This is a genomic window from Halopseudomonas litoralis (assembly GCF_900105005.1).
GTDB lineage: Bacteria > Pseudomonadota > Gammaproteobacteria > Pseudomonadales > Pseudomonadaceae > Halopseudomonas > Halopseudomonas litoralis.
Map to the genome: position 1 here is coordinate 2343222 of NZ_LT629748.1, position 230686 is coordinate 2573907.

The 230686-nt window shown below is 58.8% G+C and carries 195 protein-coding genes, 1 tRNA gene, 2 pseudogenes, 1 riboswitch and 1 other annotated feature (2 of these 200 only partly in view); of the genes and pseudogenes, 71 read left to right on the top strand and 127 right to left on the bottom strand.

Features of this window, described 5'->3' with window-relative positions; all coding sequences use genetic code 11:
- From BLU11_RS11420 to tssI, 8 genes are all read right to left on the bottom strand, one after another.
- On the bottom strand, positions 1-7 hold the start of the coding sequence (locus tag BLU11_RS11420; RefSeq protein WP_090273460.1) for a cytochrome c3 family protein. 1400 nt of this gene lie to the left of the window's left edge; only the first 7 of its 1407 coding nucleotides appear in the window; it begins with the start codon at positions 5-7; its stop codon lies off the left edge, out of view.
- A 65-nt stretch (positions 8-72) separates the two neighbouring features.
- Positions 73-405 carry a YnfA family protein gene (locus BLU11_RS11425; protein ID WP_090273461.1) on the bottom strand — a complete coding sequence of 111 codons (333 nt, stop codon included), beginning with the start codon at positions 403-405 and terminating at the stop codon, positions 73-75.
- Positions 402-905 (bottom strand): acyl-CoA thioesterase, encoded by a 504-nt coding sequence (locus tag BLU11_RS11430; RefSeq protein ID WP_090273462.1) that lies wholly within the window; start codon positions 903-905, stop codon positions 402-404. The genes BLU11_RS11425 and BLU11_RS11430 overlap by 4 nt, the downstream gene beginning before the upstream one ends.
- Positions 906-1213: 308 nt before the next feature.
- A complete protein-coding gene (locus tag BLU11_RS11435; RefSeq protein ID WP_090273463.1) occupies positions 1214-2158 on the bottom strand; it encodes a DUF6708 domain-containing protein in 945 nt (314 codons plus the stop codon).
- Positions 2155-3078 (bottom strand): DUF6708 domain-containing protein, encoded by a 924-nt coding sequence (locus BLU11_RS11440; protein ID WP_090273464.1) that lies wholly within the window; start codon positions 3076-3078, stop codon positions 2155-2157. The genes BLU11_RS11435 and BLU11_RS11440 overlap by 4 nt, the downstream gene beginning before the upstream one ends.
- Complete coding sequence (locus tag BLU11_RS11445; RefSeq protein WP_090273465.1) at positions 3075-6335, bottom strand: toxin VasX; 3261 nt, start codon at positions 6333-6335, stop codon at positions 3075-3077. Before BLU11_RS11445 ends, BLU11_RS11440 begins: the two co-directional genes overlap by 4 nt.
- Positions 6332-7192, bottom strand: a complete 861-nt coding sequence (locus BLU11_RS11450) for a DUF4123 domain-containing protein (RefSeq protein ID WP_090273466.1) — start codon at positions 7190-7192, stop codon at positions 6332-6334. Before BLU11_RS11450 ends, BLU11_RS11445 begins: the two co-directional genes overlap by 4 nt.
- The gene (tssI, locus tag BLU11_RS11455) at positions 7189-9267 is read right to left on the bottom strand and encodes a type VI secretion system Vgr family protein (RefSeq protein WP_090273467.1); all 2079 of its coding nucleotides are present in this window, start codon (positions 9265-9267) and stop codon (positions 7189-7191) included. The genes BLU11_RS11450 and tssI overlap by 4 nt, the downstream gene beginning before the upstream one ends.
- Before the next feature lie 220 nt (positions 9268-9487).
- Between tssI and BLU11_RS11460 the strand changes: the two genes are divergently transcribed.
- From BLU11_RS11460 to BLU11_RS11470, 3 genes are all read left to right on the top strand, one after another.
- Positions 9488-10843 carry an MFS transporter gene (locus BLU11_RS11460; protein ID WP_090273468.1) on the top strand — a complete coding sequence of 452 codons (1356 nt, stop codon included), beginning with the start codon at positions 9488-9490 and terminating at the stop codon, positions 10841-10843.
- 188 nt (positions 10844-11031) lie between these two features.
- The gene (locus BLU11_RS11465; protein ID WP_090273469.1) at positions 11032-12231 is read left to right on the top strand and encodes a sugar transporter; all 1200 of its coding nucleotides are present in this window, start codon (positions 11032-11034) and stop codon (positions 12229-12231) included.
- 40 nt (positions 12232-12271) lie between these two features.
- Positions 12272-12961 (top strand): spermidine synthase, encoded by a 690-nt coding sequence (locus tag BLU11_RS11470; protein ID WP_090273470.1) that lies wholly within the window; start codon positions 12272-12274, stop codon positions 12959-12961.
- A gap of 22 nt (positions 12962-12983) precedes the next feature.
- Here BLU11_RS11470 and BLU11_RS11475 read toward each other — a convergent pair whose 3' ends face one another.
- Positions 12984-13520, bottom strand: coding sequence for a peroxiredoxin (locus tag BLU11_RS11475; RefSeq protein ID WP_090273471.1), 537 nt, complete (start codon positions 13518-13520; stop codon positions 12984-12986).
- Positions 13521-13668: 148 nt separating this feature from the next.
- Here BLU11_RS11475 and BLU11_RS11480 point away from each other — a divergent pair, with 148 nt between their 5' ends.
- Complete coding sequence (locus tag BLU11_RS11480) at positions 13669-14394, top strand: tellurite resistance TerB family protein (RefSeq protein ID WP_090273472.1); 726 nt, start codon at positions 13669-13671, stop codon at positions 14392-14394.
- A 122-nt stretch (positions 14395-14516) separates the two neighbouring features.
- Here the strand turns inward: BLU11_RS11480 and BLU11_RS11485 are convergent, their stop codons facing one another.
- Together BLU11_RS11485 and BLU11_RS11490 are read right to left on the bottom strand one after the other, a co-directional pair.
- Positions 14517-15290, bottom strand: a complete 774-nt coding sequence (locus BLU11_RS11485) for an enoyl-CoA hydratase (protein ID WP_090273473.1) — start codon at positions 15288-15290, stop codon at positions 14517-14519.
- A 175-nt stretch (positions 15291-15465) separates the two neighbouring features.
- Positions 15466-15978 (bottom strand): gluconokinase, encoded by a 513-nt coding sequence (locus BLU11_RS11490; protein WP_090273474.1) that lies wholly within the window; start codon positions 15976-15978, stop codon positions 15466-15468.
- 409 nt (positions 15979-16387) lie between these two features.
- Between BLU11_RS11490 and BLU11_RS11495 the strand changes: the two genes are divergently transcribed.
- Together BLU11_RS11495 and BLU11_RS11500 are read left to right on the top strand one after the other, a co-directional pair.
- A complete protein-coding gene (locus tag BLU11_RS11495) occupies positions 16388-18382 on the top strand; it encodes a carboxylesterase/lipase family protein (RefSeq protein WP_172828688.1) in 1995 nt (664 codons plus the stop codon).
- 307 nt (positions 18383-18689) lie between these two features.
- Positions 18690-19238, top strand: coding sequence for an NADPH-dependent FMN reductase (locus BLU11_RS11500; protein WP_090273476.1), 549 nt, complete (start codon positions 18690-18692; stop codon positions 19236-19238).
- A gap of 78 nt (positions 19239-19316) precedes the next feature.
- Here the strand turns inward: BLU11_RS11500 and BLU11_RS11505 are convergent, their stop codons facing one another.
- From BLU11_RS11505 to BLU11_RS11560, 12 genes are all read right to left on the bottom strand, one after another.
- Positions 19317-20606 (bottom strand): adenylosuccinate synthase, encoded by a 1290-nt coding sequence (locus tag BLU11_RS11505; RefSeq protein WP_090273477.1) that lies wholly within the window; start codon positions 20604-20606, stop codon positions 19317-19319.
- Positions 20607-20640: 34 nt separating this feature from the next.
- The gene (locus BLU11_RS11510) at positions 20641-21834 is read right to left on the bottom strand and encodes an ATP phosphoribosyltransferase regulatory subunit (protein ID WP_090273478.1); all 1194 of its coding nucleotides are present in this window, start codon (positions 21832-21834) and stop codon (positions 20641-20643) included.
- Between the two features lie 15 nt (positions 21835-21849).
- Complete coding sequence (locus BLU11_RS11515) at positions 21850-22035, bottom strand: DUF2065 domain-containing protein (RefSeq protein ID WP_090273479.1); 186 nt, start codon at positions 22033-22035, stop codon at positions 21850-21852.
- Between the two features lie 121 nt (positions 22036-22156).
- Positions 22157-23029, bottom strand: coding sequence for a protease modulator HflC (gene hflC / locus BLU11_RS11520; protein WP_090273480.1), 873 nt, complete (start codon positions 23027-23029; stop codon positions 22157-22159).
- A complete protein-coding gene (gene hflK / locus BLU11_RS11525; protein ID WP_090273481.1) occupies positions 23029-24225 on the bottom strand; it encodes an FtsH protease activity modulator HflK in 1197 nt (398 codons plus the stop codon). The genes hflC and hflK overlap by 1 nt, the downstream gene beginning before the upstream one ends.
- Positions 24226-24343: 118 nt before the next feature.
- The gene (gene hflX / locus BLU11_RS11530) at positions 24344-25645 is read right to left on the bottom strand and encodes a ribosome rescue GTPase HflX (RefSeq protein ID WP_090273482.1); all 1302 of its coding nucleotides are present in this window, start codon (positions 25643-25645) and stop codon (positions 24344-24346) included.
- 17 nt (positions 25646-25662) lie between these two features.
- Positions 25663-25911: an RNA chaperone Hfq gene (gene hfq, locus BLU11_RS11535; protein WP_090273483.1), complete on the bottom strand. Its 249-nt coding sequence runs from the start codon at positions 25909-25911 to the stop codon at positions 25663-25665.
- A gap of 62 nt (positions 25912-25973) precedes the next feature.
- Positions 25974-26948: a tRNA (adenosine(37)-N6)-dimethylallyltransferase MiaA gene (gene miaA, locus BLU11_RS11540; protein ID WP_090273484.1), complete on the bottom strand. Its 975-nt coding sequence runs from the start codon at positions 26946-26948 to the stop codon at positions 25974-25976.
- Complete coding sequence (gene mutL, locus BLU11_RS11545) at positions 26949-28808, bottom strand: DNA mismatch repair endonuclease MutL (protein WP_090273485.1); 1860 nt, start codon at positions 28806-28808, stop codon at positions 26949-26951.
- 20 nt (positions 28809-28828) lie between these two features.
- A complete protein-coding gene (locus BLU11_RS11550; protein WP_090273486.1) occupies positions 28829-30226 on the bottom strand; it encodes an N-acetylmuramoyl-L-alanine amidase in 1398 nt (465 codons plus the stop codon).
- 14 nt (positions 30227-30240) lie between these two features.
- On the bottom strand, positions 30241-30723 hold the full coding sequence (tsaE, locus tag BLU11_RS11555; RefSeq protein ID WP_172828689.1) for a tRNA (adenosine(37)-N6)-threonylcarbamoyltransferase complex ATPase subunit type 1 TsaE: 483 nt from the start codon (positions 30721-30723) through the stop codon (positions 30241-30243).
- The gene (locus BLU11_RS11560) at positions 30720-31613 is read right to left on the bottom strand and encodes an NAD(P)H-hydrate dehydratase (RefSeq protein ID WP_231702195.1); all 894 of its coding nucleotides are present in this window, start codon (positions 31611-31613) and stop codon (positions 30720-30722) included. Before BLU11_RS11560 ends, tsaE begins: the two co-directional genes overlap by 4 nt.
- Before the next feature lie 65 nt (positions 31614-31678).
- Between BLU11_RS11560 and queG the strand changes: the two genes are divergently transcribed.
- Complete coding sequence (queG, locus tag BLU11_RS11565; RefSeq protein WP_090273489.1) at positions 31679-32752, top strand: tRNA epoxyqueuosine(34) reductase QueG; 1074 nt, start codon at positions 31679-31681, stop codon at positions 32750-32752.
- Here queG and orn read toward each other — a convergent pair.
- A complete protein-coding gene (gene orn / locus BLU11_RS11570) occupies positions 32742-33284 on the bottom strand; it encodes an oligoribonuclease (protein ID WP_090273490.1) in 543 nt (180 codons plus the stop codon). The two genes, queG and orn, sit on opposite strands and share 11 nt — an antisense overlap.
- A gap of 104 nt (positions 33285-33388) precedes the next feature.
- On the opposite strand from orn, the gene rsgA reads away from it, so the two are divergent.
- Positions 33389-34414 (top strand): small ribosomal subunit biogenesis GTPase RsgA, encoded by a 1026-nt coding sequence (gene rsgA / locus BLU11_RS11575; RefSeq protein ID WP_090273491.1) that lies wholly within the window; start codon positions 33389-33391, stop codon positions 34412-34414.
- A 1-nt stretch (position 34415) separates the two neighbouring features.
- Here rsgA and motB read toward each other — a convergent pair whose 3' ends face one another.
- Both motB and motA read right to left on the bottom strand, forming a co-directional pair.
- Positions 34416-35456: a flagellar motor protein MotB gene (gene motB, locus BLU11_RS11580; RefSeq protein ID WP_090273492.1), complete on the bottom strand. Its 1041-nt coding sequence runs from the start codon at positions 35454-35456 to the stop codon at positions 34416-34418.
- 3 nt (positions 35457-35459) lie between these two features.
- Positions 35460-36314: a flagellar motor stator protein MotA gene (gene motA, locus BLU11_RS11585; RefSeq protein WP_090273493.1), complete on the bottom strand. Its 855-nt coding sequence runs from the start codon at positions 36312-36314 to the stop codon at positions 35460-35462.
- A gap of 276 nt (positions 36315-36590) precedes the next feature.
- Here motA and BLU11_RS11590 point away from each other — a divergent pair, with 276 nt between their 5' ends.
- Positions 36591-37400, top strand: coding sequence for a rhodanese-like domain-containing protein (locus BLU11_RS11590; RefSeq protein ID WP_090273494.1), 810 nt, complete (start codon positions 36591-36593; stop codon positions 37398-37400).
- A 12-nt stretch (positions 37401-37412) separates the two neighbouring features.
- Positions 37413-38273, top strand: coding sequence for an archaetidylserine decarboxylase (asd, locus tag BLU11_RS11595; RefSeq protein WP_090273495.1), 861 nt, complete (start codon positions 37413-37415; stop codon positions 38271-38273).
- A gap of 46 nt (positions 38274-38319) precedes the next feature.
- Here the strand turns inward: asd and BLU11_RS11600 are convergent, their stop codons facing one another.
- The 9 genes from BLU11_RS11600 to efp all read right to left on the bottom strand — a co-directional run bounded on the left by BLU11_RS11600 (position 38320) and on the right by efp (position 47652).
- Positions 38320-39792 carry a DUF3360 family protein gene (locus BLU11_RS11600; protein ID WP_090273496.1) on the bottom strand — a complete coding sequence of 491 codons (1473 nt, stop codon included), beginning with the start codon at positions 39790-39792 and terminating at the stop codon, positions 38320-38322.
- Positions 39793-39909: 117 nt separating this feature from the next.
- Complete coding sequence (gene epmA, locus BLU11_RS11605) at positions 39910-40866, bottom strand: elongation factor P--(R)-beta-lysine ligase (RefSeq protein ID WP_090273497.1); 957 nt, start codon at positions 40864-40866, stop codon at positions 39910-39912.
- A 144-nt stretch (positions 40867-41010) separates the two neighbouring features.
- A complete protein-coding gene (gene mnhG, locus BLU11_RS11610; protein ID WP_090273499.1) occupies positions 41011-41358 on the bottom strand; it encodes a monovalent cation/H(+) antiporter subunit G in 348 nt (115 codons plus the stop codon).
- Positions 41355-41687 (bottom strand): monovalent cation/H+ antiporter complex subunit F, encoded by a 333-nt coding sequence (locus tag BLU11_RS11615; protein WP_090273501.1) that lies wholly within the window; start codon positions 41685-41687, stop codon positions 41355-41357. The genes mnhG and BLU11_RS11615 overlap by 4 nt, the downstream gene beginning before the upstream one ends.
- Positions 41684-42172 carry a Na+/H+ antiporter subunit E gene (locus BLU11_RS11620; RefSeq protein ID WP_090273503.1) on the bottom strand — a complete coding sequence of 163 codons (489 nt, stop codon included), beginning with the start codon at positions 42170-42172 and terminating at the stop codon, positions 41684-41686. Before BLU11_RS11620 ends, BLU11_RS11615 begins: the two co-directional genes overlap by 4 nt.
- Positions 42169-43659 carry a proton-conducting transporter transmembrane domain-containing protein gene (locus BLU11_RS11625; RefSeq protein WP_090273506.1) on the bottom strand — a complete coding sequence of 497 codons (1491 nt, stop codon included), beginning with the start codon at positions 43657-43659 and terminating at the stop codon, positions 42169-42171. The genes BLU11_RS11620 and BLU11_RS11625 overlap by 4 nt, the downstream gene beginning before the upstream one ends.
- On the bottom strand, positions 43656-44057 hold the full coding sequence (locus BLU11_RS11630) for a sodium:proton antiporter (RefSeq protein ID WP_090273508.1): 402 nt from the start codon (positions 44055-44057) through the stop codon (positions 43656-43658). Before BLU11_RS11630 ends, BLU11_RS11625 begins: the two co-directional genes overlap by 4 nt.
- Positions 44057-46780, bottom strand: a complete 2724-nt coding sequence (gene mbhE / locus BLU11_RS11635; RefSeq protein WP_090273510.1) for a hydrogen gas-evolving membrane-bound hydrogenase subunit E — start codon at positions 46778-46780, stop codon at positions 44057-44059. The genes BLU11_RS11630 and mbhE overlap by 1 nt, the downstream gene beginning before the upstream one ends.
- Positions 46781-47085: 305 nt before the next feature.
- Positions 47086-47652: an elongation factor P gene (efp, locus tag BLU11_RS11640; RefSeq protein WP_090273511.1), complete on the bottom strand. Its 567-nt coding sequence runs from the start codon at positions 47650-47652 to the stop codon at positions 47086-47088.
- A 118-nt stretch (positions 47653-47770) separates the two neighbouring features.
- Between efp and epmB the strand changes: the two genes are divergently transcribed.
- From epmB to BLU11_RS11655, 3 genes are all read left to right on the top strand, one after another.
- Positions 47771-48817 carry an EF-P beta-lysylation protein EpmB gene (gene epmB, locus BLU11_RS11645; protein WP_090273513.1) on the top strand — a complete coding sequence of 349 codons (1047 nt, stop codon included), beginning with the start codon at positions 47771-47773 and terminating at the stop codon, positions 48815-48817.
- Positions 48818-48934: 117 nt separating this feature from the next.
- Positions 48935-50713 (top strand): molecular chaperone, encoded by a 1779-nt coding sequence (locus tag BLU11_RS11650; protein ID WP_090273515.1) that lies wholly within the window; start codon positions 48935-48937, stop codon positions 50711-50713.
- Between the two features lie 53 nt (positions 50714-50766).
- Positions 50767-52833 (top strand): EAL domain-containing response regulator, encoded by a 2067-nt coding sequence (locus BLU11_RS11655; protein ID WP_090273517.1) that lies wholly within the window; start codon positions 50767-50769, stop codon positions 52831-52833.
- Between the two features lie 206 nt (positions 52834-53039).
- Here BLU11_RS11655 and groL read toward each other — a convergent pair whose 3' ends face one another.
- The 3 genes from groL to BLU11_RS11670 all read right to left on the bottom strand — a co-directional run bounded on the left by groL (position 53040) and on the right by BLU11_RS11670 (position 55670).
- Complete coding sequence (gene groL, locus BLU11_RS11660; protein ID WP_090273519.1) at positions 53040-54683, bottom strand: chaperonin GroEL; 1644 nt, start codon at positions 54681-54683, stop codon at positions 53040-53042.
- A 46-nt stretch (positions 54684-54729) separates the two neighbouring features.
- On the bottom strand, positions 54730-55023 hold the full coding sequence (locus tag BLU11_RS11665; protein WP_036988527.1) for a co-chaperone GroES: 294 nt from the start codon (positions 55021-55023) through the stop codon (positions 54730-54732).
- A gap of 191 nt (positions 55024-55214) precedes the next feature.
- The gene (locus BLU11_RS11670; protein WP_157718666.1) at positions 55215-55670 is read right to left on the bottom strand and encodes an FxsA family protein; all 456 of its coding nucleotides are present in this window, start codon (positions 55668-55670) and stop codon (positions 55215-55217) included.
- Positions 55671-55857: 187 nt separating this feature from the next.
- Here BLU11_RS11670 and BLU11_RS11675 point away from each other — a divergent pair, with 187 nt between their 5' ends.
- Positions 55858-56616: an SDR family oxidoreductase gene (locus BLU11_RS11675; protein ID WP_090273523.1), complete on the top strand. Its 759-nt coding sequence runs from the start codon at positions 55858-55860 to the stop codon at positions 56614-56616.
- Positions 56617-56643: 27 nt separating this feature from the next.
- On the opposite strand, the gene BLU11_RS11680 is transcribed toward BLU11_RS11675, so the two are convergent.
- Entirely contained in the window at positions 56644-57654 is a 1011-nt protein-coding gene (locus BLU11_RS11680) for a DUF481 domain-containing protein (RefSeq protein WP_157718667.1), read from the bottom strand.
- A gap of 49 nt (positions 57655-57703) precedes the next feature.
- Between BLU11_RS11680 and BLU11_RS11685 the strand changes: the two genes are divergently transcribed.
- Together BLU11_RS11685 and BLU11_RS11690 are read left to right on the top strand one after the other, a co-directional pair.
- Entirely contained in the window at positions 57704-58066 is a 363-nt protein-coding gene (locus tag BLU11_RS11685; protein ID WP_090273527.1) for an MGMT family protein, read from the top strand.
- Between the two features lie 7 nt (positions 58067-58073).
- Positions 58074-59435 carry an AmpG family muropeptide MFS transporter gene (locus BLU11_RS11690; protein ID WP_090273529.1) on the top strand — a complete coding sequence of 454 codons (1362 nt, stop codon included), beginning with the start codon at positions 58074-58076 and terminating at the stop codon, positions 59433-59435.
- 54 nt (positions 59436-59489) lie between these two features.
- Here the strand turns inward: BLU11_RS11690 and BLU11_RS11695 are convergent, their stop codons facing one another.
- Together BLU11_RS11695 and BLU11_RS11700 are read right to left on the bottom strand one after the other, a co-directional pair.
- On the bottom strand, positions 59490-60302 hold the full coding sequence (locus tag BLU11_RS11695; RefSeq protein ID WP_231702334.1) for a mechanosensitive ion channel family protein: 813 nt from the start codon (positions 60300-60302) through the stop codon (positions 59490-59492).
- Between the two features lie 35 nt (positions 60303-60337).
- Entirely contained in the window at positions 60338-60823 is a 486-nt protein-coding gene (locus BLU11_RS11700; protein ID WP_090273533.1) for a YajQ family cyclic di-GMP-binding protein, read from the bottom strand.
- Between the two features lie 111 nt (positions 60824-60934).
- Between BLU11_RS11700 and BLU11_RS11705 the strand changes: the two genes are divergently transcribed.
- The 3 genes from BLU11_RS11705 to BLU11_RS11715 all read left to right on the top strand — a co-directional run bounded on the left by BLU11_RS11705 (position 60935) and on the right by BLU11_RS11715 (position 63462).
- A complete protein-coding gene (locus BLU11_RS11705; RefSeq protein ID WP_090273535.1) occupies positions 60935-61900 on the top strand; it encodes a GGDEF domain-containing response regulator in 966 nt (321 codons plus the stop codon).
- Position 61901: 1 nt separating this feature from the next.
- Positions 61902-62819: a 2-dehydropantoate 2-reductase gene (locus BLU11_RS11710; RefSeq protein WP_231702335.1), complete on the top strand. Its 918-nt coding sequence runs from the start codon at positions 61902-61904 to the stop codon at positions 62817-62819.
- A 76-nt stretch (positions 62820-62895) separates the two neighbouring features.
- Entirely contained in the window at positions 62896-63462 is a 567-nt protein-coding gene (locus BLU11_RS11715) for a cob(I)yrinic acid a,c-diamide adenosyltransferase (protein WP_090273539.1), read from the top strand.
- 27 nt (positions 63463-63489) lie between these two features.
- Here the strand turns inward: BLU11_RS11715 and BLU11_RS11720 are convergent, their stop codons facing one another.
- The 4 genes from BLU11_RS11720 to BLU11_RS11735 form a co-directional block, all read right to left on the bottom strand.
- Positions 63490-65505 carry a methyl-accepting chemotaxis protein gene (locus tag BLU11_RS11720; protein WP_090273541.1) on the bottom strand — a complete coding sequence of 672 codons (2016 nt, stop codon included), beginning with the start codon at positions 65503-65505 and terminating at the stop codon, positions 63490-63492.
- A gap of 130 nt (positions 65506-65635) precedes the next feature.
- Positions 65636-66460, bottom strand: coding sequence for a regulatory signaling modulator protein AmpE (gene ampE / locus BLU11_RS11725; RefSeq protein WP_090273543.1), 825 nt, complete (start codon positions 66458-66460; stop codon positions 65636-65638).
- Entirely contained in the window at positions 66457-67035 is a 579-nt protein-coding gene (gene ampD / locus BLU11_RS11730; protein WP_090273544.1) for a 1,6-anhydro-N-acetylmuramyl-L-alanine amidase AmpD, read from the bottom strand. The genes ampE and ampD overlap by 4 nt, the downstream gene beginning before the upstream one ends.
- A gap of 79 nt (positions 67036-67114) precedes the next feature.
- Positions 67115-69445 (bottom strand): DUF1631 domain-containing protein, encoded by a 2331-nt coding sequence (locus BLU11_RS11735; protein WP_090273546.1) that lies wholly within the window; start codon positions 69443-69445, stop codon positions 67115-67117.
- 200 nt (positions 69446-69645) lie between these two features.
- On the opposite strand from BLU11_RS11735, the gene BLU11_RS11740 reads away from it, so the two are divergent.
- Together BLU11_RS11740 and nadC are read left to right on the top strand one after the other, a co-directional pair.
- Positions 69646-71013 (top strand): alanine/glycine:cation symporter family protein, encoded by a 1368-nt coding sequence (locus BLU11_RS11740; protein ID WP_090273549.1) that lies wholly within the window; start codon positions 69646-69648, stop codon positions 71011-71013.
- A 159-nt stretch (positions 71014-71172) separates the two neighbouring features.
- On the top strand, positions 71173-72021 hold the full coding sequence (nadC, locus tag BLU11_RS11745; protein ID WP_090273551.1) for a carboxylating nicotinate-nucleotide diphosphorylase: 849 nt from the start codon (positions 71173-71175) through the stop codon (positions 72019-72021).
- Positions 72022-72088: 67 nt separating this feature from the next.
- Here nadC and BLU11_RS11750 read toward each other — a convergent pair whose 3' ends face one another.
- Genes BLU11_RS11750 through tesB form a run of 3 tightly spaced genes read right to left on the bottom strand, consistent with a single transcriptional unit; the run spans position 72089 to position 75649 of the window.
- Complete coding sequence (locus BLU11_RS11750; protein WP_090273553.1) at positions 72089-74125, bottom strand: LTA synthase family protein; 2037 nt, start codon at positions 74123-74125, stop codon at positions 72089-72091.
- A 59-nt stretch (positions 74126-74184) separates the two neighbouring features.
- Positions 74185-74784: an HAD family hydrolase gene (locus tag BLU11_RS11755; RefSeq protein WP_090273555.1), complete on the bottom strand. Its 600-nt coding sequence runs from the start codon at positions 74782-74784 to the stop codon at positions 74185-74187.
- Position 74785: 1 nt separating this feature from the next.
- Entirely contained in the window at positions 74786-75649 is an 864-nt protein-coding gene (gene tesB / locus BLU11_RS11760) for an acyl-CoA thioesterase II (protein ID WP_090273557.1), read from the bottom strand.
- A gap of 178 nt (positions 75650-75827) precedes the next feature.
- Here tesB and BLU11_RS11765 point away from each other — a divergent pair, with 178 nt between their 5' ends.
- A complete protein-coding gene (locus BLU11_RS11765) occupies positions 75828-77084 on the top strand; it encodes a TIGR03862 family flavoprotein (protein ID WP_090273559.1) in 1257 nt (418 codons plus the stop codon).
- 14 nt (positions 77085-77098) lie between these two features.
- Here BLU11_RS11765 and waaC read toward each other — a convergent pair whose 3' ends face one another.
- The 4 genes from waaC to glnE all read right to left on the bottom strand — a co-directional run bounded on the left by waaC (position 77099) and on the right by glnE (position 83328).
- Positions 77099-78169, bottom strand: coding sequence for a lipopolysaccharide heptosyltransferase I (gene waaC / locus BLU11_RS11770; protein WP_090273561.1), 1071 nt, complete (start codon positions 78167-78169; stop codon positions 77099-77101).
- A 2-nt stretch (positions 78170-78171) separates the two neighbouring features.
- On the bottom strand, positions 78172-79218 hold the full coding sequence (gene waaF / locus BLU11_RS11775; RefSeq protein ID WP_090273563.1) for a lipopolysaccharide heptosyltransferase II: 1047 nt from the start codon (positions 79216-79218) through the stop codon (positions 78172-78174).
- 112 nt (positions 79219-79330) lie between these two features.
- Positions 79331-80254 carry a branched-chain amino acid transaminase gene (locus BLU11_RS11780; RefSeq protein ID WP_090273565.1) on the bottom strand — a complete coding sequence of 308 codons (924 nt, stop codon included), beginning with the start codon at positions 80252-80254 and terminating at the stop codon, positions 79331-79333.
- Positions 80255-80385: 131 nt separating this feature from the next.
- Positions 80386-83328, bottom strand: a complete 2943-nt coding sequence (gene glnE / locus BLU11_RS11785) for a bifunctional [glutamate--ammonia ligase]-adenylyl-L-tyrosine phosphorylase/[glutamate--ammonia-ligase] adenylyltransferase (protein ID WP_090273566.1) — start codon at positions 83326-83328, stop codon at positions 80386-80388.
- A gap of 249 nt (positions 83329-83577) precedes the next feature.
- Between glnE and aceE the strand changes: the two genes are divergently transcribed.
- Together aceE and aceF are read left to right on the top strand one after the other, a co-directional pair.
- Positions 83578-86229 carry a pyruvate dehydrogenase (acetyl-transferring), homodimeric type gene (gene aceE / locus BLU11_RS11790; protein ID WP_090273568.1) on the top strand — a complete coding sequence of 884 codons (2652 nt, stop codon included), beginning with the start codon at positions 83578-83580 and terminating at the stop codon, positions 86227-86229.
- 10 nt (positions 86230-86239) lie between these two features.
- A complete protein-coding gene (aceF, locus tag BLU11_RS11795; protein ID WP_090273569.1) occupies positions 86240-87886 on the top strand; it encodes a dihydrolipoyllysine-residue acetyltransferase in 1647 nt (548 codons plus the stop codon).
- A 70-nt stretch (positions 87887-87956) separates the two neighbouring features.
- Here aceF and pdxH read toward each other — a convergent pair whose 3' ends face one another.
- The 3 genes from pdxH to dinG all read right to left on the bottom strand — a co-directional run bounded on the left by pdxH (position 87957) and on the right by dinG (position 92023).
- Positions 87957-88598 (bottom strand): pyridoxamine 5'-phosphate oxidase, encoded by a 642-nt coding sequence (pdxH, locus tag BLU11_RS11800; RefSeq protein ID WP_090273571.1) that lies wholly within the window; start codon positions 88596-88598, stop codon positions 87957-87959.
- Between the two features lie 77 nt (positions 88599-88675).
- Positions 88676-89848: a serine hydrolase domain-containing protein gene (locus BLU11_RS11805; RefSeq protein WP_090273573.1), complete on the bottom strand. Its 1173-nt coding sequence runs from the start codon at positions 89846-89848 to the stop codon at positions 88676-88678.
- A gap of 42 nt (positions 89849-89890) precedes the next feature.
- Entirely contained in the window at positions 89891-92023 is a 2133-nt protein-coding gene (dinG, locus tag BLU11_RS11810) for an ATP-dependent DNA helicase DinG (RefSeq protein ID WP_090273575.1), read from the bottom strand.
- Positions 92024-92106: 83 nt separating this feature from the next.
- On the opposite strand from dinG, the gene BLU11_RS11815 reads away from it, so the two are divergent.
- Positions 92107-92583: a YchJ family protein gene (locus BLU11_RS11815; RefSeq protein WP_090273576.1), complete on the top strand. Its 477-nt coding sequence runs from the start codon at positions 92107-92109 to the stop codon at positions 92581-92583.
- Positions 92584-92592: 9 nt separating this feature from the next.
- On the opposite strand, the gene BLU11_RS11820 is transcribed toward BLU11_RS11815, so the two are convergent.
- Positions 92593-93123 carry a hypothetical protein gene (locus BLU11_RS11820; protein WP_090273578.1) on the bottom strand — a complete coding sequence of 177 codons (531 nt, stop codon included), beginning with the start codon at positions 93121-93123 and terminating at the stop codon, positions 92593-92595.
- Positions 93124-93231: 108 nt separating this feature from the next.
- On the opposite strand from BLU11_RS11820, the gene BLU11_RS11825 reads away from it, so the two are divergent.
- Both BLU11_RS11825 and BLU11_RS11830 read left to right on the top strand, forming a co-directional pair.
- Positions 93232-93708, top strand: coding sequence for an LEA type 2 family protein (locus tag BLU11_RS11825; protein WP_157718669.1), 477 nt, complete (start codon positions 93232-93234; stop codon positions 93706-93708).
- A gap of 8 nt (positions 93709-93716) precedes the next feature.
- The gene (locus BLU11_RS11830) at positions 93717-94199 is read left to right on the top strand and encodes a DUF2489 domain-containing protein (protein WP_090273582.1); all 483 of its coding nucleotides are present in this window, start codon (positions 93717-93719) and stop codon (positions 94197-94199) included.
- Here BLU11_RS11830 and BLU11_RS11835 read toward each other — a convergent pair.
- A complete protein-coding gene (locus tag BLU11_RS11835; RefSeq protein WP_090273585.1) occupies positions 94184-94966 on the bottom strand; it encodes an SDR family oxidoreductase in 783 nt (260 codons plus the stop codon). The two genes, BLU11_RS11830 and BLU11_RS11835, sit on opposite strands and share 16 nt — an antisense overlap.
- A gap of 140 nt (positions 94967-95106) precedes the next feature.
- Between BLU11_RS11835 and BLU11_RS11840 the strand changes: the two genes are divergently transcribed.
- A complete protein-coding gene (locus BLU11_RS11840; protein WP_090273587.1) occupies positions 95107-95541 on the top strand; it encodes a hypothetical protein in 435 nt (144 codons plus the stop codon).
- 5 nt (positions 95542-95546) lie between these two features.
- On the opposite strand, the gene dinB is transcribed toward BLU11_RS11840, so the two are convergent.
- On the bottom strand, positions 95547-96599 hold the full coding sequence (gene dinB / locus BLU11_RS11845) for a DNA polymerase IV (protein ID WP_090273590.1): 1053 nt from the start codon (positions 96597-96599) through the stop codon (positions 95547-95549).
- 37 nt (positions 96600-96636) lie between these two features.
- The gene (locus BLU11_RS11850) at positions 96637-97815 is read right to left on the bottom strand and encodes a GGDEF domain-containing protein (protein ID WP_157718670.1); all 1179 of its coding nucleotides are present in this window, start codon (positions 97813-97815) and stop codon (positions 96637-96639) included.
- A 214-nt stretch (positions 97816-98029) separates the two neighbouring features.
- On the opposite strand from BLU11_RS11850, the gene BLU11_RS11855 reads away from it, so the two are divergent.
- From BLU11_RS11855 to BLU11_RS11880, 6 genes are all read left to right on the top strand, one after another.
- A tRNA-Met gene (locus tag BLU11_RS11855) sits at positions 98030-98106 on the top strand.
- Positions 98107-98398: 292 nt separating this feature from the next.
- Entirely contained in the window at positions 98399-99817 is a 1419-nt protein-coding gene (locus BLU11_RS11860; protein WP_090273593.1) for a coniferyl aldehyde dehydrogenase, read from the top strand.
- A gap of 27 nt (positions 99818-99844) precedes the next feature.
- Entirely contained in the window at positions 99845-100390 is a 546-nt protein-coding gene (locus BLU11_RS11865; protein WP_090273595.1) for a twin-arginine translocation pathway signal protein, read from the top strand.
- 15 nt (positions 100391-100405) lie between these two features.
- On the top strand, positions 100406-101995 hold the full coding sequence (locus BLU11_RS11870; protein WP_090273597.1) for a GMC family oxidoreductase: 1590 nt from the start codon (positions 100406-100408) through the stop codon (positions 101993-101995).
- Positions 101996-102024: 29 nt separating this feature from the next.
- The gene (locus tag BLU11_RS11875) at positions 102025-103989 is read left to right on the top strand and encodes an alkyl/aryl-sulfatase (RefSeq protein ID WP_090273598.1); all 1965 of its coding nucleotides are present in this window, start codon (positions 102025-102027) and stop codon (positions 103987-103989) included.
- 46 nt (positions 103990-104035) lie between these two features.
- Entirely contained in the window at positions 104036-104698 is a 663-nt protein-coding gene (locus BLU11_RS11880; protein WP_090273600.1) for a TetR/AcrR family transcriptional regulator, read from the top strand.
- 23 nt (positions 104699-104721) lie between these two features.
- Here BLU11_RS11880 and BLU11_RS11885 read toward each other — a convergent pair whose 3' ends face one another.
- Both BLU11_RS11885 and BLU11_RS11890 read right to left on the bottom strand, forming a co-directional pair.
- On the bottom strand, positions 104722-106512 hold the full coding sequence (locus BLU11_RS11885; protein WP_090273601.1) for an arylsulfatase: 1791 nt from the start codon (positions 106510-106512) through the stop codon (positions 104722-104724).
- A 99-nt stretch (positions 106513-106611) separates the two neighbouring features.
- Complete coding sequence (locus BLU11_RS11890; protein ID WP_090273602.1) at positions 106612-106818, bottom strand: hypothetical protein; 207 nt, start codon at positions 106816-106818, stop codon at positions 106612-106614.
- Between BLU11_RS11890 and BLU11_RS11895 the strand changes: the two genes are divergently transcribed.
- Positions 106819-107682, top strand: a complete 864-nt coding sequence (locus BLU11_RS11895) for a LysR family transcriptional regulator (protein WP_090273604.1) — start codon at positions 106819-106821, stop codon at positions 107680-107682.
- A gap of 16 nt (positions 107683-107698) precedes the next feature.
- On the opposite strand, the gene BLU11_RS11900 is transcribed toward BLU11_RS11895, so the two are convergent.
- The 11 genes and pseudogenes from BLU11_RS11900 to BLU11_RS11945 all read right to left on the bottom strand — a co-directional run bounded on the left by BLU11_RS11900 (position 107699) and on the right by BLU11_RS11945 (position 119509).
- On the bottom strand, positions 107699-108844 hold the full coding sequence (locus BLU11_RS11900) for an HPP family protein (protein WP_090273605.1): 1146 nt from the start codon (positions 108842-108844) through the stop codon (positions 107699-107701).
- A 164-nt stretch (positions 108845-109008) separates the two neighbouring features.
- Positions 109009-109200, bottom strand: a pseudogene (locus BLU11_RS19820) (hypothetical protein); the annotation flags it as partial.
- A gap of 61 nt (positions 109201-109261) precedes the next feature.
- Positions 109262-110521, bottom strand: coding sequence for an IS256 family transposase (locus BLU11_RS11905; RefSeq protein ID WP_090271862.1), 1260 nt, complete (start codon positions 110519-110521; stop codon positions 109262-109264).
- 24 nt (positions 110522-110545) lie between these two features.
- Positions 110546-113323, bottom strand: a complete 2778-nt coding sequence (locus tag BLU11_RS11910; RefSeq protein WP_157718671.1) for a transglycosylase domain-containing protein — start codon at positions 113321-113323, stop codon at positions 110546-110548.
- 78 nt (positions 113324-113401) lie between these two features.
- A complete protein-coding gene (locus tag BLU11_RS19290) occupies positions 113402-113677 on the bottom strand; it encodes a hypothetical protein (protein ID WP_157718672.1) in 276 nt (91 codons plus the stop codon).
- 243 nt (positions 113678-113920) lie between these two features.
- On the bottom strand, positions 113921-116047 hold the full coding sequence (locus BLU11_RS11920) for a hypothetical protein (protein ID WP_090273611.1): 2127 nt from the start codon (positions 116045-116047) through the stop codon (positions 113921-113923).
- A complete protein-coding gene (locus tag BLU11_RS11925) occupies positions 116044-116694 on the bottom strand; it encodes a hypothetical protein (RefSeq protein ID WP_172828690.1) in 651 nt (216 codons plus the stop codon). The genes BLU11_RS11920 and BLU11_RS11925 overlap by 4 nt, the downstream gene beginning before the upstream one ends.
- A gap of 38 nt (positions 116695-116732) precedes the next feature.
- A complete protein-coding gene (locus BLU11_RS11930; RefSeq protein WP_090273615.1) occupies positions 116733-117125 on the bottom strand; it encodes a type IV pilus modification PilV family protein in 393 nt (130 codons plus the stop codon).
- The gene (locus BLU11_RS11935; protein WP_090273617.1) at positions 117106-117552 is read right to left on the bottom strand and encodes a pilus assembly FimT family protein; all 447 of its coding nucleotides are present in this window, start codon (positions 117550-117552) and stop codon (positions 117106-117108) included. Before BLU11_RS11935 ends, BLU11_RS11930 begins: the two co-directional genes overlap by 20 nt.
- Entirely contained in the window at positions 117546-117992 is a 447-nt protein-coding gene (locus tag BLU11_RS11940) for a type IV pilin protein (protein WP_090273619.1), read from the bottom strand. Before BLU11_RS11940 ends, BLU11_RS11935 begins: the two co-directional genes overlap by 7 nt.
- Before the next feature lie 203 nt (positions 117993-118195).
- Entirely contained in the window at positions 118196-119509 is a 1314-nt protein-coding gene (locus BLU11_RS11945; protein ID WP_090273622.1) for a serine hydrolase domain-containing protein, read from the bottom strand.
- Between the two features lie 149 nt (positions 119510-119658).
- Between BLU11_RS11945 and BLU11_RS11950 the strand changes: the two genes are divergently transcribed.
- From BLU11_RS11950 to BLU11_RS19690, 7 genes are all read left to right on the top strand, one after another.
- Positions 119659-120872 (top strand): IS3 family transposase gene (locus BLU11_RS11950; protein WP_090272669.1). Its coding sequence is split into 2 segments (ribosomal slippage): positions 119659-119935 and positions 119935-120872, totalling 1215 coding nucleotides; the frame shifts between segments, so codons are not numbered across the junction.
- Positions 119928-120044: a sequence feature (AL1L pseudoknot), on the top strand. (Overlaps the previous gene by 117 nt.)
- 160 nt (positions 120873-121032) lie before the next feature.
- Positions 121033-121491 (top strand): GspH/FimT family pseudopilin, encoded by a 459-nt coding sequence (locus BLU11_RS11955; RefSeq protein ID WP_090276429.1) that lies wholly within the window; start codon positions 121033-121035, stop codon positions 121489-121491.
- The gene (gene pilV / locus BLU11_RS11960) at positions 121491-122006 is read left to right on the top strand and encodes a type IV pilus modification protein PilV (RefSeq protein WP_090273624.1); all 516 of its coding nucleotides are present in this window, start codon (positions 121491-121493) and stop codon (positions 122004-122006) included. The genes BLU11_RS11955 and pilV overlap by 1 nt, the downstream gene beginning before the upstream one ends.
- Positions 122003-122746: a PilW family protein gene (locus tag BLU11_RS11965; protein WP_090276431.1), complete on the top strand. Its 744-nt coding sequence runs from the start codon at positions 122003-122005 to the stop codon at positions 122744-122746. The genes pilV and BLU11_RS11965 overlap by 4 nt, the downstream gene beginning before the upstream one ends.
- Before the next feature lies 1 nt (position 122747).
- A complete protein-coding gene (locus tag BLU11_RS11970; RefSeq protein ID WP_090273626.1) occupies positions 122748-123272 on the top strand; it encodes a PilX N-terminal domain-containing pilus assembly protein in 525 nt (174 codons plus the stop codon).
- Positions 123273-123284: 12 nt separating this feature from the next.
- Positions 123285-126566: a PilC/PilY family type IV pilus protein gene (locus BLU11_RS11975; RefSeq protein WP_090273628.1), complete on the top strand. Its 3282-nt coding sequence runs from the start codon at positions 123285-123287 to the stop codon at positions 126564-126566.
- The gene (locus BLU11_RS19690; protein ID WP_090276434.1) at positions 126563-126958 is read left to right on the top strand and encodes a type IV pilin protein; all 396 of its coding nucleotides are present in this window, start codon (positions 126563-126565) and stop codon (positions 126956-126958) included. Before BLU11_RS11975 ends, BLU11_RS19690 begins: the two co-directional genes overlap by 4 nt.
- A 132-nt stretch (positions 126959-127090) precedes the next feature.
- Here BLU11_RS19690 and BLU11_RS11985 read toward each other — a convergent pair whose 3' ends face one another.
- Positions 127091-127819 (bottom strand): DUF2889 domain-containing protein, encoded by a 729-nt coding sequence (locus BLU11_RS11985; protein ID WP_090273630.1) that lies wholly within the window; start codon positions 127817-127819, stop codon positions 127091-127093.
- A gap of 202 nt (positions 127820-128021) precedes the next feature.
- Between BLU11_RS11985 and BLU11_RS11990 the strand changes: the two genes are divergently transcribed.
- Complete coding sequence (locus tag BLU11_RS11990) at positions 128022-129116, top strand: glutathione S-transferase family protein (protein ID WP_090273632.1); 1095 nt, start codon at positions 128022-128024, stop codon at positions 129114-129116.
- Positions 129117-129196: 80 nt separating this feature from the next.
- On the opposite strand, the gene serB is transcribed toward BLU11_RS11990, so the two are convergent.
- Positions 129197-130408, bottom strand: coding sequence for a phosphoserine phosphatase SerB (gene serB / locus BLU11_RS11995; RefSeq protein ID WP_090273634.1), 1212 nt, complete (start codon positions 130406-130408; stop codon positions 129197-129199).
- Between the two features lie 159 nt (positions 130409-130567).
- Here serB and BLU11_RS12000 point away from each other — a divergent pair, with 159 nt between their 5' ends.
- Positions 130568-132115, top strand: a complete 1548-nt coding sequence (locus BLU11_RS12000; protein WP_090273636.1) for a hypothetical protein — start codon at positions 130568-130570, stop codon at positions 132113-132115.
- An 80-nt stretch (positions 132116-132195) separates the two neighbouring features.
- Here BLU11_RS12000 and parC read toward each other — a convergent pair whose 3' ends face one another.
- The 7 genes from parC to thiC form a co-directional block, all read right to left on the bottom strand.
- Complete coding sequence (gene parC, locus BLU11_RS12005) at positions 132196-134454, bottom strand: DNA topoisomerase IV subunit A (RefSeq protein WP_090273638.1); 2259 nt, start codon at positions 134452-134454, stop codon at positions 132196-132198.
- Positions 134447-134989, bottom strand: coding sequence for a retropepsin-like aspartic protease family protein (locus BLU11_RS12010; protein WP_090273640.1), 543 nt, complete (start codon positions 134987-134989; stop codon positions 134447-134449). The genes parC and BLU11_RS12010 overlap by 8 nt, the downstream gene beginning before the upstream one ends.
- 7 nt (positions 134990-134996) lie before the next feature.
- Positions 134997-136892 carry a DNA topoisomerase IV subunit B gene (gene parE / locus BLU11_RS12015; RefSeq protein ID WP_090273642.1) on the bottom strand — a complete coding sequence of 632 codons (1896 nt, stop codon included), beginning with the start codon at positions 136890-136892 and terminating at the stop codon, positions 134997-134999.
- Positions 136893-136996: 104 nt separating this feature from the next.
- A complete protein-coding gene (gene cpdA / locus BLU11_RS12020; protein ID WP_090273644.1) occupies positions 136997-137812 on the bottom strand; it encodes a 3',5'-cyclic-AMP phosphodiesterase in 816 nt (271 codons plus the stop codon).
- Positions 137813-137923: 111 nt separating this feature from the next.
- The gene (locus BLU11_RS12025; RefSeq protein ID WP_407920210.1) at positions 137924-138379 is read right to left on the bottom strand and encodes a DUF1249 domain-containing protein; all 456 of its coding nucleotides are present in this window, start codon (positions 138377-138379) and stop codon (positions 137924-137926) included.
- A complete protein-coding gene (locus BLU11_RS12030; protein ID WP_231702196.1) occupies positions 138376-138993 on the bottom strand; it encodes an NUDIX domain-containing protein in 618 nt (205 codons plus the stop codon). The genes BLU11_RS12025 and BLU11_RS12030 overlap by 4 nt, the downstream gene beginning before the upstream one ends.
- A gap of 179 nt (positions 138994-139172) precedes the next feature.
- Positions 139173-141056, bottom strand: coding sequence for a phosphomethylpyrimidine synthase ThiC (gene thiC / locus BLU11_RS12035; RefSeq protein WP_090273648.1), 1884 nt, complete (start codon positions 141054-141056; stop codon positions 139173-139175).
- Between the two features lie 71 nt (positions 141057-141127).
- A riboswitch (TPP riboswitch) is annotated at positions 141128-141226 on the bottom strand.
- Between the two features lie 133 nt (positions 141227-141359).
- Between thiC and BLU11_RS12040 the strand changes: the two genes are divergently transcribed.
- Positions 141360-142817 carry a TolC family outer membrane protein gene (locus tag BLU11_RS12040; protein ID WP_090273651.1) on the top strand — a complete coding sequence of 486 codons (1458 nt, stop codon included), beginning with the start codon at positions 141360-141362 and terminating at the stop codon, positions 142815-142817.
- A gap of 38 nt (positions 142818-142855) precedes the next feature.
- On the opposite strand, the gene waaA is transcribed toward BLU11_RS12040, so the two are convergent.
- Positions 142856-144112 carry a lipid IV(A) 3-deoxy-D-manno-octulosonic acid transferase gene (gene waaA, locus BLU11_RS12045; RefSeq protein WP_090273653.1) on the bottom strand — a complete coding sequence of 419 codons (1257 nt, stop codon included), beginning with the start codon at positions 144110-144112 and terminating at the stop codon, positions 142856-142858.
- 127 nt (positions 144113-144239) lie between these two features.
- On the opposite strand from waaA, the gene BLU11_RS12050 reads away from it, so the two are divergent.
- The 5 genes from BLU11_RS12050 (at position 144240) to BLU11_RS12070 (ending at position 149376) form a co-directional block, all read left to right on the top strand.
- Positions 144240-145406: an NAD(P)/FAD-dependent oxidoreductase gene (locus BLU11_RS12050; protein ID WP_090273656.1), complete on the top strand. Its 1167-nt coding sequence runs from the start codon at positions 144240-144242 to the stop codon at positions 145404-145406.
- Complete coding sequence (locus BLU11_RS12055) at positions 145406-146218, top strand: aldo/keto reductase (RefSeq protein WP_090273658.1); 813 nt, start codon at positions 145406-145408, stop codon at positions 146216-146218. Before BLU11_RS12050 ends, BLU11_RS12055 begins: the two co-directional genes overlap by 1 nt.
- 27 nt (positions 146219-146245) lie before the next feature.
- The gene (locus BLU11_RS12060) at positions 146246-147118 is read left to right on the top strand and encodes a hypothetical protein (protein WP_090273660.1); all 873 of its coding nucleotides are present in this window, start codon (positions 146246-146248) and stop codon (positions 147116-147118) included.
- A 98-nt stretch (positions 147119-147216) separates the two neighbouring features.
- Complete coding sequence (locus BLU11_RS12065) at positions 147217-148713, top strand: acetyl-CoA hydrolase/transferase family protein (protein ID WP_090273662.1); 1497 nt, start codon at positions 147217-147219, stop codon at positions 148711-148713.
- Positions 148714-148899: 186 nt separating this feature from the next.
- Complete coding sequence (locus tag BLU11_RS12070) at positions 148900-149376, top strand: hypothetical protein (protein ID WP_090273664.1); 477 nt, start codon at positions 148900-148902, stop codon at positions 149374-149376.
- A 60-nt stretch (positions 149377-149436) separates the two neighbouring features.
- Here BLU11_RS12070 and hldE read toward each other — a convergent pair whose 3' ends face one another.
- Together hldE and msbA are read right to left on the bottom strand one after the other, a co-directional pair.
- Entirely contained in the window at positions 149437-150879 is a 1443-nt protein-coding gene (hldE, locus tag BLU11_RS12075; RefSeq protein WP_090273667.1) for a bifunctional D-glycero-beta-D-manno-heptose-7-phosphate kinase/D-glycero-beta-D-manno-heptose 1-phosphate adenylyltransferase HldE, read from the bottom strand.
- A 51-nt stretch (positions 150880-150930) separates the two neighbouring features.
- Positions 150931-152715: a lipid A export permease/ATP-binding protein MsbA gene (gene msbA / locus BLU11_RS12080; protein WP_090273669.1), complete on the bottom strand. Its 1785-nt coding sequence runs from the start codon at positions 152713-152715 to the stop codon at positions 150931-150933.
- A 167-nt stretch (positions 152716-152882) separates the two neighbouring features.
- Here msbA and BLU11_RS12085 point away from each other — a divergent pair, with 167 nt between their 5' ends.
- Positions 152883-153479: a lipopolysaccharide kinase InaA family protein gene (locus tag BLU11_RS12085; RefSeq protein ID WP_157718673.1), complete on the top strand. Its 597-nt coding sequence runs from the start codon at positions 152883-152885 to the stop codon at positions 153477-153479.
- A gap of 71 nt (positions 153480-153550) precedes the next feature.
- Here the strand turns inward: BLU11_RS12085 and BLU11_RS12090 are convergent.
- The 6 genes from BLU11_RS12090 to rfbB all read right to left on the bottom strand — a co-directional run bounded on the left by BLU11_RS12090 (position 153551) and on the right by rfbB (position 160125).
- Positions 153551-155103, bottom strand: a protein-coding gene (locus BLU11_RS12090; protein WP_407920211.1) for an IS3 family transposase whose coding sequence is annotated in 2 segments (ribosomal slippage) — positions 153551-154650 and positions 154650-155103 — 1554 coding nt in all. Because the reading frame shifts where the segments join, the coding sequence is not laid out codon by codon here.
- A 131-nt stretch (positions 155104-155234) separates the two neighbouring features.
- Entirely contained in the window at positions 155235-156344 is a 1110-nt protein-coding gene (locus BLU11_RS12095) for a hypothetical protein (protein WP_090273672.1), read from the bottom strand.
- A 7-nt stretch (positions 156345-156351) separates the two neighbouring features.
- On the bottom strand, positions 156352-157482 hold the full coding sequence (gene rffA, locus BLU11_RS12100; RefSeq protein WP_090273675.1) for a dTDP-4-amino-4,6-dideoxygalactose transaminase: 1131 nt from the start codon (positions 157480-157482) through the stop codon (positions 156352-156354).
- Entirely contained in the window at positions 157479-158042 is a 564-nt protein-coding gene (locus BLU11_RS12105) for an acyltransferase (protein ID WP_090273677.1), read from the bottom strand. The genes rffA and BLU11_RS12105 overlap by 4 nt, the downstream gene beginning before the upstream one ends.
- A 1-nt stretch (position 158043) precedes the next feature.
- Entirely contained in the window at positions 158044-158925 is an 882-nt protein-coding gene (gene rfbA, locus BLU11_RS12110) for a glucose-1-phosphate thymidylyltransferase RfbA (RefSeq protein ID WP_090273679.1), read from the bottom strand.
- A gap of 54 nt (positions 158926-158979) precedes the next feature.
- Complete coding sequence (rfbB, locus tag BLU11_RS12115; RefSeq protein ID WP_090276438.1) at positions 158980-160125, bottom strand: dTDP-glucose 4,6-dehydratase; 1146 nt, start codon at positions 160123-160125, stop codon at positions 158980-158982.
- Between the two features lie 596 nt (positions 160126-160721).
- Between rfbB and BLU11_RS12125 the strand changes: the two genes are divergently transcribed.
- Genes BLU11_RS12125 through BLU11_RS12140 form a run of 4 tightly spaced genes read left to right on the top strand, consistent with a single transcriptional unit; the run spans position 160722 to position 164607 of the window.
- Positions 160722-161771, top strand: coding sequence for an N-acetylneuraminate synthase family protein (locus BLU11_RS12125; protein ID WP_090273681.1), 1050 nt, complete (start codon positions 160722-160724; stop codon positions 161769-161771).
- Complete coding sequence (gene neuC / locus BLU11_RS12130) at positions 161764-162909, top strand: UDP-N-acetylglucosamine 2-epimerase (protein ID WP_090273683.1); 1146 nt, start codon at positions 161764-161766, stop codon at positions 162907-162909. Before BLU11_RS12125 ends, neuC begins: the two co-directional genes overlap by 8 nt.
- The gene (locus tag BLU11_RS12135; RefSeq protein ID WP_090273684.1) at positions 162896-163597 is read left to right on the top strand and encodes an acylneuraminate cytidylyltransferase family protein; all 702 of its coding nucleotides are present in this window, start codon (positions 162896-162898) and stop codon (positions 163595-163597) included. Before neuC ends, BLU11_RS12135 begins: the two co-directional genes overlap by 14 nt.
- Positions 163594-164607 (top strand): polysialyltransferase family glycosyltransferase, encoded by a 1014-nt coding sequence (locus BLU11_RS12140; protein ID WP_090273686.1) that lies wholly within the window; start codon positions 163594-163596, stop codon positions 164605-164607. Before BLU11_RS12135 ends, BLU11_RS12140 begins: the two co-directional genes overlap by 4 nt.
- Before the next feature lie 21 nt (positions 164608-164628).
- On the opposite strand, the gene BLU11_RS12145 is transcribed toward BLU11_RS12140, so the two are convergent.
- The 8 genes from BLU11_RS12145 to rluD form a co-directional block, all read right to left on the bottom strand.
- A complete protein-coding gene (locus tag BLU11_RS12145) occupies positions 164629-165336 on the bottom strand; it encodes a hypothetical protein (protein WP_090273688.1) in 708 nt (235 codons plus the stop codon).
- A 182-nt stretch (positions 165337-165518) separates the two neighbouring features.
- On the bottom strand, positions 165519-166940 hold the full coding sequence (locus BLU11_RS12150) for a lipopolysaccharide kinase InaA family protein (protein ID WP_090273690.1): 1422 nt from the start codon (positions 166938-166940) through the stop codon (positions 165519-165521).
- Positions 166937-167683 (bottom strand): lipopolysaccharide kinase InaA family protein, encoded by a 747-nt coding sequence (locus BLU11_RS12155; RefSeq protein ID WP_090273693.1) that lies wholly within the window; start codon positions 167681-167683, stop codon positions 166937-166939. Before BLU11_RS12155 ends, BLU11_RS12150 begins: the two co-directional genes overlap by 4 nt.
- The gene (gene rfaP / locus BLU11_RS12160; protein WP_090273695.1) at positions 167680-168495 is read right to left on the bottom strand and encodes a lipopolysaccharide core heptose(I) kinase RfaP; all 816 of its coding nucleotides are present in this window, start codon (positions 168493-168495) and stop codon (positions 167680-167682) included. The genes BLU11_RS12155 and rfaP overlap by 4 nt, the downstream gene beginning before the upstream one ends.
- Positions 168492-169613: a glycosyltransferase family 4 protein gene (locus BLU11_RS12165; RefSeq protein ID WP_090273697.1), complete on the bottom strand. Its 1122-nt coding sequence runs from the start codon at positions 169611-169613 to the stop codon at positions 168492-168494. The genes rfaP and BLU11_RS12165 overlap by 4 nt, the downstream gene beginning before the upstream one ends.
- A gap of 187 nt (positions 169614-169800) precedes the next feature.
- Complete coding sequence (gene clpB, locus BLU11_RS12170; protein WP_090273699.1) at positions 169801-172368, bottom strand: ATP-dependent chaperone ClpB; 2568 nt, start codon at positions 172366-172368, stop codon at positions 169801-169803.
- Between the two features lie 111 nt (positions 172369-172479).
- Complete coding sequence (gene pgeF, locus BLU11_RS12175) at positions 172480-173217, bottom strand: peptidoglycan editing factor PgeF (protein ID WP_090273701.1); 738 nt, start codon at positions 173215-173217, stop codon at positions 172480-172482.
- A complete protein-coding gene (rluD, locus tag BLU11_RS12180; RefSeq protein ID WP_090273704.1) occupies positions 173214-174173 on the bottom strand; it encodes a 23S rRNA pseudouridine(1911/1915/1917) synthase RluD in 960 nt (319 codons plus the stop codon). The genes pgeF and rluD overlap by 4 nt, the downstream gene beginning before the upstream one ends.
- 172 nt (positions 174174-174345) lie before the next feature.
- On the opposite strand from rluD, the gene BLU11_RS12185 reads away from it, so the two are divergent.
- The 4 genes from BLU11_RS12185 to BLU11_RS12200 all read left to right on the top strand — a co-directional run bounded on the left by BLU11_RS12185 (position 174346) and on the right by BLU11_RS12200 (position 178709).
- Complete coding sequence (locus BLU11_RS12185; RefSeq protein WP_090273706.1) at positions 174346-175344, top strand: outer membrane protein assembly factor BamD; 999 nt, start codon at positions 174346-174348, stop codon at positions 175342-175344.
- 133 nt (positions 175345-175477) lie between these two features.
- Positions 175478-175756: a PP0621 family protein gene (locus BLU11_RS12190; RefSeq protein ID WP_231702197.1), complete on the top strand. Its 279-nt coding sequence runs from the start codon at positions 175478-175480 to the stop codon at positions 175754-175756.
- Complete coding sequence (locus BLU11_RS12195; protein ID WP_090273711.1) at positions 175737-177329, top strand: sensor histidine kinase; 1593 nt, start codon at positions 175737-175739, stop codon at positions 177327-177329. Before BLU11_RS12190 ends, BLU11_RS12195 begins: the two co-directional genes overlap by 20 nt.
- A 39-nt stretch (positions 177330-177368) precedes the next feature.
- Complete coding sequence (locus tag BLU11_RS12200; protein WP_231702198.1) at positions 177369-178709, top strand: sigma-54-dependent transcriptional regulator; 1341 nt, start codon at positions 177369-177371, stop codon at positions 178707-178709.
- Here BLU11_RS12200 and thiO read toward each other — a convergent pair whose 3' ends face one another.
- The gene (thiO, locus tag BLU11_RS12205; RefSeq protein WP_090273717.1) at positions 178710-179810 is read right to left on the bottom strand and encodes a glycine oxidase ThiO; all 1101 of its coding nucleotides are present in this window, start codon (positions 179808-179810) and stop codon (positions 178710-178712) included.
- A gap of 170 nt (positions 179811-179980) precedes the next feature.
- Here thiO and mqo point away from each other — a divergent pair, with 170 nt between their 5' ends.
- Positions 179981-181468, top strand: coding sequence for a malate dehydrogenase (quinone) (gene mqo / locus BLU11_RS12210; protein ID WP_090273719.1), 1488 nt, complete (start codon positions 179981-179983; stop codon positions 181466-181468).
- Between the two features lie 54 nt (positions 181469-181522).
- Here the strand turns inward: mqo and BLU11_RS12215 are convergent, their stop codons facing one another.
- Complete coding sequence (locus BLU11_RS12215) at positions 181523-182242, bottom strand: substrate-binding periplasmic protein (RefSeq protein WP_157718674.1); 720 nt, start codon at positions 182240-182242, stop codon at positions 181523-181525.
- Between the two features lie 199 nt (positions 182243-182441).
- Positions 182442-183698, bottom strand: a complete 1257-nt coding sequence (gene glyA / locus BLU11_RS12220) for a serine hydroxymethyltransferase (RefSeq protein WP_090276439.1) — start codon at positions 183696-183698, stop codon at positions 182442-182444.
- A gap of 237 nt (positions 183699-183935) precedes the next feature.
- Here glyA and ettA point away from each other — a divergent pair, with 237 nt between their 5' ends.
- Entirely contained in the window at positions 183936-185600 is a 1665-nt protein-coding gene (gene ettA, locus BLU11_RS12225) for an energy-dependent translational throttle protein EttA (RefSeq protein WP_090273725.1), read from the top strand.
- Between the two features lie 285 nt (positions 185601-185885).
- Positions 185886-187226 (top strand): NADP-specific glutamate dehydrogenase, encoded by a 1341-nt coding sequence (gene gdhA, locus BLU11_RS12230; RefSeq protein ID WP_090273728.1) that lies wholly within the window; start codon positions 185886-185888, stop codon positions 187224-187226.
- A gap of 182 nt (positions 187227-187408) precedes the next feature.
- On the opposite strand, the gene radA is transcribed toward gdhA, so the two are convergent.
- Positions 187409-188785 carry a DNA repair protein RadA gene (gene radA / locus BLU11_RS12235; RefSeq protein WP_090273731.1) on the bottom strand — a complete coding sequence of 459 codons (1377 nt, stop codon included), beginning with the start codon at positions 188783-188785 and terminating at the stop codon, positions 187409-187411.
- Positions 188786-189037: 252 nt separating this feature from the next.
- Here radA and mscL point away from each other — a divergent pair, with 252 nt between their 5' ends.
- Positions 189038-189448 (top strand): large-conductance mechanosensitive channel protein MscL, encoded by a 411-nt coding sequence (gene mscL / locus BLU11_RS12240; protein WP_090273734.1) that lies wholly within the window; start codon positions 189038-189040, stop codon positions 189446-189448.
- A gap of 124 nt (positions 189449-189572) precedes the next feature.
- A complete protein-coding gene (locus BLU11_RS12245; RefSeq protein WP_090273737.1) occupies positions 189573-190703 on the top strand; it encodes a methyltransferase in 1131 nt (376 codons plus the stop codon).
- A 357-nt stretch (positions 190704-191060) separates the two neighbouring features.
- Here BLU11_RS12245 and BLU11_RS12250 read toward each other — a convergent pair whose 3' ends face one another.
- The 7 genes and pseudogenes from BLU11_RS12250 to BLU11_RS12280 form a co-directional block, all read right to left on the bottom strand.
- Positions 191061-193505 (bottom strand): Lon protease family protein, encoded by a 2445-nt coding sequence (locus tag BLU11_RS12250; protein ID WP_090273740.1) that lies wholly within the window; start codon positions 193503-193505, stop codon positions 191061-191063.
- Positions 193506-193541: 36 nt separating this feature from the next.
- Positions 193542-194390, bottom strand: coding sequence for a uroporphyrinogen-III synthase (locus BLU11_RS12255; protein WP_197674191.1), 849 nt, complete (start codon positions 194388-194390; stop codon positions 193542-193544).
- Between the two features lie 67 nt (positions 194391-194457).
- On the bottom strand, positions 194458-195903 hold the full coding sequence (gene ccoN / locus BLU11_RS12260) for a cytochrome-c oxidase, cbb3-type subunit I (protein ID WP_090273742.1): 1446 nt from the start codon (positions 195901-195903) through the stop codon (positions 194458-194460).
- A gap of 111 nt (positions 195904-196014) precedes the next feature.
- Positions 196015-196824, bottom strand: coding sequence for an IclR family transcriptional regulator domain-containing protein (locus tag BLU11_RS12265; RefSeq protein ID WP_090273745.1), 810 nt, complete (start codon positions 196822-196824; stop codon positions 196015-196017).
- 14 nt (positions 196825-196838) lie between these two features.
- A pseudogene (locus tag BLU11_RS12270) lies at positions 196839-197093 on the bottom strand (OprD family outer membrane porin); the annotation flags it as partial.
- Positions 197094-197480: 387 nt separating this feature from the next.
- Entirely contained in the window at positions 197481-198368 is an 888-nt protein-coding gene (locus BLU11_RS12275) for a cache domain-containing protein (RefSeq protein WP_090273748.1), read from the bottom strand.
- Between the two features lie 165 nt (positions 198369-198533).
- On the bottom strand, positions 198534-199424 hold the full coding sequence (locus BLU11_RS12280) for a LysR family transcriptional regulator (protein WP_090273751.1): 891 nt from the start codon (positions 199422-199424) through the stop codon (positions 198534-198536).
- A gap of 124 nt (positions 199425-199548) precedes the next feature.
- Between BLU11_RS12280 and BLU11_RS12285 the strand changes: the two genes are divergently transcribed.
- The 6 genes from BLU11_RS12285 (at position 199549) to BLU11_RS19295 (ending at position 205407) form a co-directional block, all read left to right on the top strand.
- Complete coding sequence (locus tag BLU11_RS12285; RefSeq protein ID WP_090273754.1) at positions 199549-201057, top strand: CoA-acylating methylmalonate-semialdehyde dehydrogenase; 1509 nt, start codon at positions 199549-199551, stop codon at positions 201055-201057.
- Positions 201058-201111: 54 nt separating this feature from the next.
- The gene (locus tag BLU11_RS12290) at positions 201112-201885 is read left to right on the top strand and encodes an enoyl-CoA hydratase (protein WP_090273757.1); all 774 of its coding nucleotides are present in this window, start codon (positions 201112-201114) and stop codon (positions 201883-201885) included.
- 51 nt (positions 201886-201936) lie between these two features.
- Positions 201937-202830: a 3-hydroxyisobutyrate dehydrogenase gene (gene mmsB, locus BLU11_RS12295; RefSeq protein WP_090273760.1), complete on the top strand. Its 894-nt coding sequence runs from the start codon at positions 201937-201939 to the stop codon at positions 202828-202830.
- Positions 202827-203909 (top strand): enoyl-CoA hydratase/isomerase family protein, encoded by a 1083-nt coding sequence (locus tag BLU11_RS12300; protein WP_090273762.1) that lies wholly within the window; start codon positions 202827-202829, stop codon positions 203907-203909. Before mmsB ends, BLU11_RS12300 begins: the two co-directional genes overlap by 4 nt.
- A gap of 14 nt (positions 203910-203923) precedes the next feature.
- Positions 203924-205075, top strand: a complete 1152-nt coding sequence (locus BLU11_RS12305; RefSeq protein WP_090273765.1) for an acyl-CoA dehydrogenase family protein — start codon at positions 203924-203926, stop codon at positions 205073-205075.
- A 158-nt stretch (positions 205076-205233) separates the two neighbouring features.
- Positions 205234-205407: a hypothetical protein gene (locus BLU11_RS19295; protein WP_157718675.1), complete on the top strand. Its 174-nt coding sequence runs from the start codon at positions 205234-205236 to the stop codon at positions 205405-205407.
- Between the two features lie 10 nt (positions 205408-205417).
- On the opposite strand, the gene BLU11_RS12310 is transcribed toward BLU11_RS19295, so the two are convergent.
- The 12 genes from BLU11_RS12310 to dnaE all read right to left on the bottom strand — a co-directional run bounded on the left by BLU11_RS12310 (position 205418) and on the right by dnaE (position 222586).
- A complete protein-coding gene (locus BLU11_RS12310; RefSeq protein ID WP_090273768.1) occupies positions 205418-206086 on the bottom strand; it encodes a glutathione S-transferase in 669 nt (222 codons plus the stop codon).
- 171 nt (positions 206087-206257) lie between these two features.
- A complete protein-coding gene (locus BLU11_RS12315; RefSeq protein WP_090273771.1) occupies positions 206258-209335 on the bottom strand; it encodes an error-prone DNA polymerase in 3078 nt (1025 codons plus the stop codon).
- The gene (locus BLU11_RS12320; RefSeq protein ID WP_090273773.1) at positions 209332-210744 is read right to left on the bottom strand and encodes a Y-family DNA polymerase; all 1413 of its coding nucleotides are present in this window, start codon (positions 210742-210744) and stop codon (positions 209332-209334) included. The genes BLU11_RS12315 and BLU11_RS12320 overlap by 4 nt, the downstream gene beginning before the upstream one ends.
- A 3-nt stretch (positions 210745-210747) precedes the next feature.
- The gene (gene imuA / locus BLU11_RS12325; protein WP_090273775.1) at positions 210748-211356 is read right to left on the bottom strand and encodes a translesion DNA synthesis-associated protein ImuA; all 609 of its coding nucleotides are present in this window, start codon (positions 211354-211356) and stop codon (positions 210748-210750) included.
- 361 nt (positions 211357-211717) lie between these two features.
- Positions 211718-212410, bottom strand: a complete 693-nt coding sequence (ispD, locus tag BLU11_RS12330) for a 2-C-methyl-D-erythritol 4-phosphate cytidylyltransferase (RefSeq protein ID WP_090273777.1) — start codon at positions 212408-212410, stop codon at positions 211718-211720.
- The gene (gene ftsB, locus BLU11_RS12335) at positions 212403-212678 is read right to left on the bottom strand and encodes a cell division protein FtsB (protein WP_090273779.1); all 276 of its coding nucleotides are present in this window, start codon (positions 212676-212678) and stop codon (positions 212403-212405) included. The genes ispD and ftsB overlap by 8 nt, the downstream gene beginning before the upstream one ends.
- Before the next feature lie 27 nt (positions 212679-212705).
- The gene (gene eno / locus BLU11_RS12340; protein WP_090276443.1) at positions 212706-213995 is read right to left on the bottom strand and encodes a phosphopyruvate hydratase; all 1290 of its coding nucleotides are present in this window, start codon (positions 213993-213995) and stop codon (positions 212706-212708) included.
- Positions 213996-214053: 58 nt separating this feature from the next.
- Positions 214054-214899 carry a 3-deoxy-8-phosphooctulonate synthase gene (kdsA, locus tag BLU11_RS12345; RefSeq protein WP_090273781.1) on the bottom strand — a complete coding sequence of 282 codons (846 nt, stop codon included), beginning with the start codon at positions 214897-214899 and terminating at the stop codon, positions 214054-214056.
- Positions 214900-214908: 9 nt separating this feature from the next.
- Positions 214909-216543, bottom strand: coding sequence for a CTP synthase (locus BLU11_RS12350; RefSeq protein WP_090273783.1), 1635 nt, complete (start codon positions 216541-216543; stop codon positions 214909-214911).
- 106 nt (positions 216544-216649) lie between these two features.
- Positions 216650-217990: a tRNA lysidine(34) synthetase TilS gene (gene tilS, locus BLU11_RS12355; protein WP_090273784.1), complete on the bottom strand. Its 1341-nt coding sequence runs from the start codon at positions 217988-217990 to the stop codon at positions 216650-216652.
- The gene (accA, locus tag BLU11_RS12360) at positions 217991-218947 is read right to left on the bottom strand and encodes an acetyl-CoA carboxylase carboxyl transferase subunit alpha (protein WP_090273786.1); all 957 of its coding nucleotides are present in this window, start codon (positions 218945-218947) and stop codon (positions 217991-217993) included.
- Positions 218948-219061: 114 nt separating this feature from the next.
- Positions 219062-222586 carry a DNA polymerase III subunit alpha gene (gene dnaE, locus BLU11_RS12365; RefSeq protein WP_090273788.1) on the bottom strand — a complete coding sequence of 1175 codons (3525 nt, stop codon included), beginning with the start codon at positions 222584-222586 and terminating at the stop codon, positions 219062-219064.
- 368 nt (positions 222587-222954) lie between these two features.
- On the opposite strand from dnaE, the gene BLU11_RS12370 reads away from it, so the two are divergent.
- Positions 222955-223893, top strand: coding sequence for an IS110 family RNA-guided transposase (locus BLU11_RS12370; protein WP_090272427.1), 939 nt, complete (start codon positions 222955-222957; stop codon positions 223891-223893).
- Between the two features lie 177 nt (positions 223894-224070).
- Here BLU11_RS12370 and ispH read toward each other — a convergent pair whose 3' ends face one another.
- The 6 genes from ispH to murJ all read right to left on the bottom strand — a co-directional run.
- The gene (gene ispH, locus BLU11_RS12375; RefSeq protein WP_090273790.1) at positions 224071-225018 is read right to left on the bottom strand and encodes a 4-hydroxy-3-methylbut-2-enyl diphosphate reductase; all 948 of its coding nucleotides are present in this window, start codon (positions 225016-225018) and stop codon (positions 224071-224073) included.
- A gap of 35 nt (positions 225019-225053) precedes the next feature.
- Complete coding sequence (gene fkpB / locus BLU11_RS12380; protein WP_090273792.1) at positions 225054-225494, bottom strand: FKBP-type peptidyl-prolyl cis-trans isomerase; 441 nt, start codon at positions 225492-225494, stop codon at positions 225054-225056.
- A gap of 184 nt (positions 225495-225678) precedes the next feature.
- Positions 225679-226173 (bottom strand): signal peptidase II, encoded by a 495-nt coding sequence (lspA, locus tag BLU11_RS12385; protein WP_090273795.1) that lies wholly within the window; start codon positions 226171-226173, stop codon positions 225679-225681.
- The gene (gene ileS, locus BLU11_RS12390) at positions 226166-228997 is read right to left on the bottom strand and encodes an isoleucine--tRNA ligase (RefSeq protein ID WP_090276445.1); all 2832 of its coding nucleotides are present in this window, start codon (positions 228995-228997) and stop codon (positions 226166-226168) included. Before ileS ends, lspA begins: the two co-directional genes overlap by 8 nt.
- Before the next feature lie 11 nt (positions 228998-229008).
- Positions 229009-229947, bottom strand: coding sequence for a bifunctional riboflavin kinase/FAD synthetase (gene ribF / locus BLU11_RS12395; protein WP_090273797.1), 939 nt, complete (start codon positions 229945-229947; stop codon positions 229009-229011).
- Positions 229948-230024: 77 nt separating this feature from the next.
- Positions 230025-230686: the final stretch of a murein biosynthesis integral membrane protein MurJ gene (gene murJ / locus BLU11_RS12400; RefSeq protein WP_090273799.1), read on the bottom strand. It continues 907 nt past the right edge of the window; 662 of the gene's 1569 nt are visible here — the last part of the coding sequence; its start codon lies beyond the right edge, outside the window; the stop codon is at positions 230025-230027.

The window sequence follows — 230686 nt, forward strand, 5'->3', positions numbered from 1 at the left end:
CTGCCATGTTTTTATCTTGTTTTTATTTTTGAAATCGTAAAAGGTGATCTGCTGCCTGCCGCCCTGTTTATCTCATATCGATGATCCTCTGGGCGCAAGCATGATGATCGCCATTCCCAGAATGGCCACCGCTGACCCAACCAGGTCCCAGGTTGTCGGTTTGATGCCATCGACCAGCCAGAGCCAGATGATGGCCGTGCCGATATAAACCCCACCATATGCCGCATAGACCCGGCCAGCGGCCGTTGGGTGAAGCGATAGCAGCCATGCGAAGAGCGCCAGCGATGCTGCAGCCGGGATCAACAGCAGAATACTTTTGCCTTGTTTCAACCACAGGTATGGCAGATAGCAACCCACGATTTCAGCCACCGCGGTGAGCGCGAACAGAGCAAATGTCTTGGTCATGCGGAGCTGTCCGAGTTGAAGTCGGTCGCTTTCATTTCCTGATAACGCTGCTCCAGTTCCCGGCGAATCTGCCTGCGCTGCCTGGCCTGGAAGAACCTGCGCTTCTGTTCCGAGGTAACCTGCTCCAGCGGCGGGACGGAGGTAGGCTTGCCGCTATCATCCACTGCGACCATGGTGAAAAAGCAGCTGTTGGTGTGGCGAACCGTTTTGGCGCGGATATCTTCAGTGATGACCTTGATACCTATCTCCATGGACGTAGTCCCCGTGTAATTGACCGAAGCCAGAAAGGTCACCAGCTCACCCATCTGAATAGGCTGGCGGAAGTTCACCTGGTCCACGGACATGGTCACTACATAATGTCCCGCGTAGCGACTGGCACAGGCGTAGGCGACTTCATCCAGGTATTTGAGCAAGGCACCACCATGCACATTGCCGGAAAAATTCGCTTTGTCCGGCGTCATCAGGACGGTCATGGTCAGTTCTGCGCTGTGGGCCAGCATGGCATTCGCTCTGCAGTTTCGGGGCGTCACTTTAATGTTTTCTGCGACATCCTGCCACAGGCGAAGCGATGCGAGGGAGATGGCGGTATTCCCCAGAGCCGCATCGAACCCTTGATGAACGACTCGCGATAAGACAGGAGTGAGCATCGAGGGCATCTACCCCTGACAAACCTTGCTTTAGCCTGAAAATGGTATTTATAGCTTCCGTCCACGATAGATGTACATCCGCCACCCTCTGCTTGAATAATGAAAGTACGTCTTGCTCCTGATGCTTTCGAAAACAGATTCGGCTCCTGCGGCGGCTTGAGTCATATACCAGGTGTCCCCCCAGCCAGATCTGCTTCCCGCTCGGCAACGGCCCGCTCCAGCTCAATGGAGCGGCGTGCCCACTGCTCGGGCGGTAGAGGGCGAGACCAAGCAACGATGTCCGGATCGGTCAAGTCGGGCGGCGGTAGCAGTTTCCGCTCCTGTAGATAAAAGCCCAGTGGAGCGCCAAGAAGGAAGGTAAAGAACAGGTCCTTGAGGGCTGATTTAAAATCCCCTTTGATCAACGACTTTAGCGCATCACCTATCAAGCTGAACAACCACCCGAGGAGACTGCGCCCTGTGGCTTCGCCTTCAAAGGAGCATCTTGGAACGGCCTCCGGTCCGACCTCCATATAACTGCGTATACACTCCCATAAACGCATGGCGGTGATGCCCCCACCACAACTGAAGCCCAGATTGAAATGCTTATTCTCTTCCGTTGCGTCCGGGTCAGGATTGGTAAAGCCGACCACCAATAGTCCCTGGGTGGTCTTGCCATGCTGGCCAATCGAAGAGACAGCTGTGGCGACGGCACTCACTTGCTCCCAGGGCACTATCCAGTAACTACCATCCTTCTGCGACACACAGACTTCCCGCCGTTGGCGATTGAAGCGAACGGGAGGAGGCACAGGCTGGGTCAGACCATAAAGAAAAATCAGAATAGGAATCCCACAAAAGCACATGAATCCGTACCAATAGAAAGAGTCTCCAATGACTTCTGCGCCGGTTAACCAGCCCATCCATATAAACAGCACCAGCAAGGGCCAAATAACCATTACTGCGGAACCAATACTGTATGACCCAATATCGAGAAACACGTCATTCTTGCGCCAGATAATATTCAGCATGTCCCTGGGCGGCTGGCCGGTGGGAATATGTGGCGGGGCAAGGTAATCGTCACGGGAAAACAGGCCCTTCTTGCTGGTGCCTGCGGCGGGTTGGGTCATATACCAGGTGTCTCCCCAGCCAGATCTGCTTCCCGCTCGGCAACGGTCCGCTCCAGCTCGATGGAGCGGCGTGCCCACTGCTCGGGCGGTAGAGGGCGAGACCAGGCAGCGATGTCCGGGTCGGTCAAGTCGGGCGGCGGTACGAGCTTCCAGTTCTGCAATTTCTCGGCAAAATAGGTTCCCAGAAAGACCACGAAGAACAGTCCCTGCATGACATCCTTGATATCACCCTTGCGCAGACTGGTTACGATAGAACCCATCTGGGTTTCCTCGTATGGCCTCCTGCCGAGGCGAGTATCAGGCACCGCCTCGGGCCCGACTTCCATATAACTGCGTATACACTCCCATAAACGCATCGCAGGGATGCCGCCGCCACAACTGAAGCCCAGACTGAAGTGCTTATTCTCTTCCGTTGCGTCCGGGTCAGGATTGGTAAAGCCGACCACCAATAGTCCCTGGGTGGTCTTGCCATGCTGACCAATCGAGGAGACAGCTGTGGCGGCGGCACTCACTTGCTCCCAGGGCACTATCCAGTAGCTGCCATCCTTCTGCGGTACACAGACTTCCCGCCGTTGGCGATTGAAGCGTACGGGAGACGGGACCGGCCGGATTAAACTGTAAAGCAGAACCAGAATAGGGATACCGAGCATGAAGAAAGCTAGAGAAAGCATTCCCCAGAAATATTCTCCTTCATTTCGCTCATTATAAATGGCTAAAGCGAAAATCAGGAATACGGGCCATATCACCATCAGTGCCGACCCAATACTGTATGACCCGATATCGAGAAACACGTCATTCTTGCGCCAGATGATATTCAGCATGTCCCTGGGCGGCTGACCGGTGGAAATATGTGGCGGGGCAAGGTAATCGTCACGGGAAAACAGGCCCTTCTTACTGGTGCCTGCGGCGGCTTGAGTCATACGGCGTCCTTGGGTTGCAGGTGTTGAGTACCGTCCAAACGATAGGATCTGACATCATCCAGCACGACGCTGGTATCTCCCGGGCGCAACTCGATTATCTCACCCTCGCTGAGCAGGGCATCAGGGCCCAGGGTATAGGCTATTCCACGGCTACCACCTATCACGGTCTCCATTCCTGCCAGCAACGCCAGTGGGCCGTGGTAGCGCAGCCGCAGCGAGGCTCGCAACAGGGGCCGAGCAAAGCTGCCACTCAGGCGCAGTCCCTGGCCTTCATCTGGAGGTATCCAGGTACAGCGACTGCTGCTGAGCCAAGCTTCGCCCAAATCAATCGGCGTACCCCGATTATCTCCGAACAAACGAAGCTTATCTGGCAGCGTGTTTCCACCCAGGGATAACTCCAGCAATACGCTAGCGGGATCAGCCGCAGGCAAATCTATGTTCAAGGCAGCAATAGCGTTCCGACTGACGCTGTCTCCCAGAGCGCCGGGGGTTCGTACACTTTGCACTTTTAACGCCAATCGTGGCTTATAGAGCAGCGCCAGTAGCAGCTCAAACTCTTGAAGTTGTACTTCCGGTTTGAGCTGTTCTTTCTTATAGGCTCGGCCATGTGACCAGCAGCAGCCTGCCAGATAATTCTGCAAGGGCGTGGCCTGGCGCGACCAGGAGTAAAGATAAAGACCGCCCAGCCCAAGCAGAAGTAAGTTAAGCGGTCCCATGGCCAGACGGAAACGGCGAATGGCGGTAGCAGTATCGATCTGATTGGCCAAACGCATGGTGGTCAGGCTGAGGCCAAGCAGGCCCTGCGTCCCATAGACAAGCATCTGTCCAGATACAGCCTGCCTGCGTATTTCCAGCCATGGGTCGATACGACTTCGAGCATTTTCTATCTGGGATCGTAAAGCTTTTAACTCTTGAAACGCTGCAATTGCCGAAACAGTCCCTACTACTCCGCCAAACAATGTCAAAGTTGGCGCAACAGTCGCGTTTCGCCCAATTTCATCCATACCCTTCCCAATAACTATCCAATTCTGCACCACCGCAGTCAGGGCAGCCGCGGTATACAGGGTCGCGGAAAGCCGCTCGGCGCGGCGCTGATCGCCTTCCCCTTCGAGTAACGCCCCTTGGCTAGCGTAGGTGCTGGCGTTCAGGGCATTCAGCAGCAGAGCGGCCAGCGGCAGGATGCCACCGCTGTTTTTTATAGCCGGTAATTGGGCTACTCCGGCAATCTGCCCGCTGCGAATGGCCTGAGCGGTGTTCTGTGTCCAGTGGCGCAGCGCATCCGCCTTCTGCCCAACAAGTCGCCAGGCTTCCACTCCATTTTCCATGGTACGCACCAACCGCGAGTCCTGACCGAAGCGTGCTGCCAGCATCAAACCCATCCAATGCCCAGCGATGCCGGTCTCCGCTCTGGTCAACAGCAACGCGGCCCCCAAACGGGATACGGTCCTGGCCCAATAGCCTTCAACATCATCGGCAAGCCGCTGAAACGCCAGCAAGGTGGGCTCATCCAAGGTGTTACCGAGCGCTGCGCGGGTCTCGGCCAGGTTGTCCAGACTGAGAGCCGCAACCACTTCGTTCAGGCGGCTGGTACTGTTGACTGCCGCTTCCAGGGGAGATCTCCAGGCATGGAAGATCAACCGCAAGCTGCCCAAGTCACCAGAACGCAAGTAACCAGCGAACTGCTCAGCTCCTGCCTGACGGCTGCACTGAGCACTGAGACAGGCATCGGCGAGCTCGTCCAGCCAGCGCTGGTGAGCGGGGTCAGCATGGTCAGCGAACCATGTGCCAGAAGCATGGCGGGGCAGAAAGCTGGCTCGGTCAGCGTACAAGGCAACATGACGCTCCTCCACCTGCCGATAATGTGCTGGAGCCTCGTCATCCAGCCACCCATTCATGCGCTCCAGATTGATGTGCTCAGTAACCTGGGCAGAGAAGCGCCCGCCGGCCAGATTGCTGGCCTTATCCTTGCGGTACTCCCGTACCAGTTGGCTGGCCTCGTGATAGAACTCAGGAGGTATGAAGTCTCGTACCGGTTGGGTTGCAGCATTGACCTCAGCATGTACATTGGCAAGCTTGGCGTCAGCTTCAGAATGGCCGTATAGCCGACCACGCTCCTGGTTGATTCGGCTTTCTTCCTCTAACAATTCTTCGAGCTGGCGTTGACTGGTGAGGATGGTCTCACTTTGTTCAGAGGTCAGGTGAATGTCTTGATCGCGGTAACGGTAGTTCAGCAGGTTGGCCACTTCACCCCCATCCTCGCGGATCAGGCTGCGAATAAAACCGCCAACGCTCTGTCGCAGGCTGTTATCAGCGACCCAGTTTTCATGCTCAGCTTCCACTTCCTCCTGTTCATGGTTGATATCCCGCAGTGCACCAAGATCATCATCCAGGCAAGCAAAGACAGCATGCAATTGACCAGCTTCGCTACGCGCCCGAGCAAACCAGACATCGGTAGCGGGCACATCCCAGGCCACCGAACTCCATTGCCCCGGCCCCTGCTCCTCTGATGCGGGATGGCGAGCAGCAGCAGTCGAGCCTTCGCTCAATTGGACAGAAGCATCCACGTAGGCCTGCACCCGCGCTGGTGTAGGCTCACGGCTCATCTGGTGACCGAGCACCCGGACATTCTCGCGGTAGCTATCGCCATGCTGTCGGTAGTCATGGGCCAACGCTTTGTCCCGTGCTTCAGGCATCAACTCGGCTACCAACTGGTCGCCCGCGTCCAGTGGCGGGCAGTGCGCCGCAGTGAGTACATTGGCGACCTGAGGCAAGTTGACATGACGCATATGAATCGTGCGCTCTTCAGCAGAATCGAGAAGACGCTGACAGACAGGTGCGGGCAATGGAATCTCGCAGAACATCAACCAGGCGGAGTGCTGCGTATTCAATGCGACACCCGTTTGACCGCCCATGGATACTGGCGTATCGGGCGCATCAAGCTCCTGCTCTAACAACAATCCATCATCTGCGATGGCATAGCGTTGCAGTTGGCTGTTTTGGTGCCAAATGTAGAGATAACCCTTGCGCAGGCATCGCAATGCCATAGGATGACTGCTTGGCGTTACACCTGGCTGAAAACTGGCATGCTCGGCTGCCTGTTCGGCCAGCGCATAGCGTACCGGCACGATAAAGAGCTCAGCCTGGCGCGCCGGGCAAGCGGCAACAGGGCTGGTCAGGTCTTCGCTGGCAAAATTCTTATTCGCGGCCTGATTGGCACTGGCCAGGCGCAAGACCTGGTCGTGGCTGTGAGTAGTCATACGATGACTTCCTTGTCGGTCAGCATTTGGCATTGCAGTTCCAGAACCAGGCGCTCCAACCGTTTTTTACCTGGCAGATGCGATGTGGCCAATATCTGTTGATAGACGTGGTGAGCCGGAGCCTTAGGGAAGTTGACTCCCAGCACAGAACAAAGACTCGCCCATTGCGCCACTTCGTCCGCCGCACTGTAGCCATGGTCCTGTGCGCCCTGCCGACAGGCAGCGGCCCAGGCGAAACGAGTGTTAGGCTCCCAGCCAGCCAGACAATCGGGGAAATACTGATCGATATGCCTCAGCAAACGCAGGTCAAACTCCATCAACTGAGCTCGGTTAAGTCGTTCGACCTGTTCATCACTCAAGCGTAGCCAAGGGGTATCGTTGTACTGGGCAGTAGTGGCCGGATGCGTACGGCGAATCTCATCTATTTGATCTTCACCATGCAAAACAGGCAAACGAATGCGCCGCATTGGCCCCATCATCCGATCGCATTCTTCTGGCGGCAAATCGGGTAACCAATGGCGCATGATTCGTGGATCATGGTATCGCAGCAGCACAGTCACGTCGGAGCCAATGCGGACATGAACAAGGCTGCGCAGATGCTCTACCAACGCCGACTCGTTCCCATCACTCTCAAGCCATAGTCCGGCACTAGCCTGCCAATGCTCGACAAAATGCTGCTCCAACCGACTACCCGTAGGCAGGTGAATCAGCAGTGGGCCGCTATCAGCCAAGGCATGGTAGCGCGTATTCTGATAGAGCAGATGAATCTCAGGGGCGTCTTCCAACTGATAAATTTGCACCATCAAATCATTCACCTGCGCGCTATCAAGTAGCAAATATGCGTGGGTAGTGGTCACGGCTTCTGCTCCTGTTGCTCGCAGATAGCGCAGAATGGTTTGACCTGTCTGGCCGCACGCTGCAACGCCTGTTTTTGCGCAGGGATCAGTACCTCAGGAGTCTTGTATGCACCCGCCTGGACAAGTAACCCACCACCTCTATCTGTATCTGCTGATTCCGTCTGCCCAGGCAAAACCGGCACCGCGCCGCTCCCCTTCCCCGCACTCCCACCCGAATTCATCCGCACCTGCGGCCCGACCAGACTCACCCCGCTGGGGTCGATCTTGACGAAGCTGCCTCCGGCTTTGAAGGTGATTTCGCTGCCGGCTTCGAGGACTACTTTCATGCCACTGGACAGGTGGATTTCCTGGCCGGCTTCGATGAACTGGCCAGTGCCGATCTTGATGTGCTGGTTATTGGCGATAGTCAGGTGGTCGTCGGCTTTGATTTCGGTTTTGCGGTCGGCGTGGGTGGTGTGGTGTTCTTCGGCCAGCAGTTCGGTGTAGCTGTTGGCCTCGACGCGGTCGTGGCGTTCGTTGCCCACGCGGATGTGCTGGTCGTGCTGGATGTTCTGGTCCCAGTCGCGCTGGGCGTGGATGAATATCTGCTCTTCACCGGCCTTGTCGTCGATACGCAGTTCATTGAAGCCGTCGCCGCCGGGGCTGCTGAGGGTTTTGAAGACGCTGCGGGTTTTGTGCTCAGGCAGGTTGTACGGGACTTGATGAGTCTTGTGGTACAGGCAGCCGGTGATCAGCGGTTGGTCGGGGTCGCCTTCGAGGAATGAGACCAGGACTTCCATGCCTATTCTTGGAATGGCGATGCCGCCGTAGCGGTCGCCGGCCCAGTTGCTGGCCACTCTCAGCCAGCAGCTGGTTTTGCCGTCGGCCTGACCGTGGCGGTCCCAGTGGAACTGGACTTTGACGCGGCCGTGTTCGTCGCAGTGGATTTCTTCGCCTTCGGGGCCGGTGATGACGGCGGATTGGCTGCCAGCGATGGGTTGTTTTTTGTGGACTGTTTGGGGGCGGAAGATCACATCCCAGGGGGTGGCGGTGAAGGTGTTGCGGTAGCCTTGGGTAAAATCCTCTTCTGGATTTACATCGCTGGTGACGGACTCTTCCAGTACCTGGGGTTGTTTGCCTTCGTGAGTTACCGAGGTCAGTAGCCAGAGATCATTCCAGTCTTCCCTGGGGTGCTCGGTCAGCGCCAAAAAGTGGCCGCTGATCAAGAGCGGCTGGTCGCTTTCTCCATTGACCAGGCGGTAGTCACTGCGGTGGGTTTCCAGGGTGCGGGTGGTGAGATGGGTGCCTCGGTCGCGGTGATTGAAGCGGCCTGGGTAGGCGTAGTCTTCCAAGGCGGGTAGAGCTTCGCTTTGCGCCGCGCTTTCCATCAGCAGGAGCGGCTTTTCGAAGTTGTAGTCGCGGCGGCTGACGTGGCTGGGGCGGGTTTGCAGGCGCAGGTTGAAGCGTTTGATGACCGGTTCGTCGGCGACCATGCCACTGCCCTGGTTGAAGCGGGTTGGCGGCAGTGTGGGGAAGAGGGTCTGGTCTTCGCCAAATACCAACTGATGCCCGTCCGGGCTGTGCTGGAAGTGATAGTGGATGCCTTCTTCTTCACACAGGCGCTGGATGAAATGCAGGTCGGTTTCGCCGTATTGGGTGCAATAAATACGCTCGGGACCTTCTTCACGCAGCTGGAAGCGGAAGCTGTCAGTGAAAATGCCGTGGCCCTTGAGTATCTCGGTGATGATCTGCGGCACGCTCTTGTGCTGGAAGATCTGCTGATTGGTCGCGTGTTGCAGGTAGGCCAGGCGCGGAACCAGGGTGACCCGGTAGCGGGTCAGGCGTTTGCCGGATTCGCCCTGGGCGATGCTGTGGATGAGACCGTGTATCCCCTTGCCCGGGCCGGCATAGTTGAGAAACACCGGCTGGTGCAGCAGGCTTTCGATATCCAGGTCTGGACGTTCGCTGACCAGATCCAGCTCGAAGCAATAGGGCTGGCTGATGGCTTCGGTGCCTTGAAATGACAGCACCTTGAAGTCGTGGTCGAGGCGGGGAATGTCGAGCGTGAAATACGCGGTATTGGCCGGGGCGAACATCCTGTGTTCCTTCGTCTGACGAACAAGCTGGCCGTTATATCAGAATCCGGACAGGCGGACCGACTCGGGAAAACAGGCCTGTGAGCCAGTTGGCAAAAAGGATGCAGGTGGCGCCGAAACCGCAGATCAGCGAAGATAGCGCCCCACTCTGTCTTATCCGCCCAGCCGGCCCGCCGCTGCGTGCGTGACAGCTCATTCATTAGAAAAATGCCCGCCGCCCATGCCCGAAAATATTGTCTCCAGCCAAGAAGCTCCAGCCAACTCCCGCTCCCGCGTCATGCTCGCCAGTCTCGTCGGTACCACTATCGAGTTCTATGACTTCTACGTTTACGCAACGGCTGCGGTGCTGGTCTTTCCCCATCTGTTCTTTCCGCCTGGCAACGAGACCATCGCGCTGCTGGCCTCCTTCGCCATTTTTGGTGCAGCGATGATCGCTCGCCCGCTCGGGGCGGTGTTTTTCGGGCATCTGGGAGACAAGGTCGGGCGCAAGAAAACCCTGATTTACGCCCTGTTCACCATGGGCGTCGCCACCTTCCTGATTGGTTTGCTGCCGACCTATCATGCGATTGGCTGGTGGGCGCCCTTGCTGTTGGTGATCATGCGTCTGGCGCAGGGGTTTGCCATTGGCGGCGAGTGGTCGGGAGCGGCGCTGGTGGCCACAGAGAATGCACCGGCAGGTAAACGCGCCCTATTCGGCACCTTCCCGCAACTGGGTGCGCCGCTGGGTTTCATTATCGCCAACGGACTGTTTCTGATCGTCGCCGCCGCACTGCCGTCGGATGATCCATCGCGTCCGTCCGAGGCGTTTCTCGACTGGGGCTGGCGCATCCCCTTCCTGTTCTCCGCGGTGATGGTGATTATCGGCCTGTGGATTCGCCTGAACCTAGTGGAGAGCAAGACCTTCTCGAAAACCGTCTCCGCCGGCAAGGTAGTCAAGCTGCCCTTGGGTGAAGTGATGCGCAAGAACTGGCGCGAGCTGATTCTCGGCACTTTCTACATGCTCGCGACCTACGTGTTGTTCTATTTGATGACCACCTTTTCGCTGAGCTATGGACGCGCGCCGATAGAGCCGGCAGCGGGTCAACTGTCCGGGCTGGGTTACAGCTATAACAACTTCGTGCTGATGCTGATTGTCGGTGTGGTGTTCTTCGGTATATTCACGCTGCTGTCCGGCCTGGTGGCCGACAGGCTGGGCCGGCGCAAGACGTTGATCCTGGTCACCCTGGGTATCATCGGGTTCAGCCTGCTGTGGGTGCCGCTGCTCAATATGGGTTTCGTCGGGGTGATGGCCTGGCTGATTCTCGGCTTCAGTCTGATGGGCATGACCTTCGGTCCCATGGGCGCCCTGCTCCCCGAGCTGTTCCCCACCAATGTGCGCTATACCGGATCGGGGATTTCCTACAACGTATCGTCCATCCTCGGCGCTGCCGTTGCACCCTTTATCGCCGTCTGGCTGTGGAGTGTGGGTGATGGCAGTCCTTTCCTGGTCGGGGTTTATCTTGCCAGCATGGCATTCATCACGCTGATTGCGCTGGTGGTTGGCAAAGAGACCAAGAACGTCGACATCAATCACTGACGCGGCAGGATCTGAGCGGAGCTCGCCGTATTATCGCAAGCTCCGCTCAACTCCATCGAGCCAACAGCGCAACGACCAGCGTTCCCATTTGCGCTTTATCCACCAGGCTTTTAAAATAGCCGCCACCCGGCCAGCAGTGCTCCTCACTGCAAGCATCCGGCTCCTCTCCTATTCTGGTTTCACTCTTCATGACAACGTCGGATACCGCCCCTCAGGGCAGCTGGCTCAGTGTGGTTGCGCTGGCCTTGGCCGCTTTCATTTTCAATACCACGGAATTCGCGCCCGTGGCGCTGCTCAGCGACATTGGCGCCAGCTTCGACATGCTGCCCGAACAGGTCGGCCTGATGCTGACGGTATACGCCTGGCTGGTGGCCCTGGCGTCACTGCCGCTGATGCTGCTGACGCGCAATATAGAGCGTCGCCGACTGCTGGTCGGCGTGTTCCTGCTGTTCATCGTCTGTCACCTGCTGTCCTATGTGGCGTGGAGCTACGATGTGCTGGTGCTCAGCCGCGCCGGTATCGCTCTGGCCCACGCGGTATTCTGGTCGATCACCGCCTCTCTGGCGGTGCGCGTTGCGCCGCCAGGCAGAGAAGCGCAGGCGTTGGGTCTGCTGGCCACCGGGACCACTCTGGCCATGGTGCTCGGTATCCCCCTGGGCCGGCTGGTCGGCCAGTTGGTCGGCTGGCGTGTCACCTTCCTGGGTGTTGCTGTGCTGGCATTACTGACCATGGTGTGCCTGATGCGCATGCTGCCGCTACTGCCCAGTCAGAATGCCGGGTCGCTCAAGAGCCTGCCGGTATTGTTGAAGCGCCCTGCGCTGATGGCGGTCTATGTGCTGGTGGTGCTGGGCGTCACGGCGCACTTCACCGCCTATAGCTATATCGAGCCCTTTGCCCGCGAAATAGGCGGCCTGATCGGTAATCAGATCACCGGACTGCTGCTGTTGTTCGGTGGTGCCGGGCTGTTCGGCGCCCTGCTGTTCAGCCGCTACAGCCCTTACTATCCGCGCAGCGTGCTGGTGGGCACCTTGCTCGCATTGGCTCTGTGCATGTTGCTGCTTCTGTATTCGGCCGACACCTTCTGGGGCCTGGGCTTGGTCTGTTTTGTCTGGGGCATCGCCATCCTCTGTTTCACGCTCGCCTTGCAATCGCGGGTACTGAAGATGGCCTCCGATGCCACTGACGTGGCGATGGCATTGTTCTCGGGACTGTACAACGTGGGTATCGGCGCGGGCGCCCTGCTGGGCAGCCAGATAACCATCCAGATGGGGCTGGCCAACGTCGGCCTGGTGGGCGGTGCTTTGGCCCTGGGCGCCCTTCTGCTGTGCCTCACCGCAATGTGGCGCCTTGCTCCACAGATGCCGGTAGCGCAGAGAGCCGCCACCTGATCAGGCATACTGCCGCCTTTACTGCTGACCTGAGATCGCCATGAAACGCTACGTTCTGCTCGATACCGCGCCCATTCCCAATAACGGCGGCGCCCTGTGCCTGTTCGAATATGGCGAGGATTTTGTCATCAAGCTGGAGGGCGGCAAGGGCGGGCAGCTGATGAATACGCGCATGCACGGCTCCGAAGATGCGCTGGCTGCGATCCCTTGCAAGAAGATCGCGGCACGGCCCCGCGCTCGGGTATTGATTGGTGGTTTGGGTATGGGCTTCACCCTCGCTTCAGCGCTGCAGCATTTGCTTGAAGATGCCGAAGTGCAGGTGGCGGAGCTGGTGCCCGGGGTCATCGAATGGAATCGCGGGCCGCTCGGTGCCAAGGCCGGCAATCCCATGTTGGATGCTCGGGCCAGGGTGCTCAACGAGGACGTGGCGAAGATCCTGCAGGCGGAGCCCAGGGGTTTCGACGCCATCATGTTGGACGTGGACAATGGTCCCGAAGGGCTTACCCACAGCAACAACAATTGGTTGTATTCCCTTGATGGGTTGACGGCCTGCGCTCGCGCGCTGAGACCCAAGGGTATACTCGCCGTCTGGTTCGCGACCGCTGATCGCCAATTCTCCAACCGGCTCGGCAAGGCAGGCTTCAGGGCTGAAGAAGTGCAGGTGTTCGCCCACGGCAATCGCGGCGCGCGTCATACCATCTGGATTTGCGAGTTGAAGTCAGGCGCCTAGACAAACGTCTGGGGCCACTCGGCTATTGCGCGGTCTCGCGTCGCTCGATACCCAGTTCCCCCAGGGTCGCGGCCATGTCCTCTGCGGAGGAGGCCGGCTCCACATCCGTATCTATCTTCAGCACCCGGCCATCCTTGCCAATATAGACAGTGTGACGCCTGGCAAAACCCAGCGGGTGCAGTACGCCATAGGCCTTGGCTACCGACTTGTCTTCATCGCTGAGCAACGGGAAGTCGGCGCCGGTCTCGGCAGCAAACCCCTTGTTCTTGCTCAGCGGGTCGACACTGACCATGAAATAGACAGCATCGTATTCACGGATCAGATGGCCATTCTCCGCCAGAGATTTGCATTCGATGGTGCAGCCGGAAGTGTAGGCGCGGGGAAACCAGGCCAGCACCACCGCCTGCTTGTCCCGATAATCCGCCAGACGATGGATTTCACCGTCCGAGCCGGGCAGTTCGAAATCCGGTGCTTGATCACCCACTTCCAGTGCCTGGACCGACGCTGCCAACAGGACCATTCCCATGCCCGGCAGCCATCGTTTGAAACAATTGAACATGGATTTTGCTCCTGCTCGATTCTGAAGAAGTATAGGCTTGAAGCTTTCCGCCACGGAACCCAGCGTGCCAGTGTGTATCCACATTAGCTGCAGGATGATGGAATTACCACAGCGGCCCCCACCTTCAATCAGTTCCACAGAGGTAAGCATGAACACACGCAGTCTGCTCGATCAATTGCTCAATGCGGGAAAGGACCTGTTGCAGAACCAGAACCAGAGCACCGGCCAGTCCAATCCGACGGCCCCACCGGCAACCGGCTCAACCGGCTCTCCCCTGGGCGGACTGCTCGGCAGCATTGGTGGCGGCGCGCTGGGCGGCGGCGCGGTAAGTCTGCTGCTGGGCAGCAAGAAGGCGCGCAAGATGGGTGGCAAGGTGGTTGCCTATGGCGGTCTGGCGGCGCTGGGCGTGGTGGCATACAAGGCGTACAGCAACTGGCAGACCCAGAAGCAGAATCAGCCCGGCGTACCGGCAATCGAGGATACACCACGAACCGTCGACCGCGTTCCGGCCATCGAGGTGGAACAACACAGCCAGGCGATCCTGCGCGCCATCATCGGCGCAGCCAAGGCCGACGGTCATATCGATGATCGCGAGCGGGAGCTGATCGATGGTGAAGTCGCCAAGCTGACCGGCGACTCACAGCTCAAACAATGGTTTGATCAGGAGCTGCGCAAGCCACTGGACCCTTCCGATGTAGCTCGCTCGGCCAGCACTCCGGAAATCGCCGCGGAAATGTATCTGGCCAGCATCATCATGGTCGATGAAGAAAGCTATATGGAGCGTGCCTATCTCGACGAACTGGCCCGCCAGCTGAAACTCGAACCGGCATTGAAAACAGAGCTGGAAACCCAGGCGCAGGTCGCGCTGCGCTGAGCCCACTACTGTGCCCGGCTCCTGCAGTTCAATCAGTATTGCAGGAGCCAGGCAAGCAAACCCTCATGGCGAGAGACCGGTCGGCCCTGACAGAGGACAGAGCGCGTTGTTGCCGAGGCCTCTCAGTTTTTGCCCACCCGACTGAAATCCGGCTTGCGCTTCTCCGCAAAAGCCAGGAATGCTTCCTTGGCCTCTGCACTCCGTAGCTGGGAAGAGAATATGCGGCTTTCACGTTCCATATGCTCCAGCACCTGCTCGGTGTTGCGCATCAGCCCCTTGGCCAACGCCAAAGCACCGGCTGGCTTACTCGCCACCAAGGTCGCCATGCGCTGAGTTTCGGCTCGCAACTGATCACGACTGACCACTCGATTGGCCAAGCCCCAGGCCAACGCATCCGCAGCGTCTATGGGCTCACCCAACGCGAACATCTCGAAGGCCCGGACATGACCAATGCGCAGCGGCATGAGCAGGCTGGAGCTGGCCTCAGGCACCAACGCCAGGTTGATGAAAGGAGCGATCAACTGGGCGTCGTCGGCCAGCAGGACCATGTCGCAGTGCAGCAGCATGGTCGTACCCACACCGACCGTCTTACCCTGCACTGCAGCGATTACCGGTTTGCTGGCGATAACAATGTTCCGCAGGAACCGCTCAACATGACGCACCGCCGGGCCGTTGCCGGTGGACTGCTGGGTGAACTCACCCAAGTCATTACCGGCGGAAAAGATTTCACCATCGGCCTGAATGACTGCAACCCGGATATCTGCTTCCGCTTCAACCCGTTCCAGCGCATCGGCCAGTGCCCCATACATGGTGTTGGTCAGTGCGTTCTTCTTTTCCGGGCGGGAGATGGTGATAGTCAGTACGCCCCCACTCAACTCGGTAGTTACTTCGCTCATCGGTTGCTCCTGAGGAATATTGTGGTTTTTATCAAGAGCCCGACAGTAGCCGCGTGTAGCGCGCAACGTCCAGATAAAGCCTGATGAATCAACAACCTTGTGCGGACGACATCGGCCTGGTGAATAAACCCAGAGGTGTTCCTGGATTTCCCGGCAGGCTCTATGCCCGTTGGTACTAGCCGGTCTTCCACCAATCAACCGCCTGACGACTGATTTCCGCTACGGGTAATGCCGCATCCACCGTCAACACCCGGGGTTCGTTGTCCGGCCTCTGCAGCGTGGCGAACTGGCTGCTGATCAACTCCAGCGACATGAAATGCCCCTTGCGCAAAGCGGCACGGCGCTGCACTTCAGTCTGATCAATATCCAGAAACACGAACCCCAATGCTGGCACGGCTGCCCGCAGCCGATCCCGATAGCAACGCTTCAATGCCGAACAACTCAACACCGGCTTCTGCCCCGCCGCCACCGCGCTCGTCAGCAATTCACCAAGCTGCTTCAGCCACTCTGAACGATCGGCATCATCCAGTGCGATACCACTGCGCATCTTCTTGATGCTGGCGGCACTGTGGAACAGATCGCCTTCGATATATATACCACCAGCGCCCTGTGCGATGGCCTCGGCAATAGTGCTCTTGCCGCAGGCAGTCACACCCATGACCACCAAAGCAGGAATGCCATGCTGCATGAGAGTTATGCTCCCGAGGTCGTGAATGACACCCCCATTCTAGACAAAATAGAAAATGACTGATCATTCTATTCATGAATGACAGGTCACTACTGAACGACTGTCACTCGTCGACTGATGAGTCAAATTCATCAGGCAAAGGGAGCCGCAGGCGCTCTGCGCCGCAGAGACATATAAGAAAAACGCCTCATTGCAATTTCCCGGATCGCCGGTGCGTCCAGGCCTTCGTTGTCGCTCTTACCCTTTGAAGCAGTATACCCAGGCTACGTCTCACGGCTCGCTGCCTATACTGGCTTGCGTTCCCGCTCTGGGACATAAGGTCCTTTCGTCCACCACGGATATGGACTCGAAATATGCATAGCCAGGGAATGGCGAGAGGCTTAAAACAACAATAATGGGAGTTCCATTCATGTATCGCATGTTCAAACCAGGCAACCGTTCGGTTGTATTGGCCGTTTCCCTGCTGCCCCTGGCACTGTCTGGCTGCTTCGGTGGCTCGTCTTCTTCCTCCTCGAAACCCGATGTGCTCACCGGCACCTTTATCGACAGCGCTGTCTCCGGACTCGATTACGAAGGTAGCGACACCGCCGCGGCGACCACGGACGAGCAAGGTGAATTCCATTACCGAGCGGGAGAAACCATCAGTTTCTCCATTGGCGATCTGTCACTGGGCTCGGCCAAAGGCGCGGAAGTACTCACTCCGCTGAGCATTACCGAGGGGGCGGAATCAGCAACTGATCAACGAGTGACCAACAAGCTCATCCTGTTGCAGACGCTGGATGCCGACGGGCACCTCAACAACGGCATTCAGCTCACCGATGCCATCCGCGATGTCGTGTCCTTGCAGGCAGCACAGATCGATTTCGATCAGACGCCCGCCGCCTTTCGCACCAGCCTGACTCCGTTGCTGGCAGAGCTTGAGAGCGCCGGGGCATTCAGCGATACCGACCCGCGCCCACGCACCGTTACTGCAGCCGACGCCGCCCTGGAACATTCCACCCGCGCCGCCAGCGTGCGCCATCTGGTGCAGACCGACGGCGGCGAGTTGAGTGGTTTCGAAGCTGACGAGAATACCTGGCAGTTTCTCGGTATACCCTACGCCCAACCGCCATTGGGCGATCTGCGGTGGCGCGCGCCGCAGCCGCTTGAGTCCTGGACCGGAACCCGGGATGCCATCGCCTGGAGTGATCAGGCCGCACAGAACCCCGGCCTGGAACGCTTCGGTGAAGGCGGCATGAGTGAAGACTCGCTCTATCTCAATGTCACCGCGCCCAAGGACGCCGACGGCCTGCCGGTCATGGTCTGGTTCCATGGCGGTGGCTTCACCTCGCTGACCAGCAATACCAAACCATTCAACAACCCCAAGGCGCTGGCCAGCAAAGGCGTCGTCCAGGTCTCGGTCAACCACCGACTCGGGCCGTTCGGTTATATCGCCCATCCCGATCTGAGCGCGGAAAGCGGTTATGGCGGTTCCGGCAATTACGGCCAGATGGACCTGGTTGCCGCGTTGAAATGGGTGCAGACCAATATTGAGGCGTTCGGCGGCGACCCGGGTAACGTCACCATCTTTGGTGAATCGGGTGGCGGTCGCAAGGTCTTGTCGCTGATGTCTTCACCTCAGGCCGCGGGGCTGTTCCACCGGGCCATCAGCCAGAGCGGCACGCTGCATCCGGATACCCGCACCCTGGCCAGTGCCGAGGCCATCGGCGTGCAACTTCAACAACGACTGCAAGCCGCCTCGCTGGAAGAAATGCGCGAGCGCAGCTGGCTGCAGGTGATGCAGGCCGGGGCGGCACTGGTGCCCTATACCAACGTTGACTACCACTACCAGCCCTACAGCGAACGGGAAGCCTTCGAAAGCGCCAGACAGAACGATGTGCCTTTCATGTTCCTGATCAACACCAACGACACCGAAGAACCCATCGCGACCGTGCTGGAGGTATTTCCCTGGATGGCGGGGCTGAATACCGCGCCGCAGTACGCCATGCACTTCAGCCAGCAACCCGCCGGTTGGAAAGCCCAAGGCGTCACCGCCTACCACGCGGCGGAGCTGGCCTACCTGTTCAACATGCCAGAGAGCGTAATCACCCATTACCAGCTGGGGCTGGTCATCGACCCGGCCACCGGACAATCACTGGAGATCGGTGATCTGAACGGCAACGGCGTCAGTGGCTCCCAGGGCGATCCGGCAGACATCTTCGCCTCTGCCGGCTTCGACGCTACCGATGACGCGGTGATCGAGCAGATGATGACTATGTGGAGCAACTTCGCCCGGACCGGCGACCCTAGCATCACTGATGAACTGGAATTCCCGCTATATGATGCGCAAGCCCAGCGCTATGTCGAGCTGGGTGCCGAAGCAGAGGTGAAGACCTGGATTTCGGAGGTGTTTACCGATGAATGACGCCGCCAGTTAATACCGCTATCAGAAGCAAATCAAGGGCAGCCCTCGGGCTGCCCTCTTCTTCAGCTTTCCCCAACAGGTAAACCAATCCCTGCGACCGTTGTTTGCGCTGGGCAGTAGCCTGCTTGCTGTTGGTAATGCTGCTGATCATTATCAGCAGGCGCTTCAGATAACATCGATTTATTCGATATCTATGACGTAAATTTCGCGCTTTATACATCTATCTTGGTGATCGATAATCAACCATCGATCAAATCCAGCAACCTCAGTTTCGCCATGTCGCAGCATGGCCTTTTGGAGAGAATTCATGAGCAAGATACAGGTGGCAATCGTTGTCGGCAGCAATCATAGCGGCTCCATCAATCGGCAGTACGCCCAGGCGCTGGCCAGACTGCTGCCAGTCCATTTCAACGTCAGCTATCCGCAGATCGACGACCTGCCGATGTACAGCCTCGATCTTGAAGGCGAACGCCCCGCCAGTGTGAACCGCTTCAGCAGAGAGATCGCCGCCGCAGATGCAGTGCTGATTGTCACTCCCGAGCATAACCGTTCGTTGCCTGCGGTATTGAAGAATGCCATCGACTGGGGCTCCAAGCCGATGGACAAGAACGTGTGGCGCGACAAACCCGTGGCTATCACCGGCACCTCGCCGGGCGCCATCGGATCGGCGCTGGCGCAGCAGCACTTGCGTCAGATCATGAGCATTCTTGGTTCGGTGGTGTTGGGCGGCGAAGCCTACATCCAGTTCAAGCCCGAGCTGATCACCGCCGAAGGCGATATCGGCGCCGCCAGCCGTGATTTCCTTCAGGCTTACATGGATCGTTTTGTGTGGTTGACGGAGAAGCTGAAGGGCTGAAGACCGTCGCGGTCCGCCCGGCAGATACTCCCACGCTGAGCGTGGGATTAATCAGGTAGGGTTGTTAAACGACCTTGATCAGAAGATCTGCTGCTGGATGATGGTTTCGTTGCGGTCAGGGCCGGTGGAGATGATGTCGATCGGCGCACCCACCAACTCCTGGATCCGCGCGATATAAGCCTGTGCATTGGCAGGCAGTGCATCCAGAGACTGGATACCCAGAGTCGACTCGCTCCAGCCGGGCACTTCTTCGTAGACCGGCTCCAGGCCGATGTAGCTGTCCGCGTCGCTCGGCGCTTCCAGCACGTCACCTTCGGCGTTGCGATAGCCCACACAGATCTGAATCGCATCCAGACCATCAAGCACATCCAGCTTGGTCAGACACAGACCACTGATGCTGTTGATCTCGATGGCACGACGCAGAATGACCGCATCGAACCAGCCGCAACGGCGCGCGCGACCGGTGGTGGAACCGAACTCGTGACCACGCTGGGCCAGACGCTCACCCGTGCCATCGAACAGCTCAGTCGGGAACGGACCCGAGCCAACCCGGGTGGTATAGGCCTTGGTGATACCCAGCACATAATCCAGGTACAGAGGGCCAAAACCGGAACCGGTGGCGGTACCGCCGGCAGTGGTATTGGAGCTGGTGACATAAGGGTAGGTGCCGTGGTCGATATCCAGCAGCGAGCCCTGAGCGCCTTCAAACATGATGTTGACGCCATCGCGACGCAGTTCATGCAGACGTGCGGTGACGTCTTGCATCAAGGGCTTCAGCCATTCTGCATACTCCATGGCGTCATCCAGTGTCTTCTGGAAATCAACCGGCTCAACCTTGTAATAGTTCTGCAGAACAAAGTTGTGGTACTCCAGCACCTCGGCCAGCTTGACGGCAAAACGCTCGGGATTGAACAGGTCACCAACGCGCAGACCACGGCGGGAAACCTTGTCCTCGTAAGCCGGCCCGATTCCGCGGCCGGTGGTACCGATCTTGTCTTCTCCGCGTGCCAGTTCACGGGCCTGATCCAGGGCCACGTGATAAGGCAAGATCAGCGGACAGGCCGGGCTGATGCGCAGACGCTCACGCACCGGTACGCCCTTGGCTTCCAGGCCGGTCAATTCCTTGAGCAGCGCCTCAGGGGACAGCACTACGCCGTTGCCGATGTAGCACATCACATTCTCGCGCAGGATACCCGAGGGGATAAGGTGTAGAACCGTCTTCTCACCGTCGATCACCAGCGTGTGTCCGGCATTGTGCCCGCCCTGATAGCGCACCACGGCGGAAACCTGTTCGGTCAGCAGATCAACGATCTTGCCCTTGCCCTCATCGCCCCATTGGGTGCCCAGGATGACAACATTCTTACCCATGTTCAGCTCTTGCCTCACTTGTTAGGAACTGGCCCTAGGCCATGGAAATTTCTTTTACCTGCCAACCATCATTCTCGAAGCGCAGAATGCGGTCACAACCGAAATCCGCTGCTTCGGCGTCACGCTGACCGGGCAGTGCAACTATCACCCGTTCGCCGGCACGGCGCAGCTGCATCACCTTGTCCTGCAAACCGGACTGGTTCGCGTTCGGCGCCCAGATGCCGTGCTCACGACTGCCGCCTTCGATCTGGCCACAGGCGACCAGCAGGCGCAGGTCGGTGGAAAAGCCGGTGGCCGGACGCGCGCGCCCGAAGTCCCGACCGATCTCGTCGTAACGGCCGCCCTGAGCAATGCTCTGACCGGTGCCGGCAACGAACGCGGCAAAGCTCACGCCCGTGTGATAGTGATAGCCACGCAGCTCGGCAAGATCGAAATACAGCGGTACCGCAGGATAGCGTCGGGAAATCACCTGGGCGATTTCCGCCAGCTCATCAAGCGCAGCCATGATCGATTCCGGAGCACCGTCCAACACCACGTGGGCACGTTCCAGCACCTCGACACCACCGGACAGCTCGGCAAGACTGCACAGCATGGCGGCCAGTGATGATTGTTCGATACGCGAAGTCAGTTCATGCACCTCGTCCACCGCCTTGCGCTGCAAGGCATCGAACAATGCACGCTCAGCGGCGCCATCCAGACCGGCGGCCTGTACCAGCCCGCGGTAGATGCCGACGTGACCGATATCCAGATGCACGCCCTCTACGCGGCTGGCCGCCAGGGTCTCCAGCATCAGCGCAATGACTTCGATGTCGCTGGCACTGGAGGCATCGCCGTAGAGTTCGGCACCCAGCTGAATCAGGCTGCGGGAGGTGGACAGGGGCCGCGGCAGGGTATGCAGAACACTACCGCAATAGCATAGACGACTGGGACCTTCCGCACCCAGGGTGTGCGCATCAATGCGCGCCACCTGGGGGGTGATGTCGGCACGCAGGCCGAGCATGCGCCCGGACAGCTGGTCGATCATCTTGAAGGTTTGCAATTCCAGATCATGACCGGAGCCGGTCAGGAGAGATTCGAGGTACTCGATGTGCGGGGTGATGACCAGGTCATACCCCCAGCGGGAGAATAGATCCAGCAATTGCCGGCGGGCTGCTTCGGTACGTGCGGCCTCTGCAGGCAGCACTTCTTCGATCCCGTCAGGCAACAGCCAGCGATCAACAGTAGGCATCTTCACAACCTTTATCTAGCGGATCAGGTATAGACAGGCGGTACCTGTCAGCATGCTCAGCAGTCCGGCAATGCGCAATTGACGGTCGCTCATACCGCTCACTTCGGCCAGCATTCGCTTCCAAAGGCGGGGAGCCAGAAATGGCATCAAACCTTCCAGTACAAGCACCAGACACAGCGCCGCGGCCAGGCTCTGCCACATCTACTCAAACCTCTTTCCGGAACTGCCGGTCACAAAAAAGCCGGGATGACCCGGCTGCGCGATTGTAACATGTTTTCGACTGGCTACACCCGTTCGTTGGACGAGTGTAGCCAGTCTCAACTCAGGGCTGTTGAGAACCCTTGAAAAACTTGAAGAAATCACTCTGCGGGTCAAGCACCAGCACATCGGATTTATTCGAGAAGCTTTCCCGGTAGGCCTGCAGGCTGCGATAGAAAGAATAGAACTCAGGATCCTTGTTATACGCTTCTGCATAGATGGCCGCCGCTTCGGCATCGCCCTGACCTCGGATCTCCTCGGCCTCGCGGAAGGCTTCAGCGAGAATCACTCGCTGCTGACGATCAGCATCGGCGCGAATACCTTCGCCCAGCTCGCGGCCCTTGGCGCGGTGCTCGCGGGCTTCACGCTCACGCTCGGAACTCATCCGCTCGAATACACTGCGGTTGACCTCACGCGGCAGATCCATGCCCTTTACCCGCACGTCCAGCACCTCAATGCCCAGCTCGCGACGCGCGCTGTCATTCAAGTCGGCGGTAATGTCGGCCATCAGTTGGTCACGCTCACCTGCTACAACCTCATGCAAGGTGCGGCGCGCCACTTCGTTACGCAGACCCGACTCGAGCTGGCGCGACAGACGTTCTTCAGCAATGGAACGCACACCGGAAGTAGCAGTGTAGTACCGCTGCACATTGGCAATACGCCACTTGGCAAAGGAATCCACCATCAGCGCCTTCTTCTCCAGCGTCAGATAGCGCTGAGTGGCGGTATCCAGCGTCAGCAGACGGCCATCGAACAGCTTGGCTTCCTGCACGAAGGGCAACTTGAAGTGCAGTCCCGGCGGCACATCATCGCGTACGACCTTACCGAACTGCAGCACCAAGCCACGCTGGGTCTGCTCGACGATGAAGAAACTGTTCAAACCAACCACGATCAACACCAGCGCGGCTATGAGTCCGAATATCGACTTGCTACTCATCAGCGAGCCTCCCTTGAACGCAGATCGCGCTGCTGCAATTGCACCGGCAGACGTGTCGAAGCATCTGCTCCGGTAGTGGACTGCGCAGACGAAGAGGACGAGCCTCCGCTACCCTGCTGCATCAACTTGTCGATCGGCAGGTACAGTAGATTATTACTGCCATCGCCCGACACCATGATCTTACTGGTATTGCTCAGCACTTCCTGCATGGTTTCGATGAACATGCGCTCGCGCATCACTTCCGGCGCCTGACGGTACTCGGTCATCAGCAGGTTGAAGCGTTCTGCCTCACCCTCTGCCCTGGCGACCATCGCCTGGCGGTAACCACTGGCTTCCTCCAACAGACGCTGGGCTTGACCACGGGCTTCCGGGATTACGCCGTTGGCGTAGGATTCAGCCTGGTTGCGCTCACGCACCTCGTCTTCCCGAGCACGGATCACATCATCAAAGGCATCCTGCACTTCGGCCGGTGCCTGGGCACTTTCGATGTTCACCTGAACCACGGTGATGCCGGTCTGATAGGCATCCAGATAACGCTGCAGACGCTCGGTGGTTTCCACACCCATCTGTTCACGACCTTCGGTCAGTACCTGGTGCATCGAGGTGGAACCAACCACGTGACGCAGGGCACTTTCGGTGGCATGGCGCAGACTGATCTCCGGATCTTCGACTTTCAATACGAAATCTTCCAGATTGGAGATCCGGTATTGCACCGCCAAAGGAACCTCAACGATGTTCTCATCCTCAGTCAGCATCTGACCCTGTTGACGATAGGAGCGAACCTGGGTGACGTTGCGCTGGAATTTCTTCTCGATCGGCGGGAAATAGATATGCAGACCGGATTCAACGGTACGGTTGTATTCACCGAAGCGCAGCACGACCGCCTGCTCCTGCTCGTCGACCTTGTAGATGGCGCTGAACAGCCAGAAAACGAACAGAATCAGTACGCCGATGATCCACAATCCCTTGGGAATGCCCTGACCACCGCCGACACGGCGACCGTTGCCGCCGTCACCATTGCCACGTTTCTTTTTGCCGAAGATGCCGTTCAGGCTGTCCTGCAGTTTGCGCAGCGCCTCGTCCAGATCGGGCGGCCCCTGCTTACCGCCGCGATTATCACCGCCACGGTTACCGCCACTTCCCCAGGGATCCTGGTTATTCGAATTGTTACCGCCACCAGGCTCATTCCACGCCATAGCGTTCTCCGTTGTCCAAAACCATGAAACTGCCTCTGCCGGCGTGGATGGCCGGCGCAGTCATTTCCGCAATCCTACAGCAAATGCCGACCGCTGCGCGAACCGCAACCGCTATCCATTATTGCAAAGTGTGTTGTTCGAGAAATCTTTCCAGCTGCCAACCTTCACGCTTGAGCAGGCGATTGAAATCGCTGCGCTGCAAACGCAGATCCAGTTCCTGCCGGCCATCTTCCGCAATACGCTCTGCAGTGACCGCACCGACCGCGTAGAACTGCGCCCGCAGCCGCGCCTCATCATGCCCCAACACAATGCTCTGCTGGACGACATCCTCCGACAGACGCTCGGCAATGGCCTGAGCCAGCAGATCCAGCCCGACACCATCTCGAGCAGACACCCAGACCCGGACAGCCACGCCATTACCATCGCGCTGGATCTGCGGCTCGAAGTGCTCCAGCAGATCGATCTTGTTGTAGACCTCCAGCATGGGCAATGCACTGGCACCGATCTCGTCCAGGACGAGGTTCACCTGCTCGATGTTCGACATGCGTTCGGCATCCGCCGCATCGATCACGTGCAGCAGCAGGTCGGCCTGACTGGATTCCTCCAGCGTGGCGCGAAACGCTTCAACCAGTTTATGTGGCAGATGGCGGATAAACCCGACGGTATCGGCCATGATCACTGGACCGATATCATCCAGCTCGACTCGACGCAAGGTGGGGTCAAGCGTGGCGAACAGCTGATCAGCGGCATACACCGCAGATTCAGTAAGCATGTTGAACAGTGTGGATTTGCCGGCGTTGGTATAACCGACCAGCGAGACGACGGGGACTTCTGCGCGACGTCGCGCACGACGCGCCTGCTCGCGTTGGCTGCGCACTTTTTCCAGACGTTTGCTGATCTGCTTGATACGCGCGCGCAACAGGCGACGGTCGGTTTCGAGCTGGGTTTCACCCGGACCGCGCAGACCGATACCGCCCTTCTGCCGCTCAAGGTGAGTCCAGCCGCGGACCAGACGAGTGCTCAGGTGATCCAGCTGGGCAAGCTCGACCTGCAGCTTGCCCTCATGGGTACGGGCGCGTTGAGCAAAGATATCCAGAATCAGGCCGGTACGATCAATCACGCGACACTCAAGCTCACGCTCGAGGTTGCGCTCCTGACTCGGGGTCAGCACATGATTGAAGATAACCAGGTCGCTTTCTGCCGACTTGACCAGGCCGCGTAACTCTTCGACCTTGCCGGCGCCGATGAGAAAGCGAGGGCTGGGCTGATAGCGGCTGATATTCAGGAAGTCAGCGACCTCCGCCCCTGCCGAACGTACCAGTTCGAGAAACTCATGAGGGTCTTCACGGTTCTGCTCATCCTGGCCTTCCAGGTGAACGAGTACTGCACGTTCACCTCCCTCATGGCGTTCAAAGAACAATCAGGCCTCCCGTACTATCAAGGATTGCCAGCCTCGACTTCATCACCCGGCGCCGGCAAACGGACCGGACGACCCGGAACCACTGTCGAAATCGCGTGCTTGTAGACCATCTGGCTGACGGTGTTCTTCAGCAGAATGACGAACTGGTCGAAAGATTCGATCTGGCCCTGCAGCTTGATGCCATTGACCAGGTAGATGGATACCGGAACACGTTCCTTGCGCAGAACGTTCAGGTAAGGGTCTTGTAGTGAATGCCCTTTTGACATTGCCTCACTCCTTATGGAAACCATTATGGGAACCGCTTATAAATTGAAAACATATGAAAAAACTATATGGCGATTGACCCGAGGTGTTTCAAGAGCTTGTCCGATCTTTTCGGATCCAGGCTGTCGAACCATTCAATTTCCTCATGCCAACCGCGCAGCCAGGTAAACTGCCGCTTTGCCAACTGCCGGGTGGCAATCACACCGCGTTCGACCATTTCATCGAGGGAGAGTTTCCCTTCGAGATAATCCCACGCCTGCCGGTACCCAACTGCACGCACCGATGGCATCGACACATCCAGATCACCGCGCGCATGCAAAGCTTCCACTTCTGCAATGAACCCCTGTTCAAGCATCAGCGAAAAACGCAAGGCGATACGTTCATGGAGGATATGCCGCTCTTGGGGAGCCACAACCACATAGCGCGTAGTATAGGACATATTAGCCCCGCCAGTCGCCTTGCTTTCGGCATTTTCAAGCGCTTGACGGGCATGCCAATCGGTCAGCGTCACGCCGCTCAGCAGAAACACCTCGTAGGCACGCTGAATGCGCTGCGGGTCATTGCGGTGAATACGCGCCGCAGAGGTCGGATCGACCTTCGCCAGCTCGGCGTGAACCGCCTCCCAGCCGTGCTCCAGCGCCATGACCTCGATGCGCTGGCGCACCGCCGGATCGGCGGCCGGCATCTGTGCCAGGCCGCCAGCCAGCGCTTTGTAATACAGCATGGTACCGCCGACCAGCAGCGGAATACGGCCACGGCCGATGATCTCGGTGATCAGCGCTTGGGCGTCATGGCGAAAACGCGCAGCCGAGTAGGCTTCGGCCGGATCGAGAATATCCACCAGATGATGCGGGTAGCGCGCCAGGGTCGCGGCATCGGGCTTGGCTGTACCTATATCCATGCCGCGATAGACCAGCGCTGAATCGACACTGATCAACTCGCAAGGCAGGTGCTCGGCCAGGTGCAACGCCATGTCGGTCTTGCCCGCGGCCGTCGGCCCCATCAGGCAGATGACCGTGGGGGTGACAGACGATGTCATCTAGCGGCCCCGCAAGAACAGCTTGTCCAGCTCGCCCATGCTCATGCGCGTCCAGGTGGGACGCCCATGGTTGCATTGGCCGCTGCGTTCGGTCTGCTCCATGTCACGCAACAGCCCATTCATTTCCGCCAGGGTCAGGCGCCGGTTGGCGCGCACCGAACCATGGCAGGCCATGGTTGCCAACAGCTCATTGCGGTGCGCCTCGATGCGGTCGCTGGTACCGAATTCCATCAGATCGGACAGCACATCCTGCACCAGTTGCGCGGCATCGGCCTGGCGCAGCAGCGCCGGAATTTCGCGGATGGCCAGCGTCTCCGGCCCCATGCGCTGCAGGGCAAATCCCAGCCGGGCAAACCAGGCAGCATGCTCCTCGGCGCAATCGGCCTGGCTCTGGCTCACCGCCATAGATTCGGGCACCAGCAGCGGTTGGCTGCGCAACCCCTCCAGCTCCATCGCCTGTTTCAGGCGTTCATAGGTGATGCGTTCATGGGCCGCGTGCATATCCACCACCACCAGCCCCTCGGCGTTTTCCGCAAGGATGAACACTCCATGCAACTGCGCCAGGGCATAGCCCAGCGGTGGGACCTCGCCAGCCTCTTCCGCCGTCGGCATCTGGGGCTGGCTGGCCGCTTCACCATAGAGCCCGGCATAAGCCTGACTCGCACCCGCCAGCGCCTGAGGTGAAGGGCGCTCCGGAGCGGAAGGCATGCTGGTCCAGGCAGCGGCCGGCTCATTGAGCGACATATGCGTCTGCCCGGAGAATACCCCGGCACTCAGGCCGCTCGCGGCAGGCACAGCCGTTGGCTGCAATACCTCGTCGCCGGTCGACTCTTCCGCAGCCGGACCCTGCGAGTCCGGACGCTGATCCGCCAGAGCGCGATACAAGGTACTGAACAGGAAGTCATGCACCATGCGCCCATCACGAAAGCGCACCTCATGTTTGGTCGGATGCACGTTCACATCCACCACTGCGGGGTCCACTTCGAGAAACAGTACAAAGGTCGGATGACGGCCATTGAACAACACATCACGATAGGCCTGGCGCACCGCGTGGGCCACCAGCTTGTCGCGGATCAGGCGACCGTTGACGCAGAAATACTGCAGGTCGGCCTGGCTGCGGGAAAAAGTCGGCAACCCGACCCAGCCCCACAGCCGCAGTCCACTGCGTTCATGATCGATGGTCAGAGATTGCTCGACAAACGCCGGACCACAGATGCTGGCAACCCGCCTCTGCGCCTCCTGCTCGGTATGCGCCGGCCGCAGGCTGAGTACCGAGCGACCGTTGTGACGCAGATTGAAAGCCACATCGAAACGCGACAAGGCCAGGCGCTTGACGACTTCTTCAAGATGACCGAATTCGGTTTTTTCAGTGCGCAGGAACTTGCGCCGCGCCGGTGTATTGAAGAACAGGTCGCGCACTTCCACGGTGGTGCCGCGCGGATGCGCCGCCGGCTGTACACGCGGGTTCATGTCCCGGCCTTCGGTTTCCACCTGCCAGGCCTGATCCGCCGCTTCGGCGCAGGACGTCAGCATCAGCCGCGATACCGAGGCCACCGAGGCCAGCGCCTCACCCCGGAAACCCAGCGTCGCCACGCGCTCCAGGTCATCCAGATCCATGATCTTGCTGGTGGCATGCCGTGACAGCGCCAGCGGCAGGTCGCTTTCATCAATACCACAGCCGTCATCACGCACCCGCAGCAGCTTCACGCCGCCCTGCTCGACGTCGATATCGACACGCGTGGCGCCAGCATCCAGACTGTTTTCCAGTAATTCCTTGATCACCGAGGAGGGGCGTTCTACAACCTCACCAGCCGCGATCTGGTTGGCCAGTCGCGGATTCAACAATTGTATTCGGGGCATATCAGGCTTCAATGGCGGTATCAGGGGTCATTCTTGACCAGCATATTGCCAGCCGGCACCTGGAGCACCTGACCGACGCGGATCTGATCGCTGCCCAAACGGTTGGCCTGACGCAGACTTGCCAAGCTGACTTCATAGCGGGTGGCGATCATCGACAGGGTATCACCCCGGGTCACGGTATGCTCGCGTGGCCCCTGGGCCAGTTTGCCGCTGTTCTTCAAGGCAGCGATGCGGGTGCCGGGCGGCGGATTGCGATGAAAATAGCCGAGAATCCCGCTGTGCATGGCGCGCGCCAGGCCTTGCTGATGACTGCGTGTGACCAGTTTCCTGGCCTCACCGGGGTTGGAAATGAAGCCGGTCTCCACCAGGATCGAAGGAATGTCCGGCGACTTGAGCACCATGAAGCCGGCCTGCTCAACCCGACGCTTGTGCAGCGGAGTGAGTTTGCTGATCGAGCTCAACACCTGCTGCCCCACATCAAGGCTGGCGGAGAGGGTGGCCGTCATCGACAGGTCCAGAAGCACACTGGCCAGCACCTGGTCCCTGTTGTCCAGACTCACGCCACCTACCCCACCGATCAGGTCGGAACGGTTCTCCCGGTCCGCCAACAGGCGAGCGGTTTCCGAGGTGGCGCCTCGATCAGACAAGGCAAATACCGACGCACCGAAGGCACTGGGCCGGGTAAAGGCGTCAGCATGAATGGAGACGAACAGATCGGCGTTGTTTTTGCGGGCGATCTCGGTGCGTTTGCGCAGCGGGATGAAATAATCGCCGGTACGCACCAATACCGCCTTGAACCCCGGCTCCGCATCGATCATGCCCTTGAGTTCCTTGGCGATCGCCAGCACCACGTTCTTTTCCAGCGCCTTGTTATGACCGATGGCGCCCGGGTCCTCTCCGCCATGCCCGGCGTCCAGCGCGACGATGATGTCACGCTGCCCGGCTTCGACAACGGAACGGCTCGGGGTCTGCGGCAAGGGCGAGGCGCTCGGCTCTGCGGTAGCCGGCAGTCTGGGCTGCGGCTCGCTGTCATACAGGTCGATCACCAATCGGTGCCCGTATTGCTGGTTCGGTGGCAATGAGAAGCTCTTCGGCTTGACCCCGCGGGACAGATCCAGCACTACGCGCAGATCACTGCCATCCCGGGGCGCGGAACGCAGCCCGGTCAAGGGTGTATCCTTCAACGGCAGGTCGCTGGTGCTCGCGGAGAAGCTGGCACCGGAGATATCGATGACAATGCGTTCAGGGCTGGAAAGCGTGAACAATTTGTGGTCGGCCGGCCCGGTGAGGTCGAACACCAGCCGCGTGTTGTCCGGCGCCCGCCAGAGCCGCACGCTTTCGATCTGGGCCGCATGCAGCAGCCCGCCACATAGCATGCTGGCTGTCGCCAGCAGCACCGTCATGATGCGCGTGGTCATTATTCTGATTTTCGTCACGGCGTTGCTTCGCCTCTTGTGCTGTACAAGCTTTGGGCAGCAGCCAGGCCACGTTCCCCATGCCCGTCAATCTGCAACCTCCTACCCTCGCCGTCAATCGCGATGCTGATGACAAGATCCGGCTGCGGCAACATGCCTTCTCCCTTGGCAGGCCATTCTATCAGACACAGACTACTGTCCGAAAAGTAGTCTCGAATGCCGAGAAACTCCAGTTCTTCGGGATCGGCCAGCCGATACAGATCAAAATGATAAATAGTGCGCCGCCCCAACTCATAGGGCTCCACCAATGTGAAGGTCGGGCTCTTCACCGCACCAACATGACCGGCAGCGCGGATCAGACCACGACTCAATGTCGTCTTGCCGGCGCCGAGATCGCCCACCAACCAGACGCTGCCGCGCCAGTCAAGCACCTCACCAATGACGGCACCCAGGCGCTCCATGGCCTGATCACCTAGTGCATGCAATTCCAGGGTCATCAAATATTCCGATTCAGGTAATAACGTATGGATGAAATCAAATCGCTGGCCAGCATGCCCAACTGTCCATCTTGCTCTGCCACTCGGTCACCGGCCAGGGCATGCAGCAACACTGCATAGCGCGCGGCTGTGCCGGCGTCCAGATGCTGCGCCAGCAAGGCACCGACCACGCCGGACAACACGTCGCCCATACCGGCGCTGGCCATGCCCGGATTACCGTGCATGCATATGCCAGGCCGCTGCAGGTCGCCCGGGCCGGCCACCAGCGAGCCCACACCCTTGAGGACAGCTGCGCAGGCAAAGCGTTCCGCCAGTTGCTCGGCTGCGGTCAGCCGGTCGGCCTGGATATCGGCAGTACGGCAAGCCAGCAATCGGGCCGCTTCGGCGGGATGGGGCGTAATGACCGTCTGGCAACCCAGCCGAATCGGCCGGGACATGCTGGCGATACCATTCAACGCATCCGCATCGAGAATCCGCGGCACCTCGCGCTCAAGCACCTGAATCAGCATCTGTTCAGCCCAGGCGTCGCGCCCCAGCCCAGGCCCCAACACCACAGTGCTGGCCTGGCTCAGCAATGGTGGTAATTGTGCCGGATCATCCACCCCGTGCGCCATCACTTCCGGGCAACGGGCCAGCAAGGATGCAATATGCTCGCTGAGGGTCGCCACGCTGACCTTGCCGGCGCCGCAGCGCAGGGCCGCTTCTGCCGCCAGCATCACGGCGCCACCCATACCCTGATTGCCGCCTATGACCAGCAGATGACCGAACATGCCCTTATGCGCGTCTCGCGGGCGCGCCGGCAGACGTTGCTGATATACCGATAGGTCCAGACGTTCCAGCCCAGGCACGGCATTATCGTTATCCAGCGAAGAAGGAGATGAATCAAGACGCATGGGCATGTCACCCGAGTCAATGTCTGGCAGAATTATACGTTCACTCAAGCATAGACCCCAACCCCATGCCCGACACCAACGCCGATTACGCCCTGCTCGCTGCACAGATCCGCGACATTGCCGCCGAACTGGGATTTCAGCAGCTGGGCATCAGCGCGCCGGATATCGGTGCCCATGAGCAGCGTTTGCAGCAATGGCTGGACGCCGGCTACCACGGTGAGATGGAGTGGATGGCCAGCCATGGCAGCAAGCGCACACAGCCGGCTGAGCTGGTGCCGGGCACGCAGCGGGTCATCTCGGTGCGCATGGATTACCTGCCCCCTGATACCCGTATGGCGCGGCGCCTGGCCGATCGTGACGCGGCGTATATTTCCCGTTACGCCCTGGGACGGGATTATCACAAGCTGATCCGGCGCCGCCTGCAGCAGTTGGCCGAGCGCATCCAGACGCTGATCGGCCCGTTCGGCTTTCGGGCCTTCGTCGATAGCGCTCCGGTCATGGAGCGTGCACTGGCGACCCGTTCCGGGCTGGGCTGGATCGGCAAGAACACCATGTTGCTGAATCGCAAGGCCGGCAGTTTCTTCTTTCTCGGCGAGTTGTACACCGATCTACCGCTGCCCACCGATGACGCTTATGAGCAGGAACACTGTGGCAGCTGCACCGCCTGTCTGAGCAAGTGTCCGACGGACGCGTTCATCGGACCGCATGTACTGGATGCCAGGCGCTGCATTTCCTACCTGACCATCGAACTCAAGGGAGCGATTCCCGGGGAGTTGCGCCCACTGATGGGCAATCGGGTATTCGGCTGTGATGATTGCCAGCTGGTCTGCCCCTGGAACAAGTTCGCCAAACCCACCGCAGAGCGGGACTTCAGCCCACGCCATCAACTGGACCAGGCCGACCTGATCAGCCTGTTCCGCTGGGATGAAGAGCAATACCTGAAGAACACCGAAGGCTCACCCCTGCGCCGCATCGGTCATGAACGCTGGCTGCGCAACCTGGCCATCGGCCTGGGCAATGCCCATACCAGCATCCCGGTGATCGACGCATTGAACAGCCGGCTCGACCACCCTTCCGAGCTGGTACGCGAGCATGTGCAATGGGCATTGGCCCGGCATGGAGCCGCGGTCACACTTTGATGAAGTGCTCGCGGTAATACTGCAGCTCGGCGATCGAGTCGCGAATATCATCCATCGCCAGATGACTGCTTTCCTTGGTGAAGCCATCGCGCACCGCCGGCGCCCAACGCGCGGCCAGCTCCTTGAGCGTGGACACGTCAAGGTTACGATAATGGAAGAACTGCTCCAGGCTCGGCATGCCTCGGTACAGAAAGCGCCGGTCCTGACAGATGCTGTTGCCGCACATGGGTGAGCGCCCTGCCGGCACCCATTTGCAGAGGAACTCCAGGGTCATCTGTTCGGCTTCGGCCAGACTGATGACGCTGTCATTGACCCGCTGAACCAGGCCTGACTGATTGTGCTGACGGGTATTCCACTCATCCATCCCGTCCAGCAGCGCGTCAGGCTGTTTGATCGCCAACGCCGGCCCCTCGGCCAGCACGTTCAGCTGGGCATCAGTGATGATGGTGGCAATTTCGATGATCACGTCCTTGTCCGAATCAAGACCGGTCATTTCCAGGTCGATCCAGATCAAGTTGTCCGGGTGTTTCATATTCGCTCCTATCTGTTATGGATGCTGTTTTTCCGCCATCCCGAGTAGCTCCAGTATACGCGCCCCGTGCTACACTGCGGCGGATTCTCAAGATGCAATAACACATGGCCAAGCGACATCTCACACGACGCCAGAGCTGGCGCATTCAAAAGGTGCAGGACGAGCGCAGCGCACGCGCCACTCGGCGTGCAAACATCGCCGAAGAAACGCTGCTCGGCGGCGATCTGGGCCCCGAACAGGAAGGTCAGGTCATTGCGCATTTCGGTGTGCAGGTGGATGTCGAAGCTTCGTCCGGACCACTGCGGGGCCAGATTCGCCGCTGCCATCGCAGGGCCAACCTGCCGGCACTGGTCACCGGTGACCGCATCGTCTGGCGGGCCGACAATCAACAAGGCGGTGTCATCGTCGCGCTGCAGCCACGGCACACCGAACTCTACCGGCCCGATCATCGCGGCCAGTTGAAACCGGTGGCAGCCAACGTTGACCGACTGGTCATCGTGTTTGCCCCCCTGCCCACCCCGCACAGCAATCTGATCGACCGCTACCTGGTCGCAGCCGAACAGGCTGGGCTGGAACCTCTATTGGTACTGAACAAGGCTGACCTGCTGGATCAGGGTGACTACGCCCATATCCGCGCCTGGCTGGACGACTATGCCCGCCTGGGTTACCGCACACTGTGCCTGTCGGCCGGTTCCGGTGAAGGGCTGGACGGCCTGCGCGAAGAACTGCGTGATCACGTCAACGTGCTGGTCGGCCAGTCCGGCGTGGGCAAATCATCCCTGATCAATGCTCTGCTGCCGGACGTGGATCTGCGTGTCGGTGCGTTGTCGGAAATGACCGGCAAGGGAACACACACCACTACCACCGCACGGCTGTTTCACTTTCCCGCCGGCGGCGACCTGATCGACTCTCCCGGCATTCGCGAGTTCGGACTGACTCACATCACGCCGGATGACCTGCTGGAAGGTTTTATCGAGTTCCGGCCGTTTCTCGGACATTGCCGGTTCCGGGATTGCCAGCATAAGCATGAACCCGGCTGCGCATTGCTTGAGGCGGTGGCCAGCGGAGAAATCTCAGCCAGCCGAATACAAAGCTATCGGCATATTCTCACCAGCCTTGGCAGCAGCTGAGCTACTGCCCCATCAGCTGCAGCGGCTGGCCTGCATCCTCGAACAGGTTGCGCGGAGGCTGCGCTGGCTGCTCAGGCAATAGCGGAGGTTGATCAGACTCCACGGCCGGTTCTTCCCGGAATTCCGGCACCCCCTCGGCTGCGGACGCCGGCTCCACCATGGGACTTTCCTGCTCCGGGTCCGTTTCTACTGCTGTACCACCCGCCTGGCGCGCCATATCCTGTTCCGCACGCTTGTTCATGACCACAATATCGATCCGCCGGTTGATCGGATTGAGTGGATTCTCGGGGTCGAATAATGCCGAATCGGCATACCCCACCACCCGCGCCACCTGATGCTCGGGATAGCCGGCTATCAATAGTGTGCGTCGCGCCGCATTCGCCCGCTGAGTCGACAGCTCCCAATTGCCGTAATCCGGGCGCCGGGTATAAGGCATGGCATCAGTGTGGCCACTGATGCTGATCTTCTTCGGCACCTTGGCGATAGTATCGGCCAGGGTCAGCAGAATCTCCTCGAAATAAGGTTGCAGTTCAGGACTGCCGCTGGCGAACATCGGCCGGTTTTCCGCATCGACTATCTGGATGCGCAAGCCTTCCAGGGTGAACTCCATCAGAATCTGGTCACGGAATCGCTGCAGAACCGGCTCGGTGTCGATCTTGTTCTGCAATTCCTGCAAGAGCAGATCCAGCTCACGCAGCTCCATCTTGTCCGGCAAGGGTTCGATCTTCGGCTCCACCGGCAGCGGCGGCGGCTCGATATCGGCGACCATTTCGTTGAGGGTGCGTTGCGGCGCCGGGACCGGTGAGCCACCCAGATCAATCGGGTGCGGACTGCCGCCATCGAAATTGATCGGGTCCTTGAAATACGCGGAGACCATTTTCAACTGTTCCGGCGTGGCCACCGTCACCAGCCACATCACCAGGAAGAACGCCATCATGGCAATCGCAAAATCGGCAAAAGCAATCTTCCAGGAGCCGCCGTGGTGGCCTCCCGCCTTGCGGCTGACCCGTTTGACGATAATCGGCTGGTCGTTGTTACTCACCGATCAACGCCCCTTGACCGAGGTTTCCAGCTCGGCAAAGCTGGGGCGCTGATCGGGCAGCAATGATTTGCGCCCGAACTCCACCGCCAGCGCTGGCGGCAAACCCTGCGCGCTGGCTACCAGACACATCTTGATCGCTTCGTAGGTATTGGCTTCCTCTGTGGCTTCATGCTGCATCGCCGCGCTGAAAGGGCCGACAAACCCATAGGCCGCCAGAATGCCGAGAAAGGTGCCCACCAGCGCCGTACCCACCTTCTCGCCGATCAATGCATTATCCGCCTCGCCAAGAATGCTCATGGTGATCACGATGCCCAGAACGGCAGCGACGATACCGAAACCCGGCAGCGCATCAGCGACCCGGTTCACCGCATGGGACGGCTCGCTCAGCTCCTCGGTGAGCGTGGAGATTTCCACATCGAACAGCGCCTCCAGTTCGTGCGGCGCCATGGTGCCGGTGGACATGATCCGCAGGTAGTCACAGATGAAAGCCGTCATGTGGGCATCCTTGAGGATGGCCGGGTACTTGACGAAAATCGGGCTTTCCTGCGGCTCTTCGATATCCACTTCAATCGCCATCATGCCCTCTCGGCGGCTCTTGTTGAGGACTTCATAGAGCAGCCCGAGCACGTCCAGATAGAAAGGCTTATTGAAGCGGTGGCCGAAAAAGATGATCGGGATCTTGCGGAACACCGCCTTGACCGTCGCCATGCTGTTGGCGACCAGAAAGGCGCCCAGGGCAGCGCCGAGGATGATCAGGATTTCGAACGGGTGCCACAATGCGGCCAGTGCCCCTCCAGACAGCATGAATCCACCCAGCACACTGACCAGCACCACCACATAACCTGCGATTTTCAGCATAAAAACTGCGATCCCCAATAAACACATTCTGCCTGGCGCACTGCCAGCGCAGCGAAATAATCATGTTCGCGTTATAGTCAGCGAGCCGCAACGCAGAGCGCTGATTCCGGCCACTGCGACTATATCGGCGACCGCCTCTCAATCCTGAACGCAATTCGTAACCGAATAATGCCATTCATCGCATTGGCATTTCAGGCTGAATTCCGGTTTTGATTGTTTTTGCTCTGTATAATCCTTCTCAACAACTAAAAGGCATCCCTTGGAACTGGAAAGACCATGACCACGTCCCCACTACCTTTGCTCCTGGAGCCGGGCCAGCTGCCCAGCCCGCTTGATCCCAGCCTGTTTCGGCTGGTGGATCTGAGTAAATCCGAGCAGTATCTGGCCGGCCATATCCCCGGTGCCGTACACCTGCCGCCCAACAGCATCACCACTCCTGCGCCGACGCCGGGTTTTCTGCCTGATGTGGACAGCCTGCAGCAGATCTTCGGTGCGCTGGGTCATCATTCCGAGCTGCATTATATTGTCTATGACGACGAAGGCGGTGGCTGGGCCGGACGCTTCATCTGGATTCTCGACAGCATCGGCCACACCCGTTACAGCTACCTCAATGGCGGTCTGAAAGCGTGGCAGGCTGACGGTCGACCGCTGGAACAGGAGGTTCATCAGGCCGAACCGACCCAGCCGACACTGACGACCAATGACGAACACACGGTGACGGCAGAAACGCTGATGGCAGAGCAGAACCACCCTGACCGGGTGATCTGGGATGCCCGCTCGCCGGCGGAACATCACGGCGAGAAAGTGCTGGCTGCCAAGGGCGGGCACATTCCCGGCGCGATCAATTTCGAATGGACCGCTGGCATGGACCCGCAGCGCGGTCTGCGTCTGCGTTCCGATCTCGCCGAGCAGCTATCGGCGCTGGGTATTACCTCTGACCGGGAGGTGGTCACCCATTGTCAGACGCACCACCGTTCCGGCTTCACTTATCTGGCGGCCAAAATCCTTGGCTATCCACGGGTCAAGGCCTATGCCGGCTCCTGGTCCGAATGGGGCAACCACCCCGACACTCCCGTTGAACTCTGAGGCTGTTACCGCATGCGCAATCGCTTGTTCATTACTTCGCAATACCTGTTGCCGCAGCACCAGTTATCACGCCTTGCCGGTGGGCTGGCCAATTGCACCTGGAGCTGGGTAAAAAACCCCTTCATCAATTGGTTCGTCAAGCGCTACCAGGTCGACATGAGCCAGGCGGTCGAGCCGGACCCGACGGCCTATCGCTGCTTCAATGACTTCTTCACCCGCGCCCTGCTGCCCGATGCAAGGCCACTGGATGAAGGTGAGAAAAGCATCCTGTGCCCGGCCGATGGCGCGATCAGCCAGCTTGGTCGTATCGAGCATGGCCGCATCTTTCAGGCCAAGGGTCAGAGTTTCAGCGTGCTGGAGCTGCTTGGCGGTAACCCGCTGCATGCCGAGCAGTTTCAGGGCGGCGAGTTTGCCACCGTCTACCTGTCGCCCAGCGACTACCACCGCGTACATATGCCATTGGGTGGCACATTGCGGGAAATGGTCTATGTACCAGGTAAACTGTTCTCGGTGAACCAGACCACCGCAGAAAATGTGCCGGAACTGTTTGCGCGCAATGAGCGGGTGGTGTGTCTTTTCGATACCGATGCTGGCCCCATGGCCGTGGTATTGGTGGGTGCAATGATTGTAGCCTCGGTGGAAACCGTATGGGCCGGACTGGTCGCCCCGCCACAACGCCAGTTGCGCAGCGAAGCCTATGGCCATAGCGCACCGGAGCTGGATCGCGGCGCGGAAATGGGCCGTTTCAAACTCGGCTCCACGGCCATCGTATTGTTCGCCCCCGGGCATGCCCGCTGGGATGAACATCTGACAGCGGGAAGCTTGGTGCGCATGGGTCAGAAAATGGGCGAACGGCTCAACCCCTCCAGCTGAAGCGCTCCACCCGGCCCCGCTCCTTGCAAGCGGGGCCGTTAGCAGGTCAATCCAGTACGCGGAACGATGCGAGCATTGCCGGTATTCCGGGGAGCATGCCGATCGCCAGCATCACTGCGCATAGCCCGACGAACATCACCGAGGGAATCACCCAACGGTCCAGTCGGCACAGGCCTTGGCCACGCTCGCGATCGCCGATGAAGCCCATGTTGTCGAGCAGCATGGTCAGCGACCAGCCGAACACGGGATTCACCAGCGCAGACGAAAACACCACGATAGCAGCTGACTGCGAAGTCTTGCCCTCACGGGTCATCTGCATGCCGGCCTCCAGCAACGGCAGAAAAACCCCCACCAGCAGTGCCACGCTCAACACCGGCGGCCAGACCGCCAGATCCATCGGATACCCCCAGACAGCTGCCACTATGCAGAGCACGCCGGTGAGCACCGCACCCGCAGGAATCGGACGCTTGGCAATGGCTGCCGGCACCATGAAGGTCCCCCAGGAAGAGGCCAGGTTGCCGCCGCCCAGTGTGGTACCCACCAATTGGCGGATCGACGCCACACGCATGGTGTCGTCAATATTCATCAGGGCTTTCCGCGCCTTGGGCGGATAATTGAGCTGCTGGAAGATGCGATGCCCCAGAAAGTCCGGCGACCACATGGCCACGGCCAATATGGCAAAAGGCGCCACGGCAATGAAATGGTGCAGCTCCGGCAGCCCGACCTGCCAACCGGTCTCCTCACCCCACCAATAGGCCGGATTCATGTTCGGAATTCCCGGCTCGGTCGTGAATTCGAAGGGCGCACCCAATGCCAGAGCGATGCAGGCGGCCATGATGCAGCCCAGCGGGATGGCCAGCCAACGCAGCCGCCAATGCTCCAGCAGGGCGTACATGACGATGGTGGCAAATACCACGATAAAGGCGATATGCCCCATACCGAAGCCGTCAGCCCAACTGAACAGGACCTTGATCTGCGCGATGACGCCGATAAAGCCCAGATAAAGCAACAAACCGCCACAGACACCGTCGCTGGTCAGCCGCGCCAACAGACTGCCGCCGCGCAGCAGTGCCAGCGCCAGCCCGAACACGCCGACCAGAATCCCCAGTGCCATGGGGTGCCCACCGGAGGCCACGATCAGCGGGATCATGGGAATCAACGGCCCATGAGTGCCCGCAAGGTTGGCGGTCGGAATCAGAAAGCCGGAAAACAGGATAACGAAAAGCACTGCTGCGATGATCATCTCGTAGCGGGCGTTTTCGATGACGAACTCACTGGATAACCCCAGCGGTCCGGCGAAGGCGCCAACGATGGCAGCAACCATGACAATCTTGCCGATGGTCGCCGCCATGGCGGGAACCCAATCTTCAAACTCGAAGCGGTAGTCACGGAACGGCAGGTTGGCGCGCCAGCGCCGCGGTGCCAGAATTTCCAGTTCATGCTCAAGGTATTGCGCGCGGGTCGGGAACTCCCGGCTGGGCCGGTGCTGCTCCCGGTAACTCGGATCGTTATTATTCATATGGCCGACATCCAGAAAATGTCGGCCAAAGATACAGACAGAACCGCTACCCGGCTCCCAGACCTTGACACTATTGAACAGCGCCAGACCCTGTGCTAGACCGGCTCGGCCTGCTCTTCAGGCGCGGTCCAGCGGGAAAGCAATCACCTCATCGATGCGCTCCGCTCCCAGCGCCAGCATCACCAGCCGGTCGACACCCAGCGCGACCCCGGCACAAGCTGGCAAACCTTGCTGCAACGCCTCGACCAGACGCTCATCCACCGGCAGTACCGGCCGCTCCAGGCTCTCACGCTGCTGCTGATCGACGGTGAAACGGCGCTGCTGTTCAGCCCAGTCGGTCAACTCGAAGTACCCGTTCGCCAACTCCATGCCCTCGATGAAAAGCTCGAAACGAGCCGCCGCGGGCACCCGGTCATCTCCCTCCACAACCTGAGCCAGCGCCGCCTGGGAAGCAGGAAAAGCATACACCATGGTCGGCTCGCGCAACTGCGGTTCAATACAGTGGGAGAACAGCAGATTGAGCCAGCCATCACGATCCAGCTCGCCACGAAAGTCGCAGCGCTTAGCACCCAGTCGTGCCAATACCGCATCGTCACAGGCATGGATATCCACATCCAGATGTTCGGCAAACAGCGCAGCGTAAGTCACCCGCCGGGAACGGCCGCAACCCAGCACGTCGTCAACCAGATCATCAATCTCTTCCATCAACTGATGGTGATCAAAGCCCACCCGGTACCATTCCAGCATGCTGAATTCGGGGTTATGCCGACTGCCACGCTCCCCGTTGCGGTAGACCCGGCACAGCTGCCAGATACAACCACTACCGGCGGCCAACAAGCGCTTCATCGGGTACTCCGGTGAGGTGTGCAGATACAGGGTCTGCGCCCGCCCACCGCCTTCGGGAACATAATCGGTGGCAAAGGGGAACAGGTGCGGATCGCTGACCGCCGCCGCCGACAGGCTGGGGGTTTCCACTTCCAGTACCTCGCGCTCGGCAAAGAAGCGGCGGATGCCATTGATGATCTCGGCACGGCGGCGCAGGTTGTTCATGGGTGCTGTCGGGTGCCAGTTCATGCCAGGCCCCGGGAAGGACAATCAGCCGCGCGGCGCGAATGGCGCCCGTCTGAGATTTTTCTGATGTACATGTCGATTATCTGCTTGCGCAGCCTGTGATCTGAAGTGAGCGTCAATGGACGAATCCGGGCTGCATTATGCCACTCACTGATCGATATTGCGGTCCCTGTCACGTTGCAGCGCATCACCAAGCGGGCCGACTTCTGGCCGTACGCCCGCCAGATGGCCGGCACGCGAGATGGCATGAGCCGCCATCGGCGCGGTGAGCAGCAACACCGCAATCGCCACCAGGATGGTGAACCAGGCATGACCTGCCGTAGCAAACAGCGTCCCCAGCAGGATCAGGATTGCCCCCAGGGCGCCCGCCTTGCTGGCTGAATGCATCCGACTGTAGGCATCAGGCAGGCGCCATACACCAAGCGCTCCCAGCAGACTGAACAGCGCTCCCAGCAGCACCAGAACCGAGCCGGCAAAGGCGATAAGGTCATTCATTCGCTGTCCTCCCGATTCCGCTGTTCCAGTCGAGCCTGTGAGTCATCACTGCGGTGAGAGCCGAGGAACAGTAACGCAAAGGCGACACTGCCCAGGAAGCTGACAATCGCCAGTATGATGGCCACATCCAACAGCACTTGCTGTTCCCGCATCAGAGCCAGAACAGCGCCCCCTGCCACACCTATCATGGTTAACGCATCGATGGCGACCGCCCGATCCGGCCTGCTCGGCCCCACCAGCAAACGCCACATTACCAATACTGTGCTGAGAACCAGCATGCCGCCAGCCAGCGGCAGCACCCAGGCCTGACCCGCCAGGACCACATTCACCGGCCACCTCCCAGCGGTCTTACCCAGCGCATGAGACGACGTTCTATCTCGGCAATGGCGCCGGTAATGGACTCTATCGAACGAGTATCCAGGACATGCACGAACATCTCTCCTGTGCGCGGCCGGTAGTCCAGCGCCAGTGTGCCCGGGGTCAGAGACAGCAAGCAGCCAATCAGTGTGATCAACCGCTTGTCCTGCGTTTGCACCGGAACGCAAACCACAGCGGATTCGATCTGCCGACGCGGATTCAATACGATCTTCGCCACATCCAGCGACGCATGAAATACCTGATAGGTAAACCAGGGCACAAATATCGCGCCGGCTTCAATACGCATCGCGTACAGGCGACTGGCCCCATGTGCCAGCCCACACAGCCGAAATAACGGGTACAGAGCCGCAAACGCCAGTACCCAGTAGAGCGGGCTCGCCTGCGCCAGCAGCATGGCCAGTCCTGTCGCGAGCAGCAGGTGCAGATACACCATCATTCGCCCCCTCTGTGCAACAGCTGCAGGTAGGCTGGCGCCTCTATCAGTTGGGCCGACGCTGCCATGGCGTAGTTCATTACCGGGCCGGCGCCCAGACCTATCATCACCGTGATCAGCGCCAACACAACGACTGTGAACCAGGCGCCACGCGGTCCACCGCCCACCACACCAAGCTGCTGCGGCTCGGGATGTGCCTTGAGAAAAGTTTCATTCCAGATCTTGCTCATCGATAACAAGGTGAAAATGCCGGTAAACAAGGCGAAGAATGCTGCCATCCAGATTCCAGCGTCCAGGCTGGCCTTGACCAGTACAAACTTGGCCCAGAATCCCGACAATGGTGGTATGCCTGCCAGAGACAGTGCGGGTATGGCAAACAGAATGGCCAACAGAGGCGCACGCGCATATAGCCCACCCATCGCCGCCAGACGCTCGGAGCCGGTCAGCCGTGCAGCGATGCCGCCGACGAAGAACAGATTGGCCTTAACCACGATATGGTGAATCAGATAGAAGACCGCCCCTGCCAATGCCAGCGGCGTAGCCAGCGCCAGCCCGAGCACCATGTATCCCACCTGACTGACGATATGAAATGACAATATGCGTCGCACTTCGGTCTGCGCAGCAGCACCCAGCACACCGATGATCATGGTCGCACAGGCCACCCACAGCAGCACCGAATGGACCACGCCGGGTTCCGGCCAGAGCAAGGTCACCAGGCGAATCAGAGCGTAGACACCGACCTTGGTCAGCAGTCCGGCGAACAAGGCGGAGACGGGCGTCCAGGCCACGTGATAGCTGGCCGGAAGCCAACCGAACAGGGGAAAAAGCGCAGCCTTGATCGAAAACGAAACCAACATCAGCACAACACCCAGCCAGGCGCCCGAACTGGCCTGATCGGCGCGAAAGAGCAGCGCCAGCTCGCCCATATTCAAGGTCCCGGTCGCCCCATATACCAGCCCGGCAGCGAGTAGAAACAACAGTGTCGCCAGCATATTCAGCACCAGATAGGTCATGGCACCCGACAGGCGTCGCTCACCGCCGCCCAAGGCAATCAGCGCGAACGACCCGATCAGCAGAACCTCGAACCAGACATACAGGTTGAATACGTCAGCAGTGATGAACGCCCCACAGATGCCGGTCAGCAGTCCCTGGATGAACAGATGGGTATCGCGCAGAAAATCGGCTGGCATTGGCTGGCGGAAACAATAGACCAGCGTAGCCAACCCGATCACCCCGGTAATCGCGACCATCACTGCAGACAGCCGATCTATCACCAGACTGATGCCGTACGGAGCAGCCCACCCGCCCATCTGAGCGCTGAGCACCCTGCCCTCGGCGGCAAGCGCGACCAGATAAAGACCAACGATTAATAACAGGGCCGCGCCCGTCATGCTGATGGCGGTGACCCAGGCATGACGGCGCCTGACCAGCAGCGCGAGCAGCAGGGTCGACAGCGGAATGAGAATGGGCAGTACGATCAGTACATTCATGGTTTGCCCTCCCCAGCCGGAGGATAGGCTTGTTCTTCGTCCTCGTCCGGGGCAGGCTCCTCGGTCACCTGGCTGACACGATCTGTATTCTTGTCGCCATGCAATTCATGAGTACGCTTGAGTACCGAGAGCGCAAACACGAAGAGCGCAAACCCGATCACGATGGCGGTGAGCACAAGTGCCTGGGGCAGCGGGTTGGCCGAGTCCAGCACATCCTGACCAGAGAAGATGAAAGCGGCTTCGCTGCCGGCAAAGCGGCCTGCCGTCAACACCCCCAGGTTGATGGCATTGCCCAGCACGGCGATACCCAGCACCACGCGCATCAGATGCCGATTCAGCATCATCCACACACCCAGGGCGGCCATGATGCCGGCGGTGACAGCACCGATCCATTCCATCAGGCAGTCCTCCCGATCAGATTGCGCAGCATGTGCATGACTGAACCGAAGACCGTCAGAAACACGCCGACATCGAAGAGCAACGGAGTTCCCAGCTTTACACCGAAAAGCTCAACCCACAGCCCGGTCATGAAAGACAGTTCAGCCACCAGCCCGAATAGTCCGGCACTCACCGCGCAGGCCAGCCCGATCCCGATGATGGCAGGCGGCGCGATCCGCGCCAGTCCGCGCTGCATGCCACGCCCGAATGTCACTATCAACAAGGTGAACCCGGTCGCTGCGATCAGCCCGCCGATGAAGCCGCCACCCGGCAGGTTATGCCCCCGCCAGAGAATCGCCAGCGACACCACCAGCAGAACCGTCGCCAATGGGCGCATGCTCTGACGCAACATCAACGAGCCGAATTCCGGCAGGCCGCGAGGCTTGAGACCGGGCAATTGCCCTGCGCCCAGCAGCGTCGACGCAGCCAGGGCGGCAATAGCCACAACCAGAATCTCGCCCAGCGTATCGACGGCCCGGAAATCGACCAGAATGACATTCACCACATTGCTGCCGTATCCGTTCGGCAGACTGTTGGTCAGAAACCAGTCGGCCAGATCTCCCGGCAACGGCTGGCTGACCGCGGTCATGATCAGCAGAGTCACGGCCAGACCGAAAAGCACTGCCACGACGGCATGCCAGATAGTCGCACCGGCCCCACTTCCGCCGCTGGCCGGCACCCCTGGCATCCGCCGCAACACCATCGCCAGGAAGACCACGGTCAGGGTCTCGACCATCAACTGGGTCAAGGCCACATCCGGCGCATTGATCGATACGAAGAACAATGCCAGGCCCAGCCCACTGGCACCGAGAGAGGCAACCAGCGCAAGACGACCAGCCATGAACGCAGCGCCCACGGCGCCGCCCAGTGCCAGCAGGCACCCGAGTACTCCCGGCACGGTCACCTCGGATAGCGCCTGATTGTCAAAGGCTGTGACGTTCATCATCAGCAGACCGCTCAGCACACAGAGGCTGACCACCAGCGTCATCAGCGCCATATGCAAACGCAGGGAGCCATGCTGGAACAATCCGGCCACTGCGCCAGCAAACTGGAACAGGCGTTTGAGCAGCTTGTCCCAGAGCAGATCTCCGCTGAATGTCCACAGGTTGCCCAATCGGTTTGCCAAGGCACGAATAGCGTTGGTATTGAAATAGAACACAGTACCAAGCCCCAGCGTAAGAGCGCTGGCAATCACCGCCGGGGTAATTCCGCCCCACAGGTAGAGTCCCACGTCCACTTCTTCACTGGCGACGGCCTGCACGGCAGTGTTGATCAGCCAGATTTCCGGCCACTGATTCCAGGCACCCAGACCCAGGCCGCTCACGGCCAGCAGCAGCGGACCGACCCACATCAACGGGCTGACCTCATGGGGATTGCGGTTCAGTTTGCCGGGTTTCCCCAGAAAGGTCTTGAAGAAGATCAGGCCGGCGGCAGCAACCAGAAGCGCATTGGTCAGGATCATCACCATAGTGACCGTCCAGCCAATCGAGCCCATTTCGATAAGCCCGGCGTACTTGAACTCCTTGGCAATGAAACCGAAGAATGGCGGCAGGCCGGCGTTGGAAAACGCGGCCAGCCCGACGGCGATGCCGGTAAGTGGCATCAGCGTGAACAGGCCGCTGAGACGCCGGATATCCCGCGTACCGGTGGCGTGATCGATAGCCCCTACAGCCATGAACAAGGCGCCTTTGTAAAAGGAATGCGCCACCAGATAGAGCACAAACGCCTGCAGACCATAGCTGGTGTTGGTACCGATGAGCATGGTCAACTGGCCGAGTACGGTGACGGTGGTATAGGCCAGCATGCGCTTGAGATCATATTGACGGATCGCCAGAACGGCGCCCAGCAGGGCCGTCAGCGCTCCGAGAGTGATCAACACCGTGCTCCAACCCATACCGCCACCCAGCGTGGGATTCAGACGGGCAAGCAGATAGATACCGGCCTTGACCATGGTGGCGGAATGCAGATACGCGGAAACCGGCGTGGGCGCGTTCATTGCATTGGGCAACCAGAGATGGAAAGGAAATTGCGCCGACTTGGTAAAACAGCCAATCAATACCAGTACCATGATCGCCGGAAACAGCGCATGGGCCTGCACCATATCAGCTTGCAGCCTGGATAGTTGCCAGCTGTCCGCAGCGATGCCCAGCAGCAGCAGCCCGGCCAGCAATGCCAGACCGCCACCGGCAGTAATGAGCAGCGCCTGCAGAGCGGCGCGGCGCGATTCGGCCTTCTCATGATTGAAACTGATCAGCAGGTAGCTCGCGATACTGGTCAGCTCCCAGAACACGAACATGGCAATCAGGTCATCAGCCAGCACCAACCCGAGCATGGCCATCATGAAGACCAGCAGGTAGGCATAAAAACGACCCAACTGCGGATGGCCGCGCAGATAAGCCCCGGAATACATCACGATCAGCGCACCAATGCCGGTAATCAGCAACGCGAACAACAGAGCCAGCCCATCCAGTCGCAAGCCCAGCGCCACATCCAGAATGGGGACCCAGGCCAGACTTTCGAACAACACCCCGCCTCCGGCCACCTCGGATATCTGCAAGCCAAACCATACGAAACTGGCAGCCGGAACCAGCGCCAGAATCAGACCGGCATGACGCTGGGCGACATGCCATACAAAAGGCGCACAGAGTCCATTGATCAGAATGGCTAACAGGCTGACCAGCATGGTCAGTTAGATCTCGCAGGGAAAGGGACCGGCATCGGTTGGCTGCGCTCCGCTAAAGCATGAGCTCACAATCTACACATTTCAGCCACGCAGGAAAATCTGAAAAACCCGGGGATTCCGACACTTCCGGCCAATGCGAAAAGTCAGATAAATAAGAAGAGAAAGGGCGCGCCCTGTAGCAATTTGAATCAAATTGCCATGGGAAACTGAAGATTTCGCGCCCGCTTCAGCTGGTAGTCACCTGAAGCGGGGCAGTAACACCGCGGAATCGGCCACAGAAATGGCCGTGGACCAGCCTGATACTATCAGGCGCGCCCAACATAGTCGGCGGTACGGGTATCAACCTTGAGCACATCGCCCACGTTGATGAACAGCGGCACCTTGACCACCGCGCCGGTCACCAACTTGGCCGGCTTGTTGCCGCCGCCGGAGGTGTCCCCACGCATACCCGGATCGGTTTCGGCCACTTCCAGCTCGACGAAGTTCGGGGGAGTGACCGCGATCGGCGCGCCGTTGTACAGCGTGATGGTGTAGATGACCTGTTCCTTCAGCCAGTTGGACGTGTCGCCCACGGCTTTCTCGTCTGCGGCAAACTGCTCGAAGGAGCCATCTGTGGCCATGAAATGCCAGAACTCACCGTCGGTATAAAGATATTCCATATCCCGATCCATCACGTCGGCGCCTTCCAGCGACTCGCCTGATTTGAAGGTACGCTCGTTGACCCGACCGGTCTTCAGGTTGCGCACCTTGACCCGGTTGAAGGCCTGTCCCTTGCCCGGCTTGACGAACTCGTTTTCGAGGATCGCGCAAGGATCGCCATCGAGCATCACTTTAAGACCCGGCTTGAATTCGTTGGTAGAATAGTTGGCCATACATTTCCCACTTACAGTTTGAACGGATACATCCGAAATCGCGCCGACCGATGGTCACTGCCTGACGTAGCTTGTACGTCTGACGGATGCCCTGCCACCCATGCGCGGAAAAAACCTAATGATACATGGATCTTCAGCCGCTGTTGAGTCTGTCAGCTGGCAAAACCTGCTGGCCCGGAGTATTACCGACCCCCTGGAGCTGCTGCGCCGTCTCGATCTCGACCCGGCGTTGCTCGGGCCCGCCCGCGCCGCCAGCGCCGATTTTCCGCTGCGCGTCCCGGAGCCCTACCTGAGCCGCATGCAGCATGGCAACCCCGCTGACCCTTTGTTGCGTCAGGTGTTGCCGGTGGGTGAAGAGTTGCTGGAACATCCCGATTTCGTGTTTGATCCACTCGGCGAACAGCATACCAATGCTCGTCCGGGCATCATTCATAAATACCACGGACGTCTGCTGCTGATCGTCAGTGCCGGCTGCGCGGTCAATTGCCGCTATTGCTTCCGTCGTCATTTCCCCTACAGCGACAATGCCCTGAGTACCGACGAGTGGCATCAGGCGCTGGACTACATACGCCAGGACGACAGCATTCGTGAGGTCATATACAGCGGCGGTGATCCTCTGGCCGCCAATGATAAACGCTTGGCGTGGCTGACTCGGGAGATTGCCGAGATCGCCCATGTAAAGCGGCTGCGAGTACATACCCGGCTGCCGATAGTAATTCCCCAGCGGGTCACCGATAGCCTGATCGAAGCGTTGTGCGGCACGCGTCTGCCGGTGACAATGGTCCTGCATTGCAATCATGCCCACGAGCTGGACAGCCACGTGGGAAGCGCCATTCAGGCTCTGCGCCGTGCCGGTGTGATGCTGTTGAACCAAGCGGTACTGCTCAAAGGTGTCAATGACCGAATCGATGATCAGCTCTCGCTTAGCGAAGCGCTAGGCGATCATGGCGTTATGCCCTATTATCTGCACGTGTTGGATCATGTGAAGGGAGCGCAGCATTTTCATGTGGACGATGAGATCGCCAGGCGACTGGTCGGGGAGATGCTGGCAAAACTGCCGGGCTTCCTGGTGCCGCGTCTGGTACGGGAGATTGCGGGGGCAACCAGCAAGACGCCACTGCCGCCCGAATTGATCAACCAGCAGATTGGCCGCCCCTTCGCTTAGGCGCGAGCCAGCTGCTACATTGTGATCAAAGATTCGTTTAGTGCGACGCATGTATGGGACTCCAGATTGATTCGTTCTCGATTTAGCCTGAAGGGGCTGCAACGGAAGAAAAATGTTATGGATAACGCTGCGCATACACTCAACCTGCGGGTGCCTCAGCAATCGCTGACGTCTCTGAGTTTTACCCAAAGCAATGAAAAGGGCATTGTCGACTGGATAGCCAATCTACCCAAGGCGAACATCGGCGAAACCGCCCGCCAGCTCTATTCGGGCCTGATCGAACTCAATCAGTTGCAGGTCTCGCCCGATAAGCGGCTTGCCATGCTGGAGCAGATTCGCCCCCAGGTTCATTACGTCTGCTCGGCCCTGACGCGCTATTATCTGGGCCAGTCCATCGTGCTGGAAGAGAAGCCGCGCAAGGTCGCCAACCTTTCACAATCGTTGCAGAACCATCTGGCCAATGGTTACAAGATCGTGGTCGCGCATGAACAGGACATGAAAAACCGCGACCGTGTGGAGCTCATGACGCATGCCATTCAGCGCGCTATCCGCGCCCTGTGCGGCCCACTGTTGCGTGCCTACCAACTGTATTGCCCGGTCGCCGATGGTATCTGGCTGGAAATCCACCAGCTGTATCTCCTGGCGCGCAAGCGCAACCTGCACCAACTGTCCGTGAATGATGCGGAAAGCCACACCGGCAAGACGCTCAGTATCGAACAGGCCTACCTGGTCGTACTGCTGATGGGCGCCGCTCGCCCCAACCAGATTCGCCAGAGTGCCATGGCCAAGCTGTTTTCCCGCCTGGAAGACTGGTGCAGCATGGTCGCCCTGGTCGAACCCGACTCCGTAGACGCCCTGTTCATCATCAATCTGGACATGGACTGCCCGCCCCGCTATCGATCACTGGTACTCAACGAAGACTTGACTGGCAGCCTCGGTCTGGATACCCGCCAGTTGGTCGACACCATCAAGCAGTACCTGATGGACAGCGAGCCGGCCCGTAAACGGTTGCAGGTGCCCGAAGGCCTGGGCGTGGAACTGTTGCAGCACATCAGCCAATCCTGGGGAGACCTGGCAGAGCGCACCTTCAATCGCATGCCGGGCCGAGGGGAGCTGAATATCACCATTGGCATGAGCGCCACCCACTTTCATATCGCTGGCAAGAGCTTCCCGCATTTCATCAATGCCGAAGACAGCAACCCCTTCTCCGATGCCAACCGGCGCGCCGCCCAGCAGGGCTGGAGCAATGCATTCGATGGCGACCAGAGCATCGACTGGGCACCTGATGTGGAGAAGATCAATTACAACAGTCCGAACGAACCCAGCGACGAAGAGAATACCGAAAACTACCCGATCCATAGCTTGCGCATCATCAACCACAGCCCCGGCGGCTTTTGCCTGACCTGGCCCAGGGAAGTACCCAAACAGCTGCAGGCCGGGGAGTTGCTGGGCGTGCAGGAGGAAAGTGACCAGGGCTGGAGTCTGGCGGTCGTACGGTGGATTCGCCAGGTGCGCGGCGGCGGCACCCAGATGGGTATCGAACTCATCGCGCCGCACTGCACGCCCTGCGCCATCAAACTGCTGCGCAAGACCGAACAACCGAGCCGTTATCTGCGCGCACTGCTGGTGCCGGAAGTCACCGCAATCGACCGCCCCCCGACGCTGATCACCCCGCGCCTGCCCTTCCAGGTGAGCAGCAAGGTGATGCTGTTTCTCGGTGGCCAGGAACTTCGAGCCCAGTTGGCAGACCGCATCACGGCAACGGGGAGCTTCAGCCAGTTTGAACATCAGGTGTTGAATCAGGGCGCCAGAAACGGCAGACAAACCGAGAACGACGGCACAAGTTTCACCATCGCTACCGAGGATGACTTTGACTCCCTGTGGAAGTCTCTGTAGATTCCGGTACTTGGACCCGCAGGGACGGACCGCTTGGGAATGAATGGAATGCCATGGGCACTGACGCAGCCGCTATAAAACTGCTGATTCTGGACGACTCGCAAAACAATGCGGAGCGTCTGGTAAGTATTTTACGCAACGCCGGACACGCTACTCGGGCGCACCGGATCACCTCGCGCGAAGATCTGCACGAGTCACTTCAGCAAACCTGGGACCTCTGCCTGGCCTGCCCCGAAACCAGCGCAATGACGGCGCTGGAAGCCTGCCAGATCATCAGCCACTCCCATGATGTGCCCTTTATCCTGTTGACTGACCAATGCGACGCCGACGCACGCACCGATGCCATGCGGTGCGGCATGCAGGATACCGTCCCCGCCAGTGCCGACAGCTTGCTCACCCTGATAGTAAAGCGCGAACTGACCAATCTGACGGCCCGTCGCCAGCGCCGCATCGCCGAACAGTCGCTGCGCGAAGCGGAGAAACGGTGCCAATTGCTGCTGGACAGCTCGGTCGACGCCATCGCCTATGTGCTGGATGGCATGCATATCTATGCCAACCGATCCTATATTCGCCTGTTCGGCTATGACGACCCGGATGACCTGGCGGCAGAACCCATGCTTGGCCTGATTGCTGCCCGGGATCAGAACAACTTCAAGGATTTCCTGCGGCATTACGCCTGCCGCGGTGATCAAAGCGAAATGCGCTGCAACGCCGTGGACAGCGAAGGGAAGGAATTCCCCATCATGCTCAGCTTTTCGCCGGCGCATTATGACGGCGAGCCCTGTACTCAGGTGGTCATCCGCGCTGAAACCGCCAGTGCCGAGTTCGAACAGAAGCTCAAGGCCATGGCCAGCCACGACCTGGTCACCGGACTGTTCAACCGCTCCTGGTTCCAGGAGCAGCTGGATAAAGTCGGTGAACAGGCAGTGCATAACAGCCAGCCCAGCACGCTGATATACATCAACGTGGACAACTTCAATACGCTGCAAGCCGACATCGGTATCGGCGGCTCGGATCTCATTCTTGCCGATCTGGCGCAGATTCTGCGGCGCTCTTTCCCCGAGAACACCCTCCTCGCCCGCTTCAGTGATGATGCCTGCAGCGTATTGCTCGAAGGCACCGAACCGGAACCGGTCACCGGACAGCTGAGAGCACTACTGAAGCAGGTTGAAGGCAACCTGTTCGAGGCCAACGGCCGCACCATCCAGATCACTGTCAGCATCGGTGTCTCCTGCATCAGCGAGACCCACCCGGAGCCAAGCCAGGCCATCGAACGCGCCCACCGCCTCGCCGAACAGATCAGCCAGGAAGGCGGCAATGCGATAAAAATCTTCAACCCGCTCGAAGAGCTTGAACACATGGCTAACCGGGGCAATATCATCGCCTTGATTCGCCACAAGCTGGAAACCAAGGGTTTCAATCTGCAGTTTCAACCTGTCATCAGTTTGCGCGGTGACAGCTCGGAACATTACGAAACATTCCTCACTCTGCTGAACAATCAGGGCGAGGAAATCCCGAACGCGGAGTTCCGTAACGCCGCACTGGAGTCAGGTCTCGCCACTCAGATCGACCGCTGGCTGATCACCCGGGCAGTGGAGCTGCTGGCACAGCACCGCAGCAAGGGAGCGGATACCCACCTGATCCTCAACCTCAGCAGCGCCAGCCTGCAGGATCCGGAAATCGTCCAGTGGATCTCCACTCTGCTGAAGGCAGCCAGGCTGCCGGCCGATGCGCTGATTTTCCAGTTCAACGATGCCGACGCCAACAATTACCTGAAACATGCCAAGGTAATGGCCGAGGCACTGCATTCCATCCATTCACGGATTGCCCTCAGCCATTTCGGCGGCGCCCTCAACCCCTACGCCGTGCTCCGACATCTGCCTGTCGACTACGTGAAGATCGATGACTCTTTCAGCAACGACCTGTCTACTCCCGAAGCCGTCGAACGACTCAAGGAAATGGTGGCAACGCTGCACAATCAGGGCAAGCTGACCATGGTTTCACGCGTCAACAGCGCAACCATGATGCCAACGCTCTGGCAGGCCGGGGTCAACTATATTCAGGGCGATTATCTGCAGCCGCCGACCGACAGCATGAGCTTCGATTTTTCAGGCGAATGATATCGGAATGACCGTGCATTGAATGCTTCAGGCAGGTAGATGAGAAAGTACTCTATCTTGTAAAAAAATATCCGGACTGGAGACCAGCCCGGATATCGAATTTCATCAACTGCATGCTCAGCGGAGCTTGGGAGATACCGGCCGAAGCCGGCACCTCCCTTCTGCTGTAGTCCGCCAAGCTGGCCAGCTGAGCGACTATCGTCGTATTACATCATACCGCCCATACCGCCCATACCACCCATACCGCCCATGTCAGGCATTGCCGGCTTGTCTTCCGGCAGCTCGGCGATCATGGCCTGAGTAGTAATCATCAGACTGGCAACGGATGCGGCCGCCTGCAGTGCACTGCGAGTGACCTTGGCCGGATCCAGAATACCCATCTCGATCATGTCGCCGTACTCGCCAGTGGCAGCGTTGTAACCGTAGTTACCTTCGCCTGCACGAACAGACTGCAGCACAACAGCGGCTTCTTCACCGGCGTTGGTAACGATCTGACGCAGCGGTGCTTCAATTGCACGGCGCAGCAGGTTGATACCCACGTTCTGGTCTTCGTTATCACCCTGCAGGTTCTCGAAGGCCACCAGGGTACGCACCAGGGCCACACCACCGCCAGGAACCACACCTTCTTCAACAGCAGCGCGAGTAGCATGCAGCGCGTCTTCAACGCGGTGCTTCTTCTCTTTCATTTCCACTTCGGTAGCAGCGCCGACCTTGATCACTGCAACACCGCCAGCCAGCTTGGCCAGACGCTCCTGCAGCTTTTCCTTGTCATAGTCAGAAGAGGTTTCTTCAACCTGCTTGCGGATCTGGGCAACGCGGGCTTCGATATCAGCCTGGGCGCCAGCACCGTCGATGACAGTGGAGTTGTCCTTATTGATCTGAATACGCTTGGCCTGACCCAGATGTTCCAGGGTAGTGGTTTCCAGGCTCATGCCGACTTCTTCGCTGATCACGGTACCGCCGGTGAGGATAGCGATGTCTTCCAGCATGGCCTTGCGGCGATCGCCAAAGCCAGGAGCCTTGACCGCAGCAACCTTGACGATGCCGCGCATGTTGTTGACTACCAGGGTAGCCAGCGCTTCGCCTTCAACGTCTTCAGCAACAATCATCAGCGGACGACCGGCTTTGGCAACAGCTTCCAGCACCGGCAGCATTTCGCGGATGTTGGAGATCTTCTTGTCGACCAGCAGGATGTACGGGTTGTCCAGCTCGGCGGACATGGTTTCCGGCTTGTTGACGAAGTACGGAGACAGGTAGCCGCGGTCGAACTGCATGCCTTCCACGACGGACAGTTCGTTGTCCAGGCCGGAACCTTCTTCAACGGTGATCACGCCTTCCTTGCCAACGCGATCCATGGCTTCGGCAATGATCTTGCCGATGGATTCGTCGGAGTTGGCGGAGATGGTACCCACCTGAGCAATGGCCTTGGAGTCGGCGCAGGGCTTGGCCAGGTTTTTCAGCTCGGCAACTACAGCCACAGTGGCCTTGTCGATGCCGCGCTTCAGATCCATCGGGTTCATGCCGGCAGCAACAGCCTTCAGACCTTCGGTGACGATAGCCTGAGCCAGAACGGTAGCGGTAGTGGTACCGTCACCGGCGTCATCGTTCGCACGGGAGGCGACGTCTTTGACCAGTTGCGCGCCCATGTTCTCGAAGCGGTCTTTCAGCTCGATTTCCTTGGCAACGGAAACGCCGTCCTTGGTGATCAGCGGCGCGCCGAAGCTGCGCTCGATCAGGACGTTGCGGCCCTTCGGACCCAGAGTGGATTTGACGGCATCAGCCAGGACATTAACGCCTTCCAGCATCTTGTTGCGTGCAGCAACGTCAAACAGTACTTCTTTAGCAGCCATTTTCACTTTCCTTCAATGAATTCGTTAAGGGATCGGGTGACGGAGCTCAGCCTTCCAGCACACCGTAAATTTCGGATTCGCTCATCATCAGCAGCTCTTCGCCATCGATCTTGATGGTGCTGCTGCCGGAATAGGGCCCGAAAACAACCTTGTCGCCTTCTTTGACGGCCAGCGGACGCACTTCACCATTGTCCAGCAGACGCCCGGTACCAACAGCAAGGACTACACCGGTGTTCGGCTTTTCTGCTGCAGAGCCCGGCAGAACGATACCGCCAGCGGTTTTTGTTTCTTCTTCGCTGCGACGAACGACTACGCGGTCGTGTAACGGACGGATTTTCATCGTTGTGAGTCTCCCAAATGAGTGTCAAAGGCCGGCATGCCGGCATTTCAAGTTAACCAGGCCTGCGGCCTGAAGGGCGCGCCGAAGCGACGCTCCTGTCCAACGCAGGGCCCCTTCTATGGGCCCCTGCAAAACTGGTGCATTGTTTATGGGGCCCGGCAAAACCTTTTCAAGGGGCGACTCCAAAAATTTCACGGTCTGTTCAATCGTTGGTCATCGTCAGCCGGCGCGGGAGTACCGGCTTCCCATTCGCCTTCAATGACGGTGTGTTCACCCCGCTGGTACCTATGTGGACCGCCGCCCTGGTCATCCGGACCGGAACCACCGCCGCGGTGCAGCAGCGCCAAGACCAGACAGGGGATCGCCAGTACATCGGTGACCAGCCCGGGAAAGGCGATCAGCACACCGGCGAGTACGCCCCACATGCCCGACTTCAATACACCGAACGGGCTACGATTGCTGGCCATCTGCTGTTGCAGGCGCTGCAGCATACCCCAGCCGTTGCGTTGGATCAGCGTCAACCCGACGACACCGGTGAACAATACCCAGAACAGAGTCCAGCCAACTCCAACCGCCTGTCCGAGCAGGATCAGACTCGCCAGCTCAATCAGCGGCAGCGCCAACAACAATATGCGCAACAATGGCATGACAACCTCAAGAATGGTTTCAAAGTTCTTATATGGGGCTTGCCAGGTCAGTTTCAAGGCCGCTTGGAAGCCAGGACGCGAGTCCCTCATCAAGTCAGCGGATGACCGTTTTTAGCTAACAGGTATTCATAATGCCGGCGGCTTGTTGCATTCTTGTGCGCTATTTCAAATTCAAGGAGTCACGTACATGCAATTGAAAGACAGTGTGATCATTGTTACCGGCGGTGGTCAGGGCCTGGGTCGAGCGATGGCTGAATATCTGGCAGGCCGCGGCGCGCGCCTGGCACTGGTAGATCTCGACCAGGCCAAACTGGACGAAGCCGTCGCCGCATGCAAGACCGCAGGCGGGGATGCCCGTGCCTATGTCTGCAACATTGCCAATGAACAGCAGGTGACCGACATGGTCGGTCAGGTGGCGACGGATTACGGCACCATCAATGGCCTGATCAACAATGCCGGAATTCTGCGTGACGGTCTGTTGCTCAAGTCGAAGGATGGCGAGATCCAGAAGATGAGCCTGAATCAGTGGCAGTCGGTGATCGACGTCAACCTGACCGGGGTATTTCTGGGCACTCGCGAGGTGGCAGCGAAAATGGTCGAGCTGGGCAGCAAAGGCCTGATCATCAACATTTCATCCATTTCCCGCGCCGGCAACATGGGCCAGTCCAACTACTCCGCAGCCAAGGCCGGTGTCGCTGCGCTGACAGTGGTCTGGGCCAAGGAGCTGGCACGTTATGGGATCCGCGTGGCGGGGATTGCGCCGGGCTTCATCGAGACCGAAATGACCTCTGGCATGAAACCCGAAGCACTGGAAAAGATGACCTCCGGCATTCCCCTGCGGCGCATGGGAATGCCGGAGGAAATCGCCCACTCCGCCGCCTACCTGTTCGAAAACGACTATTACAGCGGTCGTATCCTGGAACTGGACGGCGGTCTGCGCCTGTAACCTAGCCCAACGTGGACGGCCCCGGCGTCACCAGTTGACGCCGAAGCCCAGCTTGTAGCGGGTCTCGTTACGGCTCTTATCGTCCGAACTGTCGGTGTAATCCCATTCGGTCATCAAGCTCAGCGAGGCCCAGCTGTTCAGCAGGTAGCGCAGCCCCAGCTCGGCATCGACTATATAGCTCACTTCGTCATCGTTAGGGATGAGGGTTTCAGCGTTGTGGACCAGCTGGAAGCGCTTGCCGAACAGAAAACGTCGATAATCCCAGGCCAGGCCCAGGCCGTTGCTGCGGCTGTTATTCCCGTCCCTTGCATCCAGACGCAAATGCTCGAAACGCGCCGAGGTCTCGAAACGGCCGAAAGCATTGTTCCACCATTCATAACCCGGACCGGAACCCGCCTGGATCTGCCGCTTCACTTCGCCCAGATGATCACGCTGATAGCTGATGCGGTTCTGCCAGAACCACTTGTCGGCGAAGAACCAGCTCAGGGTGTAATCTGACTCCCACCAATGGCGGGTCTTGATATCGTCCCGGTAATCACGTTCGAAGTCCCCGGTGAAGGCGTGCCGCCAATCGCCATGGCGGGCTTCGGTCGATATATCCACATCAAGATCGCGTTTTTTCGACTCGGTGTTCTCCAGCTCCAGCGACAGATCCACGCGGCCATCCCAGACCCAGTCTTCGATCAACGGTTGCGGCTCCATCATCTGCTGTAACTGATCAAGCCTGAAAGGCTGCGGTTCCGGCTCGCCGTTGACCAGCCATATTTCTCCCGGCTCCTCGGACGGTTGAATGCGCCTTGCGTGCTGCGTATTGTCGCGGGTCTTGATCAATAGCGCTCTGTCACTCTCCAATGTGCGTATGCGATTGACATTGACCGACACCTGGCCGGCAAAATCGGTCTGGATGACCAGCTTGTTGCCTTCCATGAGCTCGATGTGACCGGTCAGCCGGTCACCATTATCCAGCCAGATGGTATCGGCGACCGCGGGCAATGCGCACAACAGGGAAAACAACAGCAGATAACGTGACTTCAACATGAAAACCAGCCTGGACAATCTGAAAGAGACAAAGGAAGAGGCATTATCCATGAGAGAAGGTTCCCCGGCACCTGCTTCCGCTTCCACTGCGGATGACCGTAAGCAGCTGCTCTGGCAGGTGCTGGCCTCCATTCCCCCGGGGCGCGTGAGCAGCTATGGCCGACTGGCGCAGCTGGCCGGCCTGGGGCGCGGCGCCCGACTGGTCGGCCGCTGGCTGGGGCAGTTGCCGGATGATACCCGCCTGCCCTGGCACCGTGTGTTGAACAGCCAGGGGCAACTGTCGCTGCCGGCGGACAGTCCGTCGGGTCAGGAACAATATCAGCGGCTGATGGCCGAAGGTGTCATCATTCGCAACCGGCGGGTGAATATGGCCCGTTACGGCTGGCCGGATCTGCACACAGGCGATAAGTGACCACTCGATGAACGACACCCCAGTAGTACCAGACCGCGAGAGCTGGAAGGTCTACCTCAAACCCCGCGTGCTGGGGATGCTGTTTCTCGGCTTTTCCGCCGGGCTGCCATTGCTGCTGGTCGGCGGTACTTTCAGTGCCTGGTTGCGCGATCTGGGTATCGAGCTGGCCGCCATCGGCTTTCTCAGCTGGGTCGGCATGGCGCATTCGATCAAGGTGCTGTGGGCGCCGCTTATCGACCGTGCACCGCTGCCGCTACTCAGCCGGTGGCTGGGCCGGCGCCGCGCCTGGATGCTGCTGGCACAACTGGTGATCGCTGGCGCCTTGCTGGGTATGGCTCTCACCGACCCGCGGGAGAACCTCACACTGGTCGCGCTATGGGCGGTTCTGGCCGCCTTCGGCTCAGCTACTCAGGATGTCGCCATTGATGCCTACCGGGTCGAAGCCGAAGCCCGCCATCGGCAGGCTGCCATGGCTGCCACCTATGTCACCGGCTATCGCGTGGCTGTGCTCGCCGCGGGTGCCGGCGCACTGCATCTGGCCTCCATCGACAGCTGGACCTTGGCGTATGGCAGCATGGCTATGTTGATGGGTGTGGGGCTACTCACCACTCTGGTCATCGCCGAGCCGGTCGTTTCGGTCACCAGCTCAACCCTGCACTTCGAACACCGTGTCGCCGACTATCTGGCCCAGACCCGCCATGGCGGCTGGCGGCGCCATCTCACGGCCTGGTTCATCGGTGCCATGGTCTGCCCTTTTGCCGAGTTCTTTCAACGCTACGGCAAAGCCGCCCTGTTGATTCTGGCCTTCATTGCTACCTTCCGGATCAGCGATATCTTCATGGGGGTAATGGCCAACCCCTTCTATCTCGATCTGGGTTTCAGCAAGGCACAGATTGCCAACATTGCAGCAGCCTTCGGCCTGGGCATGACCTTGCTTGGTGCCGGTTTGGGTGGATTGCTGGTGGCGCGTTTCGGCATTGCGCCGATTCTGCTGCTGACGGCCTTCATGGCCCCGCTCACCAACCTGGCCTTTGCCTGGCTGGCCTTCATCGGACCAGAGACCTACGGACTGGTAGTGGCGATCATTGCCGACAACATTACAGGTGGCCTGGCCATTTCGGTATTCATCGCCTACCTTTCGAGCCTGACCAATACTGCCTATACGGCGACGCAATATGCCTTGTTCAGTTCATTGATGACTCTGCCAGGGCAGTTTGCGGCAGGTTTTACTGGCGTACTGGCGGCTAATCTCGGCTGGACGAGCTTCTTCATGACCACTGCCCTGACCGGGCTTCCGGCCATAGTGCTGGCCGCTATGCTACTTAAATTTGCCCATCCTGATCAGGTGCGCCGACCCGGTATTGAATGACGAGCTGACGGGTCAACACGTGGCTCGACCCGTCGTTTCTCATCCAGCCACCGATCAGGTCGGTGACGTGATGTGATGCATGACCCGCTGTGGGTAGGGAATGGTAATGCCTTCCAGTTCAAAGACTTCCTTGGCTTGCTCCTGTAGCCCCCAGAACACACCCCAGTAATCTTCCGTCCTGGTCCATACGCGAAGAGACAAGTTGACCGAACTGTCACCCAGCGAAGCCAGCCATACTGCCGGTTCCGGATCCTTGAGCACACGACTGTCAGCATGCGCCAGCTGCAACAGGACCTTGCGGGCGTGCTTGACGTTGTCCTCATATCCTATACCCAGGTCGATATGTACCCGCCGGGTAGGCTGACGCGAGAAGTTGACGATGCTGCCGTTGGACAGTGTGCCATTGGGCACGATAATGGTCTTGTTGTCGCCGGTTTTGAGGACGGTATGGAAGATCTGGATGCTGTCAACAGTGCCTTCCACGCCCTGAGCCTGGATATATTCACCGACACGGATCGGGCGCAGCACCAGAATCAGGATACCACCGGCAAAGTTGGCCAGACTGCCCTGCAACGCCAGACCGACGGCCAGACCGGCTGCACCGATCAGCGCGATAAATGACGTGGTCTCGATCCCCACCATACCGGCGACGCTGACCAGCAGCAGTGCCTTGAGACCGATATTGACCAGCGTACCGATAAAACTGTGCAGTGTGGGATCTACATTGCGGCGTTGCAGCAATGCCTGGACAGCCCGCGTGATGCGTCCGATGATCCACCACCCGGCCAGCAGGGTAGCCAATGCCAATAACAACTGACTGCCATAGTTGACCACCATCGGCAGCAATTGATCCTGCCAGCCATCCATCCTGCTCAAAAACTCCTCCATCATCACTTCCTCGTTCAATCGCGAAAATTATTGAATTGCAGCGGCATGTCGAGCTCCGCGGACCGCAGCAACGCCATGGCTTCCTGTAGATCATCCCGCTTCTTGCCGGTCACCCGCACCTGCTCACCCTGGATGGCAGCCTGCACCTTGAGCTTGGCTTCCTTGATTCTGGCGACGATCTTCTTCGCCAGCGCTTGGTCGATGCCTTCGCGCAGTACAACGTCCTGCTTCATCTCCTTACCAGAAGTATAGGGCGTTTTTGCTTCAAGACACTGAACATCGATTTTGCGTTTGGTCAGACTCAGACGCAGGATGTCCAGCAACTGCTCAAGCTGGAATTCGGCCTCGGCGGTGATCGCCACGGTAAGTTCCTTCTCCTTGAATTCGAAACTGCCCTTACCTTTCAAATCGTAGCGTCGATCCAGCTCTTTCATGGCATTATCGACAGCGTTGGTTACTTCATGCTTGTCCAGTTCGGACACCACATCAAAAGACGGCATGGCTTGACCTCGAATAAATATGCGAATTGTGAACAGTGTGGCGAAACATCGGGCTGATGACGTGGCATTATACCGGCATCAGTCCTAAAACATGCAGCAGGGAGCTCAGACATGCCCAACCCCCAACTCAGCATAATGGTGGTGGACGATACCAAGTTCAGCAGTGCCGTCATAGGTCACACCTTGTCCCAGGCGGGTTATACGGACATCCGCTTTGCCAGCTCGGCCATGGCTGCCCTGGCCATGCACGAGGAACGTGCCGCCAGCGTCATGGTTGCCGATTGGCTGATGCCTGAAATGGACGGCCTGCAGCTGACCACACGCATCCGCCAACGTGACGAGCAGACCGACCATTACACCTACGTCATGCTATTGACCGCTCGGGAAGGCGACAACGTGCTCGGCGAGGCCTTTGATCGGGGCGTGGATGACTTCATCAGCAAGTCGGCAATGAGCGAACAACTGTTGCCACGTATCTACGCGGCAGACCGCATAACCCAGTTGATCAACCGACTGCTGGAGGAAAACCGCCTGCTGGCCAGCAATAACGCCCAGCTCGAAGAGCATAACCTGGTCGACAGCCTGACCGCCCTGGGCAACCGTCGCTATTTGCAGCAGCGTCTGGAAGATGCACTGCAGCAGGTGGAGTCGCGCGGCGGATATTGTTCGCTGCTGGTGCTCGGCATTCAGAACTTCGATGAAATGGGCGGGCGTTTTGGCGAGGCCGTGCAACAGGAACTGATGAGGGGTATCGCCCGCCGACTGCAACAGCTGGTGCGCCCCATGGATGTGATCGCCCGCATCGGCAACAATATCTTCGCCATCTGCACCGTCGGCGACAATATCGATGACTGCAAGCCCAACAGCTTTCGCCGCCTGCATGATGGGCTGAATCTCAAGGCCTTCAAGACCAGTGAAGGCTATCTCTCGGTACGGGCCGGAATGGCGCTGAGCAGAGTGGAGAAAAATGATTCGATCCTCGCCGCTGGCGACATGCTGCAACAGGTCGAACAGCATCTCGGCCAGGCGTATGCGACCAACCTGATCACTGAAGTACGGATGCCCCAGCTTGCCTGATGTGCTGCACATACTCGGTGGGGGCAGCCTGGGCCTGTTGTGGGCCAGCCGCTGCATCCAGGCCGGTATCGATTGCCGGCTGATTCTGCATACGCCAGCTGCACTGCAACAATGGCACAGCCGCGAGGATGCCCTGCTGTTTGAGCAACAGGGCGCCACACGGGCTCTCAAAGCACCCGCAGAGCTGGCCGACAGCAGCCCGGCGCCGATCAACAAACTGATAGTTACCACCAAAGCCTGGGCCGTGGCCGAGGCGTTGGAGAGTGTAGCGCCGCGGCTGAACGCTGACAGCGAACTGCTGTTGCTGCAGAATGGGCTGGGCAGCCAGCAGGCTGTTCGACTGCGCTTCCCCACACAACGCGTGCTGTATGCCAGCGTCACCGACGGCGCCTGGAAGCGCGCCGCCAATCACGTGGTCTGGGCTGGGGCCGGCCAGACCACCTTGGGCGACCCGCAGCATGGGCCTGCTCCCGGCTGGCTGAGCCTGTTGACCACCGCTGGTATCGACTGGCGCTGGGAACAGAACATGCTGCCGGCACTCTGGATGAAACTGGCGATCAACTGTGCCATCAATCCGGTCACGGCATTGCATGACTGCCCCAACGGCCAGGTGCTCGAGCGCGCCGGACCGATGTTTGCACCGCTGCTGGCCGAGCTGCATGCGCTACTCGCCAGCCAGCGGGTAAGCCTGTCGCTGTCGGAGTTGACCCAGCGGGTGACTACCGTCATCCAGGCCACGGCCAGCAACAGCTCCTCCATGCGTCAGGATGTGCATGCCGGGCGGCGTACCGAAATCGACTTCATCCTCGGCTATGCCTGTCGCACTGCCCGTCAAGTCGGACTCAGTACGCCGGTATTGGACGATCTGCACCGACAGCTGCAGCGCCACCTGGCCACTCTCGGCCTGCCGCAGGACTAGGCAATTGAACGCGTGGGACTTATAGCCTGAGGCTGACAGATCGGCTAGGCTGCTCTCCTATTTACAGGAGAACAGCATGGGCTACCGTTTGAGCAAACTTTATACCCGCACCGGTGACGCCGGCACCACTGGCCTGGCCGATGGCAGCCGCGTGCCCAAGGACAGCCCGCGTATCGAGGCCATGGGCGATGTGGATGAATTGAATAGTTGCCTCGGCGTGCTGCTGGCCGGACTGGTCAGTGACGCCCTGCAGCCGGTAAAGATGGTCCTGGCGCCGGTGCAGCATCGACTGTTCGATGTGGGTGGTGAACTGGCCATTCCCGGAGCCACTATCATTGACAGCACAGATGTTGCAGAACTGGAAGAGCAGATTGACCAGTTCAACGCCCAGGTGCCGCCGCTGAAGGAATTCATCCTGCCCGGTGGCTCACCCCTGATTGCTCAGGCACATCTGGCTCGCAGCGTCTGCCGTCGTGCTGAACGTCGTTACCTGACACTGGCCGATCAGCAGCCGGTAAACCCGCAGGCTCAAGCCTACCTGAACCGGCTGTCGGACCTGCTGTTCGTGGTGGCACGCAGCATAGCGCGACTGGAAAACATGGCCGAAGTACTCTGGCAGCCAAAACCCAAACCGGTTGAATGACTGCGAGAGCGGCTTGTGTGGGCGGGGTCAGACGCGGAAAGAGCTGATGACCTTTTCCAGCTCACCCACCAACTCACCCATCCGCGCACTGGCTTCCTCGGCACGGCGTGCACCATCGGCGGTGCGCTCGCCGGAGTGATTTATCTGCACGATGTTCTGATCGATATCATGGCTCACCGCCGTCTGCTCCTCGGCAGCGGTGGCTATCTGCTGGCTCTGGTCGACAATCTGGGTAGCCGCCCGCAGGATGTTGTCCAGCGCTGACTGCACCTTGATCGAAGAGTCCACTGCTTCGCCGGTCATGCCGTGACTCTGCCCCATCGCCTTTACTGCGGCGCCGACCCCGCCTTGCAGGCGGTCGATCATCTGCTCGATCTCCTGGGTCGACTGCTGCGTGCGCTGTGCCAGGGTACGCACCTCATCGGCAACCACCGCAAAGCCGCGACCCTGTTCGCCCGCCCGCGCCGCCTCGATTGCTGCGTTGAGTGCCAGCAGGTTGGTCTGTTCAGCCACACCCTTGATGACATCCAGCACGCGGCTGATGGAGGCGCTGTCATCGGCGAGGTTATTGATGACCTTGACCGAGTTCTCGATTTCAACGGCCAGCTTCTCGATACCGTCCACTGAGGACTCGACCATGCGCCGGCCATTGATCGTCTCGTTGTTGACCAGTTCGGCACTGGTTACGGCCAATGCCGCACTGCGAGCCACCTCCTGGGAGGTAGCTGACATTTCGTTCATGGCGGTGGCAACCTGCTCGATCTGTGTGCGCTGGCTCTCCACCGCCTGACTGCTCTCGCTGGAGATATCAACCACCTGCTGCGACTGATCACTGACCAGCCCCGAGGTTTTACCCACGTGCCGGATGAGTCCCTGAATACGCTCGATACTGCCATTGAATTCACCGGCCAGCTTGCCCAGTTCATCTCGACTGGCGACCGTAACGCGCGCCGTCATATTGCCGGCCGCCACTTGCCCCATGGTCTCGGACAATGCCTGTATGGTGCGCTGGGTAGCGACGTAAAAAGCCAGGTACAACCAGATGATCACCAGCAGAATAACCGCCAGAGCAGCCACCAGCGTCAGCATCGCACGATTGCCTTCGCCCAATCGCTGAGCCAGCCTTTCGTTGAGGAAGCTCAGAATCGCATCATTGAACGCGTGGGTTTTTGCCATCTCGGCACTCAGGCGCTGGAAGTAGCCATCCCAGGTGTCGTCATAACTGGATGCGAGAATGATTTCGTCTTCGAAAATCCGCGACACGGTACTCAAGGACTCGTTGCTGGCCGCCGCCGGAGCACGCAGCGCCTGCAGCTCAGGCTGTTGCAGGAAGGATTGTGCCTGGGTGTAGTTGACCGCCAGGCGCTCAACCTCTTCGAGGAAACGATCCATGTCCCTGCTCGCGTCGGAATTGAGGTAACCCAACCCGATGGAATAAGCGCCTGTGGCTCTTCCCAGTCCCAACGCCGAAGTCACCTGCGGCGTGTGGTTGACCAGCAGGTCTGTCAGCTGGCGCACGTTACGATCATAATCGTGGGGCAGGCCGCTGTACGCGGCACTGAAGCTGAACAGCGAAACGATACCGACATGGGCCTGGGTGGACATCTGCCCGCGATTACGTAATGAACCACCGTTGATTTTCTCGTATTCGAGGAGCAACTCGTCGCGCTTGCTGATCAGCTCTGCTGCGTTCGGATCAGCCAGGTCCAGCGGCAGATTCTCCAGCCCTGCCATCAAGCGCTGAATGGACTCGCTGCTGCGCTGCTGGAGAATTGCTCCCTGATCACCTGCCCCCAGATGAAACGCGAGGATGTCGAGCCCGCGCAGGGTTTCGGCATCCACCAGCAATTTGGAGACCTGCTCCAGCAACTGCATCGAATCCAGCGCGTGACGGGAGACCTGGACTCGATCCCACGCCTGGCTCACCAGCATGCCACCGACCACGATCAATGGGATGAAACACAGCGCACTGATCAGACAGAATTTCATGGCGTAGCCAAGTCTGTTCATCAACGCCATGGCGGGTGCCAACAGAGTGTTCACATGCATCTCCTTGTCCAAGCCCGTGCTGCACCACGGAGCCGAATCGCAATAATTACTATCGTCACCATCCAACCCCGCGGTGACTTCATCATTGCTCTATCGGCCTGACAGGAGACTTCTTTAAGGATTTTCAGCTCAGCATGGACAAAAAGGCTATCACTACCGCCCAGGTCAGAATGGCGCGGATCATCAGTTGCCGGGTAGCGGTAAGGATGTTATTCGGTTCGGGCACCGATATCGGCTCAAGCTCTGTCTCAGGCAGGGCTGCCTGGGCGCAGCGGGCGGCCAGTTCGCCGCCCCCCAGTTCCCAGTCGGTTGCCAGACTGCGCAGGGTGCGCAGGGTACTGTCGAACTGGCCTACCAGCGCGAAACTCAGCCCCAACAAGCGGGCCGGTATCCACTCCAGCGCATGTGCCAGCATGGCGGCGGAGCGCGCAGCGGGTAGAGAATCGTGCTGGCTCGACAGCAACAACAGGCGCCAGGCAAGCGCGCCCAGGGGGCCCAGCAATAGATACCAGAATGCGGGAACGAAATAATCCTGCAGGCTGGTTGCGACTATCTTTGTGCGTATCAACGCAGGCAGCAAATCGGGCTGGCCAGCCCGCACATCAAGCTGCTGTTCGGCGACCAGCCCCGCTGCTGCCAGATCGTCATGGTGCCACGCCGCCATGAAGTCATCAGTCATACGCCCCAGAGGATCATGGCGCCCGACACACAACAGCAGCACACCGACGTGCAACAACAGGGTAAACAGCCCATAGGCGATACCCTCCAGCCACCAGAGGAGCAAGCCCAACGGTGCGAGCAGCATGAGCACGGCGATCAGCGCTATCCACTCGCGTTTCAAACGTCCTGTACGCGCAACCCAGGGTATGAGGAAATCCCGCGGATAGCCGGTGCGCCAAGGCGTCCAGAGCAGGGTCAGCGCTACCAGCAGCAGTACCAGAAATTTCATTTACAGCTCCCATCCGTCAGTGCAGTGTCAGTCAATTGATCAAGGTAACGTGCCCAGTCGAAACAGGGGCCCGGGTCGGTCTTGCGCCCCGGTGCGATATGCTCATGGCCGGTAATCCGGCTGCGACTGATCAGCGGAAAGGCCTGTTGCAGCGTACGGGTAAGCGTGACCAGACTGGCATATTGCAGGTCGGTAAAAGATTGCTCGTCGGTTCCTTCCAATTCGATGCCGAGGGAATAGTCGTTGCAATCATCACGCCCAGCGAAACTGGACTGACCAGCGTGCCAGGCGCGATCAAGACAGGAAACGAACTGGGTGATGCGTCCATCACGCTCGATGAGAAAATGCGCGGATACCCGAAGATCGGCAATTTCGGCGAAATAGGCATCCGCCGTGCTGTCGAGCGTACCAGAGAAGAACTCATGCACGCAGCCGGTGCCGAATTGACCCGGCGGCAGGCTGATATTGTGAATCACCAACAGGGAAATATCGGTGGCGTCGGGGCGGGCATTGAAATGCGCCGACGGGCAAAGATGTATTCCGTTGAGCCAACCATTGGCTGCGTCAATCTGCATGAAACCTACCCTGACAGCAAAACCGCCATGTTAGGGTCTGCCGAGGTCGCATCGCAAGCCGCGTGCGTCCAGGCGGGTGTCAGTCTCTGCTTGAGCGCAGTTGACGCAGGTTGCCGATGACCGATTCCAACGCTCGATCAAACAGCTGATCATCCGCCACCAGTTGAACCAGACTCTGCTCGTAGTGACTGGTCAGGGCAGCGCGGGAGAACTCGGCGACTTTCATACCCGTGCGGTTCACGAAGATATATTTACCGCTGAAACTGATGATCGCTGCCAGCTTGCAACGCTGCATGGGCTTGTCACCCACGCCGGACAGTTCGAACCAACTGCCGGCGTTCAGACTTTCCACCCAATGGGTGGCAGCAGCACTGGGCAGATCCTCGATCAGCTCAGCTTCCTCGGTAGTATCGCAGCCGGACATTACCGGTACGTCAACCAATACCATTTCGGTCAGAACCGGAATGCCGTCGTCGTCACTCAGCGCACCGGGAAGTACTTGATACTGCGCCCCAGGCTCAGCGATTTCCTCGTTGAGCTGCGGATTGCTGTTTCCAGTATGCAGTGCCGCATCCGACTGAGCGGACGATTGCAGCTCAGGCTGAGCGGCGTCCCGCAAGGCTGCCCGCTGCAGATCCCGCAGTTGCGCTACCTTCGGTGAGTCTTCAGGGTTCTCCTCACCGAGCAAGCGCAAGCCTTTGCACAAGGCCCGGCAGACACTGTCATTCAGTGCAAGCCGCTGATCGGTCGCCTCTTGAACGGGGCGCTCAACACTGTGCACCAGCCGCTCGGCAACAATGACTGCGTTACGCCAGGCTGCGGAATCCTCCCCTTCGCGCAGACAGACCATCTGCAACACCTGACTCCAGGTTTCACGCAGCAGGTCCACAGCAAAGACCGGCAAGGTTCGTCCCAACAACAAGGTATTCAGTGCCCGCGCGGACTGGCTACGCGCCGCATCGACTCGCGCACGCCCTTCTTCGGCGTCACGCGTACGCTGCTCCAGACGTTCGGCCCGGCGCTGCTCGATATGGACAAACCCGGCCAGCTCTTCGTGCATCTGCTCGAAAAACGCCGCGTCGGCCATCTGCTCTCCATGCATCCGCTCAACCATGCGTTCGAGCAAGGTGTGCAACTGGTCGCGTTGCAGGTTGTCGTGATCGCTCCAACCCATGGTGGCCCGCGCCAGCTCGTTCAACAGGCGTCGGGCCGGATGAGAGGACCGGTTGAACAGGCTTTTGTCGGCAATGGCAACACGCAGAATCGGCAGCTGCATGCGCGCAATCAGCGCTTTCAATGCAGCCGGCAGATGCGCATCATCCAGCAGAAACTCGAACAGCATCGAGACCAGGCTGATGACGTCATCGTCCACGCGATCGAGTCTGCGTACCTCACCGGTCTGCCTGAGCTGCTCGCCCAACTGCCGGTTGATGTGTCCGCGCAGATCCTCGAATGTTCCGCCCCGGCTGGCTTCCCGACCACCAGCGAAATTGCTCAGCATGCTGAGCAACTCATCACTGGGTACCGGCGGCGCCGATGGCGCGCCCAGAGCGCTGAGCCCGATATCACCGCTGGTATGGCGCCAGTTGCTGATCAACTCGCCGAACAGAGACAGCACTTGCGCATCTGCACCTCCCGATGCGCCGGCAGCGCCGTCCTGCGGTTGCCGGCTCGCAGTCAACGGGCTCCGTGGGCGCACCGGCATACCATCCTGCCTGAGGTCCGGCAGGACACCAGCGTTCTTCAATAATCCATTGGCATCGGCATACAGCGAATCGATTGAATTGAGGACATAGCGCTCGAACATCTTGAGAATGATCAGTCGCACCTTGATATCCAGATCCAGGGGCGCACAGCTGTCGGAAAAAAGCTGTACCAGGTAAACCGGAGCCAGCGGATTGTTCGCTTCACTCAGCTTGCTGCCGACCAGACTACCGAGACGCGAGGCCAGATGTGACAGGCCAAGCTGATTTCGCGCATTGACCCGGCTCACCATGCCATCGAGCGCAACCGTCTGTTCCAGCTCGTCCGGCTGGACCAGACTCAGGGTATCAAGATCAAAGGAAAGGGTATTTGTAGAGGCCGCCGCCCGGCCACTCTGCAGCGTGCTGAATTCGTTCTCCAGACCGTCGCAACAGGCCTTCTCGATAAGGTGACGTTTCAGCCGCAGCAACCGCATGGCGTCGAAGAACAGGCTCTGATCGGCGTTGCTGCTGGCGCGATCGGCTTTTTCAAACAGGGTGTCGTCGGCATTATCAAAAAGTTCGCTCAAACCTACCCGCAGATAGGTCAGCGCCCGATCGCGTACAGCAGCGAGGGGAGCTGGCAAGGACGCATGGCGCTCGGAGTCAGCCTGCCGCCTGCCTGACGCAGCCGAGGCAATGGAAACTACCTTGTAATCCTGGGACATGCCATATCTCCGGGGAATCAGTCCGGCGCGAACATCTTATCCATATGCGCCAATGACGAATTTCTGGCGTCAAATTGTCGCAAGTATACATAATTTGAGAGGTTCCATAGCCTTCATGTTCTTTTTACTTGCTGAAGCTCACAGTTTTGCAATACAAGGGAGCTGAAAACAAAAACCAACCCACAGGTGTGGAGAACAAAATGGACAATTTGATCGATTTCATCAGCACGATAAATGGCTGGGTATGGGGGCCTTTCATGCTGGCGCTGCTTGCCGGCACGGGGATCTACCTGGCACTGGGGTTGCGACTCATCCCTCAGCGCAAGCTGATTTACGGTTTCGGCATGCTCTGGCGCGGCCGCAAGAAAACAGATGAAGATGGCGATCTCAGCCCCTTCAATGCCCTGATGACCGCACTCTCCGCCACCGTTGGTACCGGCAACATTGCCGGTGTTGCCACGGCCATCTTCTTCGGCGGGCCAGGCGCGCTGTTCTGGATGTGGTTGATCGCATTGATCGGTATGGCAACCAAATTCAGCGAAGCCGTACTGGCCGTGCATTTTCGTGAGAAAGACGCCTTCGGCAACTACGTTGGCGGTCCGATGTACTACATCCGCAACGGCCTGGGCAAGAACTGGAAATGGCTCGGCGTATTGTTCGCCATCTTCGGCATGCTTGCCGGCTTTGGTATCGGCAATACCATCCAGTCCAACTCGGTTGCCGATGCCATGCAAAGCACCTTCAACGTCAATCCGGTAGTCACCGGCTTGGTAATCGGCGTACTGGTGGCGCTGGTGTTGATCGGTGGCATCAAGCGCATTGGTGAAGTCGCCGGCAAGCTGGTTCCGCTGATGGCGATTTTCTATGTCGGCGGCGGGCTGGCCATTCTGATCATCAATGCCGCTGAAGTACCCGCTGCGTTCGGTCTGATCCTGCACCATGCATTCAACCCCACTTCTGCAGCGGGCGGCTTTGCCGGTGCCACCGTCTGGGCGGCCATTCGTTTTGGTGTTGCCCGAGGCGTTTTCTCCAACGAGGCCGGGCTGGGCAGCGCGCCAATCGCGCACGCCACAGCCAAAACCAACAACCCGATCCGCCAGGGTACCGTGGCCATGCTCGGCACCTTCATCGACACCATCATCATCTGCACCATCACCGGACTGGTGATTGTCGTCACCGGTGCCTGGCAGAGTGGTGAAAACGGAGCGTCACTGTCGGTACACGCGTTCAATCTGGGTCTACCTGGTTGGGGTGAATATATCGTCAGTATCGGCCTGGCCACCTTTGCCTTCACTACCATCCTGGGCTGGAGTTTCTACAGTGAGAAATGTACCCAGTTCCTGTTCGGCGAGCGCTCCATAATGCCGTTCCGCATCATCTGGATCATTGCCGTACCGCTGGGCACGCTACCCGTGATCAACCTCGGCAGCCTGTGGTTGGTGGCCGATACACTCAACGCAATGATGGCCATTCCCAACCTGCTGGCGCTGTTGCTGCTGAGCCCAGTGGTATTCAAACTGACCCGCACCTATTTCAGTCAGCCCAGAACGCTACAGGACGCCGACTGATTCCACCCGCCTGGCGCTTCAGCGCCTGATCGACCCTGGCAGCGAACCGCCTGCCAGGGTCGGCACCTCCCTCGCTTCATGTGCCATCCACCTGCCCCCAGCAGGATGTACCATCGGGTATACTTCGGGGTTTCCATCCGACCCGCAGTGGAGCACCCCATGCCGAATATCACCCTGGACAGTCTGCAATCCTCCATTCAAGACCAAGTGCGTCGTGCGCTTGCCGAGGACGTTGGCGATGGTGATATCACCGCAACACTGATACCGGCAGACCGACAGGCTCAGGCCACCATCATTTCCCGTGAGTCCGCGATACTCTGCGGCACGGCATGGGCCGATGAGGTGTTCCGTCAGGTGGATCCACAGATCAGCGTGCAATGGCTGGCCGCCGATGGGGACCGGCTCGAACCGAACCAGCCCTTCTGCAAGATGAGCGGCCCGGCTCGCGGCCTGCTGACCGGCGAGCGCTGCGCACTGAACTTCATCCAGACCCTGTCCGCTACCGCCACCCGCAGCCGGTATTTTGCCGATCTGGTAGAGGGCACCGGCGTCAAGCTGCTCGACACCCGCAAAACCCTGCCCGGACTGCGCCTGGCACAGAAGTACGCGGTCACCTGCGGCGGTTGCCACAATCACCGTATCGGTCTGTTCGACGCCTTTCTGATCAAGGAAAACCACATCGCTGCCTGCGGTGGTATCGGCGCGGCTGTGTCCCAGGCCCGAATTCTGAGCCCGGGCAAACCGGTGGAGGTAGAGGTGGAAAGTCTGGAGGAGCTGCGCCAGGCACTGGAGGCAGGTGCCGACATCATCATGCTCGATGAGCTGAGCAATGCTGACATGCGCACTGCCGTGCAGATCACTGCAGGCAAGGCCAAGCTGGAAGCTTCCGGCGGCATCAATGAGACCACGCTGCGCGCAGTCGCGGAAACCGGCGTCGACTATATATCCATCGGCAGCATGACCAAGGATATCAAGGCCGTGGACCTGTCCATGCGCCTGGCGATGTAATCACCCCACCGGCAAGGCCGGGTCCATGCCGGCCAAGGGTCACACCACTGGATTTGTGGCAGCGTGTTTATTGCTCGCGCACGTTGTCGTACAGCATGTAACGGGCCGTTTCATGCAGCCCTCTGGTCAGCGGCAGCAGCCGCTGGTATTCCTCGGGGTGTTGCTCGGCAACGTTGTCCAGCGGCGTGTCCGAGTGCAGATCGTGCAGACTTGGTTCGCTGCCGTCATGGTTCATCTGCAACAGGAAATCCTGCGTCACCGCCCCGATGAGCGGGAAGGTTCCTTCACGCAGCACCAGTGGTACCACCCGCTCCCCTTCCGGCGGCGAGGACAGCAGATCACGCCCCATGCTGCGCGTTTCGTACTCGATACCCAGGAGCCCGGCAATAGTCGGCAGTAGATCAGCCAGACCCACAGCTTCATCGAACTCACGCGGCGCCAGCAGTCCCGGCGCGTGAATCAGCAGGGGAACGTTGTTGCTCTCCAGCCCCAGCTGGTCGAAGGCCGGCTTCATGTAATCGATATTGGCAATGCGCGTATTGTGATCACCAAACAGCACGAAAATCGTGTTGTCGTAATAGCCGCTCGCCTTGGCCATCTCCATGAAGCGACCGATATTGAAATCCAGCAGCCGTGCGGCATTGTATTGCTCCAGACTGCGCGAGCCGGCAGCCTGAACCTCTTCCAGTGGACGCTCGATCACCTCGAAGCCGTCGTTCTCCGCTGGAATGGTAAAGGGACGGTGATTGGCCGCAGTCTGGATGTAGGCAAAGAACGGCTGATCCTGAGGCAACTCACGCAGCAGCTGGTCGGTTTCCTTGAACAGGTCCAGATCGGATATGCCCCAGACATCGACGTTCTTCGCCTTCCAGTAACCCTCTTCATAGATCTTGATACCATCGATGCTCTGACGTACCAGCGCATTCATGTTGGCCCAGCCCGAGTTGCCACCGATGGTATAGATCTTCTGATAGCCCTGCAGGTCATTGATCAGGGTGCGCTGATTGGTGATCAGCGGATTGCGCGTGGCGGTCTCCGACCGTGACACATCGGGCACCCCGGAAATACTCGCCCATACAGTTTTTGCGGTACCGGTTACCGGCACGTAGAAATGCCGGAAGAACCAGCTGTCCCTGGCCATGCGGTCCAGATTGGGGGTGGGGTTCAATGGGTTGCCATAGGCGCCCACCGCCGTGGTGCCCAGCGATTCCAGCATGATGAACACGACATTCGGGGCCTCCCCCGCCAGCCGTTGCGGCTGGACCGGCACACTGCGCGAAAAGTCGAGTTGCGCGGCATCAGGATTGGTGACGCCCAGGTAAGCACTCACCTGGGGATAATATTGACGCACCTGCGCCTCATCATAGCGCTCCTGCGGCACTTTCAATGTGTCGTAGAAGAACAGCACCGGATTGAGCCCCAACGCACCCAGCTGGCTGTCGCCGGCAAAGAAGGCATCGTTCCAGCGCAGCGGTACCGGGTTTTCCAGGTTCACGTTACTGGTCCGGCCGAGCAACACGAAGAACACCACGACCACCATGGCCGCACTGCCCCAGGCACGCGACCAAAGCGGGATAGGTCGGGGACGGCGGTCGAGAGTGCGCCGCTCAAGCCGGAACAGACCGACTATCGACAACCCCAACAAGGCAAGCCAACCCAGCGAGATCCATACCACGGGGTAACTTTCCCAGAGCATCTGCTGGGAAATCTGCATATCACCGAGGAACTTGAGGGCCGAGGCATTCAAGCGCACCCCGAGATAGGCGTAATGTCCGAAGTCGATAAAGTACATCAGCAGCACGACCGCCACTGCCAGTACCAGCCAGAGACGGGAGAGACCCCGCAGCACCCCGCTGCGTACACTGTTCCAGCCCGGCAGCCAGGCCAACAACATGGCCGGCAGCATCAACAGCACGGCCAGACGCAGGTCGAAGCGAACACCGACACCCAGGGTTTCCAGCACCAGTGACCACGGATGACTCGTGCCGCCGCTTACCGAGGAAAAGCCAAACAGAAAAACCGCGCGCAGCGCGACCAGCAGCCCAAAAAGAGTGGCCACCCCGCCTACGAAATAATGCAGACGTCGGGATTGCAGCCAGGCCATACGGGTACTCCTTGGAAGATGTTTCATTCAATGATTCGGCGATGATGACGGCAGGTGATTCAAGCCGGGCCGTCCGTCGTGCGCAGCTGCGCCAGTAACGAATGACAATCAGCAACGTGCAGGTCCGTCAGTTCCGGCCAGGCGTTGTCAGGAAAGACCAGACAGGTTCGGCAGCCAGCCGCTCTGCCCGCTGCCAGGTCAAAGTGGAAGTCGCCTACCATCACCGCCTCGGCATTGCTGAGTTGCCAGTCAGCAAGCAGTTGGTGAATGCCCTCCGGGGCCGGCTTGGGTGGTGCTTCATCACGCCCGAGAATATGCTCGGGCGCAAAGCAGTCGAGCACCCCGATGCGTTCCAGCGAAGCCATTGCCACGCTGCGCAGGTTACGCGTGAGAATCCCCAGTTGCCGGCCACTGCGATGCAGTTCACGCACCAGCTCGGCCGCCCCTGGCGCGGGGACGACATCAGCCGCCAGGCGCAACTCGATGGCGTTGAGTTCATCATTCAAGCGCTGGCGCTCGGCAATCGGCAGACGCCCCAGATGAGTGAGAATGTCTTCATCGGCGGGGATACCCAACTCCCGGCGGATCGCCGGAAAATCGTGCTGGGCAACGGTCAGGGTGCCGTCGAGATCGAAGATCCAGCCACGTATCTGTTGCATATCAGCTGCGCCGATCGCGCATCAGCGATTCCTGCGCCACCGAAGCCACCAGCTCACCGGCGCGGTTGAATACCTGCCCCCGTGAAAGTCCCCGGGCACCGCTGGCTGACGGGCTATCCATGGCGTACAGCAGCCAGTCATCCATACGCAGCGGACGATGGAACCAGACGGCATGATCAAGACTGGCAACCTGCATATGCGGGGCCCAGGTCGAGATGCCATGAGGCAACGCCGCCGTGCTCAGCAGGTTGAAGTCCGAGGCGTAGGCAAACAGGTAGCGGTGCAGATGATCGTCATCCGGCAACTGGCCGTCGGCGCGGAACCAGGTGTACTGAACTGCCTCGGCAGGCTTGGGTTTGAATGGGTTGTAACCATTGACCCGGCGGATCTCGATCGGCTTGGCACTCAATACGCTGTCGCGCACCGCTTCGGGTAGCAGATGCTGGTTTTCCAGCGCCACTTCCTGTTCGCTCTTCAAGCCTTCCGGCCCCGGCACCTCGGGCATCATCGATTGGTGTGACACCCCCGGCTCCTCACCATGAAAAGAGGCCATCAGTGTGAAAATAGCCCGCCCCTTCTGGATGGCACTGACCGTGCGTGTGGTAAAGCTGCCACCGTCGCGCGGCGATTCCACCTGATAGACAATCGGCAGTGACGCATCACCGGGGCGCAGAAAGTATCCGTGTACCGAGTGCACGTTACGCTCGGGCGCTACGGTCTGGCTGGCTGCGGACAACGCCTGGCCCAACACCTGACCACCAAACAGCTGGCGGAAGCCCAGATCCTCGCTTACGCCACGGAACAGGTTTTCCTCGATCTTTTCCAGCGCCAGCAGGCGAACCAAATTATCCAGCATGTGGGTCATGACCACTCCTCAACTCAACACCGGCAACGACCGGATTGTACGACTCAGAGTGCGCGACAAGGCGACGCACCGAAAAGGTCGAAGATTTTAAACCTGAGCGGCCCATTGTTACAGCTTTTTGCTTATCTTCGCGGGAAATCAGGCTAAACTGCCGCGCATTTCGTCATGGTATTCACCTATGCCCTCATCACCTTCCTCCAGCACAGCGGTTGTCGCGGTCATCGGCGGCGGCCCCGCCGGGCTGATGGCTGCCGAACGGCTGGCCCGGGCTGGTCTCACCGTCAGAGTCTACGACGCCATGCCTTCGGTGGGGCGCAAGTTTCTGCTGGCCGGCATCGGCGGCATGAATATCACCCATTCCGAACCCTCAGAGCCGTTCGTCGGCCGTTATCGGGAAGCTGCCCCTTGGGTTGGTCAGTGGTTGCAGCAGCTGGATGGCCCGGCGCTGCGCGAATGGATCCATGGACTGGGAATCGACACCTTCATCGGCTCTTCGGGCCGAGTCTTTCCCACCGACATGAAGGCCGCGCCGCTGCTGCGCGCCTGGCTCAAGCGTCTGCGCGAATCCGGCGTCAGTTTGCATACCCGGCACCGCTGGCAAGGCTGGTCCGAGCAGCAACTGGTGTTCGACACGTCTCAAGGTCAAGCACAGGTGAGAGCCGATGCGGTGCTGCTCGCCCTGGGCGGCGGCAGTTGGGCACGCTTGGGCTCGGATGGCGCCTGGGTGCCCTGGCTACGCGAACGTGATGTTGAGGTCCGCAGCCTGCTGCCGGCCAACTGCGGCTTCACCGCCGACTGGAGCGAGCATCTGCGTCAACGTTTTGCCGGACAGCCGCTGAAACAGATGATCGGCCGGGTGATGGACAGCAACGGCCGATGCCATGAGCGGCGTGGCGAGGGCATCCTGACCAGAGACGGTCTTGAAGGCAGCCTGATATACGCTCTTTCCGCCGAGCTGCGCGACCTTATCTGCCGCCAGGGACATGCCGAATTGCAACTGGACCTGACGCCAGATCGCAGCCAACAGCAACTGGCGACTCTGCTGGCGCAGCCACGCAAGGGTCAATCCCTGTCTGCAGTGCTACGCAAGCGTGCCGGACTCGACCCGCTGAAGACCGCGCTGCTGCATGAATGTCTGAGCAAAAACCAGTTAGCCGACCCTGAACAGCTGGCGGCAGGCATCAAGGCTCTGCCCGTGCGCCTGACCGGCACCCGTCCACTGGATGAGGCCATCAGCAGCGCCGGTGGCGTCAAAGCCCAGGCGCTGAATGACCAACTGATGTTGAAGAACATGCTTGGCGTATTCTGCGCCGGCGAAATGCTTGACTGGGAAGCGCCAACCGGCGGTTATCTGCTTACCGCCTGTTTCGCCAGCGGCCTGGTGGCTGCTGAAGGTGTGATTGACTGGCTAAGCCACGCGCTCACCGCGAAATAGTCACCGCCCCCAAATCAGCTACCGTCAGTGCCGACAGACTCCAGAAGCAGGCCTTCCAGTTGCGTCATCACCCGCCCGGGCTGCAGTCGGGTAAAGCACAGCGGCAACTCCTGGCGCAGATCGAACTGCTTCGCATCGGCGGGCGTCGGCTGGTACTTGCAGGTCTTGCTCATGCAGGGCGCACAGGGGAAATCACTGGCCAGGTGGATCTGTACCGCGCCGTAGGCACCGGTAAAGCCGGGATTGGTCGGACCGAACAGCGAAATGGTCGGCACATCCAACGCAGCGGCAAGATGCCCGAGTCCGGTATCGACGGCAACGCAAGCACGCGCACCGGCGAGTATCCGCGCCATGCCGGCCAACGGCATTCTGGGTAATACCTGCACACCTTCAATGCCGTCGGCTATGCGCTCGGCCCGGGCTCTTTCGGCGTCATTTCCCCAGGGCAGCTTGACCTGAACACCCTGCTCCACCGTCAGCTGCGCCAACCGCTTCCAATACAGCTCCGGCCAATGCTTGGTGACCCATGTAGTCCCGTGCAGAAACACCACATAATTCTCGGCCGACTGCTCCCCGGCCAGGTAAGCGTGGTTCAGCCCATACTGCCCGGTACCAGCCGGCACCTGATAGCCCAGCACCTGAGCAAAGAGTTGCCGCACCCGCTCCACCGCATGCTGCCCCCAGGGCACATTGACGCGCTGATCATACAACCGGCTGGCCAACGGCTCACGCGCTGAGTCACTATCCAGGCCTGCCACCGGCGCCTTGGCGTAGCGCGTCAGCAAGGCGCTTTTCAGCAGGCCCTGCGCATCAATGACCAGATCGTACTTATGGTTTTTCAGGCGACGCTTGAAGCGCTGCCATTCACCCGAGCGCAATGCTTTCAGCGGACTCTTGCGCCAGCGCCGGATGGCCACTGGAATCACCTCGGCCACCGCCGGATGCCAGAGCGGAATCTCGGAAAAGCTCTCCTCCACCACCCAGTCAAAGCAGATACCGGGAATGGCTGCCTGTGCGTCGGTCAGCGCTGGCAGGGTATGAATGACATCCCCCATGGAGGAGGTCTTGATCAGCAGTACGCGCATGCTCAGAGGCTCTCTGGGTCGGCCAGTGGGTCGCCAACCAGACGGTCCAGCGCGCCGATCACCCGCTGCGGCTCAAGATCACGCAGGCAGTTGTAATGACCGAAACGGCAGGTACGATCGAAGCACGGACTGCAGTCCAGCCCCAGCCGCACCACTTCGACCTGCTCGGCCAGCGGTGGAGTGAAATCCGGTGAGGTAGAGCCATATACCGCGACCAGCGGACGATTCAGCGCCGCAGCCACGTGCATCAAACCCGAATCATTGCTGACCACAGCAGTGGCACAGGACATCAGGTCGATGGCCTCGGCAAGGCTGGTTTCGCCGGCAAGGTTGCTGGATTCTTCGCGCAGCCCGGGAATCAGACGATCACGAATCTGCTCGCCGACCGGATGATCCTTGTTCGAGCCGAACAGCCAGACCTGCCAGCCCTGACGGATCTTCTGGTCCGCCACCGCAGCGTAGTGCTCGGCAGGCCAACGCTTGGACTCGCCAAACTCGGCACCGGGGCACAGCGCCAGAACCGGACGATCCAGCTCCAGGCCAAAGCGCGCCAGTGCCGCTGCCCGGCTGGCCGGGTCGATCTGTAACGTCGGGCGAGGATAGGGGCGCGTCAGCGGGTGATCGCGCTCCCAGGCCAATGCCATGAACCGCTCGATCATCAACGGATACTCTTGCTTGTCGAGTACCCGGATATCGTTCAGCAATCCATAGCGCATTTCCCCGCGCCAACCGGTGCGCAGGGGAATACCGGCAAAAAACGGCACCAGGGCCGATTTCAGGGAATTGGGCAACAGAATGGCTTGGTCGTATTGACCAGTCAGGCTCTTGCCGATACGACGGCGGCTGGCAATATCCAGCACGCCATGGCCCAGCGGAAAGCTCAGTGCCTGATTGACCTCGGGCATGCGCTCGAGGATCGGCCGACTCCATTCCGGGGCCAGAACGTCAATAAGAGAGTCCGGGCCATGACGCAGCTTCAGGCAGGCAAACAGCGTTTGCGCCATGACCATGTCACCGACCCAGCTGGGTCCAACAATAAGAATTCTCATAAGCTCTGCAAATGCCCAGCTGCAAACGCCAGACAACGAGCGGCTCGTACCGAATGGCCAGCTGCAGGCAACCGCCCACAATCTACCATTGGCCGCCCGCTGCCTGTCGCGGTCATTTGACCAGCGTCAGCCATTCACCGCGCGCGCTGTCCCTGCCGTTGACCAGGTCAAAGTAAGCTTTCTGCAGCTTCTCGGTGACCGGGCCACGGCGACCGATGCCGATCTGGCGGCAATCCACTTCCCGGATCGGGGTGACTTCCGCTGCGGTACCGGTGAAGAAGGCTTCGTCAGCGATATAGACTTCGTCGCGGGTGATGCGCTTCTCGATCACCTTGATGCCCATTTCCTCTGCCAGCGCCAGCACGGTGCCGCGGGTGATGCCGTTCAGGCAGGCAGTGACTTCCGGAGTGATGATGACACCGTCCTTGACGATGAAGATGTTCTCACCGGAGCCTTCTGCGACGTAACCTTCCGGGTCCAGCAACAGTGCTTCGTCAGCACCGGCCGACACTGCTTCCTGAAGTGCCAGCATGGAGTTCATATAGGCGCCGGTGGATTTGGCACGGGTCATGGTGATGTTGACGTGGTGACGGGTAAAAGAGCTGGTGCGGATCTTGATACCCTTCTCCAGAGCTTCATCACCCATGTAGGCACCCCAGTACCAGGCCGCGACGGCGACATGTACTTTGAGGTTGTCAGCACGAATGCCCATGCCTTCGGAACCGTAGAACACCAGCGGCCGCACGTAGGCGGTTTCCAGGTTGTTGTCACGCACTGCGGCGCGGCACGCTTCGTTGATTTCTTCTTTGGTATAGGGAATCTTCATGCCCATGATGTGGGCAGAGTCAAACAGACGATCGGTATGCGCCTGCAGACGGAAGATGGCGGTGCCCTCGTCGGTGTTGTAGGCACGGATGCCTTCGAACACGCCCATGCCATAGTGCAGCGAGTGAGTCAGCACATGTACGTTGGCATCGCGCCAGGGAACCATTTGACCATCAAACCAGATAACACCATCACGATCAGCCATCGACATAACAGCCAGCTCCATTCATATATCTATCTAGGGTTCAGGAATCCGCGTCCGCTTTCGGGAGGCCCGGCGGCGCTTTCCTATCGTTTTTCGGCCTGATCATGCCTGCCGCACTGACTGAATATTAGCCTTATTCAGGCACCCGCGGCGTCCGGCAGCCATTGCTGCCAGAGTCGGATGATGTCATGTCGGTAGTCATGAAACTGGTCGCCAGGTGTTTTCCCCGGCTGCTTCTGCAAAGCCAGGCGATGGGCTGCTGCTCGGTAGGCTTTGTAAGCCTCCTGCAAACGCTGAACGTCCTCGCCGGCGATCAATCCGGCGTCACGCAGCCCGTCCAATATTCTGATGTTATCCGTAAAGAGCAGTAACTCGGGGTACCGGCACGACCAGGCCAGAACCGCATATTGCACCATAAATTCGATATCAACGATACCTCCCGCGTCCTGCTTGAGATCAAAGGCGGCATCGGCGGTGAAGGCGACGGGATCAAAACCGCCTCTGGTCGCCTGTGTGGCCAGGTTGTCACGCATTTTCTGACGCATCACCAACACGTCCTGACGCAACTTTTCCTCATCCCGCTCGCGCCCCAGCACATCGGCACGCAGGGCGATGAACTTGTCACCCAGGCGCGGGCAACCCGCCAGTGGACGTGCCCGCACCAGAGCCTGGTGCTCCCAGGTCCAGGCTTCCTCACGCTGGTAGCGGGCAAAGGCGTCCAGCGAGGTCACCAGCAGACCGGCATCGCCGGAAGGACGCAGACGCATGTCCACATCGTAGAGCGCACCAGACATGGTCTGAGCCGTGAGGATATGGATGATGCGCTGCCCCAGGCGGGTATAGAAACGGCCGCCGTCCAGTGGTCGCGCCCCGTCGGTCTCTGCATCAGTGTCACCGTCATGAATAAACACCAGGTCCAGATCCGACCCGTGGGCCAGTTCGATACCGCCGACCTTGCCGTATCCGACAATGATGAAGTCCAGCTCACAGAGACTGCCATCATGCCGCCGCGGTACACCGTGACGCCGAACCATATCGCTCCAGGCCAGCTCCAGAACCTGCTGCAGGATGGCCTCGGCAATCCAGGTCAGGTAGTCGCTGACCTTCATCAGCGGCAGGCTTCCGGCGATTTCCGAGGCGACCACGCGCAGCACGTGGGCGCGCTTGAAATAGCGCAGCACTTCCATCTGCTGCTCCAGATCGTCCTCGGGAATGCGCACCAGCTCCTGACGCAATTCGTCCACCAGCTCGGCGATTTCCGGGGGCCGGTACAAGCGGCCCGAATTCAGCAGCTCATCCAGCACCACCGGATAGCGGGTAATCTGCTCGGCGACCAGCGGGCTGGCGGAACACAGCACCAGCAACTCATGCAGGGCCCCGGGGTTTTCCGTCAACAGCACCAGGTAGGCGGAACGCCGGGCCACCGCTTCGACCAACGGCATGACGCGTTCCAGGGCCAGGTCCGGATCTTCCTGCTCACAGGCCATGCCCAGCAGCCGCGGCATGAAGATGTCGAGTCGCTCGCGGCTCATGCGCTGCATGGCCCGCACCCGCGTCGAGGCCATCAGCGTGTGCAACTGGTTCCAGGCGCGCGCCGGATCCTTGAAGCCGCCCTCGGCCAATTGCTCCTGCGCCTGCTCCGCTTCGGGCAGGTCATCCCACAGGAGTATCCATTCCGCATAATCGGCCTGCGGCTGATCCTCATCGTCATCCGGGTCGGCGATTACTCCGGCGAAGTGCCGCGCAACCTTGCTGCGCTGCAGATTCAATTGCGCAAGATATTCGTCCCAGGAGCTGAACCCCATGACCAATGCCACACGGGCCCGGCCCAGCGCATCGGTCGGCAGCATCTGCGTCTGGCGGTCATCGATGGCCTGCAGCGCATGTTCGGTATCACGCAGGAACAGGTAGGCGCCCTTGAGTTCGTCCACCGCAGCATCCGGCAAATAGACATTGGTGGCCAACACGTCCAGCACCGGGAGAATCGGCCGCTGCTGCAGGCTGCGGTCGCGCCCGCCGTGGATCAGCTGGAATGCCTGGCCGATGAATTCCACTTCACGTATGCCACCAGCACCCAACTTGACGTTATCCTCCAGCCCCTTGCGTTTCACTTCACGCTGGATCATCAGTTTGAGGTTGCGCAGTGCTTCAATGGCGGCGAAATCCAGGTAACGCCGATAAACAAAGGGTTTGAGCATGGACAGCAGCTCGGCACCCGCCTGCTGGTCGCCCGCTACCACGCGCGCCTTGATCATCGCGTAGCGCTCCCAGTCGCGACCCTGACTCTGGTAGTACTGTTCCAGGGCGTTGAAGCTGAACACCAGCGCACCGCTGTCGCCATAGGGGCGCAAGCGCATATCCACGCGGAATACGAAGCCATCGACCGTCACTTCGTCCAGCAGCTTGATCAGTCGCTGGCCGATACGGGTAAAGAATTCCTGGTTGGACAGGCTGCGCCGTCCACCCTGGGTTTCACCGGAACTCGGATAGGCAAAGATCAGGTCGATATCCGAAGACAGGTTCAGTTCATGGGCACCCAGCTTGCCCATGCCCAGCACGACCAGGTGCTGCGCCTCCCCAAGATGATTGCAGGGCGTTCCCAGGCTCTCGACCAGCTGTCGATAGAGCCAGCGGTAACCCTGCTCCAGACAGGCATCGGCCATGTCGGACAGGTCGCGGGTAGTCTCCATGGTCGGGGCATGGCCCAGCACATCGCGCCAGATGATGCGCACCTGGTGTTGCTGGCGGAAACGGCGCAGCAATTGGGCCAGCTCCTCCTCGCTGGTTGCTGGAGCCAGTGCCTGACTCAGCAGCTCAGCCATCTCACCGGTTGCCAATGATCGCCACAATCGCTGGTCTTCAATCAGCCGCCAGGCCATCTCCGGCTCGCGACGCAGTTGTTCGGCGACGAAATCGCTGCCCGCCAGCACCTGCGGCATTTCGGTAATGAAGGCCCCACCGAGCTGCGGCAGGCTGGCTTCCAGTCCGGCCTGTCGAATGGCCAGCCGCCACTGTGCCAGATGGTGATCGACCAGCTGCTGCAGGGCGACCGTTGATGGGGGCGGCAATGAAAGAGACATGGTCTATCCTGAAGACATTCGAAAGATGCAGAGTGCCACGCTCGGGGGGCCATGGAAAAGAGCACAACATGAAAACCCTGACCGGTAATGTAGTTTCACTACAGAAAGCCGCGCATACAGATAGTTTTTTTCTTCATTTTGTAGTAAAACTACACGCACCGTTGACCATTGCATTCCCGAGCCTCACCACCCCGCTCCGGCAATGCAATTGTTTTTCCACCATGGGACCCACAAGGTCTGGAGAACAATATGAAGCATGCTGATATCGATCCACTCGAAACCCAGGAATGGCTCGATGCCCTGGAATCCGTTCTCGACGCCGAGGGCGAAGGTCGGGCGGAGTATCTGATCAAGCGTATGGGCGAGCTGGCCAGTCGCACCGGCACCCGCCTGCCTTATGCCATCACCACCCCCTATCGCAACACCATCCCTGTCACCCATGAAGCAGTTATGCCCGGCGACCTGTTCATGGAACGTCGCATCCGCTCCATGGTGCGCTGGAATGCTCTGGCCATGGTGATGCGCGCCAACCTGCAGGACCCGGACCTGGGTGGTCACATTTCCACCTTTGCTTCCAGCGCCACCCTGTATGACATCGGCTTCAACTACTTCTTCAAGGCCCCGACCGAGGAACACGGCGGCGACCTGGTCTTTTTCCAGGGGCACGCTTCACCGGGCATCTACGCCCGCGCGTTCCTTGAAGGCCGCATCAGCGAAGAGCAGATGACCAACTACCGCCAGGAAGTGGGCGGCGACGGGCTGTCTTCCTACCCGCACCCCTGGCTGATGCCCGACTTCTGGCAGTTCCCCACCGTATCCATGGGTCTGGGCCCGATTCAGGCTATCTACCAGGCACGCTTCATGAAGTACCTGGAAAGCCGTGGCTTCATCGAGCCGGGCAAACAGAAGGTCTGGTGCTTCCTGGGTGACGGCGAGTGTGACGAGCCGGAGTCCCTCGGCGCCATTTCCCTGGCTGGTCGGGAAAAACTCGACAACCTGATCTTTGTCATCAACTGCAACCTGCAGCGCCTGGACGGCCCGGTGCGCGGCAACGGCAAGATCATCCAGGAGCTGGAAGGCAACTTCCGCGGTGCCGACTGGCACGTGATCAAGGTCATCTGGGGCCGCCTGTGGGATCCGCTGCTGGCCAAGGATGTCGATGGTCTGCTGCAGGAACGCATGGAAGAAGCCGTAGATGGCGACTATCAGAACTACAAGGCCAATGACGGCGCTTATGTGCGCGAGCATTTCTTCGGCACCCGCCCGGAGCTGAAGAAGATGGTCGAAGGCATGACCGACGCCGAAGTCTGGAAGCTCAACCGCGGCGGTCACGACCCGTACAAGGTATATGCGGCCTATCACGAAGCGGTCCATCACGAAGGCCAACCTACCGTCATTCTGGCCAAGACCATCAAGGGCTATGGTACCGGCGCCGGTCAGGGCCAGAACACCGCGCACAACACCAAGAAGGTCGACATCGAGAGCCTGAAGACCTTCCGCGACCGCTTCGGCATTCCGCTCAATGACACCGAACTGGAGAAGCTGCCCTTCTACCGTCCCGAGGAGGGAACGCCCGAGTACAAGTACCTGCACTCGCGCCGTGAAGCGCTCGGCGGTTACATGCCCCAGCGCCGTCAGCAAAGCCGGCCACTGCCAATCCCGCCGCTGGAAACCTTGAAGAGTATTCTCGACGGTACCGGCGAACGCGAAGTGTCCACCACCATGTCCTTCGTGCGTATTCTTGCGCAACTGCTCAAGGACAAGGAACTGGGCCCACGCATCGTACCCATCGTGCCGGATGAAGCCCGCACCTTCGGTATGGAGGGCATGTTCCGCCAGTTGGGCATCTACTCTTCCGTCGGTCAGCTGTACGAGCCGGTCGACAAGGATCAGGTGATGTTCTACCGCGAGGACAAGAAGGGACAGATTCTCGAAGAGGGCATCACCGAAGCCGGCGGCATGTCCAGCTGGATTGCCGCTGCGACTGCCTACAGCACCTACGACCAGCCAATGCTGCCGTTCTATATCTTCTACTCGATGTTCGGCTTCCAGCGCATCGGCGATCTGGCCTGGGCCGCTGGCGACAGCCGCGCCAAGGGCTTCCTGCTGGGTGGAACCGCTGGTCGCACGACACTGAATGGCGAAGGCCTGCAGCACGAGGACGGGCACAGCCACATTCTGGCTGGCACCATTCCCAACTGCCGCACCTATGACCCCACCTATGGCTACGAGCTGGCGGTGATCATTCGTGAAGGTGCACGACGGATGATGGAAGAGCAGGAAAACGTCTTCTATTACCTGACCGTGATGAACGAGGCCTATACCCATCCGCCCATGCCCGAAGGCGTGGAGGATGGCATCATCCGCGGCATGTACCTGCTCGAAGAAGCCAAGGAAAAAGGCAAGCAGCACGTGCAGCTTATGGGCAGCGGCACTATCCTGCGCGAAGTGCGCGAAGCGGCTGAAATCCTGCGCAAAAACTACGGTATCAGCGCGGATATCTGGAGCGTTACCAGCTTCAACGAACTGCGCCGTGACGGTCTGGATGTAGAGCGTTGGAATCGTCTGCACCCAACCGACACCCCCCGTCTGACCTTTGTCGAGCAGAACCTGGCCGAGCGCAGCGGTCCGACCATTGCCGCCACCGACTACATGAAATTGTATGCCGAGCAGATCCGCCAATGGGTGCCGGGCAACTTCAAAGTGCTGGGTACCGACGGCTTCGGACGTAGCGATACACGTCGCAAACTACGCGATTTCTTTGAAGTCGATCGCCGCTGGGTCGCCTACAGCGCCTTGGCAGCGCTGGTCGAAAATGGCGAGCTGCAGCCCGAGGTACTGGTCGAGGCACAGACCACCTTCGGTCTGGACCCGAACAAAACCAACCCGCTGAACTGCTGAGGAGAGCGCCATGAGTGAATTGATCAAGGTACCCGACATCGGCGGCGGTGAAGGCGAAGTTATTGAGATTCTGGTCCAGGTCGGCGACTCCATCGAAGTCGAGCAGAGCCTCGTCACGCTGGAATCGGACAAGGCCAGCATGGAGCTGCCCTCCCCCAAGGCCGGGGTGGTGAAGGCCATCAAGGTCAAGATGGGTGACACACTCAAGGAAGGCACCGACCTGATCGAGCTGGATGTGGCCGGCGCCGACGAGGCACCGAGCCAGGAACCCGCTGCTGAAGAACCCAAGGCCGAAGAATCATCAGCCAAGCAGGAAGAAACTCCCGCGCCTGCGGAAAAACCGGCAGCGAAGAAGTCTGAAAGTAGTGTTCAGTCTTTCAATATCCCGGATATCGGCGACGGCGGCGCACAGGTTATTGAAATCATGGTCGCCAAGGGCGACCGTGTCGAGGCCGAACAGAGCCTGCTGACGCTGGAATCCGACAAGGCCAGCATGGAAATCCCCGCGCCGGCAGCCGGCGTGATCGAAGCCATCGAAGTGCAGATGGATCAGCAGGTGAAGACCGGCGATCTGATGCTGCGCATGCGCGTGGAAGGTGTCGCTGAGGAAACCGAGGCGGAATCCGCACCGGCTCCGGCGGCCAAGACCGAAGACAAGCCAGCCGCAGCACCGGCGAAGGAAGAACCTGCCAAGGCCCCAGCCGAGGAACCTGCCCCAGCTCCGGTGGGTGCACCCAGCCGCAGTGGCAAGAAAGTGCACGCCGGCCCTGCTGTACGCAAACTGGCCCGGGAGTTCGGGATAGAGCTTGCGGAAGTCAGCGGCAGCGGCCCGCGCAGCCGTATCCTGAAGGAAGACGTACAAAGCTTCGTTCAGAATGTGATGCGCAAGAGCAAGGATACTGGCGGTGCCACTGGTGGTGCCGGCATCCCGCAGGTGCCGGAGGTCGATTTCAGCCGCTTCGGTGAAGTGGAACTGAAAGACATGACCCGCCTGCAACAGGTCGGCGCCAGCAACCTGCACCGCAGCTGGCTGAACGTGCCGCATGTCACTCAGTTCGACCTGGCCGACATCAGCGAGCTGGAAGACTTCCGCAAGGCGCAGAAAGCGGTTGCAGAGAAGGCCGGTGTCAAACTGACCGTGCTGCCGTTCCTGCTCAAGGCCTGTGCTCATCTGTTGCGCGAACAGCCGAACTTCAACGTGTCGCTGGCGCCCAACGGCAAGCAGCTGATCCAGAAGAACTACGTGCACATCGGCTTTGCCGTGGACACCCCGGACGGTCTGCTGGTTGCGGTGATCCGTGACGTGGACAAGAAGAGTCTGCTGGAACTGGCTGGCGAAGCGGCCGAGCTGGCGGACAAGGCGCGCAACAAGAAGCTGTCGGCCAACGACATGCAGGGTGCCTGCTTCACCATCTCCAGCCTGGGGCACATTGGTGGCACCTACTTCACACCGATCGTCAACACGCCGGAAGTCGCCATCCTCGGCGTCAGCCGGGCGACGATGCAACCGGTGTGGGACGGCAAGGCTTTCGAGCCGCGCCTGATGCTGCCGCTGTCCCTGTCCTACGACCACCGCGCCGTCAACGGCGCCGCCGCGGCCCTGTTCACCAAGCGTCTGGGTGAACTGCTGGGTGATATCCGGTCGATGCTGCTGTAATGCAAAACGGCTGGCAACTCAGGTTGCCAGCCGTTCTTGTCTTTCAAGACCCACTGCCATCCAGCGATTGTTATGGCGCCAGTCGTTCCCGTCGCCAGTTCCCACCTTCCAGGCAATAACGCAAACGATCATGCAGCCGGCTCGGACGGCCCTGCCAGAATTCGACCATCTGCGGTACCAGACGGAAGCCGCCCCAGTGCGGTGGGCGTGGTGGTGGCGTGTCAGCATACGTCGCCTCGACAGCAGCAAGACGCTGCTCCAGCACATCGCGCCCACTGATCACCTGGCTCTGAGGCGAGGTCCAGGCGCCCAGACGGCTGCCCAGCGGCCTGCTGTGATAGTAGGAATCGGATTCCTCACCGCTCACCTGTTCAACCGATCCCTCAATTCGCACCTGACGTTCCAGGTCGTGCCACCAGAAGGTGATGGCGGCGCGCGGATGCGCCAACAGCTGCTCACCCTTGGCACTCTGGTAGTTGGTGAAGAATACGAAGCCCCGCTCGTCAAAGCCCTTGAGCAGCAACGTACGCAGGTGCGGCTGGCCGTCGGCATCGACGGTGGCCAGCATCATGGCGTTCGGCTCGTTTGGCTCGACGTCCACCGCCTGACTGAACCAGGTTCCAAACTGGGCAATGGGGTCATCCGCTGCCTGGCTCTCCAGCAGCCCATCACGGGTGTAGTTGCGGCGCATATCGGCGATGCTGAGCTTCATTCATGTACTCCTGAAAGGTTATGACACAAGCCTAGCACTGTAGCGTGGCAGCAACCATTGACCCCGGGCAAGATCCTTCAATCGCGCTCGCGCAGACATCGATATACCTCCCGGCTCAGTTCGCCGGCACGCGGATCGGTCAGCACATAAGGGCCCATGGTATTGGTTACGTAACCAAACCCGACCCGAGCATCCGGATCGGCAAAACCCAGCGCGCCACCGGCGCCCGGATGACCGAAGGCGTTAACGCCCATACCGAAACTGCCGCCCTGCCACTCCTGCTCCAGCATGACGCCCAGCCCGAAACGGGTCGGGCAGCGCAGCGTGCGGTCCATGCCGACGCTGTGCTCCCGGCGCATCAATGCGACCAGTTCCGCATCCAACAGCTGTGTTCCGCCTAGACTGCCGTCGTGGGCCATGACCTGCCAGAACCGCGCCAGCGAACGAGCATTGCCGGTGCCGTTGGCAGACAGGATCTGGGCCTGCTGCCAGGCTGGTTTATTGGTACTGGTCTGCAGGCTGGTCGGGTTGCCGAAAGCCTTCCAGGCCAGTCCTTGCGGATCACCCATGGCAGCAAACAGATCACGGGCATACTGATCACCCTGCTGGTTGCGTAAACGTGAGACATGGGCGATCCGCGGCAAGTCCTCATCGGCAACACCGACGTGGAAATCCATACCAAGCGGAGCGCAGAGGTGGTCGCGCAGATAATCTCCCGGCATCTGACCAGTCAACCGCCGCAGCGGCTCACCGAGCAGCCAGGCGTAGGTCAAGGGTGCGTAACCATGTGCTTCGCCGGGAGTCCACCAGGGCTGCTGGGCAGCAATGGCCGACGTCATCGCCTGCCAGTCGAACAGCGCCTCGGGATCCAGCGGTTCGCTGACGGCGGATAACCCCGCCCGATGACTGAGAATCTGCCGCAGGGTGATCTGCTCCTTGCCCGCCTGGGCGAACTCCGGCCAGACATCAGCGACCCTGTCATCCAGCCCGATCCGGCCCGCTTCGACCTGCTGCAGCAAGGCAACCGCGCCCAATGGCTTGGTGCAGGAAAACACGTTGATCAGGGTGTCCTGCTCCCAGACCTGGCTGTTGTCCTTGTCCATCACGCCCTGCCACAGATCCAGCACGGTCTCACCGCCGACAGTGACGCACAACGCCGAGCCACGTGCCTGAGGATCGGTCTGGTGCTGCGCAAACAGTTCACGCACGGATTCAAAGCGGGGGTCGAAATAGCCTTGGGTCTGGGTCATGGGAGTCTCTTTATTCTTTATCCAGTCATGAAACGGTATATCTCAATCGATTTCCCGACGAAACGGCGGCAGCGCATTCAGGATGGCCTTGCCGTACCGCTGGGTGACCAAGCGTCGGTCCAGCAGAGTGATGGTGCCGGTATCCTGCTCGGTACGCAGCAGTCGGCCGCAGGCCTGTACCAGCCGCAGACAGGCGTCCGGCACGGCGATTTCCATGAACGGGTTACCGCCGTTGCGTTCGATCCATTCCGACAGCGCCGCTTCGACCGGGTCATCCGGTACCGCAAAGGGGATCTTGGCAATCACCACATGCTCGCAATACTTGCCCGGCAGGTCGACACCCTCGGCGAAGCTGGCCAGCCCGAAGATGACACTGGATTCGCCTTTATCGACCCGCGCGCGGTGTTGGCGGATCAGCTCCTGCTTGGACAGATCACCCTGCACCAGCACCCGCTCGCGGAAATCCGCTGGCAAGCCGGCATAGACCTCGAGCATCTGCCGCCGCGAGGAAAACAGCACCAGACTGCCGGGCTCATCCTGCAGCATGGCAGGCAGATGTTCGATGATGGAAGCGCTGTGGCCAGCATTGTCCCGGGGATCGGCGCCATGATTGGGCACTCGCAGCACGCCACTCTCCGCATAACGAAACGGACTGGGCGCGAGCGTACAAACGGCGCTCTTCGGCAACCCGGCACGATGACTGTAACGGTCGAAACGGCCCAGAGCAGTAATGGTCGCCGAGGTCACCAGCGCGGCGAAAGCGCTGTGCCAGAGGTATTGCCGCAGGGTATCGGCCGCCAGTATCGGGCTGACGTGCACTTCCAGATCATTCTGCTCGGTAAGGGTCAGCCAGCGTGCGGTCGGCGGCTTGTCTTCGGGGTCCAGCAGACTGAACCGGGTCCACAGCGTCCAGTTGCCCTCGGCGCGTGCCTGCAGGGCGCCGAACAGTGGATACCACTCTTCGGCCTGGGTCTGATGCACGCCGACCACCTCACCGTCCATGGCCTCCTTGAGCATATCAACCATACGCTGTAGCAGATCAGTGATGCGACCAAAACCGGCCTTCAGCTCCAGCGACATCTCGCGTATGTGCTCAGGTACCACGCCATGCTCAAAGCGATGCTGCGGCCGCACCTGGCCGGAGAAATCCTCAGCGCTGGAAAAATCCGCCACTTCACCCAAAGCCTGGCTCATGAACTGCTGATGGGGTTTGAGTTCGCGGGCCTGCTGCGGCACCTGCTCAAGCAGACGACCGAAGTCCCCCGGCAGCGGATGCTGGGCCAGCAGCTTGGACAGGTTCTTGTCCAGTTGCTCCAGCCAGTCGGCGGTGGCTGCCATGCGCGTGTGATGAGCAAAGTGGGCAATCGCCTTATCCGGCAGGTGGTGGCCCTCGTCGAATACATAGAGGCATTCACGCGGGTCCGGCAGGATCGCCCCGCCACCGAGAGCCAGATCCGCCAGCACCAGATCATGGTTGGTGACGATCACGTCGATCTTCTGGATGCCCTCGCGGGCCTTGTAGAATACGCACTGGTTGAAGTGGCCACAGCGCCGGTTGGTGCACTGGATATGGTCCGTGGTGAGTCGTGACCAGTCCTGATCCTCCAGCGCCTCGGGCCAGGAGTCGCGCTCGCCGTCCCACTTGTTGGTGCCCAACGCCTCGACCATGCGGGTATAGAGTTTGAGTCCGGCCTCATCCACATCTATGCGAAAACCTTCTTCGGCAAAGCCCTGCTGCTGGCTGGCCAGCGACTGGTTGTCCTGCAGCAGCTGATCAAGTTTGGACAGACACACATAACGCCCACGCCCCTTGGCCAGGGCGAAATGGAAATTGAGACCGGCGTTGCGCTGGATATCGGGCAGATCCTTGAGCACGATCTGCTCCTGCAGCGCCACCGTGGCAGTGGAGATAACCAGCGGCTTGCCCAGATGTTTGGCAATGGGAATGCCCGCCAGACAGTAGGCCACGGTCTTGCCAGTACCGGTGCCTGCTTCCACCACGGCCACCGCCGGTTCGCCGTCACGATGCCCTTCGTCATCCAGCTCGACGCCACCGAAGAGTTTCGCCACCTCGGCAATCATCACCCGCTGGCCGTAACGCGGCTTCAGCGACTTGTTTTCGAGAAAGGTGCGATAGGCCGTCTGGATCTGGCCTTTGAGGTCATCGTTGAGCATGCGGTCTCCGAAACAGAGCGCGAATGATACCATTTAGCGAACGGCGGCGGGCGTGGGTCTGCCGCGACAAGACAGGTGACAAGATGGCATTTCCCACTACCACAGCGCCCTGCCCCTGCGGCAACGGCAAACCCTACGCTGAATGCTGCCAGCCGCTGCATCAGGGCGAGCCTGCGGCGAGTGCGGGACGATTGATGCGTTCACGCTACAGCGCCTACACCCTGGAACTGATCGACTATCTGGTCGCCACCACCCTGCCCGCTCAACAAGCCCAGCTGGATCGCCAGGCCATGGCCGACTGGAGTCACCACAGCCACTGGCTGGGCCTGACGGTGGAGCGTGAGGATGCCGATACCGCCAGCGACCGTGCGCAGGTTACCTTCACCGCCCGCTGGGCCGACCCGGACGGCAGCCAACACAGGCATCTGGAATGTTCGGATTTCTGCAGAATCGGCGAGCGCTGGTACTTCATCGATCCCAACCACCCGGTGAATGTCGGACGCAACGAGCCCTGCCCCTGTGGCTCAGGTCGCAAGTTCAAGCAGTGCTGCCGCTGCTGAATACGCGCTTCAATCCTCGTCGAGCATGTGCAAGTGGGTGATGTCCGGTGTGACCAGCGGCACTGATGTCTTCAGTTGCGCAAGGTCACTGCCGGGCGGCGCCAGGCTGAAGGCGGACAGATCGAGGGACAGCGGGGTGTGGTCGGCATAGGCATCCTGCATATCCGAACCCAGCGGCGCTATGGGCAAATCGGGCGCTTCTACATCACTGAACGCCGCCATGAACTCGTCCCGCGGTACTGGGGCAGCTGATTGCTGCGCAGGCTGAGTGACCCTCGGGACTGGCTGTGGAGCAGCCTCAGCTGGGCTGTCTGCCACGGGCAGCACCTCACAAAGCGCGCCCGCCCGCTCAATGGCCTGGCGGTATTTTTCCGCAGCGGCCTGATCCAGCCCCTGCTTGATAACGATCCGCCGTCCGGAAAACAGCATGTCCAGCTGCCGGTCGGCCACCTGAAACAGCTGACCAATACGTGCTCTGGCCTGCTCCGGCGCCACGTCAGCGCGAACCTGACCGTGGAAAACCACCTCGAAAACTGCCATCTTGTCACTCCCTTGGGTAGATTCCGGGTTAGTATGAACAGGCTGCCGGCCGCCGACAACAGATCTGAATAAACGGGTGGCATGGCTATAACGGAGGGATACCACTTGATGACACGTTCACCGGGCCTGATGTTGATGATCCTGCTGGCGGGCTTGTTCGGTCTTAACGGCTGCGCCGTATTCGACCGGTCCTATACCGAGCCGGAGGTACGTCTGGCCAATGTAGAGATGCTCAAGTCCAACCTCTGGGAGCAATCCTTCCGTCTGCGCCTGCGGGTCGATAACCCCAACAGTCGCAACCTGCCGATCCGCGGCATGCATTACCAGGTGTACCTGAATAACATGCGTCTGGCCACCGGCGTCACGGACAAGGCATTCAACGTACCGGCTTATGGCTCGGAATATTTCGATGTGACTGTGCGCTCGAATATCTGGCGTCACCTGGGCGACCTGGTGAAACTGGTCGAGCATCAGCAGCCGGTCAACTACCGGATTGACGGACATATCCGTACCGGCCTGTTCCTGTCACCGAAACTGACATTGCGGGAAGAAGGCACCATCGACCCGTCTGACATGCGTTTTTAGGACCCAACATGACCAATAATGATTGGCTGATCATTCTCGGCCTTGTCATCATCTTCGCACTTGCCATGTACGCGGTGATTCTCTGGCGCCGGGTGTGGCGCAACCAGCAACTCCTGACCAGAAAGGAAGAGGAGCGCAATGTACGCCTGGAAGGTGATATCCGAATACTTGCGCAAAGCCTGGTAACCGGCCAGCTACCGGTGATCGAAGGGGCGATACGGATCAAGGTATTGCTGGACAATTACAGCGGAGCGCGGCGCGCCGATCTCGATGTCCGGGTGTTCGAGACCATTTATGACGCGACGGCGCACATCCCGACCCATCAGGCCTGGAAGGACCTGCCCAAGGCCCAACGCAAGTTGCACGAACGGCAGATGGAAACCCTGGAAGCCCAGCACCGCAGCGAAGTGGAACAGGTCGCCAGAGTGCTGAGCAACGGCGTACGTCCGGATGACCAGGGCGCAGCCGGCAGACGTCAGACCGCCGAGTAACCACCATCCACCGCCATCGCCTGACCGGTCACGTGGCGGGAAGCATCACTGGCAAAGAACAGCGCCAGCCCTTTGATATCATCCTCGCCACCAACGCGCCCCAGCGGCGTGTTGCGGATGATCGATTCGGACACATGATCCAGCCCCTTGGCCAGCTTGGTCGGGAAATAGCCCGGGCAGATGGCGTTGACGTGGATGCCATACGCGCCCCACTCGCCGGCCAGCGCGCGGGTCAGATTGATCGCCGCTGCCTTGCTGGTGTTGTAGGCCACGGTGAACACACCGGTATTCGGGCCGTTGCCCTTCAAGCCGGCAATCGAGGCGATGTTAATGATCTTGCCGGAGCGGCGCGGAATCATGAAACGACGCGCCACTTCCTGAGCCATGAGAAAACACACATCGACGTTCAGGCCCATGACTTTCTGCCAACCGGCGTAGCTGTGCTCAACGGCGGGCTGGCCCCAGGTGGTGCCGGCGTTGTTGATCAGAATATCCACCGTACCGAAGCGCGCTTCAGCAGCGTCAACCAGGGCGGTGACCGGGTTGCCGTCGGGCTTACCGAGATCGCAGGCAATACCTCCCGCCTCGATGCCACGTGCATTCAGCTGGGCGACGACCTCTTCCACTTCAGCAGGGTTACGCGCATTGATGAAGATCTTCGCACCCTGCTCGCCCAAAGCTTCGGCCATCTGCAGGCCGAGACCCTTGGTGCCGCCGGTGATGAGGGCGACCTTGCCGGTCAGATCGAATAGCTGCATTACGCTCATAATGATTCCTTGTTGTTTTATCGCCAGTCAGACGACCGATCATATAGCCAGCCACGGCTGACACAGACCATCAGTGAGCACAGTGATATGTCGTCCTGCACCAGTGTTATCATGGGGTCTTCTTACTAAGCGGAGCTCCCATGGCTGAACACGACTTCCGGCGCACAGCGCTCAACCCTTCCCACACGTTGATCGAATGCCGCACACTCGCGGGTGGGCTGTATCAGGTCACCGGTCAGGGCGGCGGTATTCAGCCAGGCGATACACTCATCTGCACGGTCAAGGGCAGCAAGGACCTACCCCTGCCACTGGTCGTGGGCAAGGTGCGCTATCTGATCAACCCGCCGGGACAATGGACCGCCACCGCCAACGGCCCGAACCTGAGCGGGCAGATGGTGCTCGGCTGGTCGATCCGCTGCGATGAGTGCGCAAAGGAACAGCCCTTCGAGTTTCTCGCCCAGGAAAAGGACAATCTGCAGGCACGGACCGCGAAGGCCGAGCAGCGTATCGCTGAGCTGGGCTGGAAGCCGCGCGGCGATAATCATCTCTGCCCACGTTGCGCTACCGGCACCTGAGTCCATCAGAACAACAGAAGCTGCTCACCCAGCGGGCTGTGTGCGTTGTCCAGCCGCACGCCCACGCCGATCAGCCGCACCGGGCGCTCACCGCGGGTAAAGGCCTGGCTGCACAAGGTCTGAAACCCCTGGGGCGTGATCGGCGCACCGGCCTGCTCCAATGTGGTCTGGGTAAAGTCGTGGAACTTGAGTTTGACGAAGGGCTTGCTGATTCGATATTGGCCTTCGAGCCGGCCCAGACGCTGGGCCAGTTTGTCCAGCAGCGGTGGCAAGGCATCGAGGCAAGCCTGCAGGTCCGGCAGGTCGCGGTCGTAGGTGTTTTCCACACTGACTGACTGGCGCGCTCGGTCAACCACCACCGGGCGCTCGTCAACTCCTCGCGCCAATTCCCACAAGCGCTCACCGAAACTGCCGAATTCCCGGGCCAGATCCTGCTTGCGCCACTGACGCAGCTCGGCACAGGTATCCACACCATGCTTGTGCAGACGCGCCGCAGTCACCTTGCCTACGCCATGCAGGCGATTGACCGGCAGCGCCAGCACGAACTCGTCAACCTCCTCAGGGAGAATCACTTTCAGCCCATCGGGTTTGTTCCAATCACTGGCAATCTTCGCCAGAAATTTGCTCGGTGCCACGCCGGCCGACACTGTGATGCTTTGGGTTTCCTGCACGCGGCGGCGGATTTCCTGAGCGATCAGCGTCGCGCTACCACGGCATGCCGTGCTGTCGGTGACATCGAGAAATGCCTCATCCAGCGACAATGGCTGCACCAGCGGCGTGTACTCATGGAATATGGCCTGAATGGCCACGGAGACTTCCCTGTAGACCTGCATCCGGCCGGGCACGATCAACAAATCGGGGCAGAGTTTCTTCGCATAGGCCGAAGCCATGGCCGAATGCACGCCATAGGTGCGCGCCTCGTAGTTACAGGTAGCAATAACGCCGCGCTTGCCGGGGTCACCGCCGACTGCCAGCGGCCGGTTGCGCAGACGCGGGTCATCACGCATCTCGATAGCGGCATAGAAACAATCGCAGTCGATGTGAATGATCTTGCGCAAAAGGGCTCTTCCGGCGGGGTTGGCCGGATAGTGTACATCAGACTACCACTACCCGATTACGCCCGGCCCGTTTGCCGCTGTACAGCCCTTCATCCACACGACGCAAGGTCTCGACTATATCTGTCTCGCCATCCCACACAGCAGATACAGAAAAGGTCGCGGTGATGGTTCGGGGTTCTCCCTTGAGCATGACCGGCGAGGTTTCCAGTCGCGTTCTCAGCCGCTCGATAACCCGTTCGGCCTCGGTTGCCCCGGTATCAGGCAGCAAGATGATGAACTCTTCGCCACCAAAACGCCCGACCACATCGCCTTCACGCAGCTGGGCGGTGAACAGATCGGCAATATGCTTCAGCGCGATATCGCCAGCGTCATGGCCAAGCTCATCGTTCAGTGATTTGAAAGAATCCAGATCAGCCATGGCCAGACAGATACTGGTGCCCTGCCGCCGGCAGCGCTCACGCTCGCGGCGGAACAGCATCTCGTACTGACGGCGGTTGAACAATCCCGTCAGAGGGTCGGTGGTTGCCTGGCGCTTGAGCTCCTGCTCCAGCAACTTGCGGCGCTCCATTTCCTGTTCCAGCTCGCGGTTTGCCTTGTTAGCCTGATTGAACATCGCATACTGCCTGCGCTGCACTATATGCAGCTGCTGCGAAGTAAAAAAGCCTGTAACGACCGGTAACGCCAGCACAAAGAAGGCGCCGATAAGCACATCGACACTCCGCCCATTCATCGCGATACAGACCAGGGCCAACACCACACCTGCCACTGCGGCCAGCAGCGTCAGTACCAAACGATTGGGCACGAACAGGAACATCGCCAGCAACATCAGACCGATGACGCCTATGGTAAAGGTAGCGATATCCGGACGCAGAAAATAGATAGGCATAAACAGGACAAAGCCGATGATTTCCAGCGCGGTGGTCACACGACCGCTGGATATCAGCTCCGGTCTTCTTTTCAGCATGAAAGCGAAGGCGAACAGCAGAGTTGCCTGTAATACTCGACAAACAAGCAGGATGTAGAAATCTCGAGACCAACCCAGGCTCTGCAAGTCCAGCACACCGAACAGTAATATCAAGCTGCCCCATACGATCAACGCAACTCGCAGATGACGTGCCGACAAAGGTTGCATGTGCACACGATAGGCGTGCTCGACCGCGGAATCAGCGAACTCACCCAGCGCAGTGAGCTTGTATTGTTTCGTGGAATTGTTCATGGACATTCCTTGCTTGTTCATACGCCGTATAGCATGTTGACTACCGCTACGGATAGCCCAGGCCACCCCTGGCTGGAGCACCTCAATCATGGCACAAAGACATTACACCGTCCTGATTAAAGTGCGTTTTTCCATGTGATCCCCTACGCAAAAAATTCTTTTCGCATCAATCGCTTGACAGCCTCCCGAGAATGAGTAGAATGGCCGCCACAGACGCGGGGTGGAGCAGTCTGGTAGCTCGTCGGGCTCATAACCCGAAGGTCGTAGGTTCAAATCCTGCCCCCGCAACCAATATAGAAAATGCCTCGGATGCTCACCCATCCGGGGCATTTTTGCATTTGGGATTCCTGTCCCACTTCGTTTGACCGCTGTCCTTTTGCAAAGTGCAAGCTCGCAACGTATCAAACTTCAGAACGGTCATCCTCCGCCCAATACCATCGCGGATACCTTCCGGCATCCGCTTCAGATCGGACAAAAGCCTGGCGGCCACTCATCAGTCAGACGCCGCGCCCTTGACCCCACTCCGCAATTGCTCTACAAGCATTAGATTAATTACTCTAAACATTGCCCGGAGCTTCCTTGGATGGACAGTAGCCCTTCCCAGAGCGAGACCAGCGAGCATCTGGCTTTTTTACTGAGCTGTCAGCGTGGCGCCTTTCAGGCCGAGCCCATGCCATCGCTGGATATTCGTCTCACCTGGCTGAAACGCCTGCGCTCCGTGTTGGTGAGCGAACAAGAGTCGCTGGTCCAGGCTGTGAACCAAGACTTCGGCAACCGCTCACGCGACGAGACCCTGTTTGCCGAAATACTCCCTACCCTGCAATCCATCGACCATACCTGCAAACATCTGCGCCGCTGGATGAAGCCCTCCCGACGGCCGCTGGGCATCGCCTTTCAGCCGGGTTCAGCACAGGTGGTCTACCAGCCGCTGGGCGTGGTGGGGGTGATAGTGCCGTGGAACTATCCAATCTTTCTCGCCATGGGCCCGCTGATCGGTGCGCTGGCGGCGGGCAACCGGGTGATGATCAAGATGAGCGAAGCCACACAGGCCACCTCACAACGGGTCAAGGAATTACTCGCCCAGGCGTTTCCCGAGGATCAGGTGGCTGTGGTGCTGGGTGAGGCTGATGTGGGTGCGGCTTTTTCCCGTCTGCCCTTCGATCATTTGCTCTTCACTGGCGCCACCAGCATTGCCCGGCATATTCTGCGTGCCGCCGCGGACAACCTGACGCCGGTGACGTTGGAACTGGGCGGCAAGTCCCCCGCCATCGTCTCGCAGACGGTGCCACTGGACGATGCCGCCGAACGCATCGCCTTCGGCAAGACCATGAACGCCGGGCAGACCTGTGTGGCGCCAGATTACGTACTGGTTCCGGAAGCGCGCGTGGAGGCGTTCGTCACTGCCTATCGTCAGGTAATCGGCAGGTTCTATCCGCAGCTCGTCGACAACCCCGACTACACCAGCATCATCAATCCGCGCCAGCAGGCCCGATTGAACAGCTATCTGGAGGACGCCCGAGCCAAGGGGGCACGTTTGCTGCCGCTGTTCGACGAAGCTCAGGAGCGGCGTCTGCCGCCTACGCTCTTGCTGGATGTGACCGATGACATGCTGGTGATGCAGGACGAAATCTTCGGCCCGCTGCTGCCTATAGTGCCCTACCGGCAGATCGATGATGCCATCGCCTATATCAATGCTCGCCCCCGGCCACTGGCGCTCTACTATTTCGGTTACGACCGTGACCAGCAACAGCACGTGGTGACTCAGACTCACTCCGGCGGAGTGGGCTTGAACGAAACCCTGCTGCACGTGGCGGTATGCGATCTGCCCTTTGGCGGCATCGGGCCCTCCGGTATGGGCCATTATCACGGCCATGAGGGCTTTCTGACCTTCAGCAAGGCCAAGGCGATATTGCGCAAGCCGCGCTTCAATGCCACCCGGGTGCTTTATCCACCCTATGGCACCAGGCTGCAGAAACTCGCCCGCAGGCTACTGATTCGCTGACCGGCCAATAATGAGATAACAATAACAATGACCAATATCATCGCAAATGCGCCCGGCCTGAATCGCCGGCAACTCCTCAAACTGGGTCTGTTCGGCACGGCTGTGCTGGCTACCGCTGGCGGTATCGCCAGTCTCTCCGGCTGTGCTGCGGGCAGCTCGGCACCCGGCTTTCAGCAATTGCGGGAGGACGATCTGCCCATGCTGCGCCGGGTCATTCAGACGGTTCTGGCCGAAGCGTTACCGGCAGCGCGAAGGGCCGAAGGGGTAGAAGGTGTATTGCTAGCGCTGGATAACAACCTGAACCGGCTGTCCCCCAGCTTGAACCGTCAGGTCCTGCAACTGTTCGACCTGCTCACGCTGAGCGTAACCCGCGGCCCGGCGACGGGTATCTGGGGTCCTTGGGAAAATGCCAGTGACGAGTCAGTACAAGCCTTTCTCAAACGCTGGGAGAACAGCTCGTTCGCCCTGTTGCAACAGGGCCAGAGCGCGCTGACCAATCTCATTTTGCTGTCCTGCTATAGCAGTCCCGCGTCCTGGCCGCAATGCGGCTACCCAGGCCCACCGCGTATCTGAACAGGGAGATATATCATGCCGATTCCGGATCTGTTCGCCGAAGGGCTCAAGCGCGATTGGCAAGTAACCAATGCCTCACAGCTGGAGCAGGACTTGACCCTGGAAGCCGACATCGCCATCGTCGGCAGCGGTGCCGGCGGTGCCACCAGCGCTGAGGTACTCAGCGCCGCTGGCTTCAAGGTATTGCTGATAGAGGAAGGCGGGCTGTTCACCAGCAGCGATTTCAAGATGCAGGAAGATGAAGCCTACCCTGCCCTCTATCAGGAGGGACTGGGGCGCATGTCCAAGGATGGCGCCATCACCATCTTGCAGGGCCGCGCCGTGGGCGGCACAACTCTGGTCAATTGGACTTCCTGTTTCCGCACGCCAGAACCAACCCTGGCACATTGGGCCAGCGAGCATGGGGTGCGCGGTCACAGCAGCGATGAGCTGGCGCCCTGGTTTGCCCGGCTGGAAGAGCGCCTGGGCATCAGCCCCTGGACCATGCCGCCCAATGGCAACAATGATGTACTGCGCCGCGGCTGCGATGTGTTGGGGCTGCATTGGCAGCCGATCCCGCGTAACGTGCGCGGCTGCTGGAATCTCGGCTACTGCGGGCTGGGCTGTCCGACCAATGCCAAGCAATCGATGCTGGTCACCAGCATTCCGGCAGTACTGGATCAGGGCGGCGAGCTGATTTACCTGGCCCGGGCCGAGCGGCTTCAACTGGATGGTGACCGGGTGATCGGTCTCGAATGTGCGGCCATGGACGAGCGTTGCGTGGCGCCGACCGGTCGGCGCATCCAGATTCGCGCCCGGCATTACATTCTCGCCGGCGGCAGCATTAATACCCCCGGGTTGCTGCTGCGCTCGAAGGTGCCTGACCCCCACAAACGGGTCGGCAAGCGCACCTTTCTGCACCTCACCAGCTTTTCCTGGGCGCAGTTCGAGCAGCCGATCAATCCCTTCTATGGCGCACCGCAATCGGTTTATTCCGACCACTTCCAATGGCAGGACGGCGCCGCCGGGGCGATGGGTTACAAGCTGGAAGTGCCGCCCCTGCAGCCGGGCTTCAGCGCCACGGTACTGGGTGGCACCGGTGTGGCCAACAGCGAGCTGATGCAGCAACTGCCCAACAGCAACATGATGATCGCCCTGCTGCGCGACGGCTTTCACCCGGACAGTGCCGAGGGCACTGTCCAATTGCGCAGCGGCGGCTCCCCGGTACTGGACTACCAATTGACCGATTACACCTGGGATGGAGTGCGTCGCACCTATCTGAGCATGGCCGACATCCAATTTGCCGCTGGCGCCCGTGCGGTCACACCAATACATAACGATGCCCGTCCGGCACGGACTATGGCCGAGGCGCGAGAGATGATCGACAACCTTGATCTGCGCCGCTTCAAGACCCGCCTGGGCAGCGCCCATGTGATGGGCGGCTGCGCCATGGGCGACGATGCCAGCCGGGCGGTCACCGACAGCCTGGGCCGGCATCATCAATTGGAAAACCTGTCGATCCATGACGGCTCGCTGTTTCCCACCAGTATCGGCGCCAACCCGCAGCTGTCTATTTATGGGATCACCGCCCGACTGTCGAGCCTGCTGGCCGAGCGGCTGGCATAAGCCCCCTACCTCATACCGGAGCACACAAAATGAACAAGACCTTCTGTCTGACCGCATTATTGGCCGCCACTCTGTGGCTGCCCTACCCCGCCACGGCTGACAGCCAGCCCGCGGAACCGGCAACCATTCAGGCCAATGCCGAGGTGCTGAAGCAACTGGATTTCAGCGAACGCCAGGCCTTCGAGGATGCCCGCCGCGGGTTTATCGCCGCTGCTGACAATGAGCCGCTGCTCAACCCCGATGGCAGCACGGCCTGGAACCGAGCGGCCTATGATTTTCTCGATCAGCAGCCAGCGCCGGATACCGCCAACCCCAGTCTGTGGCGTCAGGCTCAGCTCAACAATATCCACGGCCTGTTCGAAGTGACCGAAGGGATCTACCAGATCCGCGGCATGGATCTGGCCAATATGACAGTGGTCGAGGGCAAGACTGGCCTGATCATCATCGACCCGCTGCTCACCCCGACCACCGCCCGGGCCGCGCTGGACCTTTATCTGCAGCATCGCCCGGACAAGCCGGTGGTCGCGGTGATCTACACCCATAACCATGTGGACCACTTTGCCGGCGTGCGCGGTATCGTCAGCGACGAGGATATACGCAAGCAGCGGGTGCGCATCTATGCTCCCGAAGGCTTCATGGAGCACGCGATAAGCGAGAACGTGATCGCCGGCAATGCCATGACCCGCCGCGCCATGTATATGTATGGCACCGGTCTGCCGGCCGGCCCCACCGGGCATATCGACAATGGCCTGGGCAAAGCGTTGAGCATCGGCGCACTGACGCTGATTCCGCCCACCGACATCATCTCCAGCAATGGTCCGCAGACCATCGACGGCGTGGAGATCAACTTTCAACTGGCCCAGGGCAGCGAGGCGCAGTCCGAATTCATGCTGTATTTCCCGGCCAGCCGGGTGCTGAATACCGCGGAGGTCACTTCGCACCAGTTGCACAATATCTACACCTTGCGGGGCGCAGAGGTACGTGATGCCAACCGCTGGTCGCGTTATATCGACGAGGTGCTGGAACAGTACGGCCCGCGTACCGATATCCTGATTGCCCAGCATCACTGGCCGGTCTGGAGCCAGGATGAAGCCAGGCATTTTCTAAGCGCGCAACGGGACTTGTACAAGTACATCCATGATCAGAGCGTGCGCTTGATGAACAAGGGCTATCGCGCGGACGAGATCGCCGAGCGTATCCAGTTACCCGACAGCCTCGCCAGCCAATGGAACGCCCGCGACTACTACGGCACGCTGCGGCACAACGCCCGCGCCATCTACCAGAAATATTTGGGTTGGTACGATGCCAACCCCGCCAGCCTCAACCCTTTATCAGCCCAGAAGGCAGCGCGCAAAAGCATGGAGTACATGGGCGGTATCGATCAGGTGATCGGCCGCGCCCGGCAGGACTTCGAGCAAGGCGAATACCGCTGGGTAGCCTCGGTCATGAGCCAGGCGGTGTTTGCCGAGCCGGACAACCAGACCGCCCGGGAACTGAATGCCGCTGCGCTGGAGCAGCTCGGTTATCAGGCCGAGTCCGGCCCGTGGCGCAACGTTTATCTATCCGGTGCCATGGAGCTGCGCAGCAGCACAAGCGAGCGCGCCGCCGGCGCCGTCGCTACCGACCTGCTGCAAGCGCTGGATACCGGGATGTTCTTCGATCTATTGGGCGTGCGGCTGAATGGCCCCAAGGCCGCAGGCAAGCATCTGGTGCTCAACTGGCACTTCACTGACACCCGGGAGCGGTTCCGCGTCAATCTGCAGAACGCCACGCTGACCTGGCTGCCCGAGCGCCAGGCCGAGCAGGCCGATGCCGGCATCACCATGACCCGAGCCACGCTGGATGCTATCCTGACCCAGCAAAACAGCTTCCCCGCCGCCATCAAGTCTGGCGAGATCAGCATCACCGGCAATCCGCAGGCGTTTCTCCAACTGATGAGCCTGATGGATGATTTCACCCCAGACTTTGCGCTGATCGAGCCGGTCAGCGACTAAGCGGAGAAGCGGAAAAGGGGTCAGCAAGACAGTGAGAGATCAACCTATGGCTGCAAAGCCAAGCACCCGAGAGCGTATCCTGCAAGCAAGCCTGGAGCTGTTCAACACCCAGGGCGAGCGCAACATCACCACCAATCACATCGCCAGTCACTTGGGCATTTCACCCGGCAATCTCTATTACCACTTCCGTAACAAACCCACGATAGTGGCTGAGCTGTTCACCGAGTTCGAAGGGAAGATGGAGGTCTTCTTTACTCTGCCCGAACAGGCCGCTGTCAATCTTGAAGACAAGGCCCGCTACCTGGAAAGCCTGCTGGATATCCTCTGGCAGTATCGTTTCATGCATCAGGGACTGGAATATCTACTCGAATCCGACCCCGAGTTGGCGGGCCGCTATCGGCAGTTTTCCCAGCGCAGTCTGTGCAACACCCAGAAAATCTATCTGGCATTTGCCGAGGCGGGGATTCTGCAGCTCAACGCACAACAGGCGGAAACTCTGAGCATCAATGTGTGGATTGTGCTGAGTTCATGGATGCAGTTTCTGACCACCACCCAGGGCGCGCAACTGAGCCTGAGCGAGCAGCTGCTGCGCCGGGGTATCTATCAAATACTGGTGCTGGAGGAAGGCTATGTGGTGCCGGCCTATCGGGAGGCGGTCACCTCCCTGTGCAACCGGCTCTATGTACCCTTGGAGGACATCACCTGCTGAGAACCATTCACCGACACTGATCGCTACCGGCGGCGTCTGAACCAGGCGAACAGCGCCCAACCGATCAGCAAGATCAGAATGACAACACCCACTAGCAATTGGGCGCCGTGGCGGGCAAGAAACTGTTCTCGGGCATTGCTGTTCAGTTGCTGCCAGGCGTTGTAATCCTTCGGCACTTCGACCAGCCCGTGCTCGGCGACGAAGTCGTGATAGGCCTGCACCAGCTCGGCGACACGCTCGGGTTGCTGCGCCGCCAGGTCATCGCGTTCCAATGGATCCTCGCGCATATTGAACAGCAGCTTGCCGGACCGCGTAGCGATGGCGCTCGAGTTCGATACCACCAGCTTGTAGTCGCCTTGCCAGATGGCCATACCGCCGGCCAGCTCATAGACGATCACCTCATCCTCAGCATGGATACGCTCGCGCTCGCCACGCAGCAGCGGCGCCATGCTGGTACCCATGATGCGATGCACCTGGCGCTCCTGATACTCGCCATCCGGCGCCGGCGTACTGGCCAGTTCCAGCAGCGTCGGCGCGATATCGGTCACATAACCAAAGGCGGCGGTGCGCGAGCCCGGCTCGATCACACCCGGCAAACGCATGATCATGGGCACCCGCAGCCCGCCATTGAATGGAGAACCCTTGTAGGAATAGAACGGCGAGTTGGACGCATAGGCCCAGCCGGGGCCGTATTCGCTCCAACTGCCGGGGCGGCCCAGATCGGTCTGGTCCTGATCGTAGCGCAGGCGATAGAACAGCGGCGCGATATCGGTCAATACCGTAGACTCGGCGCCGTTGTCGCTCATGAAGATCACCAACGTGTTGTCATACTCGCCACTGGCCTTGAGGTGGTCGATAACCCGCCCGATATTCTCATCCATGGCCTGTGCCATGCCCGCGTACACCGCCATCTGCCGGGCGCGGTAGGCGCGCTCTTCATCGCTGAGGCTGGCCCAGTCGATGGTCGGGGTATCGTAGAAGGTGCCCCAATCGCCGCTGACCACCGACTCTGCCGTGGCCGGCAGCAGCCCCAGCTCGGTCAACCGTTCATAGCGGCGCTGGCGGATGATATCCCAGCCCTCCTGATACGCCTCGGCATACTGCTCGACATAGGATTCCGGCGCTTGGTGCGGGGCATGCACCGCCTGGAATGCCAGGTAGGCGAAGAATGGCTGATCGCTGTCCGGCTCACTGCCCAGATACTCGATCAGCTTGTCGGCATCAAAGGACGACGAATAGAAATCCTCCGGCAACTTGATGGGTTGGCCATCCTCGACCCAGGTCGCGGTGCCGGCAGGCAGATAATGCTTGGCCTCCCAGTTGTCAGCCCCGCTCTCCAGCAACGCCACCGAGCGGTCGAACCCGCGGGCGTTGGGCAAACTTTCCGGGCGACTGCCCAGGTGCCATTTACCGGCCATATAGGTACGGTAGCCAGCATCCTGCAGCAAAGCCGGAAAAGTCACGGCCTGGTCGTTGAGCCAAGTTTCGTAGCCAGGCTGGCCCTTCTGGTTGTCAGCCATGATCTCTTTCATATTGCCCATGCCGACCTTGTGACTGGTGACGCCGGTCAGCAGCATCGCACGGGTTGGAGAACAGGTCGCGGCCACATTGAAGTTGCTGAACTGCAGCCCTTCGGCGGCCAGCTCATCGATGTTCGGCGTACTGATCTCACCGCCATAAGCGCCGGGATCGGAAAACCCCATATCGTCAGCGACGATCAACAGTATATTGGGGCGGGGGTCAGCCTCGCCGGATAACGGCACCAGTAGCGCCAGAGTACCCAGCAATCGGGCCAGGAGCGGAAATCTGAACATGGCATGCAATCCCGTTTGTCGTTGTTGTTCTCAGCAAGAATCGCCTTTATTGACTGTATAGAGCAATTACTCTACTTTGTAAAGAACCTGCCTGTCTGATCAATCCAGCGGTCCCTGCAGGCGCCCCATGGTCTGGCATTCAGCCTGGCGACCGCTGGCGCAGCAGCCCAAGGGCTCAGCCAGGCGGAGATCGAACAGTTGGGCGCTGACCTTACGCCCATAGGCGCGGAGAGCGCTCCAGACAATATAGAGCTCACCCTCCCCCGTCTTGCTAGAATGCCCCTTTCCTCCCTGAGAATTGTTCATATGGATATCAGCCTGGCCCGCACCTTTCTGGAGATCGTTCGTTGCGGCAGCTTTGTCGCGGCGGCTGATCGGCTGCATGTCACCCAGGCCGCCATCACCTCGCGCATCCAGAGCCTGGAAAATCAGTTGAATTGCACGCTGTTCATCCGCAACCGCTCCGGTGCCCGGCTGACGGCTGATGGCGAGGCGTTCATTACCCATGCCACGCAGATGATTCAGGCCTGGGACAATGCCCAACGTGATCTGCCGCTGCTCAAGGGTTTCAGCGATGTGCTGCATGTGGGTGGTGAGGCCAGTTTGTGCACGCCGCTGATTCTGGACTGGGTGCGGGCGCTGCGTCGGGAGATTCGGGAACACTCCATTCGCGCCGAGATCGGTGACAGCGGCACCTTGATGCAACGCGTCGAACAGGGTTCGCTGGATGCCGCGCTGGTTTATCAGCCGGAGTATCTACCTGGCCTGCAGGTCGAAGAGCTGCTGGAAGAAAAACTGATTCAGGTCTGCCTGCCCGGTCAGCGGGAGCCTTATGTGTATATCGATTGGGGCGAGAACTTCCGACGCCAGCATGATGCCGCCCTGCCCGACAAGGCCCGCGCCTCGGTCAGTTTCAATCTTGGTCCGCTGGCCTTGCAGTACATACTGGAGGCCGGCGGGTCAGGCTATTTTCGCAGCCGCGTGGTACAGAGCTATCTGGATAATGGATTGCTTGAGGCGGTACACATGGCACCGGAGTTCAGCTTTCCCACCTATCTGGTGTATTCGCGCCAGCGCGAATCAGCGGTACTCAATCAGGCCTTGACGTTGCTGCGCGAACTGGCGCGTACCCCGCAGGACTGGTCCCAGCGCTGGGACCCGATGATCTGAACAGCCGCATACCCGATCAGGCCAGATGGCTGACCAGATCGCGGTGCAGCGCCGCTATCACATCAGTCTGAGTCACCAGCCCAACCAGTTGCCCGTTATCCAGCACCGGCAGGCAATGCAATCCCTGGTTCGACATCAGCGGAATCATGTCCACCACGTGCGTTTGTCCATCTACGGTGACCACCGGTGTGGTCATGACCTTGTGCAGCGGCTGATCACGCCACAGGTTGATTCGCGTGGGCAGCATTCTCCCCATCGGCAGATCCAGTTGCGCCAGCAGATCGCCCAGACTGGTGATGCCCTGCACCACACCTTCGCTGTCTACCACCGGCAGGGTTTTCACATGGTGGTGACGGAAAATTCGGATTGCCTGCATCACCGTGGTGTCCGGTCCAACAGTGCGGATGTCTCGGGACATGATCTGTTCGGCGCGGATATCGCCCATCTTGCGTCGGAGCGCAGAGCTCTCGGTATCACGAATGATCTGCTCCAGATCGTGACGGGTAATATCGACAAAAGAACCGAATTGATCCAGCGCCCGATCCAGATCCTCCTCAGTGAAACCCACTCGCTGACCGGGCAGAATATCGCGGGTATGGTGCAGGTCGGCTCTTGGCATCTGCTTCGGATAGCGCACGCCGGTCAGGTTGTTGTACAGCGTGGCGCAGAACAGCAGACAACATGCATTGAGCATGACCGGCAACAGCAGCCAACCTCCCAACGGCCTCAACAGATCACCGGCAAGCACGACGACCAGCACCAGGGCGCAGGCCGGGGGATGTAGACAACGCAGCAAAGACATACCCAACACTACGCTGGCAACCGCACCCACAAGCAGCCAACTGAGAGGCAACGGTGGCAGAGGGAGGTGGAGCGCTGCGATACCGATTACGCCCGCCAGCAGATAACTGCCCAGCACTGGCCAGGGCTGGGCCAGCGCCCCGGACGAGACCACGAACAAGAGTACCGCCGAGGCGCCTGCCGGACCCAAAAGAATCATCGCCGTGTTGTTGCCATACAGCAGATCTGATAGCCAGAAAGTGCAGGCCACCGCCACGCCCACGCCAGTCGCGGCACGCAGCCACTCCCCTGGGCGGGTCTGAATAGTACGCGGCAACCAACCGAATAAACGTCGGGATAGGGTCAGTAAACGACCAGACATCGTCATGCTCCTGCCGGCAGTAGGTGACGGCCAGAAGAGCACATCAGAAACCGGATTTTACCAATTGAGATAAGAAGGGCCAGCTATTCTGCCCACCGGCATAGCGATAGACAATTTAATAATAATTGAGAAGTGATAAAGTTATTTTTATATAAGTACCTATGTCAGTCATGGTGCTGAGCTAGTGCCGTAGCTGGTGTGATGAGATAGGGTGTCAGCACGGGCGCCATGCTTTTCAGGACTTGTGCGGGAAGTGCTGAAGTGAAGTGGAACTTCGCGGCGTCGGCGCCGGGTACGAATGCGGTCAACGTCCCGAAGTGGTTCGGACCGAGAAAGAAAACGAAGGTTGCCGTGCGTGGGACTGTCAGATTTTTTGTGTTCGGGCCGTTAATGGCCTGCCATCAGGTAGGCCCTCACTTACCAGGTCGGCCTGGTGAAGCGATCTTCGTATAGGATCGCGAACTGATTCATAGCGGCTTTCCAGTCATGTGCCGCGTTACCCCAGTTGGCAGTGATATTACGTAGCGCCAACCAGATCAACTTCGTCGCGGCCTCATCCGTTGGGAAGTGGCCCCGGGTTTTAATGATCTTACGCAACTGAGCGTTGATGCTTTCAATCGCATTGGTCGTATAGATCACCTTTCGTATGGCGGGCGGGAACACAAAGAACGGAATGACCCTATCCCACGCACGCCGCCAGGCTGCTGTGACCGTCGGGTACTGCTTACCCCATGGCCCAGCTTCAAACGCGTCCAAAGCCTGCGCTGCGACCTCGGCGTTGAGCGCCTGATAGATGGGCTTGAGAGCTTTGGCCAGCTCTCTGCGCTTGTCCCAGCCTGCATAATCAAGGCTGTTGCGGATCAGATGTACAATGCAGGTCTGCAAGGTGGTATCCGGGAACACCGCACTCAGGGCTTCAGGTATGCCCTTCAGGCCGTCAGTCACGGCGATCAATATATCTTCTACGCCTCGGGTCTTCAGATCGTTGAACACCTTCATCCAGAATTTGGCGCCCTCCGTCGTTTCGATCCAGATGCCCAGAATATCCCGTGTACCGTCCGGTAACACCCCAAGCGCTAGGTAAACGGCCTTATTGCGAACCAGGCCCTCGTCCCGAATTTTGACCCTCAAGGCATCGAAAAAGATGACCGGGTACATTGGCTCCAAGGGGCGTTGCTGCCAAGCGCTAATCTCTTCCAATACGGCATCGGTAACCGAACTGATGAAGTCATGAGAAACATCGGTTCCGTACTGCTCGGCCAGGAAGGCTCGGATTTCACGAACCGTCATGCCTCGGGCATACATGGCAATGATCTTGTCGTCAAAGCCGGTAAAGCGGCGCTCATGCTTGGGAATCAGGATCGGGGCAAAGCTGCCGTCGCGGTCTCGGGGGATGTCCAGACGCAGCGGGCCATCATCGGTGAGCACTGTCTTGCCGCTCCGGCCGTTACGCTGGTTGCTCGCCCCCTCTGGGCGCTCAGCACCTTCAGGGTAGCCAAGGTGATGCCCTAGCTCGGCACCAAGGGCCCGCTCGATCAACGCCTTCTTGAACGCCATCGAGGCATCCTGAATGGCTTCAGCGCTCATCGGGCCATTGACGAACTGATCAATCAGCTCTTTGGGAATTGCTGGTAGGTCTCGCGGGGTTTCACGCCCCGGCTTCTTCTTGGTCGGCATACATGCATCCTCTGCTGCAACATGTTATGCCCAAACACAAAATTTATGACACCCCCCCGTGCGGTTCATGACCTCACTGGAAATAACCCTGCCACCGGCCGCCATGGTATGAATTCGATTGTCACCGGTGCCGGTTTTTCCGCCTACCGCCAGCGGCTCACCATCGGCGGTCATGAATACCCCCTGCAGGCGTCGCCCCGTTCCGTCAAGCACGACAGCCGAAAGTGCGTTGCGCAGCGCTGTCGCCACCTCGGGATGCAATACCTGCTTTGCATCAAGTGACAGCGGCTCGAAGCGGGTTTCCCAGGGAGTGGCAGCGGCGAAGTGCAGGTTATTGATGCGTCGCACCTCCAGCCGTCGCCCCTCATTGAGAATGATGCCCATCAGCTCAGCCAGTGCGCTCGGTCGATCGCCGGAGCTGCCCAGGGCCGTGCCCAGCGAGGGCACCAGATGGGGAAAGGGATAGCCAACCCGCTGCCACCGCTGATGCAGGGAATCAAACGCCTCACGCTCCAGCATGGTGCGGATTCTGACGTTTCTCGCGCTGGTATGGCGGGTGCGGAACAACCAGGCGTAGACCTCCTGACGCTCAACCGCACTGGCGGACAACACCTCATTCAGCGTCGCCTGCGGGTTGCGCTTGAGATAACCCAGCAACCATAGTTCCAGCGGATGGATCTGCGCAATATAACCCTGATCCGTCAGATTGTATTTACCCGGGCGATAGGCTTCATATAGCCGTTCGATGCGCTCCGGTTTTTGCGGTACCCGCACCCGCTTCACCAGGAATGTACTGAAGGTTTCAAAGTCTGCCTGCGGATAAAGATTGCGATATACCACCGACAAGCGCGCGGCAATAGGTTGCACTTGGTCCATCAACTGCTCAAACCGCTGCTGCTCGTCCATACCCGCATAACGTCGCCAGAAGCGTTGAAGATAGACCCGACCCTCACGGTCGGCGAATGTCTGCAGCCAGGCTTCGCGGCGTGGATCACGGTCGTTGCTGAGCAGGCTATCGGCATCTTCCACGCTGTCATGCAATGAATATCGAACCACATCACGCAGCAGTCGTACGAAGGGCAGATTGATGGATTCCTGCAGCGCTTGCTGCACTGTCGGCCGGCGTCGATTATCTTCCTTGCGGAAGTTTTCAAAGTGCTGCACGCCTCCGCCGGTGGCAAAACCCTCCCAGGGCGAGGCGGAGTAACGCCGTTGCAACGCAGCGTCGAGCAACGCAGGCAGGTCCGCTCCCGGGTTGGCGCTCAGATAACCCGCCGCCCAGCGGGTAAGCGGATCACTTGCCTCGGACCTGGCTGTACGTAAAGTGTCGGCGTCCGCATCAGCCAGCGCATCATGCAGTTCGGCGATTATTTCAAGATAACTGGTCAGCACCCGCAGCTTCGCGGTAGACCCCAATTCCAACTTGCTACCTTGGTTGAGGTCGAACGGCAGGCCGGTGGTATCCGTTTGTACACGGACCTGGTTACCGGTCGCGGTTCGCTCCATCAGAGTGAAGCTGTAACGTATCTCCGCAGCCTGCTTGCCAGATAGCAAGGTGTCCCCCAACAGCCCGACCTCACGGGCGGTGTCTTCGTCTGCCAGGCCCTGAAGGAACTCGCTCACGGCCCGTTGCAGTCCTGCATCCAGACTGCTGCTGGCACTCATATCGAGCCGGTCCAGTTCATAGAGCGAGCGGCCGAGCATGGATGCCAGCTGGTTGCGGGTAACCCGCACGGCCTTGTTCACCTCGATCTGCTCATGCAGCGGCTGAGTCTGCCAATCACGAAACGACACCACTCCGATCAATCCCGCCTCGGCCAATTCGTCGTCGATGCGCCGATCGCTGGCCAGTAACCGAATATGGCTATCAACCAGCTCCGCCAACTCGGCGCGCCCATCCAACAGGTACCAACTGGGCCGGCGCTGCGCAATGATCAAGGACAGCGCCTGGCGCAGGGCCACAGCCTGAGCGGGCAGCCCCCGTTCACCATTGAGCCCGGCGCGGAAACGGTCGATATCCTCGGCAAACCAGACCCACAGCGCATCACCGAAGCCATGCACTTCACCATGGCCGGGGGCCGCCGTCAGTGGCACGCTGTTGAGATAATCCAATACCAACTGCCGGCGTACCTCGAGCGTCTGCGGGCCGGTGCTATAGGCACGCACACTGGCTGATGCCATCTGCCGTAATTTATCCATCGGCGTCTGGGTACGCCCTTCGAAAGAGTGCCGGTATTTTTCTATCTGAGTTGCGAGGGTACTGGCGCCGTGGCTGGGGCCACTGCCGCCCAGCGAACCGACCACCATAGCCACGGATGCGCTGGCCAGGCGAGGCCAGTCCACCGCCGGGTTGGCGTGCTCCAGCGTCGGGTCCAACAGATGCCGATTCTCGATGAACAACAAGGTTTCCACCAGCAGCGGCGGAATATCTTCATACTTGTTGAAATGAAAACGCGGATAGGCGAACTGATATATGGGCTGACCACGATAATCGAATATCTGCAGTCCGGCCTGAGTTTTCTCCCGATAAGGCAGAAACAACCCATGTTCTGCATAATCGATCAGTTCACTGGAAAAACGTGCCTGACGACTGACCCCGTAGCCTTGCTGCTGCAGTTGTGGTTGCAGTTTGGGAATGGCGCTATACCCAAGGCGCTCATTGAAAGGCCCTGCGTCCGGAAACCGGATTGCGTCACTCTCGCCCTCGCCGATCTGATAATGCAGCCGGCTGGCGTAATCGCTGATCCATTTTGATTGCAACCAGGCATAACGGAATTCAAAGCCTGCGATGCAGATCAGCATCAGCGAGATAACACCTGTCGCAATCCATATCCGCAGCCTCATAGCCCTCTCGTTCCACTGGTTCGCTTTCAGTCTAGTTCAGGACTGGAATTCCATCAGCGGATATGCGCCTTTCGTCGGGCCAAACACAAAAAAGGCCGAGACAAGCCCGGCCTCCGCTGCACTGTTGCGGTTAACCACCAGCGCCCGCCCCAGCACCGCTTGCACCACCGGAACCAGCACCACCAGTACCAGCGCCAGTACTGCCAGCACCACCACTGGTACCCGAGCCGGCACCACCGCCGGTACCAGTACCAGTGCCGCTACCACCAGTGCCAGGGCCAGCCGGATTGTCGGTATCAGTGGGTGGCGCATCAGGATCGGCACCCGTGGCGTTGTAAGCGCCAGAATCCTGTCTCTGATCCTGCATGGCATCCCGGTCCTTATCATGGTCACCGTCGGCAATAGCCACAGGCGCCGCTGCGGCGAGAGCAAAGGTAAATAAAGCGGTATAGATCAGTTGCTGTTTCATGTCTTCACCTCTGGTTATATTCAGGGGACTACATAAAAGTAGAAATGCGCGGTCGGTATTGGTTCAAACAGAAAAACGCTGTGTCTTCATAAATACCGTCCCCACTGCAGTTGCGCAGAACCCGGAGTCGCCTCGACCGACGTACCGCCTCCGTTGCCGCCTCCATCCGCAGGCATCAAACCGCCAGTTGGATCATAGCGCTCCGCTATTTCCGCCGGCACTCGAAGATTGATAGTGGTACTGGCGCCCATCTTGTTGACCGTGTTGGCATTGCTGCGTTGCGCCAGCGCAGATACATAACCATATAAACGGGCCTGCCCACTGCTGGAGAACAGATTGCCTGCTTTCGTTACGCCAAACACCGTCTTCTCCACAAGGATATCCCCGCCGATATAGGCGCTTCTGGCGCAACCATTGATATTCCCCAATGGACAGCTCCCGGCCATCAATGCGTAATTACCCAGCCCACCATGAGCCCCGTGGCTATAGGTGGACTCACAGAACTTGCCGGGGCGAAAGCTATAAACCGAGTTGCGGCACACACCCAGCGCGGTATGTCCTTCCACCGTAATACCATCGGGGCCAGCGTAGTTCAGCGCAAACACGGCCCCTCCGGCGGTGGTCACATGCAGATTACCAGTGGCAATAAAGGTATTGGTGTAGGTGCCGTTGCCAATTTCCATATTGCCTTCAACCAACACCACCCCCGGCGCGTGATTAACGCCATTAAAGATCCAGCTACCGCTGCGATACTCGGGCAGCGGCGTGCCATCATTGTTGGCATATCCCAATCTGGCGATACACTCACCCGCCGTCTCGTCTCGACGCGACGGCGGGTTGTTGTTGATACAGGCATAGCCGGCGACTGTCCGGTTGGTCCAGTATGGATTACTCGGGTCGAGAATATTGGCGGTGCGATAGAAATACCCATTTCGCCGCACCTCGGCCGGATTGGCGGGGTCATCCCAGTCAACAATACCCTGCACATCCTGCACCTTCACCCGCATCGCCCCATTCACCCAGGAATAGATGTAATTTGCAGCCGTGCGGTAAACATTGGCGTCGAAGACTTCCGGCTCCACTTCCACCGGCGGGACGGGGTCCAGTACTACCGGCTGGTCTGATTTCGAGGCTGAGCGGCGGCAACTGGGGTTGTTGGTAAAGCTCCCCCCGTATCTGGCAGAGGTCCAGGTGGGCGTGCATCCCTTTATTACCAGATTGCCCTCGGCCTGCACTCGGCCAACGGTCGCAGTACTGTTGAACTCCACTGCCCCCTTGGAATAGATGTTGGCAATGGTCGGACTGGGCTGGGTGCGCACCCCAAAACCCGGATTCAAAGAACACCACTGCTGCGCCCCCGCCGCGCATTGAGCTGTGCCGCCTGGCTTGTTGGCCAGCGCCCGTATATCACCATGCCTACCGCCAGTAACCTCCACCGAGCCATTGGCGGTAATCAACTGACTGTTAATGGTATTGGCCAGACAGGCGTTGCGCGTTGCCTTGACTTCCTGAACAGTGAAATTGCCATTGCTTACCAGCACATCACAATTAGCGTGCATCTCCTGAAGGTCCGTCGACGAGCCACCAACGAAGCGGATTGAACGGGTCGAGCGGATGCTATCGATCCCTCCGGCCGACAGCCCGCCCATATTCACCTCACCGTCCACGGTAATGTCGTAACTTTCACCCGGCGCCGTCAGCACCTTGAGGTCACCGGTTATATTGAGGCCGTCACGGAACAGGATCACTTGGCGATTCGGCTCAGGCTCCAGAGCTTCACCTTGGCCCGGCGGACGTATGCGGTATACGACTTCCAGCGTTGTGGTGGCCTCTGCGGAGGATTCCTTGGCCGAGGTAGCCTGTATCTGCAACGTTAGATCTACCCAATCCGGCAGACTCTCGTCATCATAGTTGGTACGCGTCAACACCACACCGCTCAACCCCTCCAGCTGCGGCTGCTCAGTGCGAACCACCTGGTCAAATGCCTCCCAGGTAACCGGGTCAGCGACCACCAGCTCCAGATATTCCTGAAACGCCTCCGCCGCCAACCACGCCCGTTTCTGCGCCATGGTCTGGGCATGCAGACTGACTGACATTTCCTGACTGGAACGCAACTGGGACACCCCCACCAGGGTCGCCGAGGTAAGCGACAACCCCAGCAGCACCACAGTCAGTACCGTGGCAATACCCCGTTGGCGTTTGAGCGTCTTCACGCTTCTCCTCCCTTGAAATTCACCAGGCAGGTACTGCTATAAACAGGCACCGACTCAGTTCCCGTGTCGGGGTCCGCCGCCACCGGATGCTGCGCCTGCAAACGCACCAGCGCCGCGCCCGGCACCCCCAGGTCCACACCGAATGTCTGACAAGACTCTTCCACCAGCTCCAGCGCGACAAAGCCTGCAGTCGTGGGCTCCGGCGTAAACAGAGCCTGACGTTGCGTAACCGACCAGGCACCACTTGGCAGCCCACCGGCACAAGACTGCGGCTGCAGATGCTCAAGAGCGCCCGCCGCAGTGATAAGCAGCCCGGCACATTGCACACCTGCGTTTTCGTCTACGCCGAGCAGACGCCACAACAACAAATTGCCACGTCCACTCGGCGCGCAATCGCTGCCGCGCAATTGCCCCTGGGATGTATTAGAAGTACAAACAATCAGATCAGCACCCGGCGCCGCCCCCTCCATCCCAAACCCCGCCTCCTGCAAATAAGCATGGGCACCCAATAAAGCCGCCGAACGCTCACTCGACAAACGTGCATAGGCACCGGATTCCGCCGTGGTATGCATCACTGTGCGATACAACGCCATCATACCCATCACTGCCAATAACGACACCAACAGTCCGACCATCAAGCTGATCAAAGAGATACCTCGCTGCCGTTGACCGCGCACATTGCCTCCTAATAATCCAACCGAAACTGGCCGTCACCACCCACCAGCGAGCCCGGATCATCCGTCACTGACAGGGTCTCGGTTTGCAGGTTGACCGTCTTATCCACAGTACCAACCCGTACTGTTACGGACAGAGATTCCGACTGCCGGACAAAACCCAACTCACTGCCCGCTACCGACACTCTGTTAATGCTGTCCTCCATCAGCAGCGCCTCGCGCAGCCCCAACAACACCTGATTTTCGGTGGTCGCATAACGCTGCACGGCCAGGGCCTGCACCGTCACATGGGCCAACCCCAAGCCGGTAATGGCAATCAACAACACACTGATCAGCGCCTCCAACAGGGAAATGCCCCGCTGGTTTGCGCGTGAGCGGAGGGGTTTATTGCAGGATGTGGACATCCGTCATACCTCCCTTGGCCAACTGCACAGACACCGGCGCATCCAACAGACCGAGGTTATTCAGATTGATAGGGAAAGCGCCGCCCAGCACGCTCAACTCCACCCCGACAGGCAGTGCGCTACGCCACAACACCTTCTGGCAGTTATCTGCAGCCAGAGTGCATACCCGTAGCTCACGAACCTGTGGATCAAGGACAATCCGAGCAGCTCCCTCCTCACCCTTCGCTCCCCCGGCATTACGCAGCGCTGCAGCCCGAGCATGGGCATAAGCCTGGTTCAGCTGCCCGCCGGCGGTATGCAGATCAGCACTGGCGCCCCATGACGATGTCAGCGGCGTGGCCATCAGCGCCAGCAACCCGACAATCAGCAACACGATCGCCAGCTCAATCAGCGTCAAGCCCGCCTGACTTCTGCGCCGCCTTACCATGAAGTGAATCCGCAATCAGAAGTAGCCGAGCGCCGATTCTCGCCATCCAGCGTCAGTACACAACCCTGCATGGTGCCGCTGCCGGTGGCCTGCAAACGATAGGGAGTACCCGCAACAAAGGAATGGGAAAAATGCTCCGCCTGGGAAGGACTCCACTGGGAGAAAGCAGCCTTGACCGCCGCAGTACCGGCAATATCAGCGGTGGGATACGCAAGGGTACGTTGGAATCGCGCCTCCACCGCTGCTGCCAACCCGACCAGATCAGCCGCTGCGGTCTTCGCGCGACTCTTGTGCACATAACCCTGATACGACGGCAAGGCAATCGCCGCCAGAATGCCCACGATCACCAATACCACCATCAACTCAAGCAACGTCAGGCCAGCCAACCGCCTCGAAAAACCCCGCCGCGAAAGTCGCGAACGCAGCATCGTATAGCCCATGTACCACACTCCAGAAATAGCAGAGAAAACCAGCCATCCCTGGTCGAAATCCCATGGTCATAACGAGCGTTAAAACAAGCGCCGTCTAAAAGTCAGACAGCGAGGAAGAGAAAGAGTCTCAGAAAATTGCCCGGGCCGCAGCTCGGCATGAAGGGTTGTCCCGGCCCGTCATCCCCCGCGAATACGGGGAATCAGGAAACGGATTACGGAGCATTGTCCCGCAACAAATCCGCCAACGCCTCCATCGCCGGAATGGTCAAAGGCATGGTCTGCGCACTGCTGGCAACCGGATGCGAAGACAGCCGCACCATGACCATCCCCACACCCGGGTTGATATGAATCATCTGCCCATGCACACCCAGCGCCTCAATGGCGCCGTCATCGTTATGGCTGATCCACCACTGATTACGATAGGAATAGCCCGGCTGATAATCCCGCCCCGCCGCCTTGAATATCTCCCGATCCGCCCCGGCACGAATGGTATCAACCACACCCGGGCTGACAATCTGCTGGCCATTGAAGCTCCCGTTCAATCGCACCATTTCCGCGAAGCGCGCCAGATCCCGCAGCGTCACATTGAACCCGGCACCGGCCCACTCCGTGCCCTTGGAATCCAACAGCATATAAGCATCCTGCTCGGCACCCAGCTTGCTCCAGATACGCTGCTCGATCAGCGCCGCCGTAGACAGACCCGTCACCCGGCGCAGCACCCAGCCCAACACCTCGGTGTGCGTCGTGCGATAACGGAACGACTTGCCGTGCGGGTCCTCCCCCGCCGTAATCGTCGGCAGATAGCTGTAAAGATCCCGCGCACCCGGATAATCAGGGGGAACCGGACTCATACCCGCCGCCAACGAATACTTCACCACATCGGAATTGCGGTCGGCATACACCTCGCTGTAATCGATATCAGCAGTCATATTCAGCACCTGCTGCACCGTCGCTCCGTGCCAGCCACTACCCTCGAGCTCGGGCAGGTAGTCGGTCACCAGAGCGTCGGGATTCAGCTCGCCCTCTTCAATTAGCTGGGTCGCCAGCAAACCCACTACTGATTTGGTCACCGACCAGAGAATATGCGGCTCATCCTCCGGCACCCCGGCTTGGTACTGCTCAAAAATCACCTTGCCGTGCTGCATGATCAGTACGCCGTCCACGTAGGTGGAATCCAGATACTGGGTGAAACTCATCGGCTCGCCGTCAGGCCCGGTAAAGGTCAGATCAGCAATCTGCTGCTCAAGCCCGTCCGCCCGGGGCAAGGCGTAAACCCCTTCGTTGCCACGAGCCACTCGGCGGGAAGGGAATAGCTCCCGGGCGTGATGGAAGCTCCAGCGTGGATTGGGATACGGGCGCATGAAGCCGGCCTGGGTTATCTGTTTGTCGGCAGGCGGAGGGAAGCCTTGCATCAGTTGAAGTTGATCGGTGCGCACCGACTCGGGGTCGGGCAACTCAGTGGCGATGCCTGGTGCGGATAGCAGAACGGTAGTCAAAGCCAGCCCCCTTAATCCTGATATTTTCATGACAGCGAATCCGGATGATTGTTGTGGTTTGAGGGTATCCAACCTAGGCGGCCCGAGCCAATGGAAAGCAGGCGGATTATTTTGCTGAATGAGGAAGGATTGAATCGCACCGGGTTTCGTGGAGGCCTCAACTCTTGAGAGAATGAGGCATGAAGAAATCTAATAGCTATTCCCCTGAAGTCCGTGAACGTGCTGTGCGCATGGTTCTGGAGAACCTGAAGGACTACCCCTCCGAATGGGCAGCCATCGAATCCATTGCGCCCAAGATCGGCTGTGTCCCCCAGACGCTGCATGGCTGGATACGCACTGATATTGGCCACCGCCCCGGCCAGACGACCGAGGAACGAGAACGCATCAAGGCTCTGGAACGCGAGAACCGGGAACTGCGCAAAGCGAACGAGATTCTGCGCCTGGCCAGTGCGTATTTTGCCCAGGCGGAGCTCGACCGCCGCAACAAACCCTGAACGCCTTCGTTGACGAGTACCGTGACCGCTACGGAGTCGAGTCGATCTGTCGGGTAATCCAGATCGCTCCGTCCGGTTATTACGTGCATGCAGCCAAAGCCCGTCAACCCGAACTGCGAAGCGCTCGTGCCAAACAGGACGAGCTGTTGAGCGATAAAATCCAGCGAGTCTGGGATGACAATATGCAGTGCTATGGCGTCGTGAAAGTCTGGAAGCAACTCAAGCGTGAGGGCATTGATATTGCTCGCTGCACGGTACAGCGGCTGATGCGTCAACTGGGCCTGCAGGGCGTTCGTCGCGGTCATGTGATCCGCACCACCATCCCGAATGAGAACGCGATTTGTCCGCTGGATAGGGTCCAACGCCAGTTCCATGCGGATCGACCCAATCAGCTATGGGTGTCCGACTTTACTTATGTTTCAACGTGGCAAGGCTGGCTCTACGTCGCCTTCGTGGTCGATGTATTTGCCCGGCGTATCGTTGGCTGGCGGGTGAGCAACAGCATGCGAACAGACTTCGTTCTGGATGCCCTGGAGCAAGCGCTGCACGCTCGACAGCCGAGCCGCATGGACGGCCTGATACACCATAGCGACAGGGGTAGCCAATACGTCTCCATCCGATACACCGAGCGTCTCGCTGAGGCCGGCATAGAGCCCTCTGTAGGCAGCAAAGGCGATAGCTATGACAACGCTTTGGCTGAAACCATCAACGGGTTATACAAAGCGGAGCTGATCTATCGGCAATCCTGGCGTAGTCGCGAAGCCGTGGAAATCGCCACTTTGAAATGGGTTCACTGGTACAACCACCAGCGGTTGCTGAGCTCGATTGGGTATATACCCCCGGCAGAAGCTGAGGCAAACTTCTACCAGCAACAATCCGGTCAGACCATGGCGGCCTGACTTAAACGAAATGGCCTCCATAAAACCCGGTACGATTCAGATGGTTCGCGTGATAGGCCTGACGAGGTAGCTCATCCTCCGAAAATGACCGATCATCGCAACGGCAGCGACCTTGCCAAAAGGCCAGCATATAGTGCACACACTAAAAGGAGGGTACTGGATGACTCGTGTTAAGGGATTTACGTTGGTGGAGCTGATGGTTACCATTGCTGTGGCCGCCATCTTGCTTGCTATAGCGATGCCATCTCTAGATAACATTTCAGCCAGCAACGCTCTCAAGTCGACCACACGCGACCTGGTTTCCACCATCAGTACCGCCCGCTCCCAATCGATCAGCACCCGAACCGATATAGAGGTCAGACCCACTGGCGGCGGCTGGGCCGATGGCTGGTCAATCGTCTATGGCGATGGCGCCGCCGAGGAAGACCAGAACTACGCGCCTCGTGATGGCGTAACCGTAACCCGATCCGGATCCAACGGAGCCCTCGAGTTCCTCGCCCGCGGCGGCATGTCGGGTGGAGCGGCCACGTTCACCGTCTGCCATGCCGACCTCTCCCAAGGGCGTAGCGTATCGGTTTCCTTCCTGGGCAAGGTGACTACTGCTGTGGGGACTTGCTGATGCTGCTAAAAAACTCACGGGCACGTCAGAGCGGCATCAGCCTGCTTGAAGTTCTCATATCCCTACTCATTCTCTCGCTCGGCGCCTTGGGTTTCGCTGGTCTACAACTCAAGGGTTTGAAGACCACCGAAGATGCAAACTATCGCGCCCACGCCACCCTTATAGCTCAGGACGCCATTGAACGCATCCTGTCGAACCCCGAACAGATAACCGCCTATATCACCAGCAACAGCTATACCGCAACCGCGCCCGGCACTGCACCGCCCGGCAACTGTGTAGGCAGCACCTGCTCTGCAAGCGCAATGGCCACCTGGGACATAGCCCATCTCAACTGGACGGTAGCCAATGCCCTGCCGGCAGGACGCATCATGGCCGGTACCTGCCCCTTCAATGGCGGCAACGCTCAGTGTGTAACGGTCAGCTGGAACGGCATGCTCCCCGGCAACTGCACGACAGCGGGCGGTATCAACAGCACTCCTGACAGTACTTGCCTCGTTATGGAGATCATCCGATGAAAAGTACCCAGAAAGGTCTGACTCTGATTGAGCTGATGGTTGCCCTGTTACTCGGGCTCATCTTCTCTGCCGCAGCCTTCCAGCTCCTGTTTGCCAACCAGCGTACATTCGGTTTGCAACAAACCCTCGCCTCGCTGCAGGAAGACGGCCAAATGGCCCTGCGTTACATAGCTGCGGATATTCGCAACGCCGGTCGCGGCACAATACTGCAGGGCACCATCCCCCCTGTGATACTGGATCCGGCCTCTCCCAACGGCCACTCACAGAACGGCACCAATGACGAACTGGTGGTGCAATACTTTGGTACCGCTGATTGCCAAGGCACAACAAGCGCAACAGAAGTCGAAATCATCAATCGCTACTTTGTTCAAGGCGGGGCGCTACTCTGTTCGGGTAATCGGTCAGGCGGCACAGTGGAATTGCTGAACGGCGTGGAAAGTTTTCAGGTTCTATACGGCCTGGATACCGACAAGAACGAAACGCTGAGCGTAACTACCTACGCCAACGCCAGTGCCACCATGCTTGATCCCAGTGAAGCAGGCGCCGACGACGCCCCCGTTCTGGTTTCCATCCGCCTTGCTGTTCTGCTCCAAAGCGAGGAATTGACTCAACAAGCACCAAGCAGCGCCACCACGCACCATGTACTGAATCAACGGATCACCTCACCTTCTGATCGCCGCATCCGCCGGGTTTTCTCTACCACGGTACACATGCGCAACTTCAACTCGGAGGAGGTGTGATATGACCCCGACTCGCAATCATCCAGAGCGTGGTGCCGTGCTGCTCGTTTCGTTACTGATTTTGCTGATGGTATCGGTGCTGGGCATTTCAGCCATGCGCTCCAGCATCTTCGCCAACAAGGTCGCCACCGGGATTCAGGCCGACGCCATGACCTTCGAAGCGGCGGAAACAGCCATTGCAGTAGCCTATGGCAGCATGCTGCAAAACAATTCTCTGCAAACCGTTTTCGCCCCCGGCCACACCACGACTACCTGTATAGCCAGCGGCGGTAGCTCTGACGGTAGCTGCGGCTCCAACACTACCTTCGATAACCGGGGCTTACTCACCGCAGAAGCGTTCAGCTATTTCGCGGGCTACAAGGCCCTTCCCGGCGGCCAGATCAGCACCACCGCCGGCGGCAATTTGTTTGTCGATTACAAGATCAACATCCTTGGGCAAAGCACCATGCCCAGCTACAACATCGAAAACCACCATCAACAGGAAGCTCTGAAACGGGGAATCAAACCCGGTTCAGAGATCGAGTAAGGATTTCCAGACATGAAACTACTGACTCATGTACTGCCCACTGCCCTCTTTACCTCGATGCTCTGTTTGTCATCCCTAGCCTATGCAGACGATACGGAAATCTATTTCGCTCAGGCGAATGCGGATAATGAAGAAAACCGATCTGTAGCCAACGTGCTGATCATGATCGACACATCCGGCTCCATGCGCTTCTGCCAGAATGAACTATCTACATCAGGCCATAACGCAACCTGGTGTTCAAACGCCCAAAATCGGCGTATCAATATTCTGCAGAACGCCCTTGATCAGCTGCTAGACTCCGTATCACCCTCAATCCGCCTAGGTATCGGTCGATATAACTACCGCACGAGTAGTAGTTCAGGTCAGCGAGGGGGCCGCATTCTGGTACCAGTCACCGAGCTTAACAATGACACCCGAACACTGATTCGTTCACAACTAGAAACATTGAACGGCGCAGGCAACAACTCCAGTGGCGGAGCCAACGCTCAGCCAGTCGGCGACACGCCCACCGCACGTGCCTTCTCGGAAGCGGCGCGCTATATGATGGGCATGGCTCCCGTATTTGGCTCCACAGCCAATGGCCAGCAACCCTCGGTATGCGCCGCTGAAGAGGAGGTTGAGACAAACTGCCGAGATGTAGTCGTTTATGGCGATCCCAGTACCGTAGACTTCTGCGATATCACGTCCAACGAATATCAATGCATCAGAGGCACCTATCAGAACCTGCCTGACTGGCAGTTCTGCGATCTCAATTCAGATGACTGCAGGTTACGTAACTCATGGACAAGCTGGACCTGGAATGAATCTTGCGACCATACATTAAGCTGGTGTGACCGTCGGGAGCGAGGACTATTCATCCGGTACTATGAATATCAGCACCAACGCTTTGAACAGCGGCGCTACACTCAACGCATCCCTACCGGTGCCATTGAGCGCGTCTGCAGCAGAGATGTGCAATGCACAGCTCCGCTGACCATCATTGAGAACAACCACTACGTTTCGCCGATGAACCTCAATAACCAATGCGAAACCAATCATATCATCCTGTTTACCGATGGGGCCCCGAGCCCTAATGACCAGCCAGGGCTGGACGACGTTGTCTCAAGCAACTGTGTCGCCAATAACACTGGCTCATACACCTGTCAAACACGCATCGCCAGTTATCTGAACAGCACTTCAAACGCCAAAGGTCGCGAGGTATTTACCCACAACATCGGCCTGTATATGGGCAACAACGAAGCCAACATGAAAGCGGTCTCAGATGCTGGCGCCGGCTCAACCGCCAACGCCGATAACGCCGAACAACTCATCGCCGCCTTTCTTGCCAACCTCGACCTGATCGACGAGCAAGCCCGCTCCATTTCCGCCCCCGGCGTAGCAGTTAACACCCAGAGCCGCTTCCAACACTTGGATGAGCTGTTCTATTCAGCATTCCAACCAGCAGAGAGCAGCTACTGGGAAGGCAACCTGAAAAAGTATAAATGGTCCGCTGAAGAAGATGCTGACGGCAATGTGGAAGGTGAAATCCAGGGTGTTGGCGGCAGCAACGCCATCGACCCAGACACTGGCTACTTCAGGGATGGCGCGCGCAGCTTCTGGAGTAACGAGGTAGACGGTAATGACGTCACCAAGGGCGGGGCCCGCGTGAATATTCCCGCTGAACGTCGACTGTTTTATACATCTGAAGTTGAAGGCAATATCTCGCAACTAACCTGGACCAACACGTCCACTCCCGCTAACACTCTGCTTGGCCTTGAGCCCGACGATGAAACTGCACGTACAGCTGTATTCCAACGCTTGAAAACCATGTGGGCCGACCCATTGCATAGCGTACCGGTGATCGTCAATTACAACGATGACGATCCCTACGCCAACGTTGCATTTATCTCCACCAACGGTGGCATGTTGCATGCCATCGATACCAAAACAGGTACTGAAAAGTTTGCCTTCATGCCCTACGAGTTTCTCAGCCAGGCAGAACGCTACACAACAGATCGACCAGGTCTTCTCGGCAACAAGCGCCAGACCTACGGGCTGGATGGTAGTTGGGTTGCCTGGCAGCGCTCCGCCGAACAAGATGGCAAAGTCTACCTCTACGGCGGCATGCGTCGCGGTGGCCAGCATTATTACGCGCTGGACGTGACCGACCCAGAACAGCCCAAGATGCTCTGGCAGATCAGTCCCGAATCCAGCGGCTTCGCTAAACTGGGCCAGACTTGGTCTACCCCGACCCTTACTCAGGTATGGACTGGTGGTGAAGCAGTACCGGCCCTTGTATTCGGTGGCGGTTACAGCCCTCTGGATCATGATGATTACGCCAGCCGCTCTACAGAGGACCAAATGGGCAATGGCATCTACATAGTCAACGCCGTCTCTGGTGATCTGCTCTGGTCCGCAGGCGGCGATGACAATTTCACATCAACAGTAGCTGATATGAAGTGGGCTATCCCCAGCTCAATCGCCGTCGTCGACAAGAACTTTGATGGTGTAGCTGATCATCTCTACTTCGGCGACCTTGGCGGCCAGGTATTCCGCGCAGACCTGCCGGGCAGTGATGACGGTAGCGTCCAGATTGTCCGCATAGCTGATCTTGGTGGCGCCAGCGGTGCCAGCCAGCGGCGCTTCTACGAAGCACCCGCAGTTGCCTATGATCGTGTCGGCGGTGAAGAAGCGCTGTATGTCGCCATCAGTTCTGGGTATCGCGCTCATCCGCTGAATGAAACCGCCAAAGACGGCATATTCATCATACGTGACCAAGCCGCCATGCAGGGCGGCGGAAATACGCTGGCCACCGTGAACAATATGACCAACGTAGTCTCCAGCAGCGCGGCCAATAACGTCGGCTGGTACTACCTGTTCAGCGAAGACAGCCCAGACCGCTCCGGCGAGAAAGCGATGTCCTCACCGGTCATATTTGACGGCAAGATTCTGCAAAGCACCTATGCGCCCACCCGGCAGGATGACGACGACAACCCCTGCGCGGTGCGGTATGGTGCTGCCTTCCTGCATACCATTGACCTCAGAACCGGCGCCCCAGCGGCACTGACGGGCGAAGCTCCTGCTAACCGCAGCCGCGGCCTGGATCAATCAACACCACCACCCACCCCCAGTCTGCTGGTGGACGAGGAAGGCAATCTGATTACAGTGATAGGCACAGAGCCGACCGACCCTGGCAACTTTGGCAATCCCGACCTGCGCCGCCACCGCTGGATGCAATTGCCGCGAAATGAAGCCAATACCATCAAGGCTGGCGCCTCGGGCGGCAATACCGAAGAAGGAGGCGCCGGATTATGACCAAGGGCATTTCGCGCAAACTGAGCAAAGGCTTTACGCTGATTGAAATTATGATCGTCGTGACCATCATCGGCATCCTGGCCTCTATCGCCTACCCCTCCTATCTGGATTACGTGCGGAGGGGCCACCAGACCGAAGCGCAGGGGCAGATGATGGAGTTGGCCTCTGCGCTGGAGGAGCATAGAGCGAAAAACTTCACTTACAGCGGTGCCACTTTATCCGCTCTCTCACCGTCACTAGCTGCGAACGCACATTATAACGCGGCATTGGCGCTGGGAGCTAACAACCAGTCCTATACCATTACCTCCAACACTTCCAGCTCCCTTATGTCAGGTATGCCGGCCCTGACTCTGGATAACAGAGGAACCGCCTCCTGGGATAGTCATCCCTAAGCTACAAATTCCAAACCCGCCGAAGCGGCTTTGGATGCTAGCGCGCAGCGTTATTGCGTCAGCTGACTCTTTAGACAACCAGCTGTTTGCTCAGCCAGGGGGGATTCCTGTATCAAGTGGTGCCAGCGACCATCACTCCACCAACAGATCATCCGCGCCATGCACATCGGTCCGGGTGTTACCCACAATCCGCACCGCACTCACAGCCCGCTCCGGCTGAAACACAAAACAAGCCCCGGCACGTGCCCGCATGGCTACGCCGGCGTTGGGGATCAGATCCAGATCAAACCCCTTGCTGGCGGCTACCATGACCGCTCGCCGCTGCACGAACAGGGCTTCCAGCATCTGATCATCCAGATGTTCATCCGCCCAGGGCATGATGCTGCGCAGGTCTTGCTGATTGCACTGATCCTCGCTATGGACCACAGTGCCGCGCAGGCGCCAGTCCAGCAGTTTGTCATCGTCCAGCAAGAGTTCGGCGTGGCGGTATTCGTGCATGGCGCCGACCACCTTGACCAGGTACTCCCGCCGCCCGGGACGCAGTGCCTGCGATAAGGCCAACATCAGCAGGTCGTATTGGTGGGTGCATTGTTGTTTGCTGTCGATCTCTGGCAGAGTGACGGCAATGCGCTGACGCAGGGGTTGACTGACGAACATCTGCAGCTGCCGCTCGGCCTCGGGGCATAGGGTCCATGGCGTGCGCCGGGCGGTGCTGACAACCGAAGTGATCCGCTCGCCATCGTGACCCAGCTGCAGGATGAAATAGTGATGCTCATCCTCCATGGCCACCCGGCATTCGGTCGGGGTTACATCAAAGATGATGCGGCGGAAGAAAACGTGGGGTGAATCCGGTTCTTGCATGGCACGCCTCGATGGCTGTTCTTATTGGTCGGCATTGTTGCGCAAAATGTCTCAGTCATAGACAGCCTACCCGTTTCCCGAACTGCTCAAAAGGTCGATTCGCCAGATAAATACCTCATGAAAATAATACAACCACCTATTCGGGTCTGGCTCTGAAGCTGTGAGTTCAAGACAATGGGTGAAAAGATAATAGGGACTACACATGTATCAATTGATCGGCGCGCCCGTTTCACTCTACACCGGCAAGGTACGTTGCTACCTGCACTTTAAGGGCATCACCTTCAAAGAAATCCTGTCCACTCCGCAGGTCTTCAAGGAGCTGATCATTCCGCGAACCGGGGTTCGTTATATTCCGGTATTGGTCACGCCCGATGACCAGGTGATTCAGGATACTACCGATATCATCGACCATCTGGAGCAACGCTTTGCGGACCGATCGGTGTATCCAGTCGGTCCTTGCCAGCGGTTAGTTGCACTGCTGATGGAAATCTACGGGGACGAATGGCTTGTCAACCCCGCCATGCTCTATCGCTGGGCGAATGATGAGAACCGTGAGTTTGCCATCCAGGAGTTTGGCCGAACTCGCTTGCCCGGTGCCAGTGATGAGGAGCAGTATGCTGCCGGGCTGGAAGCGTCCGGTCCCTTTGCCGGCGCCCTGCCCCGCCTGGGCGTAACCGACCATTCGCGCCCTGCCATTGAGCACAGTTATATGGCTTTGCTGACGGAGCTGAACACCCACTTCAGTGCTTATGATTACCTGCTCGGCGACAAACCCTGCATCGGCGATTACGGCCTGATCGGCCCGCTGTATGCGCATCTCTACCGCGACCCTGCCTCTGGCCGCCTGATGCGCGATCAGGCTCCCCAGGTAGCCAGCTGGGTGGAACGCATGATCAGTCCGGACGCCAACCACAATGAGGGCGACTACCTGGCAGATGATCAGATACCCGACACCCTGTTACCCATCATTGCCCGCATGTTTGATGAGCAGGTCCCGGTGCTGCTGGAGACCGCACGATTACTGGAACAATGGACACAAGCCAGCCCTGACAGCACTGAGATTCCCCGCGCCATCGGCACACTGCGCTATCGGCTGGGCGATATGGAAGAGGAGCGGTTGGCGTTTCCCTACAACCTGTGGATGTGGCAGCGAGCGCATGATTTCTTCAATGGCCTGGGTACCGATGACAGGGAGGCTGTTGATACCCTGCTGACCGATGAGCAGATCCAAGCTCTGAGTGCGCCGCTGACTATTCGAGTACAGCGGAGAGGGAACAGGCTGGAGCGGCAGCAGTAGCATGCTGCCCGGTGCCAGACTGCTGGCACCGGGCATTCGGGGAATAAGCAGATACTCCGAAGATCAGTCCGCCTTACTGATCAGAACCCTTCCCGATCCCGGAATCCCAGCAGATAGAGAATACCGTCCAGCCCCAAGGTGGAAATTGCCTGTTTGGCAGACTGTTTCACCAGCGGCTTGGCGCGGAAGGCCACACCCAATCCGGCAATGGACAGCATCGGCAGGTCATTGGCACCATCGCCTACGGCGATGGTCTGCTCCAGGCTGATGCCTTCGCGCTGCGCCAACTCGCGCAGCAGGTCGGCCTTGCGCTGGCCGTCGACGATGGGCTCCAGCACCTCACCGGTCACCAGACCATTCTCGGTCGGCAACGCGTTGGCGTAGACGTAGTCGATACCCAGACGCTTCTGCAGGTCTTCCGCGAAATAGCTGAAGCCGCCGGATAGAATGGCCGTCTTGTAGCCCAACCGCCGCAGTTGTGCGATCAGGGTTTCCGCGCCCTCGGTCAGGCGCAGCGCTTGGCCGATCTCTTCCAGTACGCTCACCGGCAAACCTTTGAGCAACGCCATACGCTCACGGAAACTGGCCTTGAAATCCAGTTCACCGCGCATCGCCCGCTCGGTAATCTCTGCCACCTGGTCACCCACGCCAGCGGCCTTGGCCAATTCATCGATCACTTCAGCGTCAATCAAGGTGGAGTCCATATCGAACACCACCAGACGACGATTACGGCGGAAGACGCTGTCCTGCTGGAAGGCGATATCGACGTTGAGTTCCTGGGAGATCGCCAGAAATTCTGTACGCAGCGCAGCGGGATCAGCTGGTTCACCCCGCACCGAGAACTCGATACAGCCCTTACCCTGATCCCCGGGCATACCTTCGGGGATCCGTTCGGACAGCCGGTCAATGTGATCGATATTCAGCCCGTAGCGGGCGGTGATCTCACTGACCCGGGCGATGTGTTCGGCGGTAACCCGGCGCGCCAGCAGGGTGACGATATGCCGAGGCTTGCCCTGCCCCGTCACCCAGCGGCTGTACTCTTCGGCGCTGACCGGTGTGAAGCGCACTTGCTGGTCCAGCTCATAGCCGCGGAACAAAACGTCTTTCAGTACGTCTGAAAGACCATCCTCACCCGCTATTTCAACCAGGATGCCAAACGACAGTGTGTCATGGATAACAGCCTGCCCGATGTCAAGAATATTGACGTTCGCCCGCGCCAGAATGCCGGTAATGGCCGCCGTCAGGCCGGGGCGATCGGGACCGGTAATGTTGATCAGGACAATTTCCTTCAAGACGCCGCTCCAGTCAGAAAACAAAGTCAGCTATTCTACCCGCAAATGTCCGGCTCATCACAGCTGCCGCCTTCTTCCGGCTGCGGCTACTGGCTATACTAGGGGCTGTCGACCTTTCAGGCTGCCGCTTCTGCCCTCTATTCATCAATCGAGACCATTTTGAATCACACACCGAATTCATCCGATAATCTGTTTCTGCGTGGTCATGCATCATTGCGCAGCAAGCACCTGAAGCTGCCCGGGGCACTGATGCTGTTGGCGCTCACCCCGCTATTGCTGATGTTTTTACTGGTGCTCTGGTTCGGCCAGTTCCAGTTGCAGCGCGATATTGCCACGCAGGCAGATCAGACCGGCAGTGAACTGGCGCGGCAGATAGGGACGTTGATTGCAGATCCGCTGGCAGCAAACGACACGCTGAGTCTGAATATCATTCTGGCCCAGTGGGCACAAAGCCCGATGGTTGCTCATATCAGTCTGACGTCAGCCGAAAACCGCATCGTCGCCGAGGCAGGCCGCAAACCGTCAGCCGACAATCTGGCGCCAGGCCAGGGCCGCTTTGTTGCTGCCGTGCACTTTCAGGATGAGCTCATCGGTCAATTGCATCTCAGTCTCTCCCGCGCGCCCTTCACCGCGCCCTCGGGCAGTCTGGTGCAGAGTCTGCTGTGGAGCCTGGCGCTATTGGCCATCGTCGCCGGCCTGATTGCCTGGCGGCTGGGGGCAGGCATGCGCCGTGTTCTTGCGGGACTTGGTAACTGGTATGGCGACACCGGCATTGCCCCGCCAGGCATACGCCGATCCGACGAGCTGGGTGACCTGGCCAGACGGCTGGCCGAGCGGCGCATCACCGACCTGCCGCCCTTGCCGGAGCCTGAACCAGAGCCTGAGCCCGACCCCGAAGTGATTGACGAAATGCTCAATGACGTGCTGCTGGACGATCCATCTTCAACCGCGGAGCCGGACAGCCTTGCCGATGAAAACATCGAGCCGCTGATCGAGAGTCAGGCGGAAGGCGAAGCCGAAGAGCCCGAGATCGACAGCCCGGTAGCGGCTACCGACACGCCAGTGACAGGCCCTCTGGCCACAGCCGACATCGCCGCGATAGTTGACGAGCATCTGGCCGAGCTGCCGGAGCCCCCCACCCCGCTGGCGCCAGCCAGCACTGTTCTGGCAATCCGTCTGGGTAATCAACATACGCTGCATCGACTGCCGAGACCGCGCCTGCTCGGCCTGCTGGAGCGATATCGCGAGCAGCTGGACCAGGTCAGCCGCGCCTGTGGCGGCCAGCTGCATACCTTGCTGGACGGCACCAGTCTGATCTTCTTTCATCCGCAGCAAGCTGATCAGCTTGGCGACGCGCTTTTCTGTGGTGAGCTGATGCGCGTGCTGGGTCATGAACTGCAGATCCAGATTGCCGACACCGGCGTTGCCCTGCATGTGCAGATCGCCCTGTGCCATACACCCTGCCAGGACATCGCACCGGATGAAATGCAGGAGCGATCCCCGGACTGCGCGCAGATGCTGGAGCGCATGCAGCACAGCCGCAATCTCTTGCTGCTGGATGCCGAGCTGGCGACCAGCGGCTTGCTCAACGACAAGGTGGTGGTACGGAGATTAGCAAGCCAGTCAGGGGTTTATTGCGTAGAGCGTCTGAAGGAGCCTTACCAGAGCCAGCTGGAGCGGCATCTGGAACTATTGAGTAATCAGTAGACCCTCACGCAGCTCCTCACGCAGAGCATAGAGGTCTGCGTGAGGAGCTGCGTCGGAGCGGTCTGAGGCTGGCAATGAAGTCAGGCCCCGCCTTCCACCGTCAGCGCATCCACCTTCTGAAAACCACGCGGCAGCTTGTTGCCCCGTCGGCCACGCTCACCGCGATAGTGTTCCAGGTCCGCCGGTTTCAGGGTCAGGGTGCGCTTGCCTGCAGTGAACACCACACTCGCACCTTCCGGCAGCACAGCGAGCGCCAGCAGGTACTCCTCGCGGGTTCTCACCCGTGCCGAAGGAACGGACAGAATCTTGTTGCCCTTGCCTTTGGACAGCTGCGGCAGGTCCTTCAACGGGAATACCAGCAGGCGACCTTCGTTGGAGATAGCGACAACCTGATCACTGTCTCGCTGATTGACCGGCACCGGCGCGATGACTTTGCCACCCTCGGGCAGACTGAGCAGCCCCTTGCCGTTCTTATTCTTGGCCTGCAGATCCGCGCCCTGCACCACGAAACCGTAGCCCGCGTCGGAGGCCAACAGATACAGCTGCTGATCTTCCGGCAGCAGCACCCCAACAAACTCGGCACCTGGCGGCGGACTGAAGCGCCCGGTCAACGGCTCGCCCTGTCCGCGCGCAGACGGCAGGGTGTGTGCCGTCAGGGAATAGCTACGCCCGGTTGAATCGAGGAATACCGCCTGCTGATTGGAGCGTCCGCTGGCCTGGGCAAGGAAGCTGTCTCCGGCCTTGTAGGACAAGCCCGCACCATCAACATCATGGCCCTTGGCACAACGCACCCAGCCCTTTTCCGACATGACCACTGTGACCGGCTCCGACGGCACCAGATCGGACTCCGACAAGGCTCGTGCTTCCTGGCGCTCGACCAGCGGTGAACGGCGGTCATCGCCGTAGGTTTCCGCATCAGTGATCAATTCGCTACGCACGGTTTTACGCAGCAGTTTCTCGCTGCCGAGGATTTTCTGCAGCTTATCCCGTTCGGCCGCCAGCGCATCCTGCTCGCCACGAATCTTCATCTCTTCCAGACGCGCCAGCTGCCGCAGGCGCGTATCGAGGATGTAGTCGGCCTGCAACTCGCTCAGTTCAAAGCGCGCCATCAGTTCGGCCTTGGGGTGCTCTGCACTGCGGATGATCTCGATCACTTCATCCAGATTGAGGAAGGCCACCAGCAAGCCGTCCAACAGATGCAGTCTGGCAAGTATCTTGTCCAGCCGGAACTGCAGACGGCGACGTACCGTCGTGACACGGAAACCCAGCCATTCGCTGATCAGACTGCGCAGGTCCTTGACCGCCGGTCGGCCATCGGTACCGATCACGTTCATGTTGACCCGGTAGCTGTTCTCCAGGTCGGTGGTGGCAAACAGGTGCTGCATCAGTTCATCGGCGTCCACCCGGTTGGAGCGGGGCACGATGACAATGCGCGTGGGGTTCTCGTGATCGGACTCGTCACGCAGATCGGCAACCAGCGGCAGCTTCTTGGCCTGCATCTGCGCGGCGATCTGTTCCAGTATCCGTGCGCCGGAGACCTGATGCGGCAAGGCGGTAATGACGATGTCGCCATCCTCTCGCATCCACACCGCCCGGCAGCGAATCGAACCGCGGCCGGTGGCATACAGGTTCAGCAGGTCGCGGCGCGGGGTGATGATCTCCGCCTCGGTGGGGAAGTCCGGGCCCTGGATATGTTCCATCAGCTCGTCCAGCCCGGCGGCCGGCTCATCCAGCAGGCGCACGCAGGCGCCGGCGACTTCGCGCAGGTTATGCGGCGGAATATCGGTGGCCATGCCCACAGCGATACCCGTGGTGCCGTTGAGCAGCAGGTTCGGCAGGCGCGCCGGCAACACCATGGGTTCCTCCATGGTGCCATCGAAGTTTGGCTGCCAATCCACTGTGCCCTGGCCCAACTCGCTCAACAGCGTCTCGCTGTATCGGGTCAGGCGCGCTTCGGTGTAACGCATGGCAGCAAAGGATTTCGGGTCATCCGGCGCGCCCCAGTTGCCCTGCCCGTCCACCAGCGGGTAACGGTAGGAAAACGGCTGTGCCATCAGCACCATGGCTTCGTAGCACGCAGAATCCCCGTGCGGATGATACTTACCCAGCACATCACCCACAGTTCGCGCGGACTTCTTGTGCTTGGACAGCGCCGACAATCCCAACTCGCTCATGGCATAGACAATGCGCCGCTGCACCGGTTTGAGCCCGTCACCGATATGCGGCAACGCGCGGTCCATGATCACGTACATGGAATAATTCAGATAGGCTTCTTCGGTAAACGACGACAGTGATCGGCGCTCAACCCCTTCCATGCTCAGATCCAGACTGTCACTCATACTTGCTCTCTACATTGGCGTGTTGGCGCAAAATAAGTTCACCGCCCTGCTGACTGAAATCCAGCTGTTTCAGGGCGCTCATACCTAAAAGAACATCTTCACCGAGGATACCCGGCACTATGCCCGCGCTGACATCATGCAGACGGATATCGCCCAGTTGCAGTGTGTCGATGCGGGTACTCCAGCTCTCAGTCGGGCCGTTGGCGGTATTGACCATGACGGGTCGGCCGCGCGACAGATTCAGACGCTCGGCCAGTGATGCGGGAACGGCAACGAAGGTAGCGCCAGTATCCAGCAGAAAGGTCACCGGCTGGCCGTTGATTTGCCCAGCTGACAGGTAATGCCCGTGGCGATTGCGCTCCAGGCGCACTTCCACCGCTGTGCCGACCTGTGATGACACCGGCGACTGGTTGGGGTTGCGCTTGCGCTCCTCCAACCCGGAAAACCACTGTGCCGCCAGCCCCAGCCCGACAACCCAGGCCAGCACCAACATCACTGTTCCCAATCGCCGATCCGGCGGTGGTGCCTGGGTCATACCGGCATCAGCCCAGCACCTCGGCGAGATTGCCTTTGCTTTCCAGCCATCGCTTGCGATCCGATGCGCGCTTCTTGGCCAGCAGCATATCCATCAAGGCTTCGGTGCTGTCCATGTCATCCATGGTCAACTGCACCAGTCGACGGGTGTCCGGCGCCATGGTGGTTTCGCGCAGCTGCAGGGGATTCATTTCACCCAGGCCCTTGAATCGAGTGACCTGAATCTTGCCGCGCTTGTTTTCGGCCTCTATGCGATCCAGAATGCCGGTCTTCTCCGCATCATCCAGCGCGTAGAACACTTCCTTGCCGATATCCACCCGGTATAACGGCGGCATGGCCACAAACACATGCCCGGCCTCAACCAACTGACGGAAGTGTCTGACGAACAGGGCGCATAGCAAAGTGGCAATGTGCAGCCCGTCGGAGTCGGCATCAGCGAGAATGCATATCTTGCTATAGCGCAGCTGGGACAAGTCCGGCGAGCCGGGGTCGACGCCGATGGCGATGGCGATATTGTGTACTTCCTGGGAGGCCAGCACCTGCCCGGAATCCACCTCCCAGGTATTCAGAATCTTGCCACGCAGCGGCATGATCGCCTGGAACTCCTTGTCCCGCGCCTGCTTGGCACTGCCGCCGGCGGAATCACCCTCCACCAGAAACAGCTCCGAACGGCGGCTGTCCTGACTGGCACAATCGGCCAGCTTGCCGGGCAGTGCTGGCCCCTGGGTAACCCGCTTGCGCTCTATCTTCTTGCTGGCCTTGAGACGGCGGCTGGCATGATCGATCGCCATTTCGGCAATCTGCTGGCCGATGTCGGCGTGCTGATTCAACCACAGGCTGAACGCATCCTTGATCACCCCGGACACGAAGGAGGCTGACTCGCGCGATGACAATCGCTCCTTGGTCTGCCCGGAAAATTGCGGCTCGGCCATCTTGACCGAGAGCACGTAGCTGACCCGCTCCCAGACATCCTCCGGCGCCAGCTTGACTCCGCGCGGCAGCAGGCTGCGGAACTCGCAGAATTCACGAATGGCTTCCAGCAGCCCGGTGCGCAAACCATTGACGTGGGTGCCGCCCTGCGCCGTGGGGATCAGGTTGACGTAGCTTTCCTGCACCAGCTCGCCGCCCTCGGGTTGCCAGAACAGAGCCCAGTCGACCGCCTCCTTGCTGCCCGTCAGCGCACCGGTGAAGGGTGTTTCCGGCAGGGTAACCCATTGTGAACAGGCATCGAGCAGATAATCGCGCAGGCCATCTTCGTAATACCAGCTGGTCTTCTCGCCGGACTGGCGATCATCAAAATCGACGCGCAGACCCGGGCACAGCACCGCCTTGGCTTTGAGCAGGTGCAACAAGCGGTTGATATTGAATTTCGGGGTATCGAAATAGCTGCCGTTGGGCCAGAATTTGACGGTGGTACCGGTATTGCGCTTGCCGACCGTGCCGACAACTTCCAGCTCGTTGACCTTTTCGCCGTTCTCGAAGGCGATGAGATATTCCTGCCCATCACGCCGCACGCGCACTTCCAATCGCAGCGACAAAGCGTTGACCACGGAGATGCCGACACCATGCAGGCCGCCGGAAAACTGATAGTTCTTGCCGGAAAACTTGCCGCCGGCGTGTAGCCGCGTGAGGATCAGCTCCACCCCGGAAACCCCTTCCTCCGGATGAATGTCCACCGGCATGCCACGCCCGTCGTCGATGACCTCCAGCGCATTGTCCTGATGTAGAACGACGGTGATCGTCCGAGCATGTCCGGCCAGTGCTTCGTCGACGCTGTTGTCGATGACTTCCTGGGCCAGGTGGTTGGGACGGGTAGTGTCGGTGTACATGCCCGGGCGACGACGCACCGGGTCCAGACCGCTGAGTACTTCAATATCATCGGCGTTATAGGACGATTGGGACATATTGTCTCTGGGTTTCCTTGGTCATTCGAGGCGGGCATGGCGTCCCGCCGGGACAGATCAGCATAGTATCCTATTCATTACGACGGCAGGCTGCCAGTCGTAGGCTAGTACCCGGATCCACCTGCTTCCGGCACAAAACAGCCCGCCGGCAGGCGTGACACCGCCGTTTCGATTCGGCCATCGTTATACAGCCGCAACCAGCGATAGCCGGGTGGCTGTGTGTCTGTAGCGAAATCATCGCTGCCCACCGCGAATTGCACGCAGGTGGATGGCGCTGCCAGCAGGCGGATGTGTCCGCGCTGCTGGTCCAACTTCTGGTGGATATGCCCCCAGAGCACAACGCGCACCCGCGGGTCATCATCCAACCGTGCAAACAGCTGGTCCGCATTACCCAGCCCCAGCGGCTCCATCCACTCGCTGCCAATCGGCACTGGATGATGATGGAGGCAGACCATCACATGGCGATCTCCGGCGCTCGCCAGTGCCTCATCCAGCCGCAGAAGTTGCTGCTCATCGAGATAGCCGGCCACTGAGCCCGGCACACTTGAATCCAACAACAGGATGCGCCAGGCACCGACATCAACCCAGGCACGATTGAGATCATGCTCTCCGCCGAGTGCGGCCATGCATGCCGCGTCGTCATGGTTACCGGGTATCCAGTGACAGGGTTTGGGGATTCGCGCCACGGCGTCAATGAAGCGCTGGTAGGCCGGGACATCCCCGTCCTGAGTAATATCGCCGGTAGCCAGCACCAGATCAATGTCTGCTTGCTGCTCCAGCACCTGATCAATCACCGCATGCAGTGAGGCGAGTGTATCCAGCCCCAGCAAACGCTGGTCCGGACTGGAAAAGATATGGCTGTCAGTCAGCTGGACCACATGAATGGGTTCAGCGAAGAGAGTACTGTCGGTCGGCGGCATCTGGCCTTCTCTCAGAGGTTATTTGCCTGCCATGATCGCAATACAAATGCCGACAATCCAGTGATGAGCTGACTCAGGTGGCAGAAACTTGCGCTTGGCCACAGAATCGCGTCATCGATTGATCAGTACCGGCTGGGCGCTTTGCCCGTGACGCTGGCAATAGCCGAGCCACTCGCCGAGGAAACTGTTGAGCTGAAACTTCTCATCGGGCTGCAGCATCTGTTCATTCGGATAGGGGTAAACACCCTGGAAGCGCCGGCGGTTATAGGCGGCGACCACCTCGGCCATGCGCGCATCGTGGTACATGCGTACTTCCATGCTTGGCGGCGCAAACCAATCATGGCGTCTCTCATGCTGGAGCGTGAGCGTGGTGGTGTAACGGCAACGCTCGATGACCCGCATCACCAGACGCTGTTCCGTTTCATCTGTTGCGCTCAGCAGAATCTGCCGCTCATCCTGCACCGCCAGATCCGGCATCAGCTGATATAAACGGAAGAAGTTGGTTTCGCAGACGGCCTGCAACGAGGAAAGGTCAACCCGATAACGGCGCTTGCCCGCAACCATCATGGTTGTGGCCCCGCATTGTCGCGAAGCGCCTGTCCATGCAGTTCGAGCCACTGCAGCGCGATGATGGTAGCGGCGTTGTCCAGCCGCCCTTCGGCCATTGCCGTCAGTGCGTCTACCCGCGACCAGACACTGACGCGGATATCCTCACCCTCTACGGCCAGTCCATGCAGGCCACCCGCGCCCCGGCTGTCCACCGTGGCGCAATACAGATATACCTGTTCGTTGCTGCCACCCGGCGACGGGAAATAACGAGTGATCGGTGTCAGGCTCAACAGTGTCAGCCCGGCTTCTTCTTGCGCTTCACGATGGGCGACCTGCTCGGCCTCTTCACCATCATCAAACAGACCGGCGACCAGTTCCAGCATCCAGGGATTGGTGCTTTTTTCCAGCGCACCGACGCGCACCTGCTCGATCAGTACCACCGCATCCTGCCAGGGGTCATAGGGCAATACGCACACCGCATCCGGCCTGACAAACAACTCACGCCGCAACGCCGGCCCCCAGCCGCCAGCAAACAGTCGGTGTCGAAGGGTCAATACATCCAGTTGGTAGAAGCCTCGAAAGCCGGCTTCACGGTGGATGATTTCCACATCGTCGCGGCTGAAATCAGTCAATTGGATAAACTCTCGATTAAAAGGATCATGCCATTAACCTCGCATATCCTAACCGTGACGGGCAAGGGTTTCTCGTCGGTGGGCAGACGACACCCCGAAACACCTCAAACAGGAGGGGCGCTCGGATCGCCGCGACGGCGTCCGCAGGACGCCACCGGGCTTTGCTCAGAAGCTATCCATCAGACCTTCTGATACAACTGCGAGCCGGTCTGCCGAAACTCGGAAGACTTGGCCTTCATTCCTTCCTCCATGACCAGATCCACCGCCTCGATCCGCTGCGCGGCTGCGTACTCCCGCACTTCCTGGGTAATCTTCATCGAACAGAATTTCGGTCCGCACATGGAGCAGAAATGCGCCACTTTGGCCGACTCCTTGGGCAAAGTCTCGTCGTGGAAAGCCCGCGCGGTATCCGGGTCCAGGCCGAGGTTGAACTGGTCCTCCCAGCGGAACTCGAAGCGCGCCTTGGACAACGCATTGTCGCGGATCTGTGCTCCCGGATGCCCCTTGGCCAGATCCGCCGCGTGGGCCGCGATCTTGTAGGTAATGATCCCAGTCTTCACATCATCCCGGTTCGGCAGCCCCAGGTGTTCCTTGGGCGTGACATAGCAGAGCATGGCACAACCGAACCAGCCGATCATCGCCGCGCCAATCCCGGAAGTGATGTGGTCGTAGCCCGGCGCGATATCCGTGGTCAGCGGCCCGAGGGTATAAAATGGTGCTTCGTCACAGCATTCCAGCTGCTTGTCCATGTTCTCCTTGATCAGCTGCATGGGCACATGCCCCGGGCCTTCGATCATGCACTGTACGTCATGCTTCCAGGCGATCTTGGTCAGCTCGCCCAGGGTTTCCAGCTCGCCGAACTGGGCTGCATCGTTGGCATCGGCAATCGAGCCGGGGCGCAAGCCGTCGCCCAGCGAGAAGGACACATCGTAGGCCTTCATGATCTGGCAGATATCTTCGAAGTGGGTATAAAGGAAGTTTTCCTGGTGATGCGCCAGGCACCACTTGGCCATGATCGAGCCACCCCGGGAAACGATGCCGGTGACCCGGTTCGCCGTCATCGGCACGTAACGCAGCAAAACACCGGCGTGAATGGTGAAGTAGTCCACACCCTGTTCCGCCTGCTCGATCAGCGTGTCACGGAAGATTTCCCACGTCAGGTTCTCGGCAATGCCATCGACCTTTTCCAAGGCCTGGTAAATAGGCACAGTACCGATCGGCACCGGTGAGTTGCGGATGAGCCACTCGCGGGTTTCGTGAATATTCTTGCCGGTGGACAGATCCATCACCGTATCCGAGCCCCAGCGAATGCCCCAGGTCATCTTCTCGACTTCTTCCTCGATAGAGGAACCCAGCGCCGAGTTGCCTATATTGCCGTTGATCTTCACCAGGAAATTGCGGCCGATGATCATCGGCTCCAACTCGGTATGGTTGATATTGGCCGGGATGATTGCCCTACCACGGGCCACTTCATCACGCACAAATTCAGCGGTGATCTCGCTGGGGATACTGGCGCCAAAGCTGTGGCCCGGATGCTGATCAGCCAACAACCCGGCAGCGCGCGCCTCCTGCAGCTTCATGTTCTCGCGGATGGCAATGAACTCCATCTCCGGCGTGATGATGCCCTTGCGGGCATAGTGCATCTGGCTGACGTTACAGTCAGCTTTGGCCCGACGCGGCGTACGAAGATGGGCAAAGCGCAGATGATCCAGTGATGGATCGGCCAGACGGGCGCTGCCGAATTCCGAGGTCAGCCCCGGCAGAATCTCGGTGTCGTTGCGCTCTTCAATCCAGGCTGTACGCACATCCGGCAGGCCGGCGCGCAGATCGATCTTCACCGCCGGGTCGGTATAAGGGCCGGAGGTGTCGTACACCAATACCGGCGGGTTTTTCTCCACGCCTTTATCGGTCTGCGTATCGGCCAGACTGATCTCACGCATCGGCACGCGGATATCCGGGCGCGAACCCGTCACATAGATCTTGCGGGAATTGGGTAAAGGCTGGGTTGCAGCACCATCGGCACCAGAATTGGCGATGGCGGTATCAGGTAAACGGCTGGTCATTGTTGTGCTCCACTGTAGGAATTACAGGGAACCGAAGCGGCACGGAACACCACCCCAGAACGGGGTAATGCAGAACGGCGCATCTCGATTCCTACGCCGGTATTAACCGGATCAGGTTCAACGGGTGTCGTCTCAGCCGGCATAAAACCCCGGCACCCCGTCAAGATGAGCCTGCAGCTTAGATGTTCATGTGATGAACGGCAAGCGAGGGACCGATGAACCGCTTCGGTTGCGCTTGACCGGCGGCCTGCAGCTCTTTAGCCTTGGTGGATTGACTTCTACCTCCATGCGAAGGACCTCTGCATGCTGCGCCCCCTTTATGTCGCCATTGTGCTGGCAGGCCTGTCCGGCCCGGCCCTGGCCAAATCCGATCTGCTGACCATCTACCAGGAAGCCCTGCTCAACAGCGCCGATCTGGCTGCCGCTGAAGCTGACGCCCTCGCCCGCCAGGAAGCCCTGCCCCAGGCCCGCGCCCAGTTACTGCCCAATATCGGCCTGGGTGCCGGCCTCGCTCGGGAGTATGTCGATGTCGACGGCATGGGATCGGACGACTACTCGACGCATTACTATCAGGCCAGTCTGACGCAGCCGCTGTTTCGCGCCGACCGCTGGTTCAATTATCAGGCCGCCAAATCCCAGAGTGAACAGGCTCGCGTGGAGTTTTCCGCGACCCAGCAGCAACTGATCCTGGATGTGGCGTTGGCGTATTTCAACGTGCTGCGCGCCTCCGACAATCTGGCTACTGCCCGCGCCGAGGAAGCCGCATTCGAACGCCAGCTGGAACAGGCTCGCGAACGTTTTGAGGTCGGCCTTTCAGCCCGCACCGATGTGCTCGAAGCACTGGCCGGATTCGACACCGCCCGCGCCACGCGCATTACCGCCACCACCAATCTGGATGTGAGCTACCAGGCTCTGACCCGCCTGACCAACCGCGATCATACTGATCTGCTCGGCATGAGCCACAACCTGCCGGTTCTTGCGCCGACTCCTGCCGATATGCAGCAGTGGGTTGAGACAGCCGCAGCGCAGAACCTGTCATTGCAGGCATCGCGCCTGGCCATCGACACCGCTGGCGATACACTGCGCAGCAGCAAGGCTGGCTACGCCCCGACAGTGGACGCCTTTGTGCGTTACAACGACAGCTATGGCGGCGCCCGTCTCGGCGGCGCCGGAGCCGGCATCGGGGGCGCTGGCATTGGTGGCGATACTGAGCTGACCCAGTTCGGCGTGGAAATGACCCTGCCCTTGTTTACCGGCGGTGGCACCACGTCGCGGGTGCGCGAATCAACCTTCCGGCTGACCCAGGCCGAACAGTCCAGCGAAGCCGAGTTGCGACGCATCGTCGAGCGTACCCGCAACCTGTTCCGTACGGTTACATCAAGCGTAGAAGAAGTGGAAGCCCGGCGTCAGTCGATCATTTCATCCAAGGCCGCAGTGGATGCCACTCAGGCTGGCTATGAAGTCGGCACACGTAACGTGGTGGATGTACTGGATGCCCAGCGCAACCTGTATCGGGCGGTACGTGACTACAACGATGCCCGTTACAACTACATCATCGACAACCTGAATCTGAAGCAGGCTGCCGGCACGCTCAGTCCACAGGACCTGGAAGACCTTTCGACCTGGTTGAAAGCTGACTACGATCCGGACCGCGATTTCATCCCGCCGTTTACCCAGGAAGAAATGCAGCGCATGACCATCGGCAATCAGCCCCAGCCACCGGTGAATGAGCAGCAGAGACGGATGCGTACGTCGTTCTGATTGTGGGAAGGCAGGCTGGGACGCTCTGCGTCCCGCTGCTACAACCGCCGGGCGATACCCTGGAGGAGCCTTTCCAACGCCCCCTGATTGGCTTCAACCACCACCCGCCCCGCTTCTCCTGCAACCCGTGCCGAGGGCCGATCACTCAACCAGCCATTGACCTGCTCAGCCATGCCCTGCGCATCCGCCACTTCCACCAGCGCTCCGGCCCGCTCCAGCAACTCGCTGATCTCGGCAAAGTTGAAACGATGCGGCCCGGACAGTACAGGCAGACCAAGCGCCGCGGGTTCCAGATAATTGTGCCCACCACCTGGAATCAGTGAGCCACCGACAAAGGCCACATCGGCGCAAGCATAGAACTGCATCAGCTCACCCATGGTATCGCCCAACAACACCAGATCACTCGATGTCGGCATGTTGCCGGCACTACGCCGCACCATGCTCAGACCCGCCCCTTCTATCTGCCTGGCAACCGCATCGAAACGCTCAGGGTGGCGGGGCACCAGGATCAGCAACGCATCGGGATGTTGTTGCAGCACCTGCCGGTGCGCCGCCAGCACGACTTCGTCCTCGCCAGAGTGGGTACTGGCGGCAATCCAGACCGGACGCTCACCCCACTGAGCCCGCCACTGCGCAGCCGTGGCCAACAGCTCCGCCCCCGGCTTGAGGTCGAATTTGATGCTGCCGGTCACCGTCAACGCTGTCTGGCGCACGCCCAGCATGAGGAAACGCTCAGCCTCGGCTGCGGTCTGCGCCGCCACCCAATCCAGCGCTGCAAACATAGGCCGCACCAGCCCTGACACTCGCTGATAGCCGCGGGCCGAACGCTCGGACAAGCGGGCATTGGCCAACACGACAGGCACACCAGCCCGCCCGCACTCAGCCACCAGATTCGGCCACAATTCAGTTTCCATGATGATGGAAATGCGCGGTCGCAGCCGCCGAATGAGCCGCCGCTGCAGCCAAGGAAGGTCATAGGGCAGATAAGCATGCCCCACCTCGTCACCGAACAACTTGCGGATCTGTTCAGAGCCGGTCGGCGTCATGCAGGTAATAGTGACTGGCAGCTCCGGATGACGCTTGCGCAGCTCGCGCACCATGGGCGCTGCCGCGATCGACTCGCCCACGGACACGGCATGTACCCAGATGCCGCCGGCACGCAGGTCGCCGCTCAGGGCAAAGCGCTCGCGCCAGCGCCGCGCATAGGCTGGAGCGCGCCAGGCGCGGTACAGCAGGCGTGCCAGAATCAGCGGCAGACACAGGGTAAAGATCAGACTGTACAGAAAACGCGGCATTCCCTTCTCCAGAACCGGGTCGAGCGGCACAAACGCGGCATAGAGTAGCAGAAGTGACCTGCCCGGCTGCTAATGGCTATACTACGCGGGCAAAACCAGCCCCTTATTCTTGAAATCCGCGGAGCCCATGAGCACACCCCTGCACACCGATATCTGTATTCTGGGCGGCGGCATCGCCGGTCTCTGGCTGAACGCGCGCCTGCGGCAACAAGGGTTCAGCACCCTGCTGGTTGAGCCACATGCTCTCGGCGGCGGGCAGAGCAGCAAGTCCCAGGGCATCATCCATGGCGGTACGAAATATGCGCTGAACGGCAAGCTGACCACTGCGGCGGAAGCCATTGCCGGCATGCCCAATCGCTGGCGTGCCTGTCTGGATGGCACCGGCGAGCTTGATCTGCGGGGAGCTCGAGTGCTTTCCGCCCATCATTACCTATGGTCCCCAGGCAACCTGATCAGCAATCTGGCCGGATTCTTCGCCAGCAAAGCACTGCGCGGCCGGGTAGACAGTGTCAAAGGCAAGGAGCTTCCGTCGGTATTCAGCAACCCCGCCTTCAAGGGCAAGGTCTACCGCCTGGCCGAACTGGTGCTGGACGTGCCCGACGTCGTGCGCCATCTCGCAATACTCGGTGGGGACAGCCTGATCAGCGGCCCTGTGCAGATTGAAGGCAAGGATAGCGGCATCAGTTCGGTGCGGGTTGCCGACCAGCAGATCATCGCCCGTCGCTACGTGCTGACCGCCGGTGAAGGCAACGAAGCTCTTCTGCAAAGCGCCGGCATCACACAACCGGCCATGCAGCGCCGGCCCCTGCAGATGGTGCTGGTCAAGGGACCGAACCTGCCAGCACTCTATGCCCACTGCCTGGGCAACAGTCCCAAACCGCGGGTGACCGTGACCACGCACCCCTGCAGTGACGGTCAATGGTGTTGGTATCTCGGTGGCGAGCTGGCCGAACAGGGTACCAACATGCCTGCCGACGCACTGATCCGACAGGCACAAAAAGAGATGCGCGAACTACTGCCCTGGGTCGATTTGCAGAGTTGCCAATGGACCACCTTGCCAGTCACTCGTGCTGAACCAGCACAGAGCGGACTGGTTCGTCCGGATAATGCCTACCTGCAAGCGGTAGGCAATACGCTGATCTGCTGGCCGACCAAACTGGCGTTGGCCCCTGACCTGAGTGACCAGGCTATCGCCGAGCTGGAGCGTCAGGCAGTCAAGCCTGAGCTGCCACAACCAAGCAGCGACCTGCCGCCGCCACCGGTTGCCACCCCCGTCTGGGATAGGCTGTTCTGATGAAAACCCTACATCAATACCATCGTCCCCTCGGCAGCACTGGCCTGACGGTTTCTCCGCTCGGCCTTGGCACGGTCAAGGTCGGCCGCAATCAAGGGGTCAAATACCCCAGCGGCTTCGAGCTGCCGGATGATCAGCAAGTGCGCGAACTGCTGGCACTGTCCCGTGATCTGGGCATCAATCTGTTGGATACCGCCCCTGCCTATGGCATCAGCGAACAACGCCTGGGCCCGCTGCTGGCAGGTCAGCGGCAGGAATGGGTGCTGTGCAGCAAGGTCGGAGAGGAGTTTGAGAACGGCGAGTCCTGGTTTGATTTCAGTGCACTGCACACACGTCATTCGGTGCACCGCTCGCTGCAACGCCTGCATACGGACTACCTCGACTTGGTACTGGTGCATTCCAATGGCGATGACCTGCAGGTGCTCACCGAGGAAGTGTACCCAGCGTTGCAACAGTTGAAGCAGGAAGGCCTGATCCGCGCCTTCGGTTTTTCCGGCAAGACCGTCGCCGGCGGCCTGCAAGCGCTGGAAAAAGGTGATTGCGCCATGGTTACCTGGAACCTGCGCGAGCAGGCCGAACGTCCGGTACTGGACTTTGCGCTGTCACACAACAAGGGCATTCTGGTAAAAAAAGCACTCGCCAGCGGGCATATCTGTCTTGAAGGCGAAGACCCGGTCCGCGCTGGGTTCGAGCTGGTATTCAGCCATGCGGCGGTGGGCAGCGCCATCATCGGCACTATCAACCCGACGCATCTGACGCAGAATGTCATCACTGTAGCCAACATCCTGGAGCAATCCGCTCTGAACATTTGAGCGCGACCCAGGAGGCAAGGGGGCATCATGGTTACCATCATTGCCCGCCACGATCCCGTGGCTTTCAAGACCCAGGCCATACACATCCAGGCCAGTCCTGAAGTATTGCGCTATACACCTGTCGGCAACCCGCTGAGTTTCGAGCAGATGCTCGAGCTGCGCCGGCCGGTGCAGGTGGACGATTCTGACTCTTTCGAGTTGACCGCAGCTAACCTGGGCGTCTCCGCCGATATCACCTTCCGCTGGCAGCAACGTGACTTCCGTCTGCTGGTCAGACAACAGCGCCCCGATCGTGGCGATGATGTACTGAAGCTGCTGTCCGGTTACGTACCCGCTCACGAGCTGCGCCTGCCGCTGCTGACGCTGATGACCGAACTCGCCGAAGAACTCCTGCTGGAAACCGACCAGGGTTGGCTTCCCGGTCGCTATCAGGATATCTGGCTACCGACGCCCTATGCCGACACATTGCTACCCGACCGCAACCGCTGGTATAGCCTCAGCCCTCATCAGGGCGCGGCAAGGGCCGTGCTGTGCCGGGAACTGAATCTGCTCGAACGCCCGCGTGCCTATGTACATTTGCCGACCAACTCATTGCAACTGGTCTACCATATGCACCTCAGCGTACCCCGCTGCGCCGACCTCAACGCCTTGCATGCCGACGAATCGCTGGATCCACAGAGCGGGCAGCTGCAAGCTCAGCTGGATCATCAGCAACCGGACCTGTATCTGGCCGAACTCATCGACGGCACGGCCAGCGGCCGAGTGTTTACTCTGGTTAAAGGCGAACTGATCGAGCAGCACCATCCTCATCTCATGCTCAGCGAAGCCTTTGCACCGCAGACTGGCTGGGTGGTGTCAGACTCCCACTGCGCCTGGCCGAATGGCCTTGGGCTGTCATGAATAAACTTTCCACTCCTTAGACCTTGGTCGGATCGCAATGATGGCCCGCTGTTCCCTAGACTGCCGGCTGTCCGTAATCACCCACTGGTATCAAATCCATGTATAAAAGTCGTATTCGCATGACTGCGCTGCATGACAAGATCATGAGCGCGGCAGACGCTGCATTATTGATTGAAGATGGTATGACCGTCGGCATGAGCGGTTTCACCCGTGCCGGTGAAGCCAAGGCAGTGCCACAGGCACTGGTCGAGCGCGCCCGTGAACAGCCGCTGAAAATCAGCCTGCTGACCGGAGCCAGCCTGGGCAATGATCTGGACAAACACTTGACCGAGGCCGGCGTACTGGCTCGCCGGATGCCCTTCCAGGTGGACGCAACCCTGCGCAAGGCGATCAACCAGGGCAACGTCATGTTCATTGATCAGCACCTGTCCGACACCGTCGAGCAGATGCGCAACCACCAACTGAAAATGCCCGATATCGCCGTTATCGAAGCAGTCGCCATCACCGAGGAAGGTCACATAGTACCGACCACCTCGGTCGGCAACTCCGCCAGCTTCGCCATCTTCGCCAAGCAGGTCGTGGTCGAGATCAACCTGGCGCACAACCCGAATCTGGAAGGTCTGCACGACATCTTCATCCCGACTTACCGGCCTACCCGCACACCGATTCCCCTGGTCAGCGCCGATCAGCGCATCGGCAGCACGGCGATCCCGATCGACCCAGCCAAGATCGCCGCGATTGTCATTACCGACCAGCCCGATTCCTATTCCACGGTTACCCCGCCGGATGAGGAAACCCAAGGCATTGCCAATCACCTGATCGGCTTCTTCGAGAAGGAAGTCGAAGCCGGCCGACTGCCGAAGAACCTGGGGCCGTTGCAAGCGGGTATCGGCAGCATCGCCAACGCGGTCATCTGCGGCTTTGTCGACTCCTCATTTGAAGACCTGGTGATGTACTCCGAAGTACTCCAGGACTGCACCTTCGAACTGATCGACGCCGGCAAGATGAAATTTGCCTCCGGCTGCTCCATCACCCTGTCCGGTCGTTGCAACGAGCGCGTGTTCGGCAACCTCGAAAAGTACAAGGACAAGCTGATCATGCGCCCGCAGGAAATGTCCAACCACCCGGAAATTGTCCGGCGCCTGGGCATCATCGGCATCAATACCGCTCTGGAGTTCGATATCTACGGCAACGTCAACTCGACTCACGTCGGCGGTACCAAGATGATGAACGGCATCGGCGGCTCCGGCGACTTCGCGCGCAACGCCAACCTCGCGATTTTCGTCACCAAGTCGATTGCCAAGGGCGGCGCCATCTCCAGCGTCGTGCCCATGGTCAGCCATGTGGACCACACCGAGCATGACGTGGATATCCTGGTTACCGAGCAGGGTCTGGCGGATCTGCGTGGTCTGGCGCCCCGTGAGCGTGCCCGTCAGGTAATCGACAATTGCGTGCATCCAGACTACCGCGAAGCATTGAACGACTACTTCGACCGCGCCTGCGACAAGGGCGGCCACACCCCGCACCTGCTGCGCGAAGCCGTCGAATGGCACCTTAACCTGGAAGAGTTCGGCCACATGCGTGCCGCTGGCTGATCCATCCGCCTGACCACCCTGCTCCGCAGCTTCCATCACCGCTGCGGAGCAGGGTTTTATATGTCTTGCGTCACAAAACCCTCTCCTACTCGCGCCCTCTGCGCAATACTGTGAACTGGCGCACCTCCCTCGCTGACCGCCCTTGCTACCCTGCATGCTGAATCCATCAACTGCCCGGGGCTCATCATGGACGCCAGCGAAACCCGAGACAGATCCAATCGTCGTCTGTCAGTCTTCAGTATCATCATCGTCTTTTCAGCAACGATGAGCATCAGCCTGCCCTCCCATGCCAGCGATCGCAGCGTCGAACGGCAAACCGTATTCAGCGACCACAACTATACGCCCAGACGCAGCGTCAACAGCATGCGCTCAGTGATGGCCGAAAAGGAACGAGACGGGCCAGTCAAGGCTCCGAAGATTGAAAGAAAAACGGAAAAAGTGAAGTGGCTCGACGCCCGAGGTACGGAAACCGAGTACCGCATGTATTACCAACATGACGGCATCACGCTGGACTTTGCCAGCGTCTGCAGCAATCACCGCAGCGGCTCAATCACTTATCGCAACTGCCGCAAAGCCGCCAGACAATGGTTCGGTACCAAGTGCAATGGCGGAAGTAGCGCAGGAAAGATGTATTGCCATGCGCGGAATGCGTTCAGGCCATAAGCTGGTGCGCGTCAGCAGAACCGAACGCTGACGCCACACCCGACTAAACTCAGCTACACCTCAAACAGAGCCTGCATCCGCACCCTGCTCACGAATCTTTTCAACAATGGCCGTAGTCGAGCAACTATCGACGAATTTCAATACCTTCACTTCACCACCGTAGGCCTGCACTATGGACGCGCCCACCACCTGATCGATACCGTAGTCTCCGCCCTTGACCAGCACGTCCGGCCGCAGCTGCTCCAATAGTACTTCCGGAGTGTCCTCGGGGAAACTGACCACCCAATCCACAGCACCCAGCCCGGCCAGCACTGTCATGCGCCGCTCAACCGCATTGATCGGCCGCCCTGGGCCTTTCAGACGGGTCACGGAAGCATCATCATTGATCGCCACGATCAACCGATCACCCTGACTGCGCGCCTCCTCCAGATAACCGACATGGCCAGCATGAACAATATCAAAACAGCCATTGGTAAAGACGATACGTTCCCCATGGGCACGGGCATCTTCCACAGCCACGATCAGCTGCTCAGCCGACAGCACGCCGAGCCCCGCACCCTGTTCATGCTGCACAGCACGGCGCAATTCAGGGGCACTGATGGCAGCGGTACCCAATTTTCCGATAACAATCCCGGCAGCCAGATTGGCCAGACCCACGGCATTGGGCAGCGATTCGCCAGCCGCCAGTGCGGTAGCCAGAGTGGAAATCACCGTGTCACCGGCACCGGTCACATCGAACACTTCCCGCGCACGGGCCGGCAGATGCATCTCTACCTCACCCCGTCGCAGCAACGTCATGCCCTGCTCGCTGCGGGTCACCAGCAGCGCTTCCAGATCCAGTTCTTCGATCAGTGCCATACCCCTGTCGACGAGTTCCTGCTCGGTGGAGCAGACACCCACCACCGCCTCGAACTCAGCCAGGTTAGGAGTGATCAGGGTCGCACCACGGTAAATCGAAAAATCCTTGCCTTTGGGATCAGCCAATACCGGCAGATTATGCTCCCGGGCCAAGCTGATCAGCGCTTGATGGTTGACCAACGCACCCTTGCCGTAATCGGAGAGAATAACCACCTTGACCTGATCCAACAGCCCCTTGACTCTTTCGAGCACGGCAGCACCATCGGTCTCAAAGGGTTGCTCAAAATCGAGACGCAGCAATTGCTGGTGCCGGCTCATCACACGCAGCTTGGTAATCGTCGGCTGTTCTGGATGCGCCTGAAACGCACAATAGACCCCAGCCGCATTCAAACGCTGCTGCAAGCTGTCGGCTGCCTCGTCGGCGCCGGTCACGCCCACCAGCCAGGCAGGGGCACCCAGCGCTGCAATATTCAGCGCCACGTTACCGGCGCCACCGGGACGATCCTCCATCTGATCAACCTTGACCACCGGCACCGGCGCTTCCGGCGAAATACGATGAGTGGGGCCGTGCCAGTAGCGGTCCAGCATCACATCACCCACTACCAGAACCGGCGCGGAGTCAAAACGGGGCATGGTCAGTTTCATTGCATCACTCATTTATATTGGTTCCGATCCTTTGGTCTGGGTAATTACGTCTCAGACAACAGGCTTTTCATCCTGAAACTGCATGCTGTGCAACCGCGCGTAGTAGCCATTCTGTGCGATCAGTTCGGCGTGGCTGCCTCGCTCGACGATCTGACCCTTGTCCATCACCATGATGATGTCGGCCTTTTCAATGGTCGACAGACGATGAGCAATCACCAAAGCGGTACGTCCTTCCATGACACGATCCAACGCAGCCTGAATATGCCGTTCAGACTCAGTGTCCAGCGCCGACGTCGCCTCATCCAGAATCAGAATAGGCGCATCGCGCAACAGGGCGCGGGCGATGGCCAGGCGCTGACGCTGGCCACCGGAAAGCAGCACGCCGTTTTCACCCACCAGCGTATCGAAGCCCTGGGGTAACTCCTCGATGAACTCGCGCGCATAGGCCGCCTCAGCTGCCTCGATGATGGCCTCGCGCGGCGCACCGGCCAGATCACCATAGGCGATATTGTTAGCCACCGTATCGTTGAACAGAGTGACATGCTGAGTCACCAGCGCGATGTGCCGTCGCAGATTGCGCAGACGGTACTGCTCCACCTCAACGCCATCAAGCAGGATCTCGCCCTCGTCATGACTGTAGAAACGGGGAATGAGATTGGCAAGCGTCGACTTACCACTGCCCGAGCGCCCAACCAATGCCACCATCTGCCCCGGCTCGACGGCAAAATTGATGTCCTGCAACACCACCTTGTCCGTCTCGGGATAATGGAAGGACAGATTCTTCACCTCGATACGGCCGCTGATGCGGTCGCGCTCTATGCTGCCAGTATCCTTCTCGGGCTCTTCGTCCAACTGCTCGAAGATACTCTCTGCCGCGGCGATACCCTTCTGGATATTGGCACTGACTTCGGACAGCTGACGGATAGGTTTGGGCAGCATACCCGCCGCGGTAATATAGGCCACCAGGTCACCCGCCGTGGCATCCCCACGTAGGAACAGCACCAGGAACATCACACCAGCCATGGCACCGTAGGTCACCAACTGCAGCGTGGGGGTAAATACCGCTCCGGTACGCACCATCTTCAACCCACGCAAGCGGTTGTTCTCACTAGCCTTTTCGAACCTATCGCTTTCATAAGTCTCGCCGCCGAAGCTGCGTACCACACGATACCCGGTGATGGTTTCGGAAGTGACGTGGGTCACGTCGCCCATGGCAGTCTGGATCTTCTTGCTCTGCTTGCGGAATTTCTTGCTGGTGCTGTTGACCAGTAGGCCAATCAGAGGCAGAACCGCAATCAGGACCAGGGTCAGCTTCCAGTTCATCCATAACAGATAACCAAACAGGAATAGCACGGTCATGCCTTCCCGAAACACCACCTTGATCGCATCGGTGGCTGCCCCCGTCACCATGGTCACGTTGAAGGTCACCCGTGAGACCAAGTGGCCTGAATTATTGTTGTCGAAATAACGGTTGGGCAGGGTCAACAGATTGTCGAACAGCGCGGTCCGCAGGTCGTGGACCACTCCCAGGGACACCCGGGCAATGTAATAATTACCCAGAAAGGAGCCTATCCCCTGATACACCGCGATCAGTATGATGAACAGCGGAAAACCCCAGATCAGGGGGACACCGAGGAACTGCGCGCTAGCCCCTTCAGTCAGACCATCAACAAAATACTTCAGCATCCCGGCCATGGCCGGCTGGCTGGATGCAAAAATCATGAAACCAAAAATACTGACCGCAAAAGGCAGCCAGTAAGGTTTGACATAGCCAAGCAGACGCCCGTAGATACGAATACTCGAGCGGGCAAAACTTTCTTTCTGTGAATCCGACATAAGCTCTTCGCGAAATGGAATCAGGCCGGGAGTTTATCACAGCGCATCCGCCTATAACCCTAGCGTCACCACAGCAAGCAAAGGCCTCTGCCTGCCCAGAGCTATCACTGCACATGAAGCAAAATTGCAGTTACGGTAAACTACCGTTTTGTTTCAGGGTCGTGTCAATGCAGCCACTCAGTAGGGAGCAATACGATATCTGGCGCACAGGCGCGCAGGTACTGGAAAAAGATGCCCACGGCGAAAAGGTCCTGCGCCTGGCCGACGGCACCTTTCTCAAACTGTTCCGACGCAAAAGCTGGTTCTCCAAGACTGCATTCCACCCACCGGCCAAGCGTTTTGCAGAAAACGCGGCAGAGCTGCAGCGCCTCGGCATCCCCTGCCCGCACGTCATCCAGCTTTACCAGATGAGCGAGCCATACCGCTCCGTCGTACATTACGAGCCATTGGCAGGCGAAACGCTTCGGCAACTGATGAGCAACGACACCAGCCTCGACCAGCTTGAGCTCTTTGCCCGTCTGGCTGAATTCATCACCAAGCTGCATGACTTGGGGGTGTATTTCCGCTCGCTGCATATGGGCAATATCGTTCTGACACCCGACAACGAACTGGGCTTGATCGATATCTCGGACATGCGCTGCTTGGGCCGCCCCTTGTCCCGACGAATGCGGGATAGGAATTATCGACATTTGCTGCGCTATGAGAGTGACTGGAAGCGAGTGAACCCATATGTGGAGACCCTATTCATGTTCAACAAGAGGTGAACTGACCCTGTCCCAGCCTCACTTCATAAAGTTCTCAGGTTCGGTAGTTGTCAACAATGATGTCCGGTAACTCATGCGGCACGTCTTTCCTTTTCTAATAACTCCTCATGCAGATTGTCCGGGTTAAGCCAGACACTATCGATAGGTGTCCAGTTGCGTGTCGGGCGAGTTCTCCAGCGAGCCGGATTGGCCTGTTTCGCGGCTTCATAGACAGCAGTACGGCTGACCAGGATATCCCGGTCAAGGCCGACATGACGCTGCTCCGGCGTAACGAAGCGGATACCACTATGACGGTGCTCGGTGTTATACCAGCTCACGAAGCGCTGCACCCAGACACGGGCCTGGTCGATGTCCGCGAAGCGCTTAGCAGGATAGGCTGGACTGTATTTCAAGGTCTTGAACATCGCTTCAGAATACGGATTGTCATTGCTCACCGATGGACGGCTGAACGAGGGCACCACACCCAGTTTTTGCAGTGTTGCCAGCATGGTGGCCCCTTTCATCGGGCTGCCATTGTCCGAATGCAGCACCAGCTGATCGCGGCGTATGCCATGACGTAGGCAGGCCTTGCTGATCAGAGTCGAGGCATGTGCTGAAGCCTCATTGTGGTGGATCTCCCAACCTACGATCATACGGCTGAAGATATCCATCACCAGATACAGACGGTAGAACTCTCCCTTCACAGCGGTCGGCAGGAACGTGATATCCCATGACCAAAGCTGGTTCGGTGCCGTAGCCACCCAGGCTTGCGGCTTTTCCAGGGTGCGTGGTGCGGCAGTCCGTCCACGGCGATGCGCCTGTTCATGCTCTCGCAGAACCCGGTAGAAGCTGGACTCACTGGCAATGTAGATGCCGTGGTCAGCCAACCGAGGAACAATCTGGCTGGGAGGCAAGCTCTGATGTTCCGCGCTATTACACACAGCGAGAATCTGCTCCTTCTCCTGTGCGGTCAGGGCATGGGCGCTGCCCTTTCGGACAGCTCCTTTGCGCTGATCTAGCAGTGTCTCGCTGCGTTGCCAGCGGCGCAGCGTACGATCGGTCAGGCCGAGCACCCCACAGGCCAAGTGCTTGCGTGCACCTGCTTCTACCGCTTCGTCAATCAAGGCAATGGCCATCTGTTTCATCGGCTCGGAGATCAATCGTCCTCGCTGGTGCCCCAGATGGCCTGGGCTTTTTTTGACAGGGTCAGCAAGGCAGCCACCTCCGCCAGGGCACGCTCCTTGCGCAGCAGTTCTTTTTCAAGCTTACGGCTCTTCTTGCGCTCTGCTGTCAGCTGCGCCTTGTCAGCCGGATGGCCGCCAGCATCCATACCCTCGAAGGCCTCCTTCCAGGCCTCCAGCTGCTCTGGGTACAGACCATGCTCACGACAATAGGTCGAGCGTTCGGCCTCATTCATGGAGGCGGTCTGGATGACCGCTGCCAGCTTGGCACGGGCATCCCAACGATCCGGGCTGGACGGTTTGGCTGGCACAACAAATCCTCTGGTCTGAAACTGCTTTTTCCAAGCATACAGCGTTGGCTCCGAAACACCGATCTCTCGGCTCAGATGGGCAACACTCTGATTATAGGGCGGCATCATCTTTCTGACGGTCTGCTCTTTGAATTCCGGGTTGTAACTGGGCACTGAATAAATCCGTCCGCCCCTCAAGTATCAATGGTAAACGAGCGGACATCTATTGTGACTGAGGGGGGGTTGCCCCGCCTCACCTAATCAGTGTTCAACCTTGCACAAGACGCCGGGATGAAAACATCCCATTAAGAATACAACGACGAAAGAACGGATAGGGACCTGTCCTCCTCAGCACACACATTTTTTGCACTATCAAGCGGATCAAAACCAACCCCGTCAAAGAAACTCTCATCAATTTCTTTTATTCGATCATAAACATAAAGATTAATACCATAACACTCTTCTAAAAATAAATGATTCGGGGAATTTCTTCGAACCGCAATTCGACCTCTACCCCATTTGGCGAAAAGTCTGGCAGTGCTCGCGCCACCACGGTCCTGAAGAATAAGGTGGGTACATGAAGCCAGCATTGCGTTATACATCTGCGGTGGCATTGGAGCCAAGTATGTTATATTAAACAAGCCGCGCCCTATAACTTTTTGATATGCTCTAAATACCTCGACAAGAAGCCTGCGCCTTGGATTAATGAAACAAAATAACTGAATATCGGGTGAACGTTGTTGGAAAACAGGATTTTTCAAAAACTTAAACAGCTTCTTCCACGAAAACCCCTTCGTTTCCACAAGCACTCGCGCACCGCCAGCACCATATTCAAGGTTCTCACAGAAGACTCTGCGCATCATTTCAGAATAACAATGAGGAAGCACGTCGAAAATTATACTAGCATCAAAAAACTCAATATCGTTCCTATCAGAAATCTCACGTATTTTTTCGTGAAAATAAGCTTTCGGCGCAATAAAAAACTTAACCTGCTCAATAACAGAAATACAATCACCTGAAATATCCAATTTCAAGTCTTCTACCAGCCGACCATTAACAGCATGGTTCTTTTTCCAGCGATCGACCTCATCGTCCGTAATAAAAATATAAATTTTTTCAAGAAATTCATCACTAGCGCTAATCAGACGCCTGACAACTGGAGAGTTCCATTTAGTCAAAGACATGAATGTCAAGCTTTTCGCCTTAGACAAGCTTTCAATTTCCACATCCGCATAATTGAAGTAGGAAACACCAGTTAACCTGGGTGAGTTTACTGGTTGCCTACCACTTTTCAATACAATTGACACAACTTTCTCAGCTGGCAAGCCAAGCTTTGAAATCAGCGCATCTCCAAAAAGGTAGAAGAAGCGGTCACGATCGCCAATGAAAAAGACATGTTTTCCTTCAAAGTCCATCAAACTGTTATCCATAGAATGATAAAACGGCGTCAACAATATACTTGAGCTCACACTGTGCTATGTTAAAAAACATCGGCAGTCTCACCAACCGCTCACTTTCGTTGGTAGTAAAGCGATCCTCGTCGTGAAACCGCCCGAATGACCTTCCGGCTTTTGCTGAGTGTAGCGGCACATAATGAAATGCCCCAAGAATGTCCCGGCTTTTGAGGTGTTCAAGCAAAGCAGTACGCTCGCTCAGACCGGACGTTTTCAGATAGAACATGTGAGCGTTGTGCTTGCAATCTACAGGAATTGTGGCAAGGGTAACACGCCCTTCTAGCACCAGCGGCTGCAGTTGTTGCCAGTAATACTGCCAACTATTCAGTCTCGTTTCGTTGATCTCGGTTGAGTGCTCCAGCTGGGCCCACAGGTATGCTGCCTGCAGTTCACTGGGTAGATAGCTGCTGCCTATATCAACCCATTGGTACTTGTCTACCATCCCTCGGAAGAACTGGTTCCGGTTAGTTCCCTTCTCTCGTATTATCTCTGCACGCTCTGTAAACTGTTCATCGTTGATAATCAGCAAGCCGCCTTCACCGCCACTGGTGTAATTCTTAGTTTCATGAAAACTGAACGCCCCCAAATGACCAATCGTTCCCAGAGCGCGGCCTTTGTAGGTGCTCACCATCCCTTGGGCAGCATCTTCAATTACGTAGAGGTTGTGGCGCTCGGCAATGGCCATAATACTGTCCATCTCACAGGCGACACCCGCATAGTGAACAGGTACGATAGCTCGCGTTTTGGGGGTAATCGCAGCCTCGATCCGATTTTCGTCAATATTCATGGTATCTGGTCGAATATCGACAAACACGATCTTTGCACCACGTAACACGAAGGCATTTGCCGTGCTCACGAAAGTGTAGCTCGGCATGATGATCTCATCGCCGGGCTGTGTGCCGATCAATACTGCAGCCAGTTCCAATGCCGCGGTGCACGACGGGGTCAGGAAAGTTTTTCTGGCTGGCAGATTGGCCTCGAACCAGTCCTGGCATTTCTTACCGAAAGGGCCATCGCCAGACAGTTTATTACTTATCAGCGCCTGCTTGATATATTGCTCTTCTGCACCTGTAACAGGGGGCTTGTTAAACGGGATCATGCTTGCTGCTCTTTAAGAAATTGTGCTTCGAGTTCCAACAAATCCTGTTTTCGGTCTTTGATTCTGCGCATAGGACTGCCTGCGTAAATACCCCACGGCTCGGTGCTTTTACTAATCAGCGTCATAGCACCGACTGAACATCCTTCCCGAACCGTCACCCCCGGGAAGATGATCGACCCAGCACCAACGATTACTTGTCTTTCCAGAATGACTTCGGCCAGATATTCGTTTTTAAACTTCTTTGGAATCAGAGAGTTCGCCATCGCAGCGCCGCTGTAATCATCAGACTGAGCAAAAACCTTGACCCCGTAAGCTAAGGTGCAGAAGTCCGCAAGCTTTACACCTGGAGAACCACCAGCAACCAGGCACATCGGAGTAATATGACAATATCTCCCAATCGATACCTTCCCTGACAGAATACAGAAGTCGTCGATCCGCGAATGGTCACCTAAGACGATGGTTCCAGGATTATAGATACTCGCTTTATCGCTAACTTTTACGTTTTCACCTACAGCTTTGAACCCCACCGCCTGTAGCTGCTCTTTGGTTAAATAAGCCATCCTACCCCTCCGCCCTAACCAAAGCGCTCAAATATTCACCGTAGTTATTCTTTTGGAGCTGTTTGGCCTGCTGTTCAAGTTGCTGTCTAGTCAACCAACCACTGTTATAACCAATCTCTTCAAGACAAGCGATTTTATAACCTTGACGCTTTTCAATGGTTGCCACAAATTGCGCAGCCTCAAGCAAGCTTTCATGGGTGCCAGTATCCAGCCAGGCAAATCCTCTCCCTAATAGGTTGACGTTTAACTCACCTTTTTCCAAATACGCTCGGTTTACGTCTGTAATTTCCAGCTCACCACGAGCTGATGGTTGAACAGCTTTGGCAATATCGACCACCTTACTGTCGTAAAAATACAAACCGGTTACCGCAAAGTGTGATTTTGGTTTAGAGGGCTTTTCTTCGATAGAGATAGCTTTCTGAGCACTATCGAACTCCACTACGCCGAAACGTTCCGGGTCTTTAACCTGGTACCCGAACACTGTTGCCCCGCCCAGCTCTTCAACTTGATTCACAGCCTCGTGGAGTTTGGGAGTAAACCCCTGCCCGTAAAAGAGGTTGTCGCCCAGTACCAGACAAACGCTGTCATTACCGATGAACTCTTCTCCAATGATAAAAGCCTGAGCGAGACCATCCGGGCTTGGCTGAACCTTGTAGCTAAGATTGATACCAAATTGTTCACCGTTGCCAAGCGCACGTTGGAAGCCAGACTGATCTTCTGGGGTGGTTATGATGAGAATATCGCGGATGCCTGCCAGCATGAGTACGGACAGCGGGTAGTAGATCATGGGCTTGTCGTACACCGGCAGGAGTTGTTTTGAGATGCCGAGTGTTATGGGGTACAGGCGGGTTCCGGAGCCGCCCGCAAGTATTATTCCTTTCACTTTTACTTCCTTGGCCTAGTTCGGCTGAAGTTGATTTGGTTGCGAGGAGGCTGTCTACGCAGGGACAGCTCCCCTCTCATCGTTGGGGCCCTTCGGAGAATCTGGCTTTGACACTCCGAGGCGTTCGCGTTGGTAGCTGCCGTCTTGTACTCGTTGGCACCAGTCGCGGTTAGCCAAGTACCACAACACAGTTTTTTGGATGCCAGACTCGAAAGTTTCTTCGGGCACCCAGCCCAACTCCCGTTGGATCTTGCTTGCATCGATGGCATAGCGGCGATCATGGCCGGGCCGATCCTGGACGAAAATGATTTGATCGCGATAAGAACTATCCTTGGGCAACAGGTGTTGAAGGATATCGCAGATGGTCTGCACTACCACGATGTTCTGTTTCTCATTGTGGCCACCGATATTGTAGGTTTCACCCGTTTTGCCTTCCGTAAGAACTTTGTACAGCGCCCTTGCATGGTCATCAACGTAGAGCCAATCGCGAATCTGGTCGCCCTCGCCGTAAACGGGTAGGGGTTTGCCCTCGATGGCATTGAGAATCACCAGTGGTATGAGCTTTTCCGGGAAATGGTACGGACCATAGTTATTGCTGCAGTTGGTGATCAAAACCGGCAGGCCGTAAGTCCTTTGCCAAGCGCGGACCAGGTGATCCGAACTGGCTTTGCTCGCTGAATATGGGCTGCTGGGAGCATAGGGAGTTTGCTCTGTGAACAGGAAGGGCTCCTCCCCCTCCCTCCCTCCCTCTACAAAAGCACCGAGATGTGTGGGATAGGGCAGATCCCCATACACCTCGTCTGTGCTGATGTGGTGGAAACGGAATCGGACTCTCTCTGCAGGCGCAAGCGTCTGCCAATACTGGCGGGTCGATTCCAGCAATGTGTAGGTACCCACGATATTTGTCTGGATGAAGTCAGCAGGACCATCGATAGAGCGATCTACATGGCTTTCGGCTGCGAGATGCATAATGGCGTCGGGTTGGTGTTTGGCCAATACATGGTCTACTTCCGCACGGTCACAGATGTCCACCTGCTCGAAACTGTAACGCTCGCTGGCGCTTACCTCGGCCAGGCTTTCCAGATTGCCGGCGTAGGTAAGCTTGTCGAGGTTAATTACTTCATTATCAGTGTTGTTTATGATGTGGCGAATTACGGCGGAGCCTATGAAGCCGGCACCGCCGGTTATTAGTAGTTTCATTGAGTTTTTCTCAAACATGATCTGCCGTACGTTTGAACACGCCTTGTTGACGAGGCCGTCTAAAAACCAAGATAGCGAGTATTTTCTCTTATAGAATCAAAACGTTCATGCAAGAACACGATTAAAGATGGCCACTCGTCATAGGTGAAAGCATATCCACCTGGACGCCCTCCTGCAACGGCTCCGTCTGTGTCGAACAAAGCGGCCACCCCACCACCAGCGACATCGGGGCGTTCACCCATACGGAGATCGTAGCCAGAGAAAATGGGGTCACAATGCGTGATTCGGCAACCTCGTGAAGAGGCGGGTTTTGTATTGGACTGGCTGTACGTGCCGACCCGGCTGCCGACGCAGCGGTGCAGCGCCATCGACGAGCTACTGCCCCACCATTGCAAGCCAGCTACGCCTAGCGTGATGGCCGGACACTTACCAATATTGCCCGGGATACCCGACCTGACTACAATGTGCAGACTAGCTTCGCTACAGGCGTGAGCACAGAATCACAGGCTCCTTCCGCAGGCCTAGCGCGAGATCTCTTCGTGCCACGGTAAACTTTAGCAAGAGCACTCTAAACACCACCCAGTGATAGGCCCATCATGAATCAACCTTTCATCGAAATAGCAGGAAGAAAAATCGGCAACGACTTTCCTCCGCTTGTTATAGCGGAAATTGGAATAAACCATGAAGGAAGCCTTCAGACTGCATTCGACATGGTGGATGCAGCTCATGCAGCCGGTATAGAAGTAGTAAAACATCAGACACACGTCGTGGATGATGAGATGTCCGGAGCAGCGAAAAAGGTTATTCCAGGTAACGCAAATGTCTCCATATTTGAAATCATGGAACGCTGCGCCCTATCGGAAAGCGACGAGATTAAGCTCAAGGAGTACGTTGAAGCAAAAGGCATGATCTTCATCAGCACCCCTTTTTCTCGGGCAGCAGCAAACCGCCTGGCTAAAATGGATGTGCCAGCTTTCAAGATCGGCTCGGGCGAGTGCAACAACTATCCGCTACTGAAGCACATTGCTGGTTTTGGAAAACCCGTCATTCTGAGTACCGGGATGAATGATATTGAAAGTATCCGCAAGGCCGTCGATATTTTTTCCCAGGCGGGCGTCCCACTTGCCCTGCTCCACACCACAAATCTCTACCCAACCCCACCGGAACTGGTTCGCCTGGGTGCGTTAGAAGAAATGATGCGCGAGTTCCCTGAGGTGGTTATGGGGCTATCGGATCACACCATTTCCAACCATGCGTGTTTTGCAGCCGTCGCTCTGGGCGCATCAATTCTGGAGCGGCATTTCACCGACAGAATGGATCGTCCAGGTCCGGACATAATCAACTCCATGGATCCCGGCGCCGCGTCAGAACTGATCGAAGGCTCCGAGCTGATATGGAAAATGCGAGGCGGTAGCAAAAAGGCAGCTCCAGAAGAAGCAGTCACAATAGACTTTGCCTTCGCGAGTGTCGTAAGCATCAAGGATATTGAGAAAGGCCAGGTCTTTACCGAAGAAAACATCTGGGTCAAGCGGCCCGGCACCGGAAAAATTCTCGCCGAACACTATGAGTCCCTTATCGGAAAAAAAGCCAGCAGGACGCTCGCGGCAGATGAGCAGTTGAGCTGGGACGATATCGTAAATGACTAAGAGAATATTATTTATCTCTGGCACCCGGGCTGACTTTGGAAAGATAAAGCCCCTGATAAAATCTGTTCAAGATTCCGATGCTTTTAAGTATGGGGTTTTTGTCACCGGCATGCATTTGATGTCAAGATACGGACTAACTGTAAACGAAATCAAAAAGTCCGGGTTTGACCAGATCCATACCTATATAAATCAGATACCGGGAGAGGATATGGAATCCATCCTGGCTAACACTATAACCGGGCTGAGTCGCTATCTACATGAGCATCAGTATGATCTGATTGTAGTGCACGGCGATAGAGTCGAAGCCCTGGCGGGCGCAACCGTGGGCGCTCTCAGAAATATTCTTGTCGCTCACATCGAGGGTGGGGAAGTCTCTGGGACAATTGACGAACTGATGCGACATGCAATTACCAAGATGTCACATATACATTTCGTAGGGAGCGATACGGCACGAAAAAGGCTAGTACAGCTGGGTGAGAATCCCACCAGCATTTTCACCATCGGATCCCCGGATATCGACGTCATGCTCTCGGACAGCCTGCCCGATATAAATGATGCCAAAAAACGATATGACATCCAGTTTGACAACTTTTCGATCGCCATGCTGCACCCGGTTACGACATTACCTGAACTACAAGCCCAACACGCCAATATCTTTGTCGATAGCCTGATCAAGAGCGATTTGAACTATATCGTTATCTACCCAAACAATGATGCGGGATCAGAAAATATTCTACAGGCGTATAAAAGACTGGAAGGGAGGGCGAACTTCAGGGTTTTCCCCTCATTACGCTTCGAGTACTTTCTAGCTTTGCTGAAAAAATCAAAATTCATAATTGGAAATTCAAGCGCCGGAATTCACGAAGCCCCGGTGTACTCAGTACCAACAGTTAACGTCGGCGAGAGGCAACACAACCGCATCAAACACTCCAGTGTTTATAATGTGGACTTTAAAGAAGTGGATATTCTGGAGGCAATTTCGAGCCTGCCTGCCACCAAGAATTCCCCTCCACTATTCCATTATGGCAATGGCGACAGCGCAGCCAAGTTTATGGAAGCGCTCGGAGATGATGGGCTTTGGACTAGGTCCCGGCAGAAATACTTTCAAGACATTGAGTTCGACAATGATAAACGGTAAACGAATCCTGGCGCTTATCACCGCGCGGGGCGGCTCCAAAGGTATCCCAAACAAGAACATTAAACCCTTGAATTCCAAGCCCTTGCTCGCCTGGACAATTGAGGCGGCAAAAAAGTCCAAATATGTCGACAGGCTTGTCATATCTACAGACAGCCCCGAAATTGCGGATGTGGCCCGTTCTTTTGGTTGCGAAGTACCTTTTGTCAGGCCAGCCAGCCTGGCCCAAGACAATACGTCGAGTATGGACGTGATAGCTCATGCGCTCGATAACCTAGAGGAGAGCTTTGATTACCTCTTGCTGTTGCAACCAACATCCCCGTTTCGTACGACCTACCAGATAGACGAATGCACCTTTCAAGCAGTGACTAATGCTACGCCCATACTCGTTTCCGTCTCGGAATGTCACTCTCATCCAAGCTTTGTTTACACTCTGGAGGGGAGTAAGCTCCAGCCCGAATCAGGAAAAGTTTCGAAGCAGCTTAGGCGACAAGACCTACCCGCGACCTATGAGCATAACGGATCACTATACGTAGCGGATATCAACTATTTGAGATTGCACGAAAGTTTCAACACCCCCGACACTGAGGCTTATATAATTAACGGCTACACCGCTATTGATATCGACACCCCGGATGACTGGACAATGGCTGAACTTATTGCTTTGGGACTGGAAAGACAGAACGCATGAGTACGGTATCAGTATACTTTGTCAAAACAGAGCTGGAATTACTTTCCTCGGAAATAATATCTCAGTCTTTTGAGCTCGAAAGCTACAATATACTGGCGTATCAGTCATCAGTTTCTCATAAGCCGGCCAAGCCGATCTTTGACGTAGCGATTCCGTTCACCAGCGCTAGCGCTAAAAGCTACTTTTCCACGCACAAGTCAATACAGAATAGCTTAATCCAGATAGCAGAACGCATAAAATCCTATTCAACAAAACCAACGCAAATAAAAATCCATCTGCCGCGCATATCCACCTCGAAGTCCAACTTTTCCATCAACTACTTTAGCAAGATGTTTCCTTTCTCTGAAGTAATGATATGTATAATTCCCCATGGATTGATTAGCATAGACATCATCCCCCTCCCCCTTAAAAAGCGGCTGAAATTTCTCAAAAGAACCTGGGGGATAAACTCAATACTTTTCCCGAAACTGAGGTATTACTCGCCAAAGACTGATCTGATCGGAATATTAGATAAGAAGGTAAGGTATATTTACACATTCAAAGGAATGGAAAGCAATTACCCAAGCGACAAAGTACGCTTGTTGGAGGTGCCGGTCGGCGGGGCGCGCAACGATGGCAAAAAAGTAGCCGTAGTAGTAGGTCAGCCATTGCTCAAAGACGGATTTGCCACTGAAGAATCGGTTGAGCTAATCACGAAAGAGATCCATAGCTGGATTAAAGAAAACCACTTTGAGGCTGTATTTTACAGCAAGCATCCCCGGTCGTCAGATTACCTGGATTTTTATTGCGATGACTACGTCATCCTGGAGCAGAATGGTGCGATTGAACCTCTGCTTTGTGAAATACAGCCATACGCTATCATTTCCTGTTACAGCACAGCCCTAGCAATTGGCAAGTCGCTTCTCGGGAATAACGTGAGGTGTGTCTCCATCGGTTTGGATCATACTAATACGGACAAAAAAAGCGAGCTACGAGCGCATTTCCAGAAAGCCGATATAGAATACTGGTAAACAGCTGCGCTCGGACATTACTTACTTCGCTAACAGGGTTTGGTCACTTAGCCCTAGCTCTACAAAACAGTGGTCAAACAGCTTGCAAGCATCGTCTACTGAAAAATTATTGTCCCGTATACCTTTTACAAAAAATGCGTTGTCTTTCAAGGCATTCCGGTCTACCGAGCCCACTGGTACCACCCCAACCGTCATATTCTCTAGACCATTTTGCTTACAAATATGATTTAGTATCGTCATCCGATGATGGCCGTCAATATAATTAAATATTCGCCCGTATTCAGGGTGGGCCAGATAATAGCCTCTAATGGCTCCGCCTTTCTTTGGTTTGTATCCGTTCTTCCGGATGGATTCGTACACATCGAAAAACCCGTTAATTTTTTTCCGAGCGCGGGCTTCCAGATCATGGCTATCCTTCTGAGAGCGATCTTTACCAGGGATAACCGCCCATGGCATCACCCACCATTCTGGGATACGCGTCAACCCTTCGGGAAGAGCACTGAAGTTATCGGTCAACTTCCGGTCTCGGCAGACCATTATTTGAAAATAGCTTGTGCTCCTCCAATCGAACCCCTCTCGGCCATACTCATCATATTTTCTTAATAGTTCGGCATGTGGCAATTCGGTGCTGCGAGCCAGATTCTTACCAATCATTCTGCTTAGCGGGAACTGTTCAGAAGCCGCGCATGTCCGGTAGTTATAATAAGCCCTTTTTAATCCCTTCAACACGAATCGCCTCCTTTAGTCTCAGCCCCCACGAGGGCTGCGATCAGCTTGTCATCGAAAATAATTCTACACCGATGCGCGTCTCGGCGCCTTGTATGGTATGGGGCGGTTGCCGGGACTGTAGGTACTGGTACCGCGTGCGCCGCCCCGATGGAGCAATAATCCGAGGGCTAGCGGGGCAGCCGCTACCGCGGGAGCCTGTCGTCCAGCCACATCGCCAATTTGCTGTCGGCAGGCCAATTACGCACAAAGCGCACGCGGTCCTTGGCCCAAGCCTTAGGCCATTTCGCATCGTTTCCATGCGCCTGCATCGCATCCAGATCAATCAACACTACCCGCCCGTCATACCACAACAGATTAGTCGCTTTGAAATCACCATGACTGATTCGCGCCTCAGCCAGCTGCTTGAAGGTGCGCAGCATTGCATCGGCCGTCTGCTTAACAGGAATGGCGTCACCCGCCTCTCCCAGATGCTCGAGGAGGTTCTGTCCTGGGCAGTACTCGGTAATCAGCCAGGCCTCTCGACGCAACAGTCCGATCCGCCGCTCTATCATGGCCAGCGGCTGCGGAGTGGCGATGCCGAGAAAGCTCAGGCGCCAGCCGGCCAGCCAGGAGTGCCATGCGCGACTGGGGCGCCAGAAGCGTTTCAGCCAATGCCCGAGACCCTTGATGTTGTAGCGTTTGATGACGACGTCACGACCGCCGATGGTGGCGCGGGTGACCGTGCTGCTGCCGCCGTCCTTTAGCAGTGGTATGCCTGTGAAGACGCTGTCGGGGTCGGCAAGTAGCGGTGCCAGGGCTTCCTGTTCGGAGCGCAATACTACGCTGTAACGCTGAAAGGTTTTGGTGACGGCGAATTGGCTGCAGTCGCGTAGTGTTTTGCTCAGAAAATCGTCCAACCGCCGCTGGCGCTCTGCCCGAATGGCTGCATTCAATTGCTCTCTATCTAACTCCGGCAGCGGATTAATGACCAGATAACTCTGCAGCAGGGAGTCGATTTGTTTATCCCATTGCGGCTCAAGCTGGGCGAAGAACAGCGCCAGGTTGGTTTTCACAGCACTCTGGCGTAACGGCTTTCCGGGGTCGGTCACCTCAATGGCGTCGCCATCAATTACATAGATCTGCTGCTCGTGCTGCAGAAAGTTGCCGAGATGCAGGTCAGTTTGCGCCAGCCCCTGTTTGTGCATGGCAGCAATGGCCTGCAATGCCTCCTCAAGGATGGCAGTGGCGGCTGGGCTGCCCAGTCCTGTATCCGCGAGCTGATCCCAGCATTGTTGCAGGCTCTGCGAGCCTGCCAGGAATTCAGTAAGCAGATAGTAGCCCCCACCGGGCAGGTCGCCGCTGGCCAGCAGGTCCGGGGTGGGCTGGCCGGCACGCTGTAATGCTTGAATGCCGGCGCTTTCCCGTTGCCAATGGCGTTCGGCCCCTGTGGCGATGAACAGTTTGGCCAGCACTCGCTGGTCCTGCCACTCACCCTGCCCGACCAATCGTTTGCCCGGCAGCACACGCAGCCATTGCTGAATGGTCAGCGGTTCGCCGTCAAGCTGTACGCTCAGTGGCGCCGGAGGATGACGGCCGGCATCACGCAGTCTGGCTGTGGTGCTCATTCGCGCCCCTCGAAAAATGCCAATACGGCTCTGATGCGTTTTTTATCGGCTGCTGTCAGACGCTGACGTTGCGTATACGCCAGATAAAATCGCAATCGATCCACACGCCGCAGGTGATATTTGCCCAACTTGTCGAGACAGGCCAGGTCTTTGACGATGCGGTAATGCAGCAGCGGGCCCGGCCATTTTCTGCCAGCGGGGCAATCGATGAAATAAACCTGTGGGGATGCCGCGCGGTCGACCAGGATGTTGCGCCACTTGAGATCATTATGGGCAAATCCATGCTCATGCATGATCCGCGTGCCGCGCGCCACCTGGGCGATGACTGCATCAAGCCAACTCCGATCGCGCAGGCGCAGACCCTTGTGCTTGGCCAGGTGCGCCAGGTCATCGGTGTCGTCGATGCCCAATGTGATCAGCGCGCCCCGACCAAAGCCCAGGCCGGAGCGCTCCATGCCATAAGCCACTACCGGTACTGTCGGGATGCCCCAGCGCTGGAATTTGAGCAGGTTTTCCCACTCGGCGCGTATCCGCGGACGGCCGATGAACCGACGCAGGTTCTTTCCTGCTTCGACATAACGCTTGATGTAATAGCAGCGTCCGTCCATGCAGAACCGGTGCACTTCACTGATGTCGTCAGTGGTGATGCTCTCCCCTTGCAAGGCAAATACGCTGGGTAGATCAGCAAACAGCTGTCCCGCTTCCCCGTCCGCAAAGGCGGGGTTGAGTACCCAGGTCTTCATTGCGGCTTGCCGGGTGCATATTTACGCTCGAAGCGCGTCTGCAGCCGTGCCGCCTTGCGCTCCAGCATGCTCAGCAGGACCGCCTCTTCTGCCAGGATCTGGCGCAAGGGGCGCTGGAAATAGGTGCGCAGGAAGCGCAGTTTGTCGCGCTCGGTGAGGCCGATATTCAGTGCCGAGAAATACAGCCCCGCCAGATCCTTGTCGCGCCAGCGGCGTGGAACAGCAGGTCGAATCTGCGCGCGGTGCAGATCGATCAGTGACAGTTTCAGGTTGTCCGCGGTCGGCTCGCTGTCGGTATGCAGCAGGAAATGGCAGATGTAACAATCGCGGTGATTGACGCCGGCACGGTGCATACGCCCGGTCATGTCTGCCACTCTGTGGATCAGCGCGTGCTTCAGCGCCGGCTCCGGCGGGTGACTCGGCCAGTTGTGGCTGAGGTCTTCCAGGCTGATGGTTGGAGCGAGCTCCTCGGTAATGATGAAGGAATGCCGGTTGGCAGGATTGCCACCACGCTCACCAAAGGCGACGGCGGTCATGGTTGGCACGCCGGCCTCGGTCAACGCCGCGATGGCTTCCCATTCCTGATCAGCGCCGAGCACCGGCTTTTTCAAGGTGGACCAGTTCTTGAGTATCTCAGCCCAGCCCACTCCGCGGTGGATCTTGACGAAGTAGCCCCGCCCGTCCACTTCAGTGCGCAGGGTACGCCGCGCTTCAAGTTCCCGGAATACTTCGCCCTGGAGCTTCTCTACCTCGACAAAGGCGTCCCGACCAGCCCACAAGGTCTTGAAAGGCTCCTTCAGCACCAGCGTCACGCCAACTCTCCCAGAATCACATCGGCCGCCCGTTCCGGCATGCTGTAGAGGTCAGCATGCTCGGCGTAATCCAATGCATTTTCCTGCCATTCCCGGCGTGTTTCCGGATCATCCAGAATGCGCGCCAGCCATTCATTCAAGGTCTTCTGTTCAAAAGGATGCGGCACCACCAGGCCGCAATCGGCCTCTTCAATGTAGTGGGCGTAGCCGCACGCTTCGGTCGTCAGCACCGGCAAGCCGGCGACCAGCGCTTCGAGCAGGACGGTACCGGTATTTTCATTGTAGGCAGGATGGATCAGCAGATCGGCGCCCAGCAAAAAGCGCGGCACGTCATCGCGTCCTGCCAGTATCTGTACCCGGTCCGACAGGTTCAGAGTGCGAATCTGGCGCTGGAAGGGTGCCGGGTTATCCGCGCCGATCACGATCAACCGGGTACGCTGACGCAGCGCCGTCGGCAGCGCAGCAACGGCTTCCAGGGTCCGATCCAGCCCCTTGGTCTTGAAGCCGGAACCGATCTGTACCAGCAGTAATTCATCGTCGGTCAGGTTGAATTCTTTCCGCAGGTCGGCACGAATCTCGGCGGCATTGGCCGGTGCACGGCGATCAGTGGTGATGCCTGGCGGCAGCAGGTGAAAACGTTCGATCGGGGTGCGGTAATGCTGCATGAACAGCGGCAGCTGTACTTCAGAGATCATCAAAATCTCGGTGCGCCCTTCCGGCGCAAACACGGCACGTTCAGCGCTTGAGAAGTGTCGATAGCGTGGGCCGAACTGGTAGAGCCAGTTGCGCTGATTCTGCGCCTTGTCTTCATAACAGCCGTCGGCGGCATAGTAGACATCCAGGCCCGGCATTTTGTTGAAACCCACTACGCGGTCAACCGGATCACGGGCCAGATCAGCCCGCACCCATTTGGAAAATTTCTCGTTGCGGCTATGGTTCGACAAGGCCTTGACTGGCACCAGCCGTATATCCCACCCGCTCGGCCGCTCCCCCTCCCACTCCATGACATAGACACGCACAGCATGCCCACGCTGCTCGCAGACCCGCGCAATGCGCAGAAAATCCCGCTGCAGACCACCGAAGGGAAAATATTTGTAGAGCAGAAAGGCCAGTTGCATCAGGACTCTCATTGTAGGTCTTGCTGAATGGCAAGGCCCGTGGATGGCCAGCCAGTGAATCTCCGCCTATAACGGAGGGTGATAACTCAGGTGCAAAGATTGGCGAGTTTAACACAGGTCGGCAACTGCCCGGCAGCATGCAACCAAACGCCAAACCCCGACCAATGGCCGGGGCTTGCGTTGCAACTTATCGTGTAAAGACGAAGTCTTCGCCTTCGACACTGGTCTTGATGGTGACTCCCGGTTCGAAATCGCCAGCAAGGATACGCTGTGCCAGCGGGTTCTCGATCCAACGCTGGATTGCACGCTTGAGCGGGCGCGCGCCATACACCGGGTCATAGCCGACAGCCACGAGTTTCTCCAGCGCTTCGTCGCTCAGCTCCAGATTCAGTTCGCGCTCGGCCAGACGCTGGCGCAGACGCTCCATCTGAATCTCGGCAATCCCGCCGATCTGCTCCTTGCCCAGCGGCTCGAACACCACCACTTCGTCGATCCGGTTAACGAATTCCGGGCGGAAGTGCTGGCCGACCGCGTCCATCACCGCTGCGCGCTGAGCCTCCGGATCGCCGACCAGCTCCTGGATCTGCGCCGAGCCCAGGTTCGAGGTCATGACGATCACCGTATTACGGAAATCCACGGTACGCCCCTGACTGTCAGTCAGGCGGCCATCTTCGAGCACCTGCAGCAGGATGTTGAATACATCCGGATGGGCCTTCTCGACTTCATCCATAAGGATCACCGAGTACGGCTTGCGGCGTACCGCTTCGGTCAGGTAACCGCCCTCCTCATAGCCGACATAGCCCGGAGGTGCCCCGATCAGCCGGGCCACGGAATGCTTCTCCATGAACTCGGACATGTCGATGCGCACCATCGCTTCCTCAGTATCGAACAGAAACTCGGCCAGTGCCTTGCACAGCTCGGTCTTGCCCACCCCGGTCGGGCCGAGGAACAGGAAGGAACCGCTCGGGCGGTTCGGGTCCGATAGTCCGGCGCGGGAGCGACGCACCGCATTGGAGACAGCCACCACTGCCTCATGCTGTCCGATCACCCGCTTGTGCAGCTCGTCTTCCATGCGCAGCAGCTTGTCGCGCTCGCCTTCCAGCATCTTGGATACCGGAATGCCGGTCCACTTGGAGACTACTTCGGCGATTTCCTCGTCGGTAACTTTGGTGCGCAGCAGTTGGTTCTCAGTCTTGGCGTGCTGATCAACCATCTGCAAGCTGCGCTCAAGATCCGGGATGATCCCGTATTGCAGCTCGGCCATGCGTGCCAAGTCACCCTTGCGGCGCGCAGCTTCCAACTCGGCCCGAGACTGCTCGATCTTTTCCTGCAACTGCCCAGCACCCTGCACTTCGGCCTTTTCCGACTTCCAGATATCCTCGAGATCGGCGTACTCACGCTCGAGCCGAACAATATCCTCCTCAAGCTTCTCCAGCCGCTTGATGGTGGCTTCGTCGTCTTCCTTCTTCAGCGCCTCGCGTTCGACCTTGAGTTGAATCAACCGGCGATCCAGGCGATCCAGCTCTTCGGGTTTGGAGTCGATTTCCATGCGGATACGGCTGGCTGCTTCATCGATCAGGTCGATGGCCTTGTCCGGCAGCTGGCGGTCAGTGATGTAACGATGCGACAACTTGGCGGCAGCGATGATTGCGCCGTCGGTGATCGCCACCTTATGGTGCACTTCATAACGTTCTTTCAGGCCACGCAGGATGGCAATGGTGTCCTCTTCACTGGGCTCATCGACCAGCACCTTCTGGAAACGCCGCTCCAGCGCCGCATCTTTCTCGATGTACTGGCGATATTCGTCCAGGGTGGTGGCGCCCACACAGTGCAGCTCACCACGGGCCAATGCCGGCTTGAGCATATTGCCCGCATCCATGGAGCCTTCGGCCTTGCCGGCGCCCACCATGGTGTGCAACTCGTCGATGAACAGGATGACCTGGCCTTCCTGTTTGCCCAGTTCGTTGAGCACGGCTTTCAGACGCTCCTCGAACTCGCCGCGAAATTTCGCGCCGGCGATCAGCGAGCCCATATCCAGTGACAGCAGACGCTTGCCTTTCAGGCCATCGGGCACTTCGCCGTTGATGATGCGCTGCGCCAGCCCTTCGACGATGGCGGTCTTACCCACACCGGGCTCCCCGATCAATACCGGATTGTTCTTGGTACGGCGCTGCAGTACCTGCACGGTGCGGCGGATCTCGTCATCGCGGCCGATCACCGGATCCAGCTTGCCGTCTTCGGCTTTCTTGGTCAGGTCAACCGTGTATTTGTCCAGCGCCTGGCGAGACTCCTCGGCATTTGCGTCGTTCACAGTTTCGCCTCCACGCAGGTTGTCGATGGCGGTTTCCAGCGCCTTCTTCGATACGCCCTGGGCCAGCAGGATCTTGCCCAGGCGGGTGTTCTCGTCCATGGCCGCGAGTAGTACCAGCTCGCTGGAGATGAACTGGTCACCGCGTTTCTGTGCCATGCCGTCGGCCTGATTCAACAGGCGGGCAAGATCGGTAGACAGGTTCACATCGCCGGTGGGGTTGGCGATGGTCGGCAGTTGATCAATCGCATCGCTGAGCTGCTGGCGCAGGCCACCAAGGTCGAAACCAACCTGCAGCAACAGAGGTTTGATCGAGCCTTGCTGCTGCTCGATGAGTGAAAGCATCAAATGCAGCGGTTCAATCTGGTTGTGGTCACGGCCGACCGCCAACGACTGCGCGTCGGACAGGGCCATTTGCAATTTACTGGTTAAGCGGTCAATACGCATGAGTAGCAATCCTTATCGGCAGGCCGGAACCGGAGCTCCAGCAACATTCACTTAGATGAATGATAGATGAGGATTATTACTTCGCTTTCAAGGGGGTGACACTGATTCGTGTCAATTTTTTGTCGCAGAGTCCAGCCAGACCATAGAAGCGAAGCGACCGGTCTGCCCGTCACAACGATAGGAAAAGAAACGGATGGGGTCGCTGACGGTGCACAGTCCGCCGCCATAAATGGCTGTAACACCCGCCCCGTTCAGGCGCAGCCTGGCCAATTGATAGATATCTGCCAGATAATGACCGGCACGCTCGGACGGCTTGAAACACGCTGCAGCCGCGGCGCTGCTGAATATCTCGCGCACCTCGGGACCGACTTCGAAGGCGTCGGGACCAATAGCCGGCCCCAGCCAGACCAGCAGCTCTTCCGGCGGCACACCGAGCGCACTGATGGTGTTCTCGAGAATGCCTGCCGCCAGTCCGCGCCAGCCGGCGTGCGCTGCAGCCACTCGGGTGCCCGCCCGGTCACAGAACAGCACCGGCAGGCAATCGGCGGTCATGATAATGCAAGCCACATCCGACTCCAGCGTCCAGCTGGCGTCAGCCTCTTCTACCAACCCGGGCGCAGCTTCAACCACATCGGTACTGTGGGTCTGTTCCAGCCAGGCAAGGCGGCAGCCGAGCATGCGCCCGAGTTCCGCCCGATTGGCCAGCACGTTATTCGGATCGTCGTCAACGTGGGTGCCCAGATTGAAGCCCTTGAATACACCCTGACTGCATCCGTCCTGGCGTGTTGTCACGCAGGTTCTGACCCACTCGGGGGCTGGCCAGTCGGCCTGCAGCCAGTGCTCTTTCATTCTTCCAGCTCACCGTCGTGGCGCAACTGCGCCAGCAGTTCCTGCATATCGGCCGGCAGCGGCGCTTCCCAGCGCATCGGGCGGTTATCGTCCGGGTGCTCCAACTCCAGCCGTCTGGCGTGCAATGCCTGGCGCGGGAAGCCGCGCAGCATGGCGATCATTTCCTGCGTCGCGCCTGGCGGAATGCGCAACCGGCCGCCGTAGGTCTGATCCCCCACCAGCGGGAAGTTGATGTAACTCATGTGCACGCGAATCTGGTGCGTGCGGCCGGTCTCCAGCTTCACCTTGACGTGGGTATGGGCACGGAAGCGGCTGATCACTCGATAATGGCTGATAGCCTGCTTGCCGCCGGCCACCACCGCCATCTTCTGTCGATTGTGGCCATGTCGGGCAATCGGCTCGTCGACCTTGCCGCCCGCGGTCATGACGCCCACCACCACGCACTCGTATTCACGGGTGACGCTGCGGTTCTGCAACTGGATCACCAGATCGGTCTGGGCTTCCAGCGTCTTGGCAACCACCATGAGCCCGGTGGTGTCCTTGTCCAGCCGGTGCACGATACCGGCACGCGGCACTTTTGCCAGCTCTGGGGCGTGATGCAACAAAGCATTGAGCAAGGTGCCATCCTGATGCCCGGCTGCGGGGTGAACCACCAACCCGGCTGGCTTGTTGATCACCAGCAGCGCGTGATCTTCATAGACAATATCCAGGTCGATGGCTTCGGGTTGCCAGTCGCCCTGCACTTCAAGCTCTGCGTCCAACTCCAATAGTTGGTCACCATAAACGGTGTCGCGTGGGCGGATCTGCTTGCCATCAACTGTCAGAAAACCATCCTTGATCCAGCCTTGCAGGCGCGATCGGGAGTGGCTGGGGAACAATTGGGCAGCGACCTGGTCAAGGCGTTGACCACCGCACTCTGGGGTAACCTTTGCAGACAAGCGAATTCGTTCTGACATCAAGGGCTCACTGGAACGCACCGGTAACGCGCAATCCCTTTTGGTTTCGGCCCGGCGCTGTGGTTAAATACGGCTTCTTTGCCTGGCACAAGCTGTGCCGGGCAACTGAGCTCAACTATAACAGGACGGCTGTCATGGCAACAGCGCGGGGTCGTCCATCCGGATGTCAAACATGTCGATAAAACATCTCCTGCTGGTCGGTCTGCTGAGTCTGCTGGCGGCCTGTTCATCTAACAAGGCAACGGTTCTGGATGAGTCGCTCAGCGAGTCTGAGCTGTATGTGCTGGCCCAGAAGAATCTGGATGCCAATAATTATAGTATGGCCATCGATTCTCTGCGGGCGCTGGAGTCACGCTATCCGTTCGGACGCTTCGCCGAGCAGGCCCAGCTGGAACTGATCTACGCCTATTATCAGAATATGGAACTGGAAGCCGCCAAGTCTTCCGCAGACCGCTTCATCCGTCTGCACCCGCAGCATCCCAACGTGGATTACGCCTATTATCTGCGCGGCATGACCTCCTTCACCCGCGACCGCGGCCTGTTCGAGCGCTTTCTGCCGCTGGACATGACCCGCCGCGATCCAGGTGCGGCACGTGATTCTTTCAACGAATTCGCTCAGCTGGTCAGCCGCTATCCGGACAGCCGCTACGCGCCTGATGCACGTCAGCGCATGGTCTATCTGCGCAATCTGCTGGCGGCGTACGATGCCCATGTTGGCCATTACTACCTCAAGCGTGGCGCTTATGTTGCGGCGGTCAACCGTGGCCGCTATATCGTCGAGAACTTCCAGCAGACGCCGTCTGTGGGTGATGGTCTGGCACTGATGGTCGAAGGTTACCAGCGCCTGGCCATGGACGAGCTTGCCAATAATGCGCTGCTGACCCTGCAGAGCAACTATCCCGAGCACCCGAGCCTGAAGGATGGCGAGTTCCAGCATCATGTCGAGCCGGCACAAAAGGATACGGGTTGGGTCGAGTCGATGACGGTAGGCCTGCTCGACAAGGTCATGACCCCGCCAGCGATGAACCGCGACACGCAGATGGAACGGGAAATGGAGCAGCAGTATCAAGAGGCTCTGAATGCCCTGCCCCGCGATATCAAGACACCGCAACAGGAACAGAAAGCCAAGCGCTCCATCTGGAGTCGGCTGAGCTTCGGACTGTTTGACTGAGCTGACTGACCGGCCCGGGCGCTAAGCGCCCACGGTGCAGCCCCCATGCAGAGCGTGGGGGGCCATCAGAAGCCCAGCTTCAAGCCCCCTGAACACCGCAGCGAGCACCAAGGACTTGTTTGGCACGCTGTCCATGTGCGATACACTGGCTCCAATTTCACAGGGAATCGCAACGGTCATGGGTCTGATCAAACTTTTCATTCTGCTGGTACTGGCATATATCGCTTTTGTCTTCTGGCGACAGATGAAAGCTGCCCAGGCGGATAAACGCCGCGCGGCGCCACCACAGCAGCCTCCTAAAATGGTCCGCTGCGCACAGTGCCAGCTACACCTGCCGGAACACCTGGCCCTACGTCAGGATGACAAATGGTATTGCTGCAGTGAGCATCGCAATGTGGATCAGCAAGACTGAAACGGTTGATTCGCAACGCCCCAAGATACTGCGGATTTATAATGTCTATCGGGTAATTCTCGGGCTCTTCCTGACCCTGCTCACCAGCTCCGCCCTGCGTGACGGGCTGATCGATCTGCAGAATCCCGATCTATACGAAAGCGCGAGCTGGATCTATCTGATCATCAATGTGCTGATTGCCCTGCTGCTGCATCAGGGCAAGCGCGACCTGCACCTGTTCGTACTGGCATTCATCGATATATTCCTGTTGGCGGTGCTGTTCTATGCCGCCGGCGGCGCCAGCAGTGGGCTGGGCAACCTGCTGATCATTCCAGTGGCCACCGGCAACATTCTGCTGCATGGACGCATCGGCTTGCTGCTGGCGGCACTGGCCAGCCTGGCGTTGATCTATCTGACGTTCTTTCTCAGCCTGGCGCACCCGTCGATCAGTCAAAGCTACCTGCAGGTGGGCGTGCTCGGCTGTATTTACTTTGCTGTGGCCATGTTCGTACAACGGCTCAGTCGCCGTTTGCGGCTATCGGAAAATCTCGCCCAGCAACATGCCGCCAGCCTGGCCAGCATGGAAAAGCTCAACCAGTTGATCATTCAGCGCATGCGCACCGGCATCATGGTGATAGACGAGTCGCTGGAGGTACTGCTGGCCAACGAAGCTGCCGCACAGATGCTGGGCAAACCCATCATTCGCGGCATGGCGCTCGACAGCCTCGCCCCGGAACTGGGTCAGCGTCAGCGCCAGTGGCAGGTCAACCCCTCGATACGCGCCCTGCCCTTTCGCAACCATGTGGGCGCAGCGGAATTGATGGCCAACTTCAAACGCCTGCCTGCCGATGACCGGGAGTCTATTCTCATCTTTCTGGATGACCATGCGCAAATGGCGCAACAGGTTCAGCAGCTGAAACTGGCATCGCTCGGTCGACTCACGGCAAGCATCGCCCATGAGATCCGCAATCCACTGGGGGCGCTCAGCCACGCAGCGCAATTGCTGGTCGAATCGGAACATATCCATCCTCAGGACCAACGTCTGACCGAGATCATCCAGCAACACTCCAAGCGCATGAACAAGGTCATCGAAACCGTACTGGAATTATCCCGGCGCCGGCAGAGCGAACCCCAGCTGGTGGACCTGACGCTGTGGCTGGCGCAGTTCGTCAGCGACTATAAGCAAACCAGTCCTGCCACTGACAGCATCGAATGCGAGCTGGAGAAGGAAGGCATTCTGACCCGCATGGACCCCAACCAGTTGAGCCAGGTGCTGAGCAATCTGTGCCATAACGCCTTCCGTTACAGTGGTGCGCCGGACAGCCAACGGACAATCTGGCTGAAGCTGTATGAGAATGCCGAGACCGGTTTGCCAACGCTGGAGGTCATCGACCATGGGCCGGGCATTGATGATCGTCACCTGAGTCAGGTATTCGAGCCCTTCTATACTACCGAGTCCGCCGGCACCGGTCTGGGCCTGTATATTTCCCGGGAGTTATGCGAGAGCAACCAGGCAATCCTGGAGTATGAGCGGCTGGAGCCCCGCGGCAGCTGCATGCGGATAGTCTTCGCCCATCCCAAACGGCTGGTATGATCCTTCTTTTCTGAACCGTACGAACGCATGGAGCACCACGTGAACAACCCGCTGGCACTGATCATCGACGACGAGCCCGATATACTTGAGCTGCTCGACATGACGTTGGGGCGGATGAACATCAATACCCGCAGTGCGACCAACCTGACCCAGGCGCTGGCATTGCTCAACAGCCAGCGTTTCGACCTGTGTCTGACCGACATGCGCCTGCCTGACGGTGACGGTCTGAGCGTGGTGCGTCACATTCAGCAGCACTGTCCCAACACTCCGGTAGCGATGATCACGGCGTACGGCAGTCTGGATACCGCCATCACTGCATTGAAATCCGGCGCCTTCGATTTCGTCACCAAGCCGGTGGACCTGCAACGCTTGCGCGAACTGGTCAACAGCGCCCTGCTGCTCAGTCGCCCCGTGGCTGAGCCAGCCGCGCACGACGCAGACGATCCGATTCTCGGCGCATCGCCGCCGATTCAGCAACTGCGTCGGCAGATAGCCAAACTCGCCCGCAGTGAAGCTCCCCTGTATGTCAGCGGCGAGTCCGGCAGCGGCAAGGAACTCGTTGCGCGGCGTATCCATGCGCTGGGCCCGCGGGCATGCCATCCGTTCGTGCCGGTGAACTGTGGCGCGATTCCTTCGGAGCTGATGGAAAGCGAGTTTTTCGGACACCGCAAGGGCAGTTTCACCGGCGCGGTGGCCGATAAGCCTGGGCTGTTTCAGGCCGCCAACGGCGGCACACTGTTTCTCGATGAAGTTGCCGACCTGCCGCTGTCCATGCAGGTCAAGCTGCTGCGCGCCATTCAGGAAAAGGCCGTACGCCCGGTCGGCACCCAGCAGGAAGAGGCAGTGAATGTGCGGCTGCTCTGCGCCACCCACAAGGATCTCGCCCTGGAAGTGGCTGAGGGGCGCTTCCGCCAGGATCTGTTCTACCGTATCAATGTCATCGAACTGCGCGTCCCGCCACTGCGCGAACGGCGTGAGGATATTGCGCTGATAGCCCAGCGCATCCTCGGCCAACTGGCCCACCGGGCCGGCGTCAAGGTACCCGCCGTGGATCCGGACTGCATGGAACGCCTGAGCAATTACCGCTTCCCCGGCAACGTTCGTGAACTGGAGAATATCCTGGAGCGCGCCTTCACTTTGTGCGAAGGCGACAGCATCACCGCCGCCGACATTCAGCTCAACAGCAGCCCGATCCCCGGTGACGAAGCCGCGCTGACACAGATCGATTCACTGGAAGACTTCCTCGATGACATCGAACGCAAAGCACTGACCCTAGCGCTGGAAGAAACCCGCTGGAACAAGACCGCCGCCGCCCGCCGCCTGGGTCTGACCTTCCGGTCATTGCGTTACCGGTTGAAAAAACTGGGACTGGAAGACTGATTACCGGCGCTGAACACGCCCTTCGATCCGGTAAGGCGCCGGATCGACGATCGGCCTTCTGCCCAGCATGAGATCAGCCAACAGACGGCACGACGCCGGCGCCAGTACCAGACCGTTGCGGTAATGTCCGGTGTTCAGCCAGAGCCCGGGATAATCCGGCACCTGACCGATATAAGGCACTCCTTCGGGCGAGCCCGGGCGTAACCCGGCCCATTGCATGACTGGCTCCTGCTCCGCCAGTGCCGGCAGCAACTGGACCGCCGATGCGCGCAACGAGCTCAATGCAACCTCGGTGGTAGTTTTGTCGAAGCCTTCGTGTTCCAGGGTGCTGCCGATGAGAATATGCCCATCACACCGGGGAATCGCGTAGCGCCCAGCATGCAGCACCATGCTCTGCAGCCAGTTCGGATCAGCCTTGTACAACAGCATCTGGCCTTTCACCGGCTCTACCGGCAGCGCCAAACCCAGCGTGGCCAGGCAGTCACCGCTCCAGGCTCCTGCGGCCAGTACTACTGCATCAGCACGCAGTATGTCGCCGGCACAATCGACGCCTGTAACCCGCCCGTGCTCGACCAGCAGGCGTGCATCAGGCGTCTCTTCCAGCACACGGCATTCGGGAATGGTTGTCAGATAATCACGCAAGGCTGCCATCAGCCGCGGATTGCGCACATTAGCCAGGTCCGCCTGCCACAGCGCGCTATCGTAACCCTCAGCTAACACCGGTACCTGTTGGTAGATGAAGTCGGCCTCGACGCTGCGCAATGGCTTATCCTGGCGCTCAGCCCAGGCCAGCGCGTCAGCCTGCTCGTCAGAATCGAGCCAGAGCAAGCCGCACGGGGTTACCTGCGGATCGATGCCGGTGCGCTCAGCCAGTCGACGGCCCAATCCGGGATAAAAGTTCTGGGAGAAATCCGACAAGGCGCTGACCGCCTGACTGTATCGCCATGGATACAAGGGAGAAACTATGCCACCGCCGGCCCATGAGGCTTCCCGCCCAATCTGCCGACGCTCGATCAAGGTAACGCGGGCGCCGGCGTCCAGCAGATTGAGTGCGGACAGGCAGCCGATGACGCCACCTCCTACAATCACCACATGTTGCATGTCAGGCGCCCCTCCCGGCTGAACCTTCGGTTCGTGACAAAGTCGGCTCAGGCTTGGGCTCACCGGTCATATGACTACCTTCTACCTACCCTTCGCTATCAATGGTTATGACACGAAACCGGATAAAGCGAGTATCATACGCGCAGTTTTTAGTAAGAGGCGACATGTAAATGACAGCAAAAGATGTAGACGTATTGCTGGTCGGTGGTGGCGTCATGAGCGCCACGCTCGGAATGTTGCTCAAACAGCTCGATCCAAATATGACCATTACCCTGGTCGAACGTCTGGATCACGTTGCTCACGAGAGCACGGATGGCTGGAACAATGCCGGCACGGGGCACGCCGGTTATTGTGAGCTGAACTACACTCCCCAAGCCGATGATGGCAGCATCACAATCAACCGCGCACTGTCGATCAACGCGAACTTCGAGGTGACCCTGCAGTTCTGGTCCTACCTGGTCGAACAGCAGATCCTGCCAGCGCCCGGCAAATTCATCAATCCAACGGCACACCAGAGTTTTGTCTGGGGCGAGAACGACGTTGCCTTCCTGCGCAAACGTCATGAACTGCTCAGCGCGCACCCTCTCTTCGCCGAGATGCAATACAGCGAATCACCGGAAAAGCTCAATGAGTGGATGCCTTTGGTCATGCGTGATCGCACAGACGGTGTACCCGTTGCCGCGACCCGTGTCGAGCATGGTTCCGATGTCGATTTCGGCTCGCTGACCCGCAGCATGATCAAACATCTGGTGACCCAGGACAACTTCGACCTGCTCCTCAGCCATTCGGTCAAGAGCATGCGCAAGAGCAAGCGCGGCCATTGGCGCGTGGCAGTGAAAGACGAACACAGCGGTGAAGACAAGCAGTTCAACGCCCGCTTCGTGTTTCTCGGCGCCGGCGGCGGCTCCCTGCCCCTGCTGCAGAAATCACACATCGATGAAAGCCAGGGGTACGGCGGCTTCCCGGTCAGCGGCCAGTGGCTGGTGTGCAGGAAACCGGAGATCGTTCAGCAGCACCATTCCAAGGTTTATGGCAAAGCACCGGTTGGTGCGCCGCCCATGTCCGTACCGCACCTGGACACGCGCATCATCAACGGCGAGCCCGCCCTGCTGTTTGGCCCCTTCGCCGGGTTCACCACCAAGTTTCTGAAGAAAGGCTCGGTGTTTGATCTGTTTTCCTCGGTACGCCCTTACAACGTTGCGCCGATGATGGCAGTCGGTCGCGACAATATGGACCTGACCAAGTATCTGATCGCCGAATCCTTCCAGTCGCACAAGGATCGCGTGGCTTCGCTGCGCAACTTCTTCCCCGACGCCAAAGAGGAAGATTGGACGCTGCAGAACGCCGGCATGCGCGTCCAGATCATCAAGAAGGATGCCGAAGGACATGGCAAACTGGAGTTCGGTACCGAAACCGTCGCCGCCAAGGATGGTTCCCTGGCTGCGCTGTTGGGCGCCTCTCCAGGCGCATCGACGGCGGTACAGGCCATGATCGATGTTCTGCAACGCTGCTTCAAGGATCGAATGGCCAGCCCGCAATGGCAGGCCCGCATGAAGGAACTGGTGCCCTCTTACGGCCAGTCCCTGATTGATGACGCCGAGCTACTCAAGACGGTCCGCGATCGCACACTGAGTACGCTCAACCTGCGCCGCGACTGATCTTCCAGCGTTATGCCCGCCGGCGGGCGCTGAACTACCTGCCGGCGAGCTCTATCACTGTTTTGTCACATCCAGCTCGACTCCCTGTGCCTGCAACCGATCAAAGGCAGCATCCAGATCCGCTTTCAGTTGCTCGACAAACCCCGAATGGCGAGACAGTACGAACCGCATGGGGTGATTGGCCACTTCGATATAGGGGAGCGGCGCCATGTTCAGGTCCTGCAATACCACGTCCACCTGAGCTCGATAATCCAGCAGATAATCACCACGCCCCCGCAACAACATCTTCACTGCACCGCTGTGCGAGTTGCTCTTGTGCAGAGTCAGGTCCAGCGCGGGATCGGCGAGAATATCCTTCAAAGCACTGGTATAAGTGAAGTTGGTGATCGTGATGACACTTTTACCACGCAGCCCCTGCGGCCAGTCCGGTGGGGGCTCACCCGCAAGGTAATAAAGATTGATACCGACCTGCCCCATGTCACGCTCGGTAAGCAGAGTGTCATTATCCAACCCCGGCTTGTTCAGCACGCCGGGCCATAGATGCACGTCACCGCTTTCCAACCCCAACCAGATCCGCGCTGCCGGCAGAATCTGGACCTGCGCCTCATACCCCGCTTCATTCAGCAATCTCCGAGTCAATTCAACAGCCTTGCCCGTCGGTCGGCCTGACTCATCCAGCTCCGAATAACCTGGAAAATCCATAAAGGCCACTCGTATCTCGGGTTTCTGCTGCGCCAGTACTGCTGAGCTGGAAAACAGAAGGAGCAATATCAACCAGCCTCTTGCGGTCGCCTTCATAAGCACTTGTCCTCGATAGTCCTTGAGTTTTTCTTGTATATTTCGAGCCTAACCAGCCCTCTCAGGATTGCAAGTGCAAGCCATGTCGCCGTAAGGGAAGAATTTTTTCGCTGAGTGATACAAAAAACCCCTTGCCGGTCGCTCAGCAAGGGGTTTTGTCATTGCACTCTACTGCTCAGTCACCGTAAACCGGCAGACGGGCGCAGATGGCCTTGACCTGCTCACGAACGCGATCGATGACGGACTCGTCACCCATGTTGCCCAGGATGTCGCAGATCCAGCCGGCCAGCTCGCGGCACTCGGATTCCTTGAAGCCACGCGTGGTCACCGCCGGCGTACCGATGCGCAGACCGGAGGTCACGAACGGCGAGCGCGGATCGTTCGGCACGGCATTCTTGTTCACGGTAATGAACGCGCGACCCAACGCAGCGTCAGCATCCTTACCGGTAATGTCCTGCTTGATCAGCGACAGCAGGAACAGGTGGTTCAGCGTACCGCCGGATACCACATCAAAACCACGCTCGATGAACACCTCGGCCATCGCCTGGGCATTCTTCACCACCTGCTGCTGGTAAGCCTTGAACTCGTCGCTCATGGCTTCCTTGAAGCAGATCGCCTTGGCCGCAATCACATGCATCAGCGGGCCACCCTGACCACCGGGGAATACCGCGGAGTTGAGCTTCTTCTCCAGTGCCTCGTTGGCACGGGCCAGAATCAGACCGCCACGCGGGCCGCGCAGGGTCTTGTGGGTAGTGGTGGTGACCACGTCAGCGTGAGGCACAGGGTTGGGGTAGACGCCCGCCGCAACCAGACCGGCAACGTGAGCCATGTCGACAAACAGGTAGGCACCGACCTTGTCGGCAATCTCGCGGAAACGCGGGAAGTCCAGAATCTGCGAATAGGCGGAGAACCCAGCGATGATCATTTTCGGCTTGTGTTCAACGGCCAGACGCTCGACTTCGTCATAGTCGATCAGACCGGTATCGGTGTTGATGCCGTACTGCACAGCGTTGTACATCTTGCCGGAGAAGTTGACCGACGCACCATGCGTCAGGTGACCACCATGGGCCAGGCTCATGCCGAGTACGGTATCACCGGCCTGCAGCAGAGCCTGGAACACGGCGCTGTTGGCCTGGGAGCCGGCATGCGGCTGCACGTTGGCATAATCAGCGCCGAACAATTCCTTGGCACGGTCGATGGCCAGCTGCTCAGCCACGTCCACGAACTCACAACCGCCGTAGTAGCGCTTGCCCGGGTAACCTTCGGCGTACTTGTTGGTCAGCACCGAACCTTGCGCCTGCATGACCGCAGGACTGGTGTAGTTCTCGGATGCGATCAGCTCGATGTGCTCTTCCTGACGCTGGGCCTCCTGTTGCATGGATGCCCACAACTCGGCGTCGAAAGTGGCAATATCGTTGGAACGGCTAAACATGTCACGGCCCTCTGCCAGGATGTACAAATAAAAAAGAGGCCGCATTTTACCCCAACCGGCACAAACTGGCACATGAAAAGCATTCAGGCCGTCGGACAACCTCTTTCAAGTAGCGATGCATACAGGCCAGTGGGCTGCATGTTTGCCCTCTGCATCGACTTCAGCTAGCCTTGCCAACCATCCAGCACCGTTCCAGGTGCCGTTCCTTTTTATACAGTTATCAAGGTTTGCGTCCACATGGCCCAATACGTATACAGCATGCATCGGGTAAGCAAGGTTGTCCCCCCGAAGCGGCAGATCCTCAAGGACATCTCCCTCTCCTTTTTCCCCGGCGCCAAGATCGGCGTGCTGGGCCTGAACGGCTCGGGTAAATCCACTCTGCTGCGCATCATGGCCGGCGTGGACACCGAGTTCGACGGCGAAGCGCGCCCGATGCCCGGTATCAATGTCGGTTATCTGCCGCAGGAGCCGCAACTGGATGCGGACAAGACAGTGCGAGAGATCGTCGAAGAAGCTGTGAGCCAGATAACGAACGCCCAGGCACGCCTCGATGAAGTCTATGCAGCCTACGCTGAACCGGAGGCTGATTTCGACGCGCTGGCCGCGGAGCAGGCCAAACTGGAAGCCATTCTGCAGGCCGCCGATGGGCATAATCTGGCTCGCCAGCTGGAAGTCGCTGCCGACGCCCTGCGCCTGCCGCCATGGGATGCACTCATCGGTCATCTGTCCGGTGGTGAAAAACGCCGTGTAGCCCTGTGCCGGCTGCTGCTGTCAGCACCTGACATGCTGCTGCTCGACGAGCCAACCAACCACCTGGACGCCGATTCCGTCGCCTGGCTGGAGCAGTTCCTGCATAACTTCCCCGGCACCGTAGTGGCGATTACTCACGACCGCTACTTCCTGGATAATGTCGCTGGCTGGATTCTCGAACTGGACCGCGGCCACGGTATCCCATTCGAAGGCAACTACTCGCAATGGCTGGAATCCAAGGCCAACCGTCTGTCTACCGAGGCCAAGCAGGAAGCCTCCCATGCCAAGGCAATGAAAGCCGAACTGGAGTGGGTCCGCCAGGGCGCCAAGGGTCGTCAGTCCAAATCCAAGGCTCGTCTGCAGCGCTTCGAGGAAATGCAATCCCAGGAATTCCAGAAGCGCAGCGAAACCAACGAGATCTATATTCCCACCGGCCAACGCCTGGGTGATCAGGTCATCGAGCTGCACAATGTATCCAAGGGTTATGGCGACCGGGTGCTGATCGATGATCTGTCTCTGACCATACCCAAGGGTGCGATTGTCGGCGTGATCGGTGGTAACGGCGCAGGTAAATCCACCCTGTTCCGCATGCTGACCGGCAAGGAACAGCCCGACAGCGGCAAGATCGTCATTGGTGACAGCGTACAGATTGCCAGCGTTGATCAGAGCCGTGACGAGCTGGATGGCAGCAAGACCGTCTGGGAGCAGGTGTCCGACGGATTCGACATGATCAAGGTCGGCAACTATGAAGTGCCGTCACGTGGTTATGTCGGCCGCTTCAACTTCAAGGGCGCTGATCAGCAGAAGTTCGTCAAGGATCTCTCCGGTGGTGAGCGTGGCCGTCTGCATCTGGCATTGACGCTGAAACAGGGCGCCAACGTGCTGCTGCTCGACGAACCCTCCAACGACCTCGATGTGGAAACGCTACGTGCCCTGGAAGAAGCCTTGCTGGACTTCCCCGGCTCTGCGATCGTGATCTCCCACGACCGCTGGTTCCTGGACCGTATCGCCACGCACATTCTTTCCTATGAGGATGATGCCAAGGTGGTATTCTTCGAGGGCAACTACACTGAATTTGAAGCCGACCGTAAAAAACGCCTGGGCGAAGCCGCAGCGCAGCCGCATCGTGTCCGCTACAAAAAACTGGCATAAAAACCCGGTTTGAGAAAAAAGTCACATTCTCAGTGAACTTTTTCGAGCCGCCGTCTGCGACTAAAACGCGCAGGCGGCGGTGTCATCTGAAAATTCATGAAAACGCTTCTAAAACAAGCAGCTGCAGCCTGATTGCCGTCACTGCAATCACCTCCGCGACAGCGCTCAGAAGCGACTTTCCGCATCAACATTCTGTATGTTTTTTTGTGAAGCGCTATTTCAGACCGTGCTCACCTCTGATAAATTTGCGCCATTACGCCTTAAACTTGCAAAAAAGAGACCTCCATGACTGATACGCTGACAGCCTGCCTGGCGCACCTGAAGTTGCGCGACCCAGAGCAACCCGAATTCCATCAGGCAGCCGAAGAAGTTCTGAGCACGCTGTGGCCTTTCCTGCAGGAGCATCCCAAATACCTCAAGGCGGGTATCATTGAGCGACTGATCGAACCTGAGCGAGTGATCATGTTCCGCGTGCCGTGGATGGATGACAATGGCCAGGTTCATGTGAACCGCGGCTTTCGCGTGCAAATGAACAGCGCCATCGGTCCCTACAAGGGCGGGCTGCGTTTCCATCCTTCGGTCAACCTGGGCGTACTCAAATTCCTGGCCTTCGAGCAGGTCTTCAAGAACGCCCTGACCACCCTGCCCATGGGCGGCGGCAAGGGCGGCTCGGATTTCGACCCCAAGGGCAAGAGCGACGCTGAAGTTATGCGCTTCTGCCAGTCCTTCATGACCGAACTGTCCCGTCACATCGGCGAGAACCTGGATATTCCGGCCGGCGACATCGGCGTCGGCGCTCGGGAAATCGGCTACATGTATGGTCAGTACAAACGCCTGCGCAACGAGTTTACCTCGGTGCTGACCGGTAAGGGCCTGACCTATGGCGGCAGCCTGATTCGTCCGGAAGCCACCGGTTATGGCGCCGTGTACTTCGCCGAGGAAATGCTGCAGGAACGTGGACTCAGCCTGGAAGGTCAACGCATAGCTCTTTCCGGCTCCGGCAATGTTGCCCAGTACGCCGCGCTCAAGGCCATGGACCTGGGTGCCATGGTGATCTCGATATCCGACTCCGGCGGCACCCTGTATTTCTCTGAGGGGATGACTGCTGAACAGTGGCACCACCTGATGGAGCTGAAGAACGAGCGTCGTGGCCGTCTGGTGGAAATGGCCAGCCAATTCAATCTGGAATTCCTGGCCAAGCGCACACCCTGGCACCTGGCCTGCGACATCGCCCTGCCCTGCGCCACTCAGAATGAACTCAACGGTGATGACGCCCGCACGCTGATTGCCAATGGCTGCCATTCGGTAGTTGAAGGCGCCAACATGCCTTCTACCCTGGAAGCGATTGATGTCTTCCTCGAGAACCGCATCCTCTTCGCCCCGGGCAAGGCAGCCAACGCCGGTGGCGTCGCGGTGAGCGGGCTGGAAATGAGCCAGAACGCCATGCGCATGCAGTGGACCGATGGCGAAGTGGACACCAAGCTGCATGCCATCATGCAGTCCATCCACTCTGCTTGCGAGCGCTACGGCAAGGAAGAAGACGGCTATATCAACTACGTGAAGGGCTCCAACATCGCCGGCTTCGTCAAGGTCGCCGATGCCATGCTGGCCCAGGGCGTGGTCTGATCTAACACCCACCTCACGCTCCGCACAACCCGATCGTTCCCACGCTCCGCGTGGTAACGCCTGGTGGGACGCTCTGCGTCCCGACCTCAACCGTGGCAGGCTGCTAGTTCGGACGCTGGAGCGTCCACGGCGGAGCTCCCACGCAGAGCGTGGGAGCTATCGTCTAACTCTACCCCGCAACTTCAATCAAACAACACACCCAACGCCTCATCCAGCCGGGTCACCGGCACTACCTGCATGCCCTTGGGTGACTCCTTGGGTGCATTGGCCTTGGGCACGATAGCCCGGGTAAAACCGTGCTTGGCGGCTTCCTTCAAACGCTCCTGGCCACTGGGCACAGGGCGGATCTCACCGGAAAGGCCCAACTCGCCAAACACCATCAGATCCATCGGCAACGGCCGGTTGCGCAGACTGGAAATGACCGCCGCAAGCAGCGCCAGGTCCGCTGCGGTTTCCAGCACCTTGACGCCACCGACCACGTTGACGAATACATCCTGATCATAAGTCGGCACACCGCCATGGCGGTGCAGCACAGCCAGCAGCATGGCCAGACGGTTCTGATCCAGACCCAAGGTCACTCGCCGCGGGTTGCCCAGATGACTGGTATCGACCAGCGCCTGCACTTCCACCAGCATCGGCCGCGAGCCTTCCCAGGTAGACATCACTACACTGCCTGGAATCGGCGCATCGTAGCGCGACAGGAAAATTGCCGACGGGTTTGAGACCTCCTTCAAGCCTTTATCGGTCATGGCAAACACGCCGAGTTCATTGACGGCACCGAAGCGGTTCTTCACTGCGCGCAGCATGCGCAGGCGGCCATCAGCCTCACCCTCGAAGTACAACACGGTATCGACCATGTGCTCCAGCACACGCGGCCCGGCCAGCGAGCCTTCCTTGGTTACATGGCCTACCAGGAAAATAGCGGTGCCGCTCTGCTTGGCATAGCGCACCAGTAGCGCTGCGCTTTCTCGTACCTGAGCCACGCCGCCGGGAGCCGACTGCAACTGCTCGGTGAAAATGGTCTGGATCGAATCGACCACCATCACCTTGGGCTGTTCACGCCGCGCGGTGCCGACGATGCTTTCGATGCAGGTCTCAGTCATGACCTTGAGCTTGTCTTCCGGCAAGCCCAGCCGTTTGGCACGCATGGCAACCTGCTGCTGGGATTCTTCGCCGGTGACATACAGCGCTGGAATATTCTCCGCAAGACGGCATAAGGTCTGTAGCAGGATGGTCGATTTACCGATCCCCGGATCACCACCAATCAGCACCACCGAGCCGCTTACCAGGCCGCCACCCAATACCCGATCAAGCTCGGACGAGCCGCTGGGTTGGCGAGGCATTTCCTCGGTAGACACTTCTGCCAGCGTACGCACCTGAGCGAGTTCCCCCGCCCAATTGGCGCCGCGTGAAGAACCGCCGCTGCCGCCGACCGGGGTGGTGTCAATCATGGTCTCGACCAGGGTATTCCATGCCTGGCATTCGCTACATTGCCCAGCCCACTTGGTAGAGGTAGCACCACACTCGGTGCAGCCATAGAGTCGCTTGTTCTTCGCCATCATCAATCCATAAATATTTTCAGCCAGCTGCCACTATACTGCTCAGTTGATAATAAATCCTGACGGACAATGAAGATCTCGGGTTCACTGAGGCTCTATACCGCAGCCGGGAACCATGGCCGCAATGTGAACAGGCAATGAATGACGTGGTCGAACATACCGCCAGCTCAACGCGCTCCGGTATGTCACGGCGCTACAGAGTGCGTTGAAGTAAGATATAAAAAGCCACGACGGTATACAGGAGATTTAAACATGAGTCTGATTCAGGAATTCAAAGCTTTCGCCGTGCGCGGTAATGTCATGGACATGGCCGTGGGGATCATTATCGGTGCCGCTTTCGGCAAGGTGGTTTCATCCTTTGTTGGCAACGTCATCATGCCGCCATTGGGGCTATTGATCGGCGGGGTGGATTTCAGCGACCTGGCCGTGGTGTTACGCGAAGCCCAGGGCGAGCTGGAAGCCGTCACCCTCGGCTATGGCGCCTTCATCCAGAGCGTGGTGGATTTTCTGATCATTGCAGCGGCTATCTTTGTCGCCGTCAAAGTCATGAACAATCTCAAGCGCAAGGAACAGGAAGCGCCCTCCGCTCCTCCTGCGCCCAGTACCGAAGAAGTGCTGCTGACCGATATCCGTGATCTGCTCAGGCAGCAGGCCAACAAGTAAAGCGGTCATCATTTCGAACGGGCGGCCGTCCCGTTCGATATGATGCGCGAATATATACTACGGTGATCCGGCACATCGGCCTGCGCTATACTGACCGCCCCTGACTCGATTACCCGGCCCGCCAATGCACGTCTGTGATACCCCCTTCGGTACTCTCCAGCTCGACCGCTATCCGCCTACCCGCAACCCGACATTGCAGCCATTCGATGCGGCCGACATGTACCTGCTGCAAACTCACGCAGACATGACACCCGCTGCTGGCCCAGTGCTGGTGGTCAACGACAACTTCGGCACTCTGGCCTGCGCGCTGGCGCTGGCAGGCACGAGAGTATTGAGTTGGGGGGACTCGCATCTGGCTGAGCGCGCACTGCAGCTGAATGCCGGGCATAATCAGCTACCGGATAATGCAGTGGCGTTCGTCGACAGCCAGGAGTTACCCACAGGCACCTTCGCGCGGGTGCTACTACGCATTCCGAAAAGCCTCGCCTTGCTGGAAGATCAGCTCAATTGCCTGCGCCCGCTATTAGCTGGTGATAGCCTGTTGATCGCCGGCGCAATGCTCAAGCACCTGCCGCCCCGCGCCGGCGACCTGCTGGCGCTGTATGTCGGCTCCTACCAAGCATCTCTGGCCTGGAAGAAGGCACGTTTACTGACTGCTCGATTTGACAGCACCCTAGCCCCTGCCACACCACAGTTAACCACTCACTACACCCTGCCTGATAGCAATTGCCAACTCGCTAACCTGCCTGGCGTGTTCTCGCGTGAGCGGCTGGATATCGGTACCCGCGTCATGCTCCCGTGCATCCCGCAGGCGGATGGCGTGGTACGCATTGTCGACCTGGGTTGCGGTAACGGTGCGCTGGGCATCCAGGCTGCCCGGCTCAATACCGAGGCGCAGTTGACCTTCGTTGACGAGTCTTTCGCCGCCATTGCTTCCGCGCGGAAAAACTTTCGCCTTGCCTGTCCCGGACGTGACGCCGTGTTTGCCGTCAGCGACGGCCTGATGGAGGCCAACCCCGCCAGCGCCGACCTGGTACTGTGCAACCCACCCTTCCATCAGCAACAGGTGATCGGCGATGAAATCGCCATGCGCCTGTTCCAGCAGAGCCGCGATGCGCTTGTACCCGGCGGCACCTTGCTGGTGGTAGGTAATCGTCATCTGGGCTACCACGTCAAACTGCGGCGCTTCTTCGATGTTGTGGAGCAGATCGGCGGCAACAGCAAGTTTGTGGTGCTGCGCTGCCTGCGCGGTTGATCCGTGCAGGTTGTACACACTTTCTGTGGATAACTCTGTGAACAGGCTTGTAGTAACTGCGTCTGGACCATAGAGGGACAGGCCTTGCCGCAATGAGTTCAAAAAACAACCAATGTGGACCGGCCAGTCATTCCCAGAAGCAGCGGAATGACTCCAGGCGGCGCGTTATGGGTCTTTCGGTATTTGTCCAGTAAAAAACATGTGACTCGGTGCGCTTTCCCAACAACAGGCGATTGACAACCGAGGGAAGAAATGGCCTTGGCAAAGTCTTCCACACAATCTGTGGATAACTCTGTAGACAGTACTGGGAAAGGTTGCTCTAGAGCATGCCGGACCGGACGTCCGGCGCTACGCTCATTATTTGATCAGCGGGTCGATACCCGGATCGCTCGGGGTGTCATCCCGGGCTCCGCCCTCCTCGCTGGGCTGATTGCGGTGGTTGATGGTCTTCAGCCGCTGCACGACCCGTTCGTTTATCGACCCTTCCGGAAAGTTGCCTTCGGCATCCGGCGTACCGGCATCTTCGCCAGCCAGCAGACCGAGTGCCTCGTCGACATTATCCACCGCGTAGATATGGAACAGTCCGGCTTTGGCCGCATCCAGTACCGTCTGATGAAGCATCAGGTTCGGCACATTGGAACGCGGGATGATCACGCCCTGCTCACCGGTCAGGCCGCGCGCTTCACAGAGCCGGAAGAATCCCTCGATCTTGACGTTGACCCCACCGATCGCCTGCACCTCGCCGAACTGGTTGATCGAACCGGTAATCGCGAAACACTGCTTCAATGGCACCTTGGACATGGCCGATATCAATGCACAGACCTCCCCGAGCGAAGCGCTGTCACCATCGATATAACCGTAGGATTGTTCCAGCGCGATACTCGCAGAGATCTCCAGTTGGTGGTCCTGTGCGTAACGGCTACCAAGGTAGCCCGTAAGGATCATGACGCCCTTGGAGTGAATCGACTGCCCGAGGCTGACTTCCCGTTCGACATCCACAATACCGCTATTGCCGGGGTAGACCGTCGCGCTGATACGTGCCGGCATACCGAACACCGAATCGCCCACGGCCAATACCGTCAGGCCATTGCATTTGCCGATCGCTGCGCCATCGGTGTCGATCAGAATCACGCCGGACAGCATGTCCTCACGGATGCGTGAACTGGCTCGCCCGGTACGTGTTTCCTTGGCCTGCAGCGCGCGTTCGATATGTCCGGTATCGGTTATCCGATCATCAGCAAGCTCGCGGACCAGATCCGCCTCGGCGACCAGTTGGAAAATATCGCTGATGCTGGCTGACAGGTGCTGCTGATGCTCGGCCAGTCGCGCGCTGTAGGTAAGGATCCGCGCCACAGCAGCTACTGTCAGCGGCGCCATACCTTCTTCGTCTACCCGGGTCTTGAGCAGTTGCGCCATGCCTTCGATACTGTCAGGCGTACGCGGCAGATGGTCATCGAAGTCCACCAGCACGCGAAACAGTTCCTGGAAATCCGGATCGTAATCCTGCAACGTGTAATACACCCGGCGCGAGCCGATCAATATCACCTTGACCGATAACGGAATCACCTCCGGCGTCAGAGTCACCGTGGTCAGTCGTCCGAGGTCCGCCCAGGGTGATTCAATTTTCAACTCACGTGCATGCAAGGCACGCTTGAGGGCTTCCCAGACGAAGGGCTCAGAGAGCAGCTTCTCCGCCTCCAGCACCAGATAACCATGATTGGCCCGGTGCAACGCGCCGGAGCGGATGTGCCGATAATTAGTGACCAGGGCGCCCTGCTCGGAGCTGTATTCGACACGTCCGAAAAGATTGTCGTAGGACGGATGCGGCTCATGGACCACAGGCGCGCCACGTGAGCCGGGATGATCGATCACCAGGTTGGGACTGTAATGTTCGATGAGTGCAGCCTTTTTAGCGGCCTCGGGGCGGGCATCCGCCGCACGCTCATCGGCCATCAGCTCGATCACCACCTTCAACAGATTCTGGCGGATCGCCTCGATGTATTCACATACGCCAAGATTATCACAGTAATGTTCAGTCAGAGGTGCCAGCAGAGGTTGAAGGGCATCGGTGATGGTCTGTTCATTCAGCTCGCGCAGCTGATTGCTGGATTCACGTTTCCATTGCGGAAGGCTCGCCAGAGCCTCGTTGAGCACCTCTTCAAGCACCGAAATATCAGCGTGAAAACGTTCCCGTTCGGCTTCCGGCAGCTGGGCAAATTCCGCCTCGTCCAATCCCTTGCCGTCACGCATGGGCGTGAAGGCCAGATTCTGGCCATCCCGGTAAAGAGCAATATGGCGCTCCAAGGCCTTGCGTTCCACAGTATCGATGGCGCCGTCATAGCGCTTGTTGAAGTTGCGATCGATCGCGCTCTTCTTCTGCTGAAAGGCCGGATGCTCGAATACTGCCGGGAAGGTGGCCAGGAGGTTATCAATCAGCTGATGAATATCCTCGATCAGCTGAGCAGCCGTGCCAGGCGCCATGTGCAGCGCCTTCGGCTCCCGGGTTTCGTCAAAGTTGTTGACGTAAACACAGTCCTGGGGTGTGGCCATGCGTTTGGCTTCGGCCCGCAGATACCGCATCGCGTAGGAGAAACGCCCTGTGCCCGGCTCACCCATGACGAACATATTGTATCCCGAGCGACGCATGGCGACGCCGAACTGCATGGCCTCTACAGCGCGGTCCTGGCCGAGAATACCCTTGAACGGCTCCAGATCATCTGTGGACGAGAACCCCAGACTCTCAAGGTCTATCGGGACGGTCAATTGTTCTGGTGATAAGCGTATCGGGCCGGTTTTAATCATCAAACTTCCCTTGGGAGACAGGCGTTATATAGCGAGTCAGTGTAAACCATCGACTTCCGGTTTGCCCCCGAACTCCCTGACCAGCTCCCGCACCAGCGGCTTCATGAAGAAGCTGCTGGCCGGCATGAGATCCACCTGCAAACCGCGTTCATGCAGCTCACTCGCCACCACCGGGCCGACCGCGGCGATCTTCAGGCGTCCGAGAATGTCACACAGCGCCTGCTCACCCACCGAACGTCGGCCGATCTGGAAAAGTCGCCGCACCTGCGTGGCACTGGTGAAGGCAATAACATCCAGCCTGCCGGCGGCCATCTCGGTTATCAGCGCATCAACCCGGGCATCTTCGACATCGTCGGCATAAACGTAAGGTGCAACCGCTGCGACCTCGGCGCCCGCCTCGTGCAGAAAATCCATCAGCAGAAGGTTAGGGTCGCTGCCATACAGCTGCACGGCAATACGGCGACCGCGCAGATCTTCCGATTGCAGTGTGCGAATGATGCCGGCGGTGGTCGGTTCGACTGCCACGAGGTCCGCCTTGAGGCCCACCGTACGCAGCGCCGCACCGGGCTTGGGGCCACGAGTTATCTTGCGTACCTGTGCCAGCCGCACAATGAACTTCTCGCGCACATTGTCCCCGGCCCGTTCGGCTGCTGTCAGCAGGCGGCGTATGCCCTCACCGGTCAGCACGATGAAATCATCCCAGGGTTGGCTATTGAACCGATTCAGCCAGTCCCGTATCGGTTGCTGGTCCTGCGCATCATGAATGGCCACCAAGGGGCAGCGTACAACCTCTGCACCGCGCTTCAGCAGCATATTCGCAAACAGATCAAGCTCGCGGCTCTCAGGCAGGGCGACACGGCGGCCCGCCAGGGGAAGGTCAGACATGCTTGCACCCATCATCAATGAAAAGCGCATTGTGCTGGCGATCCCGCATGGCAGCAAGCAACGGATCCTAGTGACTTACCTCTACCAGCGAACCCTGCTCCTGCACGCCGACGCCACGAATGGTCATCATGCAATTGAAGGCCATCAGTAACATGCCCGCCGCAAAGATACCGCCGCCGATCATCCGTACGATATAGCCTGGATGGCTGGCTTCCAGCGCCTCGACAAAGGCGTAGGTCAAGGTGCCATCAACGTTTACCGCACGCCACATCAGGCCCTGGGTGATGCCGTTGACCCACATGGCGACGATATACAGCACGGTGCCCATCGTCGCCATCCAGAAATGCAGATTGATCATGCCGATACTGTACATGCCGTCACGCCCCCACAGCCGCGGCACCATGTGATAGAGCGCACCGATGCTGATCATCGCCACCCAGCCCAGCGCACCAGCGTGTACGTGGCCGATGGTCCAGTCGGTGTAGTGCGACAACGCATTGACTGTCTTGATCGCCATCATCGGGCCTTCGAAGGTGGACATGCCATAGAAGGCCAGCGCCACTACCAGAAAACGCAGGACGGGGTCAGTGCGCAGTTTGTGCCAGGCCCCGGAGAGCGTCATCATGCCGTTGATCATGCCACCCCAACTTGGCGCCAGCAGGATGATCGACATCACCATGCCAAGCGTCTGCGCCCAGTCTGGCAGTGCGGTGTAATGCAGATGGTGCGGTCCGGCCCAGATATACAGCGCAATCACCGCCCAGAAATGCACGATGGACAGGCGATAGGAGTAGATCGGACGCCCAGCCTGTTTGGGTACGTAGTAGTACATCAGGCCGAGAAAGCCCACCGACAGAATGAAGCCCACCACACTGTGACCGTACCACCATTGGATCATGGCATCAGCCGCCCCGGCGTAGACCGGATAAGACTTGAACAGCGAGACCGGCACGTCGATATGGTTCACCACGTGCACCAGCCCGGTGACAATGATGAAAGCGCCGTAGAACCAGTTGCCGACATAGATATGTTTGACCTTGCGCCGGGCGATAGTGCCGAAGAACAGGTAGCCATAGGCAACCCAGACCACGGTGATCAGCGTCGCGATGGGCCAGATCATTTCAGCATATTCCTTGCTGGTGGTGAGGCCGCTGGCGTAGCTGACGATGACGGCAACCAGAATCGTCTGCCAGGCCCAGAAGACGAAGTTGGCCAGCCTATCGGATACCAGCCGTACCCGGCTGGTGCGCTGCACTACATAAAGGGATGTAGCAAACAGGGCGCCGCCACCGAAGGCGAAAATCACCAGGTTGGTATGGATCGGCCGGAGGCGCCCGAAACTGAACCAAGGCAGGTCGAAATTGAGCGCGGGCCAGACCAGCTGGGCCGCCAGCACGACCCCCATGGCCATGCCGAGTACACCCCATACTAGGGTCATGACGGTGAACTTGCGAACAACATCGTAGTTATAGCCGGACTCGGATGAGCCCGCTGAAGCTGAGGGGTGAATCATGGAAACTCCGTGAAGCAAGGCAGGCGAGCAAACGCGGATAGTTTGCGCCCCCTGTTAACTAAAGACAAATCAATAATAACTAATGCTTAGTTAACAAATAATGCACCATCTTCAGTAAAACATCTTGGCGCTTAACTCCTTGCTGGCTTCCAGCAACACCGGCAGAAAGCGGGCTTCCAGTTCCTGCCGGGTTATCCGGCCGACATGCGTGCCGACATTGAGCGCGGCCAACACCTGGCCGGCGGAGTCTTTCAGCGGGACGGCCAGTGAGCGCAGGCCGATTTCCAACTCCTGATCGGTCACCACCCAGCCACGCCGACGAACCTCGGCAACGGCCGAGCGGACTGCTTCGGGCGTGTGCAGTGTGCGGCTGGTCCTGGCCTTCAGGTTGGCATGCTCGAGATAGTCTTCCAGCGCCGTATCATCCAGCCCCGCTAACAGGATCAGACCCATGGAAGTGCAGTAGGCGGGCAGACGACTGCCGATGCTGAGGTTTACCGATATCAGGCGCAATGGGATAGAAGAGCGCGCGACATAGAGGATCTCGTCGCCTTCCAGCGTCGCCATGGAGAAAGCTTCCTGCAACTTGTCGCTGAGGCGATCCAGAATCGGTTGCGCGGTCACTGCCAGCGGCGTCGATGACAGATAGGCATGCCCCAGCGTCAAGACCTTCGGCAGCAGTGAGTAAGTGCGCCCGTCAGTCGTAGCATAACCAAGCTTGATCAAGGTCAGCAGGCAACGGCGTACCGCTGCGCGGGATATCTCGGTGCGACGGCTGATTTCGGCGATGGTGAGATGGCGTTTGCGCTCCTGAAAGGCATGAATCACCACCAGCCCGCGTGCCAGAGAGGTCATGAAATTCGGGTCGCCGGTCAGTGCATCGATGCGCTTGGCAGGCGAAGCAATGATGGGCGGCGCCACCCGCCACCGTTGGTGGCCTGGACATCGACGTTGTCACCGGTAATGTAACGCACCCCCGCGATCAGTCCTGGAACGCCCATGGCAGCGAAGTCGTAGTCATAGCGCAGCTGCCAGGAACGCTCGTCGGCACCGGCGAATTCATAGGTTGGCACCTCATTGCCCAGCGGGGTGACGTTGTTGAACACGCGGGAAAAAGCGTTATCGCCGAATATGGTCTGATAACCGACCATCAAGCTATGCCCGTCATGTCTGGCCGAGAGCTGCGAGAATGCAGACCCAGGAAGGACATGCCCGAGGCCATCACCAGAAAGGTGGATCAGCGCCGCTTCACGAATGGGCCCGCATAAGAGATCACCGTCTCGATGAAACCAGCAACCACCGCGGAGAGGGAAAAATCTCTGAGTAAGGTTTTCATCGATTCGGAGTCAGCAGCCGATCCGTGCGATTACCGCACACTATCAGTTTGGTCAGATGAGCCGATGAGCACTGGAAGCCAGCAACGGACAGGCGTGCAAACGCGCTGGGCAAGGGCGCTCAGGTGGAATCGTCAGGCATTGATGAAAGCGGATGACAGAGAAAGTCGGCAGCCGGTGCCGGGAGGGATCAGCCAGCCCGGAAGCGCTGAATCCGCAACCGGGCTGAGCTACAGGGAGGGTTTATTCAGCGTCAGCTTGAGCATCGCTGCCGTTATTGGGCTGGTAATAGCCCACGGCGACCAAATAGTTACCGACCTTGCGGGCATAGGCACGCTTTTGCTCGGTATCACCAGTGATCGGGTGCTTCCACTGGTAATCAAACTCAGCCGTCTCGCTGGTGGCAACTTTGTCCAGCGCCTCCTGGCCGAAGGGCTTGCCGGCCTCGTCAGCCAAAGCACCGAAGTCACGCCCGACCAGACGCAGGTTGGAGCCATGGGCGACGAAGCGTTGGCTATCCAGCTCGACCACAAACACGTAGAGATCATCCTGATAGAAGCGCTGATCCAAGGCGTTGATGGCAGTAAAGGTTTCCCGCGGATTGCGGCTTACCGCCTCGCTTGCCGTCTCCAGCAATTGCAACGCCTGCTCGGAACTGGCGCGGGGCTGGTAATAGCCCACCGCAAGCACGGTATCGCCTACCCGCTGGAAGTACACATGCTTGGTGATCTTACGGCCACCGGTATTCCAGCTGCCCCAGGGATAATCCGCCTCAATTATTTTACCGTTTTCAGGCTGACTCAGCGCGTGCTGGAACTTGGGCTTGAGCTCGTCATCGATGGTATTCATGATGTCCCGTCCGATCAGCATGACCGACGGCCCACCACTGGCCAGCATGATGCCATTGGTGTTGATCGCGAATACGTAGAGATCATCCTTGACGAAGGGCCCCTGCCGGCTGAACACGGCCAGCGCCTTGTCACCGTTCTCCTTGTAGTAATCGACGGCTTCGGTGAGCAGGGCGCGGGCGGCATTCGCCTCTTCCTGCTCCGCATTCGTCTGGGCCTGCAATGGCAGAATCAGGCTTGCAGCCAGTAATATCAGAAATCGGTACATCTTCTTTGCCAGCATTGTCTTTTCCTTTTCCCCACTAATATCATTTTTATTTTCCACCAAGCCCGTGAAGCTTGAGTTTCTTAAAGGTAGCATGGCAATGGATCGCAGGCTCTCTACTCGGCGCTTCGCAATTGTCTGACTGATAGTCACTGAGGAAAATCCCCTCGCTTTGTCAACATGCTATTTCCCCATCAACCTACCCTGCTCCCGCTCCGCCATCTCCCGCAGAAAATCCCAGGTCACCCGCATCCGCGCAATATCCTTGAGTTCGATAGGCATCAGCATCCAGAAAGTACGAATGAAACGGATCTGCGCCGGCATGATCAGCTGTAGCCGGGGGTCCTGGTCGGCTGTAAAGGCCGGCAGGATGCCCAGCCCGGCACCCGAAGCAATGGCTTCCTGCTGCGCCAGCACACTGGTGCTGCGTACCCCGACCGCGCCGGAACCGGCGATTTCATCAAGAAACAGCAGGTCCTTGCTGAACACCAGATCATCCACATAACTGACGAAGCGGTGCTGTGCCAGATCGTTGCGGCTGGTGATCGGGCCGTGCTGCTGCAGGTAATCCTTGCCGGCATACAGGCGCAACACATAGTCAGTGAGCTTGGTAATGATGAACGGCCCGCGCTCTGGGCGCTCCAGGGTGATGACGATATCGGCCTCATGGCGGGACAGGCGCACGGCGCGCGGCAGCGCCAGCAGATCGAGGTGCAGGTGCGGGTGGCGGTGACTGAGCTCACTCAATTGGCCGGCCACCAGCATGGTGCCGTAACCCTCGGTAGCACCGATGCGCACCTGGCCGGACAGGGTTTCACCCGGATTGGGCAGCGCCTGTTCGATACGCACGCTGGCCCCTTCCATCAACTCCACTTGCGGCAACAGGCTGCGCCCGGCTTCGGTCAGGGTGTAGCCACTGGTATCACGGAGGAATAGCGCCACGCCGAGACTTTTCTCCAAGGCCTGCAGCCGTCTGGATACCGTAGTGTGGTCCACGCCGAGGCGCCGCGCCGCTGTGGTCAACCGCCCTGCTCTGCTTAATTCGAGAAAAAACCGCAGGTTATCCCAATCCATAACACCGCCCTGTGCAAAAACGCAGACCCAACTTGCGAATGAGCCAATTGTTTATAGGAAAAATGCACTGCTACTATCCATGACATCTTTCAAGACGACAAGGGCGGCTGCCCAGAGGACCATAATGAGCAACAATAATCTCCCCACCGTCAAACTGCTGATCAACGGCGAATTCGTCGAATCCAAGACCGATCAATGGCGCGATGTCATCAACCCGGCCACTCAGGAAGTGCTGGCTCGCGTGCCCTTCGCTACCCAGGATGAGATCAACGCCGCCGTCGCCAGCGCCAAGGAAGCCTTCAAGACCTGGCGCAAGACGCCGATCGGCGCCCGCGCGCGTATCTTCCTCAAGTATCAGCAGCTGATCCGCGAGAACATCAAGGAGCTGGCCGCCATCCTCACCGCCGAGCAGGGCAAGACTATGGCGGATGCCGAAGGCGATGTATTCCGCGGTCTGGAAGTGGTTGAACATGCCTCTGCAGTGGGCAACCTGCAGTTGGGCGAACTGGCCAACAACGTGGCCGGTGGTGTGGATACCTATACCCTGCTGCAACCGCTGGGCGTCTGCGCCGGCATCACGCCGTTCAACTTCCCGGCGATGATTCCGCTGTGGATGTTCCCCATGGCCATTGCCACCGGCAACACCTTCGTCCTCAAGCCCTCCGAGCAGGATCCCATGGTCACCATGCGCCTGGTCGAACTGGCGCTGGAAGCCGGTATCCCTCCGGGCGTGCTCAACGTGATCCACGGTGGCGTGGATGCGGTAAATGGTGTGTGTGACCACCCGGATATCAAGGCCGTGTCCTTTGTCGGTTCCACCCATGTCGGCACTCACGTGTACAACCGCGCCAGCCAGGCTGGCAAGCGCGTGCAGTGCATGATGGGCGCCAAGAACCACGCCGTGATCATGCCCGATGCCAACAAGGAACAGACGCTGAACAACCTGATCGGCGCCGCTTTCGGTGCTGCCGGCCAGCGCTGCATGGCGTTGCCGGTGATCATTCTGGTCGGCGAGTCGCGCAACTGGCTGCCGGAACTGGCACGCAAGGCTGAAACACTGAAGGTCAGCGCTGGTATCGAAGCGGGCACTGATGTCGGTCCGGTGATTTCCACTTCGGCGCTGGAGCGCGTCAATGGCCTGATCCAGAAAGGTATCGATGAAGGCGCCGAACTGGTACTGGATGGTCGCAACCCGAACGTCGCTGGCTATGCTGACGGCAACTTCGTCGGCCCGACCATCTTCGCTGGTGTGAAGCCGGGCATGACCGTGTACGACGAGGAAATCTTCGGACCGGTGCTGTGTGTGATGCAAGCGGACAGTTTGGATGAAGCGATCGACATCATCAACGCCAACCCGAACGGCAACGGCACCGCCATCTTCACACGTTCCGGTGGCATCGCCCGCCGCTTCCAGGAAGACATCGACGTCGGCCAGGTGGGTATCAACGTGCCGATTCCAGTTCCGGTTCCGCTGTTCTCCTTCAGCGGCTCGCGCGGTTCCAAGCTGGGTGATCTGGGCCCCTACGGCAAGCAGGTGATCCTGTTCTACACCCAGACCAAGACCATCACTGCCCGCTGGTTCGATGACGATGAGCAGGCCGCTGCGGTCAACACCACTATCACCCTGAAGTAACTTTTTACAGGCCGGCCAACGATTGGGCCGGCCTCTTTCTGTTGGAGTAGAGACATGAGTTTTGAAACCATTCTGGTTGAGACCCGCGAGCGTGTAGGCCTGATTACCCTGAACCGTCCGCAGGCGCTGAATGCACTGAATACCCAAGTGCTGGATGACCTGAACCAGGCACTCGACCAGTTCGAGAATGACCCAAACATCGGCTGCGTGGTACTGACCGGCTCCAGCAAGGCCTTTGCCGCTGGCGCAGACATCAAGCAGATGGTCGACCTGCAGTACCCTGGCGTGTTCATGGATGACTTCTTCTCCCCCGCCGACCGCATCGCCAACCGCCGCAAGCCGTTGATCGCGGCAGTTGCCGGTTATGCGCTGGGCGGTGGTTGCGAGCTGGCGATGATCTGCGACTTCATCTACGCCGCCGACAACGCCCGCTTCGGTCAGCCCGAGATCAATCTGGGCGTACTACCCGGTATCGGCGGCACCCAGCGTCTGACCCGTGCCATTGGCAAGGCCAAAGCGATGGAAATGTGCCTGACCGGTCGCCAGATGGATGCTCAGGAAGCCGAACAGGCCGGCCTGGTTGCCCGTATCATTCCGGTCGATCAGCTGCTGGAAGAAACCCTGAAGACTGCCAAGGTGATTGCCGAGAAATCTCTGCCCAGCGTGATGATGACCAAGGAATGCGTCAACCGCGTGTTCGAGACCAATCTGGCCGAGGGCGTACGCTTCGAGCGCCGGGTGTTCCACTCGATCTTCGCCACCGCCGATCAGACCGAAGGCATGAAGGCGTTCGCCGAGAAGCGCAAACCCAACTTCAAGCACAATTGAGCCAACGCCGCGCATCGCCGGCGAGCCGACAACAATAAAGAGGTAGCTCATATGAAAATCGGATTTCTTGGTTTAGGCAACATGGGTGGGCCAATGGCTCATAATCTTATCAAGGCCGGCCATCAGCTGACTGTATTCGACCTGTCCCAGGCCGCCGCAGCCAATCTGGTGGAAGCTGGCGCCAACGCCGCCTCCAGCATTGCCGAGCTGGCCAAAAGCGATATCGACCTGATCATTACCATGCTTCCGGCTGCCCAGCATGTGAAGTCGGTTTATCTGGGTGACGACGGCCTGCTGGCCAATATTGCTCCAGCGGTTCGCCTGATCGACAGCTCCACCATCGATCCCATGAGCGCCCGCGAAGTTGCCGACGCCGCCGCCAAAAACGGCAATGCCATGGTCGACGCACCGGTATCCGGGGGGACCGGCGGTGCCACCGCTGGCACCTTGACCTTTATGGTCGGCGGTGAACAGGCCGACTTCGACGTCGCTCTGCCGATTCTCGAGGCCATGGGCAAGAACATCGTCTATTGCGGACCGAGTGGCAATGGCCAGGTCGCCAAGGTGGCCAACAACATGCTGCTGGGCATCTCAATGATCGGCGCCGCCGAGGCCATGAACCTGGGCGTGTCCCTGGGCATGGACCCCAAGGTGCTGGCCAGCATCATCAACACCTCCAGCGGTCGCTGCTGGAGCACCGATACCTACAACCCCTACCCCGGCGTGCTGGAAAGCGCCCCAGCCTCCCGCGGCTACACCGGCGGTTTCGGCACCGACCTGATGCTCAAGGACCTGGGCCTGGCTACCGAAGCAGCAAAACAGGCACGCCAGCCAGTGGTGCTCGGCGCCCTCGCCCAGCAGTTGTATCAGACCTTCAGCGGCCAGGGTAATGGCGGGTTGGACTTCTCCGCCATCATCAAGATGTACAACGGAGAGATCGAATGACCGAACAGAGCGTACTGGTCGACGTGCGTAACGGCGTCGGCCACCTGATCCTCAACCGCCCGGCCGGCCTCAATGCCATCAGCCTGGATATGGTCCGCAGCCTGCGCCAACAGCTGGATGCCTGGCAGAACGACCCGGCCATCCGCCTGGTGGTGCTGCGCGCTAGTGGTGAGAAGGCCTTCTGCGCCGGTGGCGACATCCGTGGTCTTTATGACAGCTTCAAGAAGGGTGATGGCATGTACCTCACCTTCTTTGAAGAGGAATACGCCATGGATCAGGTGCTTCATGGCTACTCCAAGCCGGTATTGGCACTGATGGACGGTTTCGTACTGGGCGGTGGCATGGGCCTGGCCCAGGCCGCCTCGCACCGCGTGGTCACCGAGCGGGTGAAAATGGGCATGCCGGAAACCGGCATCGGCTACTTCCCTGATGTCGGCGGCAGCTATTTCCTGTCTCGCCTGGAGGGCGCCATCGGCCAATACCTGGGCGTGACCGGCTCGCATATCCGCGCTGCCGACGCCCTGTACTGCGGCCTGGCCGATCACTGCATCAGCAGCGACCTTGTCGCGGAACTGGATCAAGCGCTGAACAGCCAGAGCTGGTCGGATGACCCGGCCGGCGATCTGGATCAACTGCTGCACAAACGCGCCTCGCAGAAGATTCCCGGCTCCGAGGTCAAGGCGCTGCGCTCGGCCATCGACCGACATTTCAGCCACCCGGACATGCTCAAGATTCGCGCTTCCCTGGCCGCCGAGGACTGCCCCGCCTATCAAGACTGGGCAGAACGCACCCTGACCGCCATCGACAGCAAGTCGCCACTGGCGATGAACGTGACCTTGGAACTGCTGCGTCGTGGCCGTGAGCTGAGTCTTGCAGACTGCTTCGAACTGGAGCTGCACCTCGATCGCCAGTGGTTCGCAAAGGGCGACATCATGGAGGGCGTGCGCGCATTGATAGTCGACAAGGACAAGAATCCCCGCTGGAATCCGCCTACGCTGGCCGAAGTAAAAGCGGAACAGGTCGCGGAGTTCTTTGCTGGTTTCACCGCGCGCAGCACTGATGAACGACGTCAGGCCTGAGGGGGACACAGAAGATGCACGATATTGAACTCAACGAAGACCAGCGCATGATCCGCGACATGGCCCGCCAGTTCGCCCGGAGCGAATTGGCGCCGCGCGCCGCCGAATGGGACAAGTCCGGCTGGATCGATGACGCCGTGGTACGCCAGATGGGCGAACTCGGCCTGCTGGGCATGGTGGTGCCGGAAGAATGGGGCGGCAGTTACGTCGACTACGTCGCCTATGCCTTGGCCGTGGAAGAAATCGCCGCCGGCTGCAGCGCTACCGGAGCCATGATGAGCATTCACAACTCGGTGGGCTGCGGTCCTGTGCTCAAGTTCGGCACCCCTGAGCAACAGGAAGCCTGGCTGCCCGATCTCGCTGCCGGCAAGGCCATCGGCTGCTTTGCCCTGACCGAACCCCAGGCGGGTTCCGAAGCGAATAATCTGCGCACCCGCGCGGTGCTGGAAAATGGCGAGTGGATAATCACTGGCGCCAAACAGTTCGTCAGTAACGCCAAGCGTGCGCAGCTGGCTGTTGTTTTTGCGGTGACCGATCCGGAGCTGGGCAAGAAGGGCTTATCCGCGTTTCTGGTACCCACCGACAACCCCGGCTTCAAGATCGAGCGCATGGAACATAAGATGGGCATTCGCGGCTCGGATACCTGCGCCGTGACCTTGGACAACTGCCGGATTCCCGAGGCCAACCTGCTCGGTCCGCGCGGCAAAGGACTGGCCATCGCCCTGTCCAACCTGGAAGGCGGCCGTATCGGCATCGCCGCTCAGGCACTGGGCATCGCTCGCTCGGCCTTCGAAGCCGCCCTCACCTACGCTCGCGAGCGCACTCAATTTGGTGTAGCCCTGACCGAACACCAGAGCATCGCCAACATGCTCGCCGACATGCACACCCGCCTCAACGCCACGCGTTTGCTGATACTACATGCAGCTCGCCTGCGCACTGAAGGTGTGCCTTGCCTCTCGGAGGCGTCCCAAGCCAAGCTGTTCGCCAGCGAAATGGCCGAGGACGTCTGCTCCAAGGCAGTACAGATCCATGGCGGCTATGGCTACCTGGAAGACTACCCGGTGGAGCGGCTGTATCGCGACGCGCGGATCACCCAGATCTACGAAGGCACCAGTGAAATTCAGCGCCTGCTGATTGCCCGAGAGCTGAAGAACTACCCGTTGTAAGCATCAGAATGGCCGGGCTGACCCCGGCCATCAAAGAGAGGTCAAGCGGATTGTTTTCCGGAGAGATCTCGACTAGGATCGACAACAACAAAGTCAGCCGCTGATACACTCAGCCGGCGTAAGACAGAACAAGAACAATAGAGCAGGATCCTGATGCCATGCTGAAGCACGTTATCAATGATGTAACCGTGGTTACCTTCGCCATCGCCGTACTGGCAGCGCTAAGCCTCGTAGCCCTGCAACGCGCCCATGAAGTTCAGGTCGCTGAAACGACCATTCCTTCCTGCCATACTGCGCACTGTCATGCGATGAATCCCGGGCATTGGTTGTAGGGTTTTTTCCTCAGTGACTGCTTTGCGGAAACCGCACCAACTCATTCTCTACCTGCCAGGGTTGGAACTTGATCATGGCTTGCCGAAACAGAGGATGCTCCAACCATTTTCGCAGCCAACGTTGTAGATTCGGATAAGGCAGACTGTAAAATACCTCCTGATTCACATGGGCAAACTGCCGTACAAAGGGCATGATGCCGATATCCGCCACGCTGACCTTGCTACCCATCAGATACTCACTCTCGGTCAGTAAAACCTCCAGAACCTGCAAAAACACCTCGCCCTGCTCCCGGCACTCCAGTTGAGTCAGCTCCGGATACCGGTCAGAGTATTTGTAACGATCCAGCCAATACTTGAACTGCTGATCATTATGGTCAATCAGCTCGTTGGCTAGCTCCGGATTGACATTCAACAGGTCCTGCGGATCGTTCTGCCGCAGCGCCCATTCCACGATCTCCCTGCTCTCTTCAATAACCACACTGCCAACGCCATCACTTCCAACCCACTCCAGTACCGGCACAGTACCTTTCGGGCTGACAGCCAGCATCTGCAACGGCTTGTCCTTCAATACCACCTCCCGCAGCTCCACCTGCAGTCCGGCAAACAGAATGCCAAGCCGAGCGCGCATAGCGTAGGGGCAGCGGCGAAAGGAGTAAAAGCGGGGTAATGACGCGGACATCAGGAGCTCCTTGGTTAACTCAGTTATTGCTTTTCAAATGTATCTGACCCACTTCCCTTGACCCATTTTCCTGTTGATACCCGGCATGCTTCGTGATCACTTCATGGGTATCATCATCTGCCATGGGGTCAATCTACAGCGGTAATCTGCAGAAAGCAGGTCATTGAGCAATCAATGAAAATCCCTGCTGCGAGTAGTCAGGCCATTCAACATGGGCGTCAGGTCGACCAGATGAGAGGCAATGAGATGGTGAATGCCTTCCTTGGTCTCCAGCCTGCCATGTACCTGGAGCATGCTCGATAACACCAGCTCCTTGCGCTGGCGCTCGGCCAGGGCGCGCCAGACCACCACGTTGATCATGCCGTGTTCATCTTCCAGGGTGACGAAGGTCACTCCACTGGCAGTGCCGGGACGCTGTCGGCCAGTCACCAGCCCGGCGACCGTCACCGGACGACCATGCTCAAGCGTCTTCAGCTCCTTCGAATCGCAGCAGCGTCGAGCGCGCAGTTGGGGGCGCAGGATGGCCATGGGGTGACGTCCCATGGTGGTACCGACCAGCGCATAATCAGCCTGCATCTCCTCCGCTTCCGACGGTAGAGGTAATGCTACCGTGCACTCAGCCTGCGCAGGCTGCCCGGCAAACAACGGCAATTGGGGCTCGATACCGGCAACAGCCCAGCGAGCGCGATGGCGATTACCAGCCAGCCCACGCAAAGCCCCCGCATCAGCCAACAGATTGCAGGCACGAGTATTCAAGCACGCTCGCAGACTCAGATCACTGACATCGGTAAAGCACTGTTGCTGGCGGGCCTGCTCGATACGATGAGCATCCTCGACATGAAAGCCAGCTACCATGCGCAGTCCCAGACGAATGCCGAGCTGGTCATCGCCGCAGCGCTCCAATGAACAATCCCAATTGCTGTAACGGGCATCCACCGGAAACGTCTGAATGCCATGTCGGCGAGCGTCCTGCAGTAACTGATCCGGGCTGTAGAACCCCATTGGCCAGCTGTTGATCAAGGCGCAGGTAAAGGCGGCCGGTTCATGGCATTTCAACCAACTGCTGGCATAGGTCAACAGGGCGAAGCTGGCCGAGTGGGATTCAGGGAAGCCGTACTCACCAAAACCCTTGATCTGTTCGAACAGACGTTCGGCAAAAGCCACATCATAGCCACGCTCAAGCATGCCGTTAGTGAGCTTTTCGCGGTGTGGCTCCAGTCCACCCCGGCGCTTCCAGGCTGCCATCGAGCGGCGCAGCTGATCCGCTTCGCCAGCGCTGTAACCCGCGGCGACAATGGCCAGCTCCATCACCTGCTCTTGGAACAGCGGAACACCCAAGGTCCGCTCTAACACCTTTTTCAGCGCTTCTGACGGATAGGTGACCGGTTCTTCGCGGTTTCGTCGGCGCAGATACGGATGCACCATGTCGCCCTGGATCGGACCCGGTCGCACGATAGCCACCTCGATCACCAGATCATAGAATTTACGCGGTTTGAGCCGTGGCAACATGCTCATCTGCGCCCGCGACTCAATCTGGAACACGCCAATGGTGTCCGCGCGACTGATCATGTCATAGGTAGGCTCGTCATCAGCCGGAATGGTCGCCAAGGTCAGTTCACGGCCGCGGTAATGACGGACCAGATCGAAGCAACGTCGCAAAGCAGTCAACATGCCGAGCGCCAGGATATCCACCTTGAGCAGGCCGACGGCGTCCAGATCATCCTTGTCCCACTGGATGATGGTGCGCCCATCCATGGCGGCGTTTTCCACCGGTACCAGAGTGTCCAGCGGTTGTTCGGAGATGACGAAGCCACCCGGATGCTGGGACAGATGCCGGGGAAAGCCGATCAATTGTCCACTGAGGGTCAGCACCCGATGCAGTATCGGACTGTCCGGATCGAAACCGGCCTCGCGCAGCCGCTCCGGTGTGGGGATATGATCGCTCCAACGCCCGCAACAACGGGCCAGGGTATCAACCTGCTCGGCCGGCAGGCCCAGCGCCTTGCCCACATCGCGCACCGCGCCAGCGGCATGGTAGCTGCTGACCACCGCGGTCAGTGCGGCCCGACGGCGACCATAGCGGCGGAACACATACTGGATCACTTCTTCCCGCCGCTCGTGTTCGAAGTCCACATCGATGTCCGGCGGCTCGTCGCGCTCGCGGGACAGGAAACGCTCGAACAGCAGATTGCTGTGCGCCGGGTCGATCTCGGTAATACCCAGGGCAAAGCACACCGCCGAGTTGGCCGCCGAGCCGCGGCCCTGACAGAGGATATGCTGGCTGCGGGCAAAGCGGACGATGTCATGTACGGTCAGGAAATAGCTTTCGTATTCCAGATCGCAAATCAGCGTCAGCTCTGTCTCGATCTGCCCGCGCAGCTTGGCGGAAATACCGGCGGGCCAACGCCAGGCGATGCCTTCCTCGGTCAACTGCCGCAACCAGGATGCGGGGGTATGCCTGGCGGGCACCAGCTCATGAGGATATTGATATTTCAGTTGATCCAAATCGAACTGGCAGCGTCCGGCAACACGCAACGTTTCGGCCAACAACTCTGCGGGATAGATTTCGGCCAGTGCCGTACGACTGCGCAGATGCCGCTCGCCATTGGCAAACAGCCGGTGACCCGCTTCGTCCACCCGACAATGATGCCGGATGGAAGTGATGCTGTCCTGTAATGCCCGGCGTCCACGGGCGTGCATGTGCACATCCCCGACGGCCACCGCCGGGATATCCTGGATGACGGCCAACGCCTGCAGCCGGGCCAGGCGTTGGTCATCATCAGGCCCCCGATGCAGCTCGATGGCCAGCCACAGACAACCGGGGAAACGGTCTTTCAGCCAGGCGCCGGTACTGCCGTCCTCGTCTTCCCCAGGCAACCATAACGCCAGCAACCCGGACATATCAGCATCGATATCGTCGCGCAGCAGCCGATAGCACCCTTTTTCCGCACGCCGCCGGGCCAGGGTGATCAACTGGCACAGCCGTTGATAGCCCTGCAGGTTCTCCACCAGCAATACCAGCTTCGGCCCGTTCTCCACCTGCATTTCACTGCCGATGATCAGCGGCAAGTGGTGCTCCTTCGACGCCTGCCAGGCCCGCACGATCCCCGCCAGGGTACATTCGTCAGTAATTGCCAGGGCCTGATAACCATGTTGATGCGCCCGGGCAAACAGTTCATCGGCACTGGAAGCACCACGCTGAAAGCTGAAATTACTCAGACAATGCAACTCGGCATAAGCTGCGCTCATGCGAACCAGCCCTGCAGCATGAACGGCCCCGAGCCGTCTACTGTCTGCCAGACCCAGGCACGACGCCCATCTCGAGTGCGAACCAGATAATAGTCTCGGCGCAGATCCCCGGCATCCCACCAGCCGGACTCGATACGCTCCGGTCCGGCAAGAATCTCCGGCAGCAAATCACCCAACGGCTGTGGCTCAGTCAGCAGCCAGCCCGGACGCGGCCGACTATCATGCAGCCCTGCTCCACCACCGGTGACATCAGCACGCCAACTGCACTCGGGACGATGATCAGCCACCGCAACCAGGCCCTGGATAGCCCGATCCCCCAAACGCGCCCGCAACCGTTCACGCAGCTGCTCCCAGGGTTGGGATTGTTGCGGCCTTTCGTCAAACAACGTCTGGGGCTGCGGCACAAACGCAGGCAGGTTCTGCGCTGACAGCCGCAGCGCCAACACCGGCGCCGGCAGCTGCAACTGCTCCAGCCGGCTGCGAACCACGTCAAACAGCAGCTGCGTATCGCGTTCCGGCGTCAACAGACCTATGGGCAACGGAGTAACGGCTTGGCTGCGGTGCTCCAGGCCCAGCATGAATTGCTGCACTCCACAGTCCCTGCCGGCGAGAAAGGCGTTCAGATCAGTGACCAGCCGCCGCACAGGAAACAACAGTGCCTGATGGGTCTGGATCTCGAAGTTGAACTCGATGCGCGCCTCAAATTCATCAGCTGGCTGATAACTGCCAAGCGCCAGCGGCTGATGACCCAACAAGGTATCCAGATGCGGCAGCACACGCTTGGGAAAGCGTTTGGCCAAGGTATCTCGCGGCAAAACCAGCAGCTGCTTTACCTGTCGCAGTCCCATGCGGGACAAAGCAGACACGCTATCGGTATCCAACCCGCAGCGACTGATGGGCAAGCACTCGATCTGCTCGCGCAGCCCCGCCTCAGCGACAGCAAAGCTATCATGCACATTGGTCAATACCCGCGCGGCAGCCGGGTTGGGCGCCAGCACAATGCGATGTTGAAATCCCAGCTCTTTCAATTCGTGGCGCAAACGCTGCTCAAATTGCGGCCAGGGACCGAACAGGCTCAAACTGGACTCGACCTCCATCAACAATGCCCGTGGATAATCCAGACTGACATGGGAACTGAAGCGGTATCCCCAGGCGGCCAGGAAATGCTGCCATTGATCGATCTGTTGTTGATCATACTCGGCCACGGCAAAACCACTGGTCAGGGTCTGTGCTGCCAGCAAGGTCTGGCCAGGCTTGAGCCCGAGTTGTCGCGCCGCCGGGTTGGCAGCCCTGATCACCCTGTGCTGTGCCGGACCGGCAACCAATACCAGCGGCTGTTCCTGATCGGTACGGCTGCGCAGAGCGCCATCCAGTGCCAATTGGGTGAACAGAATACAGGCCCAGCGCATCTCTTAACCCAACGCAACAGGACGTGACGACTGCAAGGCGCCGCGACTCTTGAGCACCCTCACCTGTCGCGGATGACAATCCACAACCAGGCGCAACGCCGCAGGCGAAGGGTTCACCGCTTCGCGCAAGGACCGGCAGGCAAATCCCAGAGTCTGTCCGGTCGCCGCTGCCAATTGCAGTCGCCGCAACCCTCGATCATCGATACGCTGCGGCCAGCACAGCACGGCAGCGCAACTGCCGGAACGCAGGCATTGCTCCGCCGCCCACAGTGCTTCTCGCTCATCGGCATTGATCACCGTCATCCAGCGCAGATCAACACCCGCCGCAAGCCAGGCGTGGGGATAAGGTATATGCGGCGGCGCCACCAGCACTATTCTTTCACTGGCCCTGGTCAACCGCGCCAGTGTCGGCCACAACAACTGCAACTCCCCTGCTCCCGGTGCCGCCAGCAGAATCTCACTGAGCGCCGCCTCCGGCCAGCCTCCCCCGGGCAGCACCGCATCCAGCTGCAAATGACCGGTGGGCTGAGCGGCTGCCGGGGCGTTTTCAGTGCGGCCTTTCCATACTTTCTGCTGACGCAGCAGTGTGTCGAGCGATACCACGGCACTCATCAACGCTGCTCCATGAACAGTGCAGCAACGCCAGCTGGCGGAAACGGAAGGAGAAATGAAAAAGCGACCATGGGGCACCATAAAACTGTATAGACATACAGCATATGAAGTCACACAAGGACGGTCAATCCTCTAGTGATGAATGGATGCCTGGTGGCAGAAATATTGATAGCCGGCCAGGTTGGAAATAGCCTGGCGGAACGAAGGCAACCAGCTCTGCGCAGGATCTGAGCTATGCCGGAATCCGGGTATCTACAGGAATCCGAATTTGTGGAGGCAGGCTGTATGGGAACAGTTTTTGGGAGCGGGCTAGCCCGCGAAGAGGCCGAGCAGAAAGATCTCACGACCAAGGCCGCCCAAGTCAACGCCGCCGCAGAAACTCCAGATCTTCCGGCCGGGTCACCTTGATGTTATCCGCCCGACCTTCGACCAGCCTTGGCGAATGGCCAGCCCATTCCATGGCAGAGGCTTCATCGGTGATGACCGCACCAGCTACCAGAGCGTCACTCAAGGCCGTGCGCAGCGCACCCAGACGAAACATCTGTGGGGTATAAGCCTGCCAGAACAGCGAGCGGTCCGGAGTCGAGCTGACCCGACCATCGGGTCCGGCCAGTTTCAGGGTGTCGCGCACCGGCACCGCCAGCAGACCACCGACGGAATCATTCTGCAGCGTGATCAACAGTATCTGCAGATCGGACAGGGTCAGGTTGGGCCTGGCTGCATCGTGCACCAGTACCCAGTCCCGCTCGTCGGCGCCCAGCGACGTGAGCGCTTGCAGTCCGTTGAGCACCGAGTCGGCGCGTTCGTCACCGCCATCGGCCCGGGTGATGCGCGAGTCAGTCGCACAGGCCAATACCGGCCACCACTCATCAAGCGGCGACAGGCAGACCACCAGTCCGGACAGTCCGGGCTGGTCGAGGAAACAGTCGAGGGTATGCTCGATCAGACAGCGCCCATTCAAGGGCAGGTATTGCTTGGGACGATCGGCGCGCATGCGCGAGCCGACGCCTGCAGCGGGGATAACCACCCAGAAAGACGGGGTGGTCTCAGTCATTACCGCTCAACTGGAACAGGGTTTCGCCTTCCTTGACCATGCCCAGCTCATGCCGGGCACGCTCTTCGATGGTTTCCAGCCCCTGTTTCAGCTCGATGACCTCTGCTGTCAGCACGCGATTGCGCTCCAGCAGTTTTTCGTTTTCGCTCTGCTGACTGGAGATGTCCTGCTTGAGCTGGGCGACATGAGCCAAACTACCCTCGCCTACCCACAGGCGATACTGCAGCCCGGCAAACAAGATCAGTGAAATCACCCAGAGCCATTTCAAGCAGAGAACCTCCCCGGCAACCGGCTATCAGCCACGAAATTCGGCACGGCCGTTGTAGGGTGCCTTGCCCGCCAGCTGTTCTTCGATGCGCAGCAGCTGGTTGTACTTGGACACCCGGTCGGAACGGCACAGCGAACCGGTCTTGATCTGGCCAGCTGCGGTACCTACAGCCAGGTCAGCGATGGTGTGGTCTTCAGTTTCACCGGAGCGGTGCGAGATCACAGCGGTAAAGCCGGCTGCCTTGGCCATCTGGATGGCTTCCAGAGTCTCGGTCAGCGAACCGATCTGGTTGAACTTGATCAGGATGGAGTTGCCGATCTTTTCATCGATACCGCGCTTGAGGATCTTGGTATTGGTCACGAACAGATCATCACCCACCAGCTGGACTTTCTCGCCGATCTTGTCGGTCAGCACTTTCCAGCCAGCCCAGTCGGACTCATCCATGCCATCTTCGATGGAGATGATCGGATAACGCTGGCTCAGACCCGCCAGATAGTCGGCGAAGCCGGCCGCGTCGAAAGCCTTGCCTTCACCTGCCAGGTCATACTTTCCATCCTTGTAGAACTCGCTGGCAGCGCAGTCCAGCGCCAGAGTGACATCCTCACCCAGCTTGTAACCCGCATTGGCAACCGCCTCGGCAATGGCACCCAGGGCGTCTTCGTTGGACGTCAGGTTCGGCGCAAAGCCGCCTTCATCACCTACGGAGGTGCTCAGGCCACGGCTCTGCAATACCGATTTGAGGTGATGGAAGATTTCGGTTCCCATGCGCAGGGCGTCGGCGAAGGTCTTCGCGCCCACCGGCTGCACCATGAACTCCTGAATATCGACGTTGTTGTCGGCATGCTCACCGCCATTGATGATGTTCATCATCGGCACCGGCATGCTGTATTGGCCGGGGGTGCCGTTCAGGTCAGCGATGTGCGCATACAGCGGCACGCCCTTGGCCTGAGCCGCTGCTTTGGCAGCAGCCAGAGACACCGCAAGAACGGCGTTGGCGCCGAGCTTGCCTTTATTATCGGTGCCGTCCAGTTCGATCATGGCACGATCCAGACCCGACTGATCCAGTGCATCACGACCCAGCAGCAATTCACGGATCGGACCATTGATATTGGCTACGGCTTTCAATACGCCCTTGCCCAGGTAACGGCTCTTGTCGCCGTCGCGCAGTTCCAGCGCTTCACGCGAACCGGTAGAGGCACCGGACGGAGCGCAGGCGCTGCCGAGGATGCCGCCTTCCAGAATCACATCCGCTTCAACGGTCGGGTTACCGCGCGAGTCCAGTACTTCACGACCCTTGATTTCAATGATCTTCGCCATGATTGCTGCTTTCTCCATCTGAAACATGCTTTGTATTGAAAGGGGGGGTGCCTGGCAATCAGGCAGTTTCGAGTTGCGGGAAACCTTTTACCAGGTCATCCAGTGCCTTGAGCTGGGTCAGGAACGGCTCCAGCCTGTCCAGGCGCAGCGCGCAGGGACCATCACATTTGGCATTGTCCGGGTCCGGGTGCGCCTCAAGGAACAGTCCGGCCAGGCCCTGGCTCATGCCGGCCTTGGCCAGGTCGGTGACCTGGGCACGACGACCACCGGCAGAATCGCTGCGACCGCCAGGCATCTGCAGCGCGTGGGTCACGTCGAAGAACACTGGGTACTCGAATTGCTTCATGATGCCGAAGCCGAGCATGTCCACCACCAGGTTGTTGTAGCCGAAGCTGGAACCGCGCTCGCAGAGAATCAGCTGATCATTGCCGGCTTCTTCGCACTTGGTAAGGATGTGCTGCATCTCGTGGGGCGCCAGAAACTGCGCCTTCTTGATGTTGATCACGGCGTCGGTTTTCGCCATGGCCACCACCAGATCGGTCTGCCGTGACAGGAAGGCTGGCAGCTGGATGATGTCGCACACCTCAGCCACCGGAGCAGCCTGGTGCGGTTCGTGCACGTCGGTGATGACCGGCACATTGAAGGTCTGCTTGATCTCCTGGAAAATCTTCAGTCCCTCTTCCATGCCGGGTCCACGATAGGAGTTGATCGACGAACGGTTGGCCTTGTCGAAGCTGGCCTTGAATACGTAGGGGATACCGAGTTTCTCGGTTACCGCCACGTATTCTTCACAGATGCGCATGGCCAGATCACGGGACTCCAGCACATTCATGCCGCCAAACAACACGAACGGCTTGTCATTGGCAATCTCGATATCACCAACGCGAACAATTTTCTGGGCCATGACGTTTCCTCAGGCTTTCTTGCCGGCGCGCTGCTGCAGCGCCGCGTTGACGAAGCCGCTGAACAGCGGATGACCATCACGCGGAGTGGAAGTGAATTCCGGATGGAACTGGCAAGCCACAAACCAGGGATGGTCCGCCACTTCGACCATTTCAACCAGCGCTTTATCCATCGACCGACCAGACACATTCAAACCGCTTTTTTCCAGTTCGGCCAGCAGGTTGTTGTTGACCTCGTAACGGTGACGATGACGCTCGACAATCACATCTTCGCCATAGCATTCGCGAGCCTTGCTGCCTGCTTCCAGTGCGCATTCCTGAGCACCCAGGCGCATGGTGCCGCCCAGATCGGAGGACTCGTCGCGGGTCTGCATTTCACCGGTCGCGGTCTGCCACTCGGTGATCAGGCCCACCACCGGATGCTTGGAGGTTTTATCGAATTCGGTGGAGTTGGCGTCTGCCCAGCCAAGCACGTTGCGAGCGAACTCGATCACGGCCACCTGCATACCCAGACAGATGCCCAGATACGGAATCTTGTTTTCACGGGCATAGCGGACAGCGGCAATCTTGCCTTCCACGCCACGCAGGCCGAAACCGCCTGGTACCAGGATGGCGTCCACGTCTTCCAGCTGGCCAGTGCCATTCTCCTCGATGGTTTCCGAGTCGATATAACGCACATTGACCTTGGTGCGGCTCTGGATACCGGCATGACTCAGCGCCTCGATCAGCGACTTGTAGGCATCCAGCAATTCCATGTACTTGCCGACCATGGCGATAGTGACTTCCTTCTCGGGATGCAGCTTGGCATCCACTACCCGCTCCCATTCCGACAGATCAGCGCTGCCGCACTCCAGGCCGAAGCGCTCGGCAACGTAATCATCCAGACCCTGGGCATGCAGGATGCCAGGGATCCGGTAGATGGTATCGGCGTCGGGCAGACTGATCACCGCACGCTCTTCGACGTTGGTGAACAGCGCGATCTTGCGCCGCGAGGCCAGATCGATCGGATGATCGGAGCGGCACACCAGCACGTCAGGCTGCAGGCCGATGGAGCGCAGTTCCTTGACCGAATGCTGAGTCGGCTTGGTCTTGGTTTCACCGGCAGTGGCAATGTAAGGTACCAGCGTCAGGTGCATCAGCATCGCGCGCTTGGCACCGACTTCCAGGCGCAGCTGGCGGATGGCTTCAAGAAAAGGTTGCGACTCGATATCACCTACGGTACCGCCCACTTCGACCATGGCCACGTCGGCATCGCCGGCGCCACGGATGATACGGGTTTTGATCTCGTCGGTAATATGCGGAATAACCTGAATGGTGGCACCCAGATAATCACCCCGGCGCTCCTTGCGCAGCACGTCTTCATAGACGCGACCGGTGGTGAAGTTGTTGTTCTGGGTCATGCGGGTACGGATGAAGCGCTCATAGTGACCCAGGTCAAGGTCAGTCTCGGCACCATCATGGGTGACGAAGACTTCGCCGTGCTGGAACGGACTCATGGTTCCCGGATCCACGTTGATGTAGGGATCCAACTTGAGCATGGTGACCTTGAGGCCACGTGCTTCGAGAATCGCCGCCAGGGATGCCGAGGCGATGCCCTTGCCCAAAGAAGATACAACACCACCCGTGACGAAGATGTAGCGCGTCATGAAAAACCCGTAGATTGAAGTTAGGCGACCGTAGCCGCAGGGAACCGAAGGGAGACCAAAGTCTCGTCAAGATGGGAAGTCAGGATACCAGACAGCCTGGATTTGCTCAATCCAAAACCGGCATCAAACCCGGCTCCCATGTCACCGCCCAGCCAGCTTCACCAGCCCCAGCATTCGCCCCTTCGGCGTTCCAGCGTCCGGCCACGGAAATCAGCCGATCGTCGCAGTATAGCAACGGGATTGCCGGGCGTATCCAGGCCGGAACACCGGCTTCCTGAAACAGCTTTTTCAGCATCTGATGCGGCCGACCGGGTAATTTTATCTGCTCACCGCCTCGGCGATAGGCAATTCGCCAGGCACCCGGCCGTGCGGCGATATCACCGCCACCGGGAGCCATGTGCAGCCAGCCATTACCAGCTGTCAACGCAGTATCGGCAAAGTGCGACAGCGGTTGTTCAATACCAGCGGGCACGCCACCTGTCGGCAATAGCCACAGGCGACCTGACGAACGGTATAACTGCGCCCGCCCCAGCTGCACCGCAGGCTGAGTATCCGGCGCAGCGCCCAACTGGATAATCAGACTGTGCAGATGACGCTGATCAGGCAGCTGCATGCCGTTGTCATGCAACCAGTAACGCAGCAGATTCTTTTGCCGTACCGGGGTCAGTGCAGCAACTGCGGCCACATCCAGACTGGGCCAGGCTGCCAGCCAGGCATCAGTCAGCATGCCTTGGGCCAGTTGCAGATCCTCACTCGCCCGCTCGTCCAGCAACTGATTGGCTTCTTCAGCATGCTCGGCCAGCCGCAGCAGGTTTTCCGGCATCGCCGGCCAACGCTGGCGCAGATCAGGCAACAACTCATGACGCAGCGCGGTGCGCGCATACCGGGGATCGGCGTTGGCCGGATCTTCAATCCAGCTCAACTGTTGCTCACTGGCCCAGCCATGCAACTCTCGCCGCCCCCAAGGCAGCAACGGCCGCAGCAATCGCCCTGCGCCCAGCGCTCGGCTGCGCGGCATGCCAGCCAGACCCCTCAATCCCGTGCCGCGCAGCAAGCGAAACAGCAGGGTTTCCAGCTGATCGTCGCGGTGGTGAGCCAACAGCAAACAGTCATCACGGCTCATCAGCCGTTCAAATACCGAGTACCGCGCGTCCCGAGCCCGCTCTTCAATACTGCCCGCCGAAGCCAGACACACTCTTTCGATGTGCAACTCTACACCGCGGGCAGCGCACTCACGCGCGCAATGCTCCGCCCATTGATCGGCATCGGCATGCAGACCGTGATGTACATGTATGGCTTTGATGGGAGGGAGAGGATGGTCTTGGCGCAGCTGGACCAAGGCATCCAACAGCACCATGGAATCCAGACCACCGGACAGCCCCAGCCAGCAGACCGGGGCATCCACACAGGGTGCCAGTTGCTCAAGCAGCCCCTGCGGATTGAACACTTACTGAATACCGAAGGCCATCAGTCGCTCGTAACGGCTTTCCAGCAGCTCATCAGCAGACTGACCTTCCAGCTCGTCCAGCTCAGCCAGCAACTGCGCCTTGAGTCGGGCCGCCATTTCTTCCGGCTCGCGATGCGCACCACCCAGCGGCTCGGGGATCAGATTGTCCACCAGACCCAGTTCCTGCAGTCGTGCGGCTGTCACACCCATGGCTTCGGCCGCATCGGAGGCTTTTTCCGACTTCTTCCACAGAATCGAGGCACAGCCTTCCGGGGAGATCACCGAATAAATGGAATATTGCAGCATCATCAGACGATCACAGACACCGATGGCCAGCGCACCGCCGGAGCCACCCTCACCGATAACGGTGGAGATGATCGGCGTCTTCAGACGCGACATGACCTGCAGGTTCCAGGCGATGGCTTCGCTCTGACCGCGCTCTTCAGCGTCGATACCGGGATAGGCACCGGGGGTGTCGATGAAGGTCAGGATGGGCATCTTGAAACGCTCAGCCATCTGCATCAGACGACAGGCCTTGCGGTACCCTTCGGGCTTGGGCATGCCGAAGTTGCGGCGCACCTTTTCCTTCACATCACGGCCTTTCTGATGACCGATAACCATCACCGGACGACCATCGAGACGGGCGATGCCACCGACGATGGCAGCATCATCGGCGAAATGCCGGTCACCATGCAGCTCTTCGAAGTCGGTGAAGATGTGGCGGATGTAATCCAGCGTGTAAGGGCGCTGCGGATGCCGCGACATCTGCGTCACCTGCCAGCTCGACAGATTGGAGAAAATGCTCTCGGTGAGCGAACGACTCTTGTCCTTCAGACGAGTGATTTCTTCAGTGATGTTCAGCGAATTGTCGCTGCCCACCAGACGCAGCTCTTCGATCTTGGCCTGCAAGTCGGCAATCGGCTGTTCAAATTCGAGGTATTTCTGGCTCTTGCTCATAAGCGTCGATTATCCGCGTAGCCCCAATCGGGGCATCCTGTTTTTGCGTTACCTTACGGGATTGCCATGCCTGCGTCGAGCAGGTGCACCCCGTGAGAATGTCCAAATTCTGCTTTACCTGTAATGCAGAGAGACGCTGCCTTTGCCCAGCTGGTCACGCAGCGTCTGTACCAGGTCATCGGCAGGCTCGACCCGCCACGCTTCGCCCAGACGCAGCAGGGCCTGCGCATCGGGGCGCTGCAACTCGATGGTGACCGCGCAACTGCCCTTGTACTGCTGCAGCACGCCGGCCAACCGGCCCAGGCATTCCGGGCCGTGCCGGCTGGTATCCAGATTGATACGCACGCTGTCCAGCAGCGAGGTGCGGGCCTCCTCCAGGCTCATTACCCGTTTGGCGCGCACACGCATGCCGCCGGAAAAGTCATCCACCGCCACCTCACCCTCCACCACCAGCAGCGCGTCCTTCTGCAGCAAGGATTGCGCAGCCTGATAGGCCTCGGCGAAAAGGGATACTTCGACTCGTGCCGAGCGGTCATCCAGCGTCACGAAACCGACCTTGTCGCCGCGCTTGCTTTTCATCACCCGCAGGTCGAACACCAGCCCCGCAATAGTCTGCGAATCCCGCGAGGGTTTGAGATCGATAATGCGCTGACGGGCAAAACGCCGGACTTCCTTCTCGTACTCATCGATGGGATGGCCGGTCAGATACAAGCCAAGCGTTTCCTTTTCGCCGCGCAGACGCTCCTTGAAGGTCCATTCACGCTCGTTGCGATAAGCTTCAAACAGGTCCCGCTCGGCCGCTGGCCCGAGCAGAGCGCCAAACAGATCATCATGCCCACTGTCCGCGCTGCGCAGGGTCTGCTCGGCCGCTGCAATGGCTTCTTCCATGGCGGCCGCCAGCGCCGCCCGGTTGCGATCCACTTTCTGCAGATAAGCCTGAGGTTCAGTATCGAAGAAGGGTCCCATGGCGTCCAGCGCGCCGGAACGAATCAATGCTTCCATGACCCGCTTGTTGATCCGCTTGAGGTCCACGCGTGCACAGAAATCAAACAGGTCGGCAAAGGGGCCGCCCTGCTGCCGGGTCCGCACTATGGTTTCCACCGGGCCCTCGCCCACGCCCTTGATGGCACCGAGACCGTATACGACACTGCCACTGTCATCCACGGTGAACTTGTATTCGGAGATATTTACATCCGGCGCCTTCATCCGCAGCTTCATGCTGCGGCACTCCTCGATCAGCGTCACCACCTTGTCGGTGTTGTGCATGTCTGCCGAGAGCACTGCAGCCATGAAAGGCGCCGGATAATGCGCCTTCAGCCAGGCGGTCTGGTAGGACACCAGGCCATAGGCTGCCGAGTGCGACTTGTTGAAGCCGTAACCGGCGAATTTCTCCACCAGATCGAAGATGTTGCCCGCCAGATCAGCATCGATATTGTTGCCACTGCAGCCCTCAAGGAAGATCTGCCGTTGCTGAGCCATTTCCTCGGGCTTTTTCTTGCCCATGGCCCGACGCAGCATATCCGCACCGCCAAGGGTGTAACCGCCCATGACCTGGGCGATCTGCATCACCTGTTCCTGATACAGAATAATGCCGTAGGTCGGTTTGAGTACTGGCTCCAGACCCGGATATTGGTAGTTCGGGTGCGGATAGGAGATCTGCTCACGGCCGTGCTTACGGTTGATGAAGTCGTCGACCATGCCTGACTGCAACGGCCCCGGGCGGAACAGGGCCACCAGTGCGATCATGTCTTCCAGGCAGTCGGGCTTGAGCTTCTTGATCAGCTCCTTCATACCACGCGATTCTAGCTGGAATACCGCCGTGGTCTCGGCCTTCTGCAGCATCTGATAGGTAGGCGCGTCATCCAGCGGGATGAAGTTGATATCCAGCGCGTCCTTGCCTTCCTCGGCACGGATACGATTGATGGTCTCCATGGCCCAGTCGATGATGGTCAGGGTACGCAGGCCGAGAAAGTCGAACTTCACCAGACCGGCAGATTCGACATCATCCTTGTCGAACTGGGTTACCAATCCCTCGCCCGCCTCATCGCAATACAGCGGTGCGAAATCGGTCAGTTTGGTCGGCGCAATCACCACACCCCCGGCGTGCTTGCCGACGTTGCGGGTGATGCCTTCCAGCTTCAATGCCATGTCCCAGATTTCCTGGGCTTCCTCATCAGCCGCCAGGAAATCACGCAGGATTTCCTCCTGCTCGTGGGCCTTGGCCAGGGTCATGCCGACCTCGAAGGGAATCATCTTCGATAGCCTGTCGGCCAAACCGTAGGACTTGCCCTGCACCCGCGCCACGTCGCGCACCACCGCCTTGGCGGCCATGGTGCCGAAGGTGATGATCTGTGATACCGCGTTGCGGCCATAGGCCTCGGCAACGTATTCGATGACCCGGTCACGGCCTTCCATGCAGAAGTCGATATCGAAGTCGGGCATGGATACCCGTTCCGGGTTGAGGAAGCGCTCGAACAGCAGATCGTATTGCAGAGGATCGAGATCGGTGATCAACAGGGAATAGGCGACCAGCGACCCTGCGCCCGACCCCCGGCCCGGCCCCACTGGCACGCCATTGTTCTTGGCCCACTTGATGAAGTCCATGACGATCAGGAAGTAACCGGGAAAACCCATCTGGATGATGATATCCAGTTCAAACTTCAACCGATCCAGATAGACTTGGCGGCGCGCCTCATAGTTTTCCGAGTCCGGCGGCAATACCACTTTGAGGCGCTCTTCCAGCCCTTCCAGCGAGACCTCGCGGAAATAGTCATCCATGGTCATGCCGTCAGGCACGGGGAAATCTGGCAGGAAGTAAGTACCCAGCTGGACGTCGATATTGCAGCGTTTGGCAATTTCCACGCTGTTGGCCAGCGCCTCGGGGATATCCGAAAACAGCTCAGCCATTTCCTCGGGTGACTTCAGATACTGCTCTTCGCTGTATTGCTTGACCCGGCGCGGATCACCCAGAGCACGACCTTCGCCGATGCAGACGCGGGTTTCGTGGGCCTCGTAATCTTCACGATAGATGAAGCGCACATCGTTGGTGGCGACCACCGGACAGCTGAACCGACCAGCCAGGGCTACCGCAGCGTGCAGATGCTCTTCGTCATTGGGGCGTTTGGTGCGTTGCAGCTCCAGATAGAAACGCCCGGGAAAGACACTCATCCAGTATTGCAGCAGATCATCGGCGTGCGCCGGATCGCTGGACAGCAGAGTCTGCCCAATCTCCCCTTCCTTGGCACCGGACAGCGCAATTACCCCTTCACTGGCTTCCGCCACCCATTCGCGGCGAATGGTCACCAGACCATTACGTTGTCCATGCGTGTATCCACGGGAAATCAGCTCGGTGAGGTTGCGATAGCCTTGCCGATTCATGGCCAGCAGGGTCATGCGGCTCAGATGGTTTTCATCTTCCGCATCGGTCAGCCAGATATCCACACCGGAAATCGGCTTGATGCCGGCGCCCATGGCAGCCTTGTAGAACTTCACCAGACTGCACATGTTGTGTTGATCGGTCACCGCCACCGCCGGCATCCCTGCTCCGCCCACCGCCTTGATCAAGGGCTTGATTCGTACCAGGCCGTCGACCAGGGAGTATTCGCTGTGGACACGCAGATGGATGAAGGAAACGCTCATATCTATCCTGATTCAGGGGTGGGATTAACCGGGTGATTGTAACGACGGGGCAGGCTCGGGGCCAGTGATGAGATTTATCGATCGTTCCCACGCAGAGCATGGGAGCCATCGGAAACCGAGTACCGACTCCGTGCCAGATCGTTTGTATGGTTCATCTGCAGGTCCAAAATGGACCTGTCAGGGTGGAGGGGCTCAATCGTTTTCCGGCCTTTCGGCACGGACTGTGGGAGATTTCGCCCCACCCTCACCATAAACGCCAATAGAGAATCCATCGGCAGAGCCAAGCCGCTCAGACCGACGATACGTCGCAAGCCAGCGTCTGGTGAGCCCTGACAAGTCAAAGACTACTTTAGCTTGGAGGACGCGCCATGACAAAATCTGTTGAATCTATCCTGGTGGGTATCGATGTCAGCAAGGCGGAGCTGGTGATCGCTCGCAGTGACGCCCCTCAGATCGACACGATCAACAACTCCCCCAGCGCTATTAAGCGCTGGTTGAAGTCGTTGCCGCAGGGCTCAAGGATCGCGCTGGAAGCCACCGGAATTTATCATCGGCAACTGGCCACGCTGGCTCATGCAGCAGCACACCCGCTCTACTTACTGGATGGTTATCGGCTCAGCCGTTACCGCGATGGGGTAGGTACCCGGGCCAAGACCGACCCGTCTGATGCCAGACTGATCCTGCGTTATTTGAGCAACGAGCTTGAGGAGCTCAAGCCTTGGATCCCTGCCCATGATGCGTTTTACCGCATCCAAAGCCTGATGCGCCGTCGAGCCTCGCTGGTTCATACCCGAGTAGCGTTGAGCCAGAGCTTGCAGGATGTACCTGAGTTGAAGCAGGCGAGCAAACAGCTGGATACCCATATCCGTCGCGTTGAGCTGCTGATTACCCAGCGCCTGAAGCAGGCCTTGGCAGACGTAGGCTGGGACGCAGATGCAAAACGCTGCATGGACATCGAAGGCATTGGCGAGCTGAGCTCAATGGCACTCGCCAACACCTTCCACCGAGGTCGCTTCAAGAGCAGTGACGCCTTCATCGCTTACCTGGGGATGGATGTCAAAGTCCGAGACTCTGGCAAGCAGGCAGGCCGACGAAAACTCACCAAGAAAGGCGACCCGGAATTACGCCGCCTGCTCTACAACGCGGCTATGGCTGCCCGTAAAACCGCTGCCTGGAAGGCGTTATACGAGACCTATCTATCACAGGGACTCAAGCCCATCCAGGCGCTGATCAAGCTGGCAAGAAAGTTGGCGCGCATTGCCTTTGCCTTGATGCAGAATCAAACGGTTTATCGGCCCAAAACCTGATAAAAGGGGTTGGCATGAACCATAGAATCTCCCACGCTCCAGCGTGGGAATGCCTGCTGGGACGCTCTGCGTCCCGACCTTGCTCTGGCGCAGGTTGCTGTCCGGACGCTGGAGCGTCCACAGCACAGGCTCCCATGCAGAACATGGGAGCCCTCGGAAATCGAGTACGGGCTCCGCTTACTGCACTTCGACTACCCGCAGCTCCTTCGGCATGCTGAAGACGATATTTTCTGCCCGTCCCGCCAGCTCCTCGACACTCTCGGCACCATTGTCGCGCAGATGCTGAATAACCTGCTGCACCAATACGTCCGGAGCGGAAGCGCCGGCGGTGACGCCGATATTGCGCACATTCTCCAGCCACTCAGGGCGGATCTCGTCAGCACCATCAATCAGGTAGGCCGGCGTACCCATACGATCCGACAGCTCACGCAGACGGTTGGAGTTGGAACTGTTCGGGCTACCGACCACCAGCACCAGCTCGCACTCGCTGGCCAGTTGCTTGACCGCATCCTGGCGGTTCTGGGTGGCGTAGCAGATATCGTCCTTGCGCGGGCCGTCGATAGCCGGGAAGCGCGCACGCAAAGCATCGATGACGCGGGCGGTATCATCCATGGACAACGTAGTCTGGGTGACGAAGGCCAGTCGTGAGGGATCTTTCACCTGCAACCTGGCTACGTCCTCCTCGTTTTCCACCAGGTAGATAGCGCCACCGCTGCTGTCATCGTACTGACCCATGGTGCCTTCGACTTCCGGGTGTCCAGCATGGCCGATAAGAATGCATTCGCGACCATCCCGGCTGTAGCGCACCACTTCCATATGCACCTTGGTGACCAGCGGGCAGGTGGCATCGAACACTTTCAAACCACGAACCTCGGCATCATCGCGTACGGCTTTGGATACGCCGTGGGCGCTGAAAATGACGATGACATCGTCGGGGATCTCATCCAGCTCATCGACAAAGATCGCACCGCGGTTACGCAGATCTTCGACAACGAACTTGTTGTGCACGACTTCGTGACGCACATAGATCGGCGGGCCGAATACTTCCAGCGCTCGGTTGACGATTTCGATGGCACGATCGACGCCGGCACAGAAGCCGCGCGGGTTGGCCAGTTTGATCTGCATGGGGAGCCTCGATTGAGTCATGGATGTAGGGCGGCTCAGGCCGCCTTCACCTCGATGATTTCCACTTCGAAGGTGATGATCTTGCCGGCCAGCGGATGATTGAAATCCACATCGACGACCGTATCATGAATAGTTTTGACCACTCCGGGCATTTCGCCTCCGGCGGCATCCTTGAAGATGACCAGCAGACCGGGTTCCAATTCCATTTCGTTGAACTGGTCGCGGGGCACAGTCTGGATGTTCTGCGGGCTGCCGGGGCCAAAGCCTTTTTCGGGTTCGATCTCGAAGGTGCGCTGATCACCGGCCTTGAGGCCAAACAGGCTGCTCTCGAAACCCGGCAGCAGACTGCCATCACCGACCTTGAAGGTGGCCGGGGACTTGCCCAAAGTAGAGTCGACTACGTCACCGCTGGGCAGTTTCAGGGTGAAGTGCAGGGTGACTTCGGTGTCGTGGTTGATACGAAGGATGTCTGTCATGGTGTCGAATCTCTAAATTGAATGTATCCGGTGTGGGCGATGGTGCGGCACTGGCCAGGGGCACAAAACTCGGAGCGTTCCCTGAACGCCGTCGCCCGACTGCATGGATGCAGGAGTTAGGGCGACGCAGGACGCCAAAGCCGAGCGAGGCGCCCGTCCTGCAAAACCATGCGGGCTGCCGAATCTACGCGGTTTTCGCCTTGGGCCGAAACATGTCCAGAATCATCAGTGCCGCCCCTACAGTGATGGCGCTGTCGGCGATATTGAATGCCGGGAAGAACCAGCTCTGCTGCCAATGCACCAGAATGAAATCCACTACATGGCCGTGCACCATGCGGTCATACAGATTACCCAGCGCGCCACCCAGAATCAGGCTCAGCGCCATGGCTTCCAGCCATTTATCCCGGGCCAGCCGGGCCAGCCAGACCAGCAGCATGACACTGACACCCACCGCGATCGCGGCAAAGAACCAACGCTGCCAGCCACCGGCATCCGACAGGAAACTGAAGGCAGCGCCAGTATTATAGGCCAGCATGAAGCTGAACAAACCGTCGATCACCGACACCTGCTGATACAGACTGAGGCTCGACTCGGCAACCCATTTGCTCAGCAGATCCAGCGCGATGACCACAGCACTGAGCCATAGCCATACCAAGCCGCTACGACGCGCCTCAGGCATGCTGGCGAACCTCGCCCTGCCATTCGATGTTCTCTATGCAGCGACCGCAGATTTCCGGGTGCTCGGCATGACTGCCCACGTCCGGCAGGAAATGCCAGCAGCGTACGCATTTGCTGTGCGCTGACTTGACGATGCTCAGCTTCAGCTCCGGCAGCTCGGTTGCCACAGCGTCTTCACCGGCGTCGGCCAGCGGCGCAACCCGGGCGGCCGAGGTGATCAGAACAAAACGCAGCTCATCACCCAGCCTGCCCAAAGTGGCGCTGAGCTGATCGTCAGCATACAGGGTCACTTCAGCCTGCAGGTTGCCGCCCAGCACCTTGGCGTTACGCAGGTTCTCCAGCTCCTTGTTGACGGCGATCTTGACCGCCAGCACCTGATCCCAGAAAGCACGATCCAGCTCGCTGTCATCCGGCAGCGCCGTCAGGCCGTCGTACCAGGTGTTGAGCATCACCGACTCGTTACGCTCGCCCGGCAGATACTGCCAGAGCTCTTCGGAGGTAAAGGCCAGAATCGGCGCGATCCAGCGCACCAGCGCCTCGGCAATGTGGTACATGGCGGTCTGACAGGAGCGCCGCGCCGTGCTGTTGGCACCGGTGGTGTACTGGCGATCCTTGATGATATCCAGATAGAAACCGCCCAGCTCCTGCACGCAGAAGTTATGCACCTTCTGGTAGACATTCCAGAATTTGTAGGTGTCGTAGGCTTCGCTGATTTCCTGTTGCAGCAACAGCGCACGATCCACGGCCCAGCGGTCCAGATCGAGCATCTGCTCGGGTGCTAGAGCGTGCTGCCTGGGGTCGAAACCGTTGAGGTTGGACAGCAGGAAGCGTGCGGTATTGCGGATACGGCGATAGGCATCGGCGCTGCGCTGCAGAATCTGCTTGGAGACGGCCATCTCACCGGAGTAGTCGGTCGAGGACACCCACAAACGCAGAATGTCGGCACCCAGGCTGTCGTTGACCTCCTGCGGAGCGACCACGTTGCCCAGCGACTTGGACATCTTGCGGCCGTTCTCATCGACTACGAAGCCGTGGGTCAGCAGACCACGATAAGGCGCGTGCCCATCGATCATGCACCCGGTCAAAAGCGACGAATGGAACCAGCCACGATGCTGGTCTGAGCCTTCCAGATACAGGTCGGCACGTGGGCCTTCTTCGTGACCCATGGGGTGCGAGCCGCGCATGACGTGCCAGTGGGTGGTGCCGGAGTCGAACCACACATCCAGGGTGTCGGTGACCTTGTCGTACTGGGCGGCTTCTTCACCGAGCAGCTCTGCAGCATCGAGCTTGAACCAGGCTTCGATGCCCTCTTGCTCAACGCGCTGTGCGACCTCTTCCATCAGTTCGACAGTGCGTGGGTGCAATTCACCGCTTTCCTTGTGCAGGAAGAACGGGATAGGCACGCCCCAGTTACGCTGACGGGAGATACACCAATCCGGGCGACCGGCGATCATGCCGTGCAGGCGCGCCTGGCCCCAGGCAGGAACGAAGTGCGTGTTTTCGATAGCATCCAGAGCGCGACGACGCAGGGAGCTGCCATCGTGAGCAATCTTGTCCATACCGACGAACCACTGTGCAGTGGCGCGGTAGATCAGCGGCGTCTTGTGGCGCCAGCAATGCATGTAGCTGTGCTCGATCGGCTCATGCTTGAGCAGCGCGCCGACTTCTTCCAGCTTGGCGACGATATTGGCGTTGGCTTTCCAGATAAACTGGCCACCGAAGAACGGCAGGTCACTGACATAGACACCGTTGCTCTGCACCGGCGTGAGAATGTCATCGTTCTCCATGCCGTAGTGCTTGCAGGTACGGAAGTCTTCCTCACCATAGGCCGGGGATGAGTGGACGATGCCGGTACCAGCGCCGGTCTCGACGTAGTCCGCCAGGTTCACCGGCGAAAAGCGATCATAGAACGGGTGGCGGAAGCGAATACTCTCCAGCGCCACACCTTCGCAACGGGCGATGATCTCGCCGCTCAGACTATAGCGCTGCAGACTGGATTCAACCAGCTCTTCGGCCAGTACCAGCAGGCTGTCGCCGGTATCAACCAGCGCATAGATGAACTCGGGATGAACGTTCAGCGCCTGGTTGGCCGGGATGGTCCAGGGGGTGGTGGTCCAGATGACAACGCTGGCGGGCTTGGGCAAGCCGTCCAGACCAAAGGCGGTGGCCAGTTTATCGGCATCCTCGACGACAAAAGCCACGTCGATGGCGTCAGATTTCTTATCCTGATATTCGACTTCCGCTTCGGCCAACGCCGACCCACAGTCAAAGCACCAGTTGACCGGTTTCAGGCCCTTGAACACATAGCCGCCTTCGACCATTTTCGCCAACGCACGGATTTCGCCCGCTTCATTGGAGAAATCCATGGTCTTGTAGGGGTTGCTCCAGTCACCCAGCACACCGAGGCGAATGAAGTCGTTCTTCTGGCCTTCAATCTGCTTGGCGGCATATTCGCGACTGCGTTCACGGGTCTTGTCCGCCGGCTGGTTCTTGCCGAAGGTGGTCTCGACCTTGTGCTCGATCGGCAGACCGTGGCAGTCCCAACCCGGTACGTAGGGCGCATCAAAGCCGGACAGAGTCTTGGACCGGGTAATCATGTCCTTGATGATCTTGTTGACCGCGTGACCGATATGAATGCTGCCGTTGGCATAGGGCGGGCCATCATGCAGCACGAATTGCGGGCGACCCTGGCTGATTTCCCGGATCTTCTGGTAGAGGCCGATACTGTCCAGACGTTTCTGGGTTTCCGGCTCGCGGACCGGCAGGCCGGCCTTCATCGGGAAGTCCGTGGCGGGCAGGTTCAGCGTCGCTTTGTAATCAGTCATCTTGTCCTGGCTCACTTGTTCAATTCGGCGGCCCACTGGGCTCGTGCGGTGGCAAAATCGGCCTTGATGGCAGCTTGCAGATCATCCAGCGAGCCGAACTTCTGTTCGTCACGCAGTTTTTCATGGAATACCACGGTAAGGCGGCGCCCGTACAGGTCGCCGCTGAAGTCCAGCAAGTGGACCTCCAGATGCGCCTGACCATCGCCATTCACCGAGGGACGGCTGCCAATACTGGCCACGCCGATCTGGTTGATACCGTCCAGCTCGACGCTGACCCGATATACCCCATTCAGGGGCGCACTGAGGCGCTTGAGCTGAACGTTGGCCGTCGGGGCGCCCAAGGTTCGACCCAACTTCTGGCCATGCAATACCCGACCGGTAATACTGAACGGGCGACCCAGCAGACGCTCGGCCTGGGCAAAATCGCCTTCAGCCAATACCTGGCGTACACGGCTGCTGCTGATGCGCTCACCACTTTCGGCAACGGTATTGGCTGACTCAACGGTAAAGCCGCTGCGCTTGCCGCTGGCTTTCAACAGCTCGAAGTCACCGGCACGATCACAGCCGAAGCGAAAATCATCACCGACTTCGAGGTGTCGCACACCCAGACCTTCGATCAGCACCTGCTGAATGAATTCATCCGCACTGAGCTCTCGCAGGCGACGATTGAATGCCAGGCACAGCACCCGATCAACACCCTGCTCTTCCAGCAAGGCGAGCTTGTCGCGCAAGCGAGTCAGGCGTGGAGGTGCGCTGTGGGGGGCGAAGTATTCTCTGGGTTGCGGCTCGAAAATCACCACGCAACCCGGCAACCCCAGACGTGCAGCATGACGACTCAGACGATTGAGAATCGCCTGATGCCCGGCATGCACGCCGTCGAAATTACCAATTGTCGCCACGCACCCACGATGACGGGGGCGCAGATTATGCAGGCCGCGGACCAGTTCCATAACACTCGTTATCGGCAGATGGATCAAAGCCGAGAAGTATACAGGGTTACGGGGGCTGACGTCATCGGGGCAGGCTGTCAGCGACGCAGGTGATTCACCCGCATCCCGCTCGCTGCCAAGGTGGCAATGAACACACCAATACCCGCCGCCACCAGAATGCTCATCTGCCAGACCTTCTGCTGCCACCCCCAAAGGAACCATTGTTCCACACCCGGCACCAACCACAGCACCACCACCGCCAAGGCAACACAGGCCAGTACCAGCCGCAGCGTGAACAGCAACCAGCCCGGCTGGGCCTGATAGATACCAGCCTTGCGCAACCCCCACCACAGCAGGCCGGCATTGAGCAAAGCAGACATCGAGGTCGCCAGTGCCAGCCCGGCATGCGCCAGCGGCCAGACCAGAATCAGGTTGAAGACCATGTTTGCGCCCATGCAGGTGATGGCGATCTTCACCGGCGTCTTCATGTCCTGACGGGCGAAATACCCAGGCGCCAGCACCTTGATCAGCATAAAGGTCATCACTCCCACTGCGTAAGCGCGCAGGGCGTTGGCCGACTGCACCACATCACCTTCGGTCATGGCGCCGTAGTGAAACAGCGTTGCGATCAAGGGTTCAGCCAGCAGCAACAATGCCAGGGCGGCCGGAACGCCAACCAGCAGCACCATGCGCACCGCCCAATCCAGGGTCGCGGCAAAGGCTTTCGGATCCTCACCGGCATGCTGGCGGGACAGCGCTG

Coding starts and splice junctions, on each gene's coding strand:
- BLU11_RS12125 (WP_090273681.1), top strand. CDS start 160,722: ATGAATCAACCTTTCATCGAAATAGCAGGAAGAAAAATCGGCAACGAC.
- BLU11_RS12085 (WP_157718673.1), top strand. CDS start 152,883: ATGCAGCCACTCAGTAGGGAGCAATACGATATCTGGCGCACAGGCGCG.
- waaF (WP_090273563.1), bottom strand. CDS start 79,218: ATGAGAATTCTTATTGTTGGACCCAGCTGGGTCGGTGACATGGTCATG.
- BLU11_RS11495 (WP_172828688.1), top strand. CDS start 16,388: ATGTATCGCATGTTCAAACCAGGCAACCGTTCGGTTGTATTGGCCGTT.
- motA (WP_090273493.1), bottom strand. CDS start 36,314: ATGCTGAAAATCGCAGGTTATGTGGTGGTGCTGGTCAGTGTGCTGGGT.
- aceF (WP_090273569.1), top strand. CDS start 86,240: ATGAGTGAATTGATCAAGGTACCCGACATCGGCGGCGGTGAAGGCGAA.
- mnhG (WP_090273499.1), bottom strand. CDS start 41,358: ATGAATGACCTTATCGCCTTTGCCGGCTCGGTTCTGGTGCTGCTGGGA.
- BLU11_RS12285 (WP_090273754.1), top strand. CDS start 199,549: ATGAGCAACAATAATCTCCCCACCGTCAAACTGCTGATCAACGGCGAA.
- BLU11_RS11560 (WP_231702195.1), bottom strand. CDS start 31,613: ATGCGTCTTGATTCATCTCCTTCTTCGCTGGATAACGATAATGCCGTG.
- BLU11_RS11445 (WP_090273465.1), bottom strand. CDS start 6,335: ATGACTACTCACAGCCACGACCAGGTCTTGCGCCTGGCCAGTGCCAAT.
- waaA (WP_090273653.1), bottom strand. CDS start 144,112: ATGCCGCGTTTTCTGTACAGTCTGATCTTTACCCTGTGTCTGCCGCTG.
- BLU11_RS12290 (WP_090273757.1), top strand. CDS start 201,112: ATGAGTTTTGAAACCATTCTGGTTGAGACCCGCGAGCGTGTAGGCCTG.
- BLU11_RS11620 (WP_090273503.1), bottom strand. CDS start 42,172: ATGATGGTGTATCTGCACCTGCTGCTCGCGACAGGACTGGCCATGCTG.
- hflC (WP_090273480.1), bottom strand. CDS start 23,029: ATGAGTAGCAAGTCGATATTCGGACTCATAGCCGCGCTGGTGTTGATC.
- BLU11_RS11765 (WP_090273559.1), top strand. CDS start 75,828: ATGCCCTCATCACCTTCCTCCAGCACAGCGGTTGTCGCGGTCATCGGC.
- BLU11_RS12140 (WP_090273686.1), top strand. CDS start 163,594: ATGAGTACGGTATCAGTATACTTTGTCAAAACAGAGCTGGAATTACTT.
- ileS (WP_090276445.1), bottom strand. CDS start 228,997: ATGACTGATTACAAAGCGACGCTGAACCTGCCCGCCACGGACTTCCCG.
- glyA (WP_090276439.1), bottom strand. CDS start 183,698: ATGTTTAGCCGTTCCAACGATATTGCCACTTTCGACGCCGAGTTGTGG.
- BLU11_RS11470 (WP_090273470.1), top strand. CDS start 12,272: ATGAAACGCTACGTTCTGCTCGATACCGCGCCCATTCCCAATAACGGC.
- efp (WP_090273511.1), bottom strand. CDS start 47,652: ATGGCCAACTATTCTACCAACGAATTCAAGCCGGGTCTTAAAGTGATG.
- BLU11_RS11440 (WP_090273464.1), bottom strand. CDS start 3,078: ATGACTCAAGCCGCCGCAGGCACCAGTAAGAAGGGCCTGTTTTCCCGT.
- BLU11_RS11630 (WP_090273508.1), bottom strand. CDS start 44,057: ATGGAATGGATCGGTGCTGTCACCGCCGGCATCATGGCCGCCCTGGGT.
- cpdA (WP_090273644.1), bottom strand. CDS start 137,812: ATGCCGCCGACCGACAGTACTCTCTTCGCTGAACCCATTCATGTGGTC.
- BLU11_RS11820 (WP_090273578.1), bottom strand. CDS start 93,123: ATGGCAGTTTTCGAGGTGGTTTTCCACGGTCAGGTTCGCGCTGACGTG.
- BLU11_RS12245 (WP_090273737.1), top strand. CDS start 189,573: ATGCACGTCTGTGATACCCCCTTCGGTACTCTCCAGCTCGACCGCTAT.
- ispD (WP_090273777.1), bottom strand. CDS start 212,410: ATGACTGAGACCACCCCGTCTTTCTGGGTGGTTATCCCCGCTGCAGGC.
- BLU11_RS11715 (WP_090273539.1), top strand. CDS start 62,896: ATGGGCTACCGTTTGAGCAAACTTTATACCCGCACCGGTGACGCCGGC.
- pilV (WP_090273624.1), top strand. CDS start 121,491: ATGCTGCTAAAAAACTCACGGGCACGTCAGAGCGGCATCAGCCTGCTT.
- ampE (WP_090273543.1), bottom strand. CDS start 66,460: ATGAAATTTCTGGTACTGCTGCTGGTAGCGCTGACCCTGCTCTGGACG.
- BLU11_RS11970 (WP_090273626.1), top strand. CDS start 122,748: ATGACCCCGACTCGCAATCATCCAGAGCGTGGTGCCGTGCTGCTCGTT.
- kdsA (WP_090273781.1), bottom strand. CDS start 214,899: ATGGCCCAGAAAATTGTTCGCGTTGGTGATATCGAGATTGCCAATGAC.
- BLU11_RS11935 (WP_090273617.1), bottom strand. CDS start 117,552: ATGGTAAGGCGGCGCAGAAGTCAGGCGGGCTTGACGCTGATTGAGCTG.
- eno (WP_090276443.1), bottom strand. CDS start 213,995: ATGGCGAAGATCATTGAAATCAAGGGTCGTGAAGTACTGGACTCGCGC.
- msbA (WP_090273669.1), bottom strand. CDS start 152,715: ATGTCGGATTCACAGAAAGAAAGTTTTGCCCGCTCGAGTATTCGTATC.
- accA (WP_090273786.1), bottom strand. CDS start 218,947: ATGAGCAAGAGCCAGAAATACCTCGAATTTGAACAGCCGATTGCCGAC.
- BLU11_RS12195 (WP_090273711.1), top strand. CDS start 175,737: ATGTGGATCAGCAAGACTGAAACGGTTGATTCGCAACGCCCCAAGATA.
- clpB (WP_090273699.1), bottom strand. CDS start 172,368: ATGCGTATTGACCGCTTAACCAGTAAATTGCAAATGGCCCTGTCCGAC.
- mmsB (WP_090273760.1), top strand. CDS start 201,937: ATGAAAATCGGATTTCTTGGTTTAGGCAACATGGGTGGGCCAATGGCT.
- BLU11_RS11975 (WP_090273628.1), top strand. CDS start 123,285: ATGAAACTACTGACTCATGTACTGCCCACTGCCCTCTTTACCTCGATG.
- BLU11_RS12025 (WP_407920210.1), bottom strand. CDS start 138,379: ATGATGGTTGCGGGCAAGCGCCGTTATCGGGTTGACCTTTCCTCGTTG.
- BLU11_RS11600 (WP_090273496.1), bottom strand. CDS start 39,792: ATGAATAATAACGATCCGAGTTACCGGGAGCAGCACCGGCCCAGCCGG.
- BLU11_RS11505 (WP_090273477.1), bottom strand. CDS start 20,606: ATGGGTAAGAATGTTGTCATCCTGGGCACCCAATGGGGCGATGAGGGC.
- BLU11_RS11740 (WP_090273549.1), top strand. CDS start 69,646: ATGGACAATTTGATCGATTTCATCAGCACGATAAATGGCTGGGTATGG.
- ettA (WP_090273725.1), top strand. CDS start 183,936: ATGGCCCAATACGTATACAGCATGCATCGGGTAAGCAAGGTTGTCCCC.
- BLU11_RS12305 (WP_090273765.1), top strand. CDS start 203,924: ATGCACGATATTGAACTCAACGAAGACCAGCGCATGATCCGCGACATG.
- radA (WP_090273731.1), bottom strand. CDS start 188,785: ATGGCGAAGAACAAGCGACTCTATGGCTGCACCGAGTGTGGTGCTACC.
- BLU11_RS11690 (WP_090273529.1), top strand. CDS start 58,074: ATGAACGACACCCCAGTAGTACCAGACCGCGAGAGCTGGAAGGTCTAC.
- ampD (WP_090273544.1), bottom strand. CDS start 67,035: ATGCAGATTGACGCAGCCAATGGTTGGCTCAACGGAATACATCTTTGC.
- BLU11_RS11910 (WP_157718671.1), bottom strand. CDS start 113,323: ATGCTGATCTGCATCGCAGGCTTTGAATTCCGTTATGCCTGGTTGCAA.
- thiC (WP_090273648.1), bottom strand. CDS start 141,056: ATGACCAGCCGTTTACCTGATACCGCCATCGCCAATTCTGGTGCCGAT.
- BLU11_RS11655 (WP_090273517.1), top strand. CDS start 50,767: ATGGGCACTGACGCAGCCGCTATAAAACTGCTGATTCTGGACGACTCG.
- gdhA (WP_090273728.1), top strand. CDS start 185,886: ATGACTGATACGCTGACAGCCTGCCTGGCGCACCTGAAGTTGCGCGAC.
- mqo (WP_090273719.1), top strand. CDS start 179,981: ATGACAGCAAAAGATGTAGACGTATTGCTGGTCGGTGGTGGCGTCATG.
- BLU11_RS11990 (WP_090273632.1), top strand. CDS start 128,022: ATGTATCAATTGATCGGCGCGCCCGTTTCACTCTACACCGGCAAGGTA.
- BLU11_RS12065 (WP_090273662.1), top strand. CDS start 147,217: ATGTATAAAAGTCGTATTCGCATGACTGCGCTGCATGACAAGATCATG.
- thiO (WP_090273717.1), bottom strand. CDS start 179,810: ATGCAACATGTGGTGATTGTAGGAGGTGGCGTCATCGGCTGCCTGTCC.
- BLU11_RS11825 (WP_157718669.1), top strand. CDS start 93,232: ATGACACGTTCACCGGGCCTGATGTTGATGATCCTGCTGGCGGGCTTG.
- nadC (WP_090273551.1), top strand. CDS start 71,173: ATGCCGAATATCACCCTGGACAGTCTGCAATCCTCCATTCAAGACCAA.
- rsgA (WP_090273491.1), top strand. CDS start 33,389: ATGGCCAAGCGACATCTCACACGACGCCAGAGCTGGCGCATTCAAAAG.
- BLU11_RS11945 (WP_090273622.1), bottom strand. CDS start 119,509: ATGAAAATATCAGGATTAAGGGGGCTGGCTTTGACTACCGTTCTGCTA.
- BLU11_RS11625 (WP_090273506.1), bottom strand. CDS start 43,659: ATGAATGTACTGATCGTACTGCCCATTCTCATTCCGCTGTCGACCCTG.
- BLU11_RS11675 (WP_090273523.1), top strand. CDS start 55,858: ATGCAATTGAAAGACAGTGTGATCATTGTTACCGGCGGTGGTCAGGGC.
- BLU11_RS12095 (WP_090273672.1), bottom strand. CDS start 156,344: ATGGACTTTGAAGGAAAACATGTCTTTTTCATTGGCGATCGTGACCGC.
- BLU11_RS11860 (WP_090273593.1), top strand. CDS start 98,399: ATGGACAGTAGCCCTTCCCAGAGCGAGACCAGCGAGCATCTGGCTTTT.
- BLU11_RS11590 (WP_090273494.1), top strand. CDS start 36,591: ATGACCACGTCCCCACTACCTTTGCTCCTGGAGCCGGGCCAGCTGCCC.
- waaC (WP_090273561.1), bottom strand. CDS start 78,169: ATGCGCGTACTGCTGATCAAGACCTCCTCCATGGGGGATGTCATTCAT.
- mbhE (WP_090273510.1), bottom strand. CDS start 46,780: ATGCTGGTCAGCCTGTTAGCCATTCTGATCAATGGACTCTGTGCGCCT.
- BLU11_RS12370 (WP_090272427.1), top strand. CDS start 222,955: ATGACAAAATCTGTTGAATCTATCCTGGTGGGTATCGATGTCAGCAAG.
- BLU11_RS11895 (WP_090273604.1), top strand. CDS start 106,819: ATGGATATCAGCCTGGCCCGCACCTTTCTGGAGATCGTTCGTTGCGGC.
- BLU11_RS11780 (WP_090273565.1), bottom strand. CDS start 80,254: ATGTCGATGGCTGATCGTGATGGTGTTATCTGGTTTGATGGTCAAATG.
- BLU11_RS11755 (WP_090273555.1), bottom strand. CDS start 74,784: ATGCAACAGATACGTGGCTGGATCTTCGATCTCGACGGCACCCTGACC.
- glnE (WP_090273566.1), bottom strand. CDS start 83,328: ATGTCTCTTTCATTGCCGCCCCCATCAACGGTCGCCCTGCAGCAGCTG.
- pgeF (WP_090273701.1), bottom strand. CDS start 173,217: ATGAAAGAGCACTGGCTGCAGGCCGACTGGCCAGCCCCCGAGTGGGTC.
- BLU11_RS11905 (WP_090271862.1), bottom strand. CDS start 110,521: ATGCCGACCAAGAAGAAGCCGGGGCGTGAAACCCCGCGAGACCTACCA.
- epmB (WP_090273513.1), top strand. CDS start 47,771: ATGATACATGGATCTTCAGCCGCTGTTGAGTCTGTCAGCTGGCAAAAC.
- BLU11_RS12310 (WP_090273768.1), bottom strand. CDS start 206,086: ATGTCCGCGTCATTACCCCGCTTTTACTCCTTTCGCCGCTGCCCCTAC.
- ccoN (WP_090273742.1), bottom strand. CDS start 195,903: ATGATTCACCCCTCAGCTTCAGCGGGCTCATCCGAGTCCGGCTATAAC.
- tesB (WP_090273557.1), bottom strand. CDS start 75,649: ATGACCCACATGCTGGATAATTTGGTTCGCCTGCTGGCGCTGGAAAAG.
- epmA (WP_090273497.1), bottom strand. CDS start 40,866: ATGAACTGGCACCCGACAGCACCCATGAACAACCTGCGCCGCCGTGCC.
- dnaE (WP_090273788.1), bottom strand. CDS start 222,586: ATGAGCGTTTCCTTCATCCATCTGCGTGTCCACAGCGAATACTCCCTG.
- dinG (WP_090273575.1), bottom strand. CDS start 92,023: ATGCTCAACGATGACCTCAAAGGCCAGATCCAGACGGCCTATCGCACC.
- BLU11_RS11885 (WP_090273601.1), bottom strand. CDS start 106,512: ATGTTCAGATTTCCGCTCCTGGCCCGATTGCTGGGTACTCTGGCGCTA.
- BLU11_RS12070 (WP_090273664.1), top strand. CDS start 148,900: ATGGACGCCAGCGAAACCCGAGACAGATCCAATCGTCGTCTGTCAGTC.
- rluD (WP_090273704.1), bottom strand. CDS start 174,173: ATGTCAGAACGAATTCGCTTGTCTGCAAAGGTTACCCCAGAGTGCGGT.
- ribF (WP_090273797.1), bottom strand. CDS start 229,947: ATGGAACTGGTCCGCGGCCTGCATAATCTGCGCCCCCGTCATCGTGGG.
- BLU11_RS11425 (WP_090273461.1), bottom strand. CDS start 405: ATGACCAAGACATTTGCTCTGTTCGCGCTCACCGCGGTGGCTGAAATC.
- BLU11_RS11695 (WP_231702334.1), bottom strand. CDS start 60,302: ATGGATGGCTGGCAGGATCAATTGCTGCCGATGGTGGTCAACTATGGC.
- BLU11_RS11900 (WP_090273605.1), bottom strand. CDS start 108,844: ATGTCTGGTCGTTTACTGACCCTATCCCGACGTTTATTCGGTTGGTTG.
- BLU11_RS11930 (WP_090273615.1), bottom strand. CDS start 117,125: ATGTCCACATCCTGCAATAAACCCCTCCGCTCACGCGCAAACCAGCGG.
- groL (WP_090273519.1), bottom strand. CDS start 54,683: ATGGCTGCTAAAGAAGTACTGTTTGACGTTGCTGCACGCAACAAGATG.
- BLU11_RS12055 (WP_090273658.1), top strand. CDS start 145,406: ATGAAAACCCTACATCAATACCATCGTCCCCTCGGCAGCACTGGCCTG.
- BLU11_RS11680 (WP_157718667.1), bottom strand. CDS start 57,654: ATGTTGAAGTCACGTTATCTGCTGTTGTTTTCCCTGTTGTGCGCATTG.
- hldE (WP_090273667.1), bottom strand. CDS start 150,879: ATGAAACTGACCATGCCCCGTTTTGACTCCGCGCCGGTTCTGGTAGTG.
- BLU11_RS11500 (WP_090273476.1), top strand. CDS start 18,690: ATGAGCAAGATACAGGTGGCAATCGTTGTCGGCAGCAATCATAGCGGC.
- BLU11_RS12010 (WP_090273640.1), bottom strand. CDS start 134,989: ATGACCCAGGCACCACCGCCGGATCGGCGATTGGGAACAGTGATGTTG.
- BLU11_RS12320 (WP_090273773.1), bottom strand. CDS start 210,744: ATGCGCTGGGCCTGTATTCTGTTCACCCAATTGGCACTGGATGGCGCT.
- BLU11_RS11460 (WP_090273468.1), top strand. CDS start 9,488: ATGCCCGAAAATATTGTCTCCAGCCAAGAAGCTCCAGCCAACTCCCGC.
- BLU11_RS12155 (WP_090273693.1), bottom strand. CDS start 167,683: ATGAAGACCTGGGTACTCAACCCCGCCTTTGCGGACGGGGAAGCGGGA.
- mscL (WP_090273734.1), top strand. CDS start 189,038: ATGAGTCTGATTCAGGAATTCAAAGCTTTCGCCGTGCGCGGTAATGTC.
- BLU11_RS11735 (WP_090273546.1), bottom strand. CDS start 69,445: ATGTCCCAGGATTACAAGGTAGTTTCCATTGCCTCGGCTGCGTCAGGC.
- BLU11_RS11700 (WP_090273533.1), bottom strand. CDS start 60,823: ATGCCGTCTTTTGATGTGGTGTCCGAACTGGACAAGCATGAAGTAACC.
- BLU11_RS11685 (WP_090273527.1), top strand. CDS start 57,704: ATGAGAGAAGGTTCCCCGGCACCTGCTTCCGCTTCCACTGCGGATGAC.
- BLU11_RS11840 (WP_090273587.1), top strand. CDS start 95,107: ATGGCTGAACACGACTTCCGGCGCACAGCGCTCAACCCTTCCCACACG.
- BLU11_RS11830 (WP_090273582.1), top strand. CDS start 93,717: ATGACCAATAATGATTGGCTGATCATTCTCGGCCTTGTCATCATCTTC.
- imuA (WP_090273775.1), bottom strand. CDS start 211,356: ATGAGTGCCGTGGTATCGCTCGACACACTGCTGCGTCAGCAGAAAGTA.
- BLU11_RS11870 (WP_090273597.1), top strand. CDS start 100,406: ATGCCGATTCCGGATCTGTTCGCCGAAGGGCTCAAGCGCGATTGGCAA.
- BLU11_RS12050 (WP_090273656.1), top strand. CDS start 144,240: ATGAGCACACCCCTGCACACCGATATCTGTATTCTGGGCGGCGGCATC.
- fkpB (WP_090273792.1), bottom strand. CDS start 225,494: ATGACAGACATCCTTCGTATCAACCACGACACCGAAGTCACCCTGCAC.
- BLU11_RS11475 (WP_090273471.1), bottom strand. CDS start 13,520: ATGTTCAATTGTTTCAAACGATGGCTGCCGGGCATGGGAATGGTCCTG.
- BLU11_RS12185 (WP_090273706.1), top strand. CDS start 174,346: ATGTCGATAAAACATCTCCTGCTGGTCGGTCTGCTGAGTCTGCTGGCG.
- BLU11_RS19290 (WP_157718672.1), bottom strand. CDS start 113,677: ATGCGCCACCCACTGATACCGACAATCCGGCTGGCCCTGGCACTGGTG.
- aceE (WP_090273568.1), top strand. CDS start 83,578: ATGAAGCATGCTGATATCGATCCACTCGAAACCCAGGAATGGCTCGAT.
- BLU11_RS11815 (WP_090273576.1), top strand. CDS start 92,107: ATGGCATTTCCCACTACCACAGCGCCCTGCCCCTGCGGCAACGGCAAA.
- BLU11_RS11485 (WP_090273473.1), bottom strand. CDS start 15,290: ATGAGCGAAGTAACTACCGAGTTGAGTGGGGGCGTACTGACTATCACC.
- BLU11_RS12250 (WP_090273740.1), bottom strand. CDS start 193,505: ATGATTAAAACCGGCCCGATACGCTTATCACCAGAACAATTGACCGTC.
- miaA (WP_090273484.1), bottom strand. CDS start 26,948: ATGACATCGTCTGTCACCCCCACGGTCATCTGCCTGATGGGGCCGACG.
- BLU11_RS11850 (WP_157718670.1), bottom strand. CDS start 97,815: ATGAACAATTCCACGAAACAATACAAGCTCACTGCGCTGGGTGAGTTC.
- BLU11_RS12190 (WP_231702197.1), top strand. CDS start 175,478: ATGTGCGATACACTGGCTCCAATTTCACAGGGAATCGCAACGGTCATG.
- BLU11_RS12165 (WP_090273697.1), bottom strand. CDS start 169,613: ATGCAACTGGCCTTTCTGCTCTACAAATATTTTCCCTTCGGTGGTCTG.
- hflK (WP_090273481.1), bottom strand. CDS start 24,225: ATGGCGTGGAATGAGCCTGGTGGCGGTAACAATTCGAATAACCAGGAT.
- parE (WP_090273642.1), bottom strand. CDS start 136,892: ATGTCCCAATCGTCCTATAACGCCGATGATATTGAAGTACTCAGCGGT.
- BLU11_RS11865 (WP_090273595.1), top strand. CDS start 99,845: ATGACCAATATCATCGCAAATGCGCCCGGCCTGAATCGCCGGCAACTC.
- BLU11_RS12135 (WP_090273684.1), top strand. CDS start 162,896: ATGATAAACGGTAAACGAATCCTGGCGCTTATCACCGCGCGGGGCGGC.
- rfbB (WP_090276438.1), bottom strand. CDS start 160,125: ATGAAACTACTAATAACCGGCGGTGCCGGCTTCATAGGCTCCGCCGTA.
- BLU11_RS11665 (WP_036988527.1), bottom strand. CDS start 55,023: ATGAAAATCCGTCCGTTACACGACCGCGTAGTCGTTCGTCGCAGCGAA.
- BLU11_RS12300 (WP_090273762.1), top strand. CDS start 202,827: ATGACCGAACAGAGCGTACTGGTCGACGTGCGTAACGGCGTCGGCCAC.
- BLU11_RS19295 (WP_157718675.1), top strand. CDS start 205,234: ATGCTGAAGCACGTTATCAATGATGTAACCGTGGTTACCTTCGCCATC.
- BLU11_RS12040 (WP_090273651.1), top strand. CDS start 141,360: ATGCTGCGCCCCCTTTATGTCGCCATTGTGCTGGCAGGCCTGTCCGGC.
- hfq (WP_090273483.1), bottom strand. CDS start 25,911: ATGTCAAAAGGGCATTCACTACAAGACCCTTACCTGAACGTTCTGCGC.
- lspA (WP_090273795.1), bottom strand. CDS start 226,173: ATGCCTGAGGCGCGTCGTAGCGGCTTGGTATGGCTATGGCTCAGTGCT.
- orn (WP_090273490.1), bottom strand. CDS start 33,284: ATGAAACACCCGGACAACTTGATCTGGATCGACCTGGAAATGACCGGT.
- BLU11_RS12060 (WP_090273660.1), top strand. CDS start 146,246: ATGGTTACCATCATTGCCCGCCACGATCCCGTGGCTTTCAAGACCCAG.
- BLU11_RS11985 (WP_090273630.1), bottom strand. CDS start 127,819: ATGCAAGAACCGGATTCACCCCACGTTTTCTTCCGCCGCATCATCTTT.
- BLU11_RS11490 (WP_090273474.1), bottom strand. CDS start 15,978: ATGCAGCATGGCATTCCTGCTTTGGTGGTCATGGGTGTGACTGCCTGC.
- tssI (WP_090273467.1), bottom strand. CDS start 9,267: ATGTTCGCCCCGGCCAATACCGCGTATTTCACGCTCGACATTCCCCGC.
- BLU11_RS11890 (WP_090273602.1), bottom strand. CDS start 106,818: ATGAACAATTCTCAGGGAGGAAAGGGGCATTCTAGCAAGACGGGGGAG.
- BLU11_RS11550 (WP_090273486.1), bottom strand. CDS start 30,226: ATGACCACGCGCATCATGACGGTGCTGCTGGCGACAGCCAGCATGCTA.
- BLU11_RS11510 (WP_090273478.1), bottom strand. CDS start 21,834: ATGCCTACTGTTGATCGCTGGCTGTTGCCTGACGGGATCGAAGAAGTG.
- BLU11_RS11940 (WP_090273619.1), bottom strand. CDS start 117,992: ATGGGCTATACGATGCTGCGTTCGCGACTTTCGCGGCGGGGTTTTTCG.
- BLU11_RS11480 (WP_090273472.1), top strand. CDS start 13,669: ATGAACACACGCAGTCTGCTCGATCAATTGCTCAATGCGGGAAAGGAC.
- BLU11_RS11430 (WP_090273462.1), bottom strand. CDS start 905: ATGCTGGCCCACAGCGCAGAACTGACCATGACCGTCCTGATGACGCCG.
- BLU11_RS12315 (WP_090273771.1), bottom strand. CDS start 209,335: ATGAGCGCAGCTTATGCCGAGTTGCATTGTCTGAGTAATTTCAGCTTT.
- ispH (WP_090273790.1), bottom strand. CDS start 225,018: ATGCAGATCAAACTGGCCAACCCGCGCGGCTTCTGTGCCGGCGTCGAT.
- queG (WP_090273489.1), top strand. CDS start 31,679: ATGCCCGACACCAACGCCGATTACGCCCTGCTCGCTGCACAGATCCGC.
- BLU11_RS12275 (WP_090273748.1), bottom strand. CDS start 198,368: ATGCTGGCAAAGAAGATGTACCGATTTCTGATATTACTGGCTGCAAGC.
- BLU11_RS11880 (WP_090273600.1), top strand. CDS start 104,036: ATGGCTGCAAAGCCAAGCACCCGAGAGCGTATCCTGCAAGCAAGCCTG.
- BLU11_RS11515 (WP_090273479.1), bottom strand. CDS start 22,035: ATGTGGCAGAGCCTGGCCGCGGCGCTGTGTCTGGTGCTTGTACTGGAA.
- BLU11_RS11750 (WP_090273553.1), bottom strand. CDS start 74,125: ATGGCCTGGCTGCAATCCCGACGTCTGCATTATTTCGTAGGCGGGGTG.
- BLU11_RS11835 (WP_090273585.1), bottom strand. CDS start 94,966: ATGAGCGTAATGCAGCTATTCGATCTGACCGGCAAGGTCGCCCTCATC.
- BLU11_RS11465 (WP_090273469.1), top strand. CDS start 11,032: ATGACAACGTCGGATACCGCCCCTCAGGGCAGCTGGCTCAGTGTGGTT.
- mutL (WP_090273485.1), bottom strand. CDS start 28,808: ATGCCCCGAATACAATTGTTGAATCCGCGACTGGCCAACCAGATCGCG.
- BLU11_RS11965 (WP_090276431.1), top strand. CDS start 122,003: ATGAAAAGTACCCAGAAAGGTCTGACTCTGATTGAGCTGATGGTTGCC.
- BLU11_RS12280 (WP_090273751.1), bottom strand. CDS start 199,424: ATGGATTGGGATAACCTGCGGTTTTTTCTCGAATTAAGCAGAGCAGGG.
- BLU11_RS19690 (WP_090276434.1), top strand. CDS start 126,563: ATGACCAAGGGCATTTCGCGCAAACTGAGCAAAGGCTTTACGCTGATT.
- BLU11_RS11875 (WP_090273598.1), top strand. CDS start 102,025: ATGAACAAGACCTTCTGTCTGACCGCATTATTGGCCGCCACTCTGTGG.
- asd (WP_090273495.1), top strand. CDS start 37,413: ATGCGCAATCGCTTGTTCATTACTTCGCAATACCTGTTGCCGCAGCAC.
- parC (WP_090273638.1), bottom strand. CDS start 134,454: ATGAGTGACAGTCTGGATCTGAGCATGGAAGGGGTTGAGCGCCGATCA.
- pdxH (WP_090273571.1), bottom strand. CDS start 88,598: ATGAAGCTCAGCATCGCCGATATGCGCCGCAACTACACCCGTGATGGG.
- BLU11_RS11705 (WP_090273535.1), top strand. CDS start 60,935: ATGCCCAACCCCCAACTCAGCATAATGGTGGTGGACGATACCAAGTTC.
- BLU11_RS11650 (WP_090273515.1), top strand. CDS start 48,935: ATGGATAACGCTGCGCATACACTCAACCTGCGGGTGCCTCAGCAATCG.
- BLU11_RS11805 (WP_090273573.1), bottom strand. CDS start 89,848: ATGACCCAGACCCAAGGCTATTTCGACCCCCGCTTTGAATCCGTGCGT.
- BLU11_RS12255 (WP_197674191.1), bottom strand. CDS start 194,390: ATGTCTGACCTTCCCCTGGCGGGCCGCCGTGTCGCCCTGCCTGAGAGC.
- BLU11_RS12105 (WP_090273677.1), bottom strand. CDS start 158,042: ATGGCTTATTTAACCAAAGAGCAGCTACAGGCGGTGGGGTTCAAAGCT.
- neuC (WP_090273683.1), top strand. CDS start 161,764: ATGACTAAGAGAATATTATTTATCTCTGGCACCCGGGCTGACTTTGGA.
- BLU11_RS12350 (WP_090273783.1), bottom strand. CDS start 216,543: ATGACGCGCTACATCTTCGTCACGGGTGGTGTTGTATCTTCTTTGGGC.
- BLU11_RS12150 (WP_090273690.1), bottom strand. CDS start 166,940: ATGAGCACCACAGCCAGACTGCGTGATGCCGGCCGTCATCCTCCGGCG.
- BLU11_RS11435 (WP_090273463.1), bottom strand. CDS start 2,158: ATGACCCAACCCGCCGCAGGCACCAGCAAGAAGGGCCTGTTTTCCCGT.
- BLU11_RS11670 (WP_157718666.1), bottom strand. CDS start 55,670: ATGCCATTGTTGCGCATATTGTTGTTGGCGCTGCCGCTGATTGAGCTG.
- BLU11_RS11955 (WP_090276429.1), top strand. CDS start 121,033: ATGACTCGTGTTAAGGGATTTACGTTGGTGGAGCTGATGGTTACCATT.
- rffA (WP_090273675.1), bottom strand. CDS start 157,482: ATGATCCCGTTTAACAAGCCCCCTGTTACAGGTGCAGAAGAGCAATAT.